Origin of the sequence: Kitasatospora brasiliensis (assembly GCF_032654805.1) — a bacterium.
GTDB classification, from domain to species: Bacteria; Actinomycetota; Actinomycetes; order Streptomycetales; family Streptomycetaceae; genus Kitasatospora; species Kitasatospora brasiliensis.
Window position 1 is genome coordinate 1 of sequence record NZ_JAUOOW010000010.1, and the last position, 226,760, is coordinate 226,760.

Genomic DNA, 226,760 nt, shown 5'->3' on the forward strand with positions numbered 1-226,760 from the left:
CTGAAGAACCCCCATCCGGATCCCGGATGGGGGTTCTTCGCATTTCCGGGAACTTTCGCTCCAAAGAATCTTGGCCGGCGATGTCGAGAACCCGTGCCCAGCACCGTCCCCGGGGTGAACGCGGCCACAATGGGCCGCACCAGCTCCGAGGAGAAGACGATGGCCAAGTACCTGCTGCTGAAGCACTACCGAGGCGCCCCGGCCGCGGCCGAGTGCACGCCCATGGACCAGTGGACGCCGGAGGAGGTCTCGGCGCACATCACGTACATGAGGGACTTCGCGACCCGGTTGGAGACGACCGGCGAGTTCGTCGACGCCCAGGCGCTCGCGCCCGAGGGGACGTGGGTCCGGTACGACGGTGAGGGGCGGCCGCCGGTCACCGACGGGCCGTTCGCCGAGACCAAGGACCTGATCGCCGGCTGGATGGTGATCGACGTCGACAGCTACGAGCGGGCCCTCGAACTGGCCGGAGAGCTGTCGGCCGCCCCCGGGGCCGGTGGGAAGCCGATTCACGAGTGGTTGGAGCTGCGGCCCTTCCTCGCCATGCCGCCGACCGTCACGGAGTGACCTCTCGATGGACGAGGCCTTGTTGAGGAGCCTCACGCCGAGCGTGCTGGGTGTCCTCGTTCGCCGCGGAGCGGATTTCGCGGCGGCCGAGGACGCCGTGCAGGAGGCGCTGGTCGAGGCGGTCCGGCGGTGGCCCGCCGAGCGGCCGCGCGATCCCAAGGGCTGGCTGGTCACCGTGGCTTGGCGGAAGTTCCTGGACGCGACCAGATCGGACGCCGCTCGTCGCCGGCGGGAGGAGTTGGTCGAGCAGGAGCCCGAGCCGGGGCCGGCCGCCGCCGTGGACGACACGCTGCGGCTCTACTTCCTGTGCGCCCACCCGTCGTTGACGCCCTCGTCGGCGGTCGCGCTGACCCTGCGGGCCGTGGGCGGGCTGACCACCCGGCAGATCGCCAGGGCGTATCTGGTGCCCGAGGCGACGATGGCCCAGCGGATCAGCCGGGCCAAGCGCACCGTGTCCGCCGTCCGGTTCGACCAGCCCGGGGACGTGGCCACCGTGCTCCGGGTCCTCTACCTGGTCTTCAACGAGGGCTACTCCGGCGATGTCGACCTCGCGGCCGAGGCCATCCGGCTCACCCGGCAGCTGGCGGCGGTGATCGACCACCCCGAGGTGGCGGGGCTGTTGGCCCTGATGCTGCTGCACCACGCCCGGCGGGCCGGTCGGACCGCGGCCGACGGGAGTCTGGTGCCGCTGGCCGAGCAGGACCGTGGTCGGTGGGACACCGGATTGGTCGCGGAGGGCATCGCGATCCTCCAGGCGGCGCTGGTCCGGGACCGGCTGGGCGAGTTCCAGGCGCAGGCCGCCATCGCGGCCCTGCACGCCGACGCGCTCACCGCCGAGGAGACGGACTGGGTGCAGATCGTCGAGTGGTACGACGAGTTGGTCCGGCTGACCGGAAGCCCCGTCGTCCGGCTCAACCGCGCGGTGGCGGTCGGCGAGGCCGACGGTCCGCGCGCCGGGCTGGCGGCGCTCGCGGAGCTGGACGACACCCTGCCCCGGTACGCGGCAGCGGCGGCGTACCTCCATGAGCGGGCGGGGGACGCGGCGACGGCGGCCCGGCTGTACGCGGAGGCGGCGCTGAAGGCCCCCAACCTGGCCGAGCGCGACCATCTGACCCGTCAGGCGTCCCGGATCAACGCGGGGTTGAGGAGGCGGTGACTCAGAGTCGGCCGGCGGCCTTCAGGGCGAGGTAGGTGTCGGCGAGGGCCGGGGCGATCCGGGTGGGCGGGGCGTCCAGGACGGTGACGCCGTGTCGGGTGAGGAGTTCGGCGGTGGCGCGGCGGTCGGCGCGGGTCTGTTCCGCGGCGGCGGCGCCGTAGACGGCCTCCAGGGTGCCGCGTCCGGCCGCCAGGACGTCCAGCCGGGGGTCGGCGACGGAAGCGAGGACGACCTCGTGGCGCTTGGTGAGCAGCGGCAGCAGCGGGCGCAGGCCGTCCTCGACGGGCGCCGCGTCGAGGCCGGTGAGCAGGACGATCAGCGAGCGGTGCGGCGCCATCTTGAGTGCGGTGGAGACCAGCGAGCGCATGTCGGTCTCGTGGAGCGCGGGTTCCAGGCCGGCCATCGCGTTGGTGAAGGCGGGCAGCACCTCGTGGGCCGAGCTGCCGGCCACCGCGACGCGCTTGCGGCTGTCGTGGGCGAGCAGGTCGACCCGGTCGCCGGCCCGGGTGGCGAGGGCGGTGAGCAGCAGGGCGGCGTCCAGGGCGGCGTCCAGGCGGGGGGCGTCGCCGACCCGGCCGGCCGAGGTGCGGCCGGTGTCGAGGACGACGAGGATGTGCCGGTCGCGTTCGGGGCGCCAGGTGCGGACGGCGACGGTGCTGCGGCGGGCGCTGGCGCGCCAGTCGATGGAGCGGACGTCGTCGCCGGGCAGGTACTCGCGCAGGGAGTCGAACTCGGTGCCCTGGCCGCGGGTCAGCACCGAGGTGCGGCCGTCGAGTTCGCGCAGCCGGGCGAGCCGGGAGGGCAGGTGCTTGCGGCTGGCGAACGGGGGCAGCGCGCGGACCGTCCAGGGGACGAGGTGCGAGCCCTGGCGGCCGGCCAGGCCGAGCGGGCCGAGCGAGCGGACGGTCACCCGGTGGGCGTGGTGGTCGCCGCGGCGGGTGGGGGTGAGCACGGTGGTGATCCGGCGCCGTTCGCCGCCGGGCAGGGCCAGGGTGTGCCGGGAGGCGGCCTCGGCGGTGCCGGGGCGCCAGGCGGAGGGGGCCCAGGCGTCGCGGAGCAGGCCGCGGAGCGGGCGGCCGGACGGGTTGGTGACGGTCAGTTCGACCGTGGCGCTCTCGCCGAGCCGGACGGTGGTGTCACCGCCCCGGACGATCCGCAGGCCGCGGACCGGGGCGGCGAGCACCAGGTCGACGGCGACGGCGATCAGCACCGCACCGGTGACCAGGCCGATCCCGGTCCGGGACGGCAGCAGCAGGCCCACGACGAGCGCGCCGAGCGCGGCGAGCAGGGCGGTTCGCCCGGTCAGGGCCATGCGGGGCGCTCCTTCGGAACGGAACGGGTGCGGTGGGAGTCAGCGGGGGGCGGGCGTCTGGGCGAGGACGGCCTGGATGACGGAGTCGGCGGTGACGCCCTCCATCTCGGCCTCGGCGCGCAGTGCGACGCGGTGCCGCAGGGTGGGCAGGGCGAGCGCCTTGACGTCGTCCGGGGTGACGTAGTCGCGGCCGGCCAGCCAGGCCCAGGCGCGGGAGGCGGCGAGCAGGGCGGTGGCGCCGCGCGGGGAGACGCCGATGGACAGCGACGGGGACTGCCGGGTGGCCCGGCAGAGGTCGACGATGTAGGCGAGGACCTCGGGGGAAACGGTCAGCTTGGCGATCTGCGCGCGGGCGGCGGCCAGGTGCTCGGGCCCGGCGACCGGGCGGACGCCGGCCGCGCCGAGGTCGCGCGGGTCGAAACCGGCGGCGTGCCGGGAGAGCACCTGGAACTCCTGGTCGCGGTCGGGCAGCGGCAGGATCAGCTTGAGCAGGAAGCGGTCCAGCTGGGCCTCGGGCAGCGGGTAGGTGCCCTCGTACTCGACCGGGTTCTGGGTCGCGGCGACCAGGAACGGGACGGGCAGCGCGCGGGGTTCGCCGTCGACCGTGACCTGGCCCTCCTCCATGGCCTCCAGCAGGGCGGCCTGGGTCTTCGGCGGGGTGCGGTTGATCTCGTCGGCGAGCAGCAGGTTGGTGAAGACCGGGCCGGGCTGGAAGGAGAACTCGGCGGTGCGGGCGTCGTAGACGAGCGAGCCGGTGACGTCGCCGGGCATCAGGTCGGGGGTGAACTGGATGCGCTTGGTCTCCAGGCTGAGCGCGGTGGACAGGGTGCGCACCAGGAGGGTCTTGGCGACGCCGGGGACGCCTTCCAGCAGGACGTGGCCGCCGCAGAGCAGTGCCACGACCAGGCCGGTGACGGCGGCGTCCTGGCCGACGACGGCCTTGCCGATTTCGGCGCGCAGGGCGGTCAGCGCGGTGCGCGGGTCGGTGGCGGGGGTGGCGGGTGCCGGGCCGGGGACGGGGCGGAGCTGGGCGGTTGCCTGGTCGGTCACGGGTTCCGTACCTGCCTTTCGAGGGCGTCGAGGTCGTCGGCGAGCCGCAGCAGCGCGGCGTCGTCGGTCGGGGGCGGGCCGTACAGCAGGGCCCGGACGTCCCCGGCGGGCCGTTCGGGCAGCCGGTCGGCCACGGCGGTGCAGAGCCCGTCGGGGTCGGGTGCGCCGGCCCGGAGCGGGACGCCCAGGGCGGGGGCGAGGCGGTGGGCGGCGGCGGTGCGCAGGGCTTCGGCGGCGCGGCCGCGGGCCTTGGCCCGCCGGTACAGGCGGGCGCGGCCCTCGGTGGTCTCGGCGGCGCGGACCACCACGGGCAGGTTCTCGCTGATCACCGGGCCGAGTCGGCGCCCGCGCCACAGGGCGGCGAGCACGGCGGCGACGGCGAGCTGGTAGCCGGCCCAGTGCCAGCCGCTCGGGAGGTAGTCGCCGAAGGACTTGGTGCGGGCGCTCTCGGGGAGCGGGACGGAGTAGTCGGGCAGGTGCCAGGTGAGGCGGGGCTGCGAGCCGAGCAGGCCGAGGGCGAGGGCGGCGTCGCCGTCCTCGGTCAGATCGCCGTTGCTCAGGAAGGAGCCGCTGCCGAGCACGATGACGTCACGGCCGTCGCCGGTCGGGAGGCTGACCAGCGGGTAGCCGTGGCTGCGGGGGTAGCAGCCCTGGCCGCGGCTGCCGCTGGTGTAGAGCATGCCGCCCTGCTGGGCGCTGCCGGCCCGGACGGCCTCGGGGAGGGCGCACTCGGCGGGGGTGGAGCGGACGGAGGCGTACGGCAGCCCGCCCGTGTCGTCCGCCTGCCGGATGCCGGGGGCGAGCGCGGAGAGCGCGGCCGGGCCGGGGGCCACCAGCACCAGCCGGTGGTGCCGGGCGGCGGCGACGGCGCGCAGCTGGGCGGGGCTGAGCAGGTCGGGTTCGGGCAGCACGAGGGTGTCCGGGCCGGCCGGGGTGGCGGTCGGGTCGGTGGTGGACTCGGCCTTGAGGCCCTGGCGTTCGAGCAGGGCGACGACGGCGTGGGCGCCGTCGCGGTCGTACGACCGCGGGTCCAGTGGCGGGTAGCGGTGGTCCTGGCCGAGGGCGGCCACGGAGCCGGCGCCGATCAGCAGGGCGGCGAGGACGGCCAGGTACCAGCGGGCCCGGTGCCACAGGGTGCGCGGGGTGGGGGCGAGGCTGGTCCTGGGGGGTGCCTCGGCGGCGGGCGGCGGTACGGTCATGCCGCTCCTCCTGGGGCCGGCACCGGGGCCGGGTCGGGCGCGAGGACGGGGCGGGTGCGCTCCAGCGTCCGGTCGAGCTCGTGCAGCAGCCGGTACGCGGCCTGGTCGGCGGTGCGCTCGCCGTAGGCGATGTCGTCGAAGGTCCGGGCGGCCGCGGCCAGCGCGGCGGCGTGCTCGGGCAGCGCCCGGCCGGCTTCGGCGGCAGCCTCGTCGGCGGTGCGGCCGGGGCGGGTGTCGAGCAGGGTGCGCTCCTCCAGGCTCCGGACCAGGGCGCGCATCTGTTCGCGGACGGCCTCGGTCCAGCGCCCGGCGGCGGCGTGGGCGGCGGCGTCCGCCCGGTACTGGTCGGCGCCGCGCGGGCCTTCGGCGCCGTACACGTCCTGGACGGTGCGGGCCGCGCGGCCGGGTGCGCCGAGCCGCCACCAGAGCGCGGCGGCGATCAGCACGGCGACGACCAGGAAGAGGATCAGTCCGGTGGTGCCGGTGGTGCCGTCGCCGGAGATGCTGTTGAGCGCGCCGGAGATGTGCTCGGAGATCCAGTCCGTGATCCGTTGCAGGACGGACGGGTCGTGTTTGTGGTACTCCGCGTTGAGCAGCTCGTCGCGGGCGGCGTCGCGGGCCGGGTCACGTGGGACGGTGACCGGGGCGCCGCCCGCGACGAGGAGCCTGTCCCCCCAGTTAGGCATCCGGCTCAGCGCCTCGCCGGGGTCGGGGCGCTCTGCTCGCCCCAGGCGGCGCCGTCCTGCTCGGGCAGGCCGGCCGCGCGGGCGAGCTCGATGTCCAGGGCCTCGCGGCGGATCCGCTGGTCGATGTAGAGCAGCACGCCGACGGCGGCGATGAACGGGGTGGTGAAGGTGCCGGCGATGATCCCGGCGACGGCCATCAGGAGCACCATGGCGGTGCCCGGGTCGGTGGAGGGCAGGCCCTGGCCGTCGAGGTTCTCGAAGCCCAGGACCAGGCCGAGGATCTGGAACGGGACGGCGATGACCATCACGACGACGAACGCCAGCACGTGGGTCAGCACGGTGATCCAGAGGACCCGCCACCAGGCACCGCGGACCAGGCGCCGCGAGCGCGACAGCGCCGTCAGGACGCCCTGCTTCTCCAGCATCAGGGCGGGGGCGGCGAGGCTGAAGCGGATCCACAGCCAGGCGGCGACCGGCATGCTCAGCAGGCCGACCAGGAACAGCAGTCCGGTGATCGCGGGGGAGCCCGTGCCGCCGGCGGAGTAGCCGAACAGCGGAGTGAAGCCGAGGGCCATCACGCCGGGGCCGAGCAGGGCGGTCAGCAGGGTCAGCCCGAGCAGCTGCACCATCCGGGGCCGGGCGTCGCGCCAGGCCTCCTTGGCGGTCGCGGACCGGCCGAGGACGGCGCGGCTGACCACGATGGTGAGCAGGGCGGTGACGACCACGTTGAGCAGCAGCTCCAGCGGCAGGCCGGCCAGCAGCCGCAGGGTCGGGGTGGCCTTGCCGGTCTTGCCGGTGATCAGCAGGTCGACCAGGACGCTGCCGGCCTGGGCGACCACGGCGAAGCCGAGCGAGAGCGCGAGCACGGTGCGCCAGTGCTTGCGGACGGTGGTGACGCCGCCGTCCAGCAGTTCGCCGATGCTCAGCGGTCGCAGCGGGATGACCCCGGGCTTGGGGCTCTGCGGGGCGCCCCAGCCGTACGGGCGGTGGCCGCCGGGCGGCTGCTGGCCCCACTGCTGCCCCCACTGTTGCTGCCGGGGGGCGCCGGCCGGTCCGGGGGCGGACTGCGGTGCCGACGGCCCGGGCGCGGCGGCGGTCGCGTCGGCCGGGGGCCGGGCGTCGTCGCGGGGCGGCTCGGACGAGCTGGGCGAGGCCCAGCCCGGAGTGTCGGTCATCACTGCTCCTCGGAGGGCGTCAGGGGCGCGACTGCGGACGGATCTTCCGCCCGCGCGCAGCGCCCATCGTGCCATGGGGCCGGAAACCGGCCCCACGGCGATCCGGTTGCTGATCGGCAACGGTCCTCCGCGGTGGACGGGGTGGTGCTCCGCGAGGGGTCCGGGGACGCTCCGGCGGGGGGCATTCGCCCGGTATGGCCGGAATGCACCGGCAAGGGAGTTGGCCGTTCTGGAGCATTGGCACTGCTGTGCGGCAGGTCACAATCCGGTAATGAGAAGATGGACCCATGAAGGGACGCGTCCTCGTCGTTGATGACGACTCCGCACTGGCCGAGATGCTCGGCATCGTGCTGCGTGGTGAGGGTTTTGAGCCGTTTTTCGTCGCGGATGGGGACAGGGCGCTAGCCGCGTTCAGGGAGACCAAGCCCGACTTGGTCCTGCTCGACCTGATGCTGCCCGGTCGGGACGGCATCGACGTCTGCCGGCAGATCCGGGCGGAGTCCGGCATCCCGATCGTGATGCTGACGGCGAAGACCGACACGGTCGACGTCGTCGTGGGTCTGGAGTCCGGCGCCGACGACTACGTCACCAAGCCGTTCAAGCCCAAGGAGCTGGTGGCCCGGGTGCGTGCCCGGCTGCGCCGCGCCGAGGAGCCCACCCCCGAGCAGCTGACCATCGGCGACCTGGTGATCGACGTGGCCGGCCACTCGGTGAAGCGGGACGGCCGGGGCATCCCGCTGACCCCGCTGGAGTTCGACCTGCTGGTCGCGCTGGCCCGCAAGCCCTGGCAGGTGTTCACCCGCGAGGTGCTGCTGGAGCAGGTCTGGGGCTACCGCCACGCGGCGGACACCCGCCTGGTCAACGTCCACGTGCAGCGCCTGCGTTCGAAGATCGAGAAGGACCCGGAGCGCCCCGAGATCGTGGTGACCGTCCGCGGCGTCGGCTACAAGGCCGGACCCAGCTGACGTGACGGAGCGGGCAGACACCTCGTCGGGTTCCGCGACCGACGGGGCCGATTCGGTGCGCGGCGACGTGCTGAGCTCGACCACCCGCCGTCGGCGCGCCTCGGGCGTGGTCGGGCTGGTGGGGCGTCAGCTGCGCCGTCCCGTGCACCGGGTGGCCGCGCTGTACCGCCAGTCGATCCAGCTGCGGGTGGTCGCGGTCTCCCTGCTGGCGTCGATCGCGGTCGTGCTGGTGCTGGGCGTGGTCGTGGTGGCGCAGGTGCGCAACGGGCTGCTCGGGACCAAGATGGACGCCGCCCGCACCCAGGCCCGGATCGGATTCCAGGTCGAGCAGAAGAAGATCGACGAGGCCCGGGACCAGAAGCTGCGGGGCGCCGGCGACCCGACCGTCGACGAGACCGGCACCTGGCTGCTGCGGCAGGTCAACGACCTGACCGGGAGCGGGCAGACCGTCTACTCGGTGATCGCGATGGCCCCCGGTACCGGCACCGTCGCCCCGGACACCGCCGGCTTCGCGCCGCGCTACTCGGGCGACATCCAGCCGATCAGCATCCCGGACACCCTGCGGGCCAAGGTGGCCGCCGAGCCCAGCCAGATGTTCGCCCAGCCGACCAGGATCCACCGCTCGCCCGACAGCAGCGTCAAGTCCGAGCCGGGGCTGGCCCTCGGCATGCAGTTCACGGGCCCGGCCGGGACGCCGTACCAGCTGTTCTACGTGTTCGCCTTCGGCCAGGAGACCGACACCCTCAACCTGATCACCGGCACCCTGGCGACCGCCGGCGTGTTCGTGGTGATCCTCATGGGCGGCATCGCCTGGGTCGTGGTGCGCCAGGTGGTCACCCCGGTGCGGATGGCCGCCGGGATCTCCGAGCGGCTCGCCGACGGGCACCTGGAAGAGCGGATGAAGATCACCGGGACGGACGACATCGCCCGCCTCGGGGAGTCCTTCAACCGGATGGCCAACGCCCTCCAGGCGCAGATCCGCCAGCTGGAGGAGCTGTCCCGGGTGCAGCGCCGGTTCGTCTCGGACGTCTCGCACGAGCTGCGCACCCCGCTGACCACGGTCCGGATGGCCGCCGACCTCATCTACGACAGCCGCGAGGACCTGGACCCGATGGCGGCCCGCTCGGCCGAACTGCTCCAGGGCCAGCTGGACCGCTTCGAGTCGCTGCTCGCCGACCTGCTGGAGATCAGCCGCTTCGACGCCGGCGCCGCGATCCTGGACGCCGAGCCGGTCGACCTGCGGGAGATCGTCGGCCGGGTGGTGGAGGCCGCCGAACCGCTCGCCGAGGCCAAGGGCAGCGCCGTGGTGATCCGCGGCGACGGCGAGCCGGTGCTGGCCGAGGTGGACTCCCGCCGGATCGAGCGCATCCTGCGCAACCTGGTGGTCAACGCGCTGGAGCACGGCGAGGGCCGCGACGTGGTGGTCCGGCTGGGCTCCGCGGACGGCGCGGTCGCCGTCGGCGTGCGCGACTACGGCATCGGCCTCAAACCCGGCGAGGCCTCCCGGGTGTTCCACCGCTTCTGGCGGGCCGACCCGTCCCGGGTGCGGACCACCGGCGGCACCGGCCTCGGGCTGTCCATCGCGGTCGAGGACGCCCACCTGCACGGCGGCTGGCTCCAGGCCTGGGGCGAGCCCGGTGGCGGATCGCACTTCCGGCTCACCCTGCCGCGTACCCGCGGCGGCGAGATCACCCGGGCGCCGTTCCGGCTGGAGCCGGAGGACTCCCGCAACAACCGGGGACTGGGCGCCCAGGGCACGCCCTACCGGCGGGCGATCAGCCCGGCCGGCTCGACGGCGATGACCGCCGTCGAGGAGCAGGCCGAGACCCCGGAGGCCGCCGCGGGCAGCGGCCTGGGCAGCGGGCTCGGCGGGGTACTGAACATCGGCCCCGGACTGGGCCAGCGCCGACTGCCGGAGGGGCCGCGAGCGGACCCCTCGGACGTGCGGACGGCGGCCGGCTACGGAGCCACCGGTGCCCAGGTCATGGTGGACCCGACGCCAGGACGGCCGTCGGTGGCACAGCGGACGGCGGAGCCGGACGCGACGGGTGGGACGACGGACGCGGAGGGGTCGCAGCGTGCGAAGGACGAGCAACAGGACTGAGCTGCGGCTTCTCGCGGCGTTCGGAGCGCTGCTCGGCACCCTGGTGGCGAGCGGCTGCGCGGCCATGCCCGACTCCGGCGGCATCACCAAGGTGGAGCTGTCCCAGGGCTCGGCCGACAAGAACCTCCAGGCCCGGGTCTTCCCGGTGGCGCCCGGCCGGGGTGCCAAGCCGTCCGAGCTGCTGACCGGGTTCCTGGACGCGGTGACCGCCGACGAGGGGTACGAGACCGCGCGCAAGTACCTCACCGAGCGCGCAGCCGAGACCTGGAACCCGGACGCCGGGATCCAGGTGCTCTCCACCACCACCCCTCCGCCCGCCCAGGACGTCACCGCCGCGGACACCCAGGTCTCCGCGGTGGTGACCGGACAGCTGATCGCCACCGTCGACGCGAAGCACTCGTACCAGCTGGTCGCCGGGCAGAACAACAACGTCTCTTCCGACTTCACCTTCGTCCGGGAGAACGGCGAGTGGCGGATCGACAAGCTGCCGCCCGGCGTGATCATGAACGAGACCAACTTCCGGAACAGCTTCCGGCAGGTCGAGCGGTTCTTCTACACCGCACCGGACCCGTCCGCGGTGATCGCCGGCACGGCCGTCCAGGAAGTGCTGGTCGCCGACCCGATCTACCTGCGGCGCCGGATAGACCCGCTCACCTCGGCCGCCCGGGCGCTCGTCGACGGCCCCTCCAGCTGGCTCTCGCCGGTGGTCCGGACGGCGTTCCCGACCGGCACCACCGTCGACCCGGTGACCATCGACGACGGCCGGATCGCCCATGTGCGGCTCGGCGGGACGGACGTCGGCGAACCGATGGCCTGCCGGCGGATGGCGACCCAGCTCTTCTACACCCTCGCCGACCAGGGCAAGGGCCAGGTCGACCGGCTGGAGCTGAAGGGGCAGCACGGCGCCTGCACGGCCAGTCGCACCGACGTGCCGATCACCGGCCCCGGCTCGCTGGCCGGGCGCGCCCAGCAGTACTACCAGCGCTCCGACAACGGTGTGCTGATGGTCGTCACCGACGAGGGGCGCACCGGTGACGCGGTCCCCGGCCCCCTCGGCAAGCCGCAGCCGAACGGCACGCCGCCGCTCGGCACCGTCGCGGTCAGCCGGGACGGCAGCCGGGCCGCCGCGGTCAGCGGGGACGGCCACCAGGTCTACTCGGTGCCGCTGAAGGACGGCGCGGCCGCCGCCATGGGCGAGCCGGTGCTCAGCTCGGCCAAGGGCGGCGACAAGGAGGACGGCTTCGGCTCGCCCAGCTGGGACGGCCGCGGCAACCTCTGGGTGGTGGACCGCAACAAGCAGGGCCCGCGGGTGGTGATGGTGCGCGGCAACAAGTCGTACACCGTGCCGGTCGAGGGGCTGACCGGGCAGACCGTGGATTCGCTCAAGATCGCCTCGGACGGCGCCCGGGTCGCCCTGGTGGTCAAGACCCCGGGCGTGGCCACCAGCTCGCTGATGTTCGGCCTGGTGGTGCACGGCGGCACCCCGGACGCGCCGACCGCGAAGATCACCGGGCTGCGCCGGGCGGCCCCCACCCTCACCGACGTCGCCTCGGTGTCCTGGGCGGAGACCGACCAACTGCTGGTGCTCGGCAAGGAGACGGACCGGACCCAGCAGCTGCACTACATCAGCACCGACGGCTCGCAGAGCTCGGACACCCAGCTGGGGATCGGCGAGAGCATGCGGACCGTCTCGGCCTCGGAGTCCCGCGGGGACGTGCTGACCCAGGTGCCGCCGGTGCTCGCGGTGGCGGACGGCAAGGTCTACCGGCTGCTCAACAGCCAGTGGCGGGAAGCCCAGTTCTTCGACAAGCCCCGCTCGTTCTTCTACCCCGGCTGACGGGTCGACGGCTGACGGGTCGACGGCTGAGGGATCGACGGCTGAGGGGGTGGCGGCTGACGGGGCGACGGGTGACGCGCTGACGGTCTGACGGGCCGAGGGTCAGCCGGCCTGGTGCGCCGTGGCCGCGACGGTGGCGCCGGCGCGGGCCGGGAGGCCGGCGTCGGCCAGGGCGCGGGCGGCCTCGGCGAGGCTGGCCCCGGTGGTCACCAGGTCGTCCACCAGCACCGGGTGGCGGCCCGACAGGCCCGTCCGCCCGGTTCGGGCGCGCGGCAGCACGGTGAGCGCGCCGTGCAGGTTGCGGCGCCGTTCGGCCGCGTTCAGCCCGGTCTGGTCGGCGACCGGCCGGGCGTGCCGCAGCAGCGGCGCCGCCCGTACGTCCAGGCCGGCCCGGCGCAGCGAGCGGGCGGCCGCCCCGGCCAGCCGCAGCGTCGGATCGTGTCCGCGGGCGCGCACGGCCGAGCGTGCCGAGGGCATCGGGACCAGCAGCAGCGGCGCGGCCCCGGCCTGCGCTCCCAGGGCGGAGCGCACCGCCCGGCCGAGGGCCTCACCGAGCGGCCCGGCCAGCCGCAGCGCGCCCCGCTCCTTGTGCGCGAGCAGCAACTGCCGGACCGGATCGGTGTACGGCGCGGCGGCGTGCGCCCAGGGCAGCAGGGTGGGGGCCGGCCGGGTGGTGGCCAGCGCCTGCCGGCAGGACGGGCAGAGCGGGCCGCGTGCGCTGCCGCAGCCCGCGCAGTCGGCGGGCAGCAGGACGTCCAGCAGCCCGGCCAGTGCGTGGCCGAGGGGCCCTCGGGCGGACGGCGGACGGGCGGGGGAGGGAGACGGCGGCACGGCTGCTCCTGGCGGGCGGCAGGCACGGAGAGTCAGCACAGAGTGCGCCGTATGGGGGGCGTTGTCCAGGTATTTACCCATACTTCACCCCCGAGAGGGTAGACAGGGTGCACCAGCTTGACCGCCCGAGCGCAATATCGGGTCATACCCTTCTTTTCGCCTGAGGAGGCGAAAAACCCGTGTGAGGTGTTCGATAAGGCCCAGGGGGTTTCAACCGTCCCTGGTGGGGAGGAAGTGAGGTGAGGGCCAGTCGTTTCCCGCCGCTGGCGGCGGGGGCGGGGGGCCGGCAGTGGATGGGCTGGTCCAGCTGGGTCTCAGCCCGGTCCGGTAGCACCCGGATCGGCGTCAGCACGAGGGATCGGAGTTCTGCGTGGACATCGTCGTCAAGGGCCGCAAGACCGAGGTGCCCAAGAGGTTCCGCGAGCACGTGGCCGAGAAGCTGGAGAAGGTCCAGAAGTTCGACGCCAAGGCCATCAGCCTCGACGTCGAGGTGTCCAAGGAGCACAACCCGCGGCAGGCCGACCGCTCCGATCGAGTGGAGATCACTCTCCGCAGCCGCGGCCCCGTGATCCGGGCCGAAGCCGCCGCCGGGGACCCGTACGCGGCGCTCGACCTGGCTTCGGCGAAGCTCGACGCGCAGCTGCGCAAGTCCGCGGACCGGCGTCGGGTGCACAAGGGCGGCGCGAACGGCCGCACCCCGATCAGCGTCGCCGAGGCGACCGCGGCCCTGGCCGCGCTGCCGGAGACGTCGGCGCTGGAGGGCGAGACGAACGGCGCCGTCCGCAAGACCATGATGGGATCCCTGGAAGTGGAGGGCGAAGGCCCGCTGGTGGTCCGGGAGAAGACCCACCCGGCCGCCCCGATGGCGCTGGACCAGGCGCTCTACGAGATGGAGCTGGTCGGCCACGACTTCTACCTCTTCGTGGAGAAGGACAGCGGCCTGCCGAGCGTGGTCTACCGCCGGCACGGCTACAACTACGGCGTCATCCACCTCCAGACCGACCTGGCGGCCGGGCCGGGCAGCGGGGCGGGCGGCGCGATCAACGGGTCCGACGACGAGGACTGACCGTCCGAGCAGCGATGGAGGGGTGACCCCGGCGGCCGTGGCCGCCGGGGTCACCGGCGTTCGGGGGCGGGGCGGTTCGAACAACGTCGTGTCCCGGACAAAAGGGTCACCCGATGCGAAGGAATCGGCATCGGAGGGTGACCGCGGCGGTGTCGGAGCGTGGAATGATTGGCGCACGACGACCCGCGAAGGGGGAGGAGCGGATGGGGGATCACTTCGGGCTGGGGCCCGGGGCCGGGCCAGGGCTGCCGTTGGGGGCGGACGAGGAGCCCGCGTACGAGCCGCACCGGGGTGAGCCGATCCGTGTGCTGGTGGTGGACGACCACGCGCTGTTCCGCCGCGGGCTGGAGATCGTCCTCGCGGAGGAGCCGGACATCAAGGTCATCGGCGAGGCGGGGGATGGCGCCGAGGCCGTGCTGAAGGCCGCCGACCTGCTGCCCGACATCATCCTCATGGACGTCCGGATGCCCCGCCGCAGCGGGATCGAGGCCTGTACGGCGATCAAGGACGTGGCGCCCAGCACCAAGATCATCATGTTGACGATAAGCGACGAGGAGGCCGACCTCTACGAGGCGATCAAGGCGGGGGCCACCGGCTACCTGCTCAAGGAGATCTCCACCGACGAGGTCGCCACCGCGATCCGCGCGGTCGCCGATGGGCAGTCGCAGATCAGCCCCTCGATGGCGTCCAAGCTGCTCACCGAGTTCAAGTCGATGATCCAGCGTCGCTCCGACGACCGGGACCTGGTGCCCGCACCCCGGCTCACCGACCGGGAGTTGGAGGTGCTCAAGCTGGTGGCGACCGGGATGAACAACCGGGAGATCGCCAAGGAGCTGTTCATCAGCGAGAACACCGTGAAGAACCACGTGCGCAACATCCTGGAGAAGCTCCAGCTGCACTCCAGGATGGAGGCCGTGGTGTACGCGATGCGGGAGAAAATCCTCGAAATAGGGTGAGTCGGGCGGGACTTACCGTTCCGCCAGCAGCTTCTCCAGGGCCGGGCGCAGCCGCTCGTCGTGCAGCGTCCCGACCCGCACCTCCTCGCAGCCGACCCAGGCGGCCGCCTCGCGTAGCGCCGTCGCCAGCGCCTCGACGTGCCGGGCGCCGCCGTCGCGGCCGCCGTCCAGCGAGACCTGCCGGGCGACCAGGGTGCGGCCCTCCCGGGCCGGGTCGACCCGGCCGACCAGCCGCCCGCCGGCCAGCAGCGGCATCGCGAAGTAGCCGTGCACCCGCTTGTGCTTGGGGGTGTAGGCCTCCAGCCGGTGCGTCATGCCGAAGATCCGCTCGGTGCGGGGGCGGTCCCAGACCAGCGAGTCGAACGGGGAGAGCAGCGTGGTGCGGTGGCGCCCGCGCGGGGCGGTGGCGAGGGCGGCCGGGTCGGCCCAGGCCGGGGCGGGGGCGCCGTCCGGGCCCCAGCCTGCCACCTCGACCGGGACGAGCCCGCAGTCGGCGAGCACCGGGTCCAACTGCTCAGCGCGCAGCCGGTGGTAGTCCAGCAAGTCGGCCCGGGTGGCTACGCCGAGCGCGGCGCCGGCCTGGGCGACCAGGGTGCGCACGCACTCCTCGTCCGACGGATCCTGCCCGAACAGGGCGTCCGGGACGGCCTGTTCGGCCAGTGCGTAGACCCGCTTCCAGCTCCGGCGGTCGGTGCAGACCACGTCCCCGAAGGCCAGCGCCCGCTCCACCGCGATCTTGGTGTCGGACCAGTCCCACCACTCGGCCGTCTTCTTGGCGCCGCCCAGCTCGGTGGAGGTCAACGGCCCCTCGGCGCGCAGCCTGTCGAGCACGGCGCGGTACGTCTCGGGCGAGACCTGCTGGCCCCAGACGTGGCCGCGGTCGCGGTAGCGGCGGCGCCGGAAGGCGAACAGCGGCCACTCCTCGACCGGCAGGATGCAGGCCGCGTGAGACCAGTACTCGAAGCTCGTGCCGCCGCCCCAGTACGCCGACTCGACGGCCGGGCGGCCGACCGCGCCGAGGCGGGCGTACGCCACCAGTTCGTGGGAGCGGGCGAGCACCGAGATGGTGTCCAGCTGGACGGCGCCCAGGTGCCGCAGCACCCCGCGCACCCCGGCGCGGCGGTCCGGCGCGCCCAGCAGGCCCTGGGCGCGCAGGGCGATCCGGCGGGCGTCGTCCGCGCTCAGCACGGCGACGGGGGAGGGGCTGGTGGCAGCGGGTCGGGCGGCAGCGGCGGTCATGCCGGGGAGCGTAGCCGGGGGCGCCGACAGCGTGGCGGCCCGGGCGGGGCCCGGCGGCGAGGGGCCGGCCAGGGGCGGATCGACCCGCCGCGAGGGGAGGCTCCGGCGTCCGATCGGGCACCCGACTCGGCGGCCCCTCGACCGTTTTGCCCCGGTGGACGGTGCTATCGGGCCATGTGCTCGCGGGGGTGACACGGGAATACCGTGCTGACGCACCTCCCGGGGGGTTGGACTCCTCGCATACGATGGCCCGTGCGGTGGGGTGGACCCCCCGTGCAGTCGTCCAGTGCCAATACAGGCAAGGAGCCCGCTCAAGTGTCCGTCTTCGACAAGATCCTGCGCGCTGGCGAGGGCAAGATCCTTCGCAAGTTGCAGCGGATTGCTGCCCAGGTCAACTCCATCGAAGAGGACTTCGTCAACCTCACCGACGCCGAGCTGCGCGCACTGACCGACGAGTACAAGCAGCGGCTCGCCGACGGCGAGACCCTGGACGACATCCTCCCCGAGGCGTTCGCCACCGTCCGCGAGGCCGCCAAGCGCGTGCTCGGCCAGCGGCACTACGACGTCCAGCTGATGGGCGGCGCCGCGCTGCACCACGGGTACGTCGCGGAGATGCGCACCGGTGAGGGCAAGACCCTCGTCGGCACCCTGCCCGCGTACCTGAACGCCCTGACCGGCAAGGGCGTCCACCTGATCACCGTCAACGACTACCTCGCCGAGCGCGACTCGGAGTGGATGGGCCGGGTGCACCGCTTCCTCGGTCTTGAAGTCGGCGTGATCCTGGGCAGCATGACGCCCGCCGAGCGCAAGCGTCAGTACGCGATGGACATCACGTACGGCACGAACAACGAGTTCGGCTTCGACTACCTGCGCGACAACATGGCCTGGTCGCAGGACGAACTCGTCCAGCGCGGCCACAACTTCGCGGTCGTCGACGAGGTCGACTCGATCCTGATCGACGAGGCCCGCACCCCGCTGATCATCTCCGGCCCGGCGGACCAGGCGACCAAGTGGTACGCCGACTTCGCCAAGCTGGTGATGCGTCTGAAGATCGACCGCGACTACGAGGTCGACGAGAAGAAGCGCACCGTCGGCATCCTGGAGGAGGGTGTCTCCCGGGTCGAGGACTACCTGGGCATCGACAACCTCTACGAGTCGGTGAACACCCCGCTGGTCGGCTTCCTGAACAACGCCATCAAGGCGAAGGAGCTGTACAAGCGGGACAAGGACTACGTCGTGATGAACGGCGAGGTCATGATCGTCGACGAGCACACCGGCCGCATCCTGGCCGGCCGTCGCTACAACGAGGGCATGCACCAGGCGATCGAGGCCAAGGAAGGGGTGGAGGTCCAGAACGAGAACCAGACCCTGGCCACCATCACCCTCCAGAACTTCTTCCGCCTGTACAGCAAGCTCGCGGGCATGACCGGTACCGGCACCACCGAGGCCGCCGAGTTCCACCAGATCTACAAGCTCGGCGTGGTGCCGATCCCGACCAACAAGACGCCGCTGCGCATCGACCAGCCCGACCTGATCTACAAGTCGGAGCCGGCCAAGTTCGCCGCCGTGGTCGAGGACATCGCCGAGAAGCACGAGAAGGGCCAGCCGGTGCTGGTCGGCACCGTGTCGGTCGAGAAGTCCGAGTACCTGTCGCAGGAGCTGCGCAAGCGCGGCATCCCGCACGAGGTGCTGAACGCCAAGCACCACGAGCGCGAGGCGCAGATCGTCGCGCAGGCGGGTCGCAAGGGCGCCGTCACCGTCGCCACCAACATGGCCGGCCGTGGCACCGACATCATGCTGGGCGGCAACGCCGACCACCTGGCCGCCGCCGAGCTGGCGCAGCGCGGGCTGACCCCGACGGACACCCCGGAGGAGTACGAGGCCGCGTTCCCGGCCGCGCTGGAGAAGGCCAAGGCCTCGGTGAAGGCCGAGCAGGACGAGGTCAAGGAGGCCGGTGGCCTCTACGTCCTCGGCACCGAGCGGCACGAGTCCCGCCGGATCGACAACCAGCTGCGCGGCCGCTCCGGCCGTCAGGGCGACCCGGGCGAGTCCCGCTTCTACCTGTCGCTGGGCGACGACCTGATGCGCCTGTTCAAGGCCGGCATGGTCGAGCGCGTGCTCTCGATGGCGAACGTGCCCGAGGACGTGCCGATCGAGTCGAAGATGGTCACCCGCGCCATCGCCTCCGCGCAGACCCAGGTCGAGCAGCAGAACTTCGAGATCCGCAAGAACGTCCTCAAGTACGACGAGGTGCTCAACCGCCAGCGCGAGGTCATCTACGGCGAGCGCCGCCGGGTGCTGGAGGGCGAGGACCTCCAGGAGCAGGTCGGCCACTTCATGGACGACACCGTCGAGGCATACGTCCGGGCGGCCACCGGTGAGGGCTTCGAGGACGACTGGGACCTGGACAAGCTCTGGTCGGCGCTCAAGCAGCTCTACCCGGTCACCCTGGACCTGGAGGAGCTGGAGGAGGAGGCCGGCGGCACCGCCGGGATGACTCCCGAGTTCCTGATCAAGTCCATCCAGGAGGACATCCAGGGGCAGTACGGCGCCCGTGAGGACCAGCTCGGCGCGGAGATCATGCGTGAGCTGGAGCGCCGGGTCGTGCTGTCGGTGCTGGACCGCCGCTGGCGCGAGCACCTCTACGAGATGGACTACCTCCAGGAGGGCATCGGCCTGCGGGCCATGGCGCAGCGCGACCCGCTGGTCGAGTACCAGCGCGAGGGCTTCGACATGTTCACCGCGATGATGGAGGGCATCAAGGAGGAGTCCGTCGGCTACCTGTTCAACCTGGAGGTCCAGGTCGAGCAGCAGGTCGAGGAGGTCCCGGTCGAGGACGCCCAGGTGGTGCTCGACAAGCTGGAGAAGGACGCCGCCCGCCCGGAGATCAAGGCCAAGGGCCTGGAGGCCCCGAAGCCGCAGCGGCTGCACTACACGGCCCCCTCGGACGAGATCGGCGGCGGTGTCATCGAGGGCGACTTCGAGGACCTCGCGCCGGAGGACGAGGGCGACGGGATGACTCGCGCCGAGCGCCGCAAGGCCGCCAAGTCGGCCAAGGGCCGCCGCCGTAAGGCCTGAGCCGGCCGCCTGCCCCCGGGCAGGGAAGCGCGCAGGACGCCACGCAGGGCGCCGTTCCCGGACCGGGACGGCGCCCTGCGCCGTTCGGTACCGCCGGGGGCGGAGCGGGCTGCTCATCGGGCCTCCACGGCGGTGCACTGCCACTGTCCGGCCGGGCCGCGCTGCTCCAGCCGGAAGGCCACCATGTGGTGCCGCCGGCCGAGGTCGACCCGTACGCAGGCCTCGACGGCGTCCGGCGAGGGGGAGCGGTCGTGCACCGGGCCGAGACGGGGCCGGGCGGTGGGGCCGCCGCGGCGCAGCGCGCCCGCCCGGACCAGTGAGGCGAGCTGCCCGTAGCCGTCCAGGCTGGTGTGCCGCATCAGCTGGCCGGAGGGCCGGGCGCCGGTGAGCACCTCGACCAACTGGCGGGCGAACCGGGAGGCCAGTGCCCCGGGGTCGGGCCCGGGGGCGGTCCCGGGCCCGACGGCGGTGCCGACGGCGGCGCAGGCGGCCCGCGGGTGGCGCGGGCGGCGTCCGGCCGGGTCGCAGCCGCCGGTGCCGCGCACCGGGCGGCGGTGCGGGCGGGCGGTGAGCCGGCTGGTCAGGTGGCTGGTCAGGTCGGCGCTGAACGGGGTGGTCACGGCGGCTCCTCGGCTGGACGGCAGGGGTGGTGCGGGTACGGACGGGTCCAGGCTGGGGGCGCCCTGCGCGGGGCGGCAACGGGGTTTCGGCCCGGCCGGGGTAGGCCGCCGGCGTCACCTATCCGGGGGAATCGACCAATGCGGCGACGGGCCGGACGGGCTCTTCCCGGGCGCCGGGTTGACGGGCGCGGGCGGGCCGTACGCTCCGAAAGGGGACGCACCGGCTGGGCGGACCGGGTGGCGGCGCCCGGTCGGCGGCGCGCGCCGTACCGGCCCGGCACGCCCCGGCGGCGGGCGGGCCTCCCGGTACCGAGGGTGATCACGGGCGGCCCGGCGGCGCTTATTCTGGGGGCGCTGGAGAAGCTGTGCCGCTGGACGAACCCCGCTGGACGAACCGGAGAGTGCCACCGATGCGCGTGTACGTGCCCACCACCCTGACCGGCCTGGCGGCGGCGCACGAGGGCGGCGCCCTGGAGCAGTCCGCCGCGTACGCGGTGACGCCCGCGCTGCGCGAGTGGTACGTCAGCGACGACCTGGAGGAGCTGGAGTACGCGGCGCTGAACCGGGCCGCCCAGTCCTCGCTGCGGCTGCTGGCCGGGGACCCGGACGCCCCGCGCCGCCGGGTCGTGGTGGCGCTGGACGTGGCCGACGCGTCGGTGCGGCCGTTCCCCGGCGACGAGTACCAGGACCAGGCCTCGCTCGGCCGGGTGGTGCTGGCCGGCCCGGTGCGGCTGGTCAAGGCGGCCGCGGTGCACGCCGACGTGGCCGACGACGAGGTGGTCACGGATGTCGCGGCGGCGGTGGCGGCGGTGGCCGCGGCCGACGCGGGCGACCAGGACGCCCAGTTCACCGTGGACGGCGCCGAGGACCACGACCTGCTCTGGTACGCGACCCAGGAGATCCCCGCCCTGCTCGGGTGATGCGGACCCTACCGGCGTGTCGCCCGTCCGGGTTACCGTTTCCCCCCGTGCGTACTCACATCGTTTGGGACTGGAACGGCACCCTCTTCCACGACATGGAGGCGGTGCTCGGGGCGAGCAACGCCGCGTTCGCGACCATCGGGGTCGCTCCGATGACCCTGGAGCAGTACCGGGAGCAGTACGAGATCCCGATCCCGCGCTTCTACGAGCGGCTGCTCGGCCGGATGCCCTCCCAGGAGGAGTGGCTGGAGCTCGACGACGCCTTCCACGTCGTCTACCGCGAGCTCAGTCCGGCCTGCGGTCTGACCGAGGGCGCCCGGGACCTGTTGGCGGGCTGGCAGTCGGCCGGGCACAGCCAGTCGCTGCTGTCGATGTACGACCACGACCGGCTGGTTCCGCTGGTCGACACCTTCGGGCTGACCGGCAGCTTCCTGCGGGTGGACGGCCGCAGCGGCCCGTCCGGTGGGCAGAAGGCGGAGCAGCTGGTCCGGCACCTGGCCGCGCTGGGTGAGCAGGTCGACCCCGCCCGGACGGTGCTGATCGGCGACGCCGCGGACGACGCCCTGGCGGCGCTGGACGCGGGCGCCCGCGCGGTGCTCTACACCGGCGGTTCGCACACCCGGGAGAAGCTGGAGCCGATCGGCGTCCCGGTGGTGGACAGCCTGGCCGAGGCGGTCGAGCTGGCCCGCCGGATCACCGGCTGAACCGTTTCAGCAGACGAAGACCGGCGGAAGACGGCGGACGTGGCGGGCGCCACGTCCGCCGTCCGCGTGTCTGAACGAGCGGATCGCCCCCCGGCTGGTCAGGCTGGTGGCACAGCCGACCAGCCGCCAGGACGGAGCCGCCATGCCCATCGACGCAGTCACCGAGGTGCCGACCCCGGTCAACGAGCCGGTGCGGACGTACGCGCCCGGCAGTCCGGAGCGCGACAGTCTGGTCCGGCGGCTGGACGAGCTGGCGGCCGAGCAGGTCCCGCTGCCGATGACCATCGGCGGCGAGCAGCGCTTCGGCGGCGGCGAGCGGATCGAGGTGGTCCAGCCGCACCACCACGCCGCCAAGCTGGGCGTGCTCGGCAACGCCACCCGGGAGGACGCCCGGGCCGCGGTGGACGCGGCGCTGGCCGCCGGGCGGCAGTGGCGCTCGCTGTCCTTCGACGACCGCGCGGCGGTCTTCCTGCGGGCCGCCGACCTGCTGTCCGGCCCGTGGCGGGACACGCTGAACGCGGCCACCATGCTCGGCCAGTCCAAGACCGTGCAGCAGGCCGAGATCGACTCCGCCTGCGAGCTGATCGACTTCTGGCGGTTCAACGTCGGCTTCGCCCGGCAGATCCTGGCCGACCAGCCGATCTCCTCGCCCGGTGTGTGGAACCGCACCGACCACCGCCCGCTGGAGGGTTTCGTCTACGCGGTCACCCCGTTCAACTTCACCGCGATCGCCGGCAACCTGCCCACCGCCCCCGCCCTGATGGGCAACACCGTGGTCTGGAAGCCCGCGCCGACCCAGACCCTGGCCGCGTACCACCTGATGCGACTGCTGGAGGCGGCCGGGCTGCCGCCGGGGGTGATCAACCTGGTGACCGGCGACGGCCTCCAGGTCTCCCCGGTCGCGCTGGCCGACCCGGCGCTCGCCGGGCTGCACTTCACCGGCTCCACCGCCACCTTCCAGTCCCTGTGGCAGACCATCGGCGCCAACATCGGCGGCTACCGGACGTACCCGAGGATCGTCGGGGAGACCGGCGGCAAGGACTTCCTGCTGGCGCACCGCTCGGCCGACCCGGAGATCCTGCGCACCGCGCTGATCCGCGGCGCCTTCGAGTACCAGGGCCAGAAGTGCTCGGCGCTCTCCCGGGCCTACCTGCCGCGCAGCCTCTGGCAGAAGATCAAGGACGACTTCCTGGCCGAGGTGGACGCGCTCGCGGTGGGCGACGTGACCGACCTGTCCAACTACATGGGCGCCCTGATCGACCGGCGCGCCTTCGAGAAGAACCGGGAGGCCATCGACCGGGCGAAGGCCGATCCGACGATCGAACTGGCGGCCGGGGGTCAGTACGACGACGCGATCGGATGGTTCGTCCGGCCGACCGTCCTGGTCTCCTCCGACCACCGGGGCGAGATCTTCCGGACCGAGTACTTCGGCCCGATCCTCGCCGTCCACGTCTACGAGGACTCCCGCTGGGACGACGTGCTGCGCCGGGTCGACGAGGGCGCCCCGTACGGCCTGACCGGCTCGGTGGTCGCGCAGGATCGTTACGCCATCGCCCAGGCCGTCGAGGAGCTGCGCTTCACCGCCGGGAACTTCTACATCAACGACAAGCCCACCGGGGCCGTCGTCGGCCAGCAGCCCTTCGGCGGCGGCCGGGCCTCCGGCACCAACGACAAGGCCGGCGCCGCCCAGAACCTGCTGCGCTGGACCTCGGCCCGGTCGATCAAGGAGACCTTCGTCCCGCCGACCCATCACGGATACCCGCACCTGGGCTGAGAGTGAACATCAGGCTCCGGTTTGGACATGCTGTCCAGGACGGACCTGACTTACTGAGGCTTTGCGCCTCACTGTCCCTGTGCACCTTCGATTGATCCGGTTAGGCTGGCTGGCGTCGTCGGGTGGCTTGCAGGGCGAACGTGTCGTCCTACCCGCTGGGAGGACATTTCATGCGTCGCCATGAGCCCCTTTCAGTCGGATGGTGCGGCAGGATTGCGGTGACCCGTCGGTGTAAATCCACACACGACCGAGTCACGCAACGGCGCGCGACAGGAGCCAAGAAGTCATGCAGACCAAGCTGGACGCAGCCAAGGCCGAGCTGCTCAAGAAGGCAGCCGCAGCCGCTGAGAACAGCCAGGTAGGAGGAGCGGCGCCCGGGGAGGGTCTGAGCAACGGCGCTCTGACCGCGTACCTGCACCACTACTACCTCCACACGGCGCCGGAGGACCTGGTCCACCGCGACCCGGTCGACGTCTACGGCGCGGCCGCCTCCCACTACCGGCTGGGCCTCAAGCGTCCGCAGGGCACCGCCGAGGTGCGGGTGCACACCCCCTCGGTCGAGGAGAACGGCTGGTCCTGCGGCCACACCGTGGTCGAGGTCGTCACCGACGACATGCCCTTCCTGGTCGACTCCGTCACCAACGAGCTGTCCCGCCAGGACCGCGCGATCCACATCGTCATCCACCCCCAGCTGCTGGTCCGCCGTGACATCACCGGCAAGCTGCTGGAGATCCTGGACATCGACGCCTGCTCCCGCAGCCAGGCCGCCGGCGCCGAGTGGCCCGCCGACGCGACCGTCGAGTCGTGGATGCACATCGAGATCGACCGCGAGACCGACCGCGACGACCTGCGCGCCATCGAGGCCGACCTGCGCCGCGTGCTCGGCGACGTCCGCGAGGTCGTCGAGGACTGGGGCAAGATGCGCGAGAGCGCGCTGCGCCTGGCCGACGAGCTGGCCGAGCAGCCCCCGGCCGGCCTGCCCGAGCAGGAGGTCGGCGAGGCCTGGGAGCTGATGCGCTGGCTCGCCGACGACCACTTCACCTTCCTCGGCTACCGCGAGTACGACCTGGTCGGGAACGAGGGCGACGAGGTCCTCAAGGCCGTCGCCGGGACCGGCCTGGGCATCCTGCGCTCCGACCCGCACGGCCACGACGACGCCCACCACCCGGTCAGCGCCGCCTTCGGCCGGCTCTCCGCGCCGGTGCGCGCCAAGGCCCACGAGAAGAAGCTGCTGGTCCTGACCAAGGCCAACAGCCGCGCCACCGTGCACCGCCCGTCCTACCTGGACTACGTCGGCGTGAAGAAGTTCAACGCCGCCGGCGAGCCGATCGGCGAGCGCCGCTTCCTCGGCCTGTTCTCCTCCGCCGCCTACACCGAGTCGGTCACCCGGATCCCGGTCGTGCGCCGCAAGGTCCAGGCGGTGCTGGAGGAGTCCGGCTTCTCCAGCGAGAGCCACGACGGCCGCGACCTGCTCCAGATCATGGAGACCTTCCCGCGGGACGAGATCTTCCAGACCCCGGCCTCCGAGCTGCTCTCCATCGCGACGAGCGTGCTCTACCTCCAGGAGCGCCGCAAGCTGCGGCTGTTCCTGCGCCAGGACGAGTACGGGCGCTACTTCTCGGCGTTCATCTACCTGCCGCGCGACCGCTACACCACGCGCATCCGGCTGCTGATCACCGACATCCTCAAGGAAGAGCTGAACGGCGCCACCATCGACTACACGGTGTACGCCACCGAGTCGGTGCTGACCCGCCTGCACTTCATGGTCCGGGTCGCCCCGGGCACCGAGCTGCCGCAGCTCACCGACACGGACATCGAGCGGATCGAGAACCGCCTGGCCGAGGCCGCCCGGTTCTGGATGGACGGCTTCCACGACCAGCTGCACACCGAGCTGGGCGAGGAGAAGGCCGCCGAACTCGGCCACAAGTACGCCAACGCCTTCCCCGACGGCTACCGCGCCGACTTCCCGCCGCGCACCGCCGTCGCCGACATCAAGCAGATCGAGTCGCTGCACGGCGAGGGCGACTTCCGCCTGAACCTGTACCAGCCGGTCGGCGCGGGCGACGACGAGCGCCGCTTCAAGATCTACCGGGTCGGCGGCCCGATCTCGCTCACCGAGGTCCTGCCGGTGCTCCAGCGCCTGGGCGTCGAGGTGCTGGACGAGCACCCGTACGCGCTGCGCCGCTCCGACGGCACCACCGCGTGGGTCTACGACTTCGGCCTGAAGCTGCGCGAGGCCACCGAGCTCACCGACGAGGCCCGCGAGCGTTTCCAGGAGACCTTCGCCGCCACCTGGACCGGCAAGGCCGAGAACGACGGCTTCAACGAGCTGGTGCTGACCGCCGGGCTGACCTGGCGCCAGGCGATGATGCTGCGCGCGTACGCCAAGTACCTGCGCCAGGCGGGCTCCACGTTCTCCCAGGACTACATGGAGGACGCGCTCCGCAACAACACCCACACCACCCGCCTGCTGGTCAACCTGTTCGAGGCCCGGCTGAGCCCCAGCCACCGCTCGGGCGCCCTGGAGCTGACCGAGGGCATCCTGGAGGAGCTGTCCGGCGCCCTCGACGAGGTCGTCTCGCTGGACGAGGACCGCATCCTGCGCTCCTTCCTGAACCTCATCCGGGCCACCCTGCGGACCAACTTCTTCCAGCACACCGCGTCCGGCGAGTGGCACTCCTACGTGTCGATGAAGTTCGACCCGAAGGCCATCCCGGACCTGCCGGCCCCGCGCCCGGCGTTCGAGATCTGGGTCTACTCGCCGCAGGTCGAGGGCGTGCACCTGCGCTTCGGCAAGGTCGCCCGCGGCGGTCTGCGCTGGTCCGACCGGCGAGAGGACTTCCGCACCGAGATCCTGGGCCTGGTCAAGGCGCAGATGGTCAAGAACACCGTCATCGTCCCGGTCGGCGCCAAGGGCGGCTTCGTCGCCAAGCAGCTGCCGGACCCGTCGGTGGACCGTGACGCCTGGCTGGCCGAGGGTGTCGCCTCGTACAAGACCTTCATCTCGGCGCTGCTGGACATCACCGACAACCTGGTCGGCGGCGAGGTCGTGCACCCGGCCGACGTGGTCCGCCACGACGAGGACGACACCTACCTGGTCGTCGCCGCCGACAAGGGCACCGCGACCTTCTCCGACATCGCCAACGGTGTCGCCGAGTCCTACGGCTTCTGGCTGGGCGACGCGTTCGCCTCCGGCGGCTCGGCCGGCTACGACCACAAGGGCATGGGCATCACCGCCCGCGGCGCCTGGGAGTCGGTCAAGCGCAACTTCCGCGAGCTCGGCGTCGACACCCAGACCGAGGACTTCACCGTCATCGGCATCGGCGACATGTCCGGTGACGTCTTCGGCAACGGCATGCTGCTCAGCGAGCACATCCGTCTGGTCGCCGCCTTCGACCACCGCCACATCTTCCTCGACCCGAACCCGGACGCGGCCGTCGCGTACGCCGAGCGCCGCCGCCTCTTCGAGCTGCCGCGCAGCTCCTGGGACAACTACGACAAGTCGCTGATCTCGGCCGGCGGCGGGGTCTTCCCGCGCAGCGCCAAGTCGATCCCGCTGACCCCGCAGGTCCGGGCGGCGCTGGGCGTCGAGGCGACCAAGCTGACCCCGGCCGAGCTGATGAAGGCCGTCCTCCAGGCGCCGGTCGACCTGTTCTGGAACGGCGGCATCGGCACCTACGTCAAGGCCTCCACCGAGACCAACGCCGAGGTCGGCGACAAGTCCAACGACGCCATCCGCGTCAACGGCGAGCAGGTCCGGGCCCGGGTCATCGGCGAGGGCGGCAACCTCGGTTGCACCCAGCTGGGCCGCATCGAGTACGCGGCCACCGGCGGCCCCGAGGGCACCGGCGGCTGGATCGACACCGACGCCATCGACAACTCCGCCGGTGTGGACACCTCGGACCACGAGGTCAACATCAAGATCCTGCTCAACCAGGTGGTCGCCGAGGGCGACATGACGGTCAAGCAGCGCAACGCCCTGCTGGCCGAGATGACCGACGAGGTCGGCCACCTGGTGCTGCGCAACAACTACGCGCAGAACGTGGTGCTGGCCAACGCCGTCTCCCAGGCGCACAGCATGGTCAACGTCCACGCGCGGATGATCAACCGCTTCGAGTCGAACGGCCAGCTCGACCGCGGGCTGGAGTTCCTGCCCGCCGAGCGCCAGATCCGTGAGCGCCAGCAGAACGGCCGCGGCCTCTCGCAGCCCGAGATGTCCGTCCTGCTCGCGTACACCAAGATCATCCTGGCCGAGGAGCTGCTCGCCACCGAGCTGCCGGACGACCCGTACTTCCGCACCTCGCTGCACGAGTACTTCCCGACCGCGCTGCGGGCCAGGTTCGCCGACGCGATCGACAACCACGCGCTGCGCCGCGAGATCATCACCACGCTGATCGTCAACGACACGATCAACCGCGGTGGCTGCACCTTCGCCTTCCGCCTGAAGGAGGAGACCGGCGCGACCTACGAGGAGATCGCCCGGACGCACACCGCCGCGCGGGCCGTCTTCGACCTGGAGCAGATCTGGGCCGAGATCGAGGACCTGGACAACAAGGTCCCGGCCCGGGTGCAGACCAAGATGCGCCTGCACTCGCGGCGCCTGGTCGAGCGCGCCACCCGGTGGATGCTCAACAACCGCCGCCAGCCGCTCGACATCGCCGGCACCATCGAGTTCTTCCACGACCGGGTCAGCCAGGTCTGGGGCTCGCTGCCCAAGCCGCTGCGCGGCGAGGACCTGGCCTGGTTCGAGTCGGTGTACGGCGAGCTCGCCGCCGCCGGCGTGCCGGAGGAGCTGGCCACCCGGATCGCCGGCCTCTCCTCGGTCTTCCCGACCCTGGACATCGCCGAGGTCGCCGACCGTTCCGGCAAGGACGTCGCCGAGGTCGCCGACCTCTACTACGACCTGGGCGACCGGCTCCAGATCTCGCACCTGCTCGACCGCATCATCGAGCTGCCCCGCACTGACCGCTGGTCGTCGATGGCCCGGGCCGCGATCCGCGAGGACCTCTTCGCGGCGCACGCGGCGCTGACCGCCGACATCCTGGCCTGCGGCCCCGAGGGCGCCACCCCGGAGGAGCGGTACAACGCCTGGGCCGAGCTCAACGCGACCCTGCTGAACCGCGCCCGCACCACGCTCGACGACATAAGGGGTTCGGACAACTACGAGCTGTCCAGCCTCTCGGTCGCGATGCGTGTCATCCGCACCCTGCTGCGCACCGGTTCGATGCGCTGACGGCTCCGGCAAGACGGCGGGCCCGCGTCCACTCGGACGCGGGCCCGCCGTTTTCGCGTTCGCGGACGGTGGCGGGGCGGTGACGCTGCGCCCGTTCCCGTTTGTGCGCAGGATGTGCACCTGTGGTCAACGTCGCGTCACGAGTTTCGCCATTTCTCACCAGGAGTGCCGACAGCGCGTGGAATTTCGCCCCAACTGCCCTTTTTGGCGGCTGTTCTGACATGCCGGGAGTTGCAGTAGGCTGACTCCGCGATAGGCGTCGCCGCAGGTCTCGTGCCGGAGAGCACCCACATCAGGTGCCTTTCGGAGGAGGTTGGGCCGCCAGTCCCATTCGCGTTTCGGGGCCCGGACCGGCTCCACGCGATGCCACCTGAAGAGAGTTTCATGACGTCATTTGTGCAGGAACCCTTTTTCTGGGTCTTCATCGTGGTGATGCTCGTAGCCGTCGGAGCGGCCCTCCAGGCCCGTAGGACGAACCTCGCCCTGCGAAGGAGAAACGTTTCCCTTGAGGAGGCGGCCGATCTCGCCCAGCGGCAGCGCGACGAGCTCGCCGTGCTGCACGACCGTGAGCGGAGCCAGCACGCCGCCGAGCTGACGGACGTCCGCCGGGACGCCGAAGAGGACACCAAGGCCGTCCTCAAAGCGGCGATGCGCACGCTCCAGGGTCTGGCCGACGAGCAGCAGATCGTCATCGACCGGGTGCAGCGCAAGTACGGCGACAGCCCCCAGATCCTCGCCGACCTGATGACGATCGACCACACCAACAGCCAGTTCGGCCGGCGGGCCCAAGGCATCGCGGTGCTCTGCGGCGGCTGGCTGGGCCGCCGGGAGAGCGTCGCCTCGGTCTTCGACGTGGTCCGCAGCGCCCAGGGCCGGATCCGGCACTTCGACCGGGTGCGGATCCACTCCCGGGTCAGCGTCTCGCTCGCCAGCAAGGTCGTCGAGCCGGTCGCCGTCGTGCTGTCCGAGCTGCTCGCCAACGCGACCAACTACTCCGCCCCGGACACCCCGGTGGAGGTCAGCGTCCAGGCCGTCCCCACCGGCGTCTGCCTGATCATCGACGACGCCGGCCTCGGCATGGGCCAGGAGGAGAAGGACCGCGCGGCGGCGCTCCTGAACCCCGGCGCGCCGATCAGCCTCACCAACCTGGGCAACCCGCCGAAGTTCGGCTTCGCCGTCTCCGGCATGCTCGCCGCCCGCTACGGCTTCCGGGTCTCCGTCGACTCGGTCTCCCCCTACGGCGGAGTGCGGGCCGTCGTGCTGCTGCCGGCCGAGCTGCTCAGCAGCGAGGTCGCGGCCCCGCCCGTCGCCGAGCACGGCGACTACACCGACTACCAGACCGCGCCGGCCGAGCAGCCCGCGCAGGCCTGGACGCAGCAGATCCCCGCCCAGCAGCCCGGCCCGGCCTGGACGCAGGCCCCCGGACAGCGGCTCGTCTCGCTGCCCGACCCGGGGACGGCCCCGCTGGCTCCGGTGCCGGCCGCGACGGCGGCACCGGAGATGACCGCGGACGGGCAGCTGCCGCGGCGCCGCCGCCAGCGCCCGGTGTCGGTCGTCCCCTCCCCACAGCAACCCGGCCGGGCCGCGGACCCGGTGCGCGGCCTCGGCCAGAACACGCCGTCCCGTCTCGGCGCGTTCCAGCGCGGCACGCTGTCCGGGCGCAACACCACGACCACGGAAGGAACCGAGATCCAGTGAGCCGCGACCTGTCCTGGGTGCTCAACGACCTGCTCCAGGTACCCGGAGCCCGGCACGCCATCCTCGTCTCCGCCGACGGCCTCCTGCTCGAACGCTCCAGCGAGATAGGCCGCGACGAGGCGGAGACCAACGCCGCCGCGATGAGCTCGATGCAGTCGCTGAGCCGCGCGGTGGCCCCGTTCGTCGGCGGGGGCGGCGGCGTCTGGCGCCAGACCCTGCTGGAGTACGACCACGGCTGGATCTTCCTGATCGCGGCCGGCAGCGGTGCGTACCTGGCGGCCTCCACCGCGCCCGACGTCGACATGGAGGCGATGTCCTTCCGGATGCAGCAGCAGGTGGGCGCACTCGGCCGGGCGATGTCGGCGGCGCCGCGCCAGAGCACGCTCAGCGGTTCATGACGGTGGGCGGCGAGGAACAGCTCACCGGCGGCTTCATCCGCTCCTACGTCATCACCGGTGGGCGGGAATTACCGGATGCGGACGACCTGTCTCTGATCACCCTGGTCACCATCGGGCCGGGGCAGGAGCTGCCCGGCCTGGCGAGCCCGGAGACCCGGGCGATCTGGGAGCTGTGCTCCGGCGGCTACCTCTCGGTGGCCGAGGTCGCGGCGCGGCTTGAGCTGCCGGTAGGGGTTGTGAGGCTGCTGCTGACCGACCTGATCCGCGAAGGGCGGCTGCTGCGCCGATCGGCCCCGCCGCCGGCCCAGGCCCCGGACCCGAGACTCCTTGAGAAGGTACTGCATGGACTTCAACGCCGGTTCGCCTGAGGACATCTACGTCCCGGGCGCGGTGACGACCGCCGTCAAGATCCTGGTCGTCGGGCACTTCGCGGTCGGCAAGACCACGCTCATCAGGGCGCTGTCGGAGATCGCCCCGCTGAGCACCGAGGAGAGCATGACGCAGGCGTCCGTCCGCGTCGACGACCTCCACGGCGTACCGGACAAGAAGACCACGACCGTCGCCCTGGACTTCGGCCGGCTGACGCTGGACGACGACCTGGTGCTGTACCTGTTCGGCACGCCGGGGCAGCAGCGGTTCATGCAGCTCTGGGAGGACATGGCGCGGGGGGCGCTGGGAGCGCTGCTGCTGGCCGACCCGACCCGGCTCGCGGACACCTTCCCCGTCATCGACCTGATCGAGCAGTACGGCCTGGACTACGCGGTGGCCGTCAACAGCTTCGACCGGCAGAGCGACTACACCGAGGACCAGCTGCGCGAGGCGCTCGACCTGCTGCCGCACACCCCGGTGGTGTTCTGCGACGCGCGGGACCAGCGCTCCTCGGCCGACGCCCTGCTGACGCTCGTCCGGCACCTGCTCGCCAGGGCCTCCTGACTTCCCCCACGCCTCCCTCCCCTCAACTCCCGGGTCCGCATCCGCCCGGGGTCACCTCCAAGGAACGACCCATGGAATCTCCGCAGCGACCCTCCCCGCAGTCGCCCCCGCCGGGCTGCCCGATGCACGCCGGCGTGAGCACACCGCTCTACGGGGACCTCTTCTCCGCCGACCCCGGCGCGGTCTACGAAAAGCTGCGCGCCAACGGTCCCGCCGCACCGGTGGAGCTGGCCCCGGGCGTGGACGCCACCCTGGTCACCTCGCACGAGGCGGCGCTGCGGGTGCTCCAGAACCCGGGGATGTTCGCCCGGGACTCGCGGCGCTGGGCGGCGCTGAACGAGGGGCGGGTGCCGATGGACAGCCCCGTCCTGCCGATGATGTTCTACCGGCCCAACTGCCTCTTCACCGACGGCGCCGAGCACCTGCGGCTGCGCAAGGCCGTCACCGAGAGCCTGGAGCGGCTCAACGACAACCGGCTCAACCGGCACGTCGAGCGGATCGCCGGCTACCTGATCGACCAGTTCAGCCCGCTCGGCCGGGCCGACCTGATCAACGACTACGCCAAGCTGCTGCCGCTGCTGCTGTTCAACCAGCTGTTCGGCTGCCCGGCCGACATCGGCGACCGGCTGACCCGCAGCATGTCCGCGCTCTTCGACGGCCTCGACGTGATCCAGGCCAACGAGGAACTCACCTCCTGCCTGATGGACCTGGTCGCGCTCAAGCGCCGCCAGCCGGGCGACGACATCACCTCCTGGCTCATCCAGCACCCGGCCGGGCTGCGGGACGAGGAGCTCAAGGACCAGCTGGTCATGCTGATGGGCGCCGGCGTCGAGCCCGAGCGCAACCTGATCGGCAACGCGCTGCTCCTGCTGCTGTCCGGCGAGGGCGGCCCCGGGCTGCGCATCGAGGACGCCCTCGACGACGTGCTGTGGAACAACCCGCCGATCGCCAACTACGCGACGCACTACCCGATGCAGGACCTCAACGTGGGCGGGGTCCCGATGGACGCGGGCAGCCCGGTGGTGATCAGCTTCGCCGCCGCCAACAGCGACCCGGCGCTGACCGACGCCCGACTGACCCTCAGCAAGGGGGCCCACCTGGCCTGGGGCGCCGGCCCACACGCCTGCCCGGCCAAGTCCCCGGCCCAGCTGATCGCCCTGAGCGCGATCGAGTGCCTGCTCAACGCCCTGCCGGACGTCACGCTCGCGGTGCCCGCGGAGCGTGCGGAGTGGCGGCCGGGCCCGTTCCAGCGCGGTCTGGTCTCGCTGCCGGTGCGGTTCAGCCCGGCGCCCGCCCGTACCGCCGGGCCCGCCGCGAGCGCGGACGCCGCCGCGGGCGGGCCGGTCGGCTGGGCGCAGGGCGGCACCGAGCCGGGCCAGGCGTACCCCCAGGGCGCCGTGGCCGGGGCCGCCCGGGGGCCGCAGCACCAGCAGCACCAGCCGCACGCGCAGCACCCGCAGCATTCTCAGCACCAGCCGCACGCGCAGCATCCGCAGAAGAAGGGCTGGTGGAGCTCCTTCCTGGACGTCTTCCGGCTCTGACGCGGGCTCCGGGCGAGGACCGGACGGCCTGTCGGAATCCGACGCGCCGTCCGGCTTCGTGCTGCCGCCGTGCGGAAGGCGGGTTCCGTTTGCGGTGCTGTACGTGACGGGAGCAACACGATTCGACGCTTGAGCGCGCCGTTGCTGGGTAGGTCGCCGCCGTACTGACCGCCCGCGCTCAAGGAGCCCAGTGTGACCGCCATGTTGGAAACCCGCCCCGCGGATCCGGAGGTCCCCGACGCCGGGGTCGACCGCCGAGCCGCCGTGCCACTGCTGCGCAGGCTGCGGTCGGCCGAGGCGCTCGCCGATCCGGGGGCGGTCTACGACGGGCTGCGGGCGCTGGGCGACCTCGTCCCGGCGCCCTGGGGTGGCTACCTGGTCACCGGCTACGACGCGTGCGACCAGGTCCTGCGCGGCCGCACCTGGCTCGCCCCCGACTTCGCCTGGCAGGAGCGGCAGAGCGACCCGAAGCGCTGGGACGCCGTCGCCACCCAGGAGATGAGCCGCACCCTCTCCCGGCTCAACGCCCCCGAGCACACCCGGCAGCGGCGCAGCCTCGGGAACCTCTTCGACCGCAACACCCTCCGGGACATGGGCCCGCGCATCGAGGCCGACGTCACCGAGCTGCTCGACCGCCTGGCCGAGCGAATACAGGCGGACGGCGGGGCGGACTTCGCCGGTGTGGTCAGCGAGCAGCTGCCGATCAACACCGTCGGGCGCTGGCTGGGCATCGGGCCGCAGGACTACCCGCACATCCTGACGATGACCCACAACCAGGTGCACGCCCAGGAGCTGCTGCCCACCAAGAGTCAGCTGGCCGTCTCCGAGCAGGCCACCAGGGACCTGCGCGAGTACTTCACCCGCCTCGTCCGGGAGCGCCGCGAGGCGAACGGCGACGATCTGATCGCCGGCTGGATCCGCACCTGGGACGCGCTGGGCGGCGACCGCGAGGACACCGACCGGGTCGTCTACGACCTCACCATGTTCGTCACCATCGCCTCGCTGGAGACCACGGCGACGCTGCTCTCCTCGATGGTGTGGCTGCTGCTGCGCTCGCCCGGCCGGTGGCAGTGGCTGCGGGAGCACCCGGAGCACATCGACGGCGCGATCGAGGAAGTGCTGCGCTACGACCCGCCGATCCGCGTCAACAGCCGGGTCGCGGGCGAGGACACCGTGCTGGCCGGAACGTACCTGCCCAAGGACACCATGGTCCACGTGATGTACGGCGCCGCCAACCGCGATCCGCGCCGCAACCCGGACCCGCACACCTTCGACCTGCTCCGCCGGGGCAGCCACCTCACCTTCGGCGGCGGCGCCCACTACTGCCTCGGCGCGGGCCTGGCCCGGATGGAGGCGCGCGCCCTGCTCGGCCAACTGCTGCGGCGCTTCCCGACCCTGGAGGCGCAGAGCGCGCCCGAGTACGCACCCCGGATGGTCTTCCATCGGGTGACGTCCCTGAGAGTGGTGGCATGAACGTTTCTCCCCGGACGTCTCAGTACCCCGCGCACGCGATGCAGCCCCCGTACCTGACGAACCCCGCGCCGCCCGCCGCCTGGTACCCCGAGCCGGATCCGGCCCCGGCTTCTGTTCCCGCCCCTGCCCCTGCCCCTGCTCCGGCTGTCGAGCCCGCGGTCGCCCGTACGGTCCGCGCCGAGCTCCGCGGCCCGGTGCTCCACGTCGAGCTGGACAGCCCCGGCACCGGGAACGCCGTCACCGCGGCCATGCTGGACGAACTCCTCGCCGTCCTCGCCGACCCCGACCCGGCCGTACGGGTGATCGTGCTGTCCGGGGCCGGCCGGGACTTCTGCCTCGGCGGCGACCGGGAGGAACTCGCCGCGGGCCTCGACGAGGACCCCACCGGCGGCGGCATCCGCAGGTACGGGGACAAGGCCCGCAAGGTCTGCGAGGCCCTCACCAGCAGCCCCGCCGTGACCGTCGCCCGGGTCCAGGGCCGGGCGACCGGCGCCGGCTTCGCCCTGGCGCTCGCCTGCGACCTGCGGGTCGGCGCCGACAACGCCGTCTTCCGGCTGCCCGAGCTGACCCTCGGCCTGCCCGTCGCCTGGGGCGGCCTGCTGCCCCGGCTGATCCACGAGGTCGGCCCGGCCCGGGTCCGCGAGATCATCCTCACCGGCCGCCCGGTCGGTGCGGTGGAGGCGCGTGAACTCGACATCCTGCAACGCGTCGTCCCCGAGCAGGACCTGGACACGGCGGTGGCCGAGTGGACCAGGCCGATCACCCGCCGCCCCGAGGCCGCGCTGCGCGTCACCAAGACGCTGCTCGCCTCCCACGCGGCGGCGACCCGGATGGCCGACGCCTCCGTGCTCGACTCCGAGCTGATGGCCTCCGTCCTCGCCGCCGCCCACTACACCCGCGGCCTCGCCGACCGGCCCCCGGCACACTGACCCGGCCCGCCCGCCAAGGGCCCGTGTCCTCCCCGGACGCGGGCCCTTCCGCGCGTGCGGAAAACCAGTTGTAGGTCGTGCCCGCACGTTCGCTACCCTGTGCGATCGATGACGGGGAAGATCGTGGTGGGGACCGTGGGGACTGTGGGGATCATGGGGACGACGCGTGGTGCGCGGATGGCCGGGGCCGTCCTGACGACGGCTCTGGTCGTGGCCGGCGCGGCCGCCTGCGACGGCGGTGACAAAGAGGGGAAGGCCGCCGCGGCCAGTACGCCGCCGCAGCCGTTCGGCACCGGCGGCTACCGAGGGCTGACGCTCTCGATGACCAAGGACGCCGCGCTGGCCACCGGCGCCCTGGAACCGGCGCCGGTCTCGCTGCTCAACGGCTGCACCGACTACGCGTACAAGGGCGGCCCGGCGCCGGACCCGGTCCGGATGGCGGCCGAGAAGGAGGCCGGCGACAAGGCCCACAAGGCGCTGGCCCGGATCGACGAGATCAAGGCGCAGCGCAAGCCGCTCGAACCGCTGGCGCCCGGGGCCTCGCTGGAAGAGATCATCAAGCACAACGACCTCGCCCAGGAGTGGATGCGGCAGGAGAACGCCGTCCGGCCGGAGATCGACGCGCTCCTCAAGGACACCGACCTGATCGGGCCCGCGCGCAAGAACCGCGACCAGACCTTCCGGACCACCGGCCGGGTCAACTTCGGTACGACGGGCCTGCGCCAGCTGGTCGCCCCGGCCGGCGCGCACACCGCCGAGGGCGTCGGCGCCGGCTCGACCGAGGAGGAGCTCAAGCAGGCCTACGCGGGCAAGGAGCTCCAACCGAACAAGGACGGCGCGTACGAACTCCCGGCCGAGGGCGGCGGTCCGGACTGGTTCTACGAGTTCACCATGGCCGACGGCAAGGTCGCGGGCCTCGCCCTGGTCAAGCACAACACTTACTGTTCCTGAGATTTCGGGGGGCCATGACATGGAGATGAAGCGCGGGTCGACGCGCACGGTGGGCATCGGCGTCGGCACCACCCTGGAGGCGCTCCAGCAGGCCTACGGCGCCGAGGGCCTCCAGCCGGCCAGGAGCGGCACGTACGTGATGCCGGTCGAGGGCCGGCAGGGCTGGCAGTACGAGTTCACCGTGGACACCGGCAAGGTCGCCGGGATGGCCGTGGTCAACCGCGACATCAAGTGCGTCTGACCGCCTGACGGCGCGACAGGGCTCCGATGAACCACTGGGTTCGTCGGGGCCCGTTCCAGTGGTGCCCGTCGGTCAGCGGGAGGCGGCGCGTTGGAGGGCGCTGGCGAGGAGGGCGAGGTCGGTGGGGCCGTTGCCGAGTTCGCGGACCGGGCGGCGGGCCGGTGGGGCGCCGAGTTGGAGGGGGTCTATGGCGACGACGGTGGGGCGCAGGGTGGCGGTGCGCGGGATGCGGCCGCTGATCCGGGCGGTCTGGAAGGCGCTGACGCCGCCGTCGGGGAGGCGGAGGTAGCCGCGGCCGGGGGTGTCCTCGGGGAGGGCGGCCGCGTCGCCGAGGTGGATGAGCAGGTCGGAGTCGGCCGGGTCGTCGGTGCGCAGGGCGATCCGGAGCAGGGCGGCCTCGTCGACCTCGGTGCCGGCGCTCTCCTCGGGGCGGCCGGTGGCGACGGCGAGGTGGATGCCGAGCGGTCCGCCGCGGCGGGCGACGGCGGCCAGCGCTCGGGCGAGCGGGCGGCCGGCGGGGGAGGTGGGGGAGAGCAGCGCGTCGTAGTCGTCGACGACGACGACCAGCCGGGCGGGCGCGGGGCCGGGTGCGACGCCGGGCCGGGACGCCTCGGCGCTGCGCGGCGGGATGACGCGGGGGGCCGGGAGGGACGTGCCGGCGCCCACGGCGGCGGGCACCGGGACGGCGCCCTCCTCGTCCAGGCACTGTCCGTCCAGGATGCGTGCGGCGTGCCAGGAGGCGAAGTCCAGTCCGTCGAACAGCCGCTCCCGCAGGGCGAGTTCGTCCTCCAGTGCCTCGGCCGCGAGCAGTGCGGCGCGCGGTTCGGCGGCGGCGTTGACCCGGCCGGTGACGTGCGGCAGCTCGGTGCAGCCGTCCAGGCCGTCCTCGGTGGCCCGGCCCTCGATGATCGTGACGGCCAGCCGTTCGGGGCGCTCGGAGACGGCGAGGGAGGCGACCAGGGTGCGCAGCAGTTCGGTCTTGCCGGAGCCGCGGGCGCCGCCGATCAGCAGGTGGGGGCCGCCCGGGTCGGGGGAGGGGAGGGTGAGTTCGGGGTCGGCGAGGTCGAGCGTGCAGAGCTCGTCCCGGGTGGTGCCGAGCAGTGCGGTGGCGGCGCCGATGCCGCCGGCGTGCGCCTCCCAACGGGCGGACAGCTTGGCCGGGGTGACGGTGTCGAGCTGGAGCAGGTCGAGCAGCCGCAGGGCGTCGGGCAGCGGTCCGCGGGCGGCCGGGGTGGCTTCCCGCAGCGGGGAGAGGACGCGGGCCAGCCGTTCGGCCCAGGCGTCCGAGACGGCGTCCAGGGAGACCTCGTGCAGGGTCTCCCGGCCGCGGGCGGCCGGGCGGTTCAGCGAGAGCTGGGTGCCGACCTCGCCGGTGATCAGGGCGGTGGCGCCGAGGCCCCGGGGGAGCAGTTCGGGCTGTTCGGCGAGGCAGATCGGGAAGATGCCGACCGCCGGGCCCTGGCGCAGCAGCAGGTCGAGCGCTTGCCGGGCGGCCTCGGCGGCCGGGCGGCCGTCCACCACGACCACGGTGGCGGGGTGGCCGGTGAGGCCGCTCGGGCCGCTGAGCCGGGCGGTGAGTTCGGTCAGCCGGGCGGTGGCCTGTTCGTCGTCGAGGCCGATCAGCAGCCGGCAGTCCTGGCCGTCGACCGGGCGCAGGTGGGGCAGCCACAGGGCCCAGGCCCAGGTGTCGACGCGGTCCTCGGCGGCGCGGGCCGGGTCGGCGTCGACCACGACGAGGCTCAGCCCGGTCGGCGGGTGCAGCGCGGCGAGTTGGGCGACGACGGCGCGGGTGAGCGCGTCCAGGCGCTCGCGCGGGCCGCTGAGGCCGAGGCTGCCGGCGGTCTGGAGGTCGAGGGTGACGGGGACGGAGGGCAGCATGGTGCCGGGTGTGGTGCCGGGGCCGCCGGGGCGGTCGGCGGTGCCCAGCCGCAGGGTGAGCGCGTCGGGGTGGCCGGGGCCGCGCTCCCAGAGCCGGGGGCCGGGGCCGACGGCGTTGAGCAGCAGGGTGGCGAGGTCGGGCCAGCGTTCGCGCTGGGCGGCGGTCTGGCGCAGCCGTACGGCGGCGTGGTGGCGTTCGGCGCTCTCCTGGCCGGGCGGCTCGGCGGTGCGGCCGGGCAGCAGGGAGAACAGGCCGCGGCCGCGGCCGGGCGCGGGTTCGGGGGCGGCGGGCGGCTCGATCACGTGCGGTGCGGGCCGGGCCGGGCCGGGGGCGGCGAGCTGGAGGTGGCCGTGGCCGTCGGGGAGGGCGGCGCGGGCGGGCTCGCCGACCGGTTCGAACAGTTGGACGGTGGATTCGCCGATCCGCAGGACGGCGCCGGGCTCCAGCGGGACGGCGGCCTCCGGCGGGCAGGGCGGGACGAGCCGGCCGTCCAGGGTGGTGCCGTTGGTGGAGCCGAGGTCGCGGACGGCGACCTTGCCGTCCGCGGTGAGGTGCAGGGAGAGGTGCAGCCGGGAGACGTCCGGGTCGTCGAGCGGGACGTCGGCCTCGGCGGAGCGGCCGACCCGGATCTCCCGGCCGTGCAGCCGGTGCACGCCGCCGGCGTCGGGGCCGCCGACCACGCGCAGTTCGGCGGCGGCGGGGGTGTCGTCGGGGTCGTCGGCGGTGGGGTCGGGCTCGTTCAGGCTGAGGACGGCGCCGTCGAGCAGCGGGGGGTGGCCGAGCAGGGTGTGTTCGTCGACCCGGTGCGCCCCGGCGTACAGGTGCACGTGGGTGGCGGCCCGTGGACCGCGCACGCCCACGGCGCCGGCGAGCGCGCCCGCGATGGCGCCGAGCGCGGTGCCGACGGGCGCGGTGACCAGCACGTCCACGTAGGGAATGGCGGAGCCGGCGGCGGACGGGCCGCTGCGCGGTCGGAGGACGGTCAGCCGGATCTGCATCTCGCCCGCGGGTCCCTTCTGCTGATGTGAAGCCTGGTGCCGCTGCCCGGTGCCGGGGCACCGTTGGGCCACACGAGTGGCGAGTGTCCATCCTGCCATCCGTCACGGACGGTCCGCGCACGGTACCGGATTTGACGATCTTGCGATCATCGCCATGTTGGAGGCGACGGGGGGTCAGGTCAACCGTCCTGCCGCCAGGCGGCGGAGAGGTCCGTGGGCGGGCCCGTCGACCGGCTCCGGGCACTCCCCTAGGGGATGTCCCCCAACCCTGCTCGGATGGCCTGCCAGTCCCCCCGAAAACCCCCGTGGACACCGTTAGAGTGGCCCAGACACGGGCCCGGCAGGCTCACCGCACCAGCGGGAGAGCGCCCCGCGCGGGCGGCACGGCGAGGAGTGCGACAGGTGCGGCCAGTCGGCAGCAAGTATCTGCTGGATGAGACCCTCGGGCGGGGTGCGACCGGCACCGTCTGGCGCGGCGTGGTGCGTGAGGACGTCCAGGTGCCGGGCTTCGAGCCCGGCCAGCGGGTGGCGATCAAGGTGCTGCGCGAAGAGCTGGCCGCCGACCCCGACGTGGTGATGCGCTTCCTGCGCGAGCGCTCGCTGCTGCTGCGGCTGACCCACCCCAACATCGTCCGGGTCCGCGACCTGGTCGTCGAGGGCGAGCTGCTGGCCCTGGTGATGGACCTGGTGGACGGCCCCGACCTGGCCCGCTACCTGCGCGCCAACGGCCCGTTCAGCCCGATCGCGGGCGCCCTGCTGATGGCCCAGGTCGCGGACGCGCTGGCGGCCAGCCACGCGGACGGGATCGTCCACCGCGACCTCAAGCCGGCCAACGTGATGCTCGCCTCCGCCGTGGTGGACGGCACCGAGCGGATGCACCCGCTGCTGACCGACTTCGGCATCGCCCGGCTCGCCGACTCCCCGGGCGTCACCCGCACCCACGAGTTCGTCGGCACCCCCGCCTACGTCGCGCCGGAGTCCGCCGAGGGCCGTCCGCAGACCTCCGCGGTGGACGTGTACGGCGCCGGGATCATGCTGTACGAGCTGGTCACCGGCCGCCAGCCGTTCGAGGGCGACAGCGCGATCGCCCTCCTCCACGCGCACCTGGCCCAGGAGCCGCAGCGGCCCAGCACCATGCCCGAGCCGCTCTGGACGGTGATCGAGCGCTGCCTGCGCAAGGACCCGGCGCAGCGGCCCGGCGCCACCTCGCTGGCCCACGCCCTGCGGGTGGTCGCGGCCGGCGTCGGGGTGCACGCCTCCCCGGCGGCGGTGGACGAGGCGCTGGCGGTCGGCGCCCTGCTGCTGCCGGACCCGCAGCCGACCGCCGTCCCCGCCAACCTGCCGCCGTCGCCCGCCGCGGCCCCGGGCACCGAGGACCGCACCCAGCTGCTGCCGCCGACCCCGGGCGGGGCGCAGTACGACCCGGCCGCGGCGACCCGGGTGATGGGCACCCAGCAGCCGCCCGCGTCCCCGCCGGGCGCCGCCGACCGCACCCGGGTGATGCCGCCCACCGCCGTGCCGCCGCCGCCCGCCGGGCCGCCCACGCCGCCCGCGCCGAAGGAGGAGGCGCCGCACCCGTGGCAGACCCAGCTGCGCGCGGCGCGGGACCGCAACCAGCAGACCCAGGTCGGCTACTTCGGCCCGGAGGACTACCCGGAGCCGCAGGTCGCCCCGCCCCCCTTCCAGGCCGGACCGGGCGGCCAGGGCGGTCGGCCCGCACCGCAGCAGCCGCCCGGCTACCGCCAGCCCACACCCCCGCCCGGCTACGCCCAGCGCCCGCCGGTGGCCCCGCCGCCCTACCAGTCCGGCCAGGGCCGCACCCAGGGCGGTCAGGGCGGCCAGCGCGGCGCCCGGCCGCAGCCGCCCGGCGGCTACCGGCAGGCCCCCGCCGGATACGGCCAGGCGCAGGGCGGCTACCCGCCGCCGCCCGCGCCCACCCCGGTGCCGCGCCGTGCCGAGCCACCCGCGCCGCAGTACCGGGAGGCCCCGCCGCAGCGCCGCGAGGAGCCGCCGGCCCCGGCCCGCCGCGAGCCCGCGCCGGCCCGCGAGCCGCGCCCGCGCAGCCGCAACCGGATGTACATCCCGGGCCTCGGCTGCCTCAAGGGCTGCCTGATGGTGCTGCTGGTGCTGGGCCTGGCCGGGGTGGCGCTGTGGAACTTCACCTCGCTGCCGCAGTACTGGGACAACGTCGTGGGCTGGTTCGACACGGCCCGGGGCTGGGTGAACAGAGTCCTCGGATAGCGGCGTCCGCCCGGGTGGTCCCGGCCCGTCCCGGGCTCCGGCCGTCCGGGGCGGCCGCATTGGCGCTATGTCGACAATCCAGCGGATTTCTCGGCCCGTACTCCCGCTCCGGGCCCCTCGGGCGGCCCCCGCGGGGTCTCCGGGCGCGTAGGTTGGTCGCTGTTGTCCCGCCCCACCGAGCGCGCCGGACCCCCCGGAGCGCTCCCGCGCCGCCCACGGAGCAGCATTGGCACGCAAGATCGGCAGCCGGTACACCGTCCACCAGGTGATCGGCCGGGGTTCGGCCGGGACGGTCTGGCTCGGTGAGGGGCCCGACGGCCCGGTGGCGGTCAAGCTGCTGCGCGAGGACCTCGCCGCCGACCAGGTGCTGGTCGGCCGCTTCGTCCAGGAGCGCACCGCGCTGACCAGCCTCGACCACCCCCGGGTGGTCGGCGTGCGCGACATGGTGGTGGACGGCAGCGACCTCGCCCTGGTGATGGAACTGGTCCAGGGCACCGACCTGCGCTCCCGGCTGGAGCGGGACGGCGCGCTGCCGCCGCAGACCGCCGCCTCGGTCATCGCCGACGTCGCCGACGGCCTGGCCGCCGCCCACGCGGCCGGGATCGTGCACCGCGACGTCAAGCCGGAGAACGTCCTGCTCGACCTCGCCGCCGCCCCCGGCCCCGGCGGTGCCCCGCGCGCCAAGCTCACCGACTTCGGCGTGGCCCGCCTGGTCGACGCCCCCCGCCGCACCCGGGCCACCCGGATCATCGGCACCCCCGACTACCTGGCCCCCGAGATCATCGAGGGCCTGGAGCCGCGCGCCGCCGTCGACATCTACGCCCTCGCCACCGTGCTGTACGAGCTGCTGGCCGGCTCCACCCCGTTCGGCGGCGGCCACACCGGCGCGGTGCTGCGCCGGCACGTCACCGAGCAGGTGCCGCCGATCCCCGGCCTGCCGGACGGGCTGTGGCGGATCATCTCCGAGTGCCTGGCCAAGGCCCCGGCCTCCCGGCTGCGCGCCGCCGAACTGGCGGTGCGGCTGCGCGAGCAGCTGCCCTCGCTGGCCGGCCTGCCGGTGCTGGCCGTGCCCGGCCAGGGCCGCGCCCCGGCGGAGGAGCAGCTGACCCCCGGCGAGGCCGTCTACGCCGAGGTCGACGCCGGGCCCGGCATCCACAAGCGCCGCCGCGGACCGGCCGTCCCCCTGGTGCCCGGCGCCGCCCCGGACTCCACCCGGGACACCCACACCAGCCTGCGCCGCCCGTCCGCCGACGAGCTGGCCGCGTACGCGGTGGAGTCCCGGGCCCAGCGGGTCGCCCCGGGCCACCGCAGGGACCGCCAGGCGCTGCTGCGCCGCCGTCGGCTGCTGGCCGTGCTGATCGCCACCGTCCTGCTGCTGGCGGGCGCCGCCGCGGCCTGGACGGCCTTCGCGGCCACCGCCCCGGACGACGGCCACCCGGCCCGTCCGGCCGTGCACAGCAGCGCCCCGCGGGCCCCGTAGAGCCGGGGGAATCCGGGGGTGTCGTCATGACCACTCCCGGAACCATTACCCTGGGGGGCGTGGCAGCCGTCGATCCTTCCGAAGAGCTCAAGAACCTCGATACGACCATGGGGTCGATCGAGGCCGTCCTCGACCTGGACAAGATCCGGGCCGACATCGCGGTCCTGGAGGAGGAGGCAGCCGCCCCCACCCTGTGGGACGACGTCGCGAACGCGCAGAAGGTGACCAGCCGGCTCTCCTTCCTCCAGGGCGAACTGCGCCGGGTCGAGAACCTGCGCAGCCGCATCGACGACCTGGGCGTGCTCTTCGAGCTCGCCGAGGACGAGGGTGACGCCGACGCCCGTGCCGAGGCCGAGGCCGAGCTCGTCGCCCTCCAGAAGGCGGTCGAGGAGCTGGAGGTCCGCACCCTCCTGTCCGGCGAGTACGACGCCCGCGAGGCGCTGATCAACATCCGTGCCGAGGCCGGTGGCGTGGACGCCGCCGACTTCGCCGAGCAGCTGATGCGCATGTACCTGCGCTGGGCCGAGCGGCACGGGTACCCCACCGAGGTGTACGACACCTCGTACGCCGAAGAGGCCGGCATCAAGTCCGCGACCTTCACCGTGAAGGCGCCGTACGCCTACGGCACCCTCTCCGTCGAGCAGGGCACCCACCGCCTGGTCCGCATCTCGCCGTTCGACAACCAGGGCCGCCGGCAGACCTCCTTCGCCGGCGTCGAGGTCCTCCCGGTCGTCGAGCAGTCCGACCACGTCGACATCGACGAGGGTGACCTGCGGGTGGACGTGTACCGCGCCTCCGGCCCCGGCGGCCAGGGCGTCAACACCACCGACTCGGCGGTGCGCATCACCCACATCCCGACCGGCATCGTGGTCTCCTGCCAGAACGAGCGCTCGCAGATCCAGAACAAGGCGTCCGCGATGAACGTCCTCCAGGCCAAGCTGCTGGAGCGGCGCCGCCAGGAGGAGAAGGCGGCGATGGACGCGCTCAAGGACAGCGGCAGCTCCTGGGGCAACCAGATGCGCTCCTACGTGCTGCACCCGTACCAGATGGTCAAGGACGTCCGCACCGCGTACGAGGCCGGCAACCCGCAGGCCGTGCTGGACGGTGACATCGACGGCTTCATCGAGGCCGGGATCCGCTGGCGCAAGCAGCGCGAGACGTCGACCGAGGCGTGAGGATCGCGGCCTCGATGAAAATCAAGCACGGCATCGAGGCCGGGATCCGTCGGCGCAAGCAGCGCGGGACCAGCGCCGCGTAAGACCGTGTGAAAGGCCCCCGACCGCTGCGGTCGGGGGCCTTCGTCGTACCGTCTCGTGGTTGTCAGGCGAACGCCTGCCGGCAGAGCAGCGCCACCGCGAGCAGCCCGGCCAGCAGGGCCAGCAACATCGCGGGGGAGAGCGTGGCGAACGGCCCCTGCTGCTCCTGAAGTCGGGCCCGATTGGCCCGGCATACCGGGCAACGTCCGTCGCTGACGCGGCCGTTGCAGTTGGCGCACACCAGATGGTCGCAGGTCATGCGATCTCCTCCTTGCCTACAGCCAACGCACTGGACGGGGTTTTGGTTCCATGCACTGCCCTGTACGGGGGAGCGGCCGGGCCCGACCGCCACCTCCACTGTGCCAGGTTCCGGCGGTTCCGGCTCCCGGGCTGTGAGATGGCTCCCAATATTCGGGGCATAAATGGACATTTCCCCCAGGTTCGGTCCGCTGCCACGGGCGGCCCCTGCGGGCCGCTCGCCGATTCGCGTATGGTCCCAGTCCGGGAGCGGCCCTCCGCGCTCCTTTCGCCCGCCCATGGACCGGGCCTCCGGGGCGGATCGACCGAGGACTGGCGCCGCCTAGGATGGCCTCCGTGATGCAGCCGTGATCAGATTCGACAACGTCTCCAAGACCTATCCCAAGCAGAACCGTCCCGCCCTGGACAACGTCTCGCTGGAGATCGAGAAGGGTGAGTTCGTCTTCCTGGTCGGCTCGTCCGGCTCGGGGAAGTCCACCTTCCTGCGCCTGTGCCTGCGCGAGGAGCGCCCCACCACGGGTGCGGTGCACGTGCTGGGCAAGGACCTCGGCAAGCTGTCCAACTGGAAGGTGCCGCACATGCGCCGCCAGCTGGGCACCGTCTTCCAGGACTTCCGCCTGCTGCCGAACAAGACGGTCGCGCAGAACGTCGCCTTCGCCCTGGAGGTGATCGGCAAGCCCAAGAGCGCCATCAACAAGGTGGTGCCCGAGGTGCTGGAGCTGGTCGGCCTCGGCGGCAAGGAGGACCGGATGCCGGGTGAGCTGTCCGGTGGTGAGCAGCAGCGCGTGGCGATCGCCCGCGCCTTCGTGAACCGCCCGATGCTGCTCATCGCGGACGAGCCGACCGGCAACCTCGACCCGCAGAACTCGGTCGGCATCATGAAGCTGCTCGACCGGATCAACCGCACCGGTACCACGGTGCTGATGGCCACCCACGACCAGGCCATCGTCGACCAGATGCGCAAGCGCGTCATCGAGCTCGACAAGGGGCTGCTCGTCCGCGACCAGGCCCGCGGTGTCTACGGGTACCAGCACTGACCGACCAGCGCTGACCCGTGGGGCCGCCGGCCCGGACCGCCAGACCCGAGCAGTACCGACCCTGGAGTTGTTTCCCCGATGCGTGCCCAGTTCGTCCTGTCGGAGATCGGTGTGGGTCTCCGACGCAACCTGACCATGACCATCGCGGTCGTGGTCAGCGTCGCGCTCTCCCTCGCCCTCGCCGGTTCCTCGCTCCTGGTCCGTGACCAGGTGAACTCCATGAAGGGGTACTGGTACGACAAGGTCGAGGTGAGCATCTACTTCTGCACCAAGGCGGACGCCCGCAACTCGCCCCAGTGCGACAAGGGCGCGGCCACCGACCAGCAGGTCCAGGACATCAAGGACCAGCTGGACAAGATGACCTCCGTGGTCCAGTCGTCGACGTACGAGAGCTCCGCCGAGGCGTACAAGCACTGGAAGGAGATGAACCCGGACAACCCGCTCATCTCCGTCCTGGGCCCGGACGCCATGCCGCAGTCCTGGCGGGTCAAGCTCAACGACCCGACCAAGTACGACGTGATCCAGAGCGCCTTCGCCGGCAAGCCCGGCGTCAAGTCGGTCGAGGACCAGCGGAAGATCCTGGAGAACCTGTTCGGCCTGCTCAACGGCCTCCAGACGGCGGCCTTCGTGATCATGGTGCTGATGCTCTTCGTGGCCCTGCTGCTGATCGTCAACACCGTCCGGGTGTCGGCGTACAGCCGACGGCGCGAAACCGGCATCATGCGCCTGGTCGGCGCATCGAACTTCTACGTCCAGATGCCGTTCATCGCCGAGGCGGCCTTCTCGGCGCTGCTCGGCGCGGCGATGGCCTCCGGGCTGCTGATCGGCGGGCACTTCTTCGTCCAGAACTGGCTGGCCGACCGGGTGCAGTTCATCCACTTCATCGGGCTCGGCTCGGTGCTCGCGGTGATACCGCTGCTGATCGTGGTGGGTATGGGCATGGCCGGAATCGCGGCGTTCTTCACGCTGCGCAAGTACCTCAAGGTCTGATTCCGACGCCCTGGCGGCCCCGGACGGCACTGCGCCGTCCGGGGCCGTCGGCGTTCCGCGGCCCATCGTCGCGGTTCGTCGTGCACGACGCGGTGTCTACACTCCGGTGACATGCCGCAAACTCCGCGCAGGACACGTCAGGTGGCCGCCCTCAGCCTGGTGTTCGGCGCCGTGCTGCTGGCCGGTGCGGCCACCGGCGCCTGGGGCGACCCGAACGACCCGCTGCCGCCGCCGCCCGCCGGCACCGCCCCGGCGGCCGGGGGGCTCCCGACGGACCCGGCCGGTGCCGCGCTGTCCGAGCAGCAGGCCGAGCACCTGCTCGCGGCCGGCGGCGACCGCTGGGGCGCGTACTACAGCGCCCAGGAGTACGCGGAGTTCAGCCAGGGCCTGGACGGCCGGTACCCGGGCGTCGGCCTCTCGGTCGGCCGCGGCCAGGACGGCGTCACCGAGGTCTCCCAGGTCGCGCCGGACGGCCCGGCCGCCGCGGCCGGGATCGCCCCCGGCGACCGGCTGCTGCGGGTCGGCCAGGACCAGGCCGACCACCTGCCGGTCACCGAGGTGGTCGCCCGGCTGCGCGGCCAGGGCGAGGACCGCCGGGCCGGCTCCGAGGTCACCCTGACCGTCCGTCGCGGCGAGGGCGAGGAGCGCGAACTGCGGCTGCGGCGCGTGCTGCTGGACAGCCGGCAGGTCACCGCGGAGCAGCTGGCCAAGGGCGTGCTGCGGGTGACCGTACGCGCCTTCACCAGCGGCGTGGCCGACCAGGTGCGCGCCGCGCTGCGCGCCCCGCACTCCGGCGTGGTGCTCGATCTGCGCGGCAACTCCGGGGGGTTGGTCGACGAGGCGGCCGGCACCGCCGGGATCTTCCTGGACGGCGGCCCCGTCGGCTCGTACCTGGAGCGCGGCGAGACCAGGGAGTTGACCGCCCCGCCCGGCGGCGACCAGCGCACCCCACTGGTGGTGCTGGTGGACGGCGGCACGATGAGCGCCGCCGAACTGCTCGCCGGCGCCCTCCAGGACCGCAGCCGCGCCGTGGTGGTGGGCTCGCGCACCTTCGGCAAGGGCACCGTCCAGCAGCCCAGCCGGCTCGCCGACGGCGCCGTGCTGGAGCTGACCGTCGGCCGCTACTACACCCCGGCCGGCCGCTCCCCGGACGGCACCGGCCTCACCCCCGACGTCCCGGCCGGGTCCGGCGAGGAGGCCGACCAGCTCGCCCAGCGGGTCCTCGCGGGGCTCGGCACCCGGGCCTAAAGCAGCTGACCGATCCGGCACCGAAGTGCGAGAATGACCGCGCTATGGCAAAGGAAACCGGACAGAAGCTGATCGCGCAGAACAAGAAGGCGCGACACGAGTACACCATCCTCGACACCTACGAGTGCGGTCTCGTACTCACCGGCACCGAGGTCAAGTCGCTGCGCGAGGGGAGGGCGAACCTGGTCGACGGCTACGCCTACATCCAGGACCACGAGGCGTGGATCGACAACATCTTCATCCCCGAGTACACCCAGGGGACGTGGACCAACCACGCGGCCCGGCGCAAGCGCAAGCTGCTGCTGCACCGGATGGAGATCCACAAGATCGAGAGCAAGGTCCGCGACGCGGGCCACACCCTGGTCCCGCTCTCGCTGTACTTCAAGGACGGCCGGGTGAAGCTCGAACTGGCGCTCGCGGTCGGCAAGAAGCTGTACGACAAGCGCCAGACGCTGCGCGAGAAGCAGGACACCCGCGAGACGGCCCGCGCGGTGGCGGCCGCCCGACGCCGCCAGCGTTAATCCGCTGGACCCTCGGCCGTCGGCTCGCGTACGATGGCTCAAGCACCACGGACGATCACCGTCCGAGCTGTTTCTCAACAAAACATGGGGATGATCGGTTTCGACAGGGGATGTTGAAACAGGGGAAGCGAGCCGAGGAACGCGGCAATGATCTCGTTAACCACGTGTCGCAAAAAAATAATCGCCAACTCTAAGCGCGATTCCCAGCAGTTCGCTCTCGCTGCCTAATAAGCACCGATAGCGCTTGGGTGTCAGCCCGGGAAGTTCCCGACCCGGATCCTGGCATAATCTAGGGAACTCAACCGTCCACCCGGGCTGCGAGGGTGGATGGGAAATCAAACAGCAGCTGGGCCTGTTGGCAGCTTGTCCGTGTGACTGCCAGGGCCGAGAAAAGCACAGCGGACTGCGCTCGGAGAAGCCCTGAATTAACTCCACTGGACCCGGGTTCGATTCCCGGCATCTCCACCACCCCATGTTCACACCGAAGGCCGTCCACCGCTCGCGCGGAGGGCGGCCTTCGGATTTTTATACGTTCCGGAGCAGCGCGGCCCGGGGCTCGCGGCGTAGGATCATCCGTCCGCTCGTTTTCCGGAGCCGGATTCCGTCGCAACCACCGAGGCCATGCAGAGCAACACGGACACCACCCCCGCCGCCGATCACGAGACCGTCCGGACCCGCGAGATCGCCGGTGAGCAGCAGCACCTCGACACCGTCTACCACCGGTTGGAGGAGAAGCTCGCCGAGGCCGAGTACATCCTGGAGGACGCCGCCAAGCGGGTCCAGGTCGGCACTCCCGGCGCGCTCGCCGAGCGCGACGCCCAGGTCTACCGGGCCGGCGCCCACCTCCAGCGGTTGAACAACGAGTTCGAGGACTTCCTGTTCGGTCGGATCGACCTCCAGCGGGCGGACGCCCCGGAGGAGCACGGCATCCCGTCGAACACCCCGCTCGACCCGGCCGACCCGGCCGTCGCCGAGACCCTCCACATCGGCCGGCTGGGCGTGCTGGACGCCGAGTACGGGCCACTGGTGATCGACTGGCGCGCGCCCGCCGCCGCCCCGTTCTACCGCGCCACCCCGGTCGAGCCGGGCCGGGTGATCCGCCGCCGGGTGATCCGGTCCAAGGGTCGCAAGGTGGTCGGCGTCGAGGACGACCTGCTGCGCCCCGACCTCACCCCGACCCTGCACGGCGAGGAGCTGGCCGTGGTCGGCGACGGCGCGCTGATGGCCTCGCTGGGCCGCGCCCGCAGCCACTCGATGCGCGACATCGTCTCCTCCATCCAGAAGGAGCAGGACGAGGTGATCCGGGCCGGCGCCGCGGGTGCCACCCTGGTCACCGGCGGCCCCGGCACCGGCAAGACCGCCGTCGCCCTGCACCGCGCCGCCTACCTGCTCTACCAGGACCGCCGCCGCTACGCCGGGGGCATCCTGGTGGTCTCGCCGACCCCGCTGCTGGTCTCCTACACCGAGGGCGTGCTGCCCGCGCTCGGCGAGGAGGGCCAGGTCGCCATCCGGGCCGTCGGTTCGCTGGTGGACGGCATCGAGGCGGGCACCTACGACACCCCCGAGACGGCCCGCGTCAAGGGCTCGGCCCGGATGGTGCAGCTGCTGCGCCGGGCCGCCCGCGCGGCGCTGGAGCTGGGCGCGCCGCAGGAGCTGAAGGTCGTCGCCCGCGGCGAGGTGCTGAAGCTGGACGCCTCCCGGCTGAAGGCCGTGCGCGGCAACGTGGTGGGCTCCGGCGGCACCCCGCTGAACCTGCTGCGCCCGCGCGCCCGCCGGCTGCTGCTGGACGCGCTGTGGCAGCAGGCGATCCGGGACCTGCCGAAGCCCACCGACCACTACGGCCGCGAGCAGCGCCAGGAGGAGAAGGAGTCCTTCGACGAGTACGTCTCGGACGAGGCGTCGTTCCTGGACTTCCTGGACGCCTGGTGGCCGACCGTGACCCCGCGCCGGGTGCTCGGCACGCTCCGCCAGCACAAGCACACCAACCGGATCGCCCGCCGCGCCGTCACCCCGGACGAGGCCCGCCTCCTGGCCGCCTCCTGGCGCCACCTGTCCGCCGACGGCGCGGGCGCGCTGTCCGCGCACGACGTCGCGCTGGTGGACGAGCTCCAGGTGCTGCTCGGCGAGCCGGCCCGGCCGAAGGTCCGCGAGGTGGACGCGATGGACCTGCTGACCGGCCTGGACGAGGTCACCACCTTCGCCGACCGCAACAGCCGCCAGCGTGAGCGCCGGCCGGTCGAGCGGGTCGAGTACGCCCACATCATCGTGGACGAGGCGCAGGACCTCACCCCGATGCAGTGGCGGATGATCGGCCGCCGGGCCCGGATGGCCACCTGGACGATCGTCGGCGACCCGGCGCAGTCCTCCTGGCCGTTCCCGCAGGAGGCCCAGGCCGCGCTGGACGAGGTGCTCTCCGGCAAGCAGCGCCGCCGCTTCACGCTGACCGTGAACTACCGCAACCCGGCCGAGATCGCCGAGGTCGCGGCGAAGGTGCTGGAGCTGGCCGCGCCGGGCACCCCGTCGCCGAGCGCGGTGCGCCACGTGGGCGTGGAGCCGCGCTTCGCGGCCGTCACCGACCCCTCGCCGGAGGCCTTCGGCAAGGCCGCCCGGGCCGAGCTGGAGCGGCTGCTGACCGAGGTGGACGGCACCGTGGCGATCGTGGTGCCGATGGACCGCCGGGAGGAGGCCGCGGGCTGGGCCGAGGGCCTGGGCGAGCGCGTGGTGGCGCTGGGCAGCCTGGAGGCCAAGGGCCTGGAGTACGACGCGACCGTGGTGGCCGACCCGACCGGCATCGCCGGCGAGTCGGAGGCCGGCCTGCGGGTGCTGTACGTGGCGCTGACCCGCGCGACCCAGCGGCTGACCGTGCTCTCCGGCCCGGACGACCTGCCGGACGCGGCCGGCGTGCCCGCGCTGCTGCACGGCTGACGGCCCCTACGGCCTACGGAAGAAGGCCCCTCACCGGATGGTGAGGGGCCTTCAGACGTTTAGTACACCGACCCGCCATGCTCGCCTCGCGGCAAGTGGTCCCTCGAAGGGACGAAGGTTGGGCCCGGGGGCTTGGATCGAGCCGGTGCCTGTCCAATGTAACGCATCGGCCGGGAGAGGCAAGGAGTGAGCGTCGGTCGGCCGGCCGCGGTCGGTCCGGTTGTCGGGTCCGCACACTCAATGAACGTTATTTCTGGGTGACCCTGGGAAGGTGCGACGATCGAGGTCCAGCATGCGCAGGCGATGCCTTCAACAAAATGTTGAGCCTGCGGGACAGACGGAAGAAGGAAGCGTCGATGGCGACGGTGCCCAGTGTCTCGAACTCGATCACGGTGCGGCTGGAGGTCCCGGCCCGGGGCAACGCCGTCAGCGCGATCACCACGGCCGTGGAGTCCTCCGGCGGGTCGGTGACCGGCCTCGACGTCACCGCCTCCGGCCTGGAGGCCCTGCGGATCGACGTCACGGTGGCGGCCTCCTCGGTCGCCCATGGCGAGGAGATCGTCGAGAAGCTGCGCGCGATCGATGGCGTGTCGATCGGCAAGGTCTCGGACCGCACCTTCCTGATGCACCTCGGCGGCAAGATCGAGATGTCGTCCAAGCTGCCGATCCGCAACCGTGACGACCTCAGCATGATCTACACCCCGGGTGTCGCCCGGGTCTGCATGGCGATCGCGGAGAACCCCGAGGACGCCCGCCGGCTGACCATCAAGCGCAACAGCGTCGCCGTGGTCACCGACGGCTCGGCGGTGCTGGGCCTGGGCAACATCGGCCCGGAGGCCGCGCTGCCGGTCATGGAGGGCAAGGCGGCCCTGTTCAAGCGCTTCGCCGGCATCGACGCCTGGCCGATCTGCCTGGACACCCAGGACACCGACGAGATCGTCGCCATCGTCAAGGCGATCGCCCCGGGCTTCGCCGGGATCAACCTGGAGGACATCTCCGCGCCGCGCTGCTTCGAGATCGAGGCCCGGCTGCGCGAGGCCCTGGACATCCCGGTCTTCCACGACGACCAGCACGGCACCGCGATCGTGGTGCTGGCCGCCCTCACCAACGCGCTGAAGGTGGTCGGCAAGGAGATCGGCGACATCCGCGTGGTGATGTCGGGCGCCGGCGCCGCCGGCACCGCGATCCTCAAGCTGCTGATGGCGGCCGGCGTCGAGCACGCCACCGTGGCGGACGTCCACGGCGTGGTCCACCAGGGCCGCGAGGACCTCAACGACAGCCTGCGCTGGATCGCCGAGCACACCAACCGCTCGGGCCGTACCGGCAGCCTCAAGGAGGCCGTGGCGGGCGCCGACGTCTTCATCGGCGTCTCGGCCCCGAACGTCCTGGACGGCGACGACCTGGCCACCATGGCCGAGGACTCGATCGTCTTCGCGCTGGCCAACCCGGACCCGGAGGTCGACCCGGCGATCGCCCGGCAGACCGCCGCCGTGGTCGCCACCGGCCGCAGCGACTTCCCGAACCAGATCAACAACGTGCTGGTCTTCCCGGGCGTCTTCCGCGGCCTGCTGGACGCCCAGAGCCGCACCGTCAACACCGAGATGATGATCGCCGCCGCCCGGGCGCTGGCCACCACCGTGGCCGACGACGAGCTGAACGCGAACTACATCATCCCCAGCGTGTTCCACAAGGACGTCGCCAAGACCGTCGCCTCCGCGGTGCGCGAGGCGGCCCTGGCCGGCGCCCAGGAGGCCCCCGCGCCGGCCCGTCCGACCCCTGGCATCGTCGGCACCCTCGACACCTCCGCCTTCCCCACCGTCAAGCTCTGACGGCCGGATCGGGCGACGTGTCGTAGTTCGCTCAAATGTGCGAATAGCGGTCATACCCGCCCAGCTCGCCCCGAACCCTTGCGACACAAGGGCGAGGGGCGTGTTTGGGCTTGTCAGTCCTAGGGCGTACCGTAGCCCTGCACGGGGCAGGCGTGTCCGACAAGTACGGAACGTCCCCCTGGTCTTCCGGCGTGTCGTCCCGACCGCCGCCCGCGCCCGGTCCGCCGGAGCCGACGGAGCGTCACACCTCCAACGGGCGGGCGATGTTCGGGTTGCTCGTCCGGGGCCCGATTGGCTTTCTCGGGGCCGGTCGGGGCAGGATTCGTATCCAGGCGGGCGGGCGGGCCTTCGACGGCTCCGGCGCGCGGCATCGGGTACGGACCCGGCCTGCGACCACGCATTGCCTGCATGAGCACAGTGTGCGGACCTGCGGCCCATCCGGGTGCCCCCCGGTGGGAGCACCGATGGGCCCCCGCACACCGCAAGCGAACAGACCACAGGAGTACACATGAACCGCAGTGAGCTGGTGGCCGCGCTGTCCGAGCGCGCCGAGGTGACCCGCAAGGACGCCGACGCCGTTCTGGCCGCCTTCGCCGAGATCGTCGGCGAGGTCGTCGCCAAGGGCGACGAGAAGGTCACCATCCCCGGTTTCCTGACCTTCGAGCGCACCCACCGCGCTGCCCGCACCGCGCGCAACCCGCAGACCGGCGAGCCGATCCAGATCGCCGCGGGCTACAGCGCCAAGGTGAGCGCCGGCTCGAAGCTGAAGGAAGCCGCCAAGGGCGCTGCCTGAGCCACCCCTTGAACGCCCGAGAGGCCGGGCTCCCCGCTGGGGAGCCCGGCCTCTCGCCGTTGTGCCGGGGCCGTCAGGCGTCGACCAGCTGCTCGCTGGGCAGCTCGACGTGGGCGCCCAGGTCGCGCAGCTTGTCCATGAAGTTCTCGTAGCCGCGGTTGATCAGGTCGATGCCGTGCACGGTCGAGGTGCCCTCGGCCGCCAGCGCCGCGATCAGGTACGAGAAGCCGCCGCGCAGGTCCGGGATGACCAGCTCGGCGCCCATCAGCTTGGACGGGCCGGAGACGACCGCGGAGTGCAGGAAGTTGCGGGCGCCGAAGCGGCAGGGGGTGCCGCCCAGGCACTCACGGTAGAGCTGGATGTGCGCGCCCATCTGGTTCAGCGCGCCGGTGAAGCCGAGCCGCGACTCGTACACCGTCTCGTGGACGATGGACAGGCCGGTGGCCTGGGTCAGCGCGACCACCAGCGGCTGCTGCCAGTCGGTCTGGAAGCCGGGGTGCACGTCGGTCTCCAGGGCGATCGCCTTGAGCTCGCCGCCCGGGTGCCAGAAGCGGATGCCCTCGTCGTCCACCTCGAAGGCGCCGCCGACCTTCCGGAAGGTGTTGAGGAAGGTCATCATCTCCAGCTGGCGGGCGCCGCGGACGTAGATGTCGCCCTTGGTGGCCAGCGCCGCGCAGGCCCAGGAAGCCGCCTCCAGGCGGTCCGGCAGGGCCCGGTGGGTGTAGCCGTTCAGCTCGTCCACACCGGTGATCAGGATGGTGCGGTCGGTGCCCAGGGTGATGATCGCGCCCATCTTCTGGAGCACGCAGATCAGGTCGACGATCTCCGGCTCGATGGCCGCGTTGCGCAGCTCGGTGACGCCCTCGGCGAGGACGGCGGTGAGCAGCACCTGCTCGGTCGCGCCGACCGAGGGGTAGGGCAGCTCGATCTTGGTGCCGCGCAGCCGCTGCTGGGCGACCAGGTAGGTGCCCTGGGGGTGCTTCTCGATGGACGCGCCGAACTGGCGCAGCACCTCGAAGTGGAAGTCGACCGGACGGCCGCCGATGTCGCAGCCGCCCAGGCCCGGGATGAAGGCGTGGCCGAGGCGGTGCAGCAGCGGGCCGCAGAACAGGATCGGGATCCGCGAGGAGCCGGCGTGGGCGTCGATGTCGGCCACGTTGGCGCTCTCGACGTGGGACGGGTCGAGGATCAGCTCGCCGTCCTCGTCGCCGGTGCGCACGGTCACACCGTGCAGCTGGAGCAGGCCGCGGACCACCTTGACGTCACGGATGTCCGGGACGTTGCGCAGTCTGCTGGGGCCCTGCCCGAGGAGGGCGGCGACCATGGCCTTGGGCACCAGGTTCTTCGCACCGCGGACGCGGATCTCGCCTTCGAGCGGATTTCCGCCATGGACCAGCAGGACGTCGTCGGTCATCGTTCTCGCAATCCGGGGTGCCAGAGGGGTCGGGGGGAGGGCTCCGGGAGAGAGCCGGTGGTGGACCGGTCGTAAACGGGCGCGTTCGGGCCCCCGGCGAAACCGAGTCGGCACCGTAAAGAGCGTCCACCAGACGTAGATGGTAGTAGGCGCGCCGTCGGTTCCCGTGAGCCTCTCCCGTGATGGTGCTCTCTCCGGGCCCGCGACCGCCCGCCGGTACGGCCGTACGGGTGTTCGTCCGGCGTGGCGGGTTTCCGGGTGTTGCGCTGCCGAGCGGTGCCGTTCTGCGGGATCATGTGGGCATGACGGCGGCCCATTCGCACGCAGGCCGGTCCCACACCGGCCGTCTGATCGTCGCGACGCCCCTGCTCAGCGACCCGAACTTCGCGCGGGCGGTGGTGCTGCTCCTCGACCACGATGCCGAGGGGGCGCTCGGCGTTGTCCTCAACCGGCCCACGCCGGTCGACGTGGGCAGCGTGCTGGACGGCTGGAACAGACTCGTCGGACAGCCGGCCGTGGTCTTCCAGGGCGGCCCGGTGGCGCTGGACTCCGCGCTCGGCCTCGCCGTGGCGCCGGGGGAGCCGGGCACCGGCGAGCCGCTCGGCTGGCGCCGGGTGCACGGCGCGATCGGCCTGGTGGACCTGGAGGCGCCGCCCGAGGTGCTGGCCGGCGAGCTGGGCAGCCTGCGGATCTTCGCCGGGTACGCCGGCTGGTCGCCGGGGCAGCTGGAGACGGAGCTGGAGAGCGGCGCCTGGTACCTGGTGGACTGCGAGCCGGGGGACGTCTCCAGCCCCGAGCCGGAGCGGCTGTGGCGCTCCGTGCTGCGCCGCCAGCGCGGCCCGCTCGCCCTGCTGGCGACCTACCCGGACGACCCGACGATGAACTGAGCCGGCGGCCCCGGCGGCGCGACACTGGCCGGGTTTCCGGGGGCCCCCATAGACTTGGCACCCATGAGCACTCTTGAGCCCGAGCGCGGCCTCGGCACCGGCACCCTGGTCGAGCCCGTCCCGCAGGTGTCCCACGGGGACGGCGACCACGAGCGCTTCGCGCACTACGTCCAGAAGGACAAGATCATGGAGAGCGCGCTCTCCGGGTCTCCCGTGGTCGCGCTCTGCGGCAAGGTGTGGGTGCCCGGGCGCGACCCGAAGAAGTACCCGGTCTGCCCGATGTGCAAGGAGATCTACGACGGCATCGGCAAGCCGCAGGGCGGCGACGGCGAGAACAAGTAACCGGGTCGCACCACCGCGTTTTGCATAGCACCGCGTTTCCTGGGTGGTCTATGCCAATCGTTCCGGGGGTGGGCAGGATGTCGGAATGGACCTCATTCCCGCACCTTCGAGTGCCGTCCGCCGCCCGGACGAGGACTATCCGCTCGACGTCGCCACCACGCTGACCGCACCCCCCGCGCTGGCCGACGCCGAGCGCTGGCTGCGGGCCACCCTGTCGGCCGCCACCGGGCTGCCGCTCGGCCCCGGCCGGCCGGGCGGGGGCATCGAACTGGTCCTGGACGAGTCGCTGGCCGCCGAGGCGTACCGGATCACGGTGCGCCCCGGCCACGCCCTGCTCGCCGCGGGCGGCCCGGCCGGGGCGCTGTGGGGCGCGCAGACCCTGCGCCAGCTGCTCGGGCCGGACGCCTACCGCCGCTCGCCGCTGCGCCACGAGGGCTGGGTGCTGCCCGGCGCCGACATCGCCGACGCGCCCCGGTTCGGCTGGCGCGGCGCGCTGCTCGACGTCGCCCGGCACTTCCTGCCCAAGTCGGACGTGCTGCGCTTCGTCGACCTGCTCGCCGCGCACAAGCTCAACGTGCTGCACCTGCACCTGACCGACGACCAGGGCTGGCGGGTGGAGATCAAGCGCTACCCGAGGCTGACCGAACGCGGCGCCTGGCGGGAGCGCTCGATGGTCGGCTACCGGGCCGGGCAGCGCCGCGACGACCGCCCGCACGGGGGGTACTACACCCAGGAGGACCTGCGCGAGATCGTCGCCTACGCGGCCGCGCGCGGGGTCACCGTCGTCCCGGAGATCGACCTGCCCGGCCACACCCAGGCCGCCGTCGCCGCCTACCCCGAGCTGGGCAACACCGACGTGGTGGACACCGCGGCGCTCGGCGTCTGGAGCGACTGGGGGGTGAGCCACAACGTGCTCAACGCCTCCGAGGAGACCCTGCGCTTCTTCGAGGGCGTGCTGGAGGAGGTCCTGGAGCTCTTCCCGTCCGAGTTCGTCCACCTCGGCGGCGACGAGTGCCCCAAGGAGCAGTGGAAGGACAGCGCCGCCGCCCAGGAGCGGATCCGCGAGCTGGGCCTGGCCAACGAGGACGAGTTGCAGAGCCACCTCATCCGGCACTTCGACCGCTGGCTGGCCGAGCGCGGCCGCCGGCTGATCGGCTGGGACGAGATCCTGGAGGGCGGGCTCGCGCCGGGCGCCGCCGTCTCCTCCTGGCGCGGCTTCGGCGGCGGGATCGCCGCCGCGAAGGCCGGGCACGACGTGGTGATGTGCCCGGAGCAGCACGTCTACTTCGACCACCGGCAGGCGGACGGCCCGGACGAGCCGATCCCGGTCGGCTTCGTGCGCACCCTGGAGGACGTCTACCGGTTCGAGCCGGTCCCGAAGCAGCTGGACGAGGCCGCCGCCCGGCACGTGATCGGCACCCAGGCCAACCTGTGGAGCGAGTTCATGGACAGCGCCCGGGACATCGACTACCGGGCCTTCCCCCGGCTGGTCGCCTTCGCCGAGGTCGCCTGGTCCGAGCTGCCCGCCGAGCCGGCCGAGCGGGACTTCGCCGGCTTCGAGCGGCGGCTGACGACGCACCTGAGGGCGCTGGACGCGCTCGGCGTCGAGTACCGCCCGGCCGGCGGGCCGCACCCGTGGCAGCGCCGGCCCGGGGTGCTGGGCCGCCCGATCGAGGGGCCGCCGCCGGTGCGCTGACCGGTGTGTTCGTCGTACTCACCGGGAACTTCTGAGCGGTCATCCGACGTCAAGAACTGATGAACATCTGCCCTGACCCAGAGCGGGTCGGGGCAGATACCGCCCGGTATCGGTCCCAAACGGGCAGTCCCGTTCACCGGTCCCGAAGTGATCATCGAGCATTGTGTGCCAGAGTTGCCCAACCCGGCCCGATCGCCCGTACCCTACGGGCCAGGCCGGGCTGCTGACGCAGGACAGCACGGCCGACGGCCGGCGGGCGGCAGGCGATCGATGAGCAAGTGGAGCACGGTGGGACCCAGGTGAACCGGACGATCATGCTGCCGGCCTCCCTCGACGAGGCCGTCGACGCGCTGGCCGCCGCCCCGGCCGCGGTACCGGTGGCCGGAGCCACCGACCTGATGGAGGCCGTCAACGCCGGACGGCTGCGCCCCGCGGCCCTGGTCGGCCTCGGCCGGATCACCGAACTGCGCGGCTGGCGCTACGAGGACGGCGGTACCGCGGTCCTCGGCGCCGGACTCACCCACGCCCGGATGGACCGCCCCGACTTCGCCGCGCTCATCCCCGCGCTCGCCGACGCCGCCCGCACCGCCGGCCCGCCGCAGGTCCGCAACGTCGGCACCCTCGGCGGAAACATCGTCACCGCGGCGCCGGCCGGCGACACCCTCCCGGTGCTCACCGCGCTGGAGGCCGCCGTCACCCTCACGAGGGCCGGCGGCAGCCGCGAGGTGCCGGTCAGTCACCTGCTCACCGGGCTCGACCCGGTGCGCCCCGGCGAACTGCTCACCTGGGTGCGCGTCCCGCTGCTGCACGCCCCGCAGGTCTTCCTCAAGGCCACCGGTCGCAGCGGCCCGGCCCGCGCCACCGCCTCCGTCGCCCTCGTCCTCGACCCGGCCCGGCGCTCGGTGCGCTGCGCCGTCGGGGCCGTCGCGCCGGTGCCGCTGCGCCCGCTGGAGGCCGAGGCCTGGGTGGCCGGCTGCATCGACTGGGACGGCAGCCGGGAGATCGACCCGGTCGCGGCCGCCGCCTTCGGCGAGTACGTGGCCGCCGCCTGCGTCCCCGACAACTACGGTGCCGAGGGCTCCTGGGAAGCCGTGACCGAGGGGCCGACCGCGGCCGCCGTCCGGTTGCGGCGTACCGTATCGGTGCTGGCCCGACGGGCACTGGGAAGGGTGCTGAAGTGACCACAGACCCCATCGAGACCCTCGACGCCGACCCGCTCGGCCTCTCCCCGCAGGTCACCCGCGAGATGCGCCCGTGCGCCTCGTACACGCTGCGGGTCAACGGTTTCGAACGGCCCGTCACCGACGCCTGGATCGGCGAGAGCCTGCTCTACGTGCTGCGCGAGCGGCTCGGCCTGGCCGGTGCCAAGGACGGCTGCGAGCAGGGCGAGTGCGGAGCCTGCTCGGTGCAGGTGGACGGCCAGCTGGTGGCCGGCTGCCTGGTGCCCGCCGCGCTGGCCGCCGACAGCGAGATCAACACCGTCGAGGGCCTGTCGGCCGCCGGCGGCGCGAGCGGCGTCCAGCAGGCGCTGGCCGCCTCCGGCGCCGTGCAGTGCGGCTACTGCACCCCCGGCATGGCGATGGCGGTGCACGACCTGCTCCAGCGCAACCACCGGCCCACCGAGGTCGAGGCCCGCCAGGCGCTCTGCGGCAACCTCTGCCGCTGCACCGGCTACCGGGGCGTGCTGGCCGCCGTGCAGACCGTCGCGGACGCCCGCGCGCTGGAGGCCGAGGAGGCGGAGGAGGCCGCCGCCACGCAGGCCGCCGAAGCCGCTCCCGAGCCCGCCGCCGAGGCGCCGCCCGTCGAGACGGCGGCCGTCGAGGGGCCCGCGGAACTGCCCGTCGAGCCGCCGGTCTACGCCGACGCCGAGGCCTGGATCGAGCACGTCCCCCAGCAGCAGCACGCCGAGCCGCAGCACGCCGAGCCGGCCCCGGCCGGGCTGCCGTACGGCGACCCCCAGGGCGGCTACGACACCGGCGTGTACGACACCACCGTGCTGGCCCCGATCCGGGACGCCATCCCCGCCCAGGCCGCCGGGGACCAGGTGTACTACCCGCCGCAGGGCTACCCCGAGCAGCCGTACCAGGGCACCCCCGCGCACGGCACCTACCTGCCCTACCCGGACGGCCACCAGCAGCAGAACGGCTACGACACCGGCGTGTACGACGCGCCGGTCTACCAGCCCACCCCCGCGCACGGCACCCCGTTGCCCGAGGCCGTCTTCGACGGCACGCCCCCGCACGGCACCCCGTACGCCGCCCAGCACCCGCACGGTGCCCCGGCCGAGGGCGGCGCCCCGGCCGGCGTCCCGTACGGCGCCACCCCCGCCCACGGCATCCTGCTCCCCGAGGACGACCACGCATCATGACGTCGCCTACCGACATCGGCGCAGCACTCCAACAGGACGGTGGCGAGGACGGCGCACCGGAGCCGATCGGCCTGGGCAGCTCCCCGCTGCGCAGCGACGCGCTGCCCAAGGCGCTCGGCATCTACCCGTACGCGGCCGACCTGTGGGCCGAGGGGCTGCTGTGGGGCGCGGTACTGCGCTCGCCGCACCCGCACGCCCGGATCCGCGGCATCGACACCTCGGCCGCGCTGGCGCTGCCCGGCGTGCACGCCGTGGTCACCGCCGCCGACCTGCCGCCCGGCCCGGACGGCACCCCCGACGGCGCCCCGGCCGGACCGATCGTCGCCGACCGGCCGGTGCTGGCCGCCGCCGTGGTGCGCCACCACGGCGAGCCGATCGCCGCGGTGGCCGCCGACCACCCGGACACCGCCCGGCTGGCGGTCGGTCTGATCGCGGTCGACTACGAGCCGCTGGAGGCCGTCACCGACCCCGAGCAGGCCTTCACCGCGCCGCCGCTGCACCCGGACGGCAACCTGTTCCGTCACCTGCCGCTGCGCACCGGGGACCCGGACGCGGTCGGCGAGATCGTCGTGGAGGGCCTCTACCAGGTCGGCCGGCAGGACCCGGCCCCGCTGGGCGCCGAGGCCGGGCTGGCCGTGCCGCGCCCGGACGGCGGCGTCGAGCTGCACCTGTCGTCCACCGACCCGCACGGCGACCGTGACCGCACCGCCGCCTGCCTCGGCCTGGAGCCGGACCGGGTCCGACTGGTGGTCACCGGCGTGCCCGGCGCCACCACCGACCGCGAGGACCTCTCCTTCCAGGTCACCCTGGCGCTGCTGGCGCTGCGCACCGGGCGCCCGGTGAAGATGACGCTCACCCGCGAGGAGTCCTTCCACACCCACGCCTCGCGCCACCCCGCGCTGCTGCGCTACCGCCACCACGCCGACGCCGAGGGCACCCTGGTGAAGGTCGAGGCGCAGATCCTGCTGGACGGCGGCGCCTACGCGGACGTCTCCGCCGAGGCGCTGGCCGCCGCGACGGCCTTCTCGGTCGGCCCGTACGTCTGCCCGAACGTCTTCGTGGACGCCTGGGCGGTGCGCACCAACAACCCGCCGGCCGGCCGGATGCGCGGCGAGGGAGCCCTCCAGGCCTGCTTCGCGTACGAGTCGCAGCTGGACCAGCTGGCCGCCCGGATCGGCGTGGACCCGGTGGAGATCCGCCGCCGCAACGCGATGTCCACCGGCGACCCGCTGCCCACCGGACAGGCCGTCACCTGCCCGGCGCCGGTGCGCGCCCTGCTGGACGCGGTCGCCGAGGAGCCGCTGCCGGCCCTGCCGGTGGACGACCCGGACGCCGAGTGGCTGCTGCCCGGCGGGCCCGGCGGCGCGGGCGACCCGGCGGCGGTGCGGCGCGGCATCGGCTACGCCGTCGGCATGGTGCACATGCTGGGCGCCGAGGGCGAGGACGAGGTCTCCACCGCGACCGTGCGGGTCAGCGGGGACCACGCCACGGTGATCTGCGCGGCGGTCGACGCCGGGCAGGGCTTCGCCACGCTGGCCCGGCAGATCGTGCAGACCGTGCTGGGCGTCAGCGAGGTCTACATCGCCCCGGCCGACAGCGACCAGTCGATCGCCGGGCCGTCCGCCCGCGGCCGGCACACCTGGGTCTCCGGCGGCGCCGTCGAGCGGGCCGCGCTGATGGTCCGCCACCAGCTGTTGCAGCCGATCGCGGCGAACTTCGGGATGTCGGTGGAGCTGCTCCAGATCTCCGAGGGCAAGATCACCTCGTACGACGGGGTGCTCGGCATGCCGGTCGCCGAGGCGTTGGAGGGCAAGGAGCTGTGGGCCACCGCGCAGTGCCGCCCGCACCCCACCGAGCCGCTGGACGAGTCCGGGCAGGGCGACGCCTTCGTCTCCATCTCGTTCTGCGCGATGCGCGCGGTGGTGGACGTGGACATCGAGCTCGGTGCCGTACGGGTGGTCGAGATGACGGTCGCCCAGGACGTCGGCCGGGCGCTGAACCCGCGCCAGATCGAGGACCGGATCGAGGCGGGGGTGGCGCAGGGCGTGGGCCTGGCGCTGCTGGAGGACCTGCACACCGAGGGAGGGGTGCTGCGCAACCCCTCGCTCACCGGCTACCGGCTGCCCACCTCGCTGGACACCCCGGAGGTGCGGATCGCCGCACTGCTGGAGGAGCGCGACGTGGTGGCCCCGTTCGGGGCCAAGGCGGTGGGCGCGGTGCCCGCGGTGGTCGCCCCGGCGGCCGTCGCCGCGGCCGTCCGGGCCGCCACCGGTCTGCCGGTCGGCCGGCTGCCGATCCGGGCGGAGGACGCCGTCACGGCCTGACCGGGTCTCTCCTGGAATGCGCAATGGGAATTGCCGGCCGACTTCTCGGAAGTCGACCGGCAATTCCCATTCCCTGAGGCCATGGCGGGAATCGAACCCGCGTGTACCGCTTTGCAGACGGTTCCCTCAACCACTCGGGCACACGGCCAGTGAATTCATGGTGGCCGATCCGGGGGGACGGGTCAATGTCCCTTTGTAAATTCTGCGTGGCGGTGTGTGCTACGGTCGAAGACAGGTGGCGGCATTCCCGCCACCCCGGACGAGCGCGTCGTACCCGGTGACGACAAGACGGCGCAGTTCAGCGGCAACACAGCCGCTGTGGACTGCGGAGGTATACCGTCATGGCCTGGCTCGTTCTGATCGTCTCGGGTTTCCTGGAGACCGTCTGGGCGGTCGCCCTGGAATCGTCCAAGGGCTTCACCCGACTCGTTCCCAGTCTCGTCTTCGGCGTCGCGGTGACGCTCAGCATGGGCGGTCTGGCGTATGCGATGCGCACCATTCCGATCGGTACCGGCTATGCCGTCTGGGTCGGCATCGGGGCGGTCGGCACCGCGGTCTACGGGATGGCCGTCCTGGGTGATCCGGCGACCGTGGCCCGGATCGGCTGCCTGCTGCTGATCGTCTCCGGCGTGGTGGGGCTGAAGGTTCTGCACTGACCCGGTCCCGGGCTCGTGGACTAGGTCCACGGACCGAGTCGATCACCGACCGAGGTCAGGGGTCAACCAGGTAGACGGCCCTTACGATAATATGTATGACCACTGCTTCCCCCACCTCGGTCGACCCCGTGCCGATAACCCTCGACGACGACCCGGACGGCGGGGTGCTCGGCGGCCGCTTCCGCGCGCTGACCCTGGGGATCGTCTCGGTGGTCCTGGTGATCGCCTTCGAGGCGACGGCCGTCAACACCGCGATGCCGACGGCGGCCCGCGAACTGCACGGCGTCTCGCTGTACGCCTTCGCCTTCTCCGGCTACTTCACCAGCACCCTGTTCGCCCTGGTCGTCTCCGGCCAGTGGTGCGACCGGCGCGGCCCGATGCGGCCGCTGTTCACCGGCATCGCGGTGTTCGGCGTCGGCCTGGTGGTGGCCGGGACGGCGCCCGGGATGTGGGTGTTCGTCGGCGGCCGGTCGATCCAGGGCCTGGGCGGCGGGCTGGTGATCGTCGCGCTGTACGTGGTGGTCGGCCGGGCCTACCCGGAGCGGCTGCGGCCGGCCGTGTTCGCGGCCTTCTCCTCGGCCTGGGTGCTGCCCTCGATCGTCGGCCCGCTGGTCGCCGGGACCGTCACCCAGCACCTGGGCTGGCGCTGGGTGTTCCTCGCCGTGCCGGCGCTGATCCTGCTGCCGCTGGCCGTGATGGGCCCGGCGCTGGCCCGCTCCGAGCGCGAGCACCCGGTGGCCAAGGGCGGCGGCTTCGACCGCCGCCGCACCCGGCTGGCCGCGATGGCGGCGGCCGGCGCCGGACTGGTCCAGTACGCCGGCCAGCGCCTCGACCTGATCGGGCTGATCCCCGGGGCGGCCGGGGCGGCGCTGCTGGTGCCGGCCGTCCTCGGGCTGCTGCCCGCCGGGACGCTGCGCGCGGCGCGCGGACTGCCGGCGGTGATCCTGCTGCGCGGGGTGTCGGCGGGGGCGTTCTTCTCCGCCGAGGTGTTCATCCCGCTGATGATGACCAGCCAGCGCGGCCTCTCGCCGACGCTCGCCGGACTCACCCTGACCAGCGGCGGCCTCACCTGGGCGCTGGGCTCCTGGCTCCAGGGGCGGCCGGGGGCCGAGCGCTACCGGGTGCCGATGATCCGGGTCGGCTTCGTGCTGACCGCGGTCGCGATCGGGGGCGCCGCGCTGGTGCTCGTCCCGGCGGTGCCGGCCTGGGTGGCCGCGGTGGCCTGGGGCATCGGCGGCCTCGGGATGGGGCTGACCATCGCGACCGTCAGCGTGCTGATGATGAAGCTCTCCAGGCCGGAGGACGCCGGCGCCAACTCGGCCGCGCTCCAGCTGAGCGACGCGCTGGGCAACGTGCTGCTCACCGGCCTGGCCGGGGTGCTGTTCGCGGCGCTGGGCGGCGGCTCGGTGGCGGCCCTGCACGACACGGCGGAAGGCGCCGGGTCGCCCGGCGCCTTCGCGGTGGTGTTCCTGACCAGCGTCGGGGTGACCGTGCTGGGAGCGCTGCTCTCCGGCCGGGTCCGCGCCCGGTCCTGAGGGGTCGGCCGGCGGCTGGGGTTCAGGCCCCCGCCGGGGAGCCCAGGAAGGACTCCCAGCCGCCGGCCGGGGACTGCCCCGGGGCGAGGGTCTGGAGCTTGCGCAGCATCGCCGGGTCCTGGGCGTCCAGCCAGTCGACCAGCTGGCGGAAGGAGACCAGCCGGACCTCCGGCTTGCCCGCGATGGACCGGAGGGCGTCCTCCACGGCGTTCATGTAGATGCCGCCGTTCCACTCCTCGAAGTGGTTGCCGATGACGTACGGCGCCCGGTTGCCGTTGTACGTGCGGTCGAAGCCCATCAGGTACGAGTCACGGGCCTGGGACTGGAAGCCCGGGTAGAGCGCCGGGTCGGCCTTGGTGTTGGGGCCGCACTGGTTGTACATGATGTTGTAGTCCATCGAGAGCACCTGGAAGGTGTGCCCGGGGAACGGGATGGACTGCAGCGGGAGGTCCCACAGCGCGCCGCCCTGGATCTTCTGCGGCCACACCTGGGTGCCGTTGCCGCTGCTGTCGTAGCGCCAGCCGCGCTTGACCGCGGTGGGCAGCAGGTTGCGCTGGCCCTCCAGACAGGGGGTGCGGCTGCCGATCAGCTCCCTGCCGTAGTCGAACGGCAGCGGCGGCAGGTCGGTGAAGCCGGTGTTGGTGCGCCAGTTCGTCACGAAGTCCATCGCCTGCTGGATCTCGCTGTCCCACTCCTCCGGGGACCACGCGCCGACGCCGGTGGAGCCGCAGAAGTGGCCGTTGAAGTGGGTCCCGATCTCGTGGCCCTCCAGCCAGGCCTCGTGCACGTTCTCCAGGGTGTCGCGGATGTGCTGGTCGCTCAGGTAGCCGATGTCGGAGGCGCCGGCCTTGTGCTGCGGCGGGCGGTAGAGCTCCTTCTTGGACTCCGGCAGCAGGTAGAGGCCGCTGAGGAAGAAGGTCATCTTCGCGTCGTGCTCCTGGGCCAGCCGGCGGAAGCGGGCGAACAGCCCGTTGTCGAGCTCGCCGGCGCCGTCCCAGGAGAAGACCACGAACTGCGGCGGGCGCCGGCCGGGCTGCAAGCGGTCGACGGAGGGCTGGTTCGGCTGCGGGCCGGTGTCCGAGGTGGAGCCGTCGCCGATCAGGACGGCCTGCGCCTTGGGGGCCGGGGGCGCCGGGGTGGGGGTGTCGCCCGGCTCGTCGGCCGCGCCCGTCGGCGGGACGGCGGCGCCGGTCGCCCGCTGCCCGCTGCCCGCGTGGTTGCTGCCGCAGCCGGCCGCCAGGGTGGCGGCGGTGGCGGCGCCGGCCGCCAGCAGGGTGCGGCGGGAGAGGGCGTCCATGGGCACTCCGTTCGTGGGGGCGGCGTTCGGCGGGCGGTGCGGGCCGAGGAGTCCGGCGGGGCGCGTGGGTGCCGGCGTCCGCGACCGGGTCAGCATGGCACGGGGGCGGGGAGGGCCGGAGAGGCGCAGCGGGGGCCGCAGGCGATCCCCCCGAACGACGCAACCGAACGACGCTACCGGACGACGCAACCGAACGGGCCCGCCGACCGTCGATAGCTCGTGTCGGGCGTGGTCCGGCGGCGAGCGCCCCCACGGAGCGGCCGTCGCACTCCGTGACCGGGCAGCCACGCGGCGCGGGGGAAACGCCGTCGACCCTGCCGATCGGGGGGTGCCGATCCGACCGTCGTATGGACGTGCCTTACAGTCCGATCCGGTTGAATTGTTCCCAGGAAACTCCCAGGAAGCGGGATTTCCGCCGGCAGAGGGGAGCGCCCGTGGGCGTCCAGCAGAGCAGGAGCCCATGGCCGGGCACCCTGGCGGCGGGGGCCGCGCTGGTGCTCGGCGCCTGGCTGCTGCACGACGGAGGCTCGTCGGTGCTGCCGCCCGCCCCGGACGCCGGCCAGGCCCAGGCCGGGATCACCCCGGTCTCGGTCGTCCCGCCGCTGGGCCCGTCCGCGCCGACCCGGATCCGCATCCCGGCGGTGCGGCTGGACGCCCCGGTCACCGCGCTCGGACTGGACCCGGACGGCCGGCTCCAGACCCCGCCCGAGGCGGACCGGAACCTGGCGGGCTGGTACCGCGGCGGGGCCAGCCCCGGCCAGCGCGGCACCGCGATCCTGGCCGGACACGTCGACAACAAGGCCGGCCCCGCGGTCTTCTACCACCTGGGCGCGCTCCACCGCGGGGACCGGATCGAGATCGCCCGGGCGGACGGCGCCACCGCCGTCTACCAGCTGTACGCCATCGAAGTGCACGACCGAAAGGACTTCCCGGACGACCGGGTCTACCGTCAGGCCGCCGACGCGCAGCTGCGGGTGATCACCTGTGGCGGCGCGTACAGCGAGGAACACGGCTACGAGGGCAACGTCGTCGCCTACGGGTTCCTGGCCGACACCACCCCGCCGGGCAAAGCCGCATGACCACGCTGACCCTTGCCTCCCGCTGGAACCCGATCGACTGGCCGCTCACCGAGGGCCTCATCCCGCACGCCGTGCTGGCGGCCGGCTGGGCGGCGCTGTTCGCGCTCTCCGTCGGCCGCGGCCGCGGCTGGTGGCGTTTCCGGCTGCCCGCCGCGCTGCTCACCGCGGCCGCGCTCAGCCTGCTGCTGGACGTCGTGGTCGACGGCTGGTGGCACCCCTTCCCGGAGGGCACGCCCTCGTACGTCACCCGGTGGATAGCCGTCGCCCTGCTCGGGTTCTGCCTGGCCGGCTACCGGATGCGCCGGCTCGCCTGGCGCCGGCGGGGGCTGGCGCTCGGCCTGAGCGGCCTGGTGCTGCTGATGGCCGCCTCCGAGGTGAATATCGGCTTCGGCCAGTTCCCGAACGGGCGGGTGATGCTGGCGCCGTGGCTGACCAGGACCGACGGGCTGGTCGCCGCCAAGGTCGGCCAGACCGTGGCCGTCCCGCCCGGCAAGGTGCTGGAGGAGGTCTGGAAGCCCCCGGCGAACCTGCCCGAGAAGGGCACCGTCTCGGTGGTGCCGATCCCCGGCACCAGGTCGGGCTTCCGGGCCCGCGACGCGTACGTCTACCTCCCGCCCGCCTACCAGGCGACCCCGAGGCCGCTGCTCCCGGTGGTCGTGATGATCAGCGGTCAGCCCGGCATCCCGGGGGACTGGGTGCTCTCCGCGCAGATCAACGAGGCGCTGGACGCCTACGCCGCGGACCACGACGGCCTCGCGCCGATCGTGGTGATGCCCGATCAGCTCGGCTCCACCTGGGCGAACACGCTCTGCCTCGACTCGAAGATCGCCAAGACCCAGACCTACCTGGCGGTGGACGTCCCCGACTGGATCCACCAGAACCTCCAGACCGCGACCGGCCGGGCCTCCTGGGGGATCGGCGGCGCCTCGATGGGCGGCACCTGCGCGCTCCAGCTCGGCGTCAACGCGCCCGACGTGTACGGCACCGTGCTCGACATGTCCGGGCAGGAGGAGCCGACCCTGGGCAGCCGGGAACAGACCGTCAAGGCCGCGTTCGGTGGTGACGACAAGAAGTTCGACGCGGTCGATCCGCTTCAGGTGATGGCCCGCAGGAAGTTCCCGGACACCAACGTCGCGTTGGTCGTCGGCGAGACCGACGAGGAGTTCAGACCGCAGATGGAGAAGGTCTACCAGGCCGTGCAGGCGGCCGGGATGAAGTCCAAGTTCGAACTGATGCCGGGCGGCCACGGCTGGGTCGTCTTCCGGCCCGGCATCGCCCAGCAGATCCCGTGGCTCGCCCAGCAGACCGGGCTCGCCCGGTGAGCGGGGCGGCGGCCGCGCTGGCCTCCGTCGGCGAGCAGCGCGGGGCCGGGCCGGACACGGAGGGCACGACCGACCGCGCCCCGGTCACCCGGACGCCGGAGCCGCGCCCGCAGCGGGTCCGGCGGGCCGCCCGGGCGCTCGGCTCCCGGCTGCGCTCGGCGCCGCTGACGCTCGCTCTGCTGGCCGGGCTCTGGCTGCTCGGCGCGGCCACCGGCAGCCTGGCCCACGGCCCGTCCGAGCGGCTGCTGGACCGGGCCGGGCTCGGCCTGCCCACGCTGGCCGAGGGCCACTGGTGGGCGCCGGTCACCTCGCTGTTCTGGTGCTCGGGCAGCGGCTCGTACGTGTTCACCAGCCTGCTGCTGCTCCTGGTCGGCCCGGCCGCCGAGCACCGGCTCGGGCGGGTGCGCACCCTGGGGGTGCTGGTCGGCGGACAGGTCGTCGGCACCCTGCTGGGCACCGCGCTGGTCGCCTTCGGCGCCGCGGCGGGGGAGCAGTGGACCGCCTCGGTGGCCGACCAGATCGCGGTCGGCCCCACCACCGGCGCCTTCGCGCTGGCCGGGGTGGTCGGCTACCGGCTCACCGTGCTCTGGCGCCGCCGGCTGCACCTGCTGGTGCTGCTCGTCCCGCTGGTGATGACGCTGTACGTGGGCCACCTCCAGAGCGTCCAGCGGTGTGCCGGCGCGCTGGCCGGACTCGCCCTGGGCGCGCTGGTCAGCCGGGGCCGCCCGCACCTGCGCACCCACCGCTCCTCGCACTCCGAGACCCGGGTGCTGGTCGCGCTGTGCCTGGTCGCCGCCGCCTTCGGGCCGCTGATCGCCTCGCTGTACGACAACGCCAGCGGGCCGTTCAACACCTTCTCCGAGCTGTACTTCTCACACCGGCTCAGCCCGGACGAGGTGGCCGACTTCTGCGCGGTGTCCGCGCACGACTGCGCCCGCGCGCACGCCGTGGTCCGGATCTTCGACACCCCGGGGCGGATGATGGCCGCGCTGTTCCCGGCGCTGCTGCTGGTGCTGGCCGAGGGGCTGCGCCGGGGGCTGCGGTTCGCCTGGCGGGTCACGGTGGCCACCGAGCTGCTCTGGGCGGCGCTGCTGGGCTGGCTGTACCTGGACGCCGGGCCGGTCAGCCGGGACGTGGTGCAGTACTTCGTCGAGGCGCTGCTGCTGCCGCTGCTGACCACCGTCCTGCTGGTGGCCACCCGCAACCGGTTCCGGCTGCGGTTGTCCGGCCGCTCGGTGCGCCGGCTGGTCCTGGTGCTGTGCGGCGCGGCGCTTTCCTCGGCGGCCGCGTACGTGGGGCTCGGGCGGCTGGTGGCCGGGGAGTTCGAGCCGGGGGCGACCGTCCGCGGGCTGGTGGCCGGGCTGCCCGCCCAGTTCCTGCCGCCCGCGTACAACGACCTGCTGCCGGACTATCCGATCGCGGTCGGGCCGGTGGCGCGCCTCCTGGAGACGTACTGCGGGCTGGCGTTCTGGGTGGCCGCGCTGGCCGTGCTGCTGTCGGTGTTCCGCCGTCCGGTGCTGCACACCGACACGGCGGCGGCCGGCCGGGCGCGGGCGCTGCTGACCGAGCACGGCGGCGGGACGCTGTCCTTCATCGCCACCTGGGACGGCAACCACTACTGGTTCGACGAGCGGGGCCGGGCGGCCGTCGCCTACCGGGTGGTGGGCACCGTCGCGCTGACCACCGGCGACCCGTTCGGCGCCCCGGAGGACCGGGCCAGGGCGGTGGCCGGCTTCGCCCGGTACTGCGACGCGCGCGGCTGGACGCCGTGCTTCTACAGTGTCTGCGGCGAGACCAGGGCGGCCGCCGCACAGCTGGGCTGGCGCTCGGTGCAGGTCGCCGAGGACACCGTGGTGCCGCTGCCCGAGCTGGCCTTCACCGGCCGCAAGTGGCAGGACATCCGCACCGCCCTCAACAAGGCCGGCAAGCAGGGCATCTCCGCGGAGTGGTGGGCGTACCACGAGGCGCCGCTGGCGCTGCGCGAGCAGATCCGGGCGATCTCCGAGGAGTGGGTCTCCGAGAAGGGCCTGCCGGAGATGGGCTTCACGCTCGGCGGGCTGGACGAGCTGGACGACCCGGACGTGCGGGTGCTGATCGCGGTGGACGAGCAGCGGGTGGTGCACGGGCTGACCAGCTGGATGCCGGTGTACGAGGACGGCGTGCCGGTCGGCTGGACGCTGGACTTCATGCGCCGTCGCTCGGACGGCTTCCGCGGTGTCAGCGAGTTCCTGATCGCCTCGGCCGCGCTCGGCTTCAAGGAGGAGGGCGCGCGCTTCCTGTCCCTGTCGGGCGCGCCGCTGGCCCGCACCGGGCAGGACGAGGAGCCCACCGGCCTGCAGCGGATGCTGGACTGGATGGGCAGGGCGCTGGAGCCGGTGTACGGCTTCCGCTCGCTGCTGGCGTTCAAGGCGAAGTTCCAGCCGCAGTACCGGCCGATGTACATGGCGTACCCCGACCCGGCCGCGCTGCCCGGCATCACCAGGGCGATCGGCAAGGCGTACCTGCCGCACCTGACGGCGGCGCAGGGCGTGCGGCTGATGCGCAGGCTCTCCGGCTGAACGGCTGAACGGCTGAACGGCTGAACGGCGGGCGTCGGTCCCCCGGGCCCCGGACCCGGGTGGCCGTGCGCCGCGGCGCCGGGCGTCAGCCGAGCAGCTCGGCGAGCGCGCGGTCGGCGTCCAGGTGCAGGTGCTCCTCGCCCTCGGGGACGAGCAGCCGGCTGCGCCACAGGAAGCCGCGCAGGTCGGCGGTGTCGAACTGGAGCAGCGCGGTGCCCTCCGGGGCACGCAGCTCGATCATGGTGCGCCGGCCGGCCGCGGGCCGGACGTGGACGTCGCCGACGCCGGAGGGCACCTCCAGGCCGCACGAGAGCAGCTGCCGCGCGAAGATCCAGACGATGTCCTCGGCGCCGCGCCCCTCGGTCTCGTCCAGCGAGAACTCGGCCGGGAAGGCCATCCGGACGGCCAGCGGGTCGTCCGCGAGGTAGGACATGACCACCCGCAGCCGGATGGAGCGGTGGGTGGAGAGGATCAGGCGGGCCTGAACGGTCTCTTCGACGGTGCGCATGGCAGGTCCCTTCGGTTCGGTGCGGGGCCGCGCTGTGACAGGTGGGGTTGGTGCGGCCTCACCCTGGTGAGAGTCCTGGGACCGGTGGTGATTACCCGGTTCCACGGGGAATTTCCTGTGACCCGGGTCACAGCGATTTCCGGCCGTGCGGGCCCCGGGCGGAGCCTCGTCGGGCGGCCCGAACGGCGCCGGACCCGGTACTCTGGGCGGGTTGCCCGATTGCCGCCCGACCGCTGGGCGAGGCCGCTAAACCGCCTCTGACCTGCGATGATCCCCCTCGGAGACCGTGAGTACTGCCGCCGCCTCCTCGATGCCGCTGTTCTCCGACATGTCGGAGCCGCAGGCGCCCGTCCGGGCCGTCGGCCACGCCGCGCCCGCTGGTTCGCACCACCTCTCCCCGGCCTTCCCCGGCCGAGCCCCCTGGGGCACCGCGGGCAAGCTGCGGGCCTGGCAGCAGGGTGCGCTGGACAAGTACATCGAGACTCAGCCGCGTGACTTCCTCGCGGTCGCCACCCCGGGCGCGGGCAAGACCACCTTCGCGCTCACCCTGGCCTCGTACCTGCTGCACAACCACCTGGTGCAGCAGGTGACCGTGGTCGCGCCGACCGAGCACCTGAAGAAGCAGTGGGCCGAGGCCGCCGCGCGGATCGGCATCAAGCTGGACCCGGCGTACTCCTCCGGCCCGCTGTCCCGGGAGTACCACGGCATCGTGGTCACCTACGCGGGCGTCGGGGTCAACCCGATGCTGCACCGCAACCGGACCGAGGCCCGCAAGACCCTCGTGATCATGGACGAGATCCACCACGCCGGTGACTCCAAGTCCTGGGGCGAGGCCTGCTTCGAGGCCTTCGAGCCGGCCACCCGCCGACTGGCGCTGACCGGTACGCCGTTCCGCTCGGACACCAACCCGATCCCGTTCGTGGCGTACGAGGCGGGCGGCGACGGCATCCGCAAGTCGGTGGCCGACTACACCTACGGCTACGGGCACGCGCTCGCCGACCACGTCGTCCGTCCGGTGATCTTCCTCAGCTACAGCGGCAACATGCGCTGGCGCACCAAGTCCGGCGACGAGCTGGAGGCCCGGCTCGGCGAGCCGATGACCAAGGACCTGATCGCCCAGGCCTGGCGCACCGCGCTGTCCCCGCAGGGCGAGTGGATCCCGGCCGTGCTCCAGGCCGCCGACCGGCGCCTCACCGAGGTCCGCAAGGCGATCCCGGACGCCGGCGGGCTGGTCATCGCCACCGACCAGAACGTGGCCCGCGCCTACGCCAAGATGCTGCGCGAGATCAGCGGCGAGAAGGTCACCCTGGTGCTCTCGGACGAGACCGAGGCCTCCAAGCGGATCTCCGACTACGCGGAGGGGACCTCGCGCTGGATGGTCGCCGTCCGCATGGTGTCCGAGGGCGTCGACGTGCCCCGGCTCTGCGTCGGGGTGTACGCGACCTCGATCTCCACCCCGCTGTTCTTCGCCCAGGCCGTCGGCCGCTTCGTGCGCGCCCGCAAGCGCGGCGAGACCGCCTCGGTGTTCCTGCCGACCATCCCGCTGCTGCTGGGCTTCGCCAACGAGATGGAGCTCCAGCGCGACCACGTGCTCGACCGGCCCAAGAAGGAGGGCGACGGCCTCTTCGACGAGGAGGACCGGCTGCTCGCCGAGGCCGAGCGGGCCAACGACGGGCCGGACGGCGCGGGCGGCGAGGAGTTCTCGTACGAGGCGCTGGGCTCCGACGCGGTCTTCGACCGGGTGCTGTACAACGCCATGGAGTTCGGCATGCAGGCCCACCCGGGGAGCGAGGAGGAGGACGACTACCTCGGCATCCCGGGCCTGCTGGAGCCGGACCAGGTGCAGATGCTGCTCCAGAAGCGCCAGCACCGGCAGATCCAGCGCAGCAAGACCAAGCCCGCCGAGGAGGCGGACCTGCTGGAGCTGCCGGCCGAGCAGCGGCCGGTCGTCACCCACCAGGAGCTGCGGGAGCTGCGCAAGGAGCTGAACGCGCTGGTGGCCGCCTGGCACCACCGCACCAACCAGCCGCACGGCACCATCCACAACGAGCTGCGCCGCCAGTGCGGCGGGCCGCTCACCGCCCAGGCCACCGCGAACCAGCTGAAGGCGCGGATCGGGAAGATCCGGGAGTGGGCGAAGTAGCGCGCCGCCGGCGGGCTCGCCCCGGGGCGTCCGGACTCCGGACCGGGGGCGCGCCCGCGCCCTGACGCACCCGGCGGTTCGCGGGGGTTTGTCCAGGATTCGGGGCGGCGGCGACGGTGATCGCGCCCGAATTTTGGACAACCACTTCCGTCGCGTCATTTCCTTCACTACCTTTCCCCCACGCTCTTCCGCCGGGCAACCCCCGTGCGGGACGGCGCCGCAGGATCGCGCGGAGGCAAGGACGGCACCGCGCGGCCCGTAGCGCGGCCACCCCCACCTGCGCGCGACACCGACCTTGGAACGGCGCCGCCCGCCCGCGAGCGCCGCGGAAAGGATTGCCCGTCGTGACTGCCGAGACCTCCCAGACCCTGGACCGCGGCGTCCGGGTCCTCAAGCTCCTCGCCGACTCCGAGCGGGGGCTCACCGTCACCGAGCTGGCCGCCCGGCTGGCCGTCAACCGGACGGTGGTCTACCGGTTGCTGGCCACCCTGGAGCAGCACGGGCTGGTCCGCCGGGACATCGGCGGGCGCGCCCGGGTGGGCCTCGGGGTGCTGCGTCTGGCGCACCGGGTGCACCCGCTGCTGCGCGAGGCCGCGCTGCCGGCCCTGCGCAGCCTCGCCGAGGACCTCGGCGCCACCGCCCACCTGACCCTGGTGGACGGCAACGAGGCACTGGCCGTCGCCGTGGTCGAGCCGAGCTGGACCGACTTCCACGTCGCCTACCGGACCGGGCTGCGCCACCCGCTCACCGAGAGCGCGGCCGGCCGGGCGATCCTGGAGGCGCGCACCTTCCCCAGCCAGCGCCGGCCCGAACAGGGCTTCGTCATCACCCGGGCGGAGGAGCAGTCCGGGGCGAGCGGGGCGGCCGCCGCGCTGCTCGGGCTGAGCGGCATCGAGGGCAGCGTCGGCGTGGTGATGCTGAACGGGATGGTGCCCGAGCGGGTCGGCCCCCGGGTGGTGGAGGCGGCGACCGAGGTGGCCGACGCCCTGAGGTAGCGCCCGCACCCGGCGTCGGGTGTGTTTGGATTCCCCTTGTGTCCGACACCAAGCTGCCCAAGGCCCTGACCTCCCCGCGGTCCCGCGCGCTGACGCTCTGCGGCGCGCTGGTCGCCGCGCTGTTCGGCGTGGCCGCCTTCGTCCCGCTGCCGTACACCATCACCTGGCCGGGCCTGACCGCGGACACCCTGGGCTCGTACCAGGACAGGCCGGTGCTCACCATCACCGGGGCGCCGGTGCGCACCACCGAGGGCGAGCTGCGGATGGTCACCATCACGGCGACCAACGCGGGGCAGAAGAACACCTTCTGGCGGTCGCTGCGGGCGTGGTTCGACTCGAAGGAGGCGGTGCGTCCGACCGAGACGGTCTACCCGGAGACCAATCCGGTGAAGGCCGACGAGGCGACCGCCCAGCAGATGGCCGAGTCCCAGGACGCCGCGACGGCGGCCGCGCTGAACTTCCTCCACCTGTCGCCGGACCAGGTCAAGGTCAAGGTCGACCTGGGCGAGGTCGGCGGGCCGAGCGCCGGCCAGATGCTGGCGCTGGGCATCGTCGACAAGCTCGCCGGCGACGGCAAGGGCGGCGACCTCACCGGCGGGCTCACCGTCGCCGGCACCGGCACCATCGACAAGGACGGCACCGTCGGCCCGGTCGGCGGCGTCCCGCTGAAGACCCAGGCGGCCGCCCGGGACGGCGCGACGGTGTTCCTGCTGCCCAAGGACGAGTGCGCGGACGCCAAGGTGAACACGCCGAAGTCGCTGCGGCTGGTGCCGGTCGGCACCCTCGCCGAGTCGGTCGCGGCCCTGGAGGCGCTGCGCGCCGGCGGCCAGGTCCCTTCCTGCTGAGGCCGGGCGCCCGTTGAGGTGGGGCGCTCTGCGGGGTCGGACCCCGGGGGCCGGATGGCCCCCGGTGGGTCAGATCCCGAAGACCACGGCGGCGAAGTCGTCGCCCAGCCGGGTCCGCAGCTGGGCGGCGATCCCGGTCAGCCGGTGCGCCTGGGCCATCGGCAGCGAGACCGAGATCGCCCCGATGCCGTTGCCCGCGACGATCGGCACCGACGCGCCCGCGGTGCCGAGCTGGTACTCCTGGAACTGGGTGATCGGGACGGCTCGCCGCGGGCCCTGGCGCGGCAGCAGCGGCAGGTGTGACGGGTCCCGCAGGGTGTACGGGGTGAACGGCACCATCGGGTAGCGGGCCAGATGGTCCCGGCGCTCCTCGGCGGTCATCAGGGCCAGCAGGGTCTTGCCCGACGAGGTGGCGTGCGCGGCGGCCCGGTAGCGGTCCCGGTCGACCAGCGGAGCCCCGGGGGCCTCGACGGCCTCGACCATTTCCATCTCGCCGTGCCGGTACCAGGTGAAGTAGACGGCGGCGGAGAGCTCGTCGGCGAGCATGCCCAGCAGCGCCTTGAGCCGGGCCCGGCCCGCCGTCGGGACGTCGTACCTGGTCAGCCCGGCGACGGCGGGCCCGGTGACGTAGAGGCCGTTGTGGCGCTCCAGGTAGTGGTCGTGCACCAGGGTGCGCAGCAGGTGGTAGGCGGTGCCCAGGGCGAGGTCGGTGTCCCTGGCGAGCTGCTTGGCGGTGGCGCCCTTGGGGTAGTGGGCGGCCGCCTCCAGCAGGCGCAGGGCGCGCTGGGCGGAGGCGATGAGGGTGGGGGCGGTGCTGTCGGCCGCGACGGTACCGGTCATGTTCGGGACCCGGGGAGGGGTGCTGTCACCGGGGGTATCGGCGGCCCGGGGAGCGGCTCGGGGAATTGTAGAACGTTCATGCATAAATCTTGCGGCCGATGGCGTCGCATGGATATGCCAAATCGGCGCGTGGCGCGTCGCGGACCCTCCTACTCGGCGGCGGCCTGGTCCACCAGAGGCAGGATCCGGTACGGCACCGGGTTCTCCAGCACGATCGCGGTGGACGATCGGACGATCCCGTCGAAGCCCAGCACCCGGTCGATCACCCGTTGCAGATCGGCGTTGGACCGGGCCACTATCCGCACCAGCATGTCCCCGATCCCGGTGATGGTGTGCAGCTCCAGCACCTCCGGCACCCGGGCCAGGTGCGCCCGTACGTCCGAGCCCTGGCCCTGGGAGATCTCCAGGGTGGCGAAGGCCGTCACCGGGTAGCCGATCGCGGCCGGGTCGACCTCCGGGCCGAAGCCGCCGATCACGCCCTTGGCCTGGAGTCGGTCCAGCCGGGCCTGCACGGTGCCCCGGGCGACCTGGAGCCGGCGCGAGCACTCCAGCACCCCGATCCGGGGCTCCTCGGCGAGCAGCCGGATCAGCCGGCCGTCCAGGGTGTCGATGGTGTCGTTGCCGCCCCCCGCCGGGGTGGCGGAAGCGGCCTGCGGGGCGGGGGAGTTGGGCGACTCGGGGGAGCTGGGGGAGTGGCCGGGGGGCATCGCGGGACCGTCCTGTGATGGGCATTCTGTACAGCGCTGCGGCCGATTCTCCCGTTCCGGGGCGCAGTTTGACCAGGACTTGATACCGGCCCGGGTATGTGCCGCGCCGAGGCCTCCGTCGGGGCTCCGGCGGATCGTCAGCGGACCACCGTCTCCACGGTCGGCGGGTGGCCGTTCCAGGAGGCGATGACCGAGTTGGCCTCGGTGCCCCGGGTGAAGTCGACCCGCAGCCACCCCTCGTTGGTCCACACCTGCATCTGCCAGCCCGGGTCCGGGGTGGCGGAGACCAGGGTGGCCCCGCTGTCCTTGAGGTCCAGCGCGACCTTGCCGCCCGGCACGGGGTAGCTGCGCACCGTGGACGTCGCGGCGGCGGTGGGCGCGGGCCGGAGGGCCTGCGGTGGGACGGTGGTGGCGGGGGCCGGGCCGTGCGGGGCGGTGGCGGCGGTGGTCGCGGCCGCGGTGGCGGGGGAGGTGGGGGCCGCGGTGGTGGCGGTCGTGGTCGTGGTGGTGGTGTTCGGGGCGGGCGCCGCCGGACGGGTCGTCGACTCCGTTGCGGAGCGCGGCTGTTCGGGGCTGGGTGGCGCCGGGTGCGGCGGGTTATCGGCCTTGCTGTCGGCCTTGCTGTCGACCTTCGCGGAGGGCAGTGGCAGTGCCGTGGGCTGCTCGAACGCGTCGCCGGTCAGCACCGCGTGCACACCGAGCCAGGACAGCGCCACCGCCGCCCCCGTGGCCGCCGCCCAGGCGCCGAGCTGTACCAGTCCGTTCCGCATCGTCCGCACATCTTGCCGTATTTCCAAACGGAAGGAGACCGGCACCCCCGGTATTCGGCAGGGCAGTTGCACAATGTCCGGACCCACCCCCGAGGTACAGACCACTGCCCGGCGATGGCGTACCGTGCAGGCCCATGGCAACAGTGCTCGTGGTCGAGGACGACCCCTTCGTACGCTCCGCGCTCATCCGCCACCTGACCGACACCGGTCACGCGGTCCGCAGTGTGGGCACGGCCCTGGAGGCGCTGCGGGAGGTTGCCCAGGTCGGCTGCGACCTGGTGATCCTCGACCTGGGCCTGCCCGATCTGGACGGCAGCGAGGCGCTCAAGATGATCCGGGGCCTGACCAATGTGCCGGTGATCGTCTCCACCGCCCGGGACGACGAGGCCGAGATCATCCGGCTGCTCAACGACGGTGCCGACGACTACCTGGTGAAACCTTTCTCCGGGGAGCACCTCAGCGCCCGGATGACCGCCGTGCTGCGCCGGTTCGGCGGCGGCGCGGCGCCCGTCGCCCAGGTGCTGCGGGTCGGCGGGCTGGCCATCGACCTCCAGCGGCGGGAGGCCGCACTGGACGGCCGGCAGCTCGACCTGACCCGCCGTGAGTTCGACCTGCTGGCCTTCCTGGCCGCCCGGCCCGGCGTGGTGGTGCCGCGCAAGGAGATCCTCGCCGAGGTCTGGCAGCAGACCTACGGCGGCGACCAGACCATCGACGTCCACCTCTCCTGGCTGCGCCGCAAGCTCGGTGAGACCGCGTCGAATCCGCGCTACCTGCACACCGTCCGGGGCGTCGGGGTCCGGCTTGAGGTCGCCTCAGGTCTGGCGGAGCACCGGACATGAGGAGGTTCGGGCGCTCCCTGCGCTGGGCCCTGATCAAGGCCGCCGTCGCCGGGACCACCATGGTCGCGCTGGCCTTCCTCATCCCGCTCGGGATGATGGTCCAACAGACCGCCCGGGACCGGGCCTTCACCGCCGCCGAACGGCAGGCGGCGGCGCTCGGGCCGGCGTTGGCGATCACCACCGACCAGGACGCGATCAACCGGGCGCTGGCCAGTACGGACGCCGGCGCGCAGCGGCGGATGGCGGTCCACCTGCCGGCGGTCGGGCAGCCCGCCGGGGGCGCGGCCCCGGGGAGCGACGGTGTCGGGACGGGCAGCCCCGGGACCGCGGCCTCCGGCGGGACCTCCGCCACCGGGACGGGCAGCCCCGGGACCTCCGCCACCGGGACCGGGGAGCCGGGCGGCCCGACGCTGGGGGAGGGGCGCGCCCCCGCCCCCGACGTGGCCACGGCCGGCGGGCAGGGCCGCTCCTTCACCGTGAAGGTGGCCGGCGGGTACGCCCTGCTCCAGCCGGTCGCGGTGGACACCGGACGGACCGCCGTGGTCGAGGTGTTCGTGGCCGAGAGCGACCTCACCCGGGGCGTCGCCACCGCCTGGCAAGTGCTCTCCGCCGTCGCGCTCGGCCTGGTCGCCATCTCGGTGCTGGTCGCCGACCGGATGGGCAGCCGCATCGTCGCCTCCGCGCAGAAGCTCGCCGCCGCCGCCCGCGAACTCGGCGCCGGGAACCTCTCGGTACGGGTCCCGGTGGAGGGCAAGCCGGTCGAAGGCAGCCCCGAGGAACTGCGCGAGGCCGGCCAGGCGTTCAACACCATGGCCGACCGGGTCGTCCAACTCCTCGCCGCCGAACGGGAACTGGCCGCCGACCTGTCGCACCGGCTGCGCACCCCGCTGACCGTGCTGCGGCTCAACGCCGCCTCGCTCGGCGAGGGCGACGCGGCCGTCGCCACCCGGCACGCGGTCGCCCAGCTGGAACGCGAGGTCGACCAGATCATCCGCTCGGCCCGCCGCGCCCCCGAGGACGCGCCCGCCGTCGCGGTCGGCTGCGACGCCGCCGAGGTGATCCGGGAGCGGGCCGCCTTCTGGTCGGCGCTGGCCGAGGACGAGGGGCGCCGCTGGCAGCTGACCGGAGCCGAGCGGTCGGCGCCGGTGCCCGTCCAGCGCGGGGACCTCGCCGCCGCCGTCGACGCGCTGCTCGGCAACGTCTTCCGGCACACCGCCGTCGGCACCGCCTTCTCGGTGGACGTCCTGGCCACCGACGGCTCGGTGATCGTGCTGGTCGGCGACGCCGGACCGGGGTACAGCGACCCGGCCGCCGCCCTCAAGCGCGGCGAGGGGCACGGCGGGGAGGGCTCCACCGGCCTCGGCCTGGACATCGTCCGCAAGCTCGCCGAGTCCACCGGCGGAGACGTCGTGCTCGGCCGCTCGGCGGTGCTCGGCGGCGCCGAGACCCGGCTGCGGCTGCGCACCCGGCCGGAGCCGGCGGAGCCCGCGCGCAGCGGGCGGCGGCGGACGCGGGGCGCGCTGTTCCAGAAGTGACGGCGGCGCCGGGGCGGAAGCCGTGGTGAGGCCGCGTTCGTCACGTTGGGTAGCCGATCGGCTCCGGGGTTGCCAGGTGGAATCCGGTATCGTCGCTGGTTGGCCGAGCGGTGGACGGAGTGGACAGTGACAGCGGTGCAAGACGAGCGAAGCCCGGCGCGGACCGCGCCCGACCCCTCGCCGCCGCCCCTGCCGGACCGGCTGCGCCGAGCGCTCGGCGCTCCCGTCCAAGCGCTGCGTGAGGCCCCGCGGCGTCCGCTGCTGGCCGCCTCCGCCGTGGCGCTGCTGTCCCTGCTGGTCTACGGCGTGGTCCGGCACTTCGTCCACACCTCGATGGTGGACATGATCGTCTACCGGGCCGAGGGCGCCGCCGTGGCCGACGGCACCGACCTGTACGCGCTGCGCGTCACCGAGTGGAACCTGCCCGCGACCTACCCCCCGTTCGCGGCGATGCTGTTCGTCCCGACCACCTGGTTCCCGGTCCCCTTCCTCCGGGTGGCGATCACTCTCGGCAACATCGGGCTGCTCGGCCTGCTGACCCACCTGTCCTTCAAGCTGGTCGGCTGGCCGCGCCGCGAGCTGCGGCCGATCGGCGTGATCCTGGTGACCGGCCTCGGCGTCTGGCTGGAACCGGTCTTCACCACGCTCCGCTACGGCCAGATCAACCTCGCGCTGGCCTGCCTGATCCTCTGGGACCTCACCCGCCCGGACGCCAAGCGCAGCAAGGGCGTGGCGATCGGCATCGCCGCCGGCATCAAGCTCACCCCCGGCCTGTTCGCGGTCTACCTGCTGATCACCGGCCGGATCCGGGCCGCCTTCGTGGCCGGCTTCACCTTCCTCGGCACCTTCCTGCTCGGCGCGCTGGTGCTGCCCGACGCCACCCGGGGCTTCTGGACCGAGTACCTCTACGACTCCTCCCGGGTCGGCAAGACCTGGATCGTCGACAACCAGTCACTGCGCGGCGCCTTCGCCCGGCTGCTGCACACCGCCGAACCCGGCACCGTGGCCACCCTCGGGGCCGCACTGGTCGCGCTGGCCGGCCTCGCCGTCTCCGCCTGGGCCGTGCGCAGCGGCCGCTGGCTGCCCCGGGCCGAGGCCTGGGGCGTCTGCTGCGCCGCCGTCACCGCCGTGCTGATCTCGCCGATCAGCTGGACCCACCACTGGGTCTGGTGCGTGCCGATGCTCGTCCTGCTCGCCGCCGAGGCCTCGGTCGAGCGCGCCCGCCCGGCCGACGTGCGCCGGCCGCGCTGGCGGGCCGCCTTCTGGGCCACGCTGGTCGCCTTCGTCTCCTTCGCGATGTGGGCCGCGAAGCCGGTCGGCCTGGCCGTCCTCGACCTGGCGCCGTGGCGGCAGCTGCCCACCTCCGTCTACCCGTGGGTCGGACTCTGCTTCCTGCTCGCCGCAGCGATCCGGATAAGGGCCCGACGGCGTTCGGCCGGCGCGCCGCTGGTCCGGCTGCCCGGACAGCGCGACTCCGGCGGCCCGGACGCCGCCCGCGGTCGTCAGCAGGCCCCCGCGGCCCGCTGAGCCGGCGGGGGCGCCGCTCCTGTCGCTCCTGCTGGTGGCGCTCACGCTGCCGCGCACCGCGCTCGTTTCGCCGCGCACCGCGTTCGGTTCGCCGCGCACCGCGTTCGGTTCGCCGCGCACCGCGTTCGGTTCGCCGCGCACGCCTAGGCGAGCAGCTCGGCGAGCGAGCCGTCCATGTCCAGCACGCCCAGCTCGCTGCCCGGCGGGACCAGCCGGTGCGCCCGCTCAAGCCAGGCCGCGACGGCCGGCAGCGGGGCCTCCAGCAGCGCGTCCCCGGCGGGCGAGCTCAGCGCCAGGCAGAGCACGCTGCGCCGGCCCGAGCGGGTCGGCCAGATCCGCACGTCGCCCTGGCCGCACGGGCGGAAGGTGCCCTCGACCAGCAGCTCCCGGGCGAATACCCAGGTCACCGGGGAGCCGGTGTCCAGGTGGAAGGTGATGTACACCGCGTACGGGTCGTGGCTGCCATAGGACAGTCGGGCCGGGACGGGGATGCTGTGCTCCGGCGAGAGCACCAGGCTCAGCTCCAGCTCGTGCTCGACGACGCTGACGGGACGCTCCATGATCGTCTTCCTCTCTGGCATCGGGTGGTGCCCGGTTCCGGGCCCCTGTGACCTTTGAGAGGGCGGTCCGCACCGGCTCTTACACACGTTTCCGGGATTTCTTCGGGAAATTTGGTGAGCGGCGGCGAGCCGTGGTGAACGGCGGACGGCACGGCGCGCGAGCATGTGCCGCGCGCCGGGTTCCCTACCGTGAGCAACCCCCGGCTGTCCGGGGAATGGCGAACTTTCCGTCACGACCCCGGCGAGGTACTACCCTTTGTGACTGTCCGGCGACTGTCCGCCCATCGGTGGTGCCCCCACGCGCGCCGAGTGCCGGGCGCGTGCCGGGTCGTGCGCGCTGGGTGGACGCGTCGCGGTGGTCGGGCCCGACCGGCCCGCGCCGTCCTCGTCAGGACCTGCCAGGAGAGAAGACCCCCATGACGGACCGCCCCTTCGCCGCCGGCGGCGACCCGGCCGTCGCGCCCGAGCCGGGCTACTACCCCGACCCCTCCATCCCCGGCTTCGTCCGGTACTGGGGCGGCTCGGCCTGGGTGCCCGGCACCAGCCGGCCCTCGCCCGCCATGGGCGAGGTGCTGGAGCCGCCCCGGTACGCGACCCGGCGGCCCGCCCCGGACGGGCCCGCGGTGCGGGCGGCGCCGCCGCCGGTGGTGGATGCCGGGCCGGGGGTGGCTTCCGGGCCGGTGGTGGATGCCGGGCCGGCGGTGGCCTCCGGGCCCGTGATGGACGCGGTGCCCGTGATGGACTCCGTGCCGGTGGCGGACTTCGTGCCGACGGCGCCGGAGGTCGGGAGACCGGCGGGCGGCGGGGACACCGGGCCGGTGTACTTCGACCAGACCACGGGAGGGGCCTCCTTCGTGCTCGGGCCGCGGGTGGCGGAGGTGATCGGCGGGCCGGTGTTCCGGACGGTGGACGCTCCGGGCTCGCTGCCGGGCTTCGCGGGTGCCGAGGGCCTCGGGGCCGCGGGCGAGCCGGCGCCGGTGCCCGATCCGGTCGAGCCCCCGGTTCCGGCTCCGGCCCGGGGGCCGGCCCCCGCGCCCGCGGAGTCCGGATGGCAGGCCGATCCGCGGGCGCAGCGGGGCCTGCTGGAGACGGGCGACGCGCCGCGGTGGGTCTCCTGGGGGGTGCTTCCGGAGGCGCCCGATGCGGAGGAGGAGCGTGCGCGGCCCGAGCACGCTTCCGTTGCCATGGAGCCGGCCGCCACCGGTGCGCCCGCCGTGGCCGGTGCGCCCGCCGTGGCGATGGCGGCGCGGGACACCCAGGTGCGGGAGGCGCCCGGGCGGGAGGCCCCCGTGCGCGAGGTGCCGGTGCCGGCCGTGCTGGCTTCCGGCCCGCTGCCGGTGGTCGGCGGGGAGATGGCCCCGGGTCGGTTCCCGGCCCCCGCCCCGGCCCCGGTGCCGGCCGCCCTCCGGCCCACCGCCGCGGCCGTCGCCGTACCCGCCGCCCCGCTGCCCGCCGTACGGACGGTCCGGGAGACCGCCGTCCACCCCCGGCCGTCCGCCGCCGTCCCCGCCCGCGCGGCCGCCCGGGCCGCCCGGGAGGCCCGAGCCGTCGGGCCGGCCGGACTGGGCCGTCGACTGGCGGCGCGGGCGGTGGACACCACCGTGGTCCTGGTGGTCGCGGTGGCCGCCGGAATCCCGCTCGGCCGCTCGGTGACCGACCACCTCCAGCAGAAGGTCGACCAGGCCCGGATGACCAGCGCCCTCACCCGGCGGCAGATCCAGGTCTGGCTGGTGGACGACGTGGTGCTGGGCAAGATCGCCGTGCTGATCGGCATCCTGCTGTTCGTCAGCCTGCTCTACGAGGTGCTGCCGATCGCCCGTACCGGACAGACCTTCGGCAAGCGGCTGGCCCGGATCCGGGTGGTGGACGCCGCCGCTCCGGCCGCCCGGACCAGGCTGAGCCTCGGCCGCTCGCTGCTCCGGTGGGGCGTCCGGCAGCTGGGCGCGGTGCTGCTGCTCGGACTGGTCTGGCCGGTGTTCGACCGTGCGGCGCGGCGGGGCTGGCAGGACCGTGCGGCCCGGACCCGGGTGGTCCGGGGCTGAGCTCCCGCGGGGCGGCCCGGGGCGGCCCGGAGCGGCCCGGGGCGGCCCGGGGCGCTCCGAGCAAAACGGACAAAATGTCCCGAACATCGAGAATGTGCGATGTTCTACTCGGGGACATGAGCACCCACGACCCCTCAGGCCCCCCGCCGGAGGAGGGCGACAGGCCCTCCTTCGACAAGCCCGACGGAGCGTCCCAAGGCCCCGGCGCCTACCAGGGCAGCTACGGCGAGACCCCGTCCGGCGGCCCGACCCCCGGCCAGGACCCGTACGGCCGGTACCCCTCCGGCCAACCCCCGTACGACCAGCCCCCGCCCGGCCACGGCACCGGCTACGGCCCCGGCGCGTACGGCACCCCCGGCGCCGGCCCCGTCCCCGGCATGCCGCCGATCGGCACCTGGCCCAAGCGGATCCTCGCCCGGCTGATCGACTACGTCCTGGTGCAGATCGTCGGTGTGATCATCGTGGGGCCGTTCAACGACCTCAGCACGCGGGGCGGCTCCACCGAGGCGTTCTGGCTCGGCTGCCTCATCTACCTCGTCTACGAGGCCCTGATGCTCAGCCGCGACGGCCAGACCCTCGGCAAGAAGGCGATGAAGATCCGCGTCGCCATGCTCCTCGACGGGAACAAGCCCACCCAGTCCGCCGCCTGGACCCGCGCCGCCGTCTTCATCCTCCCCGCCGTGCTCTGCTGCGCCGCGCTCTGGTGGCTCGTCGACGGGTTCTTCGGCGTCTTCGACCGGCCCTACCGGCAGTGCCTGCACGACAAGGCCGCGAAGACCGTGGTGGTCACCACGGAGGTCTGAACGGCGGCCCTCGGCACCCGACCGGGTGCCGAGCACGCCCGGGCCAGACCCCGGAGGCGGGGGCACAGGGGGCGCCCGGGCCCACCCCGGGGTCGTCAGCCCCCGTCGGTACGGTGAACCGGAATCGGTACGGTGAACCGGAACCTGACGGCACCACGCACCAGCAACCACCCGGGGGAACACCACCATGCCCATCCCCGCCGACTGGCCCACCACCGAGGCCGAGGCGCTCGCCGAACAGCAGCGGCTGCGCCCGCTCGTCCAGCCCCACGACGACCCGGCGCCCGGCGACCCGACACCCTGCCGACTGATCGCCGGCGTGGACGTCGCGTACGACGACGAGCGCGACCTCGTCGCCGCCGCGGCCGTCCTGCTCGACCGGGACACCCTGGACGTGGTCGAACAGGCCACCGCCGTCGGCCGGATCCCCTTCCCGTACGTCCCCGGACTGCTCGCCTTCCGCGAACTCCCCGCCGTCCTCGACGCGTTGGCCGCCCTCACCCGCACCCCCGACACCGTCGTCTGCGACGGCTACGGCCTCGCCCACCCCCGCCGCCTCGGCCTCGCCAGCCACCTCGGCGTCCTCACCGGACTGCGCACCCTCGGCGTCGCCAAAACCCCCTTCACCTTCGACCACCGCCAACCCGACGCCCCGCGCGGCTCCTGGACCCCGCTCACCGACCCCGCCACCGGCGAAGAAGTCGGCCGCGCGGTCCGGACCAGGGCCGGCGTCAAACCCGTCTTCGTCTCCGTCGGCCACCGGACCGGCCTCGACACCGCCGTCCGCACCACCCTCGACCTCGCCCGCCACTACCGCCTCCCCGAGACCACCCGGCACGCCGACTCCCTCTGCCGCCGCGCCCTCGCCGACGCCCAGGCCACCGGGACGACCGCGAACTGACCATGCCCCGGGCGGGATTCGGGCCCGGTGTGTTAGACATGACGCACCGGGGCCCGGCCCCGGCCGCCAGGGACGGACGCACGGGGGAGGCGCCGACAATGGGAGCAGGGAACACGGGACCGGCGGGGACCGGCTCCACCGGTGGAGCCGGGCAGGGCTACCGCATCGAGGTCGAACAACTCCGCACCTTCGCCGGCCAGGTACGGGTGCTGCTCGCCGACTTCCAGAAGCACGCCGACGGCACCGACGCGCACGGCCGCAGCGGCATCGGCAAGAGCGCCTTCGGCACCTTCGCCGAGGCCACCGAGATCCACGGCCGCTACGGCACCATGCGCGACGCCCTGCGCGACGTCCTCAACCAGCTCCAGGAAGCCGTGAACGACGCCCAACTGAAGGCCGACCTCACCGCCACCAACTACGAGGAGCAGGACCAGCACACCGCCTCGAAGCTCAAGCTCGGCGACGACGGCTGGTCCGTCGCGGACCCCTCCGCCACCAGCCAAGCCGCCGCCCGGCAGAACCTCACCCCCTCCAACCACGGCAACGCCGTCCTCTGACCGCCGCCCGCCGGAACCGAACGGAGGCCGACCGCCCGTGGTCTACACCGACTTCACCAAGTACAGCCACGCCCAGCTCCGCACGATGGCGCAGGCCCTCGACCCCGGCGCGGTGATGGCCGCCGGCGACCCCTGGCGCAAGGCCGCCGACACCCTCAAGCAGATCCGCCAGACCCTCACCAACGCCAGCACCGAAACCGCCACCTCCTGGCAAGGCACCACCAGCGACGCCTTCCACACCCGTATGCTCGCCCTCGCCGCCAGCATCAACAACGCCGCCGCCTACGCCAACGACGCGGCCAACATCCTCCACAACACCTCCGAAGCCATGGCCAAGGCCAAGCGCGAGATGCCCGAGGAACCCGGCAACTGGGACAAGGTCACCGACACCGTCGGCGACGCCCTCTTCGGCGACGACGACGAACACATCCCCGTCGCCGACCGCAAGAAGGCCGAAGCGGCCGCCATCATGCAAACCCTCGCCATGCACTACCGCGTCGCCACCCCGGCCCTCAAACCCCCACCGCCGTACGACCCGAAGAATCCGGCGAGAATCGAGACCCCCGATACCGGGTCGAAGGACGACCCGACCGGGGCGGCGGCAGCGGCAGCGGCCATGGTGTCGGGTACCTCGATGGGAGCCGCAGGAGCACCGGCGCGGGTGACGGCCACTCCGTCTCCTCAGCGTTCGAAGTCCTCCCAACTGCCCATGACACCCAGGTCCGTAGCGAAGAGCGCGTCCGCTCCGACCGATCCGGGGATCAAGGGCGGTACCGCGCAAGCTCCACCGAAGTCGTCCGTGTCCCCTGGCCCCGGCTCGGGGGAAGGGATCTCCGGCAGGCCGCTGCCGCCTTCGAGCGGGAGCGTACCGAGTCCGATACTCGCCGGAACCCAGCCCTCCGGACTGGACCCCGTACAGCCCGGAGGCTCCACCACCGGGCCGTTCGGGGGTGGCACCGGGCCGGAAGCCCCTCGTTCTACGGGCCCGACGACCGTTTCTCCGGTCGGGCCGATCGCGGGGCAGGGCAAGGTGCCCCTCGGCGGCAAGGAGATTTCGGGTGGTGTGACGGCGGCAGAGGGCTCCGGACCGCGTGGGGGCCGGGCTGTCGGCGGTGCCGCCGAGGCCTACCCGGGCATCGGTGCCGGTGGCCGCGGACCTGGTGGCCACCATGCCGGGGGATCTCCGGCACGACCGGGCGGGGCTGCCGGAGAGACGGCGAAGCCGGGTGGGGCGCGGGGTGGACAGGCGTTCACGGAAGGCGGATCCGGACTGGGAGCACGAAACCGGCTCAGGGGTGAACCGGGTGTTGCGGGGGCGAACGGCATGTCTTCGGGTGTCCCGCTGAGTGGAGCACAAGGACGTAAGAAGGAGCGGGGGAAGGACGGCAAGCGGCCGGACTATCTCGTCGAGGACGAGGAAACCTGGGCGTTGGCCAAGCCCGCGAATCCGAACGTGGTGGAATGAAGCCGGTCCCGTGAGACGGACGGGTGATCTGATCGCATCCCGCAGGTCGGTGACCTGCGGGATGCCTCGCTGAGTGGGGTGACCAGGTTTGACGAGCCGCCGGTTGGCAAGGCATGCGGCGGCTCTGGCCGCCGGAGTACTGACGCTGGGCCTGGCCGTTCCTGTGGCATCGGCCGACCAGACCAGGGACCAGCAGTGGGCGTTGAAGTCCTTGGAGGCGGAGGCGAAGGTCTGGCCGGTCAGCCGGGGCGACGGGGTGGTCGTCGGCGTGATCGACACCGGTGTCAACCAGGACCATCAGGACCTGACGGGGCAGGTGCTTCCCGGGGCCGATTTCTCTGATGGCCATACGGACGGCCGGGTGGACACCGATGGCCATGGCACCGGGATGGCGAGCCTGATCGCCGGGCACGGGCACGGCGATCAGGCAGGAGTAGTAGGGCTGGCCCCGATGGCGAAGATCTTGCCGATAAAGGTGAGAACGGACGCCGACAAGTCCAGTCCTTCGCCGGACCCCGCTTCTCCGGACGGTTCGGATGTGAGTCGGAACGGATTCGCGGAGGCAATCCGTTTCGCCGTGGACCACGGTGCGAAGGTCGTCAACATCTCCCTCTCCGGGTCCTACCGCTTCGACTCCCAGCTGCGGAAGGCTGTCAACTACGCGGTGTCAAAGGACGTCGTCCTGGTGGCCGGCACAGGCAACAGCGGGTCGAGCCTGGGGGCCGAGTACCCGGCCGCCTTCCCAGGGGTGGTGGCGGTAGGAGCAGCGGATTCGAAGGGCGAGGTGTGGGATCGGTCCACGTCGGGCCCCGAAACCACGCTTGTCGCGCCTGGAGTGAGTATCAACCACGCTGCGGCGAAGTCCCCGACTGCCTACGCAAGCGGAAGCGGGACCTCGGATGCTACCGCCTATGTGTCCGCCACTGCCGCGCTGATTCGCGCCAAGTACCCGAACCTGTCGGCCGGGCAGGTGATCAATCGAATGATCAAATCGGCCACTCCGCCGGCCAACGGGGCGGCTGTCCCCAACGAGCACTACGGGTACGGGCTCGTTTCGCCGGCCAAGGCGCTGGAAGCCAATCCCGCCGTGGACAACGGGCCTCGGGAGAATCCCCTGGTCGGGCGGATGGAAGCGAAGGGGACGCCTCCTCCGGTGGGCGAGGAGACGGACGAGCCCACCGTGGAGCCCATGGTCCCGGATGGAGACAGTGGGGGCAGCGGCACGACCGGGATCTGGGTCCGGCTGGGAGTCGGCGCGGGCCTGGTGGTCGGTGTCGTGGTGCTCGTCGTGGTGCTGGTCTCGCGGGCGCGGCGGAGGCGGCGGGGGGTGGCGGCCGGGGGGTATGGGCAGCCGCCGTACGGGCCGCCGTATCAGTGAGTGGCGAGCCATCCGTGGCGTAGGACGTCCCAGTGGCGGTTGTCCCGGTGGTGGGCCTGGTGGGCGCGGCCTTCGAGGGTGAAGCCGGTTGTGCGGGGGTGTGGGCGGCGCGGGGGTGAGAGGGCGGCGAGGTCGGTGGTCATGGTGCCCGGCATGGAGGGTCGGCTTCCGGTGCGGCCGGGTGTTTCGAGCTGGAGCGCGCGCTGGTTGTGGGGCGTGCGGTGGGGGAGCGCGCCGGTGGGTGCGCCGGGGTGGGTGGCAGCATTTCGGCGCCCGCTGGCGGCATTGCCTCTGGCGGGGGGTTCCCGGGGGCGGAGATGCTGGGGGCCATGAGCACTGCTGAGAACTCACAGATCGTCCCGGACACCAAGGACTGGACCTGGGTGCTGGAACGCCCCTGCCCCGACTGCGGGTTGGACACTCCGCGGGTGGTCCGGGAGGACGTCGCCGGGATGGTGCGGGCCAATGCGCGGGGCTGGCTGGCGGTGCTGGCCGGGGACGGGGACGGGGACGGGGACGCGGACACGGTCGCGGACCGGCTGCGTCGGCGGCCTGCCGCGGGGGTCTGGTCGGATCTGGAGTACGCGTGCCATGTGCGGGACGTCTTCCGGCTGTTCCACGTCCGGCTGGGCCTGATGCTGGAGCAGGACGGCCCGCTGTTCCCCAACTGGGATCAGGACGAGACGGCCGTCGCCGAGCGCTATGGGGAGCAGGACCCCCGGGTGGTGGCCGGGGAGCTGGCGGAGGCTGCGGAGGTGCTCGCCGCGGCCTTCGAGGGGGTGGCCGGCGAGCAGTGGGGGCGGACCGGGAACCGTGGTGACGGGGCGCGGTTCACGGTCGAGTCGTTCTCCCGGTACCTGATCCACGACCCGGTGCACCATCTGTACGACGTGACGGGCGAGCGGGTGGTCTGAGGCGGCTCCGGAGGCTCACCAACCGGAGGCCTCGCGCAGCATGGTGCGGCGCAGCCGCCCCGCGACGCTGGCGGCGTCGGTGCCGATGACGTCGGCGATCTCCGGGGCGGCGAGGCCGACGACGTAGTGCAGGATCGCCAGGTCGTCGTCGGCCGGGCGGCGCTCCGGGTCGGTGATCACCCGGCGGGTGTGCTCGGCGACGGTGCCGCGCAGGATCTCCCAGGCGTGCGCGGTGGGATTGGAGCTGCCCATCAACTCCCGCCAGCACACCGCGATTTCCGCGAAGGCCTGTTGGACGGCGGTGGCCGCTGCGCTGTGCTCGGTCAGCCACACGCGCGCGTAGCTGAGGTACCGGGGGCGGTGGAGTTCGCAGAACGCGGTGAACTCCAGTGGGACGTCCGCCGGCTCGCCGGGCCCCGGGGGCGGCTCGGCGGAGGTCTCGTGACGGTTGGTCATCTCGGCTTCTCGGAAAGGGAGATGGGTTTCTGGCGGTCGATCATCTGTGCTCACTCTACGGTAGGCCCTCGGTGCGCTGGGTGACCAATCCGATGGAATGCCCGGAACCCGCCGCCGCCCGGCCGGTTCCGGTGGCGACCGGGTGTGGCGGGGCGGCGGGGCGGCCGGGCAAGGGGTCCGGTGCGGGGCCGGCGGGGCAGTGCTGCGCAGTGGCGGGGGTGACGTAGTTGCGAGCGCGTCGCAGCTGGTCAGAGGGTGTAGGACGGCAATGGCTGCAAGGCGGTTGATGTGTCACCGTAGGCCTTATGGAGGCTGACGTCCACGCCCAGGGCGCGAACCTGCGCCCGCACAACCACCCTCACAACCGCACTCATGACCGTGGCGGGGAATGCGGTACGGATCACGGCGGAGATCGCCACGGACGAGGGCATGGTCATCACCACGGTGACGCCCACGCGCACGCTCCGGAACACGGCCACGGCCCCGACCACGCGCACGGGCACTCCCGCGCCGCCGCCCTGCGCCACCGCCTCGCCCACGCCCTGCGCCCCCACTCCCACGACGCGGCCGACCGGGTGGACGAGGCGCTGGAGGCCTCCGCCGAGGGCCTGCGCACCCTGTGGATCTCGCTCGTGGTGCTCGGCGTCACTGCGCTGCTCCAGGCCGCCATCGTGGCCCTCTCCGGCTCGGTGGCGCTGCTCGGCGACACCGTGCACAACGCGGCCGACGCGCTGACCGCCGTCCCGCTCGGGATCGCCTTCCTGCTCGGCCGCCGGGCCGCCAACCGCCGCTACACGTACGGCTACGGGCGGGCCGAGGACCTGGCCGGGGTGGCGATCGTGCTGACCGTGGCGGCCTCGGCGGTGTTCACCGCGGTGGCGGCGGTGGACCGGCTGCTGCACCCCCGCCCGGTGGACCACCTGGTGGCGGTGGCCGCCGCCGCGCTGGTCGGTTGCCTGGGCAATGAGTGGGTGGCCCGCTACCGGATCCGCACCGGCCGCCGGATCGGCTCGGCGGCGCTGGTCGCGGACGGCGTGCACGCCCGGACCGACGGGCTGACCTCGCTCGCGGTGCTGGTCGGCGCGGCCGGGGCCGGGCTGGGCCTGCGCTGGGCGGATCCGCTGGTCGGCCTGCTGATCACGGCGGCGATCCTGCTGGTGCTGCGCGGCTCGGTGCGCGAGGTGGGCCGGCGGCTGATGGACGGGGTGGACCCGGGCCTGGTGGACGCCGCCGAGGACGCGCTGCGCGGGGTGGACGGCGTGCGCGGAGTGGGCGCGCTGCGGATGCGGTGGATCGGGCACTCGCTGCGCGCCGAGGCGGACGTGGTGGTGGACGGCACGCTCACGGTGGTGGCGGCGCACCGGGTGGCCGAGGCGGCGGAGCAGGCGCTGATCCGGGCTGTCCCGCGACTGCTGGCCGCCACGGTGCACATCGACCACGCCCCGGCAGCCTGAGCGGGACCGGCCGCGAGGGGTCGGCCCGGACGGGACCGGCCGGGGCGTGAGGGCGGGCGCAGCGGCCGCCGGTCAGGAGGTCGTCCGGGCCTCCTCGGGGGAGATCCGGTCGACGGCGGTGTCCCGTTCGACCTGGGTCGGGAAGGCTTCGACGGCCCGCCGCCGGGCCGCCTGCGCCGCCGCGGCAGCCGCGGCCGCAGCCGCCGCAGCTGCCCCGGCGGCAGCCTCCTCGCGTTCGCACCGGTGCGCCGCACCCGCGGCGTGCGACCCGGAGGAATGCCCTCCGGAGGAATGCACTCCGGAGGAATGCGCTCCGGACGCGTGCCCCCCGGACGCGTGCCCCCCGGAAGCGTGGCCCCCCGTGGCCAGCCCCGCGGCGCGTCGCCGGCGGCCGAGCGCGGTCCGGGCGGCGTGTTCCTCGGCAGCCTGTCTGGCGGCGAGGTAGGCCTGAACGGCCGCCATGCCGTAGACGGGCTGGATGAGTTGGTGACCCTTGAAGAAGGGTCTGGCCGGGGCGAACCCGGCTGCGACCACCAGGTCGCGGATCTCTGCTATCTCGGCTTCACTGCGGGCGGTGAAGCGGACCTCCCAGCCCTTCTTGTATGTATGGCCCTTCTCGCCGCTGCGGCGTGCCGGGTCCGGGCGGCGGACGTATCCGGGCAGACGGCCGAGGCGGAGCTGGGCCGCGCGGAGGCCTGCGGTCTCGTCACGTGACATGACGTAAGCCTAGGCAATTCCCGGGGCCGGATTGACGCCCGGTGGGTCCCTCGCCGTATGCCCTTGATCACTCTGGGTCAGGCGACCAGGTTTCCGATCGATTTCGATCACATATGACAAACCGATGAGCGTCACTTACGCCAAATGAGTGAGGGTATGAGGACTTTAGTGCCGGCTGATCCCGGTTTCGCGACGGTTGAGTAACAGTGCGTCAGGGTCCCGGTCGGGGGTCCGGGCGGTTGGGGATGGTGTCGGCATGAGCTACCGGATTCCGTCGCCGCCGCCGTCCCTGGAGGATCTGGCGAAGCGTCAACAGAACGTCGTCACCGCGAGCCAGTTGCGCGCCCGGGGCGTGCCGGCCCGGATCATCACCGAGCACTGCCGCCGGGGCGGGCCCTGGCAGCGGCTGCTGCCCCGGGTCTACCTGTTGCAGGCCGCCGAGCCCACGCCGGAGCAGCGGATGTGGGCCGCGCTGCTGTACGCGGCGCAGAGCGGGCGCGAGGAGGACCGCCGGGCGGGCGCGGTGCTCACCGGCGCGGCCGCGCTGGCGCTGTACGGCTTCACCGCGGTGCCCCGGCTGCCCGCGGTGACCGGAGTGGACGTCCTGGTGCCCCGCCAGCGCCGGCTCAAGGACGTCGGAGAGGTGCGGATCCGGCGCACCGAACGGGAGTTGGAGGCCCGGTCGGTGCACGGCCTGGCCTGCGCGCCGGTGGCCCGGGCGGTCGCGGACGCGCTGGCCGAGTGGACGGACCGGCCGGGCGGGGCGCCGGTGCGAGAGGTGCTGCGGGAGGCCGTCGCTCTGCGCGAGAACCGGTGCACCGCGCGGGAGTTGGTGGTCGAGCTGACCGACTCGGGGCTGACCGGGGTGCCCCGGGTGCGTGCCGCGCTCGACGAACTGCTCGCCGCCGAGCGGGAACTGACGCTGGGTCGGATCGGCGACCTGCTGGACGAGTCGCCGCTGCCCGCGCCGCTGAACGCCCCCGAGCTGCGGATGCGCGGCGGCACGTACATCGCCGTCCCTGACCTCTACTGGCCGGAGCGGGGCGTCGCGGTGGAGGTGGACACGGAGCTGCGCTGCGTGAGCGAGGGCGAGGCCGCCTGGGTGCACGGCGGCCAGCACCGGATGGAGTACCTGGGCATCCGGGTGGTGTACGTCTCCGGGGCCCGGCTGGCCGCCGACCCGGACGCGGTCGGCGGCGAACTGCGCGAGGCGTACCGGGTCGGCGGGACGGACGTGGTGGAGCTGATGGTGGTCTGAGCGCGGTCGCGAAGGCCGAGTCGCGAAAGCCGAGTCGCGAAGGCCGAGTCGCGAAGGCCGAGTCGCGAAGGCCGAGTCGCGAAGGCCGAACCATCGACCGGTCGCGAGAGCGGAACCGCTACGACCGCACCACCGGCGCGCCGACCAGCTCGACCCCGGCCGCCCGCAGCTCCGCGAGCGCGGCGGCGGTGGTCTCCGGGTTCACCCCGGCGGTGAGCTCCAGCAGCACCCGGGTGGTGAAGCCCGCCCGGGCGGCGTCCAGCGCGGTCGCCCGGACGCAGTGGTCGGTGGCGATGCCGACCACGTCGACCTCCTCGACCTGCCGCTCGCGCAGCCACTCCACCAGGCCCCGGTTGTTCTCGTCCAGCCCCTCGAAGCCGCTGTACGCCGCCGAGTGGGCGCCCTTGTCGAAGACCGCCTCGACCGCGCCGGAGATGACGGCGGGCGCGAAGTTGGGGTGGAAGCCCACGCCCTCGGTGCCGGCCACGCAGTGCGGCGGCCAGCTGTCGACGTAGTCCGGCTCGGCGGAGAAGTGGCCGCCCGGGTCGATGTGGTGGTCCCGGGTGGCGAGGATGTGCCGGTAGGCGGGGGAGGACTCGGCGATCAGGTCGGTGATGGCGGCGGCCACCTCGGCGCCGCCGGCGACGGCCAGGCTGCCGCCCTCGCAGAAGTCGTTCTGCACGTCGACGACGATCAGTGCCCGGTGCATGACTGGCATCCTCGGATCTCGGGGGCCCGCGGGAGCGGCGCCCCGGTGGGGGAGCCCTCGGGAATGCGCGGCCCGGCCGGGCGCGGCGCGGGAGGTTCTCGGGGAGCTCCGGGGAACTCTACGGCTGACTCTAGGGAGTGGTGCCCGGGTGCGGAAGCCCTGGGGCTTCCGCACCCGGGTCCCGGATCAGGCGGGCAGGACCAGCTCGGTCGGCAGTACCGGGTCGCCCTTGGACAGCTGGGTGGCGGACAGCGGCAGCGCGGCGCGGGCGCGCATGTGCCGGTCGCGCGCGGCTCCCAGCGGCTCCCGGCCGACGGTCTCGCCGCCCAGCACCAGCGGCACCTGCACCAGGTGCGGCCGCAGCTCCTCCGGGACGGGCCCGGTGCCGACCACCTCGGCCTCGGCCGCGCCGTCGGCGTCGGGCCGGCGGGCCGCCCACTTGCGGCCGCCGATGCTGGTCTTGCCGCCGGCCGCGCGCTTGGCCACCGGCACCATCGGCCCGCCGTCGGTCTCGGCCCGGGCGACCAGCTTGTAGACCATCGCGCAGGTCGGGTGCCCGCTGCCGGTGACCAGGCTGGTGCCGACGCCGTAGCCGTCCACCGGGGCGGCGGCCAGGGCGGCGATCGCGTACTCGTCCAGGTCCGAGGTGACGATGATCTTCGTCCGGTCGGCGCCCAGCTCGTCCAGCTGGCGGCGGACCCGGTGGGCCAGCAGGGTGAGGTCGCCGGAGTCGATCCGGACGGCGCCCAGCTCGGGGCCGGCCACCTCGACCGCGGTGCGCACCGCCTCGCGCAGGTCGAAGGTGTCGACCAGCAGCGTGGTGCCCCGGCCCATCGAGGCGATCTGCGCCTTGAAGGCGTCCCGCTCGCTGTCGTGCACCAGGGTGAAGGCGTGCGCGGCGGTGCCGGTGGTCGGGATGCCGTGGGTGAAGCCGGCCTCCAGGTCGGAGGTGGCGGCGAAACCGGCCACGTACGCGGCCCGGGCGGCGGCGACGGCGGCCTGCTCGTGGGCCCGGCGGGCGCCCATCTCGATCACCGGGCGGCCGCCGGCGGCGGCGGTCATCCGGGAGGCGGCGGCCGCGATGGCCGAGTCGTAGTTGAGGATCGAGAGGATCACCGTCTCCAGGATCACCGCCTCGGCGAAGCTGCCTTCGACGGTGAGCAGCGGCGAGCCGGGGAAGTAGACCTCGCCCTCGGGGTAGCCGTGGATGTCGCCGCGGAAGCGGTAGTCGGCGAGGTAGCGCAGGGTGTCCTCGTCGACCACGCCCTGGTCGGAGAGCCAGTCGAGCTGGGCGGTGGTGAAGCGGAAGTCCTCCACCGCGTCGAGCACCCGGCCGGTGCCGGCCAGGACGCCGTAGCGGCGGCCGCCCGGCAGGCGGCGGGTGAACACCTCGAAGACGGAGCGGCGGTGCGCGGCCCCGCTGCGCAGGGCGGCCTGGAGCATGGTGAGCTCGTAGCGGTCGGTGAGCAGCGCGGTCGAGCCGGCCGCTCGCACAGAAGTGGCGTCCATGAGGATGATGCTACTACCACTTAGCGTCAGACTGACGATTTCCCGTTCGGCGGGCGGGGCCGGAATCGCCCGGCTGTCCCTCGGATGGCAGCATGGGGCGTGAGGGGTCACCGAGGACTGTGCAGCGAGGAGGAGCCGGCGTGAGCGTCGCGCCCGTGGAGATCGAGCGCCCGGAGGTCGAAGGGGTGCCGGTGACCGAACCGGACACGCCCTGGGTGACCATCGTGCACAACGACCCGGTCAACCTGATGAGCTACGTCCAGCATGTGTTCCAGGCCTACTTCGGCTACCCGAAGGACAAGGCCCGGCAGCTGATGATGGACGTCCACACCAAGGGTCGGGCGGTGGTCTCCAGCGGCTCCCGCGAGGAGATGGAGCGCGACGTCCAGGCGATGCACGGCTACGGCCTCTGGGCGACGCTGCAACACGACTGACGCCGGGCCGACGGGCGCCGGTCCCGGGCCGGCCCCGAGCCGGTCCCAGGCCGGTCCGGAGCGCCGCCCCCACGACCGAAGACGACGAAGACGGGCTGACCGATACAGATGGCTGGGTTGTTCGAGAGCACCGGCAGTGGCGGCGCGGCGATCGCGCTGGACGAGTGGGAGGCCTCCATCCTGCGCTCGCTGGAAGTGCAGTTGCTGGAGCTGATCGGCCCCGGCCCGGGCGGCGAGGACGGCGACCCGCTGGCCGCGCTGTTCGCCGAGGGCCCGACCGAGGCGCCCGCCGACCCGGTGCTGGCCCGGTTCTTCCCGGACGCCTACGGCGATCCGGGGAAGCCGGGCGACGAGGAGTCCAGGGTCGCGTCCGGGGAGTTCCGCCGCTTCACCGAGCTGGACCTGCGGGCCCGCAAGCGGGACGACGCGCTGTTCGTCGTCCGGGCGCTGGACGGCCTCGGCGACGGCGGGGTGCTCAAGCTCGGCGCCCCCGACTGCCTGCGCTGGCTGGGCGCGCTGAACGACCTGCGGCTGGCCGTCGGCGTCCGGCTGGAGGTCACCGAGGACGACGAGGACGGCCTCTACGATCTGCCCGACGGCGACGAGCGCAAGCCGCTGGTGATGGCGTACCTGTGGCTGGGCGCCCTCCAGGAGTCGCTGCTGGAGGCCATCGCGGACTGACCTCGGCGGCACCGTGGCGTCGCCGAGGAGGCGCCGAGGGGAGCGATCCTGCCCGGTTCCGGGCAAGCCCCGGCCGTTTCGTCCAGCATGTGGACGATCGGCCGGGGCATTTCTTATGAAAATCGGGCAAAACATACCAGGTCATGCTCAAATAACGCTCAGATGGACGCCGTTATCCGAACCTCGCGTGGTACGACTTCTCCACCCTTGAGACCGACCAGGACGGTGCCACATGGCAGAGAAGTCGTACGGCGAAACGGTCGACGCAACACCTGACACGGAGGGCTACGAGCGTGGGCTCGGCAGCCGCCAGATCCAGATGATCGCGATCGGCGGAGCGATCGGGACCGGCCTCTTCCTCGGAGCGGGCACCGCGATCTCCCGCTCCGGCCCGAGCCTGATCCTCTCCTACGCCGTCGCCGGCCTGGTGATCTTCGTGATCATGCGGGCGCTCGGTGAACTGCTCACCTATCGCCCGGTCTCCGGCAGCTTCGCCGAGTACGCCCGGGAGTTCGTCGGCCCCTTCGCCGGCTACGTGACCGGCTGGACGTACTGGCTGTTCTGGGTCGTCACCGGCATGGCGGAGACCACCGCCGCCGCCGTCTACGTGCGGTTCTGGGCGCCCGACATACCGCAGTGGATCAGCGCGCTGACCTTCCTGGTGCTGCTCTACGCGGCCAACCTGATCTCGGTGAAGCTGTTCGGCGAGATCGAGTTCTGGTTCTCGATGGTCAAGGTCACCGCCATCATCGGCATGATCCTGATCGGCGTCGGCGTGCTGACCCTGGGCTTCAGCAAGGCCGGTGACACCGCGTCACTCGGCCACCTCTGGCAGGACGGCGGCTTCTTCCCGCAGGGTCTCGGCTCCACGGTGATGACCCTTCAGATCGTCATGTTCGCCTACCTGGGCGTCGAACTCGTCGGCGTCACCGCGGGTGAGAGCGAGAACCCCGAGAAGACCCTGCCGCGGGCCATCAACACCCTGCCCTGGCGGATCATGCTGTTCTACATCGGCGCCCTGGTGGTCATCCTCTCGCTGGTGCCGTGGACCGAATTCCAGCCCGGCGTCAGCCCGTTCGTCGCCGCCTTCGGCAAGATCGGCATCCCGGCGGCGGCCGGCATCATCAACTTCGTGGTGCTCACCGCGGCGCTCTCCTCCTGCAACTCCGGGATGTACTCCACCGGCCGCATGCTGCGCGACCTCGCGCTGAGCGGCCAGGCCCCGGGGCGCCTCACCAAGCTCAACAGCCGCCGCACCCCGGCCTTCGCGATCACCGTCTCCAGCCTGCTGATGGGCGTCGGCGTGGTGCTCAACTACCTCGTCCCGGCGCGGGCGTTCGAGTACATCACCTCGGTCGCCACCGTCTGCGGGCTGTGGACCTGGGCGATGATCCTGATCTCCCAGATCCGCTACCGCCTGGCCTGGCAGGCCGGCCGACTGCCGGCGCCCAGCTTCAAGGCGCCCGGCGGCGCCTGGGTCAGCGGGGCCGCGCTCGCCTTCCTCGCCCTGGTCGTGGTGCTGATCGGCCTGGACCGGGACAACCGGATCTCGCTGTTCGTCTTCCCGGCCTGGGCCCTGCTGCTGGTGGTCGGCTACCAGGTGCTCAAGCGTCGCGACCCGCAGGCCGTCCACGCCCCCGCCCTGGAGCAGCTGCCCGCCGCCGACGGCAACCTCGACGCCCGCTGACCACTCCTCGGACGCCCCGGTGGACACCCGTTCTGGGTCCGCCGGGGCGTGGCTATCCTGACCGCATGCTGACCATCACCCGAGAAATCCGCGACCGGATCGTGGCCCACGCCCGCGCCGACCACCCGGACGAGGCCTGCGGCGTGGTCGCCGGACCGGCCGGCAGCGGACGGCCCGAGCGGTTCATCCCGATGCTCAACGCGGCCCGCTCGCCCACCTTCTACGAGTTCGACTCGGGCGACCTGCTCAAGCTCTACCGCGAGATGGACGACCTCGACGAGGAACCGGTGATCGTCTACCACTCGCACACCGCCACCGAGGCTTACCCCTCGCGCACCGACGTGAGCTACGCCTCCGAGCCGTTCGCCCACTACGTCCTGGTCTCCACCGCCGAGGGCAGCGGCGAGGACGACCCCTACCAGTTCCGCTCGTTCCGCATCGTGGACGGCGAGATCACAGAGGAAGACGTGCAGGTCGTCGACGCCTACCAGGCCTGACCGGCATCCCCGCGGAACCGGCCCGCCGACCCCTCCCGAAGGGGTGGCGGGCCGCCGTCGTCTCAACCCCAGGGACGAGAACATCCGGATCCCGAGACGGGCATGTCGGAGCGGGCCCGGGAATCTATACGATGAACCCATGCGTTCCGTCGATGTGAGCACTCAGGCCCCGGGCACCCGCCTCGTGGCGCGCCTGCACATCGACCTGTGCCGGCACGCCGGCGCGATCTGTCCCGGCACGCCCGCGCGCTCGCGCTGAGAGCCGCTTCACCACGTCACCCGGCCCGCCGTCCCACCGGCGGCGCCGAGTCCCGGGCGCCCGCCCGCCCCCGCCGCGTCCGCCGCGGCCCACCCACCTCCACCAGTCGCACAGGAGCGCACTCATGGCCATCGAGGTCCGCATCCCGACCATCCTCCGCACCTACACCGACGGCGCCAAGGCCGTCGAGGGCAACGGCAGCAACCTCGGGGAACTCTTCACCGACCTCGACGCCCGCCACCCGGGCATCGCCGCCCGCCTGGTCGAAGGCGGCGAGCTGCGCCGCTTCGTCAACGTCTACCTGAACGACGAGGACGTCCGCTTCCTGGAGGGCATCTCCACCGCCCTCGCCGACGGCGACAGCGTCACCATCCTGCCCGCCGTGGCCGGCGGCGCCCGCTGACCTCCCGGCTCCCCCCGCCCCCGCCCCCGCCGTGACAGGGGGGTAGGGCGGGGGAGCCACCCCCTCTCCACGTTGGCCGGAGGCCTCCCTTGCGTTACGACAGTCCGCTCGAAGCCGTCGGCAACACCCCGCTGGTCCGCCTGCCGCGGCTGTCCGCCGCCATCCCCGGCAACACCGAGGGCCTGGTGCGCCTCTGGGCCAAGCTGGAGGACCGCAACCCCACCGGCTCGATCAAGGACCGCCCGGCCCTGCACATGATCGAGCGCGCCGAGGCCGAGGGCCGGCTCACCCCCGGCTGCACCATCCTGGAGCCCACCAGCGGCAACACCGGCATCTCGCTGGCCATGGCCGCCAAGCTCAAGGGCTACCGGATGGTCTGCGTGATGCCCGAGAACACCAGCGAGGAACGGCGCGAGCTGCTCCGCATGTGGGGCGCCGAGATCATCTCCTCCCCGGCCGCCGGCGGCTCCAACACCGCCGTCCGGATCGCCAAGGAGACCGCCGCCGAGCACCCCGACTGGGTCATGCTCTACCAGTACGGCAACCCCGACAACGCGGGCGCCCACTACGCCGGCACCGGCCCCGAGATCCTCGCCGACCTGCCGACCGTCACCCACTTCGTGGCCGGCCTCGGCACCACCGGCACCCTGATGGGCGTCGGCCGCTACCTGCGCGAGAAGGTCCCCGGCGTGAAGATCGTCGCCGCCGAGCCGCGCTACGACGACCTGGTGTACGGGCTGCGCAACCTGGACGAGGGCTTCGTCCCCGAGCTGTACGACGCCGAGGTGCTCACCACCCGCTTCTCCGTCGGCTCCGCGGACGCCGTCCGTCGCACCCGCGAACTCCTCCAGCAGGAGGGCATCTTCGCGGGCGTCTCCACCGGCGCCATCCTGCACGCGGCGATCGGCGCCGGCCGCAAGGCGGCGGCCGCGGGGGAGCGCGCGGACATCGTCTTCGTGGTCGCCGACGGCGGCTGGAAGTACCTGTCCACCGGCATCTACACCGCCGAGTCCACCGAGGCGGCCGTCGAGGCCCTCCAGGGCCAGCTCTGGGCTTAGGGCGCTAGCGCGCGTTGCCAGACCCGCTCGTCCAGCGTGCCGGCCCGGCGGCGGAAGGCGGACAGCGGCACCTCGCGCAGCTCGTCCGTCTCCAGCCAGCTGGTCCGGCCCTGCCGGTCGCCCACCGCGCCGGGCGGCAGCGCCAGCACGCCCGGGCGCTCGGCGTGGTGCTTGCTGGTGATCTTCGCGACGGTGGCCTTCCGGCCGCGCACCCGCAGCACCAGGCACGGCCGGTCCTTGGAGCCGGGGCCGTCCTCGAACGGCACCTCGGCCCACCAGATCTCCTGCGGCCGGGGAGCGGTCCCCGTGCGCGGCCGCGGGGCGGTCGGGCCGGCCGGGCGCGCGGCCGGGCGGGTGCGCCGCCGCAGCGCCGTCACGGCGACGGCCAGCAGCGCGACGCCCAGGAGCGACAGGACGAGCCAGGTACCGGTCATGCCCGAACCGTACCGGCCGGCCGTGACAGTCCGGCATTTGTCCCCGCATTGCTCCCGGTTCGTCACGGAACGGCCACGATGCCCGTTTCCGTGCCCCGAGCCCCGCCCGGACCCGGCAAGGCTGCGTCACGTACGTCCGCCCCCGTCCCCCCGGAGGTGCCCCGTGGCCCGTGTCCCCGAGCTGTGGTCCTATGCCGAGATCGCCCGCCACATCAACGTCCGGCCCGCCACCGTCCGCAGCTACCGCCGCCACCGGCTGCTGCCCGATCCGGACGTGATCGACGGCAGCGGGCACCCGCGCTGGTTCCCCTTCACCATCCGTACCTGGGCCCGCAACCGCCCCAGGAGTCGCTGATCACCGGCCCGTCAACAGGCCGCACACCCGCCCCGGGCGTTCTGGTGATTCCGCCCACAGCCCGGCACGGGGACGGGGGCAAAGTGCCGCTCCGCCCTTACCCTCGACACACCAACGCAGTGCTACCGGCCGGTTCACCGGCCCGGCCTGCCGTTTTCCATGCCGGTTTCCAGGCGTGCGGCGAACGCCGTCCGTCGGCAGCATCCAGGACGTGTCGGGGCGGAGGGGCTCGGATGAAACTGACCGTGGTGGGGTGCTCGGGGAGTTTCCCGTCCGCCTACTCGCCCTGCTCCAGCTACCTGGTCGAGGCCGAGGGCTTCCGCGTCGTCCTCGACCTCGGCAACGGGGCCCTGGGCGCGCTCCAGAAGTACACCGGCCTCTACGACGTCGACGCCGTGCTGCTCAGCCACCTCCACGCCGACCACTGCATCGACCTCTGCGCGTACTGGGTGGCCCGCAACTACCGCGCCGAGGGCTGCCCCGAGTTGCTGCCCGTGTACGGCCCGGCCGGCACCGCCGAGCGGCTCGCCCGCGCCTACGACATGCCGGAGAACCCCGGGATGAAGGAGGTGTTCGAGTTCCGCACGCTCACCCCCGGCGGCTTCGAACTCGGCCCGTTCCGGATCTCCGTCGCCCAGGTCAACCACCCCGTCGACGCCTTCGCCTTCCGGCTGGAGCACGACGGCCGCTCGCTGGTCTACAGCGGGGACACCGGCGAGAGCGCCGCACTCGTCGAACTCGCCCGCGACAGCGACCTCTTCCTCTGCGAAGCCGCGTACATCGACGGGCGCGACACCTACCAGGACATCCACCTCAACGGCCGCGAGGCGGGCGAGCACGCCGCCGCGGCCGACGCCCGCCGGCTCGTCCTCACCCACATCCCCCCGTGGACCGACGCCGAGCGCAACCGCCGGGACGCCCTGGCCGCCTTCCCCGGGCCGGTCGACGTCGCCCGGGCCGGCGCGGTGTACGAGATCTGAGCAGGCCGGCGGGGTTCTTCACGACATTTCACGGGGTTGCACGGGTTCCCGAGAAAGTCGGGGAACCGACTGCAACCTTCGCGCCCCTCGCACGTCCTTGTAAGTGAGCGGCGGGAACACCCGCCGGAAACGGCCGGTCCGTCGGGCCCTGCCGTCACACCTCACCGATTCACCGAGCTTGCTCCGTGCTGTCCGGACGCGCCGCACCCGCGCCCGGAGCGGAAATCCAGGGGGAATTACCATGCGCCAGAACAACCGTGCCCCGCACCGGGCCCACCGCCTCGTCCCGGCGGTCGCCCTCACCGCCGCGCTGATCGCCGGCGGCGCCGTGACGGCCGCCCCGGCCTTCGCCGCCGCCGGGCAGCTCAGCCTCACCGTGCACACCCCGGCGGTCGTCGGTTTCGCGGGCGGGCCGGTCGAGTTCACCGAGCACATCGGTAACACGGGTGGGGACACCACCGCCGTGCTGAGCTTCGAGATCGGCAGCGACCTCGGGACGCCGCCGCGCGCCCTGAGCCTCGACTACTTCGACGGGAAGCACGGCGACTGGCGCAGCGTGGGCCTGACCCAGCACCCCGGCGAGGACGGGATGTCCACCGATGGGGCCACCGCCGCGCTTCCCGTCCCGGCGGGCGGCACGGACGTCCGGCTGCGCATCGGCGTCCCGATGGGCTCGCCCCACGACGGTGCGACCAACGGCAGCACCGGCTTGGCCCTCAGCTTCCACACCACCCTGCGGGGCGGCGACGACCCCGCGCAGACCGAGCCGCTCACCGACACCCACCGGATCGCCGTGGACGGCATCAGGAACGGCGTGTCCGGGGCCCCGGCCACCGCCGTCCGGGGCGGGGCGCCGATCGAGTTCGACGTGGTGCTCAGGAACCCGACGCCGTCCGCCTACACCAACCTCGGCAACGTGCTGTTCGTCGACCGCAGCGCCAAGGTCGAGGTTCGCGGCGCGGACGGCGGCTGGACCGCCCTGCCGGCCGTCACCACCGAAGGCGAGACGCTGGCGGGCCACTACCTGGACGGCCGCAACTCCTCGGCGGCGCCGAACAGTTCGCACATCAAGCGGGTCCGGGTCGGCTACCCCGCCGGCGTCCCGGTCGGCACCACCCAGCTGAACCCCTGCGTGTTCGTCAACGAGGGCAACACGCCCTTCATGGGCACCACCATGTGCTCCCAGGGCGCCACCGTCCGGATCGACGCTCCCGCGCCGAAGCCCGACAGCACGCCCGAGCCGACCGCCACCTTCGAAGCCACCGCGACCGCGACCCCGCCGTCCGGCTCCAAGGGCTCGTCCGGCTCCGGCGGTTCCACCGGCTCGCACCAGGACGGCGGCGCGCCCGTCGTCCAGTCGGCCGGCGACGTCACCGCGGCGCCCGCCACCCCGGCGGCCGCCACCGCCTCCACGGCCGGCTCCCCGGCGGCGGCCGCCGTCCAGCCGGTGGACGCGAACCTGGCCTCCACCGGCACGGACAGCGACCGGACCGGACTGATGGCGGGCCTCGGCGCCGTCCTGGTCGGCGCCGGTACCGCCGCCTTCACCCTGGTCCGCCGCCGCCGCACCAACTGAGCAGGTCAGCGCCGGTGCCACGAGGGTGCGCGGGGGGTTCCCGAAAAACTTCGGAACCACCTGCAACCTCCGTGGCTCCCGCGCGTCCTGGTAAGTGAGCGGCGGGAGACCGGGACCGGCCGCCGGCGCACCACTCAGTCACCAGGCTTGCTTCGTGCTGTTCGGACGCGGCCCGGCCCGCGTCGGAGCGGAATCCAGGGGGAATTCCATGCGCAAGAACAACCGTGCCCGTCGCCTCGTCTCGACGGTGGCGTTCACCGCCGCGCTGGTCGCGGGCGGCGCCGTGACGGCCGGCCAGGCCTTCGCCGCCACGGGGCCGCACGCCGTATCCGGCGTCGGCATCTTCGGCAACGTCGTCGCGCCGGGCGTCTCGGGCGTCGGCATCTGGGGCAACGAGGTCGCGCCGGGCGTCTCCGGTATCGGCATCTTCGGCAACTAGGTCCCGCCGGGCGTATCGGCCGTCGGCGTCTTCGCCGACGACCGGCCGTCCTTCCGGGCACGGCCCGCCCGGTGTTCCGGGCGGGCCGTGCCCGTTCAGCCCCGCCCGGGTACGGGCAGCCCGAGGTGGTCCCGCAGGGTGGGACCGGCGTAGTCGGTGCGGAACACCCCGCGCTCCTGGAGCAGCGGCACCACCCGGTCGACGAACTCGTCCAGGCCGCCCGGGGTCAGGTGCGGGACGAGGATGAACCCGTCGGCGGCGTCGTTCTGCACGAAGTGGTCGATCCGCTCGGCGACGGTGGCGGGGGAGCCGATGAAGGACTGCCGGCCGGTCACCTCGATCACCAGCTCGCGGCTGGTCAGCTTCTTCTCCGCGGCCACCGCCCGCCACCGCTCGGCGACGGCCACCGGGTCGCCGTGCCGGACCCGGCCCTGGACGACGGTGCTCGCCGGGTCGGGGTCGACGGTCGGCAGCGGCCCGTCCGGGTCGTGGTCGGACAGGTCGACGCCCCAGACCTGCTCCAGGAAGTTGATCGCGGTCTGCGGGCTGACCTGGGCCCGGCGTATCTCGTGGGCCCGCTCGGCCGCCTCGGCGTCGGTGTCGCCGAGGACGAAGGTGGCCCCCGGCATGATCTTCAGCTCGTCCGGCTTGCGCCCGTACCCGGCGAGCCGGCGCTTGACGTCCGCGTGGAAGGCCTGGCCCTCGGCGAGCGTGGAGTGCCGGGAGAAGATCACGTCGGCAGTGGCGGCGGCGAACTCGCGGCCCTCGTCGGAGTCCCCGGCCTGGATCACCACCGGGTGGCCCTGCGGCGGGCGCGGCAGCGAGAGCCGGCCCTCGACCTCGAACTGCGGGCCGGAGTGTCGTACGGGCTGCTCTCCGGCGTCCCAGAACTCCCGTGCCAGCTGGACGGTTTCGGCGGCCCGGGTGTAGCGGTCGGCACGGTCCAGGTAGCCGCCGCGGCGGAAGTTCTCCCCGGTGAAGGCGTCCGAGGAGGTGACCACGTTCCAGGCGGCGCGCCCGCCGGAGAGGTGGTCCAGGGAGGCGAAGCGGCGGGCCAGTTCGTACGGCTCGTTGAAGGTCGCGTTGACGGTGGCGGCCAGTCCGAGCCGCTCGGTGACGGCGGCCAGCGCGTTCAGCACGGTGATCGACTCGGGGCGGCCGACCACGTCCAGGTCGTGGATGAGCCCCTTGGTCTCGCGCAGCCGCAGGCCCTCGGCGAGGAAGAAGAAGTCGAACTTGCCGCGTTCGGCGGTCTGCGCGAGGTGGCGGAAGGAGGCGAACTCGATGTGGCTGCCGGCCGCCGGGTCGCTCCACACCGTGGTGTTGTTGACGCCCGGGAAGTGCGCGGCGAGGTGGATCTGCTTGAGCGGTCGGTCCGTCATCGGGTCACCTCGGCGAGGGTGGGAGCAGGGGCAGTGGCAGTGGCGTAGCGGCTGGCCGGGCGGGCCAGGCCGAGGTGGTCGCGCAGCGTGCGGCCGGTGTACTCGGCGCGCAGCAGCCCGGTGGCGCGCAGGGCGGGGGCGATCCGGTCGGCCAGCGCGGCGAGGTCGCGCAGCGGGTCGGCGGGGGCGAGGTGGAAGCCGTCGACGCCGGTGCCGCCCGCGGTGAGCTCGGCGAGCAGCCGCTCTTCGGCGGCCCGGTCGGTCAGCGCGGACAGGGTGGCGTCGAGCCGGGCGAGGATGCGCGGCTGCTCGCCGGCCCGCAGCCGCAGCTCGGTGGCGGCGGTCAGCCGGGTGGCGCGGTCGGGGGCGTCGAGCAGCACCACGTCGGCGTGCCGGATGGCGGCGGCGACCCGGGCGCGCCCGCCGGGGGAGGCGTCCGGCGCGAGGTCGGCGGCGGCGACCGGCACGGCGACCACCGGGCGGCCCTGGGGCGGGCGCGGGGTGATGGACGGACCGCGGACCGAGAAGTGCGGGCCGGTGAAGTCGATGGAGTGGAGCTTGTCGCGGTCGATGAACCGCCCGGTGGCGGTGTCGCGGATCTCGGCGTCGTCCTCCCAGCTGTCCCAGAGCCGGGCGGCCACCTCGACGGCGTCGGCGGCCTCGGCCCACAGTTCGTCCTCGGGGGCGACCGGGCGGCGGCCGAAGGCGCGCGCCTCGGCCTCGGTGGTGGAGACGCCGACCAGCCAGCCGGCCCGGCCCTCGCTGGCCCAGTCCAGGGTGTTGACCGAGATCGAGGTGTGGAAGGGCTCGGTGTGGGTGGTGGTGACGGTCGGCACCAGCCCGACCCGGTCGGTCAGCGGGGCGATCCGGGCGAGGGCGGCGAGCGCGTCGGGGCGGCTCGGCGCGGCGGCGAAGGAGTCGTCGAGGGTGACGAAGTCCAGGGTGGCCCGTTCGGCGAGGCGGGCGAGGTAGGCGTAGTGGCCGGGGTCGAAGCGGCCGGGGCTGTCGAGGGCGGCGGACAGGTGCAGCTGGCGGGGCATGGTGAGCCTGACTTCCTCGTGCGGACGCGTGCGGGCACCGGCGCCCGGCCGTGCGGAGGTACGGACGTAGTACGGACGTACGGACGTACGGAGGCACGGCGGCGCGGGTGTCCGCGGGTGCGCGGTGGCGGCCCGGGGGCGGAGCCCGTACGGGCGGGGGGAGGGAGGGACCGGCGCCGGGCGGGACGTCAGCCGGGCGGCGGCGGGGGAACGGTCAGCTCAGCCGCGACACGCCGCGGACCACACGCGACCGAAGTCGATGTGGCTGCGGGTGACCAGCGGGCACGAGGCGTTCACCGCTTCAGTTGACCAGGGCCTCCGTCGGTCCGTCAACCACCATGTTGCAGGGGGAAACATGCCGAAGGCCCCGGCCCCGCCGCTGGGGGAGCAGCGGCGGGGCCGGGGCCTTCGGCGTGGCGGTGACGCGGGCGTCAGGCCTTGGTGACGTCCTCGATCTCGTCGTCGTCCTCGCGACCGGGGGTCTTGATGTTGAACTTGATGATCGCGAAGCGGAACACGAAGTAGTAGATCGCGCCGAAGACCAGGCCGATCGGGATGATCATCCACGGCTTGGTGGCCAGGTTCCAGTTGAGCGCGTAGTCGATCAGGCCGGCCGAGAAGCCGAAGCCGTCGTGCACGCCCAGGGCCCAGGTCACGGCCATCGAGACGCCGGTGAGCACCGCGTGGATCAGGTAGAGCACCGGGGCGATGAACATGAACGAGAACTCGATCGGCTCGGTGACACCGGTCACGAAGCTGGTCAGCGCGAGCGAGATCATCAGGCCGAGGACGGCCTTGCGGCGCTCGGGGCGCGCGGTGTGGGCGATCGCGAGGGCGGCGGCCGGCAGGCCGAACATCATGATCGGGAAGAAGCCGGACATGAACTGGCCGGCGGTCGGGTCGCCGTGGAAGAAGCGCGGGATGTCGCCGGTCCAGGTGTGGCCGGAGGCGTCGGTGAAGCTGCCGACCTGCTGCTGGAAGAAGGTGTTCAGGAACTGGTGCATGCCGACCGGGATCAGACCGCGGTTGGCGACACCGTAGATGCCGGCACCAGCGGCGCCGAGGCCGGTCAGCCAGTCGCTGGCGTGGGTCAGGCCGGTGCCGATCGGGCCCCAGATCAGGCCCATGATGACGCCCAGCAGGGTGCCGACGAAGGCCATGATGATCGGGACGAGGCGGCGGCCGTTGAAGAAGCCGAGCCAGTCGACGAGCTTCTTGCGGTGGTACTTCTGCCAGATCACGGCGCTCAGCAGGCCGACGATGATGCCGCCGAAGACGCCCGGGTCCTGCGGCTTGCCCTTGGGCAGTGCCTCGGTGACGCTGCCGTCGATCGGGAAGACGGTCAGCACGTTCTTGAAGACCAGGTAGCCGACCAGGGCCGCCAGCGCGGTGGAACCGTCGGCCTTCTTGGCGTAGCCGATCGCGACGCCGACGCAGAACAGCAGGGCCAGGTTGCCGAAGACGGCGTCACCGGCGGTGGCGAAGACCTGGGCGACCTTTCCCCAGCCGAGGCCGTCCTTGCCGAACACGTCGTCCTGGCCGAGCCGGAGCAGGATGCCCGCGGCCGGGAGGACGGCGACCGGCAGCTGAAGGCTGCGGCCGATCTTCTGGAGGCCCTGGAGGAGGTCCTGGCCGAACTTCTTGAGGGGCGTCGGAGCCGTGGCGGGCGCCGGTGCCTGCGCAGACTGACTCATGGGGGTGGGTTCCTAACGGCATGGCGGTCGGGGGAGGGCACAGGGCCGAACCGCGAACTGGTCTACACCACACGTGGTGTAGACCAGTTTTGTAGCACGGGGGGAGAAGCCGAGGAACCCGGAAAGCGGTACTTCGGGGAAGTGCTATGAAATCGAAACCTGCCTACCCGGTGACGATCATGATTACCCATCGGTATTCGATTTTGGATAACCCCGCAACAAAATCGATTTTGGCTAATCGCGCAACAAAAGCACGAGCCTGCCCGCCCCGCCCTGCCTGGGACGTCCGCCCTTTCGGGAAAAGGCCGAAGGCCCCCGGACGGTCGGGTCCGGGGGCCATTGCGGGGCCGTGCGGTCACACTCCGTTTCAGGCCTTGGTGACGTCCTCGACCTCCGCCTCGTCCTCCCGCCCCGGCGTTTTCAGGTTGAATTTGACGATGATGAACCGGAAGAGCGCGTAGTACACGACGGCGAAGCAGAGCCCGATCGGGATGATCAGCCACGGCTTGGTGGCCAGCCCCCAGTTGATGGCGTAGTCGATCAGGCCGGCCGAGAAGCTGAACCCGTCGTGCACCCCGAATCCCCAGGTCACCGCCATCGAGGCGCCGGTCAGCAGCGCGTGCACCGCGTACAGGGCCGGGGCGATGTAGGCGAAGGAGTACTCGATCGGCTCGGTGACGCCGGTCACGAAGGACGTCAGGCCGACCGAGAGCATCAGGCCGTAGATCTCCTTGCGCCGGTGGGGCTTCGCCGAGTGGGCGATCGCCAGCGCGGCGGCCGGCAGCGCGAACATCATGATCGGGAAGAAGCCGGACTGGAACTGCCCGGCCGTCGGGTCGCCCGCCAGGAAGCGCGGGATGTCGCCGTGCACGATCGTGCCGTCCGGCTTGACGAACTCGCCGAACTGGAACCAGACGAAGGTGTTCAGCAGCTGGTGCATGCCGATCAGCAGCAGGGCGCGGTTGAACACGCCGAAGATCCCGGCGCCGCCCGCCCCGAGGTCGGAGAGGTTCTGCGAGAAGTCGTTCAGGCCGCGGCCGATCGGCGGCCAGACCCAGAGCGCCACCACCGCGGTGACCAGGCCCACCAGGGCGGTGATCATCGGCACCAGGCGGCGGCCGTTGAAGAAGCCGAGCCAGTCGACCAGCTTGGTGCGGTGGAACCGGACCCACAGCCAGGCCGACATCAGGCCGATCAGGATGCCGCCCAGCACGCCCGGGTTCTGGTACGTCGCGGCCGCGGCCTTCGCCGAGGAGTAGCTCACGCACTGGCCGGTCCAGGCGTCCGGGACCAGGGCGGTGCCGGCCGGGCAGCTCTCCGGGAAGGCGTGCAGGACCTTGTAGTAGACCAGGAAGCCGACCACGGCGGCCAGCGCCGTCGAGCCGTCCGCCTTCTTCGCCATGCCGATCGCGACGCCGACGCAGAACAGCATCGGCAGGCCGAAGGAGGAGTCGAGCAGCGCGCCGCCCGCGGCGGCGAAGACCTTCGCGACGTTGTTCCAGCCCAGCCCGTCCTTGCCGAACACGTCCGGCTGGCCGAGCCGGTTGAGGATGCCCGCGGCGGGGAGCACCGCCACCGGCAGCTGGAGGGAGCGGCCCATCTTCTGGAGGCCGCCGTAGAAGCCGTGCCACCAGGCGGTCTGGGGTTGCGTGGCGCCTGCCGAACTCATCCTTGGCCCTCCGGGACGGTTGCCGACCGGGGGCCCCTTGCGGGACCCTCGGGCGGGGCCCGGGAACACCCGGGGGCTTTCCCGCGTTCCTCGGGGTACACATATATTGGTGTAGACCACTTGGGAGCGCAGGCCGCGTCCGGGGCGTCGGCCCCACTGATCGTCATCCTCGGGCGGCGATCGGGAGCCTGCCCGCCGGAATGGGCCAAAAGTGGACTAACGTGGCAGACCGGACAGGCTCGGGTGATGCTGGTCGCGCTGCTCGGCAGCACGACCGCAGCTGAACCCGCGTCAGCCTCCGGCACGGACCTCACCGCCCGACGGTCGAGGGACACCCCCAGCACCAGCGCAGGACGGCACCCGGCAGAGCCGCCGAAGGGCCGAGACAGAGGGAGAAACCAGATGGCCAGCAAGGCTGAGAAGATCGTCGCCGGTCTGGGCGGCATCGACAACATCGAAGAGGTCGAGGGCTGCATCACCCGCCTGCGCACCGAGGTCAAGGACGCCTCCCTGGTCGACGAGGCCGCGCTCAAGGCCGCCGGCGCCCACGGCGTCGTGAAGATGGGCACCGCGATCCAGGTCGTCATCGGCACCGACGCCGACCCGATCGCCGCCGACATCGAGGACATGATGTGAGCTGAGCCACCCAGGCTCCGGCTTCACCCGGCCCGCCGACCCGCTCAGGGGGACGGCGGGCCGCGGTGCATCCACCGGCCGCCTCCCCGCCGGTTCCCCCGCGGTTCCCTGCCGCCTCCCCGCCGGTTCCGGAAGCGGGCTCCCGGAGCGACTACGCTCGGTTCCTATGTCACGCATCGACGGCCGCACCCCCGAACAGCTCCGCCCGATCACCATCGAACGGGGCTGGAGCAAGCACGCCGAAGGCTCCGTCCTCATCTCCTACGGCGACACCAAGGTGCTGTGCACCGCCAGCGTCACCGAAGGCGTGCCCCGCTGGCGCAAGGGCAGCGGCGAGGGCTGGGTCACCGCCGAGTACTCCATGCTCCCGCGCGCCACCAACACCCGCGGCGACCGCGAGGCCGTCAAGGGCCGCATCGGCGGCCGCACCCACGAGATCAGCCGGCTCATCGGCCGTTCGCTGCGCGCCGTGGTCGACCACCGCGCGCTCGCCGAGAACACCATCGTCCTCGACTGCGACGTCCTCCAGGCCGACGGCGGCACCCGCACCGCCGCGATCACCGGCGCCTACGTCGCCCTGGTCGACGCCGTCGCCTGGGCCCGCGACAAGAAGCTGCTGCGCGCCAAGGGCCAGCCGATCACCGGCGGCGTCAGCGCCGTCAGCGTCGGCATCATCGACGGTGTCCCGATGCTCGACCTCCGCTACGAGGAGGACGTGCGGGCCGAGACCGACATGAACATCGTCTGCACCGCCGACGGCCGCTTCGTCGAGGTCCAGGGCACCGCCGAGGGCGCCCCCTTCGACCGCGACCTGCTCAACCGTCTGCTCGACCTCGGCAGCCTCGGCTGCGCGGAGCTCGACGAGATCCAGCGCAAGGCCCTGGAGGGCTGACCCGGCGTGGGCTGCCTGTGCCTGGCGTGAACGCGCCCGGCCTGAACGGCCGTTCGACCCCGATGGGAACGGACCGCCGAAGGGCCGGAGTGCTGTACAGGCCGGGCCCGCAGCCTTTACGGTTCCCGCAGCACCCCGCTGCGGGAACCGCGCCGCCCTCGGCGCGCGTCCCACTCCACGGAACCCGCGCCCCACAGGAGGATCGGATGCCGTCCAGCATCGCCCGCCCCGCCGCCCTCGCCGTGGCCGGACTGATCGCGATCCTCCCACTCAGCATGGTGAGCTGCTCCGCCGCGCAGAAGGCGCTCGACTGCGGCAACACCGCGGTGAAGATCACCGGGGACATCGCCGACGTCACCCAGGCCTACGACAATGCGAGCAATGACTCGGTGGCCGCCGGGAAGGCCCTCCAGAAGCTCAAGAACGACCTGGACCAGGTCGGGAAGAACTCCAAGAACACCGACGTCACCAAGGCCGTGGCCGATCTGGAGAAGCAGATCGAGAACGTGCAGAAGGCCGCCGACAAGAACGAGGTCCCGGACCTCAAGCCGCTCGGCAGCGCGGCCGGCAACCTCAGCTCGGTCTGCACCGGCTGACCGCCCCCGGCGTCTCGGTAGGGTGGGCGATATGTCCACCCGTCTGATCCTCGCCACCCGCAACCAGCACAAGGTCACCGAGCTCCGCGCCATCCTGGCGGACGCCGGCCTGGACGTCGAACTCGTCGGCGCCGACGCCTACCCGGAGATCCCCGACGTCCCCGAGACCGGCGTCACCTTCGCCGAGAACGCCCTCCTCAAGGCCCACGCCCTGGCCCGCGCCACCGGCCTGCCCGCCGTCGCCGACGACTCCGGTCTCTGCGTGGACGTGCTGAACGGCGCGCCCGGCATCTTCTCCGCCCGCTGGTCCGGCAAGCACGGCGACGACCGCGCCAACCTGGACCTGCTGCTCGCCCAGCTCTCCGACATCGCCGAACCGCACCGCGGCGCCCACTTCTTCTGCGCCGCCGCCCTCGCCCTGCCCGACGGCACCGAGCGTGTCGTCGAGGGCCGCCTCCTCGGCACCCTGCGCACCGCCCCGGCCGGCGACGGCGGCTTCGGCTACGACCCGATCCTCCAGCCCCTCGGCGAGACCCGCACCTGCGCCGAACTCACCGCCGACGAGAAGAACGCCATCAGCCACCGCGGCCAGGCCTTCCGCGCCCTCGCCCCGGTCGTGAAGGACCTCATCGCCTGACGGCCCGTCCGCCGTACGCCGAAGGCCCGCCCCGGGAGTAATCCCGGGGCGGGCCTTCGATTCTTAGGCTAGTGCGGCCTGAGGGATTCGAACCCTCACGGGATTTCTCCCACGGGCACCTAAAACCCGCGCGGCTGCCATTTCGCCAAGGCCGCATGGCGACCAGTCTAGGGCTTCGCCGAGTGTGGGGACAGCGCCTTCGACCGGGGCCCGCCACCGCCGCGTTCGGGCTCCGCGGGGCGTCGGGAGCGGGTTTCGGCCAGGATGTGACTGATTGTCGAGGGGTTCCGACCTGTGATGTTTGGCTGTTGATGACCAATTGGTCCAGACCTATTGACCTATGTGGTTCAGACCACATAGCTTCTCCGCCAATTGTTGCAATCCCCCACGTGCGTGCTCCCCCACAGGCACGCGCCGACACTCTCTCCTGGAGGACCGAGTGTTGATCCGAAACACGGCGGAGCGGCGTCCCACCGCCGCCGACCGCCGGAAGAGCCCGGCGGCGCGGGCCGGTGTGGCCTCGCTGGCGGCGGCGTCGCTGGCCGGGCTGCTGATGGCGACGCTCGGCGCGGCGCCCTCGCAGGCGTCGGCGACCGTCGACAACGCGACCTGTCGGCCGGACGGCCTGTACCAGACGCCCGGGGTGGACGTCCCGTACTGCTCCGTCTACGACACCAGCGGCCGCGAGAAGATGGGCGCGGACCACCAGCGCCGCATCATCGGCTACTTCACCGGCTGGCGCACCGGCAAGAACGGCGACGCGCCGTACCTGGTGAGCGACGTCCCCTGGGACAAGGTCACCCACCTCAACTACGCCTTCGGCCACGTCGGCGGCGACAACAAGCTCTCGGTCGGCACCGACGGCCCGAACAACGAGGCCACCGGGATGTCCTTCCCCGGCGTCCCCGGTGCCGAGTTGGACCCGAGCCTGCCGTACAAGGGCCACTTCAACCTGCTGACGAAGTACAAGAAGCAGTACCCGAACGTCAAGACCCTGATCTCGGTGGGCGGTTGGACCGAGACCGGCGGCTACTTCGGGGACGACGGCAAGCGCGTCAACTCCGGCGGCTTCTACTCGATGACCGTCAACCCGGACGGCAGCGTCAACCAGGCCGGCATCGACACCTTCGCCGCCTCCTCGGTCGACTTCATCCGCAAGTACGGCTTCAACGGCGTCGACATCGACTACGAGTACCCGACCTCGATGAAGGACGCCGGCAACCCGCTGGACTGGCAGCTCGCCAACTCCAAGCGCGGCTCGCTGGCCAAGGGCTACGCGGCGCTGATGAAGACCCTGCGCGAGAACCTGGACAAGGCCGGCGCCGCCGACGGCAAGCACTACCTGCTGTCGGTCGCGGCCCCGTCCTCCGGCTACCTGCTGCGCGGCATGGAGACCTTCCAGGTGGCCAAGTACCTGGACTACGTCAACATCATGTCGTACGACCTGCACGGCGCCTGGAACAAGTACGTCGGCCCGAACGCCTCGCTGTACGACGACGGCAAGGACGGCGAGCTGGCCGCCGCCAACGTCTACGGCACCGCGCAGTACGGCGGCGTCGGCTACCTCAACGCCGACTGGTCGTACCACTACTTCCGCGGCTCGATGCCGGCCGGCCGGATCAACGTCGGCCTGCCGTACTACACCCGCGGTTTCAAGAACGTCCAGGGCGGCACCAACGGCCTCTGGGGCACCGCCTCGGCGACCAGCTGCCCGGCCGGCTCCGGCCTGACCGCCTGCGGTGACGGCGCGGTCGGCATCGACAACATCTGGAACGACAAGGACGACGCGGGCAAGGAGTCCCCGGCCGGGTCGAACCCGATGTGGCACGCCAAGAACCTGGAGAAGGGCATCCTGCCCGACTACCTGGCCAAGTACGGCGTGTCCGACACCGCGCTCCAGGGCACCTACGCCCGCAACTACAGCTCCGCCCTGGTGGCGCCGTGGCTGTGGAACGACACCAAGAAGGTCTTCCTCTCCACCGAGGACGAGCAGTCGGTGGGCGCCAAGGCGGACTACATCGTCAACCAGGGCGCCGGCGGCGCGATGATCTGGGAGCTCGCGGGCGACTACAAGTGGGACGCCACCGCCAACGGCGGCAAGGGCGAGTACGTCCCCGGCTCGACGCTGACCTCGCTGATGTACGACAAGTTCAAGGCGGCGTCCGCGTACGGCGCGACGCGTTCGACGATCGCGCTGCCGCAGCAGACCCTGCCGATCGACGTGTCGTTCAACAACTTCGCGCTGGGCGACTCGAACTACCCGATCAACCCGAAGCTGCACATCGTCAACAACTCGACGCAGACCCTGCCGGGCGGCACCGAGTTCCAGTTCGACTACGGCAACTCGGCCCCGGGCAACGCCAAGGACCAGTCCGGCTTCGGCCTCCAGGTCATCAAGCAGGACAACCCGGGTCCGGGCAACATCGGCGGCCTGAAGGGCACCTACAACCGGGTGTCGGTCAAGCTGCCGAGCTGGCAGTCGCTGGCGCCGGGCGCCTCGATCGACATGGACTTCGTCTACTACCTGCCGGTGTCCACGCCGTCGAACTGGACGGTCAACGTGGGCGGCACGCTGTACGGGATCACGGGCGACCTGACCCGCGGCACGGTGGACGGCGGCGGTACGCCGACCCCGACCCCGTCGGGTACGGCCACGCCGACCCCGACCCCGACCCCGACTCCGACGCCGACCCCGACGGGCACGGTCACCCCGACCCCCACGCCGACCCCGACCTCGGGTGCCTGCACGGCCGCCCCGAGCTGGGACGCGGCCACCACCTACGCGACCCCCACCAAGGTCTCGTGGAAGGGCCACTACTACCAGAACAAGTGGTGGACCAAGGGCGACGACCCGGCGGCCAGCGGCGCCTGGGGTGCCTGGAACGACCTCGGGGCCTGCTGATCAGCGAGGCCCGCTGAGGTGACGGACGGCGGTGGCGGTGCACCCGGTCGGGGGGTGTGCCGCCACCGCCTCGTCATGGGCGGGGCTCAGGCGCCGACCTTGAGGTCGCGCAGCAGCTTGGCGACGTGGCCGGTGGCCCGCACGTTGTAGAACGCGTGCTCGACCTTGCCCCGCTCGTCCACCACGATGGTGGAGCGGATCACGCCCAGGTAGGTGCGCCCGTAGTTCTGCTTCTCGCCGAAGGCGCCGTACGCCTCCAGCGCCTTCTTCTCCGGGTCGGACAGCAGGGTGACCTTGAGGTTCTCGGCCTCGCGGAACTCGCCGAGCTTCTCCGGCTGGTCCGGGGAGATGCCGATGACGTCGTAGCCGGCGTCCGCGAGGACCTCCAGGTTGTCGGTGAAGTCGCAGGCCTGCTTGGTGCAGCCGGGGGTCAGCGCGGCGGGGTAGAAGTAGACGATGACCTTGCGGCCCGCGTGGTCGGCGAGGGACACCTGGTTGCCGTCGGCGTCGGACAGGCTGAAGGCGGGCGCGGTGTCGCCGGGCTGGAGACGCTCACTCACGGTCGTACTCTCCTGAGGTGCTGGATCCTGAGGTGCTGGGACGTGACTGCCGGGACGGGCGGTCGTACCACGGCAAACTTACCTCCGATGGTGGGTGGGGCCGCGCGACCGTGTGCGGCAGCTGACACACTGGGTCAGTCGCACCGATCGCACGGATCGGCGGAACAACATCGGCAAGTGAATGGGGTGGCCCGAGTGGGCGAGGCGAGCACGCAGGACAAGTCGGCGCGGACGACCTCCCAGATCGAGGCGGACATCGAGCGGACGCGTGACCGGCTGGCGTCGACCCTGGACGAGCTGGCCGTCCGCGTCCACCCGAGCACGCTCTCCGCGCAGGTCAAGGCCAAGGCGTCGGCCGCCATCGAGGAGAAGACCGCCCAGGCGTACGTGGCCGCCAGCGGCGTGGTGGAGAAGGTCCGCGCGCAGTTCGTGGACGAGCACGGGCAGCCGCGCCGGGAGCGGATCATCCCGGCCGCGCTGGTCGGCGTGGGCCTGGTGCTGCTGGTCGCCTCGTCCCGCAAGCGCCGCAAGGGCTGAGCATGACGGGAGCGAGGGCCGGGCGCCGAGCGTCCGGCCCTTCGCACGTCCGCCCGGCGTCCGTTCCGGATTCCGGGCCAGCGTCACGCTCCGCGGCCGGGGACGGTACCTTCGGGGTCGTGAGTACGAACCACGAGTCCCACTCCGACCAGACGCACGAGCCCGCCCGCCACGACCGGCTCGGCGAGAAGCTGCCGATCCGGATGCTGCACGACCGCGTGCTGGTGCGCATCGAGGGCAGCGAGGGCGAGCGCCGTTCGACCGGCGGCATCCTGATCCCGGCGACAGCGGAGCTGTCCAAGCGCTGCACCTGGGCGGAGGCCGTCGCCGTGGGCCAGAGCGTGCGCTCGGTGGAGCCGGGCGACCGGGTGCTGTACGACCCGGAGGACAAGCTGGAGGTCGAGGTCCGCGGCGCCACCTACGTGCTGCTGCGCGAGCGCGACCTGCACGCCGTCGCCGCCACCCGCTTCGGCGACACCGAGGGCTCGACCGGCCTCTACCTGTGACGGCCTGATCCGCCGTCCGACACCGAGGTGCCCCCGACCCGCGTCGGGGGCACCGCTGTCGGACGGCCCTACGCGAGCAGCCCGCCGCCGTCCACGGTGAGGACGGTGCCGGTGGTGAAGCGCTGCCCCATCAGGTGGACGAACGCCTCGGCGGTGTCCTCGGGGGCGCCGACCCGGCCGATCGGGAGGGCGGCGGCGGTCTGGGCGTACAGCTGCTCGCGGTCGGCCTCGGGCAGCGAGGACCACAGCGGGGTGCGGATCACCCCGGCCCGGACGGCGTTGACCCGGAGCGGGGCGAGTTCCACGGCCAGCGCCCGGACCAGGGCTTCGACCGCGCCGCAGACGCTCGCGGCGACGCTCCAGCCCGGCAGCGGCCGCAGGCCCGCGATGCCGGAGGTGAGGGTGACCGAGCCGCCGGGGCGCAGCCGGGGCGCGGCGGCGCGGACGGCGTCGAGGGCGCCGAAGTAGCGCACGGCGAAGAAGGCCCGGGCGGCGTCGAGGTCCATGGTGTCGACGGTCATCAGGGCGAGCGGGTCGCCGGCCGTGTAGACCAGGTGGTCGAGCGGGCCGAGGCGCTCGAAGAGGGCGGCGACCTGGGCGCTGTCGGTGAGGTCGGCGACCTCGGCGGCGGTGCCGGCGGGCAGGGCGGCGAGGGCGCGTTCGGCGCTCTCCGGCCGGCTGGAGGCGATGGTGACCCGGGCGCCCTGGCGGGCGGCGAGGTCGGCGGTGGCGAGGCCGATGCCGGAGGTGCCGCCGAGGACGACGACGTGATGGTCGGTGAGGGCCATGCTGGTGCCTTTCCTGGGTGTTCGGGGTCGGTAGTGATCATGCGCCGGGTGTCCGGGCGCCGTCCAAGACCTGTTCGGTCGGCTGTCATACCCTCGGGGTATCAGCGGCACGGGGGTGGGGACATGGACGTCGATCTGCGGAAGCTGCGCTACTTCGTGGCGGTGGCGCGGGAGTTGCACTTCGGTCGGGCGGCGGCGGAGCTGCACATCGCGCAGCCGGTGCTGTCGCGGCAGATCCGGGCGCTGGAGGCGGAGTTCGGCGCCCAGTTGTTCCGGCGGGACCGCCGGTCCACCGAACTGACGGCGGCCGGGCGGCAGTTGATGGAGGACGCGCCGCCGTTGCTGGCGGCGGCGGAGGCGCTGCGCCGCCGGGTGGGGCGGTCGGGTGAGGGGCCGGTCCGGCTGGTGGTGGGGTTCATGCCGGGGGTCGCGGTGACGGCGGCGGTGCGGGCGATGCGCGAGCGGCGTCCGGGGCTGGCGGTGGAGGTGGTGCGGACCTCCTGGAGCGACCAGGCGCGGGTGGTGCTGGACGGGCGGGTGGACGTCTCCTTCGTCCGGCTGCCGGTGGAGCGCCGGGGGTTGGCGCTGCGCCCGCTGTTCGACGATCCGCGGGTGGCGGCGCTGCCGGTCGGGCACCGGCTGGCGGGCGAAGTGTCGATCGACATCGCCGAGTTGGGCCGGGAGCGGCTGTTGCAGGACCCGGACGCGGTGCCGGAGTGGCGGGACCTGCCGGGGGTGGCCGGGCGGTTCGCGGATCGGGCCAGGCCGCGGGCGGACACGGTGGAGGAGAAGCTGGAGTACGTGGCGGCGGGGGAGGGGGTGGTGGTGCTGCCGCGCTCGATGGCGGACTTCTACACCCGCTCGGACGTGGTGCACGTGCCGGTCTCGGACATCGCGCCGAACCGGGTGTGCCTGGCCTGGGCGGCGGGGCGGCCTTGGCCGCTGCTCGCCGAGTTCGTGGAGCTGGCGGCGAGGGTGGGCGGACTGTCGGTGGCAGGAGCTAAGGTCCCGGCATGAGTGTGCCGGTGATCGGGGACGGGCAGCGTCGGGCCAGGCTGGGGCGGCGGCAGCTGTTGGCGCCGTCGGTGCGGGCGGCCCGGGTGGAGGACGTGGCCGACGCGGTGGTCGGGCTGCACGCGACGGACGCGGCCACGGTGTACCTGTCGGCCTGCGCGCGGCTGGCGCGGCCGTCGGCGGCCGAGGTGGACCGGGCGCTGTACGAGGACGTCTCGCTGGTGAAGCTGCTGTCGATGCGGCGGACGATCTTCGCGGTGACGGAGGGCTTCGCCCCGTACGTGAGTTCGGCGGCGGCGCGGGCGATCGCGGCCAAGGAGCGGGCGACGCTGCTGAAGCACCTGCGGGACTTCGCGGAGGGCTGGGACGAGGCGCGGCTGGCGCAAACGGAGCGCGAGGTGCTGGCCGCCCTGGCCGGGCGCGGCGAGGCGACGACCAAGGAACTCTCCGAGGACGTGCCGCGGTTGCGCGAGACGATGCTGATGTCGGCGGGCAAGCCGTACGAGGCGAAGCAGAGCGTGGGCAGCCGGCTGCTGCGGCTGCTGGCCTCGGACGGGCATGTGCGCCGCTGCCGTCCGCGCGGTTCGTGGCTGAGCAGCAGCTATCCGTGGGCGCTGGTGCCGCAGTGGCCGGAGGTGCCGGTGCGGGAGGCCAAGGCCGAGGTGGTGCGGCGCTGGCTGGCGGCGTACGGGCCGGGGACGGTCGAGGACGTGAAGTGGTGGACGGGCTGGACGCTGGGGGACGTCCGTCGGGCGCTGGCGGACCTCGGGGCGGTGGAGGTGGCGTCGGCCGGTGGTGGGGCCGCGCTGGTGCTGCCGGGGGACGAGGCGCCGGTGGCGGAGCCGGAGCCGTGGGCGGCGCTGCTGCCGGCGCTGGATCCGGCGGTGATGGGCTGGCGGGGGCGCGACTGGTACCTGCGGCCGGAGGACGTGCCGGCGCTGTTCGACCGGGCGGGCAACGCCGGGCCGACGGTGTGGTGGTGCGGTGAGGTGGTGGGCGGCTGGGCGCAGCGCGCCGACGGCGAGGTGGTGTGGCGGCTGCTGCGGGACGTCGGGTCGGAGGCGGAGCGGGCCGTCGCGGCGGAGGCCGGGCGGCTGGCGGGCTGGCTGGGGGAGGTGCGGGTGACGCCGCGCTTCCGTACCCGGCTGGAGAAGGAGCTCAGGGGCTGACGCCTTTCTCTAGAACGGGGCGGGGGGCGGCGTCCCCAGCTGGGTGGCGGGCCCGCCGGTGGCGGTGGGTGCCGTGGTGGACCGGGTGGGCCGGGGTGTCGGCTTGGGGGCGGGGCTGGGCTGCTCCGGGTCGGTGGGCTTGGGGGCCTGGGGGCTGGGGCTGGCCGGGCCGGTGGCGGGCGCGCCGGTGACGGCGGGGGCGCTGGGCGCCTGGGTGGGCGCCGGGTTGGCGGTGGTGGGGCCGGCGCTCGGGCTGGTGGTCGCGCTGGGGCTGAGGCTCACGGGGGCGGTGGGAAAGGTGCTCACCGGTGCGCCGGGCCCGGTCTGGAGGTCGAAGTCCTGGGTGGGGGCGCCGTCGAGGGCGGCGGTCATGTAGGCGGTCCAGATCCGGGTGGGGAAGGCGCCGCCGTTGATCCTGGTGAGTCCGGCGGTGCCGGCCAGCGGCTCCTTGGCGTGGGTCTTCGGGTTCTCCCGGAACAGGCCGACGGTGGTGGCGAGTTCGGGGGTGTAGCCGGCGAACCAGGCGGAGAGGTTGGCGTCGGTGGTGCCGGTCTTGCCGGCGGCGGGGCGGTTCAGGTCGAGGGCGGCCGAGCCGGTGCCGCGCGGGCTGATGACGTCGCGCAGCACGTCGGTGACGGAGTCGGCGATCTCCCGGTCCAGTGCCTCGGTGGCCTTGTGTTCAGGCATTTTGGGGACGTCCACGGCGCCGCCGGTGTTGACGCGTTCGAGTTTGAGGACGGACCAGGGGGTGTGGGCCTGGCCGTGGTCGGCGAGGGTGGCGTAGGCGCCGGCCAGGTCGAGGGCGCTGGGGGTGGCGGTGCCCAGCGTCATCGAGGTGTTGGCCGGGTCCATGCCGCGGACGCTGTCGGGGATGCCGAGTTTGACGGCGGTCTCCCGGACGCGGGCGAGTCCGGCGTCCACGCCCTCCTGGGCGTACACGGAGTTGACGGACTTCACCATGGCTTGGCGCAGGGTGATGCTGCCGTAGTCGACGCCGTCCTCGTTGGGCGGCGCGTACGGGGTGGGGCCGCCGGTGACGGGGCGTTCGCTGGTGCCGTCGTAGCGGGACTCGGTGGTGATCGGGCGGCCGTCGGGGGCGTGCTGGGCGACCAGGCCGGCGGCGAGGTCGATCGGTTTGAAGGTGGAGCCGATCTGGTTGTCCTGGCGCAGCGCGTCGTTGTAGGGCTGCTTGACGTAGTCGGGGCCGCCGTAGACGGCGACGACCCGGCCGGTGGCGGGTTCGACGGAGGCGCCGGCGACCCGGACGTCGGTGTCGGTGGTGGGGCGGTCCTGGGGGTCGAGTTCGCCGGTGAGCTGCTCCTGGACGGCCTTGGCGAAGGCGTCCTGGCGGGGCTTGTCGAAGGTGGTGGTGATGCGCCAGCCGCCGGCCTTGAGGGTGGCGGCGTCGAGGGTGCCGGAGGAGATCAGGTAGTCGTCGGCGACGCCGACCAGGTAGCCGGCCTGCCCGGCCAGGCCGGTGGCGGGCTGGGGGTCGATCGGCTCGGGGAAGGTGGTGGCGGCGCGGTCGGCGGAGGTGAGGAAGCCGAGTTGGACCATGCCGTCGAGGGCGTAGTTCCAGCGGGCGACGGCCTTCTCGCGGTTGGCGGGGGTGGCGGTCTTGACGTCGTAGAGGCTGGGGGCCTGGAGCAGGGAGGCGAGGTAGGCGCCCTGGCCGAGGGTGAGGCGGGAGGAGTCGACGCCGTAGTAGGCGTGGGCGGCGCTCTGGATGCCGTAGGCGCCGCGGCCGAAGTAGCTGCTGTTGAGGTATCCGGCGAGGATTTCGCGCTTGTCGCGCTGCTGGTCGACCTTGAGGGCGATGAGCAGTTCGCGGCCCTTGCGCTCGATGGTCCGGTCCTGGGTGAGGTAGTAGTTCTTGACGTACTGCTGGGTGATGGTGGAGCCGCCCTGCATGCCCTTGCCGGTGAGGGTGTTCCAGCCGGCCCGGAGCATGCCTTTCAGGTCGATGCCGCCGTTCTGGTAGAAGCTGCGGTCCTCGGCGGAGACGACGGCCTGCTGGGTTTGGAGCGGGATCTGGTCGATGGTGACGTCGGTGCGGTTGACGGCGCCGGTGCGGGCGATCTCGGTGGTGCCGTCGGCGTAGAGGTAGATGTTGTTCTGGGCGACGGCGTGGGCGTTGGGGTCGGGCACCGGGACGATGACGTAGAGCACGGCGAAGCCGCCGGCGGAGAGTAGCAGCAGGGTGGCGAGGGCGCCGAGGGTGACCCGCCAGGTGGGCAGGAGCCGGCGCCAGAACGGGAGGGCGCGGCGGGCCTCGCGGCGGGCGGCCCGTTTGGCCTGGCGGCGGGTGCTCAAGGTCATGGCCGAGATTATCTGCTATTTGACGCGCGGTCAGGCGGGAAATATCGGGTGCGGGTGGCCGGGGTCGGAGGTACGGTGAAAGGTGCAAACCACATAGCGCACCCACTGTCGCAGCTCCGCTCGCCCGCCCGGCACCCCCGGGTCCGGCCGGTCGGAGCCGCTGGGGCGTGTGCGGATGTCGAGGGGCGCAGCTCTCTGCTCGTATTTGTCGACAAGGAGACAATATGCTCTACGCCGCCGTTGCCCGCGGCGCCTTCCGCCGCTACTCCACCTACCGGGCCGCCACCGTGGCCGGCACCTTCACCAACACCGTCTTCGGCATCATCCTGGCCTCCTCCTTCCTCGCCCTCTGGCAGGCCCGCCCCGGCCTCGGCGGCTACGACCAGAGCCAGGCCGTCACGTACATCTGGGTCAGCCAGAGCCTGCTGGTCACCATCGCGGTCTGGGGCGGCGGCTTCCAGGACGACCTCCAGGACCGCTTCCGCAGCGGGGACATCGCCGTCGACCTCTACCGCCCGGTCGACTTCCAGTGCTGGTGGCTGGCCTCCGACCTCGGCCGGGCCGGCTTCCAAGCGCTGGTCCGCGGCACCGTGCCGATGCTGATCGGCGCGCTGGTCTTCCACGTCCGACTGCCCGAACACCCGCTGACCTGGGCGTACTTCCTGTGCTCGGCCCTGCTGGCGCTGATCGTCAGCTTCGGACTGCGCTTCCTCGTCTCGATCACCGGCTTCTGGCTGCACGACTCGGAAGGGGTGCGCTCGGTGATGCTGGTGGTCTCGATGTTCTTCTCCGGGATGCTGCTGCCGATCGCCCTGTTCCCCGGCTGGCTCGGCGACCTCGGCCGGGTGCTGCCCTGGTCGGCGCTGGTGAACGTGCCCACCGACGTCTTCCTGGAGCGCACGGGCGGCACCGCGCTGGTCCGGGCGCTCGGCTTCCAGCTCGGCTGGGCGGCCGCGCTGCTCGCCGCCGGCCGGGGCGCCCAGTGGCTGGCGACCCGCAGGGTGGTGGTCCAGGGTGGCTGAGCAGCTCGTACGAGATCCCCTGTCCGCGCGTACGGCCTGGGCACTGCGCTCCTGGTGGCTCTGCGCCCGGATGTGGATGCGCTCGATGATGGCCTACCGGGCCTCCTTCGCGCTGAACGCGCTGGCCGGCCTGGTCATCCACTCCCTCGACTTCGTCGTGCTGGTGATCATGTTCCGGCACACCGACCGGCTCGGCGGCTGGGCCCTGCCCGAGATCGCCTTCCTGTACGCCACCGCCACCTTCTCGCTCGGCGTCGCCAACGCGGTGGTCGGCTCGGCCGACGGCCTCGGCGCCCGCATCCGCAGCGGCTCGCTCGACAGCATGCTGATCCGGCCCGCCCCCGCGCTCTCCCAACTGTGCGCCGAACGCTTCTCGCTGCGCCGGCTCGGCCGCCCGCTCCAGGCCGTCGTGGTGCTGGTCTGGTCGCTGACCGCCCTGGACGTGCACTGGACCTGGGACCGGGTGCTGCTGGTGCCCGTCCTGCTGGTCTGCGGCACCGTCATCTTCGGCGCGATCTTCATCGGCGGCGCCACCGTCCAGTTCTGGTGGGGCGAGTCCAAGGAGCTCCAGAACTCCTTCACCTACGGCGGCGCCACCCTGCTGCACTACCCGCCGACCATCTTCGCCAAGGAACTGGTCGCCGGGGTCGTCTTCGGCGTCCCGCTGGCCTTCGTCAACTGGCTGCCCACGCTGCGCATCCTCGACCGGCCCGACCCGCTCGGCCTGCCCACCGCCTTCCAGTTCGCCTCCCCGGCCGTCGCCGCGCTCTGCGTCCTGGCCGCCGGGCTCGCCTGGCGCGCCGGGCTGCGCGCCTACCGCGGCACCGGCAGCTGAACTCCCCACTCCTCCAAGGAGCTTCCATGGCACTGATCGAACTCCAGGACGTCCACCGCCACTTCACCGTACGGGCCCGCACCGGCCGGTTCAGCCGGGTCAAACGCGAGGTCCGCGCGGTGGACGGGCTCAGCTTCACCGTCCAGGCCGGCGAGTGCGTCGGCTACATCGGCCCCAACGGGGCCGGCAAGTCCACCACCATCAAGATGCTCACCGGCATCCTCGTCCCCAGCTCCGGCCGGCTGCGAGTGGCCGGAGTCGACCCCGCCCGCGAACGCGTCGCGCTGGCCCGCCGGATCGGCGTCGTCTTCGGCCAGCGCACCACCCTCTGGTGGGACCTCCCGCTGCGCGACTCCTTCGAACTCGCCCGCCGGATCTACCGCATCCCCGACGTCCGGTACCGCGAGAACCTCGACCGCTGCGTCGAACTGCTCGACCTGGGCGACTTGTTGGACACCCCGGTACGCCAGCTCTCGCTCGGCCAGCGGATGCGCGGCGACCTCGCGGCGGCACTGCTGCACGACCCCCAGGTGCTCTACCTGGACGAGCCGACCATCGGCCTGGACGTGGTCAGCAAGGGCAAAGTGCGCGAGTTCCTGCGCGAGGTCAACCGGGACCGCGGCACCACCGTGCTGCTCACCACCCACGACCTGACCGACATCGAACAGCTCTGCGGCCGGGTGATGGTGATCGACCACGGCCGAGTGGTGTACGACGGCGGGCTGGACGGCCTGCACGCCACCGGCCGCAGCGAACGGACGCTGGTGGTGGACCTCGCCCAGGAACTCGCCCACCCCATCGAGGTGCCCGGCGCCCGGGTCACCAAGGTCGAGGGGCCGCGCCAGTGGCTGGCCTTCCCGGCCCAGGACAGCGCCGCACCGATCGTCGCGGCCGTCGCCGCCCGCTACCCGCTGGTGGACCTGTCGGTGCGCGAGCCGGCCATCGAGGACGTGATCGCCCGGATGTACGCGGAGGTCCCGATCGGCTGACCTCGGGGCTCGCCCGGCCGCCGTACGGGGGGGTACGGCGGCCGAGTGCCCGTCCTCTGCCTTGCGGCCCTCCGGGCCCCGCCCCGCCCCGCCCCGCCCTGGCCGGGCTGGGCCGGGGCAGGCGGCCCCGATGGTGCGTGGTGTCCGTCGGGGGCGCATGGTCCGCACGGGCCGCGCCGCCGCGTGGGCTTGGTCCCACTGTTCCTCGGCTCCCGCTTGCCCCGCTCGCGCAGTGCTCGCCCCGGCGCTCGCCGGCCGCACCGGGCGGGTGATCGCGGGGCGCGCCTTCGTCTGCGCGGGGGCAGCGGGCAGACTGGCGGGGTGAGTGACGATGCCATCAGCGGGACGGGCCACGGTGTCCGGTTCACCGCGGCCGACGAGCAGAAGAGACGCGGCGTCCGCCGGATGAAGACCATCGCGACGGGCCTGCTGGCCTTCGCGACCCTGGTCTTCGCCCTCTCCACCTGGGCGAAGGCGGCCGGGGCCGGCCCTTGGGCGGGGTATGTGGCGGCCGCCGCCGAGGCCGGCATGGTCGGTGCGCTGGCCGACTGGTTCGCGGTGACGGCGCTGTTCCGCCGCCCGTTCGGCCTGCCGATCCCGCACACCGCGATCATCCCGACCAAGAAGGACGCCTTCGGCCGCTCGCTGGGCGACTTCGTCGGCGAGAACTTCCTGTCCGGCCATGTGGTGCGCGGTCGCCTCGCGGCGCTCGGCATCGGCCGTCGGCTGGGGGAGTGGCTGGCGGCGCCGGGCAGTGCCGAGCGGGTCACCAAGGAGGCTTCGGCGGCGCTGCGCGGCCTGCTCGAAGTGCTGCGTGACGACGACGTGCGGGCGGTGGTCGCCGAAGCGGTGACCAGGCGGGCCGCGGCCACCTCGGTGGCCGAGCCGATGGGCCGGATGCTCGGCAAGGTGGTCGCGGACGGCGGGCACCACGGGGTGGTGGACCTGGTCGCGGTCCGGGCGCACGGCTGGCTGACCGCCAACCACGAGGACGTGGTCAGGAAGGTCACGCAGAAGACCCCGGGCTGGACGCCGAAGTTCCTCGACCAGCAGGTCGGCGAGCGGGTCTACAAGGAGCTGATGCGCTTCGTCACCGACATCCGGGACGATCCGGACCACCCGGCCCGTGGCGCGATCGACACGTTCCTCGCCGATTTCGCGACCGAGTTGCAGAACGACCCGGAGACCATCGCCCGGGTCGAGCGGGCCAAGGGTGAGCTGCTGGCGCGCCCCGAGGTGCAGGACCTGATCAACTCCACGTGGGCGGCCGTCCGCACCCTGGTGATGGGCGCGGCCGAGGACGAGGACAGCGAACTGCGCCGGCGCATCCGTGACGGCGTGCGCCGCTTCGGCGAGCGCCTGGCGACCGACGCCAAGCTCCAGGCCAAGGCGGACGGCTGGATCCAGGACGCCGCCCAGTACCTGGTGGACACCTACCGCGCCGAGATCACCTCGCTGATCTCCGAGACGGTGGCGAGCTGGGACGCCGACGACGCCTCCCGCAAGATCGAGGCCAACGTGGGCCGCGACCTCCAGTTCATCCGGATCAACGGCACCGTGGTCGGCGCCCTGGCCGGGCTGCTGATCCACACGGTGGCGGTCGCGCTCGGGGGCTGATCCCCGGCAAGGCGATCCCGGGCACCGCCTATCCTTGGCGGCGCTGTCGTCACGCCTGGAGCGTCACACCCGGAGAGAGAGGGGAACCACTGTGGTCCAGCCCGCAGACCGGAGCATCGAGGCGTTCATCGCCGGGATGCCCAAGGCGGAACTGCACGTCCACCACGTCGGCTCGGCCTCGCCGCGGGTCGTCGCCGAGCTGGCCGCCCGGCACGCCGGCAACTCCAAGGTGCCGATGGACCCGGCGGCGCTCGCCGAGTACTTCACCTTCACCGACTTCGCGCACTTCATCGAGGTCTACCTGAGCGTCGTGGACCTGGTCCGGGACGCCGAGGACGTCCGCGCGCTCACCTACGGCGTGGCCGAGGACATGGCCCGGCAGAACATCCGGTACGCCGAGCTGACCATCACCCCGTACTCCTCGGTCAAGCGGGGCATCCCCGAGGTCGCCTTCATGGAGGCGATCGAGGACGCCCGGCTGCGCGCCGAGAAGGAGCTCGGCGTGGTGCTGCGCTGGTGCTTCGACATCCCGGGTGAGGCCGGACTGGAGTCGGCCGAGGTGACGGCCCGGCTGGCGACCGAGCTGGCCCCCGAGGGCCTGGTCAGCTTCGGCCTGGGCGGTCCGGAGATCGGTGTGCCGCGCCCGCAGTTCAAGCCGTACTTCGACCGGGCCCGGGCGGCGGGTCTGCGCAGTGTTCCGCACGCGGGTGAGACGACCGGGCCGGAGACGGTCTGGGACGCGATCAGGGTGCTCGGCGCCGAGCGGATCGGGCACGGCACCCAGGCGGTGAAGGATCCGGCGCTGCTCGACTACCTGGGTGAGCACCGGATTCCGCTGGAGGTCTGTCCGACGTCCAACATCGCGACGCGGGCCGTGGAGCGGATCGAGGACCACCCGATCAAGCGGATGGTGGACGCGGGGCTGCTGGTGACGGTCAACAGCGACGACCCGCCGATGTTCGGCACCGACCTCAACACCGAGTACGCGGTGGCGGCGCGGCTGCTGGGCCTGGACGAGGCCGGGGTGGCGGGCCTGGCCCGCAACGCGGTGGAGGCCTCCTTCCTGGACCAGGCCGGCAAGACCCGGCTGGCCGGGGAGATCGACGCCTACCTGGCGGGCTGGCAGCGGTAGACCGGCCTTCGGAGAACCGCCCCGTCGACCCCGGTCGGCGGGGCGGTTCCGCACCCGGGGGAGCGGGCTGCGCGGCTCTTCGGTGACGCCGAGGCCTGACCAGCCCCTGTAGTAAAGTCCGCGCCAAAGGTCAGCAAAGGACCGTCGGGGGGCGAAAGATGACAGCGGCGCGCCGCAGATTGATCGTGTGGGTGCTCAGGGGCGCGGCGCTCGCGGTGTTGCTGGTGCTGCTGGTGGGCTGGAACTCGTCCCGGTCGGGCGGGCTGGTGGTGTTGGAGCAGTGGCTCTACCACCCGGTGCCGCTGATCGCGGCGGCGGTCGCGCTGACCGTGGCTTCGTTGATCGTCGGGATGGAGTTCCGCACCAAGCTGTCCCAGATCGGTTGCGCGGCGGGCCTGATGGCGCTGGTCTTCGGCGGGCTGCCGATCGCGGGCTTCGCGTACATAGCCGACCAGGACCGGTGGTCCGAGCGGCGGCCCGGCTCGGGCCATCCGGACCGGGTGTTGGTCGTCACGGATGTCGCCTTCTCGATCGACCCGGTCTGGCGGGTGGAGCTGGTGTCCGGCACCGGCTGGTCCGCCCGCCACTGGTACCTGGGCACCTGGGACACCGAGAACAGCGACTTCGTCCGGGTCGACTGGTCCGGGCCGGAGCAGATCACCGTCACCAGGCAGGAGGGGAACACGGTCTTCGACGTCCGCCCCGACGGCAGCCTGGGCGAGCCGCGCGAAGAGGCCCGGCCTCCCCAGCGGTGAGGCGGGCCCCTTCGGGCTGGGGGAGGAGCCGCTACCAGGTGTCGATGCCCATGGTGCCGGCCGCGCTGTGGACCGCGTTGTAGTGCTTGATCGACATGTCCGACTTCTTCTGGTCGGCCGGGAGCTTCTTGTCGGTGGCCCGGAACTCGTCCCGGGCCTCGGCGAGCAGGTCGGTGCCGTGCGAGACCGGGACGTCCTTGGTGCCGTGCGCCGGGTGGGACTTCTCGGCGGTCTTGCTGCCGGCGTCGATCAGGGTGTTCCGGGCCTTGTTGTAGTCGGCGGTCTTGATCGTCTTCGGGTTGCGGAGTTCCGCCCGCACCCCGGCCGTCGACTGCGCCTGCTCGGCGGCCAGGGCGGTGGGCGCGGCCGCGGTGGTGAGCGCACCCGTCACGAGGACGGTGGCGAAGGCGTTCCGGAGGCTCCTGTGCATGAGGGTGTCCCTTCCGATCGGAAAGCATCGAGGATTCGCCCCCGGGATGAGGAAATGGACAGTCGGGGTGCGAACGTCTCGGCCATACCCCGGCCCCTGGTGGCGGAAAACCGACTTCCGCTCGGGGAATGTGCTGAGGATGAGATCAGGCCTTTTCCCGATTTAGCTTCCATATGACTGCGACCATCGACTGGATGCGGTCAAGCGGACAGGCCGGGGACGAACGGTCCGGTCGCCGCACGGGCGCCGCGCGCCGACGGCCCGTTCCTGTCCACGATCTGTCGATCCGTTGAGGAGTTCGCCCGTGCGTTCGTCATCGATCAGGCGTTTCCTGTAGGCACTCCTGCTCGCACTGGGCGGCCTGTCGCTGTTCCCGAGCGCCGCGTCGGCGGACACCCCGGCGACGGTGCTGTTCAACCAGGCCTCCCAGCGCTGTCCGGACGCCGCCAACGGCTATCAGGACATGCACCCCTGCGCTCTACGACCTGGTCGGGATGCGGGTCAAGAACGTCGGCTCCGACTGGTGCCTGAACAACGCGCCGAAGACCTTCGGGGGTTGGACGCTCACCTCGGGCAACTGCTCCAACTCACCTGGAGCTGAGCGCAATGCAGTAGGGCCCGGCACCTGTGGAGGTGCCGGGCCCTACTGACTGTGGAGCGCCAGGCCCGGGTTGCACGGACTCTTCCTACTGAAAGTAGGACGTACTCTGGTAGTACCACTGACGCCTGACGAGTGATCACTCCCTCGCGACATCAGGAATACTAGCAGCTCATCGACCTGGCGCCGAATCGCGTGAACGGCCGCTACAGCTCCCGGACCCGCGGCGGGTTGCCGGTGGAGATGGAGAGCTTGCCCTGCTGGATCTGGACGTTGGCGCCGGCGGCGATGATCCCGTTCTCGTGGGTCATCGAGAGCCCGCCGTTGCCGAAGGTGACGGCGATGCCCTTCTCGAAGGTGACCCATTTTTTGAACTCGTTGATGCCGGAGAAGATGATCCGGTCCGGCATGGTGATGAACATCCGCTGGCCGTCGTGGCTGAGCTTCATCCCGCCGCCGACGGTGAGCAGGCCCCGCACGTGCTCCTCGCCGGAGACCCGGGACTCGACGGTGTGCATCTCGTTCAGGCTGGCCTTGTCGGCGGTGAGAGTGCCGAGGTCGTGGCCGCCGTCGCGGTAGACGCGCAGGCCGTCCGTGGGGAACTCGATCCAGCCGTCCGAGGTGGAGCGGCCCTGGACCCACTTGGTGTTGATGCCGTTGAGGTCCGCCTTGTCGGCCGCGACGATGCCCCAGGCCTGGCCGCCGTCCTTGCGGACGTTGATCCCGGAGTCCGGGAACTCCAGCCAGCCCTTGGAGCCGTCGCGGTCACCGACCCACTTGGTGTTCAGACCGTTGAGGCTGGCCTTGTCGGCGGTGAGGGTGCCGAGGTCGTGGCCGCCGTCGCGGTAGACGCGGACGCCGTCCGTGGGGAACTCGATCCAGCCGTCCGAGGTGGAGCGGCCCTGGACCCACTTGGTGTTGATGCCGTTGAGGTCCGCCTTGTCGGCCGCGACGATGCCCCAGGCCTGGCCGCCGTCCTTGCGGACGTTGATCCCGGAGCCGGGGAACTCCAGCCAGCCCTTGGACCCGCTCCGGTCGCCGACCCACGTGGTGTCGACGCCGTCGGCCGTGAAGACGCCCAGGGTCGCGTTGCCGTCCTTGTGGAGGGTGGCGCCGGCCTGCGAGAAGTCGATCCAGCCCTGGCCGGCGGCGCGGGTGCCGACCCACGTGGTGTTGACTCCGGTGACGTCCGCGCGGTCGGCGGTGACGACGCCGAGGACCGGGGAGCCGTCCCGGTGGACGTGGATGCCGTCGGCCGGGAAGTCGATCCAACCGGAGTCGGCGTCCCGGCCGTGGACGGTCTCGGTCTTCACCAGGTGCACGTCGGCGGTCTGGGCCTCGACCGTCCCGGGGGCGTGGTTCCGGTCGTCGACCCGGATGCCGTCGGGGGTGAAGGTGATCAGGCTCGTGTTCGTCGTCCCCTCGATCCAGGGGGTGCGCGTCCCGTCCGCGAACTCGGGGATGAGGGCATGGACGGTGGTGGTGAGGAAGTAGCCGTACTCCGGCTGGCCGTTGATGTTCGTTCCGGCGATCAGGGTGTACGTGGTGCCCCGGGTCGGGGTGGGGACGGGCCAGGAGTAGGGCTGGTCGGTCACCGCGGGGCCGGGGGCCGGCGAGGCGGCGAGCTCCAGGGTGTTGTCGGGGTAGCGGATCCAGTAGGAGAGGTTGTCGGGGCCGTTCCACTCCAGCTTGAGCTGCCGGCTTCCGTTGACCAGGGTCTCGGTGGGGTGGAAGTTGCGGGGGGCCTTCGAGGTCTGCTTGGTCACCGCGAGGGTGGTGGTGTACGGGCCCGCCAGCATGGAAATCGGACCGTCGCCGCCGCCGGTGATGTCGTGGATCTTCAGGAGGACCAGGCCGGCGCCCCGGGTGATCGGGATGTTCTCCAGCTTGAGGACGAGCGCCTCCCGGGCGGGCAGGTACAGCTTTTGCCCGGGCCACTTGGGGTGCTGGGCGCGGAACACCTCGTCGGTGGCGTCCCAGGCGAAGACCGGCTCGTCCAGCCAGGGCATCGAGTACGTCATGGAGATGCTCGCCGTGATGGCGGAGGTGTCGTTGGTCAGATCGTCGGTGTTGGGGCCGACGGGGATCTCGATGTCGATCTTCTGCCACTCCACCTCGGCCTGGTGGGTGTTGGAGACAACGACGTACACGGTCCCCACAGACGGGGCACCGTCGGCGGAGGCTTGTAGGGAGGTCGGGTCGGTGAGGATCTCGTAGTGCAGCAAGGACGGCATGGGGGTGGACTCCTGCCTGGGTGTCTTGCACACGATGCGGGCAGCGTCGACGGTAGGCGGGTCGGAGGAGTCCGGACGCGGGGATTGTGTGGGGCTGGCGCGAAGAGGATGGGGTGTGGCCGGAAACGCGGAAGACCCCGGCACCTGTGAGGTGCCGGGGGCTTCCGGGACTGGAGCGCCAGGCCCGGGTTGCACGGACTCTTCCTACTGAAAGTAGGACGTACTCTGGTAGTACCGCTGACGCCTGACGGGGGCTCATGTCCCTCGCGACATCAGGAATATTAGCAGGTGAACGGCGGGGGTTCGAATCGGGTGAACGGGCCCGGGGATACAGAAAGGCCCGGCACCTGTGGAGGTGCCGGGCCTTCCCGGAGTGGAGCGCCAGGCCCGGGTTGCACGGACTCTTCCTACTGAAAGTAGGACGTACTCTGGTAGTACCGCTGACGCCTGGCGAGGGTTTGCGTCCCTCGCGGTGAGATGAACAGTAGCAGGTCAGCGGCCGTGTGCCGAATCAGAGTCAGATGGAGAACTCGCCCGCGCGGATGGCGGCGACGAGGTCGCGCCACTCGTCGGGCGTGAGCTCGGCGATGGCGTCGGGCAGGAGGCTGCTGCGGACGTACACGGCGTCGCCGGTCACGGCGACTTCGGGGCAGTTGTTCGAGTTGGCGCACGACATGGGGCGTGCCCAGGCGAGCTTTTCCACGATCTATATCTCCTTCTTGATCTTCGCGATGAGGTCGCGAGAATCCTCAACCGAAAGAGACCGATCAGTCATCCGCTCGATGATGCTGCGGTAGGTGTTCAGGTGCTCTGTCGTGTGGAGGAAGATCGGTCCATCGACCGAGTCGTACTGGACCGTGTCCAGGCGAGGGACGCAGCCCTTGGCGTAGATGATGGCCTGACCGGACCCCTTGAAGCCGCCCGACTCGAACGTGACCACTCGAAGCGTCACGTGGGGGCGAAGCGACAGCTCCAGCATCCAGTCCAGCTGCTCCCGAGTGACATCGCGGCCGCCGAACTGCGCTCGTAGGGCCGCCTCGTAGACGATCGCGGTATATGGCTGGGCTCCCTCGGCCATCAATGCCTGCGATCGACGCAGTCGATGCTCGACTCGCGTTTCGAGGACGCGCGGACTCAGTGGCGACTGAGCGTCTTGAAAGACCGCGCGGCAGTATCGCTCTGACTGCATCGGCCCTGGCGGATGGCAGATCTGGTGCGACTGCATGCCCATTGAGCGGTATTCGAGTTCGCAGATGTCGAGAAATCCCTGCGGAACGAAGCCGCGATACTCCTCCCACCAGCCCTTGTGTCGTTCCTCGGCCATGGACGCGAGGGCGGCGACGTACTCGGCGTCGGTCTCGCCGAAGGCTTCGGCGAGCACCCGGACGCGCTCGGCCGTGATGGGGTAGTGCCCCTTCTCGACCTGCGTGATCTTCGTCCGATCGAGGCCGAACACGGCAGCGGCTTGCGCGGTCGTTTGGCCGGCGGCGTCTCGCATCTTCCGCAGCTCGATGCCCAGCCGGATCTGCCTGGCCGATGGGGTTGTACGTGGTGGCATGCGCCAAGCATCTACGTCGTCTCGTCAACAGTCCAGCCACAACTGGTGGACCGTGTTTCCAGATTCGGTGGCACTTGTGAGCCATGATGCCCTACAGTCTGTGATGCACCGATTACCGAACGGGTCGTCAGTAACGCCGCTCGGGCACCGAAGAACACCCATGCCCATTGGGCTCGTTCACGGCGACGCATCCGCCGGTCTCACACCCCATCCCCCTGGGAGACCTCGTGCGCAACCTCAACTCCCCCTCCCTCACCCTCTCGCGTGACGCCCTCCGCGACGGCATGACCAGCGCCGGCTGGCCGCCCTCCCTCATCGCGGACGCCGAACTCGCCATGGTCGAACTCATCGTCAACGCCTGGCGCCACGGCGAAACCAGCTCCCCTGTCATCCTCATCCACCACCGCCTCAACGCCCTCCGGGTCTCCGTCTCCGACCGCAGCCCCCTCCTCCCCGAGGTCGGCCCGCAGTCCCTCCTCTCCGAGACCGGCCGGGGCCTCCAGCTCGTCGCCGGCCTCACCAACCGTTGGGGTGCCGACGCCCAACACCTCGGCAAGACCGTCTGGTTCGAGATGGAACAGGAGTCCGTCCAGTGAGCGCCCACCACCCCATCGAGCCCAGTGACCCGGTGCTCCTCCACCTCACCCCCCGCCAGCTCACCGAACTGATCGTCGAACTCCGCACCGAAAGCCGCCAGTTCGGCCTCCTCTGGCCCTCGGCGATCCCCGGCGAGACCGATCTCCACGGCCGTCGCCTGATCGACATCGGCAACATCCCGACCAGCACCCTGATCAACCTCCTCGCGCTCCTGCGCGAGTACCGGCGATCCCTGGACACCCGCCACCTGGTGGAGTGATCCACGCCCCACCGAAATCCTGATGTCGTGCGGCGGCGGCCGCACGACAATGAGCTCCAGGTGATGACCACTGGGACGAAGACGGCGCCCTTCGTTCCGCACCGCAGCCGCCCTCCCGGAAGGCCTCGGCCCGGCGACCTGAACCGGAGCAGCCGCGAAAACCTCTGGGCACCCGTCCGTCCCAGGCCTACCATCTGCGCGCATGACCACTCACCACGAGATACTCGAAGCCGCGCTGGCCCGGATCACCGCCGGCTATGTGTTCCCCGAGCGGACGGCCGCCATCGACACGGCTCTCCGGAGCCGACTCGCCGAAGGCGCGTACCAGGGCCTGGACGAACGGGAGTTGTGCGAGCTGGTCACGGACGACCTCCAGCAGGCCTGCCCGGACAAGCACCTGCGCCTCCTCTGGGGCGAGGAGCCGCAGCCGATGGACGAGGAGCCCGAGAACGTCGCCCGCGCCCGTTTCGCGCGGCACGCCCGGGAGCACAACTACGGCATCCGGCGGGTGGAGCAGCTCGACGGCAACATCGGCTACCTCGACCTGCGCCTGATCGCCCCGGCCGAGCTGGGCGGCCCCGCCATCGCCGCCGCCATGCAACTGGTCGCCACCACCGACGCGTTGGTGATCGACCTGCGGCAGTGCCGGGGCGGCTCGCCGGAGGGCGTGCAGCTGTGGTGCAGCTACTTCTTCGGCGACGACGAGGTACACCTCAACGACATCTACGACCGGGGCACCGACTCCACCCGCCAGTACTGGACCCTCGGGCACCTCGCCGCCCCGCGCTACCCGGACCGCCCGGTCGCGGTGCTGACGAGCGATGTCACCTTCTCCGGCGGTGAGGAACTGGCCTACAACCTCAAGGTGTTGGGGCGTGCCACCCTGGTCGGCGGGACCACCCGGGGCGGCGCTCACCCCACGGCCCGCATCCAGATCTCCCCGCACGTCACCGTGACCGTCCCCACCGCCCGCGCGATCAACCCGGTCACCGGCACCAACTGGGAGGGCGTCGGCGTCGAGCCGGACCTGGCCGTCCCGGCCGACGACGCGCTGGAGGCGGCGCTGGAGCACCTGCGCACCGCAGTCGGTCGCCGTTAAACGGATTGCCGCCCGCCGACCCGGTCGGGTAGGAAGCTTCCATGCTTCGAGGCGAGAAGATCGGGCTGCGGGCCCGGCACGATGAGGACATCCCGATCCTGCGGGCCGAGTTGTACGACGACGTGGTCAACACCGCGCGCGCCGACGGCCGTCCATGGCGGCCGCTCGTGCCCGGCTCGCAGGACCAGCGGCTCGTGGTGGACGAGAACAACCATGCCGACATCCCGTTCTCCGTGGTGGAGTTGGCGACCGGCACGCTGGTCGGCTCGGCGAACCTTTGGGGCATCGACACCCACCACCGCTCCGCGCACCTCGGGCTGGGCCTGCTGCCGTCCTGCCGTGGCAAGGGCTACGGCACCGACGTCGTCTCGGTCCTGTGCCACTACGGCTTCGTCGTGCGCGGCCTCAACCGCCTCCAGGTCGAGACCCTGTCGGACAACGCCCCGATGCTGCGCGCCGCCGAGCGGAACGGCTTCGTGCGCGAGGGCGAACTGCGCTCCTCGGCCTGGGTGCTGGGCCGTTTCATGAACCAGGTGCTGCTCGGCCTCCTCGCCGAGGAGTGGAAGCCGAACGCGAAGGCCTGAAAGCCAAGTGGATCATGGGGGGCTAGGATCCGCTCACCGTCCGTGTGGACCAACTGCTCGGCGAGGGTGACCAGGTGGTCGCCCGGGTCACCCAGAGCGGCGTGCACGGGGGGACCTCTTCCTCCAGCTCGGGTGGGACTGGCCGCAGACCGACTGGTCCCGCCCCGCAGTGGCGAACTGTCTGACCTCCTGGCCGGGGTGCCCTGTTCCCGAGGGGGGTGAAGCGCCCCGGTGGGGTAGACATGGTGCGAACACCCGCTGAGCCGTCCCGACCCGCCGCAGCCCAGGAGTCGCCATGCCCGAATCGCCTCAGCCCGCCGACCCGTACGCGGCGACCGGTGTCGTGGGGCCGTCTCCGGAGGGGGTGAGCCTGCCGCTGCCGCCGGTCTTCGACTCGGTGGAGGAGGAGCGCCAGTACCGCAAGGAGCAACTGGCGGCCGGGTTCCGGCTGTTCGGCCGGTTCGGCTTCTCGGAGGGCGTCGCCGGGCACATCACCGTCCGTGACCCCGAGGACCCGGGCTGGTTCTGGGTGAACCCGTTCGGAATGAGCTTCACCCAGATCAAGGCCTCCGACCTCGTCCTCGTCGACCACGAGGGCACCCTGCTGCGCGGCACCCGGCCGGTGAACCGGGCGGCCTTCGCGATCCACTCCCGGGTGCACGCGGCCCGGCCGGACGCGATCGCCGCCGCGCACTCGCACTCGCTGTACGGCAAGGCGTTCTCCAGCCTGGGCATCCTGCTCGACCCGATCACCCAGGACGCCTGCGCCTTCTTCGAGGACCACGGGCTGTACAGCGACTACCGGGGCGTGGTGACGGACGTGGAGGAGGGCAAGCGGGTGGCCGCCGCGCTGGGCGGCCACAAGGCGGTGATCCTCCAGAACCACGGGCTGCTCACGGTCGGCCAGTCCGTCGCCGAGGCCGTCTGGTGGTTCGTGACGATGGAGCGCTCCTGCCAGGCGCAGCTGCTCGCGATGGCGGCCGGCACCCCCAAGCTGATCGACCGGGAGACCGCGCTGATCACCCGTGGCCAGCTCGGGAGTTCGCTGGCGGGCTGGTTCCAGGCCCGCCCGCTGTGGGACCAGATCACCGCCTCGGACCCGGACCTCTTCGACTGACCGGTTCCCGCTGCCTCAGGAGCTGCCCATGTCCCAACCCCGGCTGCGAATAGCCGTGTTCGGCGCCGGATCGATCGGCTGCCACCTCGGCGGCATGCTCGCCTCGGCCGCCGAGGTCACCCTGATCGGGCGGCCGGCCGCGATGGCGGCGATCGAGGCGGACGCGCTGACGCTCACCGGCCCGGACGGATTCCGCCGCACGGTAGGGGAGTTGAGCGTCTCCGCGGACCCGGGTGCGGCGGCCGGGGCCGACTACGTGCTGGTGACGGTGAAGTCCGCCGACACCGCGACCGCCGCCCGGGAACTCGCCCCGCACCTCGGGCCGGGCGCCGTGGTGGTGAGCTTCCAGAACGGCCTGCACAACCCGGCGGTGCTCGCGGCCGCGCTGCCCGCCCACCGGGTGCTGGCCGGGATGGTCCCGTACAACGTGGTGCGGACCGGCTCCGCCGCCGTTCACCAGGGCAGCGGCGGCTCGCTGATGCTGGAGGCCTCGCGGGGTGTGGAGGTGTTCGCCGAGGCGGCTCGGGCGAGCGGTCTGCTGCTGGAGCTGCGGCCGGACATGCCGGCCGTCCAGGCGGCCAAGCTGCTGATCAACCTCAACAACGCCGTCAACGCCCTCTCCGGGCTGCCGCTGCGCGAGCAGGTCGGGCAGCGGGCGTACCGGCGGTGCGTGGCGCGTTGCCAGGGGGAGGCGCTGGCGGCGTTCCGGGCCGCCGGGGTGGCGCCGACCCGGCTCGGCCCGGTGGCGCCGGGGCTGATGCCCTGGGTGCTGCGCCTGCCGGACGTGCTGTTCCAGCGGCTGGCGGGGGTGAGCCTGCGGATCGACGCCACCGCGCGCTCCTCGATGTGGGAGGACCTCCAGCGGGGCCGCCCGACCGAGATCGACTCGCTTCAGGGCGAGGTGGTCGCCCTCGCCGAGCGCCATGGCCTCACCGCGCCCGCCAATGCCCGCCTGGTCGCTCTCGTCCGCGCGGCCGAGACGGCGGCTCCGGGCGCCGCTCCCGCCTGGACGGGCCCCGCTCTTCTCGCGGACCTCGCCGCGGCGGGCTGACCTGCGCGGGAAGTCGGCCCGGTCGACTTCCCGCGCGCCGTGTCAGTCGCGCGGCCAGGGCCGTCCGTCGATCCGCTCGATGCCGGTGTTGAACCGGCGCAGGAAGTCGGCGAAGGAGTCGACGTCCTCCTGCGACCAGTCCGACATCACGAGGTCGAGCGCCCGGACGTGGGCCTCGCGTTCCTCGCCGAGCCGCCGCCCGCCCTCTTCCGTCAGCCGGAACTTGCGGGCGATGCCGCCGTCCGGGTCCGGGATGCGTTCGAGCAGCCCCGCGCCCGTCAGCGCCGCCGTCTGCCGGTTGAGCGTGGAGACGTCCAGCCCGAAGGCGTCGCTCAGCTGCCCGATCGACATCGGCCCCTCGGCGTCGACCCGGCTGAGCAGGATGTACGCGCTGCGTTCGAGCTGACTGCCCTCGGGGCGGCGGTTGTCGACCTGGCTCAGGTCGCGGTGCCGGGCGAACACCAGGAATTCGAGTGCGACCCGGTGCGTGGGGCTGGCCATGGCGAGGTCCCTTCGTCGCCGCGTCGACCTGCGGTTTCTTCATGGATCACGGTTCAGTATGCCAGAAATGTGCAGCTTGCATGCGATGTGCGTGGTGCACATCGTGTGTACTCTGATGCTCATGTGCAGCCCGCACATAGTGTGCGAGTCGCACATGCGAGTCGCGTCATCCGATCCCCTCGATCGTCGAGGAGGCCCGTCATCAACGGCCCCACCCCAGCCCCAGCCTCAGCCTCAGCCTCAGCCTCAGCCCCCGCCCCCGCCCTGCGCACCGGTCCGATCGTGGCGGTGCTCGCCTTCACCGGCACCGTCGCCGCGATCATGCAGACCCTGGTCACCCCGCTGATCAGCCAGCTGCCGCAGCTCCTGCACACCACCGCGTCCAACGCCTCCTGGGTCATCACCGCGACCCTGCTCTCCGCTGCCGTCTTCGTCCCGATCAGCGGCCGCCTCGGCGACCTGCTCGGCAAGCGGACGATGCTCATCGCCTCCTGCGTCCCGCTGCTGCTCGGCTCGGTGCTGTGCGCGGTGGCCGACTCCGTGGTGCCGATGATCGTCGGCCGGGCCTTGCAGGGCATGGGCATGGGCCTGGTGCCGATCGGCATCAGCCTGCTGCGCGACGTCCTGCCGGCCGAGCGGCTCGGCTCGGCGATCGCGCTGGTCAGCGCGTCGATGGGGATCGGCGGCGGCCTCGGCCTGCCGATCGCCGCCGGGGTCGCCGACTACGCCAGCTGGCGGGTGCTGTTCTGGGGCACCGCCGTGCTGACCGTCGTGATCATCGGCATGCTCTGGTCCGTCATCCCCGCCCCCGCCGCCACCGGCCGCCCGGCCGGCGGACGCTTCGACGTCGTCGGCGCGATAGGCCTGAGCCTCGGCCTCGTCAGCCTGCTGCTGCCCGTCTCCAAGGGCGGCGACTGGGGCTGGGGCAGCACCCGCACCCTCGGCCTGTTCACCGCCTCCGCCGCGATCCTGATGCTCTGGGCCCGCTGGGAGCTGCGCGTCCGTGACCCGCTGGTGGACCTGAGGGTCACCGCCCGCCCGCGAGTGCTGATGACCAACCTGGCCTCCGTCCTGGTCGGCTTCGGCATGTACGCCCAGGCGCTGATCGTGCCGCAGCTGCTCCAGCTGCCGAAGGCCACCGGCTACGGGCTGGGGCAGTCGATGCTCGCCATGGGCCTGTGGATGGCGCCCGGCGGGCTGATGATGATGGTCGTCTCCCCGTTCGGCGGCAAGCTCTCGGCGGCGCGCGGCCCCAAGTTCACGCTGGTCGCCGGCGCCCTGACGATCGCCGTCGGGTACGGGCTGGCGCTGGTGCTGATGGGCTCCACCTGGGGCGTGCTGGTCGTGACGATCGTCTGCAACAGCGGCGTCGGCCTGGCGTACGGCGCGATGCCCGCGCTGATCATGAGCGCGGTGCCGCTGTCCTCGACGGCCTCCGCGAACAGCTTCAACACCCTGATGCGCTCGCTGGGCACTTCGGTCTCCGCCGCCGTGATGGGCGTGGTGCTGTCGCAGCTGACCATCAACCTGGGCGGGCACACCCTGCCCTCGGAGAGCGGCTTCCGGGTCGGCCTGGTGATCGGCTGCGTCGTCGCCCTGATCGCGGCCGCCGTCGCCGCCGCCATCCCGGCGGCGGGCGAGGCCCGGCTGCGTGCCGTCCCCACCCAGGAGGCGGCCACCGCCTGAGCCGTGCCGCCCCGGGCGCGCGCCGTGCCGGTGCGCGCCCGGGGCGTCCTCGGCCTCGCGGTTCCACCGTCGCCGCGAGCGCGCCCCTGGCGCGGCGACCGGGACGACGCGGCGGAGGCCGTCGACGCGCTGCTCGGGCGGCGGCTGCACGGCAAGGCGGTGCTGACCATCGGGTCCATCGGGTCCTGAGGCCTGCCCGGACCCCTGTACGGGCGGGGTGTCCACCCGGACGGGTCAGGAGCTGTCGCTGTGGAGCCGGTTGTTGCCAAGCATGGGACGTACGGGCCCTCGGCGGCCGAACACCGACCAGGAGAGGGATTCTCGGTGCGTGAACTCCACAGTCCCCCCAGCCCCGGCCGATCCGGCCACCGTCCGCCGCCCGGGCCCCCCGCGGGCGGCGGACGGTGGACGCCCCTGCGCGCGGTCGCGCTGATCGTGGCGGCCTCCGGCGTCGCCGTGCTCGCGGCGTGCGGCAGCAGCCCGTCCGGCACGGCGACGCCCGCCGCCACCTCGCCCAACGCGGGCGCCTTCTCCGGCGAGCCGCCCTCGGCGGTCGCCTCCGCCGCGGAGTCGCTGCTGGCCTCGGCGTCGGCCGCGGCGGCCTCGGCTTCGGCGGCCTCCGAAGCGGCCGTCGCCTCCAACTCCGCCGCCGCGTCCGCCTTCGAGGCGTCCGTCTCGGCGCAGCAGGCGATGACCAGGGAGAAGTCCGCCTCGGTGCTCAGCGGGGTGACGGACGGCGGCAACGCCCAGGGCGACATCACCATCACCGGCATCGCGCGGCAGAACACCGGTGGCCTGAATGCCGTGGTCGTCACCATGCAGAACCGGGGGAACAGCCCGGCCAACTACGCGGTGCAGGTCGACTTCGTCGACGCCGGCGGCAAGGCCGTGGACAGCTCCATCGTCGGCGCCGAGAACGTCCCGCCGAACGGCAAGGCCCAGCCCGTGGCGTTCAGCCGGCAGCCGGCCGATCTGAACCTGACTCCCGTGGTGGTCAAGGCCGTTCGCTACTGAGGCCCTCCTGGTCCGGTCGGAAGTCCGCCGCGTGATCCCGCACCCAGCTGCGGACGTCGCGCGGCGGACGGCCGAGCACCTGCCGAACGGTGTCCGTCACCCGCTCCGGCTCCCGGGTGAACGACTCCCAGGCGCGCAGCCGGGCCGCCACGAACGCCGGATTCCCCCAGGCCGCCGTCAGCCGCTCGCGGGCCGTCTCCGGTGCCAGCTCCTCCCAGCGCACCGGGACGCCCAGCTCCTCGCCGAGAATCCCGGCCAGCTCGGCGTGCGAGAGCGACTGAGGGCCGGTGACCAGGTACTTCGCGCCGTCGTGCCCGTCCTCGGTGAGCGCCCGCACGGCGACGTCCGCGATGTCCCGCTCGTGCACCAGCGAGCGTCGCGCCTGCCCGTACGGCCAGCGGACCACGCCCTCACGGACCTGGTCGGCCCAGGCCAGCAGGTTGCCGGCGAAGTCGATCGCCCGGACGAAGGTCCAGCGCAGGCCGGAGTGCCGGATCAGCCGCTCGATCTCCTGGTGGAAGACGGCGGCCGGCTCCCCGTCGGCGAGGTCCGGCACGTCCGTCGACAGGTAGACGATCCGCTCGGCGTGCGCGGCGATGAGTTCGATGACCCGGGGCCGGACGGGCAGGCCGGGCCACATCAGGTAGACGGCTTCGACGCCGCCGGCCAGGGCGGGCGCCAGGCTCTCGGGCCGCGTCAGGTCGCCCCGGAAGAGCTCGACTGTGTCGGGCAGCACGGCCTTTGCCGGGTCACGCACCAACGCGCGTACGTCGTGGCCCTCTTCGGCCAGTGCGGCCGTAACGTGCCTGCCCACACTGCCGGTTGCGCCGATCACCAGAATCTTGGTCATGCCGGGGCTCAACGCGGGTGGGAACGGGGCTATGCCCTGGTCGGCTACCAGCCAGGCTCCGGCGGCCCGATGGGCGTCAGGCCCACCCGCCGGGCCTGGGCCACCGGGAGCCCGTCCGCGAACGCCGGCACCTCGGTCGCGTCGCGCCGAACCGTGGTGCCCAGCAGCCGCCGGGCGGCGTCGTAGGCGGCCCACCGGTTGGTGGTGCGCAGAACGGGCAGGGCGTGCGAGGTGCTCATGGCGGGCAGTCGAACAGATCGAACACGAAACGGTCACCCGGTTTCGGGCCGGTGCGCGATGATGGGTGGCGCCGTGTCCGGCCGACGCCATGAACGGAGCGATCCGAACCGATGAGCCTGCGCTTCTACCAAGTCGCCGTGGATGCCCGCGATCCCGCCGCCCTCGCCCGCTTCTGGGCCGAGGCGCTCGGCTACCGCGTCCTGCTGGAGAACGAGGAGGAGGTGGTGATCGGGGTGGACGAGACCGCGTACCCGGGCCTCGTCTTCGTCCCCGTCCCGGAGGCCAAGTCCGGCAAGAACCGGCTGCACCTCGACCTCGCCCCCGACGACCAGGACGCCGAGGTCGCCCGCCTGCTCGACCTCGGCGCCACCGTGGTGGACGTCGGACAGTCGGCCGACGTCCCGTGGCAGGTGCTCGCCGACCCCGAGGGCAACGAGTTCTGCGTGCTGTCCCCGAAGTCCTCGCTCACCGATTCGTGGACCGCGTCCGCGGGTTACGTCACGCCGCCCCGGGTTACGTGACGTCCTCCGCGCGCTCCTTCTGCCGGGTCCGGTAGGCGCGGGAGCGGCAGCGGGGCGAGCAGTAGCGCGGCGGGCGGCCGCCCGGGCGCCGCGGCCTGCCGGGGGAGGGGGCGAGGTCCGTCAGGGCCTCGCCGCAGGCGGGGCAGGCGGGCGCCGCCGGGGGCGCCTCGGGCGCCTCGGGCGCCTCGGGCTCCCCGGGCTCCCCGGGCTCCCCGGGCTCCCCGGGTTCTTCGGGCTCCCCGGGGGTAGCGGCGGAGGCCGGTTCCGGCATGGGGTGCGAGGTCAGGCCCAGCCGTTCCGCGACCACGCCCGCCTCGAAGCGGCTGTGCGCGCCCAGGCTGTCCAGCAGCTCCGAGACGTGGCGGCGGCAGGTGCGCAGCGAGATGCCGAGGCGGCGGGCGATCGACTCGTCCTTGAGGCCCTTCGCGAGCAGCACCAGGATGCTCTGCTTCACCGTCTTGGTGACGTCATGCGCGGCCTGCGGGCCGCTGGCGAACGGGGTCGCGTTCTCCCAGTCCCGCTCGAAGACCGTCAGCAGGTAGCAGAGCAGGTCGGGCTCGCGGATGACCAGCGCGCCGCCGGAGCTGGCCGGCAGCAGGGCCAACGAGCCGTCCACGATGATCAGTTGGGGCAGCACCTCGGGCAGCGTCCGGATCTCGGCGCCCGCCTCGATGAGCTGCCCGGCGTGCACCCGGGTGGGCTGGTCGAAGCGGGTCGCGTGCTGGTAGAGGCTCCGCATCCGGACGCCCCGGTCGAGCAGCGCCAGATCGCGCGGCAGCGCCTCGCGCAGGGCGGCCGGCGGGAAGGACCCGCCGTGCTTGGAGACCAGCACCTCGCTGCGGCAGGAGTCGATCACGTCGGAGAGCAGCGCGCGGACCGCGAACTTGTCGGGCAGGCGGTCGATGGTGCCCTGGGGGAAGGCGTGCTGGCGGGCCTGGAGGTAGACCGGGACCAGCGCCGCGAGCCCGTCGCGCTGCTGCTGGATGAGCCGGCGCTGCTCCCGCAGGGCCTCCTCCTGGGCGCGCAGGGCGGTGTCGCGGGCGGAGAGCAGCTGGGCGGTGGCGGCCTGGGGGCTGACCGGCCGCCAGGCGCTCGGGGGCGCGCCGGGTGCGCCGGGCGTGCCGGGCGTGCCCGTCGGGCCGGTTGGGGCGGTCGGGTCGTCGGGGGAGCGCAGCTCCTGGAACAGGCAGGCCTCGGTGAGCCGCCGGACGGCCGTCTCGGCCTCCGGAAGGCTCAGCTCGGTCTCCGCCGCCGCCTGCGCGAGGCTCGCGGGTGTGAGGTGCTCGTGCACGACCGTCCACCGGTAGAGCGTGACGGCGGCGCTGTCGAGCGCGGGCACGTCGGCGGTCGGGTCGAGGGTGTTCGGGTCGGGGGTGTTCGGGTCGGAAGGGGTCGGGTCGAGGGCGTTCCCGGGTTCCATCGCATGTCTCCTAAAGCTGCCAGGCAGGCTCATGATCCCCTGAGGGGGATGTCGCGGCCATCCGCCGACTGGCAGGGTGGCGTTCACGGTACGGGGGGATGCGGCAGGAGCTGCGGAAACATCCGAATCGTGTGGAACTGTCCCCGAGGTGATGGGAGTTGCCGTCGTGCGAGGAATCGTGACGCGGACACTGGTCGCGGTCGTGCTGGGCGCTGCTGCCTGGGTGGGCGGGGTGGCCCCGGCCGGTGCCGCCGTGTTCGGCGGAGGTGAGCCGCAGCCGGACTTCGGCACCGGCGGGAACGGCGGCCACAGCTGCGTCTCGACGACGGCCTGGGGCGACAACTACTGCCCCGGCAAGCCGCTGAGCTGACGATTCGCCTCGCCGAACCGGGCGAGCCGCCTCCCGACCTCTTCTCCGCCGAAAGGGAACCCCGTCGTGCACATGGCACTGAAGCGCCGCGTCCCCACCGCTCCCACCACCGGGCCGGTGAACCCCTCCGGCCGCTGACCCGGCCGCGAAGCGACGCGCCCCGCACGGGAAGTCGGCAGAGTCGACTTCCCGTGCGGGGCGCGAGGCCTGAGCGCGGCTTCGTTCAGCGCAGCCGGGAGGAGGACAGGATCGACGCCAGATGCGCGACCACCATGCCCCAGGTGATCACCGTGATCCCGGCGAGCACCCACCGGGTCGCGTCCAGGTTGCCGAGCCCCGCGTCCGCCACGGCCGCCGCCAGCAGGACCAGCGAGGCCTCGATGCCGTTCGTCACCCGGTGGATCTTGAACACCGAGGCGACCTTGCGGGCCGTCGCGATGCCCTGGGAGCGCGGCTGGGTGGACTCCTCGGTCGCCGGGAGCTGCCCGCTGCGGGCCCGGGCCACGTCCACCAGGTCCGTCGAGGCCTTGAGCAGCACCACGCCCAGCGCGGCCGCCAGGCCCGCCGACACCCACAGCTCCGAGCCGCCGCGCGCCGCCCGCACGCCCGCGCCGATCATCAGCGCGGCATCCGCCAGGTAGGCGCCCAGCCGGTCCACGTACACCCCGGCCATGCTGAACTGGCGCTTCCAGCGCGCCACTTCGCCGTCCACGCAGTCGAACAGCAGGAACAGCTGGAACAGGACGGCGGCCAGCACCGCGCCGGTCAGGCCCGGGATCAGCAGGGCCGCGCCGCCGCCCACCCCGCACACCACCATCACCCAGGTGAGGGTGTTCGGCGACACCGAGGTGCGCACCAGCTGCCGGGTGGTGCGCAGCGAGATCGCCCGCATGTACATCCGGCCCGCCCAGTGCTCGCCGTTGCGGCTCTGAAGCTTGGCCTGCGGTTGGCACACCTCGCGCAGCTCGGCGAGCGCCGGAGCAGCCACCATGACGAAAATCCCTCCACCTGTCCCGAAACGATCACCACAGGCTACGGCCTCCGGGGAAACGCCCGGACCAGCCGGTCCGCACCCTCCTGGCCGCACCTCGGCGAAAACCGGTGGGCCGTCCGATCATCCCCGGCTAGGCTGCGCGGGTTCGCCGGAACCCGAAGCCCCGGGCCCGACCGCCGCACCCCTCAACCGCTCGCCTCCGCAGCCCGGTTGAGGCGGTCCGGGCACCCCGGGGCGGAACGAGGAGCAGCAGACCCATGGTGACCACGGGCGACCCTTCCCCCAGCCCCGAGCCGGCCCGACTGCTGGACGAGCACCGCCCGCGAGGCCCGGTGGAGAGCGCCGACCACGAGCGGGCCCGCCGCCTCCTCGACGTCGCCGACGCCTGGGACAGAAGCACCTTCCCGGCCCACTTCACCGCCTCCGCGCTGATCGTCCACCCGCCGACCCGCCGCGTCCTGCTGCGCTGGCACGTCCGCCAGCAGGCCTGGCTGCACGTCGGCGGCCACGGCGACCCGGGCGAGACCCGGCCGCTGGACATCGCCCTGCGCGAAGGCCTGGAGGAGACCGGCCTCACCGACCTCACCCCGTGGCCCGGCCCCGCCCTCGTCCACCTCGCCGTGGTGCCCGTCCCCGCCTCGCCCGCCGAACCCGCGCACGAGCACGCCGACCTGCGCTTCCTGCTGGCCACCGACACCCCCGAGCGGGCCCGGCCGGAGAACCCGGCCGCCCCGCTGGAGTGGCTCACCGTCGAGGACGCCAAGCGGCGGACCACCGAGGAGAACCTCCGTGAGACCCTCGACCGGGCCGCCCTGCTGCTCCCCTGAACCCTCGCGAACCCTCTCGTGAACCTCCTGGAGACGAACCGGATGCACACCGACCAGATCCTGATCTTCGACGCCGACGACACGCTCTGGGAGAACAACGTCCTCTTCGAGCGGGTCATCGACGGCTTCCTGGACTGGGTGGCCGCCCCGGCCGAGCACCAGCGCACCAGGGCCCTGCTGAACGAGATCGAGGCCGCCAACTCCGCCACCCTCGGCTACGGCGCCGCCGTCTTCCGGCAGAGCCTCGCCGACTGCCTGCACCGGCTCAACGACCGCACCCCCACGGCAGCCGAGCAGGCCCGGATCGACGACCTGCTCACCCCGCTGACCAGCCGGAACGTCGAACTGATCGCCGGCGTCGCCGACACCCTGTCCGCCCTCGCCGACCGGCACCACCTGCTGCTGCTCACCAAGGGCGACCAGGGCGAGCAGCAGCGCAAGGTGACCGAGTCCGCCCTCGACCACCACTTCCGCGGCATCCACATCGTCGCCGAGAAGTCCGTCGACACCTACCGGCAGCTCACCGCCGAACTCGACCTCGAGCCGGGCCGGACCTGGATGATCGGCAACTCGCCCAAGTCCGACATCGCCCCCGCCCGCCAGGCCGGCCTGCGCACCGTCTTCATCCCGCACGAGCACACCTGGGTGCTGGAGCACGTGGAACTCGGCCCGGACGAGGCGACCTTGCAGCTCGGGGCGTTCCCCGAGCTGCTGCGCCACTTCTGACGTACGGCCTCCGGCTCAGACCGCCGGCGCGGCCGCCGGCACCGGCGTCCCGTCCCGGTACAGCCAGGCCCGCTCGGCGGCCGACCAGAGGCTCGTCGTCAGCAGATACAGCACGGCGGCCACCGGCACCAGCGACGCGAACAGCACCGAACCGAACGACAGGTACGGCAGCAGGCCCGCCCCCGGCTGCGGGGCGGGCTGCCCGGCGTTCCGCGCGGCCGCGCGGCGGGCCCGACGGAAGTTGACGTACCCGACCGCGGCCAGCCCGGCGAACAGCGCACCGAACACCGCCCACTGCCCGGCGCCGTGTGCGCCCGTGACGTGCAGGCCCAGCGGCACCCCGAACAGGGTGTGGTCGAGCAGGTCGTTCGGGGTGGTGAACAGCCGGTACATCACCGAGAAGAACGGAATCTGCACCAGCATCGGCAGGCACCCCGCGAACGGCGACGCCTGCTCCTTCCGGTACAGCTCCGCCAGCGCCTCCCGCAGCTTCTCCGGGCGGTCCTTGAACTTCTTGTTCAGCTCGGCCACCTTCGGCGCGAGCACGGCCCGCGCCTTCTCCCCGCGCGCCGCCGCCCGCGCCAACGGGTGCAGCGCCAGCCGGACGGCGACGGTGAACAGGACGATGGCCAACGCGGTCGGCAGGACATGGGCGATGGCGGCGACGACGGCGTGCGCGGCGGCGACGGCCGGGTCGAGAACAGCGAGAACGGACATGGTGGAGCGAGCCCTCCGGGGTCTCGGGAAGCGAGCGATCGACAGATCGACTCATCGACTGGTCGACGGAGGGCGGCCACGAAGGAAGTGCTGAGGACTTACGCGGCCGCCAGGGCCGCCCCCGGCGCCCTGGGGCGTCGCCTGCCCCGGGCGTCCGGATCACGCTGCGGAAGGAACGCCGTACCGAACGCCCGACGCCGCAGCATCCCGCTGCGCACCGCCGCCGGCGCCCGCGCCCCCAACAGCCGCGCCCCGGCCAGCGCCCCGGCGACCGTCCCGGCCACCAGCGCCACGGCCGCGACGGCGGCCACGGACGCCAGCGTCCCGCTGTCGGCCACCAACTCCCCGGTCAGCACCCGGAGCAGGCCCAGCAGCATCGCCACCACGGTCACGGCGCGCTCCCCCCTCGGTGCGTCTACTTCCCGGGTTCCCGGGTTCCCGGACGTAAGAATGCGACGATCCTACGACCTCTCGGGTTCCCGCTCGCCGGTCCCACTGTCGTTCGTGGTCGCATGATCCGCTCCCGGGGCGGCGGGAACGGGTTCCATGAGGCCCCGCACGGGTGTAGCCAGGGGTGCTACGCGGGGCTACCGTGGAGGGGTGAAGACGATTACCCAGCGGGAGTTCCGGAACAACTCCGCCGCGGTGATGGACGCGGTGGAGGCGGGGGAGACCTTCCACATCACCAGGAACGGGGTCGAGGTGGCGGAGCTGCGACCGGTGTCGGGGCGGCGGCGGCTCACGGCGGAGGAGCTGGTGGCGCGGCACGTGAAGCTGCCGCGGGTGGACTACCAGCAGATGCGCAAGGAGGCCGAGGAGTACTTCGGACCCGAGGAACTGGTGGGGGACGAGGGCGACGACCCGTTCGAGCGGCGGCGTGGCTGAGCGTCGCAGAGCGCCCCGGCGGCGGCCGGCCGGGGTGCTGGACACCTGCGTCTACATCGACCTGGCCCTGCTCAGCCCCTCCGACCTGCCGGCCGTGCCGGAGCTGACCGCGATCACCTTCGCCGAGTTGCAGCAGGGCGTCTCGATGGCCAGGGACCCGGCCAGCCGGGCGGCCCGGCTGGAGGTGCTGGGCGCGGCGATGGCGGACTTCGACCCGCTGCCCTTCGACGCGGCCGCCGCCGCCCGCTACGGGACGCTGGTCACCCTCACCATCGCCGCCGGACGGCAGCCGCGCCCGCGCCGGATAGACCTGATGATCGCCGCGGTCGCCTCGGCCCACGGGCTGCCGCTCTACACCCGCAACGTGGCGGACTTCCGGGGGCTGGGCTCGGCGGTGGAGATCATCGGGGTGTGAGGGCAGCCGTCCCGGCGCGCTCCACCTCGTCCACCGCCGCCGTCGCGGCCCGCATCGCGGCCGGGCGCCGCCGGGCCCGGGCGACCACCTGCTCGCTGCCCCCGTCCGGGTGGGCGGTGATCACGAAGTGCGGGCGGCCGGTCAGCTCGATGAAGAGCCAGCGGGACGTCAGGAACAGCAGGACGACCGCGGTGGCGACGAGCTCCATGAAGGGGATGACGGCGAGGACGTTCAGCAGCTTCTCGGTGAAGCTGCCCTTCGCGGGCTCCTGGTACCGGCCCGGCCGGTCGATCGCGATCAGGACCGGTCGGTCGTCCGGCCCGGTCACCCGCACGCACCCGGTGAAGAAGGTCCGGTCCCCGCGGGCCCAGGCCCTGCGCTGGATCGCCATCATCTCGCTCGTCCCGGCGTCGGCACGGGCCCGGAACCGCTGGTCCCGCTCCCGGTCCTGCCGGATCCGCTCCTCCTCGGCGGCCTTGCGTGCGGCCCGCCGCTCCCCCCGGGTGCTCATGGTGATCATGGTAGGAGGCCGGGGCGGGGAGGGGTGAAGCGGGCCGCACGGCCGTGCCTCGGTCGCGCTCCCGTCAGTTCGGGCGGACCGTCGTCCCGGTGGCGGCGGAGGCGCGGGCGGCCTCCAGGACGGCGAGGGCGGCCACCGCGTCGCGCGGGTCGACCGGGGGCGGGGTGCCCGGGGCGGCCAGGGCGGCGGCGATGCCGGTGTAGAAGGCGGGGTAGTCGCCCGGGTCGGTCGGCAGCGAGATCGCGGACTCGTCGGTGCCGAGGGTGCCGTAGTGCGAGGGCTGGTCGGCGCCCCAGGGGCGGCCTCCGTCCGGGCGCAGGCCCGCCCGCAGGTCCGCCTCCTGCGGGTCCATGCCGGGCTTCACATAGCCGGCCGTGTCGCCGAGCACCCGCAGCCGGGGGCCGATCAGCGGGGTGATCGCGCTGGTCCACAGGTGCGAGCGGGTGCCGGAGGCATGGGTGAGGGCGAGGAAGGCGTCGTCGTCCACCACCGCGCCGTCCCGCCGGACGTCGATCTCCGCGTACACCGTCTCGACCGGCCCGAACAGGTGCAGCGCCTGGTCGACCAGGTGGCTGCCCAGGTCGTACAGGGTGCCCCCGACCTCGGCCGGGTCGGCCAGCTCGCGCCAGCCCGGCTTGGGCTTGGGGCGGAAGCGCTCGAAGCGGGACTCGAAGCGGTGCACCCGGCCGAGCGCGCCGCCGCGCACCAGCCGGCTCGCGGTGAGGAAGTCCCCGTCCCAGCGCCGGTTGTGAAAGACCGAGAGCAGCACGCCCCGCTCCTCGGCCAGCCGGCACAGCTCCAGCGCCTCGGCGGCGGTGCCGGCCAACGGCTTGTCCACCACCGTCGCCAGGCCGGCCCGCAGCGCGGCGTGGGCGAGCGGGGCGTGGGTGCGGTTGGGCGAGGCGATGACGACCAGGTCGAGCGCGTCCGGATCGGCGAGCAGCTGCTCGGGGGTGTCCACGGCGCGGGCGCCGGGATGTTCGCGGGCCAGCTGGGCGCGGCGGTCGGGGTTGGCGGTGACCACGGCGTCCAGCCGCAGCCCCGGCGTGCTGGCGATCAGCGGCGCGTGGAAGGCGGAGCCGGCCAGACCGTAGCCGATCAGGCCGACGCGGAACGGACCGGGAGTCGTCTGCGGTGTCATGCGCCCACTCAATCACGAGGCACCCGATTGCTCCCGGTTTCGGTGGGACGGAAGCTCGGCGGGAAACGCCCCCGTTCGAGTGAGTTCGGGCTCGACCCGCCGCGCCGTGACACCTGGACGCCGCGATACCCACGCCTCACCCGCGTACTTCGGACTTCAGGCCTTGGACTTCGACGGAGGATCACATGGCCTCCAACGGCTGGACGGACGAACTGCTCGACCCGATGCGCGCCGCCGGTGACCCGCTCGGGGACGCCGCCATCGCCGAGACGTACGGACCGGGACAGCAGGAGCAAGGTGCGGCAGGCACTGCTCGGCTTCGGCCGCAACAGCGACGCCCTCCCGGCCGGGCTGCCGCCCAAGCTCCGGCAGTACTTCGAGGAGACCGCGGCCCGGCCGTCCCGGTCGGCCGCCTCTCCCGGTGGCGCCGGGGGCGACTACGCTGGTCGGTGTTGGGGCAGCCTTTGGCGCCCGGCCGGCCGATGGTGTCCGGTCCGGAGCGATGTGCGAGATCGTTCAGAGCTTTTGCAGAGCTTGTGCAAGACCGAGGAGACACCTACGTGGCAGACCGTAAGCCCATCGAGTCCTGGCTGACCGACATGGACGGGGTCCTCATCCACGAGGGCACCCCGATCCCCGGCGCGGAGGAGTTCCTGCGCCGGCTGCGGGAGTCCGGCAAGCCCTTCCTGGTCCTCACCAACAACTCCATCTACACCCCGCGCGACCTCAGCGCCCGCCTGGCCGGGATGGGCCTGGAGGTGCCCGAGGAGTGCATCTGGACCTCCGCCCTGGCGACGGCCAAGTTCCTCAAGAGCCAGCGGCCGAACGGCACGGCGTACGTGATCGGCGAGGCGGGACTCACCACCGCGCTGTACCAGGCCGGGTACGTGCTGACCGACAACAACCCGGACTACGTCGTCCTCGGCGAGACCCGCACCTACTCCTTCGAGGCGCTCACCAAGGCGATCCGGCTGATCAACCAGGGCGCCCGGTTCATCTGCACCAACCCGGACGAGACCGGCCCGTCCCCGGAGGGCGTGCTGCCGGCCACCGGCTCGGTCGCGGCCCTGATCACCAAGGCGACCGGCGTCGACCCGTACTTCGTCGGCAAGCCCAACCCGCTGATGATGCGCGAGGCGCTGAACACGGCCGGGGCCCACTCCGAGACGGCCGTGATGATCGGCGACCGGATGGACACCGACATCGTCGCGGGCATGGAGGCCGGTATGGAGACCATCCTGGTGCTCACCGGTCTGACCTCCGCCTCCGACGTGGAGCGCTTCCCGTACCGGCCGACCCGGGTGGTCAAGTCGATCGCGGACCTGGTCGAGCTGATCTGACCTCCGCTTGCCTCCCCTTGTGGTGTGAGCCCCGTTCCGGCCGGTCGCCGGGGCGGGGCCGCCGTGTTTCGCGCGGGCCTTGCCGGACGGCTCCGGGGCGGGGGTTGTCAGTGGGGCTGTGTAGCGTTCGGGGTGAAAGAGGGCGTGCGGCGCGCAGCCGCGGTGTTGGAGGTGGATGTCGTGACGGACACGGTCGAGGCGGGCGTGGTCGAGGCCGGCGCGGGCGGCGGGCTGGAGCTGCCCGAGTCCTGGCGCGAGGTGCTGGGCGCCGAGGTGGAGAAGCCGTACTTCGCCGAGCTGGCGGCCTTCGTGGCGGCGCAGCGCGCGGAGCACGAGGTGTTCCCGCCGAGCGGCCAGGAGTTCGCCGCGCTGGAGGCCACTCCGTACGACAAGGTCCGGGTGCTCGTGCTCGGCCAGGACCCGTACCACGACAACGGCCAGGCCCACGGCATGAGCTTCTCGGTGCTGCCGGGCACCAAGACGCCGCCGTCGCTGCGCAACATCTTCAAGGAGCTGGACGCCGACCTGGGCATCCCGGCCCCGGACAACGGCTACCTGCTGCACTGGGCCGAGCAGGGCGTGCTGCTGCTGAACGCGGTGCTCACGGTCCGCGCCCACGAGGCCAACTCGCACAAGGCGAAGGGCTGGGAGAAGTTCACCGACGCGGTGATCAAGGCGGTGAGCGACCGCGAGGAGCCGGTCGTCTTCGTGCTCTGGGGCAACTACGCGAAGAAGAAGCTGCCGCTGATCGACACCGCCAAGCACGTGGTGGTGCAGGGTGCGCACCCGTCGCCGCTGTCGGCCAAGCTGTTCTTCGGCAGCCGTCCGTTCTCGCAGATCAACGCGGCGCTGGACTCCTTCGGTGCCGAGGCCATCGACTGGCAGGTGCCGAACCTCAAGGAGTCCTGAGCGTCGGTGGTCGCGGGCTGAGTGGGTTCGAAGTCCCGTTCACCCGCGGCCACTTGGCGTTCACCGCCGGCGGCCTTCGGGCGGTGGCGGATGTGGTTGGCTGGTGCCGACCACCGGTTGTCGGACCGGTCCGGGGGAGGGGCGGCACGTGCGCGGGCTGGGGCGGACAGAGACGTTGCGGTGGGCCGTGGGGGCGCTGCTGGCCGGGGTGGTGGCCGTCGTTTCCGGCTGTGGCGGGTCGGACGGGGGAAAGTCCGGTGCTGTCGCGTCGAGTCCGGGGCCTGCTTCGGGGTCGGGCTCGGCTCACGGCGGGGGTACGGCTCCGGGTGGGGGTGCGGCTCAGGGCGGGGGTGCGCCGTTCTACGTCTCCGACCAGACCAACGCCGCCCAGCAGGTCACCGCGCTGCGCGGCCAGGGCCGTACGGCGGAGGCCGAGACGCTGCTGAGGATCGCCGACCAGCCGTCCGCGCAGTGGCTCGGCGAGCAGGGCGCCAGGGAGATCGCCGAGCAGGTCAGCCGGCGGGCCGCCGAGGCGGGCCGGACGCCGGTCTTCGTCGCGTACGACATCCCGCACCGCGACTGCGGCCAGTACTCGGCCGGCGGTGCCCCCGACGCCGCCGCCTACCGGACCTGGATCACCGGCGTCGCGCAGGCCCTCGGCGACCGCAAGGCCTGGGTGGTGCTGGAGCCGGACGCCGTCCCCCACACCCTGGACGACTGCGGGATCAAGGGGGACCTGGCCGCCGAGCGGTACGGCCTGCTGGCCTTCGCCGTCCAGGAGTTGAAGAAGAACCCGAACGTCCGCGTCTACCTGGACGCGGGCAACCCCGGCTGGGCGCAGGACCCGGCGGAACTGGCCGCGGCCCTGCGCAAGTCGGGCATCGCGGCGGCGGACGGCTTCGCCGTGAACGTCGCCAACTTCTACGACACCGAGCGGAACGCGGCGTACGGCGCCCGGCTCTCCGCGGCCCTGGACGGCAAGCACTTCGTGATCGACACCAGCCGCAGCGGCAACGGCGCGCTGGGCGGCGACTCCTGGTGCAACCCGCCCGGGCGCGCGCTCGGCGAGCGGCCGACCACCGAGACCGGACGGCCCGGGGTGGACGCCTACCTGTGGATCAAGAACCCGGGGGAGTCGGACGGCGACTGCGGCCGGGGCGAGCCCCGGGCGGGCGCGTTCTGGCTGCCGTACGCGCTCGGGCTGGTGCAGGCGGCGCGCTGACGTCCGTCACGCGGTTACGCCTGGTTCGCTACGCCGTGACCTGGGCCATTACGCCGCGACCTGGGCCATTACGCCGTGACCTGGACCCAGCGGGCGACCGACGGGGTGCCGGCGGCGTCCGTCAGGAACAGCATGTACCAGCCCGGCGGCAGCAGGTTGGGGTTGCCGGGCAGGGTGAGCGCGACGCCGTCCGCCGTCCGTCCGGTGATGTCCAGGGCCACCGAGCGCTGTTCGACGTCCGTGACGTGGGTGACCGAACTCGGCCGGATCAGCTTGGCGGTGGCGACCACCTCCGGCCGTGCGGTGCCGACGTTCACGGTGCCGCCGAGCCGGGCCGCCTGCGGAACGGCGCCGACCTGCGGGCGGTCGCCGTGGTACAGGTACGGCGGGGTGTAGATCTCGATGCGCTGCTCGAAGCCGCCCGGCTGGGTCTCGGCCTTGTCCGCGAACAGCGGGTTGGAACCCAGGACGGCGATCCGGCCGTCCGGCAGCAGCAGCGCCTCGGAGTGGTAGTCGCGGCCGACGGCCGGCTCGGCGGCGGTGCTGAAGCTGTTGGAGTCCGGGTGGTACACCTGCGCCTTGAGCAGGTCGCTCTCGCCCCGGCCGCGGTAGCCGCTGGAGCCGCCGGTGGTGAAGACGGTGTCGTCCGGGAGGATCACGCTGTTGAGGTAGCGGGTGCCGCCGGCCGGCAGGTCCGGACCCGGGGTGAACGCGGGCTGGGCGGCGGTGAGGTCCGCGATGTCGGTGCGGGCGGTGGACAGCGGCGACTCGCCGACGCCACCGCCGCCGAGCAGCATCACCTTCTGCGCCTGCGCGGGCGGCAGCAGCACCGAGGAGGAGGTCTCGGTCAGGCCGGGGTCGCGCAGGCCGGGGACGGGCTGGAAGGCGCCGCTCGACACGTCCCACAGGCCGGGCTCGCGGCCCTTGTCGGCGGGGCCGTAGCCGCCGTTGGAACCGGAGTAGAAGAGCTTGCCGGACGCGGTCAGGAAGATCGCCGGGTAGGTCGGGAAGTAGTGGTCGGGGCCCTTGGACCAGGACTTGGTCTTCGGGTCGTAGATCTCGTTGTCGTTGGCGTTGAGGATCTCCCCGGTGTCGTCCAGCCCCGAGACGGTGACCACCCGGCCGTCGCCCAGCCCGGTCAGCGTCGGGTACCAGCGGGCGTAGGCCATGTCGGTGACCGGCTCGTACAGTTCGGTGTCCGGGTTGAACTCGAAGGCGGAGCGGATGCCCTGGTACTCCTGCTTGTCCAGGGTCAGCTTCTCGTTCTGCCCGTACAGGTTGTGGGCGTCGGTGCCGCTCAGACCCTTGATCCGGTACTGGGCGGGGGCGTCGGAGACGTAGTCCGGGCCCGCGCCGACCGCCTCCACGTAGACGTGCTTCTCGCCCGCGGTGACCACGGTCTGCTTGCCGGAGCCGCTCTTGGTCGCGGCCGGGACGGTCACCGGCTCGGTGCTGGCGTACTCATGGCCGTCGGGGGCGACGAAGACGGTGCCCTTCGGGAAGGTTCGGTCGCGCTCCGGGCTCTCGTTGCGCACCCGCATGATCCCGGCGGCCTTCTTCACGGCGCCGACCAGCTTCTCGTACCGCTGGGTGCCGCCGGCCACCAGCACGCGGCCGTCCGGCAGCGAGGTGTGGCCGCCGCAGAACATGTCGGCCGGGGTGGGGATCAGCTTGTAGGAGTTCTCGGCCGGGTCCCAGAGCAGGCTCTTGAAGGTGCCCGCGTTGAACTGCTTCTCGTCGTTGCCGGAGCCGGCCACGATCAGCACCTTGCCGGTGCGCAGCAGGGTCGCGTGCACGGCGTTGACCCGGAACTCGGCGGGCAGCGACAGGGTCTGCCAGTGGCCGTACCGCGCCTTGTACTCGGGGCGGTTGATCACGTAGCTGTGGTACTGCTGGGAGGCGAAGCCGAGGACGGCCGGTGCGTTCATCCCGGCCACGGTCAGCGCGACGGTGCTGCCGAGGGCGAAGCGCTTGGCGCGGCCGGCCTTGTGGATCTTCACGGTGGTGGCTCCCCTCGGGAGGTGGTCGGGGGCTGTTCTGGTCTGTGGTCTGTTGCTCAGTGGTCGCCGCGTCCGCTGCCGGCGCTGCCGCGTCCGCTGCTGCCGCGTCCGCGTCCGCTGCCGGCGTGGTCGGGGGTGGGGCGTGCCTGCTGCCAGGCGATGCGGGGGTCGCGGGGGTTCTCGGCGCGGGGCTCGCGGGTGGCGCGGGGCTCGCGGGTGGCTCGGGGGTCGCGGGCGTGGCGCGGGCGGCGCTTCTCCAGCAGGACGGTCGGGGCCGAGGCCGGGCCGCCGGTGACGGTGAGGGTGGCGGTGGGGCGGCTGCGACGGCGGCGGACGGCGTCGCCGGCCGTGATCAGGACCGGCAGGAGGGTGAGCGCCAGGGCGATCCAGGCCCAGGTGCGCATCGCGACGTGGTCGTAGCCGGTGAAGTAGGAGGCGGTGATCGCGCCGCCGAACACCAGCGTCCAGAACAGGTGGAAGCGGAAGGTGCCGAGGCGGTCGGTGCTGGCCGAGCGGCCCTTGGGCGTCACCACGAAGCGGCTGCGGCGGCGGACGAGCGCCTGGAGCAGTGAGGCCGCGTAGACCGGGCCGCAGAGCGCCGACATCACCATGCCGGCCACCCCGGAGGATCCGGCCGGCTCGTGCGGGCTCACGTTGTGCTTGCGGTTCCAGGTGTAGAGCAGGAGTTGGAGCGCGGCGGCGTCGCTGTAGAGCATCATCCAGATCTCCGAGGAGACGTGCACGCCCGAGGCGCCGAAGCCCAGGTAGAGCACGCTGGACAGACCGCCGAGCAGCCAGGTGAGCGCCGCCATCGGGTAGAAGCCCATCATCAGCGAGTAGTTGAGCAGCCGCCCCGGCGACAGCTGCCACAGCACGCGCCAGTACCGGGTGAGCAGGGTCTCGTAGGTGCCGCGGCTCCAACGCAGTTGCTGGGAGAAGAAGTCGGTCCAGGAGGACGGGCCTTCGCCGACCGCGAGCACGTCCGGGGTGTACACGGACTTCCAGCGTTCCCCGGTCTCCGGGTTCCGGCTGCGATGGAACTCCAGCCCGGTCGCCATGTCCTCGGTGATGGAGTCGGCCAGCCCGCCGATCGACTGGAGCGCCCGGATCCGGACGGCGTTGTTGGTGCCGACGAACATCGGTGCGCCGTAACGGTTTCCGGCGCGTTGGATGAGGGCGTGGAAGAGGTACTGCTGGCTCTCGGAGAACGCGGTGACGGCCGAGCCCGAGCTGCGGTAGTTCCCGTACACCTGGGGGCCGACCACGAAGGCCACGTCGGGGTCGCGGAAGTAGCCGAGCATCCGCTCGCAGAAGTCCGGCAGCGGGGCGTGGTCGGTGTCCACGGAGACCCAGAACTCGTAGTCGTCGCCGTGGGCTTGGAGCCAGGCGTTGTAGTTGCCGTGCTTGGTCCCGGCGCGGAAGCGGCCCTTCGGCCGGTTCCAGTGCGGCCGCCCGGCGCGGCTGAAGTGGCGCACGCCCAACTCGGCGCAGAGCTCCCGCATCGCAGGATCGTTTCCCTCGTCCAACAGCCAGACGTCGTACGGTCCGTCGTGCCGCACGGCGCGGGCCGCGGTGAGCGTCGCCCGGACCATCTCCGGCGGTTCCTTGCCCGGCACGCAGGTGGTGAGGAAGGCGACCCGGGTACCGGGCTGCGGTGTCACCGGGATCGGGTCGCGGGCGACCAGCGTGGCATGGGCGTTGGAGACGACATTGACCAGCCGGAACACCTCGACCACCGCGATGATGCCGATCATCACCTTGTCGCCGAGGAGCACCAGGGCGTTCGTCTCGTCCAGCCGCTCGGGCCAGTGCTCCGGCAGCAGCAGCCAGACCAGCAGCACCGCCTCCACCACGGGGGCGGCCAGCAGCAGCAGGGCGGCGCGGATCCGGTGCGGCTCGCGGCGTAACAGGCTGCGGTAGCGGACGCGGTAGGGCGGTTCCGGGGGGTCGGGGTCCGGTGCGGGGGGCGGGGGTTGGGTGGGAGCACCGGGGGTGGGGGCGTACGGGGTGGTCGCGCACGGGGTGGCCGTGTCCGGGGTGGCGGGGTAAGGGGTGGACGGCTCGGGCCAGTAGACGCCGGCGCCGAGGTCGTCGTCCTCGTCCGGGTCGTGGGCCGGGCCGGCCAGGCGGCTGAAGTGGCCGTAGTCGTACGGGGCTTCGGGTACGGGTAAGGCGCGTAGGGCGGCCTCGTCCAGCTGCCCGGCACCTTGCCCGTGGGCCGTTCCGACGCCCTTTCGTCGTGCGAACGGCGTGGTCATGGCTGCTCCCCCAGGCAGTTTGGTGACCTCAACTCTCCCTGAGTGCAACGGAGATCGCAACCAGTCCGGGAGATCGCCGCTGTCCGGGCGTGAAGATGCGACGGTTCCCGGGCGATGCGGCGGGCGTTGGTGCTATGGCGGCGACTCCCTGGCTCGGCCGGACCGCCGAAGGGGGCGATCCGGCCGCCCGTACGGGGTCGGGGTGGTCCGGGGGTGGGGTTCGAGGTGGTGTTGGTTTCGGGGTGGCGTTGGTTTCGGGGCAGCCCGGGTTTCGGGGTGGTCAGAGCGGGGGCAGCAGGGCGGCGCCGGTCGCCGCCTGGACCTCCGCGAAGTCCACGCCGGGCGCCGTCTCCACCACGCGCAGCCCCTCCGGCGTCACGTCGACCACCGCGAGGTCGGTGACGATCCGGTCCACAACTCCCCGTCCGGTGGCGGGAAGCGACAGTTCCTCGACGATCTTCGGCGAGCCGTCCCGGGCGGTGTGCTCCATCACCACGATCAGCCGGCGGGCCCCGTGTACCAGGTCCATCGCGCCGCCCATGCCCTTGACCATCTTGCCGGGGATCATCCAGTTCGCGAGGTCCCCGGCGGCCGACACCTGCATCGCGCCGAGCACCGAGACGTCGATCCGACCGGCCCGGATCATGCCGAAGGAGAAGGCGGAGTCGAAGTACGAGGCGCCGGGGGCGACCGTCACCGTCTCCTTCCCGGCGTTGATCAGGTCGGCGTGCTCGGTGCCCTCCTCCGGGTAGGGGCCGACGCCGAGGATGCCGTTCTCCGAGTGCAGCACCACCTCGACGCCCGGGGGCAAGTGGTTGGGGATCAGGGTCGGCAGGCCGATGCCCAGGTTCACGTACTGGCCGTCGCGCAACTCCCGGGCGGCTCGGGCGGCCAGGGCGTTGCGCGGGTCGAGGGCGGGGGCGCCGGTGGTGGGTGCGGTGGTGGGTGCGGTGGTGGTGCTTCCGGTGGCGGGCATCGGATCAGGCCTCCTGGAGTGCGGGGCGGACGGTCCGGCGCTCGATGCGGCGGTCCTCGGGGTCGGCGGCCACCACCCGGTCGACGTACACCCCGGGCAGGTGCACCGCGTCCGGGGGGAGCTCGCCAGGCTCGACGATCCGGTCCGCTTCGACCAGGGTGATCCGGCCCGCCGCCGCGCAGAGCGGGTTGAAGTTCCTGGCGGCGGCGTGGAACACGCAGTTGCCGTGCCGGTCCGCCACCTCCGCCCGGACCAGTGCGAAGTCCGCCGTGATCGCCTCCTCCAGCAGGTAGCGGCGGCCGCCGAACTCCCGGACCTCCTTGGGCGGGGAGGCCAGGGCCACCGAGCCGTCCGTCGCGTAGCGCCAGGGCAGCCCGCCCTCCTCGACCTGGGTGCCGACCCCGGCCGGGGTGAAGAACGCCGGGATGCCGGCGCCGCCCGCCCGCAGCCGCTCGGCCAGTGTGCCCTGCGGGGTCAGCTCCACCTCCAGCTCACCGGAGAGGTATTGCCGGGCGAACTCCTTGTTCTCCCCGACGTACGAGGAGGTCATCCGGGCGATCCGGCCCGCCCGGAGCAGCAGGCCCAGCCCCCAGTCGTCCACCCCGCAGTTGTTCGAGACCACGCGCAGCCCGGTGGCGCCGGCGTCCACCAGGGCGCCGATCAACGTGCTCGGGATGCCGCAGAGGCCGAAGCCGCCGACGGCCAGCACCGCGCCGTCGGGGATGTCCTCGACGGCGTCGGCGGGGGAGTCCAGGACCTTGTCCAAGGGATCACCTCGTGAGGGAGTGGGATGGGAGGGGGTTGGGGTGTGCGGGGATGGGGTGTGCGGGGTGGGGTGTGCGGGCCGGGGAGGGGCGGCCGGCGGGTTCGGGAAGCGCGCGGAGCCCGAGGTCGGACCAGGGTCGGGCTGGGATCCGGCCCTGAGCCGGACCGGGCGGGCATGCCGCTGGGGTGGCTGCCGCCGGACGGGCCCCGCGCCCCTCCACCGTCACCGGGTACGGGCGGCCTCGGCCATGGTGGCCATCGCCATGGGATGGCGTGAAGCCGTGTCGGTGTGCCACACCCGAGAGGCCGGAGGCTGGTGACGGCGCAACGGTATGTCGGCTGGAACCACATCCCGAGGGCTTGATGCGTCGATCGGGCACATGTCGCCGCTCCCACCGCACACCTACGGTTCCCGCATCCACCCCGCCGCACCACAGGAGTCGGTCACCATGCGCAGCTCGACAGCCCCCTCCAGGACCGCCGCCTCCGGCGCCCGCCAGGGCGACTCCCTGACCGGCAACTCCCTGACCGGCAACTCCCTGACCCGCCGCCCGGGCCGGAAGCTCGCCGCCCTCGCGGCCTGCGTCCTGTTGGCCTCGGGCTGCGCCAAGGCCGGCACGGCCGGGACGGCCGCGGCGGACGGTGGATCGAAGGGCCCGATCAAGGTCGGCCTGGTGTACTCCAAGACCGGACCGCTGGCCGCGTACGGCAAGCAGTACCTGGACGGCTTCAAGGCCGGTCTGGACTACGCGACCAAGGGCACCGGCGCGGTCGACGGACACAAGATCGAGTTCGAGGAGCAGGACGACGCGGGCGACCCGGCCAAGGCGGTGTCCGCCGCCAAGGACCTGATCGGCAAGGGCTACAAGGTGCTGGCCGGCTCCACGGCCTCCGGTGTGGCCCTCCAGGTCGGCCCGATCGCCGCCCAGAACAAGGTGCTCTTCATCAGCGGCCCGGCCGCCGCCGACAAGGCCACCGGTCTGAACAAGTACACCTTCCGTTCCGGCCGCCAGTCCTACCAGGACATCAAGACCGCGGCCTCGTTCGTCGGTGACGCCAAGGGCAAGAAGGTCACCGTGCTCGCTCAGGACAGCGCCTTCGGGCAGGCCAACGTGGCCGCCGTGAAGGCCGTGCTCGGCGCCGAGGGCGCGACGGTCGACCAGGTGCTCGCCCCGCCGAGCGCCACCGACCTCACCCCCTTCGCCACCCAGGCCAAGACCGGCAAGCCCGACCTGCTGTTCGTCGCCTGGGCCGGTGACACCGCCTCGGCCCTGTGGACGGCCCTCAACCAGCAGGACGTGTTCGCCGACACCAAGGTCGTCACCGGCCTCGACCTGGCCGCCTCGTACCCGCTGTTCGGCCCGGCCGGCGAGAAGATCTCCTTCCTGAACCACTACTTCGACGGCGCCGCCGGCACCCCGGTGGAGAAGGCCATGACCGACGCCGTCACCGCCGCCGGAGGGAAGACCGACATCTTCACCCCGGACGGCTTCACCGCCGCCCAGATGATCGTGCACGCCGTCGAGTCCAACCACGGCTCCGCCGACGACACCTCGGCCCTGGTCAAGGCCCTGGAGGGCTGGAGCTTCGACGGGGTGAAGGGGAAGACCACGGTCCGCGCCGAGGACCACGCCCTGCTCCAGCCGATGTTCCAGGTCCGGCTGACCGGCACCGGCGCCGCTGCCAAGCCCTCGGTGGAGAAGACCCTGACCGCGGACGAGGCGGCACCGCCCGTCACCCCGATGGCGGGCTGATCCCGATGCCCGCCCGTACCACCTCCACTCCTTCCGCTACTCCGGCTCCGTCCGCGCGTGACTCCGTGCCTTCGTCGTCCTCCTCTCCGGTGCTGCGCCTGGACGGCCTCGGCTGGGCCGTCCGCGGTGTGCCGATCGTCGAGGACGTCTCCTTCTCGGTCGGCGAAGGCGAGTTCATCGCCTTTATCGGACCCAACGGCGCCGGCAAGACCTCCCTCTTCAACCTGATCTCGGGCATCTACCCGGCGACCCAGGGCAGCCTCCACCTCGACGGCACCGACATCACCGTCGAGGCGGTGCACGCCAGGGCCCGCCGCGGGCTCGGCCGCACCTTCCAGACCTCCTCCCTTTGGCCGGGGATGACGGTCGCCGACCATGTCCGCCTGGCCGCCCAAGCGGCGGCCGGGCCGGGCGCCTCGTACCGGCTCTGGCGCCGCGCCGACCGCTACGAGCAGCAACTGGCCGACACCCTGGAACGCACCGACCTCACCCACCGCGCGGACACCCTGGCCAGTGCGCTCTCGCACGGCGAGAAACGCAAGCTGGAGCTGGCCGTCCTGCTGGTCTCCGAGCCCCGGCTGATCCTGCTGGACGAGCCGATGGCCGGTGTCAGCGCCGAGGAGGTGCCCGCCCTCACCGAGCTGATCCGTTCCGTGCACCGTGACCTGGGCCGGACCGTCCTGATGGTCGAGCACCACATGGACGTCCTGCTCGGCCTCGCCGACCGGCTCGCGGTGATGCACCACGGCACCCTGCTCGCCCTGGACACCCCCGAGGCTGTGATGGCCGACCCGACCGTGCAACAGGCCTACCTGGGTGAGGCGTTGTGACCTCCTCTCCGTTCTCCGCTCAGCGCCCTTCCGCTGCGGCGCACTCCGCCTCCTCGCAGCCGTCCGCTGCGTCGCCGTCCACTGCCGACCCTCTCCTTTCCGTTCGCGATCTGCGGGTGGTCATCGACGGGCTGCACATCCTGCACGGGGTCGACTTCGACGTCGCCCCCGCCGGGGTGACCGCCCTCCTGGGCCGCAACGGTGCCGGCAAGACCACCACCGTCAAGGCCGTCATGGGCCTGGTGCCACGCACCGGGAGCATCCGGCTCTCCGGTGCCGAACTCTCCTCCCTTCCCACGCATCTGGTCGTTCGTCATGGCATCGGCTACGCGCCCGAGGACCGGGGGATCTTCGCCGGCCTGACGGTCGCCGAGAACCTCCGCCTCGCCGAGCGCGCCGCCGGGGGCGGGGAAGGGGCCGGTGAGCCGAACTACGCGCTCGTCCACGAGCTCTTCCCCGAACTCAAGCAGCGGGCCGGACAGTTGGCCGGAACGCTCTCCGGTGGCCAGCAGCAGATGGTGGCGATCGGCCGGACGCTGCTCAACCGCAACCGGTTGATCATCGCCGACGAGCCCACCAAGGGCCTGGCCCCGAAGATCGTCGCCGAGGTGGCCGAGGTGCTGGCGCGTGCGGCCGAGGCCGTGCCCGTCCTGCTGGTCGAGCAGAACCTCGCCCTCGTCCGCCGGCTGGCCGGCACCTGCGCCGTCCTGGCCGACGGCCGTACCGCCCATCGCGGAGACACCGCAGAGCTGTTGGCCGACGAGGAGGCCGCCCGCCGCCTGCTCGGCGTCGGCTCCCGCCACCCGCTCGCCGGCGGGCCCCGGCCCGCCGTCTCCCCGGCCGCCCCCGTCGTCACCGCCGAGGTGAAGCCCTGATGGACACCGTCGTCCTCCTTTTCTGTACCGGACTCGGTCTCGGTGCGCTGTACTTCCTGGTCGCCTCCGGTCTGTCGCTGATCTTCGGTCTGATGGACGTGCTCAACTTCGCGCACGGCGCCCTGCTCTCCATCGGCGCCTACGCCACCTGGTGGGCCGGTGCCGAGGCGGGCCTCTCCTTCTGGCTCGCGGTGCCGTTCGGCACCCTGGTCGGGACGGCCGCCGCCGTCCTGCTGGAGCTCTTCCTGATCCGGCCGCTGTACAGCCGCCCGCGCGACCAGATCCTTGCCACCGTCGGGGTCGGGCTCGCCGTACCCGCCCTGCTGATGGGGATCTGGGGCGCGGACGCCCGCCCCTTCCCCCAGCCGGAGCTGCTGTCCGGCACCTGGCACGTGCTCGGTGCGACCGTCCCGGTCAACCGCTTCGTGCTGGTGGCTGCCGCCGCACTCCTGTTGCTCGCTCTTCGGTTGTTCCTCGCCCGCACCCGCTACGGGCTGATCGTTCGGGCCGGCGTCGAGGACCGGGCGATGGTCACGGCGCTCGGCATCGACGTCCGGAAGGCGTTCACCCTCGTCTTCGCCCTCGGTGGGGCCGCCGCCGCGCTCGGCGGTGCCCTCGGCGGCCTCTACTTCGGTTCGGTCAACCCCGGCCAGGGGACCGGCCTGCTCATCTTCGCCTTCGTCGTCGTGGTGATGGGCGGCATGGGCTCCGTGACCGGAGCCGCCGTCGCCTCGGTGGGCGTCGGCCTCGTCCAGCAGTTCGCCAACTACTACACCGGCGCCGGGCTCGGCGACCTCTCGGTCGTCGTCCTGCTCGCCGTGCTGCTTCTCGTCCGACCCCGTGGACTCACCGGGAGGCTCGCGTGAGCGCCGAAACACCGATCACGAGCACCGGTGGCCGCGAGGCCGACCGCAGCGCCGCCGCCACGGCAGGGGGGACTTGCACCAGCCCTGCCGTGACCACCATGTCAGCAGAGGGGACTGACACCAGCTCCACTGACACCGCCACTGTGGCAAGGGGGACTGACACCGGCCTTGCCGAGACCCATTGTGAACACAAGGCCGAGCCCGGCGCCATCCCTCGAACAGGTGATTCAGTCACTAATCGCTGGACAGGTGTGCACAGAGCGCTACGCTGGTGGCCGATCGCTCTGCTGATCACGCTCCTTGTCGCCCCCTATAGTGCACTTCCCCTCCCGGGACTGCTCGACGGCCCGCTCGGCAGCCCCGGAAGCCTCCAACTGCTCGCCCTGTGCCTGCTCTACGGCGGCCTCGCCACCGGCTACGACCTTCTGCTCGGCCGTACCGGACTGCTCTCCTTCGGCCACGCGCTCTACTTCGCGACGGGCCTGTACGCCACCGACCTCGGCATGCTGGAGCTGCAACTGCCCTTCGCCGCCGCCGCGGTGTTCGGCGTCGCCTGTTCCGTGCTGCTGGCCCTGCTGCTCGGCTCGGTCAGCCTGCGGGTCACCGGCATCGGCTTCTCCATGGTCACCCTCGCCTTCGCGCAGGCCGGCTCGATCCTCGTCCAGCGCAACCCCGGTGGCGTCACCGGCGGCGAGGAGGGCCGCTCCGCTCCGGCCGACCTGCTGCCCTCCGGCCTGCTCGGGATCGAGAACACCGCCAACCTCTACTGGATCGCCGTCGCCTACCTGGTGCTGACGGTCGCCGCCGTCCACTGGGCCGTCAAGTCGCCGATGGGCCGGGTCTGGGAGGGCATCAAGGAGAACGAGCGCCGGGTCGAGGTGCTCGGACTGCGGCCCTACGGCTACAAGTTGGTCGCCTTCGTGCTGGCCGGCGGGCTCGCCGGGCTGGGTGGGGTGGTCTACCTGCTGCTGACCGGTGGCGCCACCCCGCAGGCCGCCACCTCGGACGCCACGCTCGCGCTCCTGGTCATGGTCGTCCTCGGCGGCTCCGGCACCCGCTGGGGTCCGCTGCTCGGCGGGGTCCTCTACACCTGGGCCAGCCACCGGCTCGGCGACCTCGCCAACTCCTCGACCGTCGCCGACCTGCCCGGCGTGCTGAAGGTGCCGCTCTCCCAGCCCCTGTTCCTGCTGGGCGCCCTTTTCGTGGCCGTGGTCTACCTGCTGCCCGGCGGCCTGGCTAGACTGCCTGCCCGCATCCGCGCCGCCCGATCCGCCCGGTCCGTCCAGGCGTCGGCCGGCCTCGGAACCGCCCACCCCACCGGAGGTACCCCCGCGTGAGCCAGTCGCCGCTGAAGCCCGAGGAGTTGACCGTTCCCGTGCCCGGCGGGGACCTGGCCGTCCTGCGCTGGCCCGCCGACGACCCGCAGGCCCCGACGATCGTGGCGGTGCACGGCATCACCGCCAACGGCCTCGCCTGGTACGAGGTCGCCCGTCGGCTCGCCGGCCGGGCCACCCTGCTCGCACCCGACCTGCGGGGCCGCGGCGCCAGCCGCTCGGTCGCCGGACCGTACGGGCTGGCCCGGCACGCCGACGACGTGGCCGCGCTGATCGGCGCGCTCGGCTCGGGGCCCGTCACGGTGGTCGGCCACTCGATGGGGGCCTGGATCACCGCCCTCGCCGCCGTCCGGCACCCCGACCTGGTGCGCCGGGTCCTGTTGGTGGACGGAGCGGTGACCTTCCCGCTGCCGGAGGGCATCCGCGAGGAGGACGCCCTGTCGGCGGTGCTCGGCCCCGCGCTGGCCCGGCTCTCCATGACCTTCCCGGACCGGGACGCCTACCGGGAGTTCTGGCGCGGGCACCCCGCCTTCGTCGACGAATGGACCGACGGGATCGACGCCTACACCCAGCGCGACCTGGTCGGCGCGGAGCCCGAACTGCGCTCCTCCTGCGTACTGGAGGCCGTACAGACCGACGGGGCCCAGGTCCTGCTCGACCCGGACGCGGCCGGCGCCGTACACGGGCTGCCCTGCCCGGCCGAACTGCTCTGGGCCGAGCGCGGACTGCTCGACGAACCGCAGGGCCTCTACAACCACGAGCGCCTCGGGCTGGCCGGGCTGGACCCGGAGCGGGTGCCCGCCTCGCCGGTGCCGGACAGCAACCACTACTCGATCCTCTGGGGCGAGGCCGGGGCGGAGCACATCGTCCGCATCCTGCTCGCGGACGCCCTCACCGTCGGATAGCCGACCGGTCGGCGGGGCATTCCCCCGCCGACCCTCGCCGACCCTCGCCGACCGCCGCCGCCCCTGGTGTTCCGCCAGGGCGCCGGCCGCCGCCCGGCGCGTCAGCCCGCCGCGCCGAGGAAGCTCTGCCAGCCGCCCGCCGGCGCCTGGCCGACGTTGAGCGAGCGCAGCTTGCGCAGGGTGGACTGGTCCTGCACCTCAAGCCACTCGACCAGCTGCTTGAAGGAGACCAGCCGGACGTCGGGCTTGCCCGCGATGGCCTTCATGGCCTGCTCGACGGCGTCCATGTAGATGCCGCCGTTCCACTGCTCGAAGTGGTTGCCGACGAAGAACGGTGCGCGGTTGCTGTTGTACGCACGCTCGAAGCCCGCGATGTAGGAGTTCGCGGCCTGGGTGCGCCACTCGTCGTACATGGCCGGGTCGCCCTTGGTGCTGGCCTTGGACTGGTTGGCCAGGATGTTGTAGTCCATCGACAGGACCTGGAAGGTGTGCCCGGGGAACGGGATGGATTGCAGCGGGAAGTCCCAGACCTTGCCGTCCTGCACCTTCTGCGGCCATATTTGCAGGCCGCCCGCGGAGCTGGCGTCGTACTTCCAGCCCAGCTTGGCGATGGTCGGCAGCAGCGCCTTCTGTCCCTCCAGGCACGGGGTGCGACCGCCGATGAGCTCCTTCTTGTAGTCGAAGGGGAGCGGGTCGACGTCGGTGAAGCCGGTGTTGGTCCGCCACTGGGTGACGAAGCCGATCGCCTGGTCGATCTCGCTCTGCCAGTCCTCGGGGGTCCACATGTTGACCCCGTTCTTGTCCGGACGGCTGGAGCAGAAGTGCCCGTTGAAGTGGGTGCCGATCTCGTGCCCGGCCAGCCAGGCCTGGCTGATGAGCTTGAGGGTGCTCTTCACCGCACCGTCCGACAGATACGGGATGTCGGAGGCGCCGACCGAGTGCTTCGGCGGATGGTACAGGTCGGCCTTGCCCTTGGGCAGGGCGTAGATGCCCGAGAGGAAGAAGGTCATCGAGGCCTTGTACTGCTCCGCCAGCTTCAGGAAGCGGGGGAACTGGCCGTCCTCGGTGCCGCCCGCGCCGTCCCAGGAGAAGACCACGAACTGCGGCGGCTGCTCGCCCGGCTTGAGCTTCTCGGGCTTGGGCTGGTTCGGCTGCGGGCCGGTGTCCGCATTGGAACCGTCGCCGATCGGGGTGCCCTTGGGCACCACCGCCTGGGTGGGGTCGCCGGTGCTGTTCGGGGAGGTGCTCGCGCTGCCGGGAGCGGTGGACGCGGAGTCCTGACCCGAACCGGATCCGCCACTGGAGCACGCCGTGACCGCGCCGAGGGCCGCGGTCGCCGCCGTTGCACTGAGCACCGTCCTGCGCGAGATGCTGGTCATGGTCTCCCCTGGGTGCCGATGCCGGTGGTGAGGGCGGCCCGTGGCCGCACCGGTCAAATCGGGCAATTGATGAGTATTCCGCCGTTAGCATGTCATGTCGCCGCAGCGGCCACCAAGGTCGCCGAACGCTGACGACTGTCAACACGCCGGGCGCGTCCTGCTGGGCTGCGGACCTGCGTCAACTGTTTCTGTCCTGTGACGCTTCCCGCCCCGCACAGCCCGGTCAGTACGCTACCGCCGGTCGGTCGGATACCTGTCCGAGTTCGTCGGCATTGGGGCCGGTTGGTTGCCCTTTTGGGAAAACTTTTGCCCCTTGCTGGGCTGGGCGGTTTCGAGCCCGCCAGAAGCGGTGCCGGTCAGGGGGCGGGCCGGTAGGGGGCGGCCGTAGGGTGTGCCGTCGGGCAGACCGTCAGAGGGCGGCGAGCCGCCGGGTGCGGCGCACGACCCGCGCGATCGCGGTGCTGATGGCGGTCGCTGCCGCGCAGGAGACCACGAAGCTCAGCCAGGCGGTGTTGAACCAGTGGCTGTTCAGCCAGCCCAGGGTCACGATGTAGGCGGCCCAGATCAGCGCCGCCAGCGCCGACCAGTGCAGGAACCGGTGCGGGTGGGCGGGGGAGTGGCCGATGGCCAGGTCGAGGACGGTCCGCCCGGCCGGGACGAACCGCGCGATCACCACGATCGCGGCCGCCGCGCTGTGGGGGCGTTCGATCAGGGCCTGCTGGACCCGGGTCACGCTGGCCGCCAGCTTCGGCCGCCGGGCGAGCCGGCGGTGCAGCACCGGGGCGCCGCGCCGGGCCAGGTTGAGCAGCAGGAGATCGCCCAGGAAGGAGGCGACGGCCACGCCCAGCGCGAGCATCACGGGGGCGCCGTTGATCTGTGCGGTCTTGAGCACGGCCAGGATGACCAGCGTCCCGCTGGGGATGAAGGGGAGCAGGGCGTCTCCGAGCACGGCGAAGAGCGCCAGCGCGCAGATCCACGAGGATCCGGTCGCCGCCACGAAGTTCAAGGCCCTTTACTCCCTCCACGCCGCCCGAGGGAGCAGGTGGCTGCTGGGTCAACGCTAGCGCCTCGACTTTTCATGCCATGAAGCACCCCGGTCTGCCGGGGGCCACGGCCACCGGACCGGGCGGCGCCCGGAGCGCGGCGAATCCAGGCGAACGAGCCCCCGGGGGAGGTGCCGCGCCGAGGATTCGCAGTGATCGTCCGGAGCCGGTCCAGCCCGATGATCTCGCTGGTGGACTGCCGGTTCCGCGCGGTGGCCTGCCCGGTGGCCCGGCTCGGTGGCCCGTCCCTGGCCCCGGCCGGCTGGAGTCCGCCTCCGCCGCGAGGCCTGATGCCGGCGGCTTCCGGCGCCGGCGGGGATCGCCAATCGTGTTCGCCCGACGACTCTCCGTCAGGCGGGTGGCCGGTCGGACTTCCGCGCATCATGGCCGAAATACGCCCGGACCGTGGCCGAACGGCACCCGGGTGCGGGAACAGTGAGCCCCCGGCCGTGGTTGACCCCCGTCGGCACCAGCGACCGGCGGGGCCATCCGAGCCCGCACGGTCACCCACGAAGGCCGGCACAGCGACGGCCGGCCAAGGACAGCCAAGGACAGCCAGGAGGGCGGACGGCATGACCACCGAGGACCAGCAGGAGCACCGGACCGGGCCGACGGTCGGCCCGGCGATCCGGGGCACCGCCCGCGGGTCGGCACCCGCCCCGCTCTCGATCCTCGACCTGGCCACCGTCGGCGTCGGCCACACACCCGCCGAAGCCCTCGCCGCCACCACCGAGCTGGCCCGTAGGGCCGAGCAGTGGGGCTACCACCGCTTCTGGGTCGCCGAGCACCACGGCATGCCCGGGGTGGCCAGCTCGACCCCCGCCGTCCTGCTCGCCCACCTCGGGGCCAACACCACGACGCTGCGCCTCGGCTCCGGCGGCGTCATGCTCCCCAACCACGCCCCGCTGGCCGTCGCCGAGCAGTTCGGCCTGCTCGAAGCCCTGCATCCCGGGCGGATCGACCTCGGGCTCGGCCGCGCCCCCGGCACCGACCAGGCCACCGCCCGGGCCCTGCGCCGCGGCCTCACCGAAGGCGCCGACGAGTTCCCGCAGCAGCTCGCCGAGCTGACCCACTTCCTCGACGGCGACTTCCCGGACGGCCATCCGTACGCCCGGTTGACCGCCGTGCCCAAGGGCGAGGGCCGCCCGCCGATCTGGCTGCTCGGCTCCTCCGGCTTCAGTGCCCAACTGGCGGGCCGCCTCGGTCTCCCGTTCGCCTTCGCCCACCACTTCAGCAGCGCCAACACCGTCCCGGCGCTGGACCTCTACCGGTCGTCCTTCCGCCCCTCCGCCGTCCTCGCCGAGCCGTACTCGCTGATCGGGGTGAGCGCGGTAGCCGCCGACGACGAACCCTCGGCCCGCCGCCTCGCCCGCTCCGCCGCCCTCGGCATGCTCCGCCTGCGCCGCGGAAACCCCGGCCCGATCCCCACCCCGGAGGAGGCGGAACAGTACCCGTACAGCCCGGTCGAGGCGGACTTCATCGACAGCTGGCTCGACAACGTGGTGCTCGGCGAGCCGGGTCGGGTCGCGGACGGCCTGGAGGCCCTGCGCAAGCGGACCGGGGTGGACGAGCTGATGGTCACCTCGCACATCCACGGCCACGAGGCCCGCCTCCGCTCCTACGGCCTGATCGCCGAGGCGTACGGCCTGACGGCGACGAGCTGACAGCGACGGCACCTGACCGAGCCCGGGTCCGAGCCCGGGTCCGAGCCCGGGTCCGAGCCCGGGTCCGAGCCCGAGCCCGAGCCCGAGCCCAAGTCTGGGCTCCGGCCCAGGCCCAGGTCGCACGCCGGCAGGCTACCGGCCGTCGAGGCTGGTGGGCCGCCCTTCGCGGAGTATGGCGGCGACCCGGGCGGCTTCGCCGGGGCGGGCGAAGTACCAGCCCTGGGCGGTGTCGCAGCCGGTCAGGCGCAGGCGCTCGGCCTGGGCGGCACTCTCGATGCCCTCGGCGGTGACGGTCAGGCCGAGGGTGTGGGCGAGCTGGACCATGGCGCCGACGATCTGCTCGTCCGCGTCGCTGCGGCGGGAGCCGAGTTCGGGGCGGCCGGGGCGGTCCGTCGGGGCGGGCTCGCGGAAGCCCTCGATGAAGGTGCCGTCGAGCTTGAGCACGTGGACCGGGAGCCGGGAGAGGTAGGCCAGGTTGGAGTAGCCGGTGCCGAAGTCGTCGATCGCGATCCGCACGCCCATGTCCGCGAGTGCCTGGAGGGCTTGGAGGGGGCGGCCGCCGGGGCCGAGCAGGGCGCTCTCGGTGATCTCCAGCTGGAGGAGCCGGGCCGGCAGGCCGGTGCGTTCGAGGGCCCGGGCGACGTCGGCGACGATGTCGGAGTCCCAGATCTGGCGGGCGGCCAGGTTGACGCTCACGAAGGTCTCGGTCTCGGGGAACTCGGTGAGCCACTGCTTGGCCTGGCGGCAGGACTCCTCCAGCACCCAGGTGCCGAGCGGCACGATCGCGCCGGTCTCCTCGGCGAGCGGGATGAAGCGGTCCGGGGAGAGCGTCCCGTAGCGGGGGTGGCGCCAGCGGACCAGTGCCTCGGCGCCGTGCACGGCGCCGTCGGCCAGGCCGACCAGCGGCTGGTACTCGATGGTGAACTCGCCGCGTTCCAGGGCCGGGCGCAGGGAGGTGGCGAGCAGCTGCCGGGTGAGTTGGTGGGCGCCGCGGTCCGGGTCGTGGAGGGTCCAGCGGGCGCGGCCGTCGGCTTTGGACCAGTAGAGGGTGGCGTCGGCGTCCTTGACCAGGTCGGTCGGGGTGGTTTCGCGCACGGACCGCTCGACCACGCCCACGCTGGCGGTGATCACCAGCCGGTGCCCGGCGATGTCGAAGGGACGTTCCAGCGTTTCCAGGATCCGGTCGGCCAGCTCGGTCAGCTGCTCGCTGCCCAGGCTGTCGGTGACCAGGACGGCGAACTCGTCGCCGCCCATCCGGGCCACCAGGTGGGCGTCGTGCCCGTCGAGCCCGCGTCGCAGCCGGGTGGCGACGGCGATCAGCAGCTGGTCGCCGATGTGGTGGCCGAGTGCCTCGTTGATCGCCGCGAAGCCGTCGAGGTCCAGGTAGCAGACCCCCACCCGGCGTTCGTCCGGTGTCCCGGTCGGGGCCGGTCCGCCGGTCGGGGTGAGGCAGGCGGCGTCGAGCCGCTCGAAGAAGTAGGCCCGGTTGGGCAGCCGGGTCAGCGGGTCGTGCAGGGCCTGGTACTCCAGCCGGTCGCCGAGCTTGCGTTGCTCGGTGATGTCCTCCACCAGCGCGAGGGTGTAGAGCGGATCCCCGTCGCTGTCCCGGATCAGTGAGACGGTGACCTTGCTCCAGACGGTGTGGCCCGCGTGGTGCTTGAGCTGCTTCTCCACGCGGAACCGTTCCCGCTCCCCGCGGACGAGTTCGGCGAAGAGGCGGTCCGGCATGCCTTCGGGGTCGATGATCCCGTGCAGGTGGGTGCCGGCCAGTTCGCCGACGCCCCGTCCGATCAGGGCGGCGAAGGCGGGGTTGACCTCGATGATCCGGTCCTCGGGATCGATCAGGGCCATCCCGATGGTTGCGTCGCAGAAGGCGGCTCGGAACCGGGACTCGCCGGCCCGCAGCGCGTCCGGCGACCGGTGGGTGTCGCCGGTGAGCGGGGCCGAACAGGTGGGGCAGCGCTGCGGCTCGGGCTCGACCAGGGTCCTGCAGGCGCTGAGGGCGGGGGTGGCCGAGGCGGTGGGTCCCTCGGCGGATTCGGCGACGGCTCCGGCGACGGCTCCGGAGACGGTTCCGGTGGCAGGTCCCAGGACCGGCGGCGTGGCGAGGTGGCGGTGGCGTGGTGATTCCTCGTGCCGCACGACCGGGTGGTGTGCGTCGGCCCCCTCGTTCTGGCCCGGCACGGCATGCTCCCGTCCGCTGCTGACGCTTGACGATGGTTCGGCCGGCCGGTCGGGACCCGGCGGTCGGCTCCGCGCTCTGCCGCGGTCCTCGGAGTCGGTCCGCTGCGGGCCGCCCGCCGTTGGGCGGCGGAGCGCGGGACCCGCCTGAGGGACAGGGCGCTGCGGCCGATCATAGGCCGCGACGGCAACACGCGGTGACCGCCGCCAGGGTGATTCGCCCGCTTTGTGATCATGAATGGTGGTACGTGCAGACGCCCCCGGTGCACATCACATGATGTGCACCGGGGGCGCGTGCGCCGAAGCCACGCCCCTGGGCGCCGGTCGCGCGCCGGAAGTGGCGCGGAGCGGGCCGGGGGGTCGCAGGGCGGCCGGCCAAGCGGTGGAGAAAGGGGAGAGGAAGAGAGAAGAGGGGAGAAGAGGAGAGGAGCCGACTCAGGCCAGCGAGGCGGAGAGGGTGATGGTGGTGCCGGTCAGGGCCTGGCTGACCGGGCAGTTGGCCTTGGCGTCCTCGGCGGCCTTGAGGAAGCCGGCCTCGTCCAGGCCGGGGACGGTGCCGACGACGGTCAGGTGGATACCGGTGATGCCCTCGCCCGGCTGGAAGGTGACGTCGGCCCGGGTCTCCAGCTTGGTGGGCGGGGTGCCGGCGCCGGTCAGGCCGTGCGAGAGGGCCATCGAGAAACAGGCCGAGTGAGCGCCGGCGATGAGTTCCTCCGGGCTGGTCTTGCCGTTGGCCTGCTCGGCGCGGGACGGCCAGGAGACGGGGAACTCGCCGATCCCGGAGGAGGCGAAGGTCACCAGGCCCTTTCCGTTGAGGAGCTCGCCCTCCCAGGCGGTGTTTGCGGTACGGGTGGTTGCCACGATCGGTTCCTCCGATGCTGGGGAGTGTTCGAACGGTCACTTCCGGTTGTGCGCGACCCAGCCTACGGGCAGACCCGGCCCCGGCCCGGAGCGTCACGGCGCGGCGGTCGGCGGGAGGGGCGGTCGGCGGGAGTGCTCATCCCCCCGCCCGCCGTCCGGATCCTGGACGCTTCCGTCCTACGGTGCGGGGCCGGAGCAGGTGCCCTGTTAGATTTGCCCGGGCCCGAGCCCGGCCGCCGTAAGGTCGGGCGCCCCACCCAGACACCGGGAGCCGCCCCGATGACGGACCAGCCCACGACCCCCGAGACCGGCCTGCCCGAGGGGATCGACGACGTGGTACGGACCGAGCTGACCAGCCTCCGCGAGAGCATCGACAACATCGACGCCGCGGTGGTCCACATGCTGGCCGAGCGTTTCAAGGCGACCCAGCGGGTGGGCCGGCTCAAGGCCGAGCACAAGCTGCCGCCGGCCGACCCGGCGCGCGAGCGGGACCAGATCAAGCGGCTTCGGGAGCTGGCGGCGGGGGCGAAGCTGGACCCGGTCTTCGCGGAGAAGTTCCTGAACTTCATCATCGCCGAGGTCATCCGCCACCACGAGGCCATCGCCCGCTCCTGAGGCCGGCGGGCCCAAGCCGGAGCCCGAGGCCAGGGAGCCCCAAGCCGGAGCCCGAGGCCAGAGCCGGGAGCCATGGCCCGGAGCGCGCGCCCGCGGCCCGCTTCCGAACCCGTCCCGAAGCCCGCTCCCGAGACCCGCGCCTGAGGCCCGTTCCACAAGGCCGGTGTCGGCGGCGGCTAAATGCCCGATTTCGTCAGGCTCCATGGTTGGCGTAGCGTGCAGATTTCCCCAGCCGGAGAGGTGGAGCAGCGACGATGGCGGTGAACCTGCCCGAAACGCCCAGTGGAGCCCCCAACGCTTCCGCCGACCAGCACGCCGTCCCCGGCGCCGCGTACGGCCCGGAGTCCGGCGGTCCCGAGGCGTCCGGCGGCCCGGAGTCCGGCGGTCCCGCGATCTCCGGCGGCCGTGCCGAGGCCCGTCGTGCCCGCGGTTCGCGCGGACGCAAGGCCGGGAGCTCGGCCCGGCGCCCCCGGCCGTGGTGGATCGAGCTGCCGGTCATGGCGGCGGTCGGTCTGCTGGTCGCGCTGCTGATCAAGACCTGTCTGTTCCAGGTGTTCACCATCCCGTCCGGCTCGATGGAGAACACCCTGCGGATCGGCGACCGGGTCGGGGTGAACAAGCTGGCGCCGCTGACCGGCTGGGAGCCGGAGCCGGGGCAGCCGGTGGTGTTCAAGGACCCGGGCGGCTGGCTGCCGCCGCAGCCCACCGACCCGAACCCGTTCACCGACACCGTGAGCTCGGTGCTCAGCTTCGTCGGCCTGGTGCCGCCGAAGGACGACAACTACCTGGTCAAGCGGGTCATCGCGACTGGCGGCCAGACCGTGCAGTGCGAGGGCAGCACGTTGACGGTCGACGGGCGGAAGGTCGACGAGCCGTACCTGCACCCCGGGGACGACTCCTGCGCCGGGCTGGACTTCGGGCCGGTGAAGGTGCCCTCGGGTTACGTCTGGGTCGAGGGCGACCACCGCAGCGATTCGGCGGACTCCCGCTACCACCAGCACGGCCCGGGTGGTGGCGCCGTGCCGGTGGACAACGTGGTCGGCCCGGTGTCGGCCGTCGTGTGGCCGCTCAATCACCTCGACTGGTTCGGCTGGACCGGCCGCTGACGTCGGCCACCTCGGCCACGTCCACCGCCGCCTCCGCGGCCACCGGAACCCCCGCCCCCGGAACTCCCGCCCCCGCAACCTCGGCCTCCGCGGGCTTGCCGGCCTGCGCCGCGAAGGCGCCGGCCAGCACCAGCAGACCGCCCGCGATCTGCGGCAGCCCGAGGTGCTCGCCGAGCAGCACCCACGCCGTCACGGTGGCGACCACCGCCTCCAGGTTGGCGACCACCCCGGCGATCGGCGGCGAGAGGTAGCCGACCGAGATCACACCGGTCAGGTAGGCGAGCACGGTCGCGACCAGGACCATCCACGCGGCCGGGAGGAGCGCGGGCAGGGTGTGCCCGTTCATCACCACCGATCCGCCGAGTTTGCCCCAGTCGGCCTGCCACGGCCGGGTGACGACGGTGAGCAGCACGGAGCCGATGAGCAGCCCGTACGCGCTGACGGCCAGCGGGTCGACCGGGCGGTCACCGTGCCGTCCGGCGTCGGCGAGCACGAAGTAGCCGACCTGGCAGCAGGCCGCGCCGAGGGCGAACAGCACGCCCAGCGCGTCGAAGCTCAGGCCGTTCCAGACCTCGACCACGCAGGCCAGTCCGGCCACCGCGACGCCGGCGCCGATGGCCGCGCCGCGGGTGATCGGCTTGCGCTGGACGAACTTGACGTAGCCGATCAGCAGCGGCGGCCCGAGGTACTCGATGAGCAGCGCGACGCCGACCGGGATGCGGGAGATCGCCGCGAAGTAGCAGGCCTGGACGCCGGCCACGGCGAGCAGGCCGAAGCCGAGCAGCAGGCCGGGTCGGCGGCGCAGGGCGTCCCGGTGCCGGTAGGCGACGGGCAGGAGTGCCACCGCCGCGCCGGTGACCCGGAGCCACACCACGTGCAGGGGGGAGAGGCCGGCCTCTATCAGAGGCTTGGCCGCGGTGCCGGATCCGCCGAAGGCGAAGGCGGAGACCAGCGCGAGGCTGAGGCCGAGGGTTCTGCCCGAGGGGAGGGTGGGCGAGGCCGTTGATCTGTGCACGGCCGCATTCTGGCAGTCAAGCCGATGATCGGGTAAGGCGTCATTCCGTCATTTGGTCCTGCCCGCGACTGTGCGGAGTGACGCACTCACCCGATCCCTGAACGAGCCCCGAGACAAGCTCCCGAACGAGCCCCCGGGTCAGCCCCCGGACCCCGCCGAGGCGCCCGCCCCCGTGAGTACGTCCGAACCGCCGCCGCCGCCGGTTCCGGTGCCGGTGCCGCCACCGGTGCCACTGCCGCCACCGCTTCCGGTGCCGCCGCTACCGCTGCCGGTTCCACTGCCGCTGCCGCTACCACTGCCGCCGCCGGTTCCGCTGCCGCCGCCAGAGCCGTTGCCGCCCGGCTTCGAGCCCGAACCCCCGTTCGGATCGGTGGGCTGCGTCGGCCGCGAGGTGGGCCGGGTGGGCTGGGTGGTCGGCGGAGCCGGCGGTTCGGTGACGGCGCCGCCGCCGGTGCCGCCCGACGGGGCGTTCGAGCCCTCGCTCGGCGCCGTCGGGCCGGTGCTCGGCGTCGGGGCGGGGGCGGTCGACGGGGTGCCGCTCGGCGTGTTCGGTGCGGTCGGCAGGTCGGCGGCACCCGAGGAGTCGCCGGCGGCCGGGAGCGCGAAGTCGCTCACCGGCTGGCCCTTGAGCGCGGCCTTCATGTAGCTGGTCCAGATCTGGGCCGGGTACTGGCCGCCGGCCGCGCCGTCGATGCCGCCGACGCCGCTCAGGCTGACCTGAGCGCCGGTGCCCGGGTCCTGGCCGAACAGGGCGACCGAGGTGACCAGCTCGGGGGTGTAGCCCACGAACCAGACCGACTTCTGGTCATCGGTGGTGCCGGTCTTGCCCGCCGCCGGTCGGCCCAGCGCCTTGGCTCGCCAGCCGGTGCCGCCCGGGTCGCTCACCACGCCTTGGAGCATCGAGGTGACCTTGTCGGCGGTGTCCGAGCTGATCGCCTGGGTGGTCTTGTGCGCGGGCAGCGCGACGTTCTCGCCTTCGCGGTCCACCGACTGCACCAGCCACGGGGTGATCTGCTTGCCGCCGTTGTCCAGCGTGGCGTACACGCCCGCCATGTCGAGCACGCTCGGGGTGGCCGTGCCCAGCGGGATGGACGGGACGGTGTCGAGCCCCGGGGTGTTGCCGGGCAGGCCCAGCGCGATGCCGGTGTCCTTGACCTTCTGGAGCCCGGTGTCCTGCGCGAGCTGCGCGAACGCGGAGTTGACCGACCAGTCGGTGGCCTGCTGGAGGGTGATCTGGCCGTAGCTCTTGTCGCCCTCGTTCGGCGGCGCGTACGGGGTGCCCTTGCCGCCGCGGACCTTCCGGCCGCTGGTGCCGTCGTAGACCGTGTACGGCGTGACGGTGCGGCCTTCCTGGGTCTTGGCGTTGTTCTCGAAGGCGGCCGCCAGGCCGATCGCCTTGAAGGTCGAGCCGGCCTGGTAGTCGCGCCGGGTGGCGTTGTCGACGTAGTGCTTCACGTAGTCGACGCCGCCGTACAGGGCGACGACCGCGCCGGTCTTCGGGTCCACGGAGGCGGCGCCGGCCTGGGCGACCGCGTCCTTCTTCCGCTTGTCCGGGTTCAGGGTGTCGTGCAGCTGGGCCTGGACGGAGTCCTGGAGGGCCTTCTGGCGGGTCGGGTCGATGCTCAGCTTGATCGTGTAACCGCCCTTGGCCAGCTCGGTCTCGCTGATCACGCCGCTGGCGGTGAGGTACTGGGTGGCCGCGTCGACCAGGTAGCCGGCCTGGCCGGACAGGCCCGGGTTGGGCTGCGGGTCCCGGACCTCCGGGAAGGTGGTCTTGGCCCGCTCCTCGGCGGAGAGCCAACCCTCCTTGACCATGCCGTCGAGCACGTAGTTCCAGCGGTTGACGGCGTTCTGCTTGCCCGCCGCGGTGGCGGTGGCCACGTCGTAGGCGCTCGGGGCGTTCAGCAGGGTGGCCAGGTAGGCGCCCTGGGCGGCGTTGAGCGCGGACGCGTCGACGCCGAAGTACGCCTGGGCGGCGGCCTGGATGCCGTAGGCGCCGCGGCCGTAGTAGGAGGTGTTCAGGTAGCCGGAGAGGATCTCGTCCTTGCTCTCGGTGGCGTCCACCTTGATCGCGATGAACAGTTCCTTCACCTTGCGGGTGACCGACTGCTTCTGGTTCAGGTACGTGTTCTTCACGTACTGCTGAGTGATGGTGGAGCCGCCCTGGGTGCCCTGCCCCTTGGCGGTGTTGATCGCGGCCCGGGCCAGGCCCTGGACGTTGATCGCGCCCTCGTTGTAGAAGTTGCGGTCCTCGGCGGCCAGCGAGGCGTGCTGGGCGGCGGGGGAGACCTTGTCCAGGGTGACGTTCTGCCGGTTGGTCTGGCCGGTGCGGGTGAGCACCGAGCCGTCCGAGTAGAGCCAGGTGTTGCTCTGGGCGGTCGCGGCGGCGTGCGCGTCCGGGACCTTCACCAGCGCGATGCCCAGGGCGAACAGCCCGATGCCGAGCAGCAGCGCGGAGCCGAAGCCGACCAGGGTCATCCGCCAGGTGGGTATCAGCCGGCGCCAGCCGGTGCGCTTGGGGCGGCGCGGCTTCTTGCCGCCGGACCCGCCCGACCCGCCGGCCGGGCCGGTGGAGCGCTTGAGCCGTTTGACCGGCCGGAGACTGATCGACGGCGTGCGACGGCCGCTCTGAGCGTTACTGGACAAGGCGCGGCCTTTCCTGCGGGCGCATCCAAGCGGCCTGCACGGACGGGGACATCGGCGGTTGGGGACCTTTGTCCCGATTCCGGTTTTACTGCCCTGGACGAGCAGAACGGGCCGGATGACTCCGGCGGATCGCCAATCGAGACCGACATCACACGCAAAACGGACGTCGGAGGCCAAAAAGTCGGGGAGCCCCTCGCTGTTGCGAGAGGCTCCCCGACTGTCTGTGCGCCGCCAGGGACTCGAACCCCGGACCCGCTGATTAAGAGTCAGCTGCTCTAACCAACTGAGCTAGCGGCGCCTGCTGACCTGGAAAACAATACACGGTTCCGAGGGGTGCCTCGAACCGCCTCCGGCCACCCAGGTCGCCGCCGCCCGATCCGTCCCTTTCCTTCCGGTTGGGATGGAGTTCGCCGCTGGTTAGGGTGGAACGGTGCCCAGCTCCCGGCGGACGACGGTCGCCACCCTGCTGCTGCTCAGCGCCGTGGCGTACACCGCGTGGGTGCTGGAGGTCGTGCTGAGCACCGGACTCGACCCGGTGCAGGCGTACATCAGCGAACTCGCGGCCGAGGACCAGCCGCTGGGCGGCCTGTTCCGGGCCACCGACCTGGCCGCCGGACTCTGCCTGCTCGCCGCCGCCGCGACCGCGCTCACCGGCGGTTCCGACCTCAGCGATGGTTCCGACCGCACCGGCGGTTCCGATCGCACCGGAAGTTCCGCTCGCGTCACTCGCGCCACCGCTCGGGCCGGGGCCTCCCGGCGGAGCCGCTGGGCCCTGGCCGGCTGGTCCGCGCTGGCCCTGTTCGGCGCCGCGACCGCCGCCGACTCCCGGCTGCCGCTGAGCTGCGCCCCCACCAGCGACGAGATGTGCGCCGCCCGGGAGACCGCCGGGCTCGTCCCCGCCACCCACACCGCGCACGCCGTCACCAGCAGCCTCGCCATGGCCGGCGCGCTCACCGCGCTGGTCACCCTCACCGTGGCCGCCCGGCGTCACCGCTGGTGGCCGCCGGTGCGCCGGTTCGGGCCCTGGCTGCTGGGCGCCGAACTGCTCGCCACCGGCTGGAGCCTCGCCTCGATCGCCGCCTTCCAGGCCGGTCGCGGCACCTGGGCGCTCGGCGCCGGGCAGCGGCTCCAGGTGCTGCTGGTGGCGCTCTGGCTCGGCCTGCTGGCCCTGGGCGTCGCCCGCTCGAACCGCCCGAACCCGCCGGACGGACCGTACACGCCGGAAGAAGAACCCGAGCCGCTCGCGGAACGGAGGCCGGTATGAGCACGCCCGGACCGGAGGGCGGCACCCCGGTGCGCTTCCTGCGCATCGACGGCGTCCCGCTGCACGTCCGCGTCGAGGGCAGCGGCCCGGTCTGCCTGCTCTCCGGCGGCCTCGGCAGCAGCTGGTTCGACTGGGACCTGGTCGTCCCCTTTCTGACTCCCTACCGCACCGTGGTCCGCTTCGACCGCCCCGGTTACGGGCTGAGCGCCGCCGAACCCGCCACCGGCCGGCCCGCGCCGACGGCGGCCGGCGAGGCCGGGCGAATACGGGCGGTGCTGGACGGCCTCGGGCTGCGCGAGCCCTGCACGGTGGTCGGCCACTCGCTCGCGGGCTTCCACGCGGAGGCCTTCGCCCGGCTGCACCCCGAGCGGACGGCCGGGCTGGTGCTGGTGGACGGCAGCGCGGAACCGGCGGCCCGGCCGTACCCGGCGCCCGCCGCCCGCGACCTGGCGGCCCGGGCGGCGGCCGGCCTCGCCACCGCCCTCGCCGTGCCCTACCTGCTCGGTCCGACCGTCCGCCGGACCACGGCCCGGCTGTCCACCGTCCGCCGCGAGGACCTCGCCCCGGCGCCGCTGGTCCGGCACTGCTACCGCACGAGCCGGGCCCTGCGCGCCCTGCTGCGGGAGAACGGCCGCTACCTCGACACGGCCGCCGAGCTGGACGAGCTGCGCCGCACCCGGCCGCTGGCCGAGGACCTGCCGGTCACCGTGCTGGCCGCCGACGACGGCTGCCACAGCCGGCGCACCGAGGAGTGGCTGGCCCGGCAGCGGGAGCTGGCGGCGCTGCTCGGGGCCGATTTCCGCACCACCGCCCCCGCCGGACACCTGGTGATGTTCGACCGCCCCGACGCGGTGGCCTCGGCGGTGCTCGACACCGGCTGAGCGGCGCGGACCGGCGGTCACCCGCTCGCGGCCGAGGAGCGCGCCGCCACCACCCGCTTCACGGCGTGGGCGATCGGCAGGCTCCGGGCCAGGTGCCGCACGGCGTGTCGGGTCGGGGCGCCGGCCGCTCCCCGGTAGAGCCGGTTCTCCAGCCGGGCCGCCCCGATCAGCCCGGCCAGCTGCCAGTCCCGTTCCTCCGCCGGAGTGGTCGGGCCGAGGGTGCCGGTCCGGGCCAGGGTCGCCGCCACCCGTTCGGCGATCAGCGCCCCGGCGTCCGGCCGGACGGCGGTCCAGCGGCGGTAGGGCAGCCCGAGGAAGCGGCGGGTCCGGACGGCGAGTGCCCCCTGCTCGGTGAGCCGGTCCAGGAAGTACCGCTGGGCCCGGTGGTGCGGCATCCTGCGCAGCGCGTGCTCGATGGTGGTGTGGCGCCGGCTCTTGCCCGCGCGGGCCAGCTCGGCCAGCACTCCGGCGGCGAGCTCGTCGTGGTCGCCCAGCGGCTGGAAACCGGTGATCCGGTGGTTGTCGACGGTGATCGCGCCCCGGAGCTGGAGTTCGGCGAGGACCGCGCCGGTGAGCGCGGTGGGCAGGGCGGTGGTGGGGACCCGCAGCCGGCCGTGGACCGGTTCGGCGCAGAGCAGCAGCAGCTCTTCGGCCAACGGGCGGGGCGGGGCGCTGTTCGCGTTCATACCGGGAGGCATACCCGGGCCCGAAACGACCTCAGGCCGCCCACTGGAGTGGACGGCCTGAGACCTTGCCATGTGCGCCGCCAGGGACTCGAACCCCGGACCCGCTGATTAAGAGTCAGCTGCTCTAACCAACTGAGCTAGCGGCGCTTGCTGACGTCGGAGACTCTACACGGCGCCGAGCGGTTCCGCCGAATCGTGTTCGAGTGGTGACCTCAGGTGACCAGTCCCTGGTGGTGGCAGGCTGCCTGGTGGTCCGCCCCCGGCGCGCCTCCCGGCGCGCCTCCCGGCGCGGCGGCCCCCAGTACGCCTCCCGGCGCACCGCCCAGCCCGCCTCCCGGCGCACCGCCCAGCGCAGCGCCCAGCGCGCCGCCGGTGAGGGCCGGCCGCTCCCGCTCGCAGAGCGCCCGGTCCGCCGGCACCGGGAGGGCGGCGTAGCGCGGGCAGCGGGTGCGGAAGACGCAGCCGATGCGGCGCTCGGTGGGCGGCGGCGGGTCGCCGGCCAGCAGGATGCGGTCGCGGGCGCGCTCGGCGGCGGGCTCGGGGAGCGGGACGGCGGAGAGCAGGGCACGGGTGTACGGGTGGCGGGGGCGGTCGAAGACGGCGGAGACCTCGCCCTGCTCGACCGTCCGGCCGAGGTACATCACGCTGACCCGGTCGGCGAGGTGCCGGATCACCGAGAGGTCGTGCGAGACGAACAGGTAGGAGAGGCCCAGTTCGGCCTTGAGTGACTGGAGCAGGTTGAGCACCCCGGCCTGGATGGAGACGTCCAGCGCGGAGACCGGTTCGTCGAGGACCAGCAGCCTGGGCCGGACGGCGAGGGCCCGGGCGATCGAGACGCGCTGGCGCTGGCCGCCGGAGAACTGGTGGGGGTAGCGGGTGGCGTGCTCCGGGTCGAGGCCGACCTGGCGGAGCAGTTCGGGCACCCGGCGGGCGGTCTCCTCGCGCGGGGCGCGCTGGGCGAGCAGGGGTTCGGCGACGATGTCGCCGATCGGCATCCGGGGGTCGAGGCTGGCCATCGGGTCCTGGAAGACGATCTGCACCTCGGCGCGGAGCCGCTGGGCCTCCGTTCGGGTGAGTGCGGCGGTGTCCCGGCCGAGCAGTTCGATCCGGCCGGTCTCGGGGGCGCCGAGCCTGAGCAGTTCGAACAGCGTGGTGGACTTGCCGGAGCCGGACTCCCCGACCAGGCCGAGGGTCTCGCCCTCCCGCAGGTCCAGGTCGACGCCGTCCACCGCGTACACCTCGCCGACCTTGCGCTTGAAGACCGTGCCCTTGAGGAGGGGGAACGTTTTTCCAAGGCCGCTCACCGACAGCACCTGGGCCCGGGCGGAGCGGTCGCCGGGGCCGGCGGCCGCTCCGGGCAGTGCCGGGACGGGGTAGACCTCGGCCGGCGCGGGCCGTCGCTCGGCGAGTTCCGCCGACCGTACGCAGGCCGACAGGTGGTTGTCCGTACCCTCCAGGGCGGGCTCGGCCGCCGTGCAGCGCTCCTCCGCCAGTGGGCAGCGCGTCGCGAACGGGCAGCCGGGCGGCAGTTCGGCCATCGGGGCCGGGCTGCCGGGGATCGGCACGAGCGGGCCGCCGCGCCCGTCCAGCCGGGGCAGCGCGCCGATCAGGCCGAGCGAGTAGGGGTGGTGCGGCGCCGCGAACAGCTCGTCCACCCCGGCCGTCTCGACCACCCGTCCGGCGTACATCACCGCGACCCGGTCGGCGGTGCCGGCGATCACCCCCAGGTCGTGGCTGACCAGCACGAGCGCCGCGCCGGTCTCCCGCTGGGCGGTGCGCAGCACGTCCAGCACCTGGGCCTGGATGGTGACGTCCAGCGCGGTGGTGGGCTCGTCGGCGAGCAGGATGTCGGGCTGGTTGGCGACGGCCATGGCGATCATGGCGCGCTGACGCATGCCGCCGGAGAACTCGTGGGGGAAGCTGTCCAGGGCCCGGTCGGGCGCCGGGATGCCGACCAGGTCGAGGAGTTCGGCGGCCCGGCGGCGGGCGGCGGCCTTGTCCACCCGCTGGTGGATGCGGACCGCTTCGGCGATCTGGTCGCCGATCCGGTAGACCGGGGTGAAGGCGGAGAGCGGGTCCTGGAAGACCATGGCGATCCGGCGGCCGCGGATCGCGGCCAGCTCCCGGCCCGGCAGCCCGACCAGTTCCCGTCCGTCCAGGCGCACCGAGCCGCTGATCCGGGCGGTGCCGGGCAGCAGCCCGAGTACGGACAGCGCGGTGACGGACTTCCCGGAGCCGGACTCGCCGACGATGCCGAGGGTCTCGCCGCGCCGCAGGGTGAGGTCCACCCCGCGGACGGCGGGGACCGGGCCGTCGGGCCCGGCGAAGTCCACCCGCAGGTCGCGGACGGCGAGCAGCGGGGTGTCGACGGTGGCGGTCACGGGCGGCGCTTCCTACGAGGGGAACGGCGGGGCGAGGCCCCGGAGGTGGGGTCGAGGGCGTCGCGCAGCCCGTCCCCGATCAGGTTGACGGCGAGGACGAACAGCACCAGCAGGGCGGCGGCGAAGTAGAACAGCCAGGGGAACACCGGGGCGTCGCCCGTTCCGGCGGCGAGCAGGGTGCCGAGCGAGACGTCCGGCGGTTTGACCCCGAAGCCGAAGTAGGAGAGCGCCGTCTCGCTCATCACGGCGCCGCCGACCGCGATGGTGGCGTCGATGATGAGGAAGGAGGCGACGTTCGGCAGGATGTGCCGGCTGATGATCCGCAACGGCCGTACGCCCATGAACCGTGCGGCGCGGACGAATTCGCGCTCGCGCAGCGAGATGGTCATCGAGCGGACGACCCGGGCGGTGATCATCCAGTTGAAGAGCGCGAGCAGCAGGACGAAGGCGATCCAGCCGGCGCTCTTCAGCCGGGCCGAGACGATGGTGATGACCAGGAAGGCGGGGAAAACCAGCAGCAGGTCCACCAGGAACATCAGCGCCCGGTCGGTCCAGCCGCCGAAGTAGCCGGCGCAGGCGCCGACCACGGAGGCCAGCAGGGTGGAGAACAGCGCCACCAGCAGGCCGATGACCAGCGACTTCTGCAAGCCGCGGACGGTCTGGGCGAAGACGTCCTGGCCGACCCCGTTGGTGCCGAACAGGTGCTCCGCGGACGGTGGTTGGTGCAGCGCGGAGAAGTCCGGGGTGGCGTAGTCCCAGGGCGTCAGGTACGGCCCGCCGAAGGCGAGCGCGAACAGCAGCAGCACCAGCACGGCCCCGACCACGGCGCCGCGGGCGGCGAGCAGCCGGGAGAGGACGAGCCGGCCGCGGCCGGCGGGCCTGGGTCTCTTCTCCGTGGGGATCGGGGTGGTCATCTCGGCTTCCCTCCGGTCAGGACCGCACGCGCGGGTCGAGGGCGGCGTGCAGGGTGTCGGCGAGGAAGCCGGAGGCGAGCACGACGGCGGCGGTGAACAGGTTGATCGCGACCACCGAGTTGACGTCCTGTTCGTTGATCGACTTGATCAGCCACTCGCCCATGCCGTGCCAGCCGAAGATGGTCTCGGTGAAGATCGCGCCGGTGAAGATGCCCAGGAAGCTGTAGGCGAACATGGTCGACATCGGGATCACGGCGGTCCGCAGCCCGTGCTTCAGCAGCGCCCGGCCGCGGGTGAGGCCCTTGGCCTCGGCGGTGCGCAGGTAGTCGGAGCCGAGCACGTCGAGCATGGTGCCGCGCTGGTAGCGGCTGTAGGTGGCGAGGCCGCCGAGGGCCAGCGAGATGGTGGGCAGCAGCAGGTGCAGCGCCCAGTCGGCGAGGTGGGCGCCGAGGCCGCCGGTGAGCCCGGGGGTCTCGTAGCCGGTGAACGGGACGACCTCGTGGCCGGCCGCGTCCTTGGCGGCGATCGCGCCGTTCTTGAGGAACAGCGCGACCAGGAAGACCGGGGTGGAGAGCAGCACGAAGGACAGCACGGTGAGCAGCCGGTCGGAGATCCGGTACTGGCGCACCGCGCTCCACGCCCCGACGGCGACGCCGAGCACCATGCCCAGCACGCTGCCGAGCAGCAGCAGCCGCAGGGACACCCAGACCCGGCGGCCGAAGTCGTCGGTGACGGGGGTGTCGTGGATGGTCCGGCCGAGGTCGCCGTGGAGCAGCCCGCCGGCCCAGTGGCCGAAGCGCTCGACCACCGGGGTGCGGTCGTTCAGGTTGAGCGCGGTGAGCTGGCGTTCCACCGAACTGACGGACGGCCGGGGGACCTTGGCCTCGAAGTAGGTGCGCGGCTGGAGGGCGGTCGCGGAGATCGCGTACGCCAGGAAGACGGCGGCGATCAGCAGCACCGCGTAGTAGCTCAGCCGTTTCGCCAGGTAGCGGAGCATCAACGGCCGTCCGCGGCGGTGCGGGTGGGGCCGACGCGTCTGGTGGGCATCGAGTGGCTTTCGGTCCGGGCCCGGTCGGGGCGTCAGTTGGGTGTTGGGACAGGTGAGTTGGTAATCCGCAGGTCAGAGTGAAGCAGGTGATCGCTGAGACGGTGTTGCGGCCGTGTTGCCGCGTGTGACGTCTGGATCAGGTGTGCGGTCCTCCCCCTGGTGGTGGATCTGATCGGCTGTTACGTTCTGCTCGCCCGGTGCCGAATTGGCTGCCCACGATCAAGACCCCTCACACCTCGCACGCCCCAACTCCCGTCATCGACCCCAGGGGGACCCTCATGGACGCTTCCACCACGGCCCGCCGCCTCGGCCGGGCGACCGCCCTCGCCGTCGCCGTCGCGCTCGCGGTCACCGCGTGCACCTCGGGCGGGGGCGGCTCCGCCGGCGACGCGGCCAAGAGCGAGCCGCCGAGACAGGACTCCCAGGACATCAACCCCAAGTCCCTGGACCAGATCAAGGACGGCGGGGAGGTGCGCTTCCAGCTGGACCAGTGGATCACCCAGTGGAACCCGCTCCAGGTGGACGGCGGCTCCTACACCGACACGGTGAACCTCATCCGCGCCGTGGAGCCCTCGCTCTTCCGCACCGACGCCTCCGGCGCCTTCCAGCCGGACCCGGACTACCTGGTGGAGGCCAAGGTCACCTCGGTCTCGCCGCAGGTGATCACCTACAAGCTGAACCCCAAGGCCACCTGGTCGGACGGCAAGCCGCTGAGCTACCTGGACTTCAAGGCCGATTGGCAGGCGAGCAACGGCAAGGACCCGGCGTACAACATCTACGACCCGTCCGGCTACGAGCTGATCTCCGCGGTCGAGCAGGGCGCCGACCCGAGCGAGGTCAAGGTCACCTTCTCGGAGCCGTACGCGGACTGGCAGAACCTGTTCCGCCCGCTGGTCCCGGCGGCCGGCATCGCCACCCCGGACGACTTCAACAAGGGATGGGTGGAGAAGGTCCCGATCACCGCCGGGCCGCTGAAGATCGGCGTGGCGGACAAGACCGCGCAGACCATCAGCCTGGTGCCGGACCCGGCCTGGTGGGGCACCCGGGCCAAGCTCGACCGCATCACCTTCCGGGTGATGGACAAGGCCGCGAGCATCCAGGCGTACCTCAACAACGAGATCGACTTCGCCTCGGCCGGCACCGCCACCGCGTACGGGCAGCTCAAGAACGCCAAGGACACCGCGATCCGGGCCGCCAGCCCGTGGGACGAGGTACACATCTCCTTCGGCGGCACCGGGGCGCTCGCCGACCCGAAGGTCCGCCAGGCGCTCGGCAAGGCGCTCGACCGCTCGGCGCTGATCAAGATCGCCAACAACGGGGTGCCGGTGGAGTTCAAGCCGCTCGGCAACCACATCATCATGCCCAACCAGACCGGCTACCAGGACAACTCGGGCGAGTGGGCGAAGTTCGACCCGGCCGCGGCCAAGAAGCTGCTGGACGAGGCGGGTTGGCAGGAGTCCGGCGGCGGCCCGCGCACCAAGGACGGCAAGCCGCTGGAGCTGCACTGGGTGCTCAGCGACGGCACCGCGCAGGCCCAGCTCGACCTGGCCACCGCGGCGGCGGCGATGTGGCAGTCGGTCGGGGTCAAGGTCAGCCTGGACAAGGTGGCGGCCAACGACTACTTCGCCAAGTACGTCACCCCGGGCAAGTTCGACATCGCGAGCTGGCGCAACACCGACTCGTTCCCGAACTCCAAGGCCCTGGCCAACTTCCGCCTGCCGGTGGGCGACAACACCTTCAGCAACCCCTCGCGGCTGGGCACCCCGGAGATCGACGCGCTGCTGAAGAAGGCGGCCGGGACGGTCGACCCGGCGGAGGCCGCGAAGCTCTACAACCAGGCGGACGCGAAGATCTGGGAACTCGGCCACACCGTCGAGCTCTACCAGCGGCCCGCCGTGGTGGCGACCCGCAAGGGGCTGGCCAACTACGGCGCCTTCGGTCTCGCCACGGAGGACTACGCCAAGCTCGGCTGGGAGAAGTAGCCGGGGCCCGGTCCTGAGCCGGGCTGGGCGAGCAGCGCGGTGATCACGAGGCCGGTGGCGAGGACGCGGGGGGATCGGCGCCGCCGCCCCCGCTGTCCCGCCACCGGCCTTGACCTTCCGCGTTGCCCGCACGCCGCCCGTGTCGTGGGGCCCGGCAGGGCCCGCGCTCTTCCGACCGGGGAAGAATCTAGCGGCGCTCCGGCCGCCCGTGAGGCAGCGCGCGGGGCGCGCCAGGAAACCCGCCGCGCTGTCACCCGGTTCGCGCACCGGAGCGTCAATTGGGGCTGACGGCAAGGAAAAAGGGGCATACAGGGTCATCGCGCCCGGGGATGAGGGGGGTTCGAGACCCGCGCCGTGCGGGTCCGCGACCTGTGCCCGTGCGCGCACTCCTGGGTGCCGGTGCGTGCACACCTGCCGCGCCGGTGCGTGCGCCGGGCTCGGACCGCTGCCAGGATGCGCGGGAAGATCCCCCGTACTCGATGCCCCGGAGTAGTCCCGATGGCCAGTGACCCCGCCGCCGCGGCACCCCGCAGGCTCCCCGTCGACCCGCCGCCGGTGCGCCGGATGGTCGCGCGGGACCGGCACGAGTCGCATCGGGTCTCCACCCCGCTGGAGCTCTTCTTCGACCTCTGCTTCGTGGTCGCGGTCGGCCAGGCCGGGCGCGAACTGGCCCACTCCCTGGCGGCCGGACACTACGGGGAGGGCCTGCAGGGCTACGCCCTCTCGTTCTTCGCCATCTGGTGGGCCTGGATGAACTTCACCTGGTTCGCCTCCGCGTACGACGTCGACGACGTGCCGTACCGGCTCACCACGCTGGTGCAGATCGCCGGGGTGCTGATCCTCGCCGCCGGGGTGCCGCGGCTGTTCGCCACCCAGGACCTGACGCTGGCGATCGCCGGGTACGTGGTGATGCGCCTGGCGATGGTCACCCAGTGGCTGCGCGCCGCCGCCGGGGAGCAGGGCACGGCCCGCCGGGTCGCGCTGGACTACGCGGTGGGGATCACCCTCTGCCAGGTCGGCTGGGTGGTGCTGCTCCTCCTCCCGGCGGGCATCCGGCTGTACGCCGTCCCGGTCGGGGTGCTGTGCGAGCTGGCCGTGCCGGTGGTCGCCGAGCTGCGCAAGCGCACCTCCTGGCACCCGCACCACATCGCCGAGCGGTACGGGCTGTTCACCCTGATCGTGCTCGGCGAGACGGTGGCGGCGGCGACCGTCGCGGTGCAGTCGGCGGTGGACGAGCACGAGGAGCTGGGCCGGCTGGTGCCGGTGGCGGTCGGCGGGCTGCTGATCTGCTTCGCGGCCTGGTGGATCTACTTCGCCAGTCCCGTCCACCACCACCTGCGCACCAACCGGCAGGCGCTGGTCTGGGGGTATGGGCACTACCTGGTGTTCGGCTCGGCGGCGGCGATCGGCACCGGGCTGGAGGTGGCGGTGGAGTCGGCCGTGCACCAGACGCACATCTCCGAGGTGGCCGCCACGGCGACGGTCACCGTGCCCACCGCCGTCTACCTGCTCGCGGTCTGGCTCCTGCACTCCCGGCACGCCAAGCGGGGTGTCCTGGCCCAGGCGGTGTCCCCGGTCGCGGCCGTCCTGGTGCTGGGCTGTACGGCGCTGCGCGGCGCCGGGGTGCCGGCGGCGGGCCTGGTCTGCGCGCTGCTGGTGGCGGTGGGGGTGCTGATCCACGCGCGGGAGAGCCGGCCGGCCGGTACCCGGTAGGGCCGGCTAGCCGGCCCCCAGGAGAACCGGTTCGTGCCGTGCCAGCCAGGCCAGGTAGGCCGGGTTGACCTTGGCCAGATCCAGGTAGGCGGCCCGCAGTTCGCCGTACAGCGCGTCCAGCGCGGGCGGGCTGAGCGCGCGCGTCCGCCAGGTGAACAGCAGCCGGACGGCCAGCGGGTCCCCGTGCACCGGGCGGACCACCGTGCCGGGTCCGGGCAGCGAGGTCGGCTGGCAGGGGCGGACGGCCTCGCCGGAGGCGACCAGCTCGGCGGCGGTGGCGTTGTCCCGGACCTGCACCACCCGGGGGTTGAGCCCGGCCTCGCTGAACACCCGGCGCATCGCGGCGTACTCGTGGTCGGCGGTCGGGTCGACCATCCAGGTGTCCTCGGCGAGGTCGGCCAGGTGGACGATCGGCCGGGCGGCGGCCGGGTGCCCGGCGGCGAGCGCGACGAACTGCGGCTCGCGGTCCATCAGCACCCGCTGCTCGGCGTCCGCCGGCACCCGTAACGGGAAGCCCTCGCTCTCGTACACGAAGGCCACGTCCAGCTGGTCGGCGGCGACCATCCGCAGCAGCGCGCTGGCCGAGACGTCCACGTGGATGGTGGTGTCGGTGTCCGGCAGCCGCTCGTGCACCCGGCGCAGCCAGGCCGCGACCGCCCGGCTGCCGACGCTGCCGATGCGCAGCCGCCGCTGCCGGCTCGGCCCGGCGCAGTCCCGGGCCTCCTGGCGGGCGGCGGCCACCAGGGCGGCCATCTCGGTGATCACCGGACGGGCCCGGGAGAGCACCGAGTGGCCGAGCGCGGTGGGCCGGCTGCCGGTCTGCTCGCGGGTGAACAGGGTGCCGCCGATGGCGCGTTCGATGCGGTGCAACTGGGTGGTGAGGGAGGGCTGGGTCATGCCGAGTTGGAGCGCGGCCTTGCGGAGGCTGCCGCTGTCGGCGATCGCGCACAGCACCCGGAGGTGTCTCACGTCGAGCTCCACGTCGGGAGCATAAACGGCGCCGGGGTGCATCGCCAAGGACATGACAGGCGATCAAGGCATGCCGAACGGTCGACCGACGGATCGGCCGACTGCCATGCCACGGTGCTATCGCCGGTTGGCATCATCCGTGACGGCCCCGGGCGGGTCGAAGCTCGGTGGGCAGCAACCCGCCGCCGGCCACCGCCGGGGCGGCCCCCACCGTGCGCCTCCGCCGAGTCAGGCCCCCACCGGCTCCGGCGAACCGGCACACCGCGAAATCGGAGCCCCCACATGAAGCGATCCGTGCTGTCCGCCGCCCTGGGCCTGGCCCTCGCGGCCGGCCTCGCGACCCTGCCCGCCGCCGCGGCCTCCGCGGCGCCGGCCGCCCCGGCTGCCGTCCCGGCCGCTGCCTCGGCGGTGCAGGGCTACACCGCCACCACGTACGCCGGTTCGGCGACGGAGGCGGCGAACAACCAGGCCTTCTTCCGGGCCGTGATGGCCTCGGCCAAGGCCCGGCAGGCCGCGAACCCGTGGCTGCTGAACGTCGCCGTCACCTACGACACCGTGAACGCGCCCTCCTTCACCAGCCAGATATCCCAGGCCGCGCAGATCTGGAACAGCTCGGAGCGCAACGTGCAGCTCCAGGAGACCAGCGGCAACGGCGACTTCTCGTACTACGAGGGCAACGACAGCCGCGGCTCGTACGCCAGCACCGACGGCCACGGCCACGGCTACGTCTTCCTCGACTACACGCAGAACCAGCAGTACAGCTCGCTGCGCGTGGTGGCACACGAGACCGGCCACGTGCTCGGCCTGCCCGACGACTACTCCGGCCCGTGCAGCGAGCTGATGTCCGGCGGCGGCCCCGGCCCGTCCTGCACCAACCCGTACCCCGACGGCAACGAGCGCAGCCAGGTGGACTACCTCTGGGCGAACGGTCTTGCGGCAAGGAACTGACAACGCCGGCAGGCGAGTTCGGCGCGGCGGGCCGCTCGGCCGGAATCGCTCGGCCCGCCGCTCCGGGTACTTCCCCGGACGGGAGCCTAGCCCCGTCCGGAACGGAAAACCAGGGGCACGATTGAGTCAAGGCGAGGAAAAGCCAGCTCAAACCGACGCCATAGCGGGGGTATTGGACGGTGCTATCGCGGGTTGGCATCATCCGCCCACGCACCGCCTTGCCCGAAGCTCTGGGGACACCACCCGTTGACCAGGTGATCGTCCGGGCCGGCCCCCACCGGCCCCGGCGCCTCAGGAAATCGGAGCCCCCACATGAAGCGATCCGTGCTGTCCGCCACCCTCGGCCTGGCCCTCGCGGCCGGCCTCGCGGTGCTGCCCACCACCGCCGCCTCCGCGGCGCCGGCCGCCGCCCCGGCGGTGCAGGGCTACACCGCCACCACGTACGCCGGCTCGGCGACGGAAGCGGCGAACAACCAGGCCTTCTTCCAGGCCGTGATGGCCTCCGCCAAGGCCAAGCAGGCCGCCAACCCGGGCCTGACGACCGTCACCGTCACCTACGACGCCAGTTCCGCGCCGTCCTTCCGCAACCAGATATCCCAGGCCGCGCAGATCTGGAACAGCTCCGTCGCCAACGTCCAGCTGCGATCCGGCTCGGCCGCCGACTTCCGCTACTACGAGGGCAACGACAGCCGCGGCTCGTACGCCAGCACCGACGGCCACGGGCGCGGCTACGTCTTCCTCGACTACGCGCAGAACCAGCAGTACAGCTCGGTGCGCGTGGTGGCGCACGAGACCGGCCACGTGCTCGGCCTGCCGGACCACTACTCCGGCCCGTGCAGCGAGCTGATGTCCGGCGGCGGCCCCGGCACCTCCTGCACCAACCCGTACCCGAACAGCACCGAGCGCAGCCGGGTGAACTCGATCTGGCTGTACGGCTGATCCGCGCGGGATCGTTGAGCCCCGGCCCGGCCGCCTCGGTGCGGCCGGGCCGGGCCTCGCTGTTGCGGGGCGTTGTCAGTGGCGCGTGCGAGCATGCGGACGAGACCGTTCCGCCGCCGACCGCCAGGAGCCGCCGCCATGTCCCGTTCCGCCCCCGAGCAGCTCACCGACCTCCCGTACGCCGACCTGCTGCGCCCGCACACCGGGCCGCTGCGCAGCGACGAGCGGTACGACACCGTGCACTTCGACGGCGGCGAGCACACCGACGAGTCGGGCGCCGGGGCGGCCTTCCTGGAGTGCGCCTTCACCGGCGTCGCGCTCAACGGGGTCAAGCTGCGCCAGGCCCGCTTCAACGAGGTGTGGGTGCAGGCCGGCCGCTGGGTCGCCTGCGACCTCAGCGACTCGGAGTGGCAGGACAGCTCCTTCGTCGGCGGCGTGCTCGCCGGGGTCGCCGGGTACGGCTCGGCGCTGCGCCGGGTGGTGTTCCGCGGCTGCAAGCTGGAGGCGGTCAACCTGCGCTCGGCCGTCCTGCGGGACGTCGTCTTCGAGGACTGCCTGCTGCGCGACGTGGACTTCGGCGAGGCGAAGCTGACCGGGGTGTCCTTCCCGGGCTCCACCCTGGAGGAGGTCCGGCTGCGCGGCGCGACGCTGAGCAAGACCGACCTGCGCGGCGCCGTCCGGCTCGGCCTGCCCGACGGCCACCAGGGGCTGCGCGGGGCGGTCATCAGCTCCACCCAACTGCTGGAGCTGGCACCGCAGTTCGCCCAGGCACTGGGGATCGACGTGAAGGGCCGCTGAGGTCGGTCGGGGGCTGGCCCGGCCGTTCCGGCCGTCCCCGTCGTTCCGGTCGTTCCCGCCGCGCAGCCGCTCAGGGCGATGGCCGTAAGAGTGGCGGCGACAGGCAGGGCAAAGCGCGTCAACCGCATGGATCTCCGCCGGAGTTCGTGCTGGTAGCAGCAGCAGGGCAGAGAAGTTGAACGCGTTCAACATTGGCGATGGCGTGCTCGCGACAGGCCCTGCGTTCAGCCGGGCGTCGCTCGGTGACACCCGGACGAACAGTCCGCCAACCCTGCCGCGCGCATCTGGTGGGCCGCCCCGCGGCGGTGGAGACTGCTGCGCGATCGAGCGAGCGCCGACTTGTGTACACAACATCTGTACACAACATCGCCAGCGAAGGGACGGGCCGAGCTGATGGCCGAGTTGAGTCGTAGGAAGTTCGTCACGCTGTCCGGCGCCGCCGCGGCCGGCCTCGCCGTGGCCGGGACCACCGGCACCGGCGCCGGCGCCGCGAAGGCCGCCACCGGTGCCGCCCTCGGCGCGACCGGCACCATCACCGACGCCCGACACGTGGTGATCCTGATGCAGGAGAACCGCAGCTTCGACCACTACTTCGGCATGCTGCGCGGCGTACGCGGCTTCGCCGACCGCAGCGCCATCCAGATCTCCGGCGGCTACAGCGTCTTCAACCAGCCCAACGGCCTGCTCGGCCGCCAGTACCCGTGGCAGTTCAGCCAGACCAAGTCCGCCGGCGGAGCGGACCCGGAGCGCCTGGCCCAATGCAATGGGGACCTCAGTCACGGATGGAGTGACCAGCACAAGGCCTGGAACGGCGGCGCAATGGACTCCTGGGTCGCCGCCAAGGGCAACGTCCGCACCCTCGGCTTCCTCACCCGCCAGGACATCCCGTTCCACTACGCGCTGGCCGAGAACTGGACCATCTGCGACGCGTACCACTGCTCCGTCCTCAGCGCGACCGGCCCCAACCGCACCTACCACTGGTCCGGCCAGATCGACCCGGCCGGCACGGCGGGCGGCCCGGCCTACGACGGCGGCGACGAGAAGGGCCTGCGCTGGCAGACCTACGCCGAGGCGCTGGAAAACGCCGGGGTGAGCTGGAAGGTCTACCAGAACGCCGCCGACAACTACGGCGACAACGCCTTGGCGTACTTCACCAACTTCTCCGGCGCCCCGGCCGGCAGCGCGCCGGCCACCAAGGGCATGGGCTCGGTGCCCAAGGTCACCGGGAAGACCCCGGACGACATCGCCGCCGCGATCAAGGCCGACGTCCTGGCCGGCACCCTGCCGCAGGTCTCCTGGATCGTCCCCGACCAGGCCTCCTCCGAGCACCCGTACGCCACCCCGACCGATGGCGCGCACTTCGTCCACATGGTGATCGACGCCCTCAACGCGGACCCGAACGTCTTCAACTCGTCGATCCTGTTCATCAACTACGACGAGAACGACGGCTTCTTCGACCACGTCCCGCCGCCCGCCGCCCCGGCCGGCACCCCCGGGGAGTTCTACAACGGCACCAATATCGGCCTCGGCTTCCGCGTCCCGATGATCGCCATCTCGCCCTGGAGCCGGGGTGGTTGGGTCAACTCCGAGACCTTCGACCACACCTCGGTGCTGCGCTTCCTGGAGGTCTGGACGGCGGCGCTGGGCAAGCCCGCCGCCTGCCCGAACATCAGCGACTGGCGGCGGCGCGTCTGCGGCGACCTGACCGGCGTCTTCGACTTCGCCAACCCGGTCTACGGCCTGCCCGCGCTGCCCGACACCTCCCAGACCATCGGCCTCTCCGCCTGCGGACCGCTGCCCAACCCGGCCCCCGTGAACAACCGACTCCCGGTCCAGGAAACCGGAACCCGGCCCGCGCGTGCGCTGCCGTACCAGCCGAACGCCAACCTGGACCACCTGGAGTACGGGTCGGGCGGGGTGATGAAGGTCTGGATAGCGATGGACAACGGGGGCTCGGCTGCGGCGAAGTCCGCCCACTTCGCCGCGTACGCCAACGCCTACCGCAGCGGCGGGCCCTGGCAGTACACGGTGGACCCGGGCGGCAGCACGAGCGACTTCTTCAACTGCGGCACCAACTTCGGCGGCGGGCCGTACGACTTGTCGGTCATCGGCCCCAACCGCTTCCTGCGCCGCTTCAAGGGCGACGCGACGAAGGCGGGCAAGAACGCGGCGGTGACGGCCTCGTACGCCGTGGAGCCGGGCAGCGGCAAGCTGGCCTTGTACTTCCGGATGGCCAACTCCGGTGCCACGCCGGTGACTTTCACCATCGCCTCGAACAACTACCGGACGGACGGCCCCTGGACGTACCAGGTCCCGGCCGGCGGGGGCGTCAGCGACTTCTTCAACGCCGTGGCCATCAGCGGCGGTTGGTACGACTTCACGGTCACGGTGGATGTGGACGGCAGCTGGTCCCAGCGCTTCACCGGCCACCTGGAGACGGGCGCGCCCAGCATCACCGGTTGATGTGAGAACCGGGCTCCGCGACCCGTGGGCCCCGGTTCAGAACGAGCCGTCGCCCCGGATGCCGTGGACGATCGGTCAAGGTCAGCGAGGAGCGAGGAGGCAGAACTCGTTGCCTTCCGGGTCGGCCAGGACCGTCCAGTGGATCGCGGACTGGTCGAAGTCGGGGTCGGTGGCGCCCAGGGCGCGCAGTCGGGCTGCCTCTGTGGCCAGGTCGTCATCGGGGTAGGGGCGGATGTCGAGGTGGACGCGGTTCCACACGCTCTTGGTGTCGGGGGTGCGGACGAATTCGAGGTAGGGGCCGACGTCCTTGGCGGATCGCATGGTCGCGTGGTCGTCGGTGACTTCGTGCAGCGTCCAGTCCATCGCCTGGCCCCAGAACCGGGCCATCTCTCGGGGGTCGGTGCAGTCGACCACCACGGCGGCGATCGGCCCGGTGTTCCGGTAGATCGGGCGGGGATCCAGGACGCAGAACTCGTTGCCCTCCGGGTCGGCCATGACCGTCCACGGGACGTCGCCCTGACCCACATCGGCGAGCGTCGCGCCGAGATCCTTCAGTCGCGCGACCAGCTCCGCCTGATGGGCGGTCGAGGTGGTGGCCAGGTCAAGGTGTACCCGGTTCTTCACCGTCTTGGCTTCCGGGCGGGCGACGATGTCGATGCAGACGGCCTCGGGGGCCGGGTAGGTGAAGCCCACGGGTTCGAGATTGGTGACGGTGGGTGCCTCGTTGTCGACACCCCAACCGAGTACCTCCGCCCAGAACCGGCCGAGCGCGGTGTTGTCGTGGGCCTTCATGTTGATCTGCACGAGTCTTGTTGCCATGCCGCAGATCCTAGGAGCTGCCGACGATTCAGATGGAGTCGAGCTCGCCGGCCTGGAGAGCGGAGACGAAGGAGCGCCAGGCGTCGCACGGGAAGGTCAGGGCCGGGCCGTCGGGGTCCTTGGAGTCGCGTACGGGGACGGTGGCGGGCCAGTCGGCGAGGGAGGCGGTGCGGGCGCGAGGTGATGTTGCGGGTGGCGGTGTCGTCCGGCCGGGCGTAGTCGGTTGCGATGGAGCGCTTCAAGGCTTCACGCCCTGGTGCCGGCGAGGCTCCCGGCCTTTCGGCGCGGGAGCCTCGCCTCTTGCTGTCAGACGACGATGTAGTCGGCCTTGTCGTTCCAGTTCCCGCCGTACTGGTAGCCGATCTGCGTGAAGTCCGGGGAGCAGGTCTTCAGGCCGATGATCAGCCCCGGGTCGGGCATGAAGTCGCGCTCGTCGTAGAGCGTGAACCCGCCCTGGTTCTTGACGTTGCAGGCGGAGCTGGCCTGGTCCCGGAAGCTCCACTCGTCGAGGTTCTTCTGGCCCGCCGAGGACCACTGGAGCTTGCGGCCTTCGAAGTTGATGTCGGCGTAGATGCAGACCCAGCCCGACAGGCATGACGAGTCGTTCACGAGGGACGGCGCCGTCTGGGCGGCGGACGCGCCCTGGGGCGCGAGGGGCTTCGGGCGGGCGGCGTCGAACTCGGCGGTGGCCCGGTCGGCCTCCGCCGCGGTGTCGAAGCAGCGGTTGTCCCCGGCGCCGAACTCCGTGCAGTTCTGGGCGCCTTGGGCCCACGCGGAGCTGATCTTCACGTGCTGCCCGTGGTAGAGGACGGTGACCTCGCCGGTGGACTTCGCCAGCCCCTCCTGGTGCCGCGCCTCCTCTTCGGGCGTGGAGACACGGCTGGTGACGCCCGGGTTGGGGCTGCCTGCGGCCTGGGCGGGTATCGACCAGCCGAGCAGGAGGACGGCGGCGCCGGCCCCCGTGGCGATGCTGCGGAGCTTCATGGACAACCTCTCGTGTGTGTACCGCGGTCTCAGCCGTTCGGCCCTCCCCGCCGCGGTACAGGCGTGCACGTTATCGACTTTGCGAACTGATAAACATGCAATTGCAGGAACTTGAAGCACCGAAATGGCGGAGAGGGCCGGATCAGCGACGCCAGAAGAGGTGGTGGGTGACGCCGCTCGGGCTGGGCACCACCTCCAGATGGAAGCGGTCGAGCAGTTCGTCGGGAGAGTCCCAGAGCTTCAGGCCGGAGCCGAGTGTCACCGGGGAGACCGCGATGTGCAGGGTGTCCACGAGGTCGGCGTCGAGGAACCGGCGGATGGTGGTGACGCCGCCGCCGAGGCGGACGTCCCGGCCCCGAGCCGCCTCGCGGGCCCGGTCGAGCACCTCGGCCGGGTCGCCGCCGACGAAGTGGAAGGTCGTGTCGGAGAGGGTGAAGGACGGCCGTGCGTGGTGGGTCATGACGAACACCGGGGTGTGGAACGGCGGCTCGTCGCCCCACCACCCCTGCCACTCGTGGTCCTGCCAGGGGCCGCGCTGGGGGCCGAACTTGTTGCGGCCCATGATCTCGGCGCCGATGTTGCGGGCGAAGTCGCGGGTGAAGTAGTCGTCCAGGCCCCGGCTGCCCCCGGGGTCCGTCCGCATCGGCCAGCTCGCGGTGGCTCCGGCCCAGGAGAACAGCCGCTCGGGGTGGTCGAGGCCGAACGGGAGCTCCAGGCTCTGGTGTTCGCCGGCCGCGATGCCGTCGGCGGAGACGTTGAAGTTCATCACTCGGAGTAGTCGGTCCATGGCGGTGCCTCGGCAGTCGTCGTGGTGCGACCGGGTGCCGCACACCAGGACGTCGGAGCGGAGGCCGCCGGATCGACATCGGCCCCGAGGGTTTTCCGGGACGTCAGGCGAACGGGCCCCGGGGGAACCACGGGTCGTGGACCTCCCGGGGGCCGTCCGGGGTCAGCAGGGTGAGGCTGAGCTGCCCGGAGGCGTACTCCGCCAGCTGGACCGCGCCGTGCCGGGTCTCCAGCTCGGCCTGCACCGGCACCGGCAGCTTGGTCAGGGCCCGGCGCAGTTGCAGCGCGTCGCGGCGGCTGATCGGCTGCGGGGAGCGCAGCACCAGCCGCAGCGGGCTGAGCGCTCCGGTGACGGGCAGGCCGCTGCCCAGTTCGTAGCCGACCGCGCCGATCGGGCCCCACTGCAGGCGGTGGTCCGCCACCAGCCGGCCGACCTCGGGGAGCAGGGCCAGGGCCGGGATGCCGGCCAGGCGTTCGGGGGCGAGGCGCTCGCGGCGTTCGGGGAGCTGTTCGGGCCGCAGGGTGCGGGCGACCGCCGCCCAGGGGGCGAGGGCGTCCAGCCGCTGGCCGGGGCGCGGGCCGCGGACGGTCACCGGGAACCAGAGTTCCGGCGCGGCCTCCGAGTCCCGGGTGCAGCGCTGGGGGTGCGGCAGATCGAGGGGGCTGCCGACCACGGCGGGCGCCCGGCCGACCGTCACCCAGGGGTGCGCCCGCAGGACGGCCCGTGCCCAGTCGGGCAGTTCGCCGCCCGCGAAGGGGCGCAGTGAGCTGGGGCACTGCATCAGCAGCAGGTCGTGGGCGCCGGGCAGCCGGCCGTCCAGCGCGGCCAGCGGGCCGACCCGGCGGCGCGGTCCGTCGTGCTGGTCCTCGGCGGTGCGCCGGATGGGGCTTCCGGGGTGTGCGACGGTCACAGCTGGCTCCTTTTCGGCCGACGGCCCCAATGTGCGCCCGGCCCGTGGCCCCCGGCTACGGACGTTGGGCGCGTCCATCAGGGACCAAAGGCTCAAGGTGCGCTGCCGGGCGGCCGGTGTGAGAGTGGGGGCAGCCCGGGATGCTGTCCGGAGGAGGAGTCATGGGCATCTTCGACAGGTTCCGTCACAGGACGCACGAGACCGCCGACCCGACCGAGCGCGCGGCGCTCGCCCACGACGAGGCCGCCGACGCGTACAGCAGCGACGTCGAGCGCAAGCGCGAGTCGGAGGAGAAGCTCGCCCAGGAGGAGGCCGACCGGCGCGCCGCCGAGAACATGACGGCCGAGGGCGACCCCTGGGACTGAGGACCTCCGACCGGGACTGAGGACCTCCGACGCTCAGCGCGGCGGCAGCGGCGGGCGCCGCAGGTCCGGCCGGGGCGTGGAGTCCGGCGGGGGCGCCGCGGCGGGGGTGTCCTCCAGCAGGTCCAGGGCCAGCTGGACGGCGGCCGTCAGGTCGGGGTGGCGCCCCCGGGCCCAGTCGCGGGGGGCGCGCAGCACGTGCACGTCCGGTTCGACGCCCCGGTTCTCCACCGACCAGCCGAGCCCGCCGCCGAACCAGGAGGCGTTCTTCGGCACCGAGATCTGGGTGCCGTCGCCGAGGGTGTGCCGCCCGGTCATCCCGACCACCCCGCCCCAGGTGCGGGTGCCGATCACCGGGCCGAGCCCGAGCAGCTTGATCGCCGCGATGATCACGTCGCCGTCCGAGCTGGTGGCCTCGTCGGCCAGCGCCACCAGCGGTCCGCGCGGGGCGTGCCGGGGCCAGCGGACCGGGCGGCGGTCGCGGGTGAAGTCCCAGGCGAGGACGTGCCGGGTGAGCTTCTCCAGCACCAGTTCGGAGACGTTGCCGCCGGCGTTGCCGCGTACGTCCAGTACCAGCGCGGGCTTGTCCAGCTCGCGCCGCAGGTCCCGGTTGAACTGGGCCCAGCCGGAGCCGCCGAGGTCCGGGATGTGCAGGTAGCCGCACCGGCCGTCGCTGAACTCCCGTACCAGGGAACGCCGTTTGGTCACCCAGTCCTGATAGCGCAGCGGCCGTTCGTCGGTCAGCGGGGTGATCACGATCCGCCGCACCGCACCCTCAGGCCCACCGGTGCGCAGGGCCAGTTCGAGGGTGCCGGCGCCGGTGCCGGCCAGTAGCGGCAGCGGTCCGCGCAGCGGGTCCACCGGGCGGCCGCCGACCTCCAGGAACTCGTCGCCGTCCTTGACGCCCTGGGCGGCCAGGGGGGCGCGGGCGCGCGGGTCGGAGGTCTCGCCGGGCAGCACCCGGTCGACCAGCCAGCGGCCGTCGGGGGAGCGGTGGGCGTTGGCGCCGAGCAGGCCGAGCGGCTGCTGGGCGAGGGTGGGGCCCTCGGCGCGCCGGGACGGGGTGACGTAGGCGTGCGAGGTGCCGAGTTCGCCGAGGAGTTCGCGCAGCAGGTCGGCGAAGTCGTCGGGGGTGCAGACCCGGTCCAGCAGCGGTTCGTACTGGGCGACCAGCGCGGGCCAGTCCAGGCCGGACATCCGCTCGTCCCAGAACTGGTCCCGGACGATCCGGGCGGCCTCGTGGTAGGCCTGGCGCCATTCGGCGGCGGGGTGCACGGTGTGGGTGATCCGGCGCAGGTCGACGCTGGTCCCGGCGGAGGGGGCGCCGACCGGGATGACCCGCAGGGTGCCGGCCGAGTAGACCGAGATCGAGCCGCCGTCCCCGGAGACGGCGTAGCCGTCCAGCTTGTCGACCAGGGTGCTGCGGGTGCCCCGGGCGAGGTCGAAGTGCTCCAGTGAGGGGCGTCCGGAGGTGTCGTCCGGGCTGGTGAAGGTCTGCCCGAGGGTGCCGGAGATCGGCCAGCGCAGCCAGACCAGGCCGCCGCGCACCGCGTCGGTGGCCGAGTACTTGGAGGCGATCACCGGGAATTGGAGCAGTCGTTCGCCGATGCCCTCCGGGTCGACCCGCACGGTGCCGTCGCCGCCGCCGTGCGGGGCGCCGTCCTCGGCGGGGGCGGTGAACGGGGAGGGGGTGTCGGCGGCCAGCGGGACGAGGTACGGGCGGCAGCCGAGCGGGAAGGAGAGGTCGCCGGTGTGCACGTCGTGGACCGGGTCGAAGCCGCGCCAGGACAGGAAGGCCAGGTAGCGGCCGTCCCGGGTGAACACCGGCTGCTCGTCCTCGAAGCGGCCCTCGGTGATGTCGGTGGTCGCTCCGGGCGCATCCGCGCGGGTGAGCCGGATGCGGCGCAGCGAGCGCCCGGCGACCGGTTCGGACCAGGCGATCCAGTGCGAGTCGGGGGAGAAGCGGGCGCTGGAGACCGGGCCGTAGCCGGAGGCGGCGACCTCGCGCACCTCGCCGTCGGCGGAGGCGACCAGCAGCAGCCGCCCGTCCGAGGTGGCGGCGGCGAGCCGGCTGCCGTCGGGGGAGGCGGTGAGTTCCAGGACGCGGCCGATCCGCCCGGCGGCGATCACCCGGTGCCGGTGCAGTTCCGCGCCGGCCGGCCGGGGGGAGCGGTCGTGTCCGGGCAGCGGCATCACCTCGATCGCGTCGGCGCCCTGGGCGTCGGTGATCCAGGCGGCCTCGCCGGTGTGCCCGAGCACCACCGGCAGCCGGGTGCGCACCCCGGGGGTGTCGGCGAGCGCGCGGGCGGGGCCGTCCTTGTGGGTGAGCCAGTACTGGCTGCCGCGCACGGTGATCACCCCGGTCCGGCCGGTCTGGTCGCAGGCGAGGTCCTTGACCTGGCCCGCGGCGTTGACCTGGTAGGGGCGGCGGCCGGCCCGGGCGCCGCCGAGCGGGACGTGCAGCCGGCGCGGGGCGGGGGCGGCCAGGTCGTCGAGCAGCCAGAGGTCGCCGGCGTGCTGGTAGACGATCCGGGTGCCGTCGGTGGCGGCCTCGCGCGCGTAGTAGGAGGCGTGGTCGGTGTGCCGGCGCAGGTCGGTGCCGTCCGGGCGGCAGGAGTAGACGTTGCCGATGCCCTCGTGGTCGGAGAGGAAGGCGATCCGCTCGCCGACGGGCATGGGGGCGGCGAGGTGCCCGGTGTGGTCGGGGAGGATCCTTTCGCCGTCCACCCAGAGCCGGCCGGTGGCGCCGCCCCGGTAGCGCTTCCAGGCGGCGGGCCCGTGCGGGGCGGTGCCGGTGAGCAGCACGGTCCGTTCGCGGCTCATCTGGGCGTCGCCGACCGGCCCCCAGGGCATCCGGCGGCCGGGGGAGCCGTCCGGCGGCAGGGAGTGCGCCCAGGTGTAGTGGGCGAAGGGCTCGTGGTAGGAGGTGACGGCCAGCACCTCGCCGTCCGGCAGCCAGCCGCGCACCCGGGTGTCCTGGCTGCCCCAGAAGCTGAGCCGGCTTGCCGGGCCGCCCTCGACCGGGGCGGTCCACACCTCGGGGGTCGGGGCGAGCCAGCCGGTCCAGGCGAGGGTGGTGCCGTCGGGGGAGAACCGGGGGTGGCTGACCCGGGTGCGGTCGCAGCCGACCCGCCAGGCCCGGCCGGTGCCGCTGGCGTCGGCGTTCAGCGGGGCGACCCAGACGTCGTCCTCGGCGGTGAAGGTGAGCAGGCCGCCGTGCAGGTGGGGGTGGCGGAGGTAGCCGGGCGGGGTCACTCCTCCATCCTTCGACGGGGTGTCACACCCGGCAACCGGAGAAGCGGTACCACGAGCATCCGGCAGCGGTCTGGACCATTGACACCGCACGGCCGCATCCACTTCAGTGGTCTAGTCCAACTTGGGTGCCAGGCCGGGCCGTTCCCCCCACTGGCGCGTGCTCCGGCGTGCCCTCGGACCTCCCCCACGACCACGCCATCGCAGGAGCGCCCGCATGCGCAGAACCCTTCCCAGACAACGCCGTGCCACGATCGCCGCCGGTACCGCCTCCGCCGTCGCCGCGGCCACCCTGGTCGGCGTCACGCTGGGCCTGGCGCCCGCCGCCTCGGCCGGCGAGTTCCTGGCCAACGGCGGCTTCGAGTCCGGCTCCCTCGGCCCCTGGAACTGCTCCGGCAACTCCGGCAGCGTCGTCACCAGCCCGGTGCACAGCGGCAGCCGCGCGCTCGCCGCGGCCGCCACGGCCGGCGACACCGCCCAGTGCTCCCAGACCGTCACCGTCGCCCCGAACACCACCTACACGCTCAGCGCCTGGGTCAACGGCTCGTACGTCTACCTGGGTGTGGACGGCGGCGGCCCGAGCACCTGGACGCCGGGCACCGGCGGCTCGTACCAGAAGCTCAGCGTCGGCTTCACCACCGGAGCCACCCAGACCAGCGCCACCGTCTACACCCACGGCTGGTACGGCCAGGGCACCTACTACGCGGACGACATCTCGCTGGACGGCCCGGGCGCCCCCAGCCCGACGCCCACGCCGACCCCCACGCCCACGCCGACGCCCACGCCCACCCCCACCCCGACCGGCACCGCCACCACCCCGCCGCCCGCCGGCAGCCACGCCCTGGTCGGCTACCTGCACGCGAGCTTCGCCAACGGCGCCGGCTACACCCGGATGGCCGACGTCCCGAACTCCTGGGACATCATCGACCTGTCCTTCGGCGAGCCCACCTCCGTCACCTCCGGCGACATCCGCTTCAACCGCTGCTCGGCCACCGAGTGCCCGAGCGTCGAGTCGGACGACGAGTTCAAGGCCGCCATCGCCGCCAAGCGCGCCCAGGGCAAGAAGGTGCTGATCTCGATCGGCGGCCAGAACGGTCAGGTCCAGTTGACCACCACCGCCGCCCGGGACACCTTCGTCAGCTCGGTCTCGGCGATCATCGACAAGTGGGGCCTGGACGGCCTGGACATCGACTTCGAGGGGCACTCGCTCTCCCTCAACACCGGTGACACCGACTTCAAGAACCCGACCAGCCCGGTCGTCGTCAACCTGATCTCCGCGCTGAAGACCCTCAAGGCCAAGTACGGTCCGGGCTTCGTGCTGACCATGGCGCCGGAGACCTTCTTCGTCCAACTCGGCTACCAGTACTACGGATCCGGCCCCTGGGGCGGCCAGGACCCGCGCGCCGGGGCGTACCTGCCGGTCATCTACGCGCTGCGCGACGACCTCACCCTGCTGCACGTCCAGGACTACAACTCCGGCTCCATCATGGGCCTGGACAACCAGTACCACTCGATGGGCGGCGCCGACTTCCACGTCGCGATGACCGACCTGCTGCTCAACGGCTTCCCGGTGGCGGGCAACACCGGCAACATGTTCCCGCCGCTGCCCGCCTCCAAGATCGCCATCGGCATGCCGGCCACCACCAACGCGGGCAACGGCTACGTCGCCCCGGCCGAGGTGAACAAGGCGCTCGACTGCCTCACCAAGCTGGCCAACTGCGGTGCGTACGTGCCGCGGGCGGGAGCCCAGCCGAACCTGCGCGGGCTGATGACCTGGTCGATCAACTGGGACCGGTTCGGCGGCCAGGAGTTCTCCAAGAACTTCAACGGCTACTTCGGCCGCTGACCGACCGGGACCCCAGCCGGTGGATACACGACGTCCCCCTGTCCCGCACCAGGACAGGGGGACGTCGCGCGCGCCCGGAAGCGGCTCCTAGGCGGCCGCGACCTTCGTGCGCCGGATGGAGGTCCAGGCCCAGACGCCGAGCACCGCACAGCCCAGCACAGCGGCGCCCAGCGCCGTGGCCGAGCCGGTCGGCGGGTGCCAGCTGCCGGCCAGCGGGTTGAGCGGGGTGTAGGTGAGCGCGTGCCCCTGCCCGGCCTGCCAGCGGATCATGGTGTAGCCGAGGAAGGCCAGCTGGATCGGGAGCACCAGGAGGGCGAGGACCCGGAACAGCGAGGCCGAGCGGTTCTGGTCGAGGACGCCGCTGCGGCCCAGCAGGAACGCGCCGAGCAGCGGAACGCCGACCGCCACCGGAAGCAGGTACCGGCCCTGGCCCGCGAAGCCGACCTCGTGCGCGGCGATCGCGTCGGAGATCGTGACGACGCCGAAGGGCACCGCGAAGAAGGCCAGCATCCGCCAGCGGTCGCCCCGGCCGGCGAAGGCGAAGCCGGGCAGGATGAGGGCGCCCAACGCCAGGTACCAGAGGAAGTAGGGGGTGCTCGGCAGCTTGGTGTCGAGCCACGACAGGATGCCGATCATCTCCTGGGTGTAGGCGGCCCACTGCAGGACCACCTCGTGCCGCAGGCCCTGGGCGAAGCTGACGTCGCCGCCGCCGACGGGGGAGAGCTCGGAGGTCTTCATGGCGACGGTCCACAGGACGCCGACGGCACCGGTGACGGCCAGCGAGCCCGCGGCCCACCGGGCGGGGCGGAAGCGCAGCAGGGCCCGCAGCCGCTCCCGCTTCGCGGGGACCAGCATGATCCCGACGATCGCCGCGCACCAGAGCGGCCCGAGCGCGCGCAGGGTCATGAGCGTGGAACCGGCGATCCCGATCTGGACCATCGCCGCGCGGCGCAGCGGCTGCTCCGGGTCCAGCATGGTCGGGATCAGGGCGGCGATGAGGGCCATGCCGGCCGCGATCTCGACCCCGTTGGGGTTGACCGAGCCCGCCAGGTGGACGGTGATCGGGGTCACCGCGACCAGGACGCCGGCGGCCGTGATCCGGTGCCTGGTCCAGGCGACGGCACTGTGCGCGGCACTCGCCAGCAGCGCCGAGACCAGGCCCGCGCTGATCAGCCGGGCCAGGGTGATCCCCAGCCAGTTCGGCCAGAGCGCCAGCGGCCAGCCGACCGCCGCGTAGAACACCGGGTTGTACCGGCCGGCGCGGGTGGCGGCCCGCACCACGTGCTCGTCCCCTTCGGGTGCCTGCGCGCAGGCCGCCGAGACGGCCTCGTTGAACGCCCAGCAGTTGTCCCTGACCAGGGTGGCCGGGACGTTCTGGTAGGCGCCGGTGCCCGTGGGCACCGTCTCGGGCTTCGGCGCGAACTCACCGCGGGCGACGCCGGCCGCCCTGATGATGTGCTGCGCCTCGTCGGGGCTCGCGTCATACGGGGCGGCAAGGGCCCAACCGGCACACAACAGGAAGAATCCGACGAAAGGGAGCCACCAGGTGGGGCGGAATTTCGAACGGATCGACCCCTGAGCGCGGCCGGGGCCGGGTCGGGGATCCGGGGAGCGCGGCCGCGAGGCGACGGCGGAGGAGTAATCAGGCACCGCACCACGATAGTGGGGCGGCGCGAACGACCCGGGGCCCGTGCGGTGGCGGTTCCGGAAACCTCTAACATGTGCGACTGTGACTGCACTTGATTCGACACCCGCAGCGTCCGAGCCGAGTGCGACCGGGGGCCTCGCCAGAGTTCTGCGAAACCACGTGGTGCGATTTCTGTTCGCCGGCGGTATCAGCACGACTGTCGACATGGGAACGCTGTACCTGCTGCACGGTGTGTCCCACTTCCAGCTGGCGTTGTCCACGTTCGTGGCCGTACTGGCGGGCTTCGTCACCAATTTCCTGCTGAACAGACTGTGGGCGTTCGAGAGCACCTCTCCGATCGGCGGACAGACTGTTCGCTACCTGATCATGGCGAGTGGCAACTGGGTCGGCACCGTGGTTCTGGTCGGCGGGCTCGTGAAGCTCGGCACCAACTACCTGATCGCCAGGGCCGTGGTTCTCGCCGTTCTCTCCGTGGTGAACTTCCTCGGCTACAAGCACTGGGTCTTCAAGACCGACCGATCCGGCGTGTAGGAGCGAAACAGGTCGCAGTCACGTGACTCCCGCGCCGGCGGGAGTCGAACGGAGTTCCGGAATCCGGTCGCCGGAAGCGCCGGAGCCAGTGGAAGCGCCGGAGCCCACGGAGGCGCCGGAGGCTTCGAGGGCATCGGAAACGCCGGAAGGCCCCTCGCTCTCACGAGGGGCCTTCCGGCTGTCTGTGCGCCGCCAGGGACTCGAACCCCGGACCCGCTGATTAAGAGTCAGCTGCTCTAACCAACTGAGCTAGCGGCGCTTGCTGACGTGGAGAACATTACCTGGTCAGCGGCCGAAACCCATAATCGGCCCGGAGCGGGCGGCCCGGCGGACTCACATCGTCAGCACCACCTCGCCCCGGACGTGCCCGGCGCCGACCAACCGGTGGGCCTCGGCGACCCGGCCCATCGGGAAGGACTCCGCGATCTCCAGCCGCAGCCCGCCGGCCTCCCACAGCTCCACCAGCTCGGCCAGCCGCCCGGCCGTCCGCTCGCCCCGCAGCCCCCGGACGCCCAGCCGCTCGGCGCCCGGGTAGTCGACCACGGTGCCGATCCGGCTCCGGTCGGCGACCAGTTCGACGGAGGCCTCCAGGGCGCCCCGCCCGGCCGCGTCGAAGGCCACCGTCACCCCTTGCGGCGCCGCCGCCCGGACCCGCTCGACCAGCCCCTCGCCGTACGCGACCGGTACCGCGCCCAACTCCCGCAGGTAGTCGTGGTTGCGCCCACTGGCGGTGCCGATCACCGTGGCGCCCCGGGCCCGGGCCAGCTGGACGGCGACCGTGCCGACCCCGCCCGCGGCGCCGTGCACCAGGACGGTGTCGTCCGGGCCGACGCCGAGTTCGGTGAGTGCCACGTGCGCGGTCTGCCCGGAGGCGGAGAGCGAGCCGGCCTGCTCCCACGGCATCCCGGCCGGCTTGGCGACCAGCCGGCCGGCGTCCACCGTGACCCGGTCGGCCTGGCAGCCCAGCACCCGGAAGCCCAGCACCTCGTCCCCGATCCGCCACCCGTCGGCGTCCGGCCCGAGGGCGTCCACCACCCCGGCGAACTCGTTGCCGAGGACGAACGGCGGCTCGACCGCCAGGCCCGGCGGGCGGAACCCCTCGCGGATCGCGAGGTCGACCGGCTGCACCCCGGCCGTGTACACCCGCACCCGCACCTCGCCCGGTCCGGGCTGAGGGTCGGGCACCTCGGTGACCCGCAGGACCTCGGGACCGCCGGACCCCGTCACGGTGACCGCCTTCATACCTCTTCCCACCCCTTCTCGATCGTTTCGATGTCCGATCCTGGGGCCTGAAGTGCACTTGAGGTCAAGGAGTTGTCCAGCGTGTCTACATCAATGTGCACATTGTCAGATTTATCCTGGACGGCGCTCAGCCGTCCATCGTCGAGAGGAACCTCCCCGTGGGCCAGCTGCCCCTGTTCTTCCTGGTGCTGCTCGCCTCCGTGGTGACCATGCCACTCGGGCGGAAGACCGGAGTGCCGCAACCGGTGCTCATGACCCTGCTCGGCATCGCCATGGCGCTCGTCCCGCAGATCCCGGACGTCACCATCGAGCCCGAGCTGATCCTGCCCCTGGTCCTGCCGCCGCTGATCTTCGCCGTGGCCCGACGCTCCTCGGTGCGCTACTTCAAGGCCAACGCCCGCTCGATCCTGCTGCTGGCGATCGGCCTGGTAGTGGTCACCACGGTCGCCGTGGCCGGCACCGTGCACTGGCTGCTGCCCGCCCTGCCGCTGGCCGCCGCCATCGCGGTCGGCGCGCTGGTCTCCCCGCCCGACCCCGTCGCCGCCGTCGCGGTGGCCGGCAGCGTCGGCCTGCCGCGCCGCCTGGTGGCGATCCTGGAGAGCGAGGGGCTGTTCAACGACGTCACCGCGATCGTCATCTACTCGCTGTCCATCGAGGCCATGGTCAGCGGCGACTTCTCGGCCGGCGACGCGGTGCTGCGCTTCATCCTCTCCGCGGTGCTGGCCGTGGTCGTCGGCGTCGCGCTCGGCTGGGTCAACACGAAGCTCGCCGAGCGCCTGGACGACCCGACCCAGCAGGTCGCGCTGAACCTGCTGGTGCCGTTCGCCGCGTACGCCCTCGCCGAGGAGATCCACGGCTCCGGCGTGCTCGCCGTCGTGGTCTGCGCGCTCTACCTCGCCGAGCGGGCCTCCGACGCGGACGCCGTCTCCTTCCGCCTGGTCGGCAACGCCTTCTGGGAGGTCGTCGAGATCCTGATCACCGGCGTCGCCTTCGGTCTGATCGGCCTGGAGCTGGCCACCGTGCTCAAGGAGGCCGGCCGCGGCTGGACCGGCTTCCTCGGCGACGCCGCCGTGGTCATCGGGGTGGTCGTCCTGGTCCGACTGCTCTGGCTGCTGCCGGCCGGCTGGCTGTCCAAGCGGCTGCGCTCCGGCGACGAGGAGGACACGCCGTTCAGCTGGAAGGAGAGCGTGATCCTCTGGTGGTCCGGCATGCGCGGCGTGGCCACCGTCGCCCTGGCGCTCGCCATCCCGCTCACCCTGCACTCCGGCGAGGACTTCCCGGAGCGCGGCCGACTGGTCTTCATCGCCTTCAGTGTGGTGCTGTTCACCCTGCTGGTGCAGGGCCTCACCCTGCCCTGGCTGGCCAAGAAGCTCGAACTGGACATCGACCAGGACAAGCACGAGCAGGCCGTGCGCCAGCTCTGGTGGCGCGCCGCCAAGGCCGGGCTCAACCGGCTCGGCGAGCTGGAGGAGCAGGACCGGCTGCCCACCGAGGTCGCCGACCGGCTGCGGGACCGTCAGCACGACCGGCTGGCCCGGCTCTGCCCCGAGAACTACGCCGAGGAGGAGGCCGCCGAGGCCAAGCTGCGGCTGTCCCAGTGGCGGGCCGCCCGGGACGTCGAGCAGGAGATGATCGCCGCCTCCCGCCGCGAGATCCTCATCGCCCGCAGCGAACCCGGCGCCGATCCGGAGCTGGTGGACGAGGTGCTGCGCGGGCTCGACCTGCGCTCCGAGCGGAAGTGACGCGCCGTCCGCTGCCGCCCGGCGGACGGCTCCCGTCCGCCGGGCGGAATGCGCGCGGGCGGCTCCGGGGTTGCATAGGCTGAGCCCGGGCAGGCCGTCAACGGAGTCGGCGCACCACCACCACCCGCACGACCTCGGCGAACCCTCACGCCTGGCCCTGCCGGTTTTCTGCACCCAGATGAATCGAGGACCCACCGATGTCGGAGACCCGCGCCGACTCCTCCCGCACCCCGCTGGACCGCACCCTCCAGTGGGCGGCCCTGGCCAAGCACCGGGCCGAACTGGGCGACACCCACCTGCGTGAGCTGTTCGCCGCCGACCCGGAGCGCGGCCGCCGCTTCACCCTCCAGGTCGGCGACCTGCACGTGGACTACGCCAAGCAGCTGGTCACCGACGAGACGCTGGAGCTGCTGCGCGAGCTGGCCGCCGCCACCGGCGTCGCCGAGCTGCGGGACGCGATGTTCCGCGGCGAGAAGATCAACAACACCGAGCACCGGGCCGTCCTGCACACTGCCCTGCGCGCCCCGCGCGGCGCCGTGGTCGAGGTCGACGGCGAGAACGTGGTGCCCGCCGTGCACGCCGTCCTCGACAAGATGGCCGCCTTCGCCGACCGGGTCCGCGGCGGCGAGTGGAAGGGCCACACCGGCAAGCCGATCCGCACCGTCGTCAACATCGGCATCGGCGGCTCCGACCTCGGCCCGGCGATGGCCTACGAGGTGCTCCGCTCGTACGCCAAGCGCGACCTCGACGTGCGCTTCGTCTCCAACGTGGACGGCGCCGACCTGCACGAGGCGGTCCGCGACCTCGACCCGGCCGAGACGCTGTTCATCGTCGCCTCGAAGACCTTCACCACCATCGAGACCCTCACCAACGCCGTCTCCGCCCGGGACTGGCTGCTCGCCGGCCTGGACGCCGGCACCGAGGCGGTGGCCAAGCACTTCGTCGCGCTGTCCACCAACGCCCAGGGCGTCCACGACTTCGGCATCGACACCGTCAACATGTTCGAGTTCTGGGACTGGGTGGGCGGCCGCTACTCCTACGACTCGGCGATCGGCCTCTCGCTGATGATCGCCATCGGCCCGGACGCCTTCCGCGAGATGCTGGACGGCTTCCACCTGGTCGACGAGCACTTCCGCACCGCCCCGGCGGAGCAGAACGTCCCGCTGCTGCTCGGCCTGCTCGGCGTCTGGTACGGCGCGTTCTTCGACGCCCAGGCGCACGCGGTACTGCCCTATTCGCACTACCTGTCCAAGTTCACCGCCTATCTCCAGCAGCTGGACATGGAGTCCAACGGCAAGTCGGTGACCCGCGACGGCACCCCGGTGGACTGGCAGACCGGCCCGGTCGTCTGGGGCACCCCCGGCACCAACGGCCAGCACGCCTACTACCAGCTGCTGCACCAGGGCACCAAGGTGATCCCGGCCGACTTCATCGGCTTCGCCAAGCCGGTCGCCGACCTGCTCCCGGGCCTGGTCGCCCAGCACGACCTGCTGCTGGCCAACTTCTTCGCCCAGACCCAGGCGCTGGCCTTCGGCAAGACCCCGGAGGAGGTCGTGGCCGAGGGCGTGCCCGCCGAGCTCGTCCCGCACAAGACCTTCAAGGGCAACCACCCCACCACCACCATCCTGGCCGGGGAGCTGACCCCCTCGGTGCTCGGCCAGCTGGTCGCGCTCTACGAGCACAAGGTGTTCGTCCAGGGCGCGGTCTGGAACATCGACTCCTTCGACCAGTGGGGCGTCGAGCTGGGCAAGGTGCTCGCCAAGCGGATCGAGCCGGTGCTGCTCACCGGCGAGGGCGCCGAGCGGCTGGACAGCTCCACCGCCGAGCTGGTCGCCCGCTACCGGGCGCTGCGCGGCCGCTGAGCGTGAGCGCCGGGCCGTTCGCTCCGGCGGGCGGCCCAGCGCCTTCCCGGCCGGGCCGAAAACGCCGGAAGGCCCCTCGCTTTCGCAAGGGGCCTTCCGGCTGTCTGTGCGCCGCCAGGGACTCGAACCCCGGACCCGCTGATTAAGAGTCAGCTGCTCTAACCAACTGAGCTAGCGGCGCCTGCTGACAGAGAAGACTCTAGCAGCGCCCCGCGGCCGAGCCAAAATCGAATACCGGCCGCCCCCCGTTCACCCCCTGGTCACGGCGGCCGCCCCGACCGGAACGGCCGCGTCCGGCTCGCGCGCCGCCCGGACACAGGCCCACAGCACCACCGCGGCGCCCGGCAGTCGGGGCTCCCGCCGCTCCGGGGCGACGATCCACCGCCCGGCACCCTGCCCGGGGGAGTCCGGGCTGTTCACCATCCGTTGCAGCGGCGGCACCGTCACCGCGTCCCCCCGGCCGTGGCACAGCAGCGGCGGCACGTCCCGGGCCCACTCCTCCCAGGCCAGCAGCCGGCGCAGCCGGGGCGCCGCGCCCGGCTGGACGAACAGCAGGATCCGCCCCCGGTGGCCGGCGACCGGCCCGCTGCCGGGCCCGGAGGCCCACAGCTCGTCCAGCACCTGGCGGCCGAAGAACGAGGGCATGCTGATCACGTCGAAGGCGCGCCCGCAGGGCAGCACGGTGGGCGCCCAGGGGCGGCTCTCCCACAGGGCGCGCATGCTCCGGGGGTACTCGCTGGCGGAGGCGAGCCAGGCCTCCCCGGCCGGGCCGACGTGCTCCACCGAGGGCTGCATCGCCGACGGGTACACCGCCGAGGGGTACGTCGCCGGGGGCTGCGTCACCGACTGTTGCGTCCAGGTCTTCACGGAGAGCAGCCTGCGCGGTGGGCACCGCCGGTGTGGCGGAAAGCGCGGTTCGCCGGACAGCGCGGCGGGGAACCGCGTACCCTTCCCCGCCGCGCATATGCCAGCGGCGCGTGCCCGGTGCTCTTGTGGGGTGCTCAGTCCTCGTGCCGACGCGGCTGGAGCAGGGTGCGGCCGTACTCGATCATCTTGGCGGCGTAGTCCGTCGTCCAGTCCGCGCGCTGGGCGACCTCGGCGTCCGAGAGCGCGTCGAACCGGCGCGGATCGGCGAGCTGGGCGGCGGCGACCGCCTGGAAGTCCGTGGCCCGCTCGGCGGCGGCCCGGAAGGCCAGGGCCAGCTCCGTGGAACGGCGCAGCAGCTCCGCCGGGTCCTCGATCGACTCCAGGTCAAAGAATCGTTCCGGCTCGGGTTCGGCGGACTCCGGCTCGAACAGCAGCTGCGCCGGACGCAGGCGCCTGGTGGGCTCGGTCGACTCTGGGGAGTCGGGCATGGACGGACACCTCCGGGTCTCGGGTGGGGGGGTGGGGGTTCTGCTCCGGGCCGCGCCGCCCGGTCGTGGCCGCCGTCCATTGTCTCGCGGCGGGGGCCGGTAGCGGAACGGTGCGCACGCGAGCGCTATTCCCCGGCACGCGCCGACCGGATGACTCGCGCGCCGGGTGACCTGGTCGCACGCGAACCGGTTGGCCGGGTGTCCGGTCGTACCGACCATCCGCAGAACCGGGAGATCCCCATGCGCGTGCGAAAGGCCCTGTTCACCGGCGTCCTGCTGGCCGCCCCCGTCCTCCTCGGCCCGGCCGGGGCGGCGCACGCCGTCGCCGCCGAGACGGCGACGGTGGTGGAGGGGGAGCCGAGCAAGCCCGGCGGCTTCTCGATGGCGACCTGCCCGAGCGGCACCCACCTGACCGGCGGCGGGTACCAGTGGACGCCGGAGGACGACGCCGACCGGGTGGTCTACAACGGGCCGTCCATGGACGCGACCACGTGGGGGGCCAAGGCCTCCCACGGGTCCGTCCTGGCCTACGCCGTCTGCGAGACCGAGTGAGCGGCCCCTAGCGGAGGCGGACCCGGTGGCCGCTCAGGTGGTGCAGCACCTGGTGGTTGGCCTCCCAGCCGTCCGGAAACGCCACCGGGACGCCCAGCTGCACCGGCTCGGTCGACGGGTGCTCGTCCAGCAGCTCGGCGATCCCGGCCCGGCCCACCACGATGCAGGCGTGCCGGTGCCGGGAGGCGAGCACGCAGAGCCGGCCGGTCTCCAGGTGGAAGGCCGTCGCGTCGGGCCGCCCGGAGAGCGGGTGCAGCACCACGGTGACGTCGTACTCGCGGCCCTGGAGCCGGTTGGCGGTGTCCACTGTGACGGCCGGGCCGGCCGCGCCGTCCACCGGCACGCCCACCTTGAGCAGCGCCGCGCGCACGGCCGCGGCCTGGTCCCGGTGGGCGGTGCCGACGGCGATCCGGTCCGCGGCGAGCGGGGCCTCGCCCTGCTCGGAGTGGGCGGTCAGCCCGCGATCCAGCAGCCGGCGGACGGTGGCCGCGACGGCCGCCACGGCCTGCGGGTCGGTCCGTACGGTGTGCCGGGCGGGCAGCTCCAGCAGGGCCCAGCCGTGCTCGGCGGCCCGGTCGATCACCGCGTCCAGGGCCGAGCCGTCGGGCCGTACGGAGGCCGTCAGCCGGCGGTCGTCCGGGCCGGTGCCGGAGCGGAACGGGGTGTACGGGTAGAAGGCCCGGGAGATCAGCGGCGCGGCGCTGGCGGGCAGCCGCCAGGAGACCGGCAGCCGGTGCGGCTCGATCTCCGGGTTGTGCGCCAGCATGGTGACCACCGCACTACTGGACGGGTCGTACGACAGGCCGGCCCACTGCTCGGTGCCGACCACGGTGAACGGGTCCAGCTGGCCCGGGTCACCGACGAACAGCGCCCGCTCGAACAGCCGGGCCACGGCGAGCAGGGCGTCCGAGCGCATCTGGTACGCCTCGTCGACGATCGCGTGCCGCCACGGGGCCTCGGCCCGCACCCACTGCCACTTGGCCGAGGTGGAGATCACCACGTCCTGCTCGGCCAGGTCGGCGACCTTGTCGGAGGGCGTGACGTTGGCGTGCTTCAGCACCTCCGGGCCGGGCCTGGAGTCCGCGGCGTGCAGCCGGCCGATCGTCAGCTCCGGCGCCTTCTCGGCCAGTCGGCCGACCAGGTCGTCCACCTGGCCGTTGGTCTGGGCGACGATCATCAGCCGCTCGCCGGCCCCGACCAGCTCGCGGGCGGCCCGCACCACGAGCGTCGACTTCCCGGCGCCGGGCGGGGAGTCCACCACCACGCCGCGCGGGGCGCCGGCCGACGGGTGGACGGTGGCCGCCAGGATCCGGGCGACGGCGGCGTCGGCGGCCGCGCCGGGGGCCTGGTCGCCGGGGGCCTGGTGGCCGGGGGTCTGCTCGGGGGGCATCGGCTGACTCACTCCCACTCCTCGGAGACGGTCGGGGCGGGTGCCGGCGCGGTGCCGGGCGGGCCGCCGTGGGTCCACGGGGTGTCGTCCGGCTCGGGCAGCGGCGCGGACTGGCGGACCGTCAATTCGAACAGGGTGAAGGTGACGGTGTCGCCGGGCTCCGGCAGGCTGCCCGGCTCTGGCTCCTTGCGGCGGCCCATGCCGGAGAGCACCCGCAGGGTGAGGGTGCCCTCGGCGGTGTCCACCGCGACGATCTCCGCCTTCTGGGCGGACGGGCTGTGCACACGGTAGGCCTCCCGGCCGAGGTCCGCGTGCGGGCGGTCGGCGGTGCGCACGGTGACCAGCGGGCGCGGCTTGGGGGAGCGGCCGGTGGTATCCCAGTCCGGCACCACCTCCGTCACCACACCGCTGAACGCCTCGCCGGCCAGCCGGTGTTCGGCCATCGCCAGCGGGTCGTCCAGCGCCTCCTGGACATCGAGGCGGGCCTGCTCACGCTCGCGCTGGGCGAGCTTGCGGGCGGCGGTGACGGCGTCGTCCTGCCGGGGCTGCGGCGGCTCGCCGGCCGCCAGCCGGTCCCGGTGGCCGGTGTAGGACCAGCGGTCGCCGGTCCAGCGCTCCTCCAGATGGGCGGCCGGCGGCAGGGCGCGCAGCAGGTCCAGGCCGTGCCAGACGTCCCGCCAGGTGGGCAGCAGGACACCCGTCAGCGCCTGCTCCAGCTCGGTGACCGCGGCTCGCACGGCCACCCGGGCGCGCCCGGCGGCCTCCTCGTCGTGCTGCTCGGCGCTGTGCCGCAGCGCGCCCATGGCGGCGTCATAGCGGCCGATCGCCGGGGCGAGCACGGCCTCGTCGAAGCGGGGGTCGGTGGCCGGGCCGGCCGGCGGATGTATCAGCTGGCCCCGGTCGTCCCGGTGGGACTCGGCCAGCTCGGCCGCCTGCGCGCCGGACAGGCCGTCCGGCGGGAGGTGCCAGGCGAGCCGGGCCGCCAGGTGCTGGTCCTCCAGATGGCTCTGGCCGGTCGCCCAGTGCCGGGCCAGCAGGCCGGTCATCGGCAGCAGCAGCGAGGAGCCGGGCACCTGGGCGCGGTCGGTGAAGTGGGTGAGCCAGCGGCCGAGCAGCGGCACCCGGGCCGGCGCCGGGTAGGGGCCCGGATCGGCGTCCTCGGCGGTGCGGCGGAAGCGGGTCGAGCGGCCGATCAGGGCGAGGTGGTGCACGCCCCCGCTGTTGGGCACGACCAGCTGCGGGGCGTCCGCGCACAGCTCGCGGAAGACCTGGGTCTTCTCGCCGGTCTCCGGGTCCTTCTCGGAGCCCTCGATCCGCTCGACGTCCTCGGCGAAGGACTCCAGGTAGGGCAGCAGGTCGGCGGCCAGCTCGGCCAGGAACTCGGAACGCAGAGCGCGGTTGAGCGGCTGCGGCACCAGGTGCAGCCGGGGCGCGTCCCGGTCGGTGCCGAGCATCACGGCGAGCGGCGCGCCGGACTCGCCGGCGGCGGTCAGCGGGACGATCACCATCGGGCGCTCGGACAGGTGCCGGTGCCGGACGGTGGCCAGCGGCTCGGCCCGGCCGCTGCGGACGGCTTCCAGCCGGGCGAGGGTGGTCAGCAGACTCATGCGCCCGCCTCGCTGCGCTCGGCAGGGGCATTCGCCCACACGCGCCTTTTGATGATTCGCTCGCTGCGCTCGTTCATGCGCCCGCCTCGCTGCACTCGGCAGGGGCATTCGCCCACACGCGCCTTTTGATGATTCGCTCGCTGCGCTCGTTCATGCGCCCGCCTCGCTGCACTCGGCAGGGGCATTCGCCCACACGCGCCTTTTGATGATTCGCTCGCTGCGCTCGTTCATGCGCCCGCCTCGCTGCACTCGGCAGGGGCATTCGCCCACACGCGCCTCTTGACGGTTCTCCCGCTGCGCTCGTTCATCGATCGGCCCCCCGTGTCGCCGTCCCCAGACCCGCCGCTCCGAGCGCTTCGGCGCGCAGGGCGGCCGCGTAGGCCAGGCGCTCGGCGGCCTCGTCCGTGCCGTCGAGGTCCTCGCCCTTGGTGCCGGCGGCGGCCAGCGCCTCGGCGACCGTACGGATGCTGCCCAGCTCGCCGCGCACGCCCCGGCCGAGCTGTTCGACCCGGTCGCCGCAGCGGGCCCGGGCCCGGCAGTGGAAGCCGAGTTCACAGGTGGAGAGGCAGTCCGGGCTGTACGCGGCGGGCACGGCCTCGACCGAGGCGGCGAGCTGATCGGCAGTCCGGGCCGGCGCGCCGTCCTCGTCGGCGGCCAGGTCGAAGTCCGTGCCCGGCGGCAGCACCTCCAGCAGCCGGCCGATGCCGGTCATCCGGCTCAGCTGGCGGCGGGTGGTGGCCAGTTCGCGGCGGACGTCCACGGTGACCGCGGTCGGCCGGTTGCCGAAGTCCTTCGGGCAGACCAGCAGCACGCTGGTGCGCGGGCTGCCGGGCAACCGCTGCTCGCTGTACGGGTCCTCGGCGAGCGGCTGCCCGGCAGCGGTGGCGGCGGCCTGCTGGAGCGCCAGCACGTACACGGCGGCCTGCCGGGCGGCGGCGCCGACCTTGGCCGGGTCCGCGCTGCCGTCCAGCACCGGGAAGGACTTGATCTCGACCACGGTGCACCGCCCGCCGTGCACCACCAGCGCGTCCGGTTCCAGGTAGGCGGCGCTGCCGGCCACCTCCAGGCGCAGCATCGGGTGGTCCAGCAGCGTCCAGGCCCGCGGGTCGGCGGCGGCCCGGGCCAGCGCCTCGGTCGTCCGGTCGGCCCGCACGGCCGGGCCGGAGCGGTGCAGCAGGTCCGGCACGAGCAGCGGGGCGTGGCCGTCCACCGGGAGGCCCAGGTGGTGGCGCAGCGGCTCCAGCAGCGCGGCGTAGTCGTCCGCCTTCAGCCGGGACTCGAAGACGAGGCCGCGGGCGATGGCGAAGGGGGACTGGCCGAACGGGGCGGGGCGGCCGAGCCGGGCGGCCAGCGCCGACTTGTCCACCCCGGCGGCGTCGAGTACGGCGCGGCGGTGGCAGCCCGGATTGGCGGCGAGCGCGGCGAGGGAGCGGGCGTTCAGACTGCGCTGCGGGGCCGGTCCGCGCAGCTTCGCGAGCCGCTGGGCGAGCGGCTCAGCGGGCCCGCCGGGCGGGACGTTCGTCGAGACGTTCATGGTGCGGCCCAGTGTCGCATCCGGGTCCGACAACGCGGTGCGGACCGCGAGGTTCCGGTCCGCCGCGGTGCCGTGCCGCCCCGCGATCGTGGCCGCCGTTCGGGTGGGGGATCATGGAGCCCGGTGCTCAATGGGGAGACCGACCGTTGTCGCCACCACCCTTCCGCTAGGAGCCCTCATGCCCTGCCGCATCGTGCTGGTCCGCCACGGCGAGACCGAGTGGTCCGCCACCGGCCGCCACACCGGCCGTACCGACATCCCGCTGACCGAGGCGGGCCGCGCGATGGCCCGGGCCCTCGGCGCCCGCCTCGCCAAGGCCCCCTGGAACGGGCTGCCGGACGCGCTCGTCTACACCAGCCCGCTCGGCCGGGCCGTGGAGACCTGCGAGCTGGCCGGCTTCGGCGACCGCGCGGTGGAGCGCCCGGAGCTGATGGAGTGGGACTACGGGCAGTACGAGGGCCGCACCGGCGCCGACATCCGGGCCACCGACCAGCCCGGCTGGCTGATCTGGCGCGACGGCGTGCCCGGCGGCGAGAAGCTCTCCGAGGTGGCCGCCCGGGTGGACGCCTTCCTGGCCGGCCTCAACGAGGAGCACGGCGTCCCGGACCCGGACACCACCGTGATGCACTGCGCCGACCGGGACGTCGTCCTGTTCGCGCACGGCCACCTGCTGCGCATCCTGACCGCCCGCTGGCTGGGCCTGCCGCCCGAGTACGCCCAGCGGTTCAAGCTCGGTACGGCCGCGCTCTGCGTGCTGTCCTGGGAGTACGGCGCTCCGGCGGTGGAGGTCTGGAACGACCTGTCCCACCTGGAGGGGCTGACCGCCGGGCACTGACGGCCCGGCGCCGACTAGGCGGCCGCCACCCGGTCGTAGTCGGCCAGGAAGCGGCGCACCTCGGGCACCGTGACGTGCGGGCGCAGCCGTCCGGCGGTGTGCGCCAGCATGCCCCGGATCCGGGCCGAGCGGACGTCGCCGAACAGCGCCACGGCGGCCGAGCCGTGGTACGCCGCGCCCGCCAGGTCGCCGCGTCCGAGCCGGTCGTGGGCCAGTTCGGCGGTGTACAGCACCCGGTTGCGCACGAAGTGCGGCTTCTGGAGCGTTATCGCCAGCCCGGCCTGCTCGCTGGCGCGGTCCCAGTCGCCGAGCGCCGACCAGCACTGCGACTGGAGGCCGGCGATCTCGGCCTCGCCGAAGAAGGACATCCACTCCGGGTCCCGCTCGCAGGGGCCGCGGTCGAACAGCGCGTACGCCTGGCCGATCGCGCGCTCGCAGGAGGCGCGGTCCTGGAGCAGCGCCCAGGCGCCGGCCTCGCGCATGGTCAGCAGGGCGAGCAGCCGGTCGGAGTCGAGCGTCCGGGCGGCGACCTGCCCGGCCTGCGCGGCCCGCAGCGCCTCGCGGGGGCGGCCGGCGTCCCGGGCGAGGAAGGCGCTGTTGCAGAAGACGTGCGCCTCCAGCGCGGAGTCCCCGGCCATCCGGGCGGTGGCGAGCGCCTCGGCGTAGAACGAGCGGGCGTCCGCGAGCCGGTTCGAGTCATGCGCCAACCAGCCCACTGAGATGGCGAGTTCGCCCGCCCCGGCTTGGAGCCGGCGCTCCGTCTCGGGGTTGTACTCGCACTCGTTGAGCAGCACGTACGCGTTGCGCAGCCACTGCCCGGCGAGCTCGTACAGGGCGTCGGCGCCGTGCGCGTCGTCGGCCAGCCGGATCTGCCGGACGGCCTGTTCGACACCGCACACCTCGGCGGCGCCGATCCGGCGCAGCGGCGCCACCGGACCGGGCCGGCCGGGCACCACCGGCCCCGGGGCGAGCAGTGACGGCGCGGTGAACTCCGCACCGGGAACGGCGCCTTGGCCGGTGAGCACACCGGAGACACCGGCGGCGCCGGCCCGCGGACCGGCGGCCGCGGCCGGCAGATCGATGCCGATCACGGTGGCCAGCGCGGTGGTGCCGCCGGCCAGGAACGTACGGCGACGCACGTCGTCGTTCTCCTCGTCAGGATAGGGCGATCCATCGGGCCCCCGGGGCGCCGCGGCGGGGCTGTGCCACGAGGACCCATCCGGAGCGGTTTGATCCGCGTACGGCGAGGCAGCGTACGGGAGTTGAGTGGAGAGTGGGGAGCGCGGGGCGGGCAGGGGCGGGAACGTCGGGTGGAGCGGAGGGAGTTGGGCCGGCCCGCCGGGGCCGTCCGCCGAGCGGCGGCGGACGGCGGTCCGGGGGGCGAAGCCGAGGTCGGTGAGCGTGCGGCCCGGCCACATGTGCCGGAACACCCGCTCGTAGGCGTAGTTGGGGCAGCGGATCTCACCGGACTCGACCCGTCCGACGTAGCGGGCGTCGCAGGACACGTGCTCGCCGATCTCGCGTGCGGCCCTGCGGACGGCCATGGCGAACTCGCCGGGTGAACGGTCGCCGCGCAGCGCGCGCATCACCGCGTTGGGGGACGGTCGGGTCGGCTCGGCCGGTGGGGTGGCTGCCATGGCGCCGAGAGTACTCGGAGTCACCGTGCGGCCACAGTCGGTTGGTGGGATATCTGCCATCAATACCGGGCAAAAGGGGCGATGTTGCGGGATATCTGCCATGAAATGCCATGCCTTGCTGTAATGCGCCCCGTGGCCTGCGGTGTGCTCACCACGTTGTCCTGGTACGTGGAAACAAGCCCGCGCCGTCGTCGCCCCGGTCCGTCCCAGCCCGGCGGCCCCTTCCCCCGGCCGGGCTTTCGGACCCGAGGTACAGGAGTGCCCATGATGGCCACCGGACTGCCGAAGTACCGACCCGTCCCCGGGGGAGTACTCGCCGGCGCGGCTCCGGCCCTGCTCCCCGAACCCGCCGACGACCGGGCCTCCGGCCGGGGCCAGGTCCAGGGCGGCCGCACCCCCTGCGGCGGCCACCGGCGCGAGCGCACCACCCCCGACGAGGGCACCCTCGTCACCACCTGCGACACCGTGACCGTCGCCCTGCGGCACGGCCTGGAAGCCGTCGACATCCTGAGACTGCGCCGCGCCTGCGGAGCCGTCCTCCAGAGCCGCAACGGCAGCACCGTCTCCTTCCTCGTCCCGGCCGGCACCTGGGAGACCTGGCACCTGCCCGGCAGCTCCTGTACGGCCGGCGCCCTGCTGCCCGCCGCCAACGACTCGCGCTGGGTGATCCCGCCCTCCGGCGCGGGCCGCACCTCGCGCCCCACCGACGCCTGGGTGCTCCGTTCCGCCCTCTGCGAGGCCGCCTGCACCCTCACCGCGGGCGGCCTCGGCCCGTTCTGACGGGCGTGCCGCGCGGATCCCGCCGGGCCGGGGAGCCCCCGGCCGGGTCCCCGCCGTACGCCCCTGACCTGTGGGTGTTCCTCCCCGACGGCGATAATGGCCGGTATGGGACGAAGCAGCAGAGCCACCCGCGGCGGCGAACCCGCGGCCACCACCGGACCAGGTGGGCGCACCCACGCCCAGGGCCCGCTCAGCCGTCCCGTCGGCTCCGGCCTGGCCGAGCTGCGCCCCGACCGCGACCGGCCCGCCGCCTGGACGTTGCTGATCGACGGCGCCCCGCAGTCCCTGGTCGACCTCGCCGACCCCACCCGCCTCGGCTTCGAGTACCAGCGCCGCCTCGGCCACCTGATCGACCTGGTCGCCCCGCCCGGCCGCCCGCTGACCGTCCTGCACCTCGGCGGCGGCGCCCTCACCCTGGCCCGCTACGTCGCGGCGACCCGGCCGCGCTCCCGCCAACAGGTCGCCGAGATCGACACCGAGCTCACCGAACTCGTCCGCACCGAGCTGCCGTTGGAACGCGGCTGGCAGATCAAGGTGCGCGGCGCGGACGCCCGCAGCGTGCTGGAGCGCACCCCCGAGGGCAGCGTCGACCTGGTGATCACCGACGTCTTCTCCGGGGCCCGCACCCCGGCCCACTGCACCACCGTCGAGTTCACCACCCTCGCCGCCCGCGCCCTCGCCCCCGGCGGCTGGTACACCGCCAACATCGCCGACGGCGGCGCGCTGCCCTTCGCCCGCTCCCAGGTCGCCACTCTCGGCGCGGTCTTCCCCGAGCTGTGCCTGATCGCCGACCCCGCCGTGCTGCGCGGCAAGCGCTTCGGCAACCTCGTTCTGGCGGCCGCCCACACCCCGCTGCCGACCGGCGACCTCACCCGCCGTGCCGCCTCCGACTCCGCCCACGCCCGGGTCGAACACGGGCGCGCCCTCACCGACTTCGCGGCGGGCGCCGTCCCGGCGACGGACGCCACGGCGACCCCGTCCCCGGAGCCGCCGCCGGGGGTGTTCCGCTGAGGTCCCCGGGGCTGCCGGAAACCGTCGGTGGACGGTCGGATCGCGGCTGACAATGGTGCCGCCGTCCGGCCGCCTGCCGTTCGGCCACCCGCCGTCCGGCCACCGACCCGAGGGGGACGCCATGGACATCAGACCGGCCCGGCCGGAGGAGGCCGCCCTGCTCACCGGCATCGCGCTGCGCTCCAAGGCGTACTGGGGCTACGACGAGGCGTTCATGGCCGCCTGCCGGGAGGAGCTGACCGTGGGCGCCGAGGCGATCGAGCGGTCGGTCACGCTGGTCGCCGAGGACGGCGGGCGGCTGCTGGGGTTCGCCTCGCTCTCCGGCCCGCCGCCGACGGGGTCGCTGGACCGGCTCTTCGTCGAGCCCGAGTCGATCGGCCGCGGCGTCGGCCGGGCACTGTTCGAGCGGGCCCGGGAGCGGGCCGTGACGCTCGGTCTGCGCCGGCTCGTCATCGAGTCCGATCCGAACGCCGAGCCGTTCTACCTGGCGATGGGCGCCACCCGGACCGGCAGCATCCCGTCCGGCTCGATTCCGGGGCGCGAACTCCCGCTGCTGGACCTGGAACTGGCCACGACCGCGGGGGCGTAGCGGCCGTTCTCCGCCCGGTCAGTGTCCGCGCGGCAGTCCGCGGTGCTTGCACATGGCCGCCCCGGTGAGCAGCAGCCCGGCGGCGATCGGGGCGAGGACGGCGGTCGCGGTGGCGGAGTCGTCGGTCGAGGCGGTCGCCGCGGCGGTGTCGGCGATGGCCACCGTCTCGGGCGTCCCACCGTCGCCCGGTGCGGCGGCGGCCGTGGCGTCCGTTGCCCGGTCGGGTTCGGCGGCGGGCCCGGCCTCGATGACGGCCGCGGGCGCCGCCTCCTGGGTCGAGGAGGCCTGTTCGGCCTCGTCCTGCCGGGGAGCGGTGGGGCGGCCGAGGCCGATCCGGCGTTCGCCGGCGGAGTGCGGGTCGGCTTGCCCGCTCTCCCGGGAGGTGTGGGTTTCGGTGGCCCGGGCTTGGGCGGGGAGGCCGCCGAGCAGGCCGGAGGCTAGCGCGAAGGCGTCGGGGACGGCCGCCCGTTGGCCGGGCAGGGGCAGTCCGCCGGCCCGGATCCGGTCCTGGAGGGTGTCGCCGACCGCCCCGGTGACCCCGTCGAGCGGACCGCCGCCGGCCGCCTGCCCGGGGCCGACGGGGAGGGCGGCTGACTGCCCGTCGAGCGCGGGCCCGTCGAGGATCGGACGGTCGAGCGCCGGCGCACCGTGCAGGGCGCGGCGGACGGCGGGCTGGACCGGGTCCCGCAAGGGGTCGACGGCGGCCGCGTGCGCCATGGGGGCGCCGAAGCCCCAGAGCTGCGCGATCAGGGCTCCCGCGGCCGCGGCGGTGCGGGGGCGGGGCAGGCATCGGGCGATCCCGCGGCGGGCACCGGTGCCGCCGCGGGGGGCGGGTTCCTGGGGCTTGGTCGCGTGATTGGCTCGCACGTGAATCGAGAACGACCGGCCGGGCGGTGAGGTCACGCCCGCGTCCTGCCGGCCGTCACGGAAAGTCATCGTACGGTGACCCCGGGGTGGGCGCTCCCGGGGTCACCGACCGCGTGGCGGTCAGGAGTTGGGGCGCAGCGTCCAGGTGACCGTCATCACGCCGGTGACGGCGCCGTCGGCGCGGGTGATCTCGACGCTGACCGGGAACTCGGGGCGGCCGCCGGCGTCCAGCTCGGCGA

At 72.8% G+C, this 226,760-nt stretch carries 200 protein-coding genes, 6 tRNA genes, 1 other RNA gene, 2 pseudogenes and 1 riboswitch (1 of these 210 running past the window's edge); of the genes and pseudogenes, 129 read left to right on the forward strand and 80 right to left on the reverse strand.

The genetic code is table 11. The annotated features are described in order from the left end of the window. The first annotated feature begins 159 nt into the window (after positions 1 to 159). Complete coding sequence (locus tag QWJ13_RS31610) at positions 160 to 567, forward strand: YciI family protein (protein ID WP_316529251.1); 408 nt, start codon at positions 160 to 162, stop codon at positions 565 to 567. A 7-nt stretch (positions 568 to 574) separates the two neighbouring features. After that, a complete protein-coding gene (locus tag QWJ13_RS31615) occupies positions 575 to 1,723 on the forward strand; it encodes an RNA polymerase sigma factor (RefSeq protein ID WP_316528898.1) in 1,149 nt (382 codons plus the stop codon). A gap of 1 nt (position 1,724) precedes the next feature. On the opposite strand, the gene QWJ13_RS31620 is transcribed toward QWJ13_RS31615, so the two are convergent. From QWJ13_RS31620 to QWJ13_RS31640, 5 genes are read right to left on the reverse strand one after another with little or no spacing between them, the layout of a single operon-like run. After that, entirely contained in the window at positions 1,725 to 3,035 is a 1,311-nt protein-coding gene (locus QWJ13_RS31620) for a DUF58 domain-containing protein (protein ID WP_316528899.1), read from the reverse strand. A gap of 39 nt (positions 3,036 to 3,074) precedes the next feature. After that, positions 3,075 to 4,085: an AAA family ATPase gene (locus QWJ13_RS31625; RefSeq protein WP_432277639.1), complete on the reverse strand. Its 1,011-nt coding sequence runs from the start codon at positions 4,083 to 4,085 to the stop codon at positions 3,075 to 3,077. After that, complete coding sequence (locus tag QWJ13_RS31630; protein WP_316528900.1) at positions 4,082 to 5,284, reverse strand: DUF4350 domain-containing protein; 1,203 nt, start codon at positions 5,282 to 5,284, stop codon at positions 4,082 to 4,084. Before QWJ13_RS31630 ends, QWJ13_RS31625 begins: the two co-directional genes overlap by 4 nt. Then, positions 5,281 to 5,970, reverse strand: coding sequence for a DUF4129 domain-containing protein (locus QWJ13_RS31635; RefSeq protein ID WP_316528901.1), 690 nt, complete (start codon positions 5,968 to 5,970; stop codon positions 5,281 to 5,283). The genes QWJ13_RS31630 and QWJ13_RS31635 overlap by 4 nt, the downstream gene beginning before the upstream one ends. Before the next feature lie 5 nt (positions 5,971 to 5,975). Beyond that, positions 5,976 to 7,145, reverse strand: coding sequence for a DUF7847 domain-containing protein (locus tag QWJ13_RS31640; protein WP_316528902.1), 1,170 nt, complete (start codon positions 7,143 to 7,145; stop codon positions 5,976 to 5,978). A 287-nt stretch (positions 7,146 to 7,432) separates the two neighbouring features. Between QWJ13_RS31640 and mtrA the strand changes: the two genes are divergently transcribed. Genes mtrA through QWJ13_RS31655 form a run of 3 tightly spaced genes read left to right on the forward strand, consistent with a single transcriptional unit; the run spans position 7,433 to position 12,051 of the window. Next, positions 7,433 to 8,110 carry an MtrAB system response regulator MtrA gene (gene mtrA / locus QWJ13_RS31645; protein WP_030247322.1) on the forward strand — a complete coding sequence of 226 codons (678 nt, stop codon included), beginning with the start codon at positions 7,433 to 7,435 and terminating at the stop codon, positions 8,108 to 8,110. Position 8,111: 1 nt separating this feature from the next. Beyond that, positions 8,112 to 10,214, forward strand: coding sequence for an MtrAB system histidine kinase MtrB (mtrB, locus tag QWJ13_RS31650; RefSeq protein ID WP_432277640.1), 2,103 nt, complete (start codon positions 8,112 to 8,114; stop codon positions 10,212 to 10,214). Continuing rightward, a complete protein-coding gene (locus QWJ13_RS31655) occupies positions 10,189 to 12,051 on the forward strand; it encodes an LpqB family beta-propeller domain-containing protein (protein WP_316528903.1) in 1,863 nt (620 codons plus the stop codon). Before mtrB ends, QWJ13_RS31655 begins: the two co-directional genes overlap by 26 nt. Positions 12,052 to 12,153: 102 nt before the next feature. Here the strand turns inward: QWJ13_RS31655 and QWJ13_RS31660 are convergent, their stop codons facing one another. Further along, entirely contained in the window at positions 12,154 to 12,882 is a 729-nt protein-coding gene (locus QWJ13_RS31660; protein ID WP_316528904.1) for a ComF family protein, read from the reverse strand. Positions 12,883 to 13,252: 370 nt separating this feature from the next. On the opposite strand from QWJ13_RS31660, the gene hpf reads away from it, so the two are divergent. Both hpf and QWJ13_RS31670 read left to right on the forward strand, forming a co-directional pair. Beyond that, positions 13,253 to 13,948: a ribosome hibernation-promoting factor, HPF/YfiA family gene (gene hpf / locus QWJ13_RS31665; RefSeq protein WP_316528905.1), complete on the forward strand. Its 696-nt coding sequence runs from the start codon at positions 13,253 to 13,255 to the stop codon at positions 13,946 to 13,948. 203 nt (positions 13,949 to 14,151) lie between these two features. After that, positions 14,152 to 14,904 (forward strand): response regulator, encoded by a 753-nt coding sequence (locus tag QWJ13_RS31670; protein ID WP_432277641.1) that lies wholly within the window; start codon positions 14,152 to 14,154, stop codon positions 14,902 to 14,904. 12 nt (positions 14,905 to 14,916) lie between these two features. On the opposite strand, the gene QWJ13_RS31675 is transcribed toward QWJ13_RS31670, so the two are convergent. Then, complete coding sequence (locus QWJ13_RS31675) at positions 14,917 to 16,143, reverse strand: winged helix-turn-helix domain-containing protein (protein WP_316528907.1); 1,227 nt, start codon at positions 16,141 to 16,143, stop codon at positions 14,917 to 14,919. Positions 16,144 to 16,458: 315 nt separating this feature from the next. Here QWJ13_RS31675 and secA point away from each other — a divergent pair, with 315 nt between their 5' ends. Beyond that, the gene (secA, locus tag QWJ13_RS31680; RefSeq protein WP_316528908.1) at positions 16,459 to 19,221 is read left to right on the forward strand and encodes a preprotein translocase subunit SecA; all 2,763 of its coding nucleotides are present in this window, start codon (positions 16,459 to 16,461) and stop codon (positions 19,219 to 19,221) included. A gap of 113 nt (positions 19,222 to 19,334) precedes the next feature. Here secA and QWJ13_RS31685 read toward each other — a convergent pair whose 3' ends face one another. Further along, positions 19,335 to 19,841, reverse strand: a complete 507-nt coding sequence (locus tag QWJ13_RS31685) for an Rv3235 family protein (protein ID WP_316528909.1) — start codon at positions 19,839 to 19,841, stop codon at positions 19,335 to 19,337. A gap of 410 nt (positions 19,842 to 20,251) precedes the next feature. Here QWJ13_RS31685 and QWJ13_RS31690 point away from each other — a divergent pair, with 410 nt between their 5' ends. The 13 genes from QWJ13_RS31690 (at position 20,252) to QWJ13_RS31750 (ending at position 36,636) form a co-directional block, all read left to right on the forward strand. Beyond that, complete coding sequence (locus QWJ13_RS31690; protein WP_316528910.1) at positions 20,252 to 20,761, forward strand: DUF6912 family protein; 510 nt, start codon at positions 20,252 to 20,254, stop codon at positions 20,759 to 20,761. Continuing rightward, positions 20,761 to 21,465 (forward strand): HAD family hydrolase, encoded by a 705-nt coding sequence (locus tag QWJ13_RS31695; protein ID WP_432277642.1) that lies wholly within the window; start codon positions 20,761 to 20,763, stop codon positions 21,463 to 21,465. The genes QWJ13_RS31690 and QWJ13_RS31695 overlap by 1 nt, the downstream gene beginning before the upstream one ends. 148 nt (positions 21,466 to 21,613) lie before the next feature. Continuing rightward, entirely contained in the window at positions 21,614 to 23,239 is a 1,626-nt protein-coding gene (gene pruA / locus QWJ13_RS31700; RefSeq protein ID WP_316529256.1) for an L-glutamate gamma-semialdehyde dehydrogenase, read from the forward strand. Positions 23,240 to 23,525: 286 nt separating this feature from the next. Then, entirely contained in the window at positions 23,526 to 28,472 is a 4,947-nt protein-coding gene (locus QWJ13_RS31705; RefSeq protein ID WP_316528912.1) for an NAD-glutamate dehydrogenase, read from the forward strand. A gap of 384 nt (positions 28,473 to 28,856) precedes the next feature. Further along, complete coding sequence (locus QWJ13_RS31710; RefSeq protein ID WP_316528913.1) at positions 28,857 to 30,170, forward strand: ATP-binding protein; 1,314 nt, start codon at positions 28,857 to 28,859, stop codon at positions 30,168 to 30,170. Then, positions 30,167 to 30,568, forward strand: coding sequence for a roadblock/LC7 domain-containing protein (locus QWJ13_RS31715; RefSeq protein WP_316528914.1), 402 nt, complete (start codon positions 30,167 to 30,169; stop codon positions 30,566 to 30,568). Before QWJ13_RS31710 ends, QWJ13_RS31715 begins: the two co-directional genes overlap by 4 nt. Then, positions 30,565 to 30,936, forward strand: coding sequence for a DUF742 domain-containing protein (locus QWJ13_RS31720; protein ID WP_316528915.1), 372 nt, complete (start codon positions 30,565 to 30,567; stop codon positions 30,934 to 30,936). Before QWJ13_RS31715 ends, QWJ13_RS31720 begins: the two co-directional genes overlap by 4 nt. Continuing rightward, positions 30,911 to 31,501 (forward strand): GTP-binding protein, encoded by a 591-nt coding sequence (locus QWJ13_RS31725; RefSeq protein ID WP_316528916.1) that lies wholly within the window; start codon positions 30,911 to 30,913, stop codon positions 31,499 to 31,501. The genes QWJ13_RS31720 and QWJ13_RS31725 overlap by 26 nt, the downstream gene beginning before the upstream one ends. A 71-nt stretch (positions 31,502 to 31,572) precedes the next feature. After that, positions 31,573 to 33,042 (forward strand): cytochrome P450 family protein, encoded by a 1,470-nt coding sequence (locus tag QWJ13_RS31730; protein WP_316528917.1) that lies wholly within the window; start codon positions 31,573 to 31,575, stop codon positions 33,040 to 33,042. 339 nt (positions 33,043 to 33,381) lie between these two features. Then, the gene (locus tag QWJ13_RS31735) at positions 33,382 to 34,515 is read left to right on the forward strand and encodes a cytochrome P450 (protein ID WP_316529257.1); all 1,134 of its coding nucleotides are present in this window, start codon (positions 33,382 to 33,384) and stop codon (positions 34,513 to 34,515) included. Beyond that, a complete protein-coding gene (locus tag QWJ13_RS31740) occupies positions 34,512 to 35,444 on the forward strand; it encodes an enoyl-CoA hydratase/isomerase family protein (protein WP_316528918.1) in 933 nt (310 codons plus the stop codon). Before QWJ13_RS31735 ends, QWJ13_RS31740 begins: the two co-directional genes overlap by 4 nt. A gap of 153 nt (positions 35,445 to 35,597) precedes the next feature. Next, complete coding sequence (locus QWJ13_RS31745) at positions 35,598 to 36,395, forward strand: hypothetical protein (RefSeq protein WP_316528919.1); 798 nt, start codon at positions 35,598 to 35,600, stop codon at positions 36,393 to 36,395. 19 nt (positions 36,396 to 36,414) lie between these two features. Further along, positions 36,415 to 36,636, forward strand: coding sequence for a hypothetical protein (locus QWJ13_RS31750; protein ID WP_316528920.1), 222 nt, complete (start codon positions 36,415 to 36,417; stop codon positions 36,634 to 36,636). 72 nt (positions 36,637 to 36,708) lie between these two features. Here QWJ13_RS31750 and QWJ13_RS31755 read toward each other — a convergent pair whose 3' ends face one another. Next, complete coding sequence (locus QWJ13_RS31755) at positions 36,709 to 39,513, reverse strand: FtsK/SpoIIIE domain-containing protein (RefSeq protein WP_316528921.1); 2,805 nt, start codon at positions 39,511 to 39,513, stop codon at positions 36,709 to 36,711. Positions 39,514 to 39,915: 402 nt separating this feature from the next. On the opposite strand from QWJ13_RS31755, the gene QWJ13_RS31760 reads away from it, so the two are divergent. The 3 genes from QWJ13_RS31760 to prfB all read left to right on the forward strand — a co-directional run bounded on the left by QWJ13_RS31760 (position 39,916) and on the right by prfB (position 44,409). After that, a complete protein-coding gene (locus QWJ13_RS31760) occupies positions 39,916 to 41,754 on the forward strand; it encodes a serine/threonine-protein kinase (protein WP_316528922.1) in 1,839 nt (612 codons plus the stop codon). 226 nt (positions 41,755 to 41,980) lie between these two features. Beyond that, positions 41,981 to 43,234, forward strand: a complete 1,254-nt coding sequence (locus QWJ13_RS31765) for a serine/threonine-protein kinase (protein WP_316528923.1) — start codon at positions 41,981 to 41,983, stop codon at positions 43,232 to 43,234. 59 nt (positions 43,235 to 43,293) lie between these two features. Next, positions 43,294 to 44,409: a peptide chain release factor 2 gene (prfB, locus tag QWJ13_RS31770; protein WP_316528924.1), complete on the forward strand. Its 1,116-nt coding sequence runs from the start codon at positions 43,294 to 43,296 to the stop codon at positions 44,407 to 44,409. Positions 44,410 to 44,554: 145 nt separating this feature from the next. Here the strand turns inward: prfB and QWJ13_RS31775 are convergent, their stop codons facing one another. Beyond that, on the reverse strand, positions 44,555 to 44,749 hold the full coding sequence (locus tag QWJ13_RS31775) for a hypothetical protein (protein ID WP_316528925.1): 195 nt from the start codon (positions 44,747 to 44,749) through the stop codon (positions 44,555 to 44,557). A gap of 346 nt (positions 44,750 to 45,095) precedes the next feature. Between QWJ13_RS31775 and ftsE the strand changes: the two genes are divergently transcribed. The 8 genes from ftsE to QWJ13_RS31815 all read left to right on the forward strand — a co-directional run bounded on the left by ftsE (position 45,096) and on the right by QWJ13_RS31815 (position 54,091). Then, positions 45,096 to 45,785, forward strand: a complete 690-nt coding sequence (ftsE, locus tag QWJ13_RS31780) for a cell division ATP-binding protein FtsE (RefSeq protein ID WP_049653434.1) — start codon at positions 45,096 to 45,098, stop codon at positions 45,783 to 45,785. Positions 45,786 to 45,863: 78 nt separating this feature from the next. Further along, entirely contained in the window at positions 45,864 to 46,775 is a 912-nt protein-coding gene (gene ftsX / locus QWJ13_RS31785; RefSeq protein WP_316528926.1) for a permease-like cell division protein FtsX, read from the forward strand. Positions 46,776 to 46,886: 111 nt separating this feature from the next. Next, positions 46,887 to 48,023, forward strand: coding sequence for a S41 family peptidase (locus tag QWJ13_RS31790; protein ID WP_316528927.1), 1,137 nt, complete (start codon positions 46,887 to 46,889; stop codon positions 48,021 to 48,023). 44 nt (positions 48,024 to 48,067) lie between these two features. Beyond that, positions 48,068 to 48,544 (forward strand): SsrA-binding protein SmpB, encoded by a 477-nt coding sequence (gene smpB, locus QWJ13_RS31795; RefSeq protein WP_316528928.1) that lies wholly within the window; start codon positions 48,068 to 48,070, stop codon positions 48,542 to 48,544. A gap of 86 nt (positions 48,545 to 48,630) precedes the next feature. Then, positions 48,631 to 49,012: a transfer-messenger RNA gene (gene ssrA, locus QWJ13_RS31800) on the forward strand. A gap of 153 nt (positions 49,013 to 49,165) precedes the next feature. Continuing rightward, positions 49,166 to 51,469: a HelD family protein gene (locus QWJ13_RS31805; RefSeq protein WP_316528929.1), complete on the forward strand. Its 2,304-nt coding sequence runs from the start codon at positions 49,166 to 49,168 to the stop codon at positions 51,467 to 51,469. A gap of 356 nt (positions 51,470 to 51,825) precedes the next feature. After that, on the forward strand, positions 51,826 to 53,298 hold the full coding sequence (locus QWJ13_RS31810; protein WP_316528930.1) for an NAD-dependent malic enzyme: 1,473 nt from the start codon (positions 51,826 to 51,828) through the stop codon (positions 53,296 to 53,298). Positions 53,299 to 53,806: 508 nt separating this feature from the next. Then, positions 53,807 to 54,091 (forward strand): HU family DNA-binding protein, encoded by a 285-nt coding sequence (locus QWJ13_RS31815; RefSeq protein WP_030242980.1) that lies wholly within the window; start codon positions 53,807 to 53,809, stop codon positions 54,089 to 54,091. A gap of 73 nt (positions 54,092 to 54,164) precedes the next feature. Here the strand turns inward: QWJ13_RS31815 and murA are convergent, their stop codons facing one another. Then, positions 54,165 to 55,505 (reverse strand): UDP-N-acetylglucosamine 1-carboxyvinyltransferase, encoded by a 1,341-nt coding sequence (murA, locus tag QWJ13_RS31820; RefSeq protein ID WP_316528931.1) that lies wholly within the window; start codon positions 55,503 to 55,505, stop codon positions 54,165 to 54,167. Positions 55,506 to 55,807: 302 nt separating this feature from the next. Between murA and QWJ13_RS31825 the strand changes: the two genes are divergently transcribed. The 6 genes and pseudogenes from QWJ13_RS31825 to QWJ13_RS31850 all read left to right on the forward strand — a co-directional run bounded on the left by QWJ13_RS31825 (position 55,808) and on the right by QWJ13_RS31850 (position 63,122). Beyond that, on the forward strand, positions 55,808 to 56,392 hold the full coding sequence (locus QWJ13_RS31825; RefSeq protein ID WP_316528932.1) for a YqgE/AlgH family protein: 585 nt from the start codon (positions 55,808 to 55,810) through the stop codon (positions 56,390 to 56,392). Between the two features lie 63 nt (positions 56,393 to 56,455). Beyond that, positions 56,456 to 56,734, forward strand: coding sequence for a DUF3039 domain-containing protein (locus QWJ13_RS31830; RefSeq protein ID WP_316528933.1), 279 nt, complete (start codon positions 56,456 to 56,458; stop codon positions 56,732 to 56,734). An 85-nt stretch (positions 56,735 to 56,819) separates the two neighbouring features. After that, positions 56,820 to 58,430, forward strand: a complete 1,611-nt coding sequence (locus tag QWJ13_RS31835) for a beta-N-acetylhexosaminidase (protein WP_316528934.1) — start codon at positions 56,820 to 56,822, stop codon at positions 58,428 to 58,430. A gap of 314 nt (positions 58,431 to 58,744) precedes the next feature. Continuing rightward, on the forward strand, positions 58,745 to 59,611 hold the full coding sequence (locus QWJ13_RS31840; RefSeq protein ID WP_316529260.1) for an FAD binding domain-containing protein: 867 nt from the start codon (positions 58,745 to 58,747) through the stop codon (positions 59,609 to 59,611). 71 nt (positions 59,612 to 59,682) lie between these two features. Further along, positions 59,683 to 60,216 (forward strand): annotated as a pseudogene (locus QWJ13_RS31845) ((2Fe-2S)-binding protein); the annotation flags it as partial. Positions 60,217 to 60,794: 578 nt separating this feature from the next. Further along, positions 60,795 to 63,122, forward strand: a complete 2,328-nt coding sequence (locus tag QWJ13_RS31850; RefSeq protein WP_316528935.1) for a xanthine dehydrogenase family protein molybdopterin-binding subunit — start codon at positions 60,795 to 60,797, stop codon at positions 63,120 to 63,122. 76 nt (positions 63,123 to 63,198) lie between these two features. Here QWJ13_RS31850 and QWJ13_RS31855 read toward each other — a convergent pair. Beyond that, a tRNA-Cys gene (locus tag QWJ13_RS31855) sits at positions 63,199 to 63,270 on the reverse strand. An 84-nt stretch (positions 63,271 to 63,354) separates the two neighbouring features. Further along, positions 63,355 to 63,420: riboswitch (guanidine-III (ykkC-III) riboswitch) on the forward strand. 43 nt (positions 63,421 to 63,463) lie between these two features. Here QWJ13_RS31855 and QWJ13_RS31860 point away from each other — a divergent pair. Together QWJ13_RS31860 and QWJ13_RS31865 are read left to right on the forward strand one after the other, a co-directional pair. Then, positions 63,464 to 63,778 carry a DMT family transporter gene (locus QWJ13_RS31860; RefSeq protein WP_316528936.1) on the forward strand — a complete coding sequence of 105 codons (315 nt, stop codon included), beginning with the start codon at positions 63,464 to 63,466 and terminating at the stop codon, positions 63,776 to 63,778. 95 nt (positions 63,779 to 63,873) lie between these two features. Then, positions 63,874 to 65,313, forward strand: coding sequence for an MFS transporter (locus tag QWJ13_RS31865; RefSeq protein ID WP_316528937.1), 1,440 nt, complete (start codon positions 63,874 to 63,876; stop codon positions 65,311 to 65,313). Between the two features lie 22 nt (positions 65,314 to 65,335). On the opposite strand, the gene QWJ13_RS31870 is transcribed toward QWJ13_RS31865, so the two are convergent. After that, positions 65,336 to 66,610 (reverse strand): polysaccharide deacetylase family protein, encoded by a 1,275-nt coding sequence (locus QWJ13_RS31870; protein ID WP_316528938.1) that lies wholly within the window; start codon positions 66,608 to 66,610, stop codon positions 65,336 to 65,338. A 434-nt stretch (positions 66,611 to 67,044) separates the two neighbouring features. On the opposite strand from QWJ13_RS31870, the gene QWJ13_RS31875 reads away from it, so the two are divergent. The 3 genes from QWJ13_RS31875 to QWJ13_RS31885 are packed head-to-tail and all read left to right on the forward strand — an operon-like array spanning position 67,045 to position 71,569. Then, positions 67,045 to 67,689 (forward strand): class F sortase, encoded by a 645-nt coding sequence (locus QWJ13_RS31875; protein WP_316528939.1) that lies wholly within the window; start codon positions 67,045 to 67,047, stop codon positions 67,687 to 67,689. Beyond that, positions 67,686 to 69,011: an alpha/beta hydrolase gene (locus QWJ13_RS31880; protein WP_316528940.1), complete on the forward strand. Its 1,326-nt coding sequence runs from the start codon at positions 67,686 to 67,688 to the stop codon at positions 69,009 to 69,011. The genes QWJ13_RS31875 and QWJ13_RS31880 overlap by 4 nt, the downstream gene beginning before the upstream one ends. Beyond that, positions 68,978 to 71,569, forward strand: a complete 2,592-nt coding sequence (locus QWJ13_RS31885; RefSeq protein WP_316528941.1) for a bifunctional lysylphosphatidylglycerol flippase/synthetase MprF — start codon at positions 68,978 to 68,980, stop codon at positions 71,567 to 71,569. The genes QWJ13_RS31880 and QWJ13_RS31885 overlap by 34 nt, the downstream gene beginning before the upstream one ends. Positions 71,570 to 71,654: 85 nt before the next feature. Here QWJ13_RS31885 and QWJ13_RS31890 read toward each other — a convergent pair whose 3' ends face one another. Beyond that, entirely contained in the window at positions 71,655 to 72,077 is a 423-nt protein-coding gene (locus QWJ13_RS31890; protein WP_316528942.1) for an SsgA family sporulation/cell division regulator, read from the reverse strand. A gap of 328 nt (positions 72,078 to 72,405) precedes the next feature. On the opposite strand from QWJ13_RS31890, the gene QWJ13_RS31895 reads away from it, so the two are divergent. The 3 genes from QWJ13_RS31895 to QWJ13_RS31905 all read left to right on the forward strand — a co-directional run bounded on the left by QWJ13_RS31895 (position 72,406) and on the right by QWJ13_RS31905 (position 76,060). After that, positions 72,406 to 74,220 (forward strand): DEAD/DEAH box helicase, encoded by a 1,815-nt coding sequence (locus QWJ13_RS31895; protein ID WP_316529261.1) that lies wholly within the window; start codon positions 72,406 to 72,408, stop codon positions 74,218 to 74,220. 344 nt (positions 74,221 to 74,564) lie between these two features. Further along, complete coding sequence (locus QWJ13_RS31900; RefSeq protein ID WP_188300086.1) at positions 74,565 to 75,215, forward strand: IclR family transcriptional regulator; 651 nt, start codon at positions 74,565 to 74,567, stop codon at positions 75,213 to 75,215. A 38-nt stretch (positions 75,216 to 75,253) separates the two neighbouring features. Further along, positions 75,254 to 76,060: a S16 family serine protease gene (locus QWJ13_RS31905; protein WP_316528943.1), complete on the forward strand. Its 807-nt coding sequence runs from the start codon at positions 75,254 to 75,256 to the stop codon at positions 76,058 to 76,060. Positions 76,061 to 76,129: 69 nt separating this feature from the next. Here QWJ13_RS31905 and QWJ13_RS31910 read toward each other — a convergent pair whose 3' ends face one another. From QWJ13_RS31910 to QWJ13_RS31920, 3 genes are all read right to left on the reverse strand, one after another. Then, entirely contained in the window at positions 76,130 to 76,900 is a 771-nt protein-coding gene (locus QWJ13_RS31910) for an IclR family transcriptional regulator (protein WP_316528944.1), read from the reverse strand. A 149-nt stretch (positions 76,901 to 77,049) separates the two neighbouring features. Then, positions 77,050 to 77,607, reverse strand: a complete 558-nt coding sequence (locus QWJ13_RS31915; protein WP_316528945.1) for an Lrp/AsnC family transcriptional regulator — start codon at positions 77,605 to 77,607, stop codon at positions 77,050 to 77,052. 137 nt (positions 77,608 to 77,744) lie between these two features. Beyond that, positions 77,745 to 78,377 carry a hypothetical protein gene (locus QWJ13_RS31920; protein ID WP_316528946.1) on the reverse strand — a complete coding sequence of 211 codons (633 nt, stop codon included), beginning with the start codon at positions 78,375 to 78,377 and terminating at the stop codon, positions 77,745 to 77,747. 134 nt (positions 78,378 to 78,511) lie between these two features. Here QWJ13_RS31920 and QWJ13_RS31925 point away from each other — a divergent pair, with 134 nt between their 5' ends. The 3 genes from QWJ13_RS31925 (at position 78,512) to QWJ13_RS31935 (ending at position 82,278) form a co-directional block, all read left to right on the forward strand. Further along, complete coding sequence (locus tag QWJ13_RS31925; protein WP_316528947.1) at positions 78,512 to 79,216, forward strand: response regulator transcription factor; 705 nt, start codon at positions 78,512 to 78,514, stop codon at positions 79,214 to 79,216. Then, positions 79,213 to 80,751, forward strand: a complete 1,539-nt coding sequence (locus tag QWJ13_RS31930) for a sensor histidine kinase (protein WP_316528948.1) — start codon at positions 79,213 to 79,215, stop codon at positions 80,749 to 80,751. The genes QWJ13_RS31925 and QWJ13_RS31930 overlap by 4 nt, the downstream gene beginning before the upstream one ends. A gap of 126 nt (positions 80,752 to 80,877) precedes the next feature. Further along, positions 80,878 to 82,278 (forward strand): glycosyltransferase 87 family protein, encoded by a 1,401-nt coding sequence (locus QWJ13_RS31935; RefSeq protein ID WP_316528949.1) that lies wholly within the window; start codon positions 80,878 to 80,880, stop codon positions 82,276 to 82,278. A gap of 143 nt (positions 82,279 to 82,421) precedes the next feature. Here the strand turns inward: QWJ13_RS31935 and QWJ13_RS31940 are convergent, their stop codons facing one another. Then, on the reverse strand, positions 82,422 to 82,838 hold the full coding sequence (locus QWJ13_RS31940) for an SsgA family sporulation/cell division regulator (protein WP_316528950.1): 417 nt from the start codon (positions 82,836 to 82,838) through the stop codon (positions 82,422 to 82,424). Between the two features lie 416 nt (positions 82,839 to 83,254). Here QWJ13_RS31940 and QWJ13_RS31945 point away from each other — a divergent pair, with 416 nt between their 5' ends. The 6 genes from QWJ13_RS31945 (at position 83,255) to mycP (ending at position 89,984) form a co-directional block, all read left to right on the forward strand. Then, the gene (locus QWJ13_RS31945) at positions 83,255 to 84,880 is read left to right on the forward strand and encodes an RDD family protein (RefSeq protein ID WP_316528951.1); all 1,626 of its coding nucleotides are present in this window, start codon (positions 83,255 to 83,257) and stop codon (positions 84,878 to 84,880) included. 116 nt (positions 84,881 to 84,996) lie between these two features. Continuing rightward, positions 84,997 to 85,683 carry an RDD family protein gene (locus QWJ13_RS31950; protein WP_316528952.1) on the forward strand — a complete coding sequence of 229 codons (687 nt, stop codon included), beginning with the start codon at positions 84,997 to 84,999 and terminating at the stop codon, positions 85,681 to 85,683. A gap of 187 nt (positions 85,684 to 85,870) precedes the next feature. Continuing rightward, positions 85,871 to 86,584 (forward strand): endonuclease V, encoded by a 714-nt coding sequence (locus QWJ13_RS31955; protein ID WP_316528953.1) that lies wholly within the window; start codon positions 85,871 to 85,873, stop codon positions 86,582 to 86,584. 98 nt (positions 86,585 to 86,682) lie between these two features. Then, positions 86,683 to 87,141: a DUF2563 family protein gene (locus tag QWJ13_RS31960; protein ID WP_316528955.1), complete on the forward strand. Its 459-nt coding sequence runs from the start codon at positions 86,683 to 86,685 to the stop codon at positions 87,139 to 87,141. Positions 87,142 to 87,178: 37 nt separating this feature from the next. Further along, positions 87,179 to 88,606 (forward strand): WXG100 family type VII secretion target, encoded by a 1,428-nt coding sequence (locus tag QWJ13_RS31965; protein ID WP_316528957.1) that lies wholly within the window; start codon positions 87,179 to 87,181, stop codon positions 88,604 to 88,606. A gap of 88 nt (positions 88,607 to 88,694) precedes the next feature. Beyond that, positions 88,695 to 89,984, forward strand: a complete 1,290-nt coding sequence (mycP, locus tag QWJ13_RS31970; RefSeq protein WP_316528958.1) for a type VII secretion-associated serine protease mycosin — start codon at positions 88,695 to 88,697, stop codon at positions 89,982 to 89,984. On the opposite strand, the gene QWJ13_RS31975 is transcribed toward mycP, so the two are convergent. Further along, positions 89,978 to 90,127, reverse strand: coding sequence for a hypothetical protein (locus QWJ13_RS31975; protein ID WP_316528959.1), 150 nt, complete (start codon positions 90,125 to 90,127; stop codon positions 89,978 to 89,980). The two genes, mycP and QWJ13_RS31975, sit on opposite strands and share 7 nt — an antisense overlap. A gap of 186 nt (positions 90,128 to 90,313) precedes the next feature. Here QWJ13_RS31975 and QWJ13_RS31980 point away from each other — a divergent pair, with 186 nt between their 5' ends. Continuing rightward, a complete protein-coding gene (locus QWJ13_RS31980; RefSeq protein ID WP_316528960.1) occupies positions 90,314 to 90,898 on the forward strand; it encodes a DinB family protein in 585 nt (194 codons plus the stop codon). A 15-nt stretch (positions 90,899 to 90,913) separates the two neighbouring features. On the opposite strand, the gene QWJ13_RS31985 is transcribed toward QWJ13_RS31980, so the two are convergent. Beyond that, positions 90,914 to 91,354, reverse strand: a complete 441-nt coding sequence (locus QWJ13_RS31985) for an RNA polymerase sigma factor (RefSeq protein ID WP_316528962.1) — start codon at positions 91,352 to 91,354, stop codon at positions 90,914 to 90,916. A gap of 305 nt (positions 91,355 to 91,659) precedes the next feature. On the opposite strand from QWJ13_RS31985, the gene QWJ13_RS31990 reads away from it, so the two are divergent. Then, the gene (locus QWJ13_RS31990; protein ID WP_316528964.1) at positions 91,660 to 92,808 is read left to right on the forward strand and encodes a cation diffusion facilitator family transporter; all 1,149 of its coding nucleotides are present in this window, start codon (positions 91,660 to 91,662) and stop codon (positions 92,806 to 92,808) included. Between the two features lie 72 nt (positions 92,809 to 92,880). On the opposite strand, the gene QWJ13_RS31995 is transcribed toward QWJ13_RS31990, so the two are convergent. Then, positions 92,881 to 93,525 (reverse strand): hypothetical protein, encoded by a 645-nt coding sequence (locus QWJ13_RS31995; protein ID WP_316528966.1) that lies wholly within the window; start codon positions 93,523 to 93,525, stop codon positions 92,881 to 92,883. A gap of 256 nt (positions 93,526 to 93,781) precedes the next feature. On the opposite strand from QWJ13_RS31995, the gene QWJ13_RS32000 reads away from it, so the two are divergent. Then, positions 93,782 to 94,783, forward strand: a complete 1,002-nt coding sequence (locus QWJ13_RS32000) for a hypothetical protein (protein ID WP_316528968.1) — start codon at positions 93,782 to 93,784, stop codon at positions 94,781 to 94,783. A 118-nt stretch (positions 94,784 to 94,901) separates the two neighbouring features. Here the strand turns inward: QWJ13_RS32000 and QWJ13_RS32005 are convergent, their stop codons facing one another. Further along, positions 94,902 to 95,492 carry an isochorismatase family protein gene (locus tag QWJ13_RS32005; RefSeq protein ID WP_316528970.1) on the reverse strand — a complete coding sequence of 197 codons (591 nt, stop codon included), beginning with the start codon at positions 95,490 to 95,492 and terminating at the stop codon, positions 94,902 to 94,904. 186 nt (positions 95,493 to 95,678) lie between these two features. Beyond that, complete coding sequence (locus QWJ13_RS32010; protein ID WP_316528971.1) at positions 95,679 to 97,001, reverse strand: nicotinate phosphoribosyltransferase; 1,323 nt, start codon at positions 96,999 to 97,001, stop codon at positions 95,679 to 95,681. A 140-nt stretch (positions 97,002 to 97,141) separates the two neighbouring features. Between QWJ13_RS32010 and clpS the strand changes: the two genes are divergently transcribed. The 7 genes from clpS to QWJ13_RS32045 all read left to right on the forward strand — a co-directional run bounded on the left by clpS (position 97,142) and on the right by QWJ13_RS32045 (position 102,020). Next, positions 97,142 to 97,435 carry an ATP-dependent Clp protease adapter ClpS gene (gene clpS / locus QWJ13_RS32015; RefSeq protein WP_316528972.1) on the forward strand — a complete coding sequence of 98 codons (294 nt, stop codon included), beginning with the start codon at positions 97,142 to 97,144 and terminating at the stop codon, positions 97,433 to 97,435. Between the two features lie 108 nt (positions 97,436 to 97,543). Beyond that, on the forward strand, positions 97,544 to 98,116 hold the full coding sequence (locus QWJ13_RS32020; RefSeq protein ID WP_316528973.1) for a DUF2017 domain-containing protein: 573 nt from the start codon (positions 97,544 to 97,546) through the stop codon (positions 98,114 to 98,116). A gap of 232 nt (positions 98,117 to 98,348) precedes the next feature. After that, complete coding sequence (locus QWJ13_RS32025; RefSeq protein ID WP_316528974.1) at positions 98,349 to 99,803, forward strand: amino acid permease; 1,455 nt, start codon at positions 98,349 to 98,351, stop codon at positions 99,801 to 99,803. 65 nt (positions 99,804 to 99,868) lie between these two features. Continuing rightward, the gene (locus QWJ13_RS32030; RefSeq protein WP_316528975.1) at positions 99,869 to 100,300 is read left to right on the forward strand and encodes a M67 family metallopeptidase; all 432 of its coding nucleotides are present in this window, start codon (positions 99,869 to 99,871) and stop codon (positions 100,298 to 100,300) included. Positions 100,301 to 100,439: 139 nt separating this feature from the next. Continuing rightward, positions 100,440 to 100,559, forward strand: a complete 120-nt coding sequence (locus QWJ13_RS32035; protein ID WP_310593142.1) for a putative leader peptide — start codon at positions 100,440 to 100,442, stop codon at positions 100,557 to 100,559. A gap of 124 nt (positions 100,560 to 100,683) precedes the next feature. Continuing rightward, on the forward strand, positions 100,684 to 100,962 hold the full coding sequence (locus QWJ13_RS32040) for a MoaD/ThiS family protein (protein WP_030242903.1): 279 nt from the start codon (positions 100,684 to 100,686) through the stop codon (positions 100,960 to 100,962). Between the two features lie 89 nt (positions 100,963 to 101,051). Next, complete coding sequence (locus QWJ13_RS32045) at positions 101,052 to 102,020, forward strand: PLP-dependent cysteine synthase family protein (RefSeq protein ID WP_316528976.1); 969 nt, start codon at positions 101,052 to 101,054, stop codon at positions 102,018 to 102,020. Here QWJ13_RS32045 and QWJ13_RS32050 read toward each other — a convergent pair. Continuing rightward, positions 102,017 to 102,454, reverse strand: a complete 438-nt coding sequence (locus tag QWJ13_RS32050) for a type II toxin-antitoxin system PemK/MazF family toxin (RefSeq protein WP_316528978.1) — start codon at positions 102,452 to 102,454, stop codon at positions 102,017 to 102,019. The genes QWJ13_RS32045 and QWJ13_RS32050 overlap by 4 nt on opposite strands. A gap of 163 nt (positions 102,455 to 102,617) precedes the next feature. On the opposite strand from QWJ13_RS32050, the gene QWJ13_RS32055 reads away from it, so the two are divergent. The 4 genes from QWJ13_RS32055 (at position 102,618) to QWJ13_RS32070 (ending at position 105,804) form a co-directional block, all read left to right on the forward strand. Further along, positions 102,618 to 102,809, forward strand: a complete 192-nt coding sequence (locus QWJ13_RS32055) for a MarR family transcriptional regulator (RefSeq protein ID WP_316528979.1) — start codon at positions 102,618 to 102,620, stop codon at positions 102,807 to 102,809. A gap of 233 nt (positions 102,810 to 103,042) precedes the next feature. Further along, positions 103,043 to 103,789 (forward strand): MBL fold metallo-hydrolase, encoded by a 747-nt coding sequence (locus QWJ13_RS32060; RefSeq protein WP_316528980.1) that lies wholly within the window; start codon positions 103,043 to 103,045, stop codon positions 103,787 to 103,789. A gap of 241 nt (positions 103,790 to 104,030) precedes the next feature. After that, a complete protein-coding gene (locus QWJ13_RS32065) occupies positions 104,031 to 105,365 on the forward strand; it encodes a hypothetical protein (protein ID WP_316528981.1) in 1,335 nt (444 codons plus the stop codon). A 208-nt stretch (positions 105,366 to 105,573) separates the two neighbouring features. Then, entirely contained in the window at positions 105,574 to 105,804 is a 231-nt protein-coding gene (locus tag QWJ13_RS32070; protein ID WP_316528983.1) for a hypothetical protein, read from the forward strand. Between the two features lie 95 nt (positions 105,805 to 105,899). Here QWJ13_RS32070 and QWJ13_RS32075 read toward each other — a convergent pair whose 3' ends face one another. From QWJ13_RS32075 to QWJ13_RS32090, 4 genes are all read right to left on the reverse strand, one after another. Further along, positions 105,900 to 107,186: an LLM class flavin-dependent oxidoreductase gene (locus QWJ13_RS32075; protein WP_316528984.1), complete on the reverse strand. Its 1,287-nt coding sequence runs from the start codon at positions 107,184 to 107,186 to the stop codon at positions 105,900 to 105,902. After that, positions 107,183 to 108,226: an LLM class flavin-dependent oxidoreductase gene (locus QWJ13_RS32080; protein WP_316528985.1), complete on the reverse strand. Its 1,044-nt coding sequence runs from the start codon at positions 108,224 to 108,226 to the stop codon at positions 107,183 to 107,185. Before QWJ13_RS32080 ends, QWJ13_RS32075 begins: the two co-directional genes overlap by 4 nt. A 431-nt stretch (positions 108,227 to 108,657) precedes the next feature. Further along, positions 108,658 to 109,920: a PTS transporter subunit EIIC gene (locus QWJ13_RS32085; RefSeq protein ID WP_316528987.1), complete on the reverse strand. Its 1,263-nt coding sequence runs from the start codon at positions 109,918 to 109,920 to the stop codon at positions 108,658 to 108,660. A 367-nt stretch (positions 109,921 to 110,287) separates the two neighbouring features. Then, entirely contained in the window at positions 110,288 to 111,589 is a 1,302-nt protein-coding gene (locus QWJ13_RS32090; RefSeq protein WP_316528989.1) for a PTS transporter subunit EIIC, read from the reverse strand. Positions 111,590 to 111,991: 402 nt separating this feature from the next. On the opposite strand from QWJ13_RS32090, the gene QWJ13_RS32095 reads away from it, so the two are divergent. From QWJ13_RS32095 to rdgB, 4 genes are all read left to right on the forward strand, one after another. Further along, positions 111,992 to 112,225 carry a PTS sugar transporter subunit IIB gene (locus QWJ13_RS32095; RefSeq protein ID WP_030060521.1) on the forward strand — a complete coding sequence of 78 codons (234 nt, stop codon included), beginning with the start codon at positions 111,992 to 111,994 and terminating at the stop codon, positions 112,223 to 112,225. A gap of 166 nt (positions 112,226 to 112,391) precedes the next feature. Continuing rightward, positions 112,392 to 113,117: a ribonuclease PH gene (rph, locus tag QWJ13_RS32100; RefSeq protein WP_316528992.1), complete on the forward strand. Its 726-nt coding sequence runs from the start codon at positions 112,392 to 112,394 to the stop codon at positions 113,115 to 113,117. A gap of 206 nt (positions 113,118 to 113,323) precedes the next feature. Beyond that, positions 113,324 to 113,713, forward strand: a complete 390-nt coding sequence (locus QWJ13_RS32105; protein ID WP_316528993.1) for a hypothetical protein — start codon at positions 113,324 to 113,326, stop codon at positions 113,711 to 113,713. A gap of 31 nt (positions 113,714 to 113,744) precedes the next feature. Next, complete coding sequence (gene rdgB / locus QWJ13_RS32110; protein ID WP_316528994.1) at positions 113,745 to 114,350, forward strand: RdgB/HAM1 family non-canonical purine NTP pyrophosphatase; 606 nt, start codon at positions 113,745 to 113,747, stop codon at positions 114,348 to 114,350. Positions 114,351 to 114,422: 72 nt separating this feature from the next. Here rdgB and QWJ13_RS32115 read toward each other — a convergent pair. Next, a tRNA-Leu gene (locus tag QWJ13_RS32115) sits at positions 114,423 to 114,505 on the reverse strand. Positions 114,506 to 114,903: 398 nt separating this feature from the next. On the opposite strand from QWJ13_RS32115, the gene QWJ13_RS32120 reads away from it, so the two are divergent. Beyond that, positions 114,904 to 117,252: a chitinase C-terminal domain-containing protein gene (locus tag QWJ13_RS32120; protein ID WP_432277649.1), complete on the forward strand. Its 2,349-nt coding sequence runs from the start codon at positions 114,904 to 114,906 to the stop codon at positions 117,250 to 117,252. 86 nt (positions 117,253 to 117,338) lie between these two features. Here QWJ13_RS32120 and bcp read toward each other — a convergent pair whose 3' ends face one another. Beyond that, positions 117,339 to 117,812, reverse strand: coding sequence for a thioredoxin-dependent thiol peroxidase (gene bcp / locus QWJ13_RS32125; RefSeq protein ID WP_316528995.1), 474 nt, complete (start codon positions 117,810 to 117,812; stop codon positions 117,339 to 117,341). A 195-nt stretch (positions 117,813 to 118,007) separates the two neighbouring features. On the opposite strand from bcp, the gene QWJ13_RS32130 reads away from it, so the two are divergent. Both QWJ13_RS32130 and QWJ13_RS32135 read left to right on the forward strand, forming a co-directional pair. Next, positions 118,008 to 118,349, forward strand: coding sequence for a DUF3618 domain-containing protein (locus QWJ13_RS32130; protein WP_316528997.1), 342 nt, complete (start codon positions 118,008 to 118,010; stop codon positions 118,347 to 118,349). 203 nt (positions 118,350 to 118,552) lie between these two features. Further along, on the forward strand, positions 118,553 to 118,855 hold the full coding sequence (locus tag QWJ13_RS32135) for a GroES family chaperonin (RefSeq protein WP_079136310.1): 303 nt from the start codon (positions 118,553 to 118,555) through the stop codon (positions 118,853 to 118,855). 68 nt (positions 118,856 to 118,923) lie between these two features. On the opposite strand, the gene QWJ13_RS32140 is transcribed toward QWJ13_RS32135, so the two are convergent. Then, positions 118,924 to 119,643 carry an SDR family oxidoreductase gene (locus QWJ13_RS32140; protein ID WP_316528999.1) on the reverse strand — a complete coding sequence of 240 codons (720 nt, stop codon included), beginning with the start codon at positions 119,641 to 119,643 and terminating at the stop codon, positions 118,924 to 118,926. A 123-nt stretch (positions 119,644 to 119,766) separates the two neighbouring features. Here QWJ13_RS32140 and QWJ13_RS32145 point away from each other — a divergent pair, with 123 nt between their 5' ends. Beyond that, the gene (locus QWJ13_RS32145) at positions 119,767 to 120,660 is read left to right on the forward strand and encodes a LysR family transcriptional regulator (RefSeq protein WP_316529001.1); all 894 of its coding nucleotides are present in this window, start codon (positions 119,767 to 119,769) and stop codon (positions 120,658 to 120,660) included. Continuing rightward, positions 120,657 to 121,826 (forward strand): winged helix DNA-binding domain-containing protein, encoded by a 1,170-nt coding sequence (locus QWJ13_RS32150; RefSeq protein ID WP_316529002.1) that lies wholly within the window; start codon positions 120,657 to 120,659, stop codon positions 121,824 to 121,826. Before QWJ13_RS32145 ends, QWJ13_RS32150 begins: the two co-directional genes overlap by 4 nt. A gap of 9 nt (positions 121,827 to 121,835) precedes the next feature. Here the strand turns inward: QWJ13_RS32150 and QWJ13_RS32155 are convergent, their stop codons facing one another. Beyond that, entirely contained in the window at positions 121,836 to 124,145 is a 2,310-nt protein-coding gene (locus QWJ13_RS32155; RefSeq protein WP_316529004.1) for a transglycosylase domain-containing protein, read from the reverse strand. A gap of 224 nt (positions 124,146 to 124,369) precedes the next feature. Here QWJ13_RS32155 and QWJ13_RS32160 point away from each other — a divergent pair, with 224 nt between their 5' ends. From QWJ13_RS32160 to QWJ13_RS32185, 6 genes are all read left to right on the forward strand, one after another. Then, positions 124,370 to 125,167, forward strand: coding sequence for an ABC transporter permease (locus QWJ13_RS32160; RefSeq protein ID WP_316529006.1), 798 nt, complete (start codon positions 124,370 to 124,372; stop codon positions 125,165 to 125,167). After that, on the forward strand, positions 125,160 to 126,002 hold the full coding sequence (locus QWJ13_RS32165; protein ID WP_316529008.1) for an ABC transporter permease: 843 nt from the start codon (positions 125,160 to 125,162) through the stop codon (positions 126,000 to 126,002). The genes QWJ13_RS32160 and QWJ13_RS32165 overlap by 8 nt, the downstream gene beginning before the upstream one ends. Before the next feature lie 26 nt (positions 126,003 to 126,028). After that, positions 126,029 to 126,991, forward strand: coding sequence for an ABC transporter ATP-binding protein (locus QWJ13_RS32170; protein ID WP_316529010.1), 963 nt, complete (start codon positions 126,029 to 126,031; stop codon positions 126,989 to 126,991). Between the two features lie 321 nt (positions 126,992 to 127,312). Then, complete coding sequence (locus QWJ13_RS32175; protein ID WP_316529011.1) at positions 127,313 to 128,608, forward strand: DUF445 domain-containing protein; 1,296 nt, start codon at positions 127,313 to 127,315, stop codon at positions 128,606 to 128,608. 91 nt (positions 128,609 to 128,699) lie between these two features. Further along, on the forward strand, positions 128,700 to 129,740 hold the full coding sequence (locus QWJ13_RS32180) for an adenosine deaminase (protein ID WP_432277643.1): 1,041 nt from the start codon (positions 128,700 to 128,702) through the stop codon (positions 129,738 to 129,740). A 185-nt stretch (positions 129,741 to 129,925) separates the two neighbouring features. Then, entirely contained in the window at positions 129,926 to 130,495 is a 570-nt protein-coding gene (locus tag QWJ13_RS32185) for a hypothetical protein (RefSeq protein WP_316529013.1), read from the forward strand. A gap of 31 nt (positions 130,496 to 130,526) precedes the next feature. Here QWJ13_RS32185 and QWJ13_RS32190 read toward each other — a convergent pair whose 3' ends face one another. The 4 genes from QWJ13_RS32190 to QWJ13_RS32205 all read right to left on the reverse strand — a co-directional run bounded on the left by QWJ13_RS32190 (position 130,527) and on the right by QWJ13_RS32205 (position 135,315). Further along, entirely contained in the window at positions 130,527 to 130,925 is a 399-nt protein-coding gene (locus tag QWJ13_RS32190) for a hypothetical protein (RefSeq protein WP_316529016.1), read from the reverse strand. Between the two features lie 804 nt (positions 130,926 to 131,729). Continuing rightward, complete coding sequence (locus QWJ13_RS32195; RefSeq protein WP_316529017.1) at positions 131,730 to 133,757, reverse strand: hypothetical protein; 2,028 nt, start codon at positions 133,755 to 133,757, stop codon at positions 131,730 to 131,732. A gap of 517 nt (positions 133,758 to 134,274) precedes the next feature. After that, complete coding sequence (locus QWJ13_RS32200; RefSeq protein ID WP_316529019.1) at positions 134,275 to 134,460, reverse strand: DUF397 domain-containing protein; 186 nt, start codon at positions 134,458 to 134,460, stop codon at positions 134,275 to 134,277. 3 nt (positions 134,461 to 134,463) lie between these two features. Next, positions 134,464 to 135,315: a DUF5753 domain-containing protein gene (locus QWJ13_RS32205; protein WP_316529020.1), complete on the reverse strand. Its 852-nt coding sequence runs from the start codon at positions 135,313 to 135,315 to the stop codon at positions 134,464 to 134,466. A 227-nt stretch (positions 135,316 to 135,542) separates the two neighbouring features. On the opposite strand from QWJ13_RS32205, the gene QWJ13_RS32210 reads away from it, so the two are divergent. From QWJ13_RS32210 to QWJ13_RS32235, 6 genes are all read left to right on the forward strand, one after another. Further along, on the forward strand, positions 135,543 to 135,911 hold the full coding sequence (locus QWJ13_RS32210) for an ATP-binding protein (RefSeq protein WP_316529022.1): 369 nt from the start codon (positions 135,543 to 135,545) through the stop codon (positions 135,909 to 135,911). Next, the gene (locus QWJ13_RS32215) at positions 135,908 to 136,171 is read left to right on the forward strand and encodes a hypothetical protein (protein ID WP_316529023.1); all 264 of its coding nucleotides are present in this window, start codon (positions 135,908 to 135,910) and stop codon (positions 136,169 to 136,171) included. The genes QWJ13_RS32210 and QWJ13_RS32215 overlap by 4 nt, the downstream gene beginning before the upstream one ends. Positions 136,172 to 136,373: 202 nt before the next feature. After that, positions 136,374 to 137,270 (forward strand): S41 family peptidase, encoded by an 897-nt coding sequence (locus QWJ13_RS32220; RefSeq protein WP_316529024.1) that lies wholly within the window; start codon positions 136,374 to 136,376, stop codon positions 137,268 to 137,270. Positions 137,271 to 137,311: 41 nt separating this feature from the next. Beyond that, positions 137,312 to 137,854 carry a GNAT family N-acetyltransferase gene (locus QWJ13_RS32225; protein ID WP_316529026.1) on the forward strand — a complete coding sequence of 181 codons (543 nt, stop codon included), beginning with the start codon at positions 137,312 to 137,314 and terminating at the stop codon, positions 137,852 to 137,854. A 295-nt stretch (positions 137,855 to 138,149) separates the two neighbouring features. Continuing rightward, the gene (locus QWJ13_RS32230; RefSeq protein ID WP_316529027.1) at positions 138,150 to 138,971 is read left to right on the forward strand and encodes a class II aldolase/adducin family protein; all 822 of its coding nucleotides are present in this window, start codon (positions 138,150 to 138,152) and stop codon (positions 138,969 to 138,971) included. Positions 138,972 to 138,999: 28 nt separating this feature from the next. After that, a complete protein-coding gene (locus QWJ13_RS32235) occupies positions 139,000 to 140,022 on the forward strand; it encodes a 2-dehydropantoate 2-reductase (RefSeq protein ID WP_316529028.1) in 1,023 nt (340 codons plus the stop codon). A gap of 42 nt (positions 140,023 to 140,064) precedes the next feature. Here QWJ13_RS32235 and QWJ13_RS32240 read toward each other — a convergent pair whose 3' ends face one another. Beyond that, positions 140,065 to 140,523: a MarR family winged helix-turn-helix transcriptional regulator gene (locus tag QWJ13_RS32240; RefSeq protein ID WP_316529030.1), complete on the reverse strand. Its 459-nt coding sequence runs from the start codon at positions 140,521 to 140,523 to the stop codon at positions 140,065 to 140,067. Between the two features lie 279 nt (positions 140,524 to 140,802). Here QWJ13_RS32240 and QWJ13_RS32245 point away from each other — a divergent pair, with 279 nt between their 5' ends. The 3 genes from QWJ13_RS32245 to QWJ13_RS32255 all read left to right on the forward strand — a co-directional run bounded on the left by QWJ13_RS32245 (position 140,803) and on the right by QWJ13_RS32255 (position 143,223). Continuing rightward, complete coding sequence (locus QWJ13_RS32245) at positions 140,803 to 142,209, forward strand: MFS transporter (RefSeq protein ID WP_316529266.1); 1,407 nt, start codon at positions 140,803 to 140,805, stop codon at positions 142,207 to 142,209. Between the two features lie 3 nt (positions 142,210 to 142,212). After that, positions 142,213 to 142,398 (forward strand): hypothetical protein, encoded by a 186-nt coding sequence (locus QWJ13_RS32250; protein ID WP_316529031.1) that lies wholly within the window; start codon positions 142,213 to 142,215, stop codon positions 142,396 to 142,398. A 135-nt stretch (positions 142,399 to 142,533) separates the two neighbouring features. After that, positions 142,534 to 143,223 (forward strand): hypothetical protein, encoded by a 690-nt coding sequence (locus QWJ13_RS32255; protein ID WP_316529032.1) that lies wholly within the window; start codon positions 142,534 to 142,536, stop codon positions 143,221 to 143,223. On the opposite strand, the gene QWJ13_RS32260 is transcribed toward QWJ13_RS32255, so the two are convergent. Beyond that, positions 143,204 to 144,073, reverse strand: a complete 870-nt coding sequence (locus QWJ13_RS32260) for an NmrA family NAD(P)-binding protein (RefSeq protein ID WP_316529033.1) — start codon at positions 144,071 to 144,073, stop codon at positions 143,204 to 143,206. The genes QWJ13_RS32255 and QWJ13_RS32260 overlap by 20 nt on opposite strands. 44 nt (positions 144,074 to 144,117) lie before the next feature. Next, on the reverse strand, positions 144,118 to 144,312 hold the full coding sequence (locus tag QWJ13_RS32265; protein ID WP_316529034.1) for a hypothetical protein: 195 nt from the start codon (positions 144,310 to 144,312) through the stop codon (positions 144,118 to 144,120). Between the two features lie 111 nt (positions 144,313 to 144,423). Here QWJ13_RS32265 and QWJ13_RS32270 point away from each other — a divergent pair, with 111 nt between their 5' ends. Beyond that, positions 144,424 to 144,834, forward strand: coding sequence for a VOC family protein (locus QWJ13_RS32270; protein WP_316529035.1), 411 nt, complete (start codon positions 144,424 to 144,426; stop codon positions 144,832 to 144,834). On the opposite strand, the gene QWJ13_RS32275 is transcribed toward QWJ13_RS32270, so the two are convergent. Continuing rightward, positions 144,827 to 146,254, reverse strand: a complete 1,428-nt coding sequence (locus QWJ13_RS32275; protein WP_316529036.1) for a helix-turn-helix transcriptional regulator — start codon at positions 146,252 to 146,254, stop codon at positions 144,827 to 144,829. The genes QWJ13_RS32270 and QWJ13_RS32275 overlap by 8 nt on opposite strands. A gap of 178 nt (positions 146,255 to 146,432) precedes the next feature. Between QWJ13_RS32275 and QWJ13_RS32280 the strand changes: the two genes are divergently transcribed. Next, complete coding sequence (locus QWJ13_RS32280) at positions 146,433 to 146,624, forward strand: hypothetical protein (RefSeq protein WP_316529038.1); 192 nt, start codon at positions 146,433 to 146,435, stop codon at positions 146,622 to 146,624. Between the two features lie 223 nt (positions 146,625 to 146,847). Here the strand turns inward: QWJ13_RS32280 and QWJ13_RS32285 are convergent, their stop codons facing one another. Continuing rightward, positions 146,848 to 147,615 carry a CDP-alcohol phosphatidyltransferase family protein gene (locus QWJ13_RS32285; protein ID WP_316529039.1) on the reverse strand — a complete coding sequence of 256 codons (768 nt, stop codon included), beginning with the start codon at positions 147,613 to 147,615 and terminating at the stop codon, positions 146,848 to 146,850. Between the two features lie 260 nt (positions 147,616 to 147,875). Here QWJ13_RS32285 and QWJ13_RS32290 point away from each other — a divergent pair, with 260 nt between their 5' ends. Further along, positions 147,876 to 148,445 (forward strand): NUDIX hydrolase, encoded by a 570-nt coding sequence (locus QWJ13_RS32290; protein WP_316529040.1) that lies wholly within the window; start codon positions 147,876 to 147,878, stop codon positions 148,443 to 148,445. Positions 148,446 to 148,487: 42 nt separating this feature from the next. After that, a complete protein-coding gene (locus tag QWJ13_RS32295) occupies positions 148,488 to 149,171 on the forward strand; it encodes an HAD family hydrolase (RefSeq protein ID WP_316529041.1) in 684 nt (227 codons plus the stop codon). Between the two features lie 15 nt (positions 149,172 to 149,186). Here the strand turns inward: QWJ13_RS32295 and QWJ13_RS32300 are convergent, their stop codons facing one another. After that, positions 149,187 to 149,888, reverse strand: a complete 702-nt coding sequence (locus QWJ13_RS32300) for a YidC/Oxa1 family membrane protein insertase (protein WP_316529042.1) — start codon at positions 149,886 to 149,888, stop codon at positions 149,187 to 149,189. A 98-nt stretch (positions 149,889 to 149,986) separates the two neighbouring features. Then, a complete protein-coding gene (locus tag QWJ13_RS32305) occupies positions 149,987 to 150,280 on the reverse strand; it encodes a DUF6412 domain-containing protein (protein ID WP_316529044.1) in 294 nt (97 codons plus the stop codon). Between the two features lie 208 nt (positions 150,281 to 150,488). Between QWJ13_RS32305 and QWJ13_RS32310 the strand changes: the two genes are divergently transcribed. Next, positions 150,489 to 150,773 (forward strand): type II toxin-antitoxin system Phd/YefM family antitoxin, encoded by a 285-nt coding sequence (locus tag QWJ13_RS32310; RefSeq protein ID WP_063349249.1) that lies wholly within the window; start codon positions 150,489 to 150,491, stop codon positions 150,771 to 150,773. Further along, positions 150,766 to 151,188 carry a type II toxin-antitoxin system VapC family toxin gene (locus tag QWJ13_RS32315; protein WP_316529047.1) on the forward strand — a complete coding sequence of 141 codons (423 nt, stop codon included), beginning with the start codon at positions 150,766 to 150,768 and terminating at the stop codon, positions 151,186 to 151,188. Before QWJ13_RS32310 ends, QWJ13_RS32315 begins: the two co-directional genes overlap by 8 nt. On the opposite strand, the gene QWJ13_RS32320 is transcribed toward QWJ13_RS32315, so the two are convergent. Together QWJ13_RS32320 and QWJ13_RS32325 are read right to left on the reverse strand one after the other, a co-directional pair. Continuing rightward, complete coding sequence (locus QWJ13_RS32320) at positions 151,175 to 151,699, reverse strand: hypothetical protein (RefSeq protein WP_316529049.1); 525 nt, start codon at positions 151,697 to 151,699, stop codon at positions 151,175 to 151,177. The genes QWJ13_RS32315 and QWJ13_RS32320 overlap by 14 nt on opposite strands. Before the next feature lie 73 nt (positions 151,700 to 151,772). Continuing rightward, complete coding sequence (locus tag QWJ13_RS32325) at positions 151,773 to 152,849, reverse strand: Gfo/Idh/MocA family oxidoreductase (RefSeq protein WP_316529050.1); 1,077 nt, start codon at positions 152,847 to 152,849, stop codon at positions 151,773 to 151,775. Between the two features lie 560 nt (positions 152,850 to 153,409). On the opposite strand from QWJ13_RS32325, the gene QWJ13_RS32330 reads away from it, so the two are divergent. The 3 genes from QWJ13_RS32330 (at position 153,410) to QWJ13_RS32340 (ending at position 156,320) form a co-directional block, all read left to right on the forward strand. Next, positions 153,410 to 154,189, forward strand: a complete 780-nt coding sequence (locus QWJ13_RS32330) for an HAD-IIA family hydrolase (RefSeq protein WP_316529052.1) — start codon at positions 153,410 to 153,412, stop codon at positions 154,187 to 154,189. A gap of 180 nt (positions 154,190 to 154,369) precedes the next feature. Beyond that, positions 154,370 to 155,098: a uracil-DNA glycosylase gene (locus tag QWJ13_RS32335; protein WP_316529053.1), complete on the forward strand. Its 729-nt coding sequence runs from the start codon at positions 154,370 to 154,372 to the stop codon at positions 155,096 to 155,098. Positions 155,099 to 155,273: 175 nt separating this feature from the next. Beyond that, entirely contained in the window at positions 155,274 to 156,320 is a 1,047-nt protein-coding gene (locus QWJ13_RS32340) for a glycoside hydrolase family 6 protein (RefSeq protein ID WP_316529054.1), read from the forward strand. Between the two features lie 68 nt (positions 156,321 to 156,388). On the opposite strand, the gene glxA is transcribed toward QWJ13_RS32340, so the two are convergent. The 4 genes from glxA to QWJ13_RS32360 form a co-directional block, all read right to left on the reverse strand. Then, the gene (gene glxA, locus QWJ13_RS32345) at positions 156,389 to 158,320 is read right to left on the reverse strand and encodes a radical copper oxidase GlxA (RefSeq protein WP_432277644.1); all 1,932 of its coding nucleotides are present in this window, start codon (positions 158,318 to 158,320) and stop codon (positions 156,389 to 156,391) included. 56 nt (positions 158,321 to 158,376) lie between these two features. Continuing rightward, positions 158,377 to 160,578 (reverse strand): glycosyltransferase family 2 protein, encoded by a 2,202-nt coding sequence (locus tag QWJ13_RS32350; protein ID WP_316529056.1) that lies wholly within the window; start codon positions 160,576 to 160,578, stop codon positions 158,377 to 158,379. Positions 160,579 to 160,858: 280 nt separating this feature from the next. Continuing rightward, entirely contained in the window at positions 160,859 to 161,554 is a 696-nt protein-coding gene (locus QWJ13_RS32355) for a 3-oxoacid CoA-transferase subunit B (protein WP_316529058.1), read from the reverse strand. 4 nt (positions 161,555 to 161,558) lie between these two features. After that, complete coding sequence (locus QWJ13_RS32360) at positions 161,559 to 162,320, reverse strand: CoA transferase subunit A (protein ID WP_316529059.1); 762 nt, start codon at positions 162,318 to 162,320, stop codon at positions 161,559 to 161,561. A 448-nt stretch (positions 162,321 to 162,768) separates the two neighbouring features. Here QWJ13_RS32360 and QWJ13_RS32365 point away from each other — a divergent pair, with 448 nt between their 5' ends. The 6 genes from QWJ13_RS32365 to QWJ13_RS32390 all read left to right on the forward strand — a co-directional run bounded on the left by QWJ13_RS32365 (position 162,769) and on the right by QWJ13_RS32390 (position 168,883). Beyond that, positions 162,769 to 164,073: a substrate-binding domain-containing protein gene (locus QWJ13_RS32365; protein WP_316529061.1), complete on the forward strand. Its 1,305-nt coding sequence runs from the start codon at positions 162,769 to 162,771 to the stop codon at positions 164,071 to 164,073. Between the two features lie 65 nt (positions 164,074 to 164,138). Further along, positions 164,139 to 164,903 carry an ABC transporter ATP-binding protein gene (locus tag QWJ13_RS32370; protein WP_432277645.1) on the forward strand — a complete coding sequence of 255 codons (765 nt, stop codon included), beginning with the start codon at positions 164,139 to 164,141 and terminating at the stop codon, positions 164,901 to 164,903. 116 nt (positions 164,904 to 165,019) lie between these two features. After that, on the forward strand, positions 165,020 to 165,778 hold the full coding sequence (locus tag QWJ13_RS32375; protein WP_316529065.1) for an ABC transporter ATP-binding protein: 759 nt from the start codon (positions 165,020 to 165,022) through the stop codon (positions 165,776 to 165,778). Then, complete coding sequence (locus QWJ13_RS32380; RefSeq protein ID WP_316529067.1) at positions 165,778 to 166,644, forward strand: branched-chain amino acid ABC transporter permease; 867 nt, start codon at positions 165,778 to 165,780, stop codon at positions 166,642 to 166,644. The genes QWJ13_RS32375 and QWJ13_RS32380 overlap by 1 nt, the downstream gene beginning before the upstream one ends. Before the next feature lie 209 nt (positions 166,645 to 166,853). After that, a complete protein-coding gene (locus QWJ13_RS32385; RefSeq protein ID WP_432277650.1) occupies positions 166,854 to 167,981 on the forward strand; it encodes a branched-chain amino acid ABC transporter permease in 1,128 nt (375 codons plus the stop codon). Further along, on the forward strand, positions 167,978 to 168,883 hold the full coding sequence (locus QWJ13_RS32390) for an alpha/beta fold hydrolase (RefSeq protein ID WP_316529070.1): 906 nt from the start codon (positions 167,978 to 167,980) through the stop codon (positions 168,881 to 168,883). Before QWJ13_RS32385 ends, QWJ13_RS32390 begins: the two co-directional genes overlap by 4 nt. Positions 168,884 to 168,984: 101 nt before the next feature. Here QWJ13_RS32390 and QWJ13_RS32395 read toward each other — a convergent pair whose 3' ends face one another. Further along, positions 168,985 to 170,262, reverse strand: coding sequence for a polysaccharide deacetylase family protein (locus QWJ13_RS32395; protein WP_316529072.1), 1,278 nt, complete (start codon positions 170,260 to 170,262; stop codon positions 168,985 to 168,987). Between the two features lie 409 nt (positions 170,263 to 170,671). Further along, positions 170,672 to 171,259 carry a DedA family protein gene (locus QWJ13_RS32400; protein WP_316529268.1) on the reverse strand — a complete coding sequence of 196 codons (588 nt, stop codon included), beginning with the start codon at positions 171,257 to 171,259 and terminating at the stop codon, positions 170,672 to 170,674. 618 nt (positions 171,260 to 171,877) lie between these two features. Here QWJ13_RS32400 and QWJ13_RS32405 point away from each other — a divergent pair. Beyond that, the gene (locus QWJ13_RS32405; RefSeq protein WP_316529073.1) at positions 171,878 to 172,969 is read left to right on the forward strand and encodes an LLM class flavin-dependent oxidoreductase; all 1,092 of its coding nucleotides are present in this window, start codon (positions 171,878 to 171,880) and stop codon (positions 172,967 to 172,969) included. A gap of 132 nt (positions 172,970 to 173,101) precedes the next feature. Here QWJ13_RS32405 and QWJ13_RS32410 read toward each other — a convergent pair whose 3' ends face one another. Continuing rightward, on the reverse strand, positions 173,102 to 175,153 hold the full coding sequence (locus tag QWJ13_RS32410) for a putative bifunctional diguanylate cyclase/phosphodiesterase (RefSeq protein WP_316529075.1): 2,052 nt from the start codon (positions 175,151 to 175,153) through the stop codon (positions 173,102 to 173,104). A gap of 432 nt (positions 175,154 to 175,585) precedes the next feature. Beyond that, on the reverse strand, positions 175,586 to 176,011 hold the full coding sequence (locus QWJ13_RS32415) for an OsmC family protein (RefSeq protein WP_316529077.1): 426 nt from the start codon (positions 176,009 to 176,011) through the stop codon (positions 175,586 to 175,588). Positions 176,012 to 176,290: 279 nt separating this feature from the next. Between QWJ13_RS32415 and QWJ13_RS32420 the strand changes: the two genes are divergently transcribed. Together QWJ13_RS32420 and lepB are read left to right on the forward strand one after the other, a co-directional pair. Then, entirely contained in the window at positions 176,291 to 176,626 is a 336-nt protein-coding gene (locus tag QWJ13_RS32420; RefSeq protein WP_316529079.1) for a chorismate mutase, read from the forward strand. Between the two features lie 254 nt (positions 176,627 to 176,880). Further along, positions 176,881 to 177,732 (forward strand): signal peptidase I, encoded by an 852-nt coding sequence (gene lepB / locus QWJ13_RS32425; RefSeq protein WP_316529081.1) that lies wholly within the window; start codon positions 176,881 to 176,883, stop codon positions 177,730 to 177,732. Here the strand turns inward: lepB and QWJ13_RS32430 are convergent. The 3 genes from QWJ13_RS32430 to QWJ13_RS32440 form a co-directional block, all read right to left on the reverse strand. Further along, entirely contained in the window at positions 177,695 to 178,747 is a 1,053-nt protein-coding gene (locus QWJ13_RS32430) for an EamA family transporter (RefSeq protein WP_316529083.1), read from the reverse strand. The two genes, lepB and QWJ13_RS32430, sit on opposite strands and share 38 nt — an antisense overlap. Before the next feature lie 138 nt (positions 178,748 to 178,885). Next, positions 178,886 to 181,393 carry a transglycosylase domain-containing protein gene (locus tag QWJ13_RS32435; RefSeq protein ID WP_316529084.1) on the reverse strand — a complete coding sequence of 836 codons (2,508 nt, stop codon included), beginning with the start codon at positions 181,391 to 181,393 and terminating at the stop codon, positions 178,886 to 178,888. A 224-nt stretch (positions 181,394 to 181,617) separates the two neighbouring features. Further along, a tRNA-Lys gene (locus QWJ13_RS32440) sits at positions 181,618 to 181,691 on the reverse strand. Between the two features lie 132 nt (positions 181,692 to 181,823). Here QWJ13_RS32440 and QWJ13_RS32445 point away from each other — a divergent pair. Together QWJ13_RS32445 and QWJ13_RS32450 are read left to right on the forward strand one after the other, a co-directional pair. Further along, positions 181,824 to 182,657: a DUF998 domain-containing protein gene (locus QWJ13_RS32445; protein ID WP_316529086.1), complete on the forward strand. Its 834-nt coding sequence runs from the start codon at positions 181,824 to 181,826 to the stop codon at positions 182,655 to 182,657. Continuing rightward, the gene (locus QWJ13_RS32450) at positions 182,654 to 183,538 is read left to right on the forward strand and encodes an alpha/beta fold hydrolase (protein WP_316529088.1); all 885 of its coding nucleotides are present in this window, start codon (positions 182,654 to 182,656) and stop codon (positions 183,536 to 183,538) included. The genes QWJ13_RS32445 and QWJ13_RS32450 overlap by 4 nt, the downstream gene beginning before the upstream one ends. A 17-nt stretch (positions 183,539 to 183,555) precedes the next feature. Here the strand turns inward: QWJ13_RS32450 and QWJ13_RS32455 are convergent, their stop codons facing one another. From QWJ13_RS32455 to QWJ13_RS32475, 5 genes are all read right to left on the reverse strand, one after another. Beyond that, on the reverse strand, positions 183,556 to 184,224 hold the full coding sequence (locus QWJ13_RS32455; protein ID WP_316529090.1) for a GOLPH3/VPS74 family protein: 669 nt from the start codon (positions 184,222 to 184,224) through the stop codon (positions 183,556 to 183,558). Positions 184,225 to 184,297: 73 nt separating this feature from the next. Next, positions 184,298 to 184,371 (reverse strand) — tRNA-Lys (locus QWJ13_RS32460). Positions 184,372 to 184,436: 65 nt separating this feature from the next. After that, entirely contained in the window at positions 184,437 to 186,605 is a 2,169-nt protein-coding gene (locus tag QWJ13_RS32465) for a dipeptide ABC transporter ATP-binding protein (RefSeq protein WP_316529091.1), read from the reverse strand. Then, complete coding sequence (locus QWJ13_RS32470) at positions 186,602 to 187,519, reverse strand: ABC transporter permease (RefSeq protein WP_316529093.1); 918 nt, start codon at positions 187,517 to 187,519, stop codon at positions 186,602 to 186,604. Before QWJ13_RS32470 ends, QWJ13_RS32465 begins: the two co-directional genes overlap by 4 nt. A gap of 16 nt (positions 187,520 to 187,535) precedes the next feature. Further along, the gene (locus QWJ13_RS32475) at positions 187,536 to 188,516 is read right to left on the reverse strand and encodes an ABC transporter permease (RefSeq protein ID WP_316529095.1); all 981 of its coding nucleotides are present in this window, start codon (positions 188,514 to 188,516) and stop codon (positions 187,536 to 187,538) included. Between the two features lie 329 nt (positions 188,517 to 188,845). On the opposite strand from QWJ13_RS32475, the gene QWJ13_RS32480 reads away from it, so the two are divergent. Then, complete coding sequence (locus tag QWJ13_RS32480; protein WP_316529097.1) at positions 188,846 to 190,549, forward strand: ABC transporter family substrate-binding protein; 1,704 nt, start codon at positions 188,846 to 188,848, stop codon at positions 190,547 to 190,549. Positions 190,550 to 191,047: 498 nt separating this feature from the next. After that, positions 191,048 to 192,262, forward strand: a complete 1,215-nt coding sequence (locus QWJ13_RS32485; protein ID WP_316529098.1) for a low temperature requirement protein A — start codon at positions 191,048 to 191,050, stop codon at positions 192,260 to 192,262. A gap of 6 nt (positions 192,263 to 192,268) precedes the next feature. Here the strand turns inward: QWJ13_RS32485 and QWJ13_RS32490 are convergent, their stop codons facing one another. After that, entirely contained in the window at positions 192,269 to 193,243 is a 975-nt protein-coding gene (locus QWJ13_RS32490; RefSeq protein WP_316529099.1) for a LysR family transcriptional regulator, read from the reverse strand. A gap of 270 nt (positions 193,244 to 193,513) precedes the next feature. Between QWJ13_RS32490 and snpA (QWJ13_RS32495) the strand changes: the two genes are divergently transcribed. From snpA (QWJ13_RS32495) to QWJ13_RS32510, 4 genes are all read left to right on the forward strand, one after another. Further along, positions 193,514 to 194,179 (forward strand): snapalysin, encoded by a 666-nt coding sequence (gene snpA / locus QWJ13_RS32495; protein ID WP_316529100.1) that lies wholly within the window; start codon positions 193,514 to 193,516, stop codon positions 194,177 to 194,179. 312 nt (positions 194,180 to 194,491) lie between these two features. Then, complete coding sequence (snpA, locus tag QWJ13_RS32500) at positions 194,492 to 195,118, forward strand: snapalysin (RefSeq protein WP_316529101.1); 627 nt, start codon at positions 194,492 to 194,494, stop codon at positions 195,116 to 195,118. A 138-nt stretch (positions 195,119 to 195,256) separates the two neighbouring features. Beyond that, complete coding sequence (locus QWJ13_RS32505) at positions 195,257 to 195,916, forward strand: pentapeptide repeat-containing protein (RefSeq protein WP_316529102.1); 660 nt, start codon at positions 195,257 to 195,259, stop codon at positions 195,914 to 195,916. 393 nt (positions 195,917 to 196,309) lie between these two features. Then, positions 196,310 to 198,379 (forward strand): phosphocholine-specific phospholipase C, encoded by a 2,070-nt coding sequence (locus QWJ13_RS32510; protein ID WP_316529104.1) that lies wholly within the window; start codon positions 196,310 to 196,312, stop codon positions 198,377 to 198,379. 81 nt (positions 198,380 to 198,460) lie between these two features. Here QWJ13_RS32510 and QWJ13_RS32515 read toward each other — a convergent pair whose 3' ends face one another. The 5 genes and pseudogenes from QWJ13_RS32515 to QWJ13_RS32535 all read right to left on the reverse strand — a co-directional run bounded on the left by QWJ13_RS32515 (position 198,461) and on the right by QWJ13_RS32535 (position 201,879). After that, entirely contained in the window at positions 198,461 to 199,198 is a 738-nt protein-coding gene (locus QWJ13_RS32515; protein WP_316529105.1) for a VOC family protein, read from the reverse strand. 28 nt (positions 199,199 to 199,226) lie between these two features. After that, positions 199,227 to 199,349, reverse strand: a pseudogene (locus QWJ13_RS32520) (DUF397 domain-containing protein); the annotation flags it as partial. Positions 199,350 to 199,504: 155 nt separating this feature from the next. After that, a complete protein-coding gene (locus tag QWJ13_RS32525) occupies positions 199,505 to 200,182 on the reverse strand; it encodes a peptidase inhibitor family I36 protein (protein WP_316529107.1) in 678 nt (225 codons plus the stop codon). Between the two features lie 142 nt (positions 200,183 to 200,324). Continuing rightward, positions 200,325 to 200,969 (reverse strand): dihydrofolate reductase family protein, encoded by a 645-nt coding sequence (locus QWJ13_RS32530; protein ID WP_316529108.1) that lies wholly within the window; start codon positions 200,967 to 200,969, stop codon positions 200,325 to 200,327. Positions 200,970 to 201,072: 103 nt separating this feature from the next. Continuing rightward, positions 201,073 to 201,879: a phosphoribosyl-dephospho-CoA transferase MdcG domain-containing protein gene (locus tag QWJ13_RS32535; protein WP_316529110.1), complete on the reverse strand. Its 807-nt coding sequence runs from the start codon at positions 201,877 to 201,879 to the stop codon at positions 201,073 to 201,075. Between the two features lie 161 nt (positions 201,880 to 202,040). Between QWJ13_RS32535 and QWJ13_RS32540 the strand changes: the two genes are divergently transcribed. After that, positions 202,041 to 202,244 (forward strand): hypothetical protein, encoded by a 204-nt coding sequence (locus QWJ13_RS32540; RefSeq protein ID WP_316529112.1) that lies wholly within the window; start codon positions 202,041 to 202,043, stop codon positions 202,242 to 202,244. 33 nt (positions 202,245 to 202,277) lie between these two features. On the opposite strand, the gene QWJ13_RS32545 is transcribed toward QWJ13_RS32540, so the two are convergent. After that, a complete protein-coding gene (locus QWJ13_RS32545; protein WP_316529113.1) occupies positions 202,278 to 205,496 on the reverse strand; it encodes a S41 family peptidase in 3,219 nt (1,072 codons plus the stop codon). Between the two features lie 214 nt (positions 205,497 to 205,710). Between QWJ13_RS32545 and QWJ13_RS32550 the strand changes: the two genes are divergently transcribed. Then, the gene (locus QWJ13_RS32550) at positions 205,711 to 207,339 is read left to right on the forward strand and encodes a chitinase (protein ID WP_316529114.1); all 1,629 of its coding nucleotides are present in this window, start codon (positions 205,711 to 205,713) and stop codon (positions 207,337 to 207,339) included. Between the two features lie 87 nt (positions 207,340 to 207,426). Here QWJ13_RS32550 and QWJ13_RS32555 read toward each other — a convergent pair whose 3' ends face one another. Then, positions 207,427 to 208,854, reverse strand: coding sequence for a DUF2142 domain-containing protein (locus tag QWJ13_RS32555; protein WP_316529115.1), 1,428 nt, complete (start codon positions 208,852 to 208,854; stop codon positions 207,427 to 207,429). A 214-nt stretch (positions 208,855 to 209,068) separates the two neighbouring features. Here QWJ13_RS32555 and QWJ13_RS32560 point away from each other — a divergent pair, with 214 nt between their 5' ends. After that, entirely contained in the window at positions 209,069 to 209,518 is a 450-nt protein-coding gene (locus QWJ13_RS32560) for a GtrA family protein (RefSeq protein WP_316529116.1), read from the forward strand. A gap of 185 nt (positions 209,519 to 209,703) precedes the next feature. On the opposite strand, the gene QWJ13_RS32565 is transcribed toward QWJ13_RS32560, so the two are convergent. Then, positions 209,704 to 209,777, reverse strand: a tRNA-Lys gene (locus QWJ13_RS32565). A gap of 74 nt (positions 209,778 to 209,851) precedes the next feature. Next, on the reverse strand, positions 209,852 to 210,760 hold the full coding sequence (locus tag QWJ13_RS32570) for an NADP-dependent oxidoreductase (protein WP_316529118.1): 909 nt from the start codon (positions 210,758 to 210,760) through the stop codon (positions 209,852 to 209,854). A gap of 158 nt (positions 210,761 to 210,918) precedes the next feature. On the opposite strand from QWJ13_RS32570, the gene QWJ13_RS32575 reads away from it, so the two are divergent. Then, positions 210,919 to 212,502 carry a Na+/H+ antiporter gene (locus QWJ13_RS32575; protein WP_316529120.1) on the forward strand — a complete coding sequence of 528 codons (1,584 nt, stop codon included), beginning with the start codon at positions 210,919 to 210,921 and terminating at the stop codon, positions 212,500 to 212,502. A gap of 197 nt (positions 212,503 to 212,699) precedes the next feature. After that, a complete protein-coding gene (pgi, locus tag QWJ13_RS32580) occupies positions 212,700 to 214,364 on the forward strand; it encodes a glucose-6-phosphate isomerase (RefSeq protein WP_316529122.1) in 1,665 nt (554 codons plus the stop codon). A gap of 107 nt (positions 214,365 to 214,471) precedes the next feature. Here pgi and QWJ13_RS32585 read toward each other — a convergent pair. The 3 genes from QWJ13_RS32585 to QWJ13_RS32595 all read right to left on the reverse strand — a co-directional run bounded on the left by QWJ13_RS32585 (position 214,472) and on the right by QWJ13_RS32595 (position 215,719). Next, positions 214,472 to 214,545: transfer RNA gene (locus QWJ13_RS32585), tRNA-Lys, on the reverse strand. Between the two features lie 68 nt (positions 214,546 to 214,613). Continuing rightward, positions 214,614 to 215,231, reverse strand: a complete 618-nt coding sequence (locus tag QWJ13_RS32590) for a bifunctional DNA primase/polymerase (protein WP_432277646.1) — start codon at positions 215,229 to 215,231, stop codon at positions 214,614 to 214,616. 134 nt (positions 215,232 to 215,365) lie between these two features. After that, positions 215,366 to 215,719, reverse strand: coding sequence for a DUF8844 domain-containing protein (locus tag QWJ13_RS32595; protein WP_316529123.1), 354 nt, complete (start codon positions 215,717 to 215,719; stop codon positions 215,366 to 215,368). A gap of 240 nt (positions 215,720 to 215,959) precedes the next feature. Between QWJ13_RS32595 and QWJ13_RS32600 the strand changes: the two genes are divergently transcribed. After that, positions 215,960 to 216,271, forward strand: a complete 312-nt coding sequence (locus tag QWJ13_RS32600) for a hypothetical protein (RefSeq protein WP_316529125.1) — start codon at positions 215,960 to 215,962, stop codon at positions 216,269 to 216,271. A gap of 7 nt (positions 216,272 to 216,278) precedes the next feature. Here QWJ13_RS32600 and QWJ13_RS32605 read toward each other — a convergent pair whose 3' ends face one another. The 3 genes from QWJ13_RS32605 to QWJ13_RS32615 form a co-directional block, all read right to left on the reverse strand. Then, on the reverse strand, positions 216,279 to 217,661 hold the full coding sequence (locus QWJ13_RS32605; protein ID WP_316529271.1) for an AAA domain-containing protein: 1,383 nt from the start codon (positions 217,659 to 217,661) through the stop codon (positions 216,279 to 216,281). Positions 217,662 to 217,669: 8 nt separating this feature from the next. After that, positions 217,670 to 219,268 (reverse strand): hypothetical protein, encoded by a 1,599-nt coding sequence (locus QWJ13_RS32610; protein ID WP_316529127.1) that lies wholly within the window; start codon positions 219,266 to 219,268, stop codon positions 217,670 to 217,672. A gap of 304 nt (positions 219,269 to 219,572) precedes the next feature. Further along, entirely contained in the window at positions 219,573 to 220,802 is a 1,230-nt protein-coding gene (locus QWJ13_RS32615; RefSeq protein WP_316529128.1) for a hypothetical protein, read from the reverse strand. A 178-nt stretch (positions 220,803 to 220,980) separates the two neighbouring features. On the opposite strand from QWJ13_RS32615, the gene QWJ13_RS32620 reads away from it, so the two are divergent. Then, on the forward strand, positions 220,981 to 221,637 hold the full coding sequence (locus tag QWJ13_RS32620; RefSeq protein WP_316529130.1) for a histidine phosphatase family protein: 657 nt from the start codon (positions 220,981 to 220,983) through the stop codon (positions 221,635 to 221,637). Between the two features lie 14 nt (positions 221,638 to 221,651). On the opposite strand, the gene QWJ13_RS32625 is transcribed toward QWJ13_RS32620, so the two are convergent. Then, positions 221,652 to 223,274: an NsdA family TPR-like regulatory protein gene (locus QWJ13_RS32625; RefSeq protein ID WP_316529132.1), complete on the reverse strand. Its 1,623-nt coding sequence runs from the start codon at positions 223,272 to 223,274 to the stop codon at positions 221,652 to 221,654. A gap of 264 nt (positions 223,275 to 223,538) precedes the next feature. On the opposite strand from QWJ13_RS32625, the gene QWJ13_RS32630 reads away from it, so the two are divergent. The 3 genes from QWJ13_RS32630 (at position 223,539) to QWJ13_RS32640 (ending at position 225,654) form a co-directional block, all read left to right on the forward strand. Then, positions 223,539 to 224,054: a hypothetical protein gene (locus QWJ13_RS32630; RefSeq protein WP_316529133.1), complete on the forward strand. Its 516-nt coding sequence runs from the start codon at positions 223,539 to 223,541 to the stop codon at positions 224,052 to 224,054. 105 nt (positions 224,055 to 224,159) lie between these two features. Continuing rightward, on the forward strand, positions 224,160 to 225,065 hold the full coding sequence (locus QWJ13_RS32635; protein ID WP_316529135.1) for a spermidine synthase: 906 nt from the start codon (positions 224,160 to 224,162) through the stop codon (positions 225,063 to 225,065). Between the two features lie 121 nt (positions 225,066 to 225,186). Then, complete coding sequence (locus tag QWJ13_RS32640; protein ID WP_316529137.1) at positions 225,187 to 225,654, forward strand: GNAT family N-acetyltransferase; 468 nt, start codon at positions 225,187 to 225,189, stop codon at positions 225,652 to 225,654. An 18-nt stretch (positions 225,655 to 225,672) separates the two neighbouring features. Here QWJ13_RS32640 and QWJ13_RS32645 read toward each other — a convergent pair whose 3' ends face one another. After that, a complete protein-coding gene (locus QWJ13_RS32645; RefSeq protein WP_316529138.1) occupies positions 225,673 to 226,521 on the reverse strand; it encodes a hypothetical protein in 849 nt (282 codons plus the stop codon). A 120-nt stretch (positions 226,522 to 226,641) separates the two neighbouring features. Continuing rightward, positions 226,642 to 226,760 carry the final stretch of a DUF4442 domain-containing protein gene (locus QWJ13_RS32650; RefSeq protein WP_316529140.1) on the reverse strand. Its footprint extends 328 nt past the window's final position, so the window shows 119 of its 447 coding nt (coding positions 329–447); the start codon falls outside the window, past its right edge; the stop codon is at positions 226,642 to 226,644.

Coding starts and splice junctions, on each gene's coding strand:
- QWJ13_RS32000 (WP_316528968.1), top strand. CDS start 93,782: ATGAGCTACCGGATTCCGTCGCCGCCGCCGTCCCTGGAGGATCTGGCG.
- QWJ13_RS32140 (WP_316528999.1), bottom strand. CDS start 119,643: ATGGCCCTCACCGACCATCACGTCGTCGTCCTCGGCGGCACCTCCGGC.
- QWJ13_RS31950 (WP_316528952.1), top strand. CDS start 84,997: ATGAGCACCCACGACCCCTCAGGCCCCCCGCCGGAGGAGGGCGACAGG.
- QWJ13_RS32150 (WP_316529002.1), top strand. CDS start 120,657: ATGAGTGTGCCGGTGATCGGGGACGGGCAGCGTCGGGCCAGGCTGGGG.
- QWJ13_RS32475 (WP_316529095.1), bottom strand. CDS start 188,516: ATGCTCCGCTACCTGGCGAAACGGCTGAGCTACTACGCGGTGCTGCTG.
- QWJ13_RS32450 (WP_316529088.1), top strand. CDS start 182,654: ATGAGCACGCCCGGACCGGAGGGCGGCACCCCGGTGCGCTTCCTGCGC.
- QWJ13_RS32525 (WP_316529107.1), bottom strand. CDS start 200,182: ATGAAGCTCCGCAGCATCGCCACGGGGGCCGGCGCCGCCGTCCTCCTG.
- QWJ13_RS31620 (WP_316528899.1), bottom strand. CDS start 3,035: ATGGCCCTGACCGGGCGAACCGCCCTGCTCGCCGCGCTCGGCGCGCTC.
- QWJ13_RS32160 (WP_316529006.1), top strand. CDS start 124,370: ATGCTCTACGCCGCCGTTGCCCGCGGCGCCTTCCGCCGCTACTCCACC.
- snpA (WP_316529100.1), top strand. CDS start 193,514: ATGAAGCGATCCGTGCTGTCCGCCGCCCTGGGCCTGGCCCTCGCGGCC.
- QWJ13_RS31910 (WP_316528944.1), bottom strand. CDS start 76,900: ATGACCGGTACCGTCGCGGCCGACAGCACCGCCCCCACCCTCATCGCC.
- QWJ13_RS31610 (WP_316529251.1), top strand. CDS start 160: ATGGCCAAGTACCTGCTGCTGAAGCACTACCGAGGCGCCCCGGCCGCG.
- QWJ13_RS31825 (WP_316528932.1), top strand. CDS start 55,808: ATGACGGCGGCCCATTCGCACGCAGGCCGGTCCCACACCGGCCGTCTG.
- QWJ13_RS32005 (WP_316528970.1), bottom strand. CDS start 95,492: ATGCACCGGGCACTGATCGTCGTCGACGTGCAGAACGACTTCTGCGAG.
- QWJ13_RS31730 (WP_316528917.1), top strand. CDS start 31,573: ATGGAATCTCCGCAGCGACCCTCCCCGCAGTCGCCCCCGCCGGGCTGC.
- QWJ13_RS32120 (WP_432277649.1), top strand. CDS start 114,904: ATGGCGACGCTCGGCGCGGCGCCCTCGCAGGCGTCGGCGACCGTCGAC.
- QWJ13_RS32020 (WP_316528973.1), top strand. CDS start 97,544: ATGGCTGGGTTGTTCGAGAGCACCGGCAGTGGCGGCGCGGCGATCGCG.
- QWJ13_RS31705 (WP_316528912.1), top strand. CDS start 23,526: ATGCAGACCAAGCTGGACGCAGCCAAGGCCGAGCTGCTCAAGAAGGCA.
- QWJ13_RS31830 (WP_316528933.1), top strand. CDS start 56,456: ATGAGCACTCTTGAGCCCGAGCGCGGCCTCGGCACCGGCACCCTGGTC.
- QWJ13_RS32270 (WP_316529035.1), top strand. CDS start 144,424: ATGAGCCTGCGCTTCTACCAAGTCGCCGTGGATGCCCGCGATCCCGCC.
- QWJ13_RS31810 (WP_316528930.1), top strand. CDS start 51,826: ATGGCGACGGTGCCCAGTGTCTCGAACTCGATCACGGTGCGGCTGGAG.
- QWJ13_RS31835 (WP_316528934.1), top strand. CDS start 56,820: ATGGACCTCATTCCCGCACCTTCGAGTGCCGTCCGCCGCCCGGACGAG.
- QWJ13_RS32170 (WP_316529010.1), top strand. CDS start 126,029: ATGGCACTGATCGAACTCCAGGACGTCCACCGCCACTTCACCGTACGG.
- QWJ13_RS32155 (WP_316529004.1), bottom strand. CDS start 124,145: ATGACCTTGAGCACCCGCCGCCAGGCCAAACGGGCCGCCCGCCGCGAG.
- QWJ13_RS32195 (WP_316529017.1), bottom strand. CDS start 133,757: ATGCCGTCCTTGCTGCACTACGAGATCCTCACCGACCCGACCTCCCTA.
- QWJ13_RS31720 (WP_316528915.1), top strand. CDS start 30,565: ATGACGGTGGGCGGCGAGGAACAGCTCACCGGCGGCTTCATCCGCTCC.
- QWJ13_RS32260 (WP_316529033.1), bottom strand. CDS start 144,073: ATGACCAAGATTCTGGTGATCGGCGCAACCGGCAGTGTGGGCAGGCAC.
- QWJ13_RS32485 (WP_316529098.1), top strand. CDS start 191,048: ATGGCCAGTGACCCCGCCGCCGCGGCACCCCGCAGGCTCCCCGTCGAC.
- QWJ13_RS31955 (WP_316528953.1), top strand. CDS start 85,871: ATGCCCATCCCCGCCGACTGGCCCACCACCGAGGCCGAGGCGCTCGCC.
- QWJ13_RS31985 (WP_316528962.1), bottom strand. CDS start 91,354: ATGACCAACCGTCACGAGACCTCCGCCGAGCCGCCCCCGGGGCCCGGC.
- QWJ13_RS32505 (WP_316529102.1), top strand. CDS start 195,257: ATGTCCCGTTCCGCCCCCGAGCAGCTCACCGACCTCCCGTACGCCGAC.
- pgi (WP_316529122.1), top strand. CDS start 212,700: ATGTCGGAGACCCGCGCCGACTCCTCCCGCACCCCGCTGGACCGCACC.
- QWJ13_RS32010 (WP_316528971.1), bottom strand. CDS start 97,001: ATGGACGCCACTTCTGTGCGAGCGGCCGGCTCGACCGCGCTGCTCACC.
- QWJ13_RS31725 (WP_316528916.1), top strand. CDS start 30,911: ATGGACTTCAACGCCGGTTCGCCTGAGGACATCTACGTCCCGGGCGCG.
- QWJ13_RS32035 (WP_310593142.1), top strand. CDS start 100,440: ATGCGTTCCGTCGATGTGAGCACTCAGGCCCCGGGCACCCGCCTCGTG.
- QWJ13_RS32420 (WP_316529079.1), top strand. CDS start 176,291: ATGACGGACCAGCCCACGACCCCCGAGACCGGCCTGCCCGAGGGGATC.
- QWJ13_RS31805 (WP_316528929.1), top strand. CDS start 49,166: ATGCAGAGCAACACGGACACCACCCCCGCCGCCGATCACGAGACCGTC.
- QWJ13_RS32080 (WP_316528985.1), bottom strand. CDS start 108,226: ATGCCCCGCCAGCTGCACCTGTCCGCCGCCCTCGACAGCCCCGGCCGC.
- QWJ13_RS32515 (WP_316529105.1), bottom strand. CDS start 199,198: ATGGCAACAAGACTCGTGCAGATCAACATGAAGGCCCACGACAACACC.
- QWJ13_RS32455 (WP_316529090.1), bottom strand. CDS start 184,224: ATGAACGCGAACAGCGCCCCGCCCCGCCCGTTGGCCGAAGAGCTGCTG.
- QWJ13_RS31960 (WP_316528955.1), top strand. CDS start 86,683: ATGGGAGCAGGGAACACGGGACCGGCGGGGACCGGCTCCACCGGTGGA.
- QWJ13_RS31915 (WP_316528945.1), bottom strand. CDS start 77,607: ATGCCCCCCGGCCACTCCCCCAGCTCCCCCGAGTCGCCCAACTCCCCC.
- QWJ13_RS31790 (WP_316528927.1), top strand. CDS start 46,887: ATGCCGCAAACTCCGCGCAGGACACGTCAGGTGGCCGCCCTCAGCCTG.
- QWJ13_RS31755 (WP_316528921.1), bottom strand. CDS start 39,513: ATGCAGATCCGGCTGACCGTCCTCCGACCGCGCAGCGGCCCGTCCGCC.
- QWJ13_RS31775 (WP_316528925.1), bottom strand. CDS start 44,749: ATGACCTGCGACCATCTGGTGTGCGCCAACTGCAACGGCCGCGTCAGC.
- QWJ13_RS31675 (WP_316528907.1), bottom strand. CDS start 16,143: ATGACCGCCGCTGCCGCCCGACCCGCTGCCACCAGCCCCTCCCCCGTC.
- QWJ13_RS32190 (WP_316529016.1), bottom strand. CDS start 130,925: ATGCACAGGAGCCTCCGGAACGCCTTCGCCACCGTCCTCGTGACGGGT.
- QWJ13_RS32625 (WP_316529132.1), bottom strand. CDS start 223,274: ATGGCAGCCACCCCACCGGCCGAGCCGACCCGACCGTCCCCCAACGCG.
- QWJ13_RS32025 (WP_316528974.1), top strand. CDS start 98,349: ATGGCAGAGAAGTCGTACGGCGAAACGGTCGACGCAACACCTGACACG.
- QWJ13_RS32275 (WP_316529036.1), bottom strand. CDS start 146,254: ATGGAACCCGGGAACGCCCTCGACCCGACCCCTTCCGACCCGAACACC.
- QWJ13_RS32615 (WP_316529128.1), bottom strand. CDS start 220,802: ATGAACGTCTCGACGAACGTCCCGCCCGGCGGGCCCGCTGAGCCGCTC.
- QWJ13_RS32380 (WP_316529067.1), top strand. CDS start 165,778: ATGGACACCGTCGTCCTCCTTTTCTGTACCGGACTCGGTCTCGGTGCG.
- QWJ13_RS32470 (WP_316529093.1), bottom strand. CDS start 187,519: ATGACCACCCCGATCCCCACGGAGAAGAGACCCAGGCCCGCCGGCCGC.
- lepB (WP_316529081.1), top strand. CDS start 176,881: ATGGCGGTGAACCTGCCCGAAACGCCCAGTGGAGCCCCCAACGCTTCC.
- QWJ13_RS31870 (WP_316528938.1), bottom strand. CDS start 66,610: ATGGACGCCCTCTCCCGCCGCACCCTGCTGGCGGCCGGCGCCGCCACC.
- QWJ13_RS32230 (WP_316529027.1), top strand. CDS start 138,150: ATGCCCGAATCGCCTCAGCCCGCCGACCCGTACGCGGCGACCGGTGTC.
- QWJ13_RS32285 (WP_316529039.1), bottom strand. CDS start 147,615: ATGGTGGCTGCTCCGGCGCTCGCCGAGCTGCGCGAGGTGTGCCAACCG.
- QWJ13_RS32570 (WP_316529118.1), bottom strand. CDS start 210,760: ATGAAGGCGGTCACCGTGACGGGGTCCGGCGGTCCCGAGGTCCTGCGG.
- QWJ13_RS31640 (WP_316528902.1), bottom strand. CDS start 7,145: ATGACCGACACTCCGGGCTGGGCCTCGCCCAGCTCGTCCGAGCCGCCC.
- QWJ13_RS32480 (WP_316529097.1), top strand. CDS start 188,846: ATGGACGCTTCCACCACGGCCCGCCGCCTCGGCCGGGCGACCGCCCTC.
- QWJ13_RS32630 (WP_316529133.1), top strand. CDS start 223,539: ATGATGGCCACCGGACTGCCGAAGTACCGACCCGTCCCCGGGGGAGTA.
- QWJ13_RS32095 (WP_030060521.1), top strand. CDS start 111,992: ATGGCCAGCAAGGCTGAGAAGATCGTCGCCGGTCTGGGCGGCATCGAC.
- QWJ13_RS32640 (WP_316529137.1), top strand. CDS start 225,187: ATGGACATCAGACCGGCCCGGCCGGAGGAGGCCGCCCTGCTCACCGGC.
- QWJ13_RS31865 (WP_316528937.1), top strand. CDS start 63,874: ATGACCACTGCTTCCCCCACCTCGGTCGACCCCGTGCCGATAACCCTC.
- QWJ13_RS31710 (WP_316528913.1), top strand. CDS start 28,857: ATGACGTCATTTGTGCAGGAACCCTTTTTCTGGGTCTTCATCGTGGTG.
- QWJ13_RS32325 (WP_316529050.1), bottom strand. CDS start 152,849: ATGACACCGCAGACGACTCCCGGTCCGTTCCGCGTCGGCCTGATCGGC.
- QWJ13_RS32050 (WP_316528978.1), bottom strand. CDS start 102,454: ATGACCGGTACCTGGCTCGTCCTGTCGCTCCTGGGCGTCGCGCTGCTG.
- QWJ13_RS32060 (WP_316528980.1), top strand. CDS start 103,043: ATGAAACTGACCGTGGTGGGGTGCTCGGGGAGTTTCCCGTCCGCCTAC.
- QWJ13_RS32510 (WP_316529104.1), top strand. CDS start 196,310: ATGGCCGAGTTGAGTCGTAGGAAGTTCGTCACGCTGTCCGGCGCCGCC.
- QWJ13_RS32220 (WP_316529024.1), top strand. CDS start 136,374: ATGACCACTCACCACGAGATACTCGAAGCCGCGCTGGCCCGGATCACC.
- QWJ13_RS32145 (WP_316529001.1), top strand. CDS start 119,767: ATGGACGTCGATCTGCGGAAGCTGCGCTACTTCGTGGCGGTGGCGCGG.
- QWJ13_RS32240 (WP_316529030.1), bottom strand. CDS start 140,523: ATGGCCAGCCCCACGCACCGGGTCGCACTCGAATTCCTGGTGTTCGCC.
- QWJ13_RS31635 (WP_316528901.1), bottom strand. CDS start 5,970: ATGCCTAACTGGGGGGACAGGCTCCTCGTCGCGGGCGGCGCCCCGGTC.
- QWJ13_RS31695 (WP_432277642.1), top strand. CDS start 20,761: ATGCGGACCCTACCGGCGTGTCGCCCGTCCGGGTTACCGTTTCCCCCC.
- QWJ13_RS31895 (WP_316529261.1), top strand. CDS start 72,406: ATGTCGGAGCCGCAGGCGCCCGTCCGGGCCGTCGGCCACGCCGCGCCC.
- QWJ13_RS32295 (WP_316529041.1), top strand. CDS start 148,488: ATGCACACCGACCAGATCCTGATCTTCGACGCCGACGACACGCTCTGG.
- murA (WP_316528931.1), bottom strand. CDS start 55,505: ATGACCGACGACGTCCTGCTGGTCCATGGCGGAAATCCGCTCGAAGGC.
- QWJ13_RS31745 (WP_316528919.1), top strand. CDS start 35,598: ATGGGGACGACGCGTGGTGCGCGGATGGCCGGGGCCGTCCTGACGACG.
- QWJ13_RS31880 (WP_316528940.1), top strand. CDS start 67,686: ATGACCACGCTGACCCTTGCCTCCCGCTGGAACCCGATCGACTGGCCG.
- mtrA (WP_030247322.1), top strand. CDS start 7,433: ATGAAGGGACGCGTCCTCGTCGTTGATGACGACTCCGCACTGGCCGAG.
- QWJ13_RS32135 (WP_079136310.1), top strand. CDS start 118,553: ATGCTGCACGACCGCGTGCTGGTGCGCATCGAGGGCAGCGAGGGCGAG.
- QWJ13_RS31930 (WP_316528948.1), top strand. CDS start 79,213: ATGAGGAGGTTCGGGCGCTCCCTGCGCTGGGCCCTGATCAAGGCCGCC.
- QWJ13_RS31740 (WP_316528918.1), top strand. CDS start 34,512: ATGAACGTTTCTCCCCGGACGTCTCAGTACCCCGCGCACGCGATGCAG.
- QWJ13_RS31980 (WP_316528960.1), top strand. CDS start 90,314: ATGAGCACTGCTGAGAACTCACAGATCGTCCCGGACACCAAGGACTGG.
- QWJ13_RS31940 (WP_316528950.1), bottom strand. CDS start 82,838: ATGGAGCGTCCCGTCAGCGTCGTCGAGCACGAGCTGGAGCTGAGCCTG.
- QWJ13_RS31995 (WP_316528966.1), bottom strand. CDS start 93,525: ATGTCACGTGACGAGACCGCAGGCCTCCGCGCGGCCCAGCTCCGCCTC.
- QWJ13_RS31890 (WP_316528942.1), bottom strand. CDS start 72,077: ATGCGCACCGTCGAAGAGACCGTTCAGGCCCGCCTGATCCTCTCCACC.
- QWJ13_RS32265 (WP_316529034.1), bottom strand. CDS start 144,312: ATGAGCACCTCGCACGCCCTGCCCGTTCTGCGCACCACCAACCGGTGG.
- QWJ13_RS32530 (WP_316529108.1), bottom strand. CDS start 200,969: ATGGACCGACTACTCCGAGTGATGAACTTCAACGTCTCCGCCGACGGC.
- QWJ13_RS32320 (WP_316529049.1), bottom strand. CDS start 151,699: ATGAGCACCCGGGGGGAGCGGCGGGCCGCACGCAAGGCCGCCGAGGAG.
- QWJ13_RS32030 (WP_316528975.1), top strand. CDS start 99,869: ATGCTGACCATCACCCGAGAAATCCGCGACCGGATCGTGGCCCACGCC.
- QWJ13_RS32620 (WP_316529130.1), top strand. CDS start 220,981: ATGCCCTGCCGCATCGTGCTGGTCCGCCACGGCGAGACCGAGTGGTCC.
- QWJ13_RS32205 (WP_316529020.1), bottom strand. CDS start 135,315: ATGCCACCACGTACAACCCCATCGGCCAGGCAGATCCGGCTGGGCATC.
- QWJ13_RS32605 (WP_316529271.1), bottom strand. CDS start 217,661: ATGCCCCCCGAGCAGACCCCCGGCCACCAGGCCCCCGGCGACCAGGCC.
- QWJ13_RS31840 (WP_316529260.1), top strand. CDS start 58,745: ATGCTGCCGGCCTCCCTCGACGAGGCCGTCGACGCGCTGGCCGCCGCC.
- rdgB (WP_316528994.1), top strand. CDS start 113,745: ATGTCCACCCGTCTGATCCTCGCCACCCGCAACCAGCACAAGGTCACC.
- QWJ13_RS32225 (WP_316529026.1), top strand. CDS start 137,312: ATGCTTCGAGGCGAGAAGATCGGGCTGCGGGCCCGGCACGATGAGGAC.
- QWJ13_RS32085 (WP_316528987.1), bottom strand. CDS start 109,920: ATGAGTCAGTCTGCGCAGGCACCGGCGCCCGCCACGGCTCCGACGCCC.
- QWJ13_RS31990 (WP_316528964.1), top strand. CDS start 91,660: ATGGAGGCTGACGTCCACGCCCAGGGCGCGAACCTGCGCCCGCACAAC.
- smpB (WP_316528928.1), top strand. CDS start 48,068: ATGGCAAAGGAAACCGGACAGAAGCTGATCGCGCAGAACAAGAAGGCG.
- QWJ13_RS31815 (WP_030242980.1), top strand. CDS start 53,807: ATGAACCGCAGTGAGCTGGTGGCCGCGCTGTCCGAGCGCGCCGAGGTG.
- ftsX (WP_316528926.1), top strand. CDS start 45,864: ATGCGTGCCCAGTTCGTCCTGTCGGAGATCGGTGTGGGTCTCCGACGC.
- QWJ13_RS31975 (WP_316528959.1), bottom strand. CDS start 90,127: ATGACCACCGACCTCGCCGCCCTCTCACCCCCGCGCCGCCCACACCCC.
- QWJ13_RS32610 (WP_316529127.1), bottom strand. CDS start 219,268: ATGAGTCTGCTGACCACCCTCGCCCGGCTGGAAGCCGTCCGCAGCGGC.
- QWJ13_RS32355 (WP_316529058.1), bottom strand. CDS start 161,554: ATGCCCGCCACCGGAAGCACCACCACCGCACCCACCACCGCACCCACC.
- QWJ13_RS31615 (WP_316528898.1), top strand. CDS start 575: ATGGACGAGGCCTTGTTGAGGAGCCTCACGCCGAGCGTGCTGGGTGTC.
- QWJ13_RS32540 (WP_316529112.1), top strand. CDS start 202,041: ATGGGCATCTTCGACAGGTTCCGTCACAGGACGCACGAGACCGCCGAC.
- QWJ13_RS31850 (WP_316528935.1), top strand. CDS start 60,795: ATGACGTCGCCTACCGACATCGGCGCAGCACTCCAACAGGACGGTGGC.
- QWJ13_RS32395 (WP_316529072.1), bottom strand. CDS start 170,262: ATGACCAGCATCTCGCGCAGGACGGTGCTCAGTGCAACGGCGGCGACC.
- QWJ13_RS32635 (WP_316529135.1), top strand. CDS start 224,160: ATGGGACGAAGCAGCAGAGCCACCCGCGGCGGCGAACCCGCGGCCACC.
- QWJ13_RS32090 (WP_316528989.1), bottom strand. CDS start 111,589: ATGAGTTCGGCAGGCGCCACGCAACCCCAGACCGCCTGGTGGCACGGC.
- snpA (WP_316529101.1), top strand. CDS start 194,492: ATGAAGCGATCCGTGCTGTCCGCCACCCTCGGCCTGGCCCTCGCGGCC.
- QWJ13_RS31945 (WP_316528951.1), top strand. CDS start 83,255: ATGACGGACCGCCCCTTCGCCGCCGGCGGCGACCCGGCCGTCGCGCCC.
- QWJ13_RS32350 (WP_316529056.1), bottom strand. CDS start 160,578: ATGACCACGCCGTTCGCACGACGAAAGGGCGTCGGAACGGCCCACGGG.
- QWJ13_RS32600 (WP_316529125.1), top strand. CDS start 215,960: ATGCGCGTGCGAAAGGCCCTGTTCACCGGCGTCCTGCTGGCCGCCCCC.
- QWJ13_RS31690 (WP_316528910.1), top strand. CDS start 20,252: ATGCGCGTGTACGTGCCCACCACCCTGACCGGCCTGGCGGCGGCGCAC.
- QWJ13_RS32075 (WP_316528984.1), bottom strand. CDS start 107,186: ATGACGGACCGACCGCTCAAGCAGATCCACCTCGCCGCGCACTTCCCG.
- QWJ13_RS31630 (WP_316528900.1), bottom strand. CDS start 5,284: ATGACCGTACCGCCGCCCGCCGCCGAGGCACCCCCCAGGACCAGCCTC.
- QWJ13_RS32070 (WP_316528983.1), top strand. CDS start 105,574: ATGCGCAAGAACAACCGTGCCCGTCGCCTCGTCTCGACGGTGGCGTTC.
- QWJ13_RS32040 (WP_030242903.1), top strand. CDS start 100,684: ATGGCCATCGAGGTCCGCATCCCGACCATCCTCCGCACCTACACCGAC.
- QWJ13_RS32105 (WP_316528993.1), top strand. CDS start 113,324: ATGCCGTCCAGCATCGCCCGCCCCGCCGCCCTCGCCGTGGCCGGACTG.
- QWJ13_RS32405 (WP_316529073.1), top strand. CDS start 171,878: ATGACCACCGAGGACCAGCAGGAGCACCGGACCGGGCCGACGGTCGGC.
- QWJ13_RS32300 (WP_316529042.1), bottom strand. CDS start 149,888: ATGTCCGTTCTCGCTGTTCTCGACCCGGCCGTCGCCGCCGCGCACGCC.
- QWJ13_RS32065 (WP_316528981.1), top strand. CDS start 104,031: ATGCGCCAGAACAACCGTGCCCCGCACCGGGCCCACCGCCTCGTCCCG.
- QWJ13_RS31920 (WP_316528946.1), bottom strand. CDS start 78,377: ATGCGGAACGGACTGGTACAGCTCGGCGCCTGGGCGGCGGCCACGGGG.
- QWJ13_RS32595 (WP_316529123.1), bottom strand. CDS start 215,719: ATGCCCGACTCCCCAGAGTCGACCGAGCCCACCAGGCGCCTGCGTCCG.
- QWJ13_RS31750 (WP_316528920.1), top strand. CDS start 36,415: ATGGAGATGAAGCGCGGGTCGACGCGCACGGTGGGCATCGGCGTCGGC.
- QWJ13_RS31860 (WP_316528936.1), top strand. CDS start 63,464: ATGGCCTGGCTCGTTCTGATCGTCTCGGGTTTCCTGGAGACCGTCTGG.
- QWJ13_RS32550 (WP_316529114.1), top strand. CDS start 205,711: ATGCGCAGAACCCTTCCCAGACAACGCCGTGCCACGATCGCCGCCGGT.
- QWJ13_RS31670 (WP_432277641.1), top strand. CDS start 14,152: ATGGGGGATCACTTCGGGCTGGGGCCCGGGGCCGGGCCAGGGCTGCCG.
- QWJ13_RS32235 (WP_316529028.1), top strand. CDS start 139,000: ATGTCCCAACCCCGGCTGCGAATAGCCGTGTTCGGCGCCGGATCGATC.
- QWJ13_RS32290 (WP_316529040.1), top strand. CDS start 147,876: ATGGTGACCACGGGCGACCCTTCCCCCAGCCCCGAGCCGGCCCGACTG.
- QWJ13_RS31925 (WP_316528947.1), top strand. CDS start 78,512: ATGGCAACAGTGCTCGTGGTCGAGGACGACCCCTTCGTACGCTCCGCG.
- rph (WP_316528992.1), top strand. CDS start 112,392: ATGTCACGCATCGACGGCCGCACCCCCGAACAGCTCCGCCCGATCACC.
- QWJ13_RS32365 (WP_316529061.1), top strand. CDS start 162,769: ATGCGCAGCTCGACAGCCCCCTCCAGGACCGCCGCCTCCGGCGCCCGC.